Source organism: Pseudomonas sp. BSw22131, assembly GCF_026810445.1.
In the GTDB taxonomy this organism is placed as follows: Bacteria; Pseudomonadota; Gammaproteobacteria; order Pseudomonadales; family Pseudomonadaceae; genus Aquipseudomonas; species Aquipseudomonas huanghezhanensis.
The window spans coordinates 2,984,357-3,215,042 of the sequence record NZ_CP113949.1 but is presented as its reverse complement, the minus strand read 5'-3'; the positions used below and the strand labels follow the sequence as shown (position 1 = coordinate 3,215,042).

The following is a 230,686-nucleotide window of genomic DNA, read 5'->3' as shown; positions in this document are numbered from 1 at the left end:
AGCAGCGACCACAACGACACTCACAGAGTCCCAAATGAGGTTCGCCATGTAACGAGCGCATTGCTGAGCATCAGGAAACCACTGTTCACCATCACCACGGTCAATGGCCGGCTGAATGATGTCTTCGCGAACCTGATCGGTGAAGCCGAAAGCCTTCGAGCCATAGGCCAGGGTCATGACAGAACGCTTAGTCACCTTGCGGTCAATCCCGTAGCCCATCCAGCCACGAGCCATCGCTTTGGTCCCAAGAATGCGGCGCTCCTTGATTTCCCCGGTCTTCTCGTTGGTCATCATCTCTGAGCTGTCGTCAGTGCCTTCAGTGAGGTCCTTCACGACCTTCTCAATGACTTCCTCAGCTACGAGCCGATAGATGTCCTGCACTTCATCAGACGGGAGCAGGTTCACAGCACGACCACCACGCTCATCACGGAGCATCGCTGAGAAGTGCTGAATACCTGAGCAGGAACCATCAAAGGCAATCGGTAGGGCTGACTCCCAAAGCTCGCCATGTTCAACCACACCGGCCCACTCAAAGCAGAACGCCAGGAAGCAGAAAGGGGAATCCATCTTGGTCCACTCAGGTTGCCCCAAAGGGTCCCGAGCAATCTCAAGGATCAACTCTTCGTTCTCTTTGACCCAGGCCTTACGCTTACTGAAGTCAACCTTGTCCACGCCTGCACAGTTGGCCCCGTGAATCTTCAGCCACTCAATGCCCTCAGCACCTACAGGTTCCGCAATGGAAGCCATCAGGAGACCCTTGGTCATGTCGTTGCCTTGGGGATTGAATGCAGGGATCGCGTAGACACGACCACGCCAGTCAAGGTTGTACGGGAAGTAGAGCGCCTCAAACTCAGCGAACTTCTCAGCCTGCTCAATGATGAACTCGTAGGACAGGCGCCGACTTACACGGGCACGGTCACGGCGATAGACACCGGACGCTTCCTTCTTCCAGGCCTTCAACAGTGCAGGGTCCTCATCGATCCCTTGAGGTTGAACAGGCAGTTCCTCACGGTCGGCTGTAGGAAACTTGTCGATGGGAACGTGCTTCCATTCCATCACGGCCTTGGCTACTTCGAGGACCTTAGCGTTCACCTTCCAGGCCGAAGCCTGAGCGATGTTGACGGCCTTAAAGACCTCAGGCATGGACACGTCGCGGTAGCGCTGCAAGGCCTTCTTTGAGCGCACACGAATCAGTGGGACAGGGCGACGACCCTTAGCCCAATAGCCACCACCAATCATGTTGGTCCACGACTTAGGCGGAACGATCATCGGTTGATAGCGAGGCGTGACACCAGCGAGCGAGTAAGCCCGAGCGCACAGCTTGTCGGACCACTCTTGGGTCAGGTGGACGAACTCACCATCGAGCTTTACGTTGCCAGCGTGTTCCCGCTTCACTTCGACCAACTGAGTGGACTCAATGAGCAGCTCAAGGAGACGAATCCCCATGTGATAGGTCATGTCGTTTTCAAGGGAATCCCAAGCGGTCCACGTTGAGGACAGCTCATTGGCTTCCTGCATGTGTGCTTCGACCTTCTCCAAATAGGCGACCTTGTAGGTGTGCCCATTGCGCTTGTTGAGGGCCTTGCGGATGTGCTTATTAAAGTGTTCGGCCTCTTGGTCACGGATGCGACCGAAACGGGCTTCTTCTTCAAGGGCTCTACCAAGGAACACGGCAACAGACTGAATGCTCTTGGGGCCTTTCTTGGCGATGATATTCAGGACTGACTTGATGGTGATTGCGGCGACACTCTCAGCCTTGACCATCTGGAAGAACTGAAGACCAACATGCTTACGGCGAACCTTCGTTACTTGATGTTCTACCCAGTTATCAAAGGCCACAGCCATTAAGGGAACCAGGGTGGACAGCACAGGTTTTGCTGTAGCGTTATCAGAGAATTCCCCACGCTCTTGTTGACGCTCAAGGGTCTTCTTGAAGTGGGCTTCGCCTAACGTGTAGGCCTCGTGTTCAAGGAACAGTTGTTGGGCTGCAAGTTCTTCACCATGGAGTGCTGAAAGGGTATCGAAGGCCCAAGTTGACGAGAGAATGTCGCTGAAGTCATGTTTTGCAGGCTGAATTACGGACATAGTTATCCCGTGGCGGGTATTTAACCCGTTGATAAGTAAGGAGATTTAGGAAGTGTTAGGGCGCAAAGAGGCCCTCTAAGAGTTCTTTAAGAAGCTCTTGGAGTTAGGGCTTGGCGGCTCCATCGGATTTCCCAGTGCCTCGTGCGGCACAGTGTTCGCGGGGGTCAAATGTAGGCGGTATGTGGATTTATGTAAAGCCAAATAATGTACTTATATAGACGAAAAAACCCGACGATTCTTAGGGAATCATTCAGGGTTCTAAATTGGCGGGGGGTGATAGGAGCCAGCGTGAGCGATGCTTTGGGATGCTCGCCTAAAGGTCAGCGCAGGGGATGCTTCTCTACGACCTCAATGAACGCCTGTCGAGCGTCTGCTTGTGTGACCTTCAACGCAAGGGCCAAACACAACCACGAACCAAATCGAAGCGCTGTCTGTGTCCGCTGTACGCTGTCTACGTAGGTGAACTCTTCGACTACCACGGCACCGGAAGCGGTCCATGTAGTTCCGTGAGGTCCTGATCCTTTGATTATCAGGCCGCTATCACTCAGCTCCCCTACCGCCTTAATAATGGTTCTAAGGAGCTTTGCATGGGCCTGGATAGAGGTCTTGGCGTGTATCTGTAGAGAGTCAGTGTGGAGCTTCGGAACCGCCATTATGCCTTTCCTGAAAGTGATGTGAAGTGATGTGCCGGTCGTGGCTTAAAGGATTTTGATGAGCCTGAAAAGCCGAACCCATAGCCAGCCTAAAGGCCATGCTAAGGCAATCAATAGCAGTGCGAATGGAATTAGGGACCAGTTTGCGTCTTGGCTTAGCTGGGCATGACTAAACGCTTCTAAGCTTGGATAGCCAAATAGTGCAGAACTTATTTTGCCTGCTAACCAGCACGGAGCGAGTAGGGAAATTAATGCTAAAACTTGTAATGCGTCTTTCATTTGAGAGCCCTTCATACCATTCCATTGAGTACGAGCGATTCAACCGCGCAGGGATGACGCTATGCAGCAACAGGAAGCTGAACGACATGGGCAGGAAGAGCAGGAAGGACCTTCATTAAGGCCGACCTCAAGGAGTCCTGACCCATAGTGGTCCCATAGACATCAAACGTGACTGAGCCTGTCTTGTGACCCAGGATGGCCGCTGTTACCTGCAAGCTCACTTCGTTGGACTGCAAGAGCCCTGAGAGACTGTGACGGAACGAGTGGAACACCAAGCCCTTGTCGTCGCCTACAGCAGCCCTGACGATGCCCATCATCTTAGTGGTCTGTAGGACCTTACCTTGACGGGCGCTGTTCTTAGTGGCGAACAGGTAGCCTCCAGCAGGTTGCTTTGAGACAAACGCCATGAACCCTTTTAGGTCCAGCCACTTGCAGTCAACAAGAGGAATGATGCGCTCTGACCCACTGTTCTTAACTGACTTGCCCATGTCACCACGCTCATTGATGTCGATGCTGACCCCTAAGGCTGACTCAATGATGTCCTCTTTGGTGAGCTGCATAATCTCTTGTTGTCTTGCACCAGTCACAGCAGCCAGGGCACACACCCACTGAGCCCAACCCCGAGTCCCTTGAGAGACCTTCAGGACTTCCTCAATCTGTTCCTGTGTGAACGCTCTACGGTCACTCTCAGTACCCTTAGTGATCTTGAGGCGCTGTGAGTAGTTGTTATTGATCAAACCATTATCAGAAGCCCACGTAAGGACAGTCACTAAGGTAGTGAGATACTTGTTCACCGTAGGCACTGCACGGCCCTCAGTGAGTTGCTGCTTGACCTTCACCAAGTCAGCCCTTGAGTGGTCCACAAGATTCAACACACCAGCGGCCTCGAAGGCTTCTGTGAGGACCCTCATAGTGGTCCAGTAGGTCCGCGTAGTGGTTGGCTTGATGTTGTCCTTGTGTTCGTCCATGTAGGTCTCTGAGAGGTCCTTGAAGGTCCTTGCAGGGAGGTGACGTGAAGGGCGACTTGAAGGGTGAGCTTGAGGGTGACTTGCATGTCCCCTTACAGATGAAGACAGGGAGAGTGGTCCTTGTGGCACGTCTGTAGCCCCTTGAGTAGCCACCAAGTCCTCATAGCCCTGGACGATGCTCGCAAGGTCCTCAGGATGCCCTCTGAGCTTACGCTGAGTCGCCTTGAAGAGGTCTTGAGCTGCCTTGATGGTCTTGGCCTGCTTGACGCTCAGAGGCATCGTAGCGACGAACTCACGCAGCACGTTCAAGTGGTCCTCAAAGAGGTTGTAATAGTCACCCAGGTAGTGAGGCTCTACACGTCGAGAGAACAGTAAGTCAGCCTCACTCTTCAGGGCCGCTGTGATGTCCTCCCAGGTAGCTTCAGGGCTGTCAATGAAGAAGGCCTTGAGGATGCCTTGAAGCTCAGTAGAGACGTACATAGCAGCGGCCTTATCGGTTGACCTGAGAGAGATGCTGAATGAAGCCTTAGACCCTTCAGGGCGCACTCTGAGGTAGTAGGTCCCGTGGCGCCTGTAGTGATAGGGCTTGGCAAGGCGTGTAGTCGTGACACCGTTGTGACAAATGGTCTGTGAGTTTGGTGTGTTCATCGCTGAGACCCCTGTGTTTGTTGAACAGGTCGCAACTTACTGAAGTTTACGGCAAACTCACTGGTTTAGACCATTGGCGTGGGCCCCCACAGATGATCCATCCCTCTACTGTTGATGAGCAGCGTTTCCGAAAATTGCTTGGACGCAACGTCGCCTTGCCTTTGGGCGTTGGCGTACTGAGTGCAGCATTCTTCATCATTTTGATTACTTATCTGCTATCTGTCATCCAATGGGTTGAACATACCGACAGGGTGATCAATAACGCCAACCGTGCGTTGAAGCTTTCCGTCGATATGGAAACCGGCATGCGCGGGTTTTTGCTGACCGGGGATGAGCGATTCCTTGACCCCTATGAGGTGGCCAAACCGAGCATCATTGCCGAACTCAAAGGCCTGGAAGTGCTGGTTGAAGACAATCCGCCGCAGGTTGATCGCTTCAAGCGCATTGCTGCGATGCAGGAAGAGTGGAATCAGTTCGCTCAGGAAATGATCAACTTGCGCCGCCAGGGTGGCGATTATGAAGGGCCGATCAAGGCGCGCCGCGGCAAACGCCTCAGCGACGAGATCCGCAGCGAATATGATCAGGCGGTTGGGGTTGAGCAGCAACTGCGTCAGACCCGCAACACCGATGTCACCCACACCACCATCGTCTCGGTGTCGTTCTACCTGATTTTTGTGCTTATCGTCAGCGCGATTCTTGCCTGGATCGGTCGTCGGGACATGCTCGCATTGTCGACCAATTACGCCGACAACCTGCAAAAGCAGGAGGTGAACGCCGAGCGCCTGGAGCACGTTGCTTGGTTGCGCAACGGTCAGAGCGAACTCGCCGAACAAGTGTTGGGTCAACTGACGCTGAATATGCTTGGGCGCAACGTCCTGCAGTTTTTCGCTAATTATCTGGGCGCGGTGGTCGCTGCCGTTTATGTGCGGCAGGAGCATGGCGGTCTGGTCCGTGTGGCGTCCTACGGCTTCTCGCGCCAGCAGGAAATGCAGGAGCAGTCGCTCTACAGCGGTGAGGGCGTGGTTGGCAAAGCCGCAGAGCAGGATCAATTGATCACGCTGCAGGATGTTCCCCACGATTACTTCAAAGTCAGTTCAGGCCTGGGCGATGGTTCGCCTCGTAGCGTCATCGTGGTGCCGACCAGCAATGAAGATCACGTCAATGGTGTCATCGAACTGGGTTTCCTGCGGGCACTGACGCCGCGCGACGTTGAGTTCATGGAGTTGATTGCGGACAACGTCGGCACCTCCATCGAAGCGGCACGCTATCGTCAGCGTTTGCAGGAAGTGCTGGCCGAAACCCAGCAGCTCAATGAAGAGCTGCAAGTGCAGCAGGAAGAACTGCGCACCGCCAACGAGGAACTTGAAGAGCAATCTCGCATTCTCAAGGAATCTCAGGTTCACCTGGAAACCCAGCAGGCCGAGCTTGAACAGACCAACGAGCAACTGGCTGAGCAGAGCCAGGCGATTGCTGATCAACGTGACGCATTGGACCGCAATAACGAAGAGCTGAATATCGCTCAGGTCGAGCTGCAAACCCGCGCCGACGAATTGCAGCGCTCCAGCAAGTACAAATCCGAGTTCCTGGCGAACATGTCCCACGAGCTGCGCACGCCGCTCAACAGTTCGTTGATTCTGGCCAAGCTGCTGGCCGAGAACCCGCAGGACAACCTCACCGCCGAACAGGTCAAGTTCGCTGAGTCGATCTATTCGGCCGGCAACGATCTGTTGAACCTTATCAACGACATCCTGGACATCTCCAAGGTCGAAGCCGGCAAGCTCGACATGCGTCCGGAAAACAGCAGTGTGCTCAGGCTGGTTGACGGCCTGCGGATGCTGTTCGAGCCGCTGGCGGGCGAGAAAAAGCTGCAGTTCGATGTGCAAGTGCAGGCGGGTGCTCCCACCATGCTCTACACCGACCGCCATCGCCTGGAGCAGATCCTCAAGAACCTGCTGTCGAACGCTATCAAGTTCACCGAGGCCGGAGTCGTCAGCCTGACCGTTTCGCGCCAGCCGGGGGAGGGCATTGTGTTCACCGTGCGCGACTCCGGGATCGGCATCGCCGAGGACCAGCAACAGAGTATTTTCGAAGCGTTCCGCCAGGCCGATGGCACCTCCAACCGGCGTTATGGTGGCACCGGGCTGGGGCTGTCGATCTCGCGGGATCTGGCAGGTCTGCTGGGCGGTTCGATTGCCGTTACCAGCGCGCCGGGGCAAGGCAGTATCTTCACGCTGGTGTTGCCTGAGCAGTACGTCGAGCAACCTCAGGGTGACAGCTCGCGCCTGGTGCAGCCGTTCATTGCTGCGCCAGCGCCGGTGGTCATGCCTGTGGCTGTCGCCAAGCCAGTGGTGTCGGTCCCGGTCCCTGTGTTTGCCGATGATCGGGACAAGGCCCCCTTCACCAAGCGCTGCATTCTGGTGATCGAGGATGAAGTGCGCTTCGCACAGATCCTCTATGACCTCGCCCATGAGCTGGGTTATCAGTGCCTGGTGGCGCACGCCGCCGACGATGGTTTCGACCTGGCTTCGCAGTTCATTCCTGACGCCATTCTGCTGGACATGCGCCTGCCGGATCACTCAGGGCTGACCGTGTTGCAGCGCCTGAAAGAGCTGGCTTCGACCCGGCACATTCCGGTGCATGTGATCTCGGTCGAAGACCGTCAGGAAGCGGCCATGCAAATGGGCGCCGTCGGGTATGCGGTCAAGCCGACCACCCGCGAAGAGCTCAAGGACGTGTTCGCCCGCCTGGAAGCCAAGCTTACGCAGAAGGTCAAGCGCATCCTGCTGGTCGAAGATGACGCGTTGCAGCGCGACAGCATCTCGCGTCTGATTGGCGACGATGATATCGAGATCACAGCGGTCGGCTTCGCGCAGGATGCGCTTGAGCTGCTGCGCGACAACGCCTACGACTGCATGATTATCGACCTCAAGCTCCCGGACATGCTGGGCAATGACTTGCTCAAGCGCATGTCCACCGATGAGATCGCCGCGTTTCCGCCAGTCATCGTTTACACAGGCCGCAACCTGACACGCGACGAAGAAACCGAGCTGCTCAAGTATTCGCGCAGCATCATCATCAAGGGCGCACGCTCTCCTGAGCGCTTGCTCGATGAGGTCACGCTGTTCCTGCACAAGGTCGAATCGCAGCTCTCGACCGAACGCCAGAAAATGCTCAAGACCGCTCGCAGCCGCGACCGTGTGTTCGAAGGCCGCAAAATTCTGGTAGTCGACGACGACGTACGAAACATCTTTGCCCTTACCAGCGCCCTGGAACACAAAGGCGCCATCGTGGAAGTGGGGCGCAACGGCCTTGAGGCCATCGCCAAACTCAACGAAGTCGAGGACATCGATCTGGTCCTCATGGACGTGATGATGCCGGAGATGGACGGCTACGAGGCCACGGCCGAGATCCGTAAAGACCCGCGCTGGCGCAAGCTCCCCATCATTGCGGTCACCGCAAAAGCGATGAAGGACGATCAGGATCGCTGCCTGCAGGCGGGCTCGAACGATTATCTGGCCAAGCCGATTGACCTGGACCGGCTGTTCTCGCTGATACGTGTGTGGCTGCCGAAAATGGAACGTATTTGAATGGGCCGGATCAATTGACCACTTCCGCACACAGACCAGGTTTTACAGATGCCGCTTGATCGAGACGCTGATATTGAGTTGCGCCTGTTGATCGAGGCGATCTATCTGAAGTACAGCTACGACTTCCGTGATTACTCGGGCGCTTCGGTCAAGCGCCGGGTTAGTCACGCGCTGCGCCAGTTTGAACTCAAGACCATTTCAGCGTTGCAGGAGCGGGTGTTACATGACCCATCGGCCTTCATGCAACTGCTGCAGTTTATGACGATTCCGGTCAGTGAAATGTTTCGTGATCCAAGCCATTTCCTTGCCATCCGCCAGGAAGTGGTGCCGTTGCTCAAGACCTATCCGTCGCTGAAGATCTGGATCGCGGGCTGCAGCACGGGCGAGGAGGTCTACTCGATGGCGATCCTGCTGCGTGAAGAAGGCTTGCTGGAACGGACGATCATCTACGCCACCGACATCAATCCGCGCTCGCTGGAGAAGGCCAAACAAGGCATTTTCTCCATGGAAAACATGCGTGCCTATAACGATAATTACCTGCGTGCGGGCGGCAAGCGGCTGCTTTCCGAGTACTACACGGCGGCCTACGACTACGCGATTTTCGATAAGACGCTGCGCGAGAACGTCACCTTCGCCGACCACAGTCTGGCGACCGACAGTGTGTTTTCAGAGACGCAACTGGTCTCCTGTCGCAATGTGCTGATCTACTTCAACAAGAAACTTCAAAACCGGGCGTTCGGGTTGTTTCACGAGTCCCTTAGCCATCGTGGCTTTCTGGTGCTGGGCAGCAAGGAAACGCTGGATTTCTCGGACTACAGCGGCCGGTTCGAGCCCTTGGTCAAACCTGAGCGGATTTACCGCAAATCATGAAAACTTCTTTCCAGACCGTTGACCTGGATGTCGACATCGGAGCAGCGCCGTTGCCTGCGGTGGATGCCATTGTGGTCGGCGCCTCTGCCGGGGGCGTGGAAGCGTTATTGAAGATTTTTACGCCGTTGCGGCTGGGTTACACGTTACCGATCATTGCCGTGCTGCATGTGCCGGACGAGCGCCGCAGCCAGTTGGCCGAAGTGTTCATGTCGCGCCTGCGCATTCCGGTCAAGGAAGCTGACGACAAGGAAGCACTGGTGCCGGGCACCTTGTACTTCGCATCGCCGGGCTATCATCTGTCGATTGAGGCAGACCTTACGTTTTCCTTCAGTCAGGAAGAACGGGTTTTTTACTCCCGGCCCAGCATCGATATCTTGTTTGACTCGGCGGCCGAAGCTTTCGGGCCCAGGCTTGCAGGTGTTCTGCTGACAGGCGCCAACAGCGACGGCGCTTACGGTTTGTCGCGAATCAAGCAAGGTGGCGGCTTTACCGTGGTGCAAGACCCTAGCCAGGCACAGGCGCGTGCAATGCCCGACGCAGCCCTTGCGTTACACACACCGGACTATCTTCTGCCTTTGCGTGACATCGGCGCATTGCTTGTCGAGCTGGAACGAACCGCATGCTGAGTGAAATACAAGCCAAACTGCTGATCGTCGACGATCTGCCGGAAAACCTTCTGGCGCTCGAAGCGTTGATCAAGCGTGAAGACCGACAGGTGTACAAAGCGTTGTCAGCGGATGAGGCACTGTCGTTGTTGCTGGAGCACGAGTTCGCCATGGCGATTCTCGACGTGCAGATGCCTGGCATGAACGGCTTTGAACTGGCTGAGTTGATGCGCGGCACCGAAAAGACCAAGAACATCCCGATTGTGTTCGTCAGTGCGGCGGGCCGCGAGCTGAATTACGCGTTCAAGGGTTACGAAAGCGGCGCCGTAGACTTTCTGCACAAGCCGTTGGATATCCATGCGGTCAAGAGCAAGGTCAACGTGTTTGTCGACCTGTATCGCCAGCGCAAGGCGCTCAAGCATCAGCTCGATGCGCTCGAGCGCGCGCGTCAGGAGCAAGAGGCGCTGTTGACGCAATTACAGTCGACCCAGAATGAGCTGGAGCACGCGGTCCGTATGCGCGACGACTTTATGTCTATCGTGTCCCACGAGGTGCGTACCCCGCTCAACGGGTTGATCCTCGAAACGCAGTTGCGCCAGTTGCACCTGGCCAAGGACAACGCTTCGGCGTTCACCATGGACAAGCTCAAGGCCATGGTTGACCGCGATGAGCGGCAGATCCAGAGCCTGATCCGGCTGATCGAGGACATGCTGGATGTATCGCGTATCCGCACCGGCAAGCTGTCGATTCGCACCAGCGCTTTCGACCTGGCTGAACTGGTGGTCAATCTGGTTGAAAGCTACTCGGCGCAGATTGCCGCTGCCGATTGCTCGGTGACATTGAGCGCCAAGACGCCAGTGATTGGCGTCTGGGACGAATTCCGGATCGAACAGGTGGTGGCGAATCTGCTGACCAATGCCCTGCGTTACGGCGCGCGCAAGCCAATCCACGTGAAGGTTTACATCGAAGCCAACGAGGCGCGGATCGATGTGGTGGACAAAGGCATCGGCATCAGCGAAGAGAACCAGAAGCGCATTTTCCAGCAGTTCGAACGCGTATCGGCCAAGCACGCGGTGGCAGGTTTAGGGTTGGGGTTGTTTATTTCAGACCAGATTGTCGCGGCGCACGGCGGGACTATTTCGGTCGAAAGTGAGGAAGGCAACGGCTCGCTGTTCCGCGTAAAGCTGCCGCTCTGAACGATGGACTGAGCGATGGACTGAGGTCTGCGCATTCGGCTTGGCGCCGACTGAAACGAACGTCTGTCGGGTCGTCGAAAACTGTTCGAGAATTTAACTGAAATCTTGCGCAACCTCCGCCAACAGGCATGGTCGTACGTGCAGCTATTTAAAGATCATAGGCGTTCAAATGAGCTCTGATGCAGAAAATGTCGTACTCATCGTCGAAGACGAACCGCTGATTCTGATGCTGCTTGCAGACTATCTGTCGGGCGAGGGCTACCGGGTGCTGCAGGCGGAAAACGGTGAGCAGGCATTCGAAATTCTTGCGACCAAACCCCACCTGGATTTGATGATTACCGATTATCGGCTGCCGGGTGGCATTTCCGGGGTGATGATCGCCGAGCCTGCAGTGAAGCTGCGGCCGGAACTCAAAGTGATCTTCATCAGCGGTTATCCTGCCGAGATCGTCGACTCGGGCAGCCCTATCGCTTCCAAAGCCCCCATCCTGGCCAAGCCCTTCACCATGGACACCCTGCATACGCAGATCCAGCGGTTGCTGAACTAACTCGCCTGGAACCCTGCATACCTCTATAGCCGCGAATTCATTCGCGCGGGGTGGGAGCTGATTCAGCCCGTGCCCGCGTTTCACCATCAAGCGGTGTCGTAACATCGGTACCGCATCAGCTTTCAATCATCTCTCGCACTTTGGCAGTCAGGTTGTCGAAGGCGAATGGCTTGGTGATCATCTGCATGCCGGTGTCGAGGAAACCCGCTCTCACTGCGGCATGTTCGGCGTAACCCGTGATGAAAAGCACTTTGAGCTCCGGGCGCAATTGGCGGCCGATTTCCGCCACCTGACGTCCATTCATGCCCGGCAGCCCGACATCGCTGATCATCAGGTCGATGCGTTGGTCTGACTCCAGTACCGGCACCGCACTCGTCCCGTCGCTCACTTCCAGATACGCATACCCCAGCTCGCTCAGCACCTGACACACCAGCGCGCGCACGGCGGGATCGTCCTCCACGATCAGTACCGTCTCGCCGGCTCTGGCCTCGACGGCATCAGACGGGCGGAGCGTATCGACTTCCACCTTGTCGCCCTGAAAGCGCGGCAGGAACAGGCGCACGGTGGTGCCTTCCCCAACGGTGCTTTCAATGGCCACGTGGCCGTGCGACTGCTTCGCGAAGCCGTAGATCATCGACAAGCCGAGCCCAGTGCCCTGGCCGATGGGTTTGGTGGTGAAAAACGGGTCAAAGGCCCGGTTGATCACGCTTTCCGGCATCCCGCTGCCGTTGTCCGACACGCTGAGCACCACGTAGTCGCCCGGCAACAGGTTTTCATAGTTGTTGGTGAAGCTGCGATCAAGATGCCGGTTAAATGTCTCGATTCTCAGCTTGCCGCCGTTGGCCATAGAATCGCGAGCATTGAGCACCAGGTTGAGCAGGGCGCTTTCCAGCTGATTAGGGTCAGCCTCGGCCGTCCACAACTGAGGCTCCAGGAGCATGTCCAGTTGGATGCTTTCGTTGATGCTACGGTTGAGCAACTCGCCCATGGAATGCACCAGCTCGTTCATTTCGACGGGCTTGGAGTCCAGCGATTGCCGCCGTGAAAAGGCCAGCAACCGGTGGGTGAGGGCGGCAGCGCGGTTGGCCGAGGTCACGCCCAGGTCGATCAGGCCATCAAGGTCATCCAGGCGCCCGCGCGCGATGCGCCGGCGCAATAGCTCCAGGCTGCCGATGATGCCAGTCAGCATATTGTTGAAGTCGTGGGCGATGCCGCCCGTGAGTTGGCCAACCGCTTCCATTTTCTGCGACTGGCGCAGCACTTCTTCGTTATGCCGAAGCTGTGACGTGCGTTCCTCAACCTCTTGCTCCAATGTTTCGTTGAGCCGGAGCAACTGCTGTTCAGCCAGTTTGCGCTCGGTGATGTCCGAGCTCACCCCTGCCAAGACGCTGACACGCCCGTTGCTGGCACGCATCGCCCGCGCCCGGACGTCGACCCAATTGAGAGAGCCGTCGGGCCAGACATTGCGAAATTCGATGACGAAATCGTCGCCGGTATCGAGGCTCTGTTGCAGCGCTGATTTCATGCGGGGCTGGTCTTCGAAATACACCGCGTCGAGCCAGTTCTGATAACTGAACGGCGCATCACCGGCATAGCCGTAGTGAGACTTGCTGGTGGCCGAGCATTCAAGCTCCAGAAACTCGGCTTCCAGCTGCCACGAGCCAAGACGCCCTGCGGTCAGCGCGTTTTGCAGGCGCTGCTCGCTTTCGAGCATGTCTTGCAGACGGCTGCGCGCCTCGTATTGACGACGACGGCTGCGCACAGCCGCCGTCACCAGACTCACCAGAGTGACCGGATGAAAAGGCCGTTCCAGAAACGTCACGTTACCGAGCAGCTTGCCAAACCCAGCGGAGGGATTCTGCTCAGGACCGCCATGGTGGGTCATCAGCACGATAGGCAAATCAGACCACGCAGGCTGGGCTGACAATTGCTCGAGCAACGGATTGATGTCCGATCCACGCAACGCTTCGTCCGCGATGATTGCCAGACCGGCACCAGAACTCAGCTCCCTGCTCAGTCCTTCGAGGTCGTGGGTGATCATCGCCGGGAAACCTGCTTCCTGCAGAATGCTCAATGCGATCTGACTGTCCCTGCCGCGCGGGGCGAGGATGATTGCTCGTTCCGATAACTGCCCGGTGGTGCTCAAGCGTCCTCATCCTTCAACAGCGGATTGCTCGCGCCCATGTAGTTCGGTACGCCACGAAGAACGCCCTGGAATTCACTCAGCGGCTCACCGATTTTCATCCCCTGCGAGCCGATGCGGTATTCGCGAATGGTCGATTCGTGCGTGCCGGTGCGTTTTTTGATGATTGAAATGGCGCGCCTTACCTGCCCCAGTGCCTCGAAGTAACGCAGCAGAATCACGGTGTCGGCCAAGTAGGTGATGTCCACCGGCGCACGCATGTCGCCGACCAGTCCGTGCTGTGCCACGGTCATGAACGTCGCAGCGCCCTTACGATTGAGGTACAGCAGCAGCTCGTGCATGTGCAGAACAAGTGCGTTTTCTTCCGGCATCGCGGCCTGATAACCGTTCAGGCTGTCGATAACCACGGTACGGATGCCTTTTTGATCGACGCTGCGGCGTACCCGGTGAGAGAACTCGCCCGGTGAAAGCTCCGCCGCGTCAACCTGCTCGATCAACAGATTGCCCGTATCTTGCAGCGCTTGAAGGTCGATGTTCATCTGCTTCATGCGCTGGAACAGCAGGCCCATTTCCTCATCGAAAATAAACAGGCCGACTTTTTCACCACGCGCCACCGCAGCGGCGGCGAACACCAGTGAGATAAGCGATTTACCCGTCCCCGCAGGGCCGAGGATCAAAGTGCTGGAACCACCGTCGATGCCGCCGCCCAGCAGGGCATCGAGCTCGGTAATGTTGCTGCTCAGTTGCTTGCGCTCGAAGCGGTTGCGGTGTTCCGCTGCGACCAGACGCGGAAACACGTGTATGCCGTCGGCCATGATCGTGAAATCGTGGTACCCGCCGCGGTATTTCTGACCCCGGTATTTCACCACACGCACTCGACGGCGTTCGGCGCCGTAGTTGGGTGTCAATTCTTCTAGCCGGATCACGCCGTGCGCGACGCTGTGAACAGTCTTGTCGAGCGCCTCGGTGGTCAGGTCGTCAAGCAAGACCACGGTTGCGTCGTAACGCGTGAAATAGTGCTTGATCGCAAGAATTTGCCGGCGATAGCGCAACGAGCTTTGCGCCAGCAAGCGGATCTCGGACAGGCTGTCGATAACCACCCGTTTGGGTTTGACCCGCTCCACGACCTCGAAAATCTGTCGGGTGGCTTCACCCAGCTCAAGGTCCGAAGAGTAGAGGAGACTTTGCTGATGCTCGGCATTCAACAGGTCTTCCGGGGGTGTCAGTTCGAAGATGCTGATGTTTTCGTCCAGCTCCCAGCCGTGGGAGCGGGCACCGTCGCGTAGCTCGCGTTCGGTTTCCGACAAGGTGATGTAGAGCGAGCGTTCCTTCTCGGCGGCGCCTGCCAGCAAAAATTGCAGCGCGATGGTGGTTTTGCCGGTGCCGGGTTCTCCTTCAAGCAGGAATACGTGGCTGCGTGAAAGCCCTCCTGCAAGGATGTCGTCCAGCCCGTCAATACCGGTTGCTGCTTTTGATGTAGTCAAGAATCGCCCTCTTGCGACCTGAGAAATAAACGAGCGTCGATGACTCTTCAACGCTCAGGCTGCGGTTTTCCTTCATTTTTTGCGAAGGTTCGCTGCCAAAATACTGGACCTCGCGCCATTCCCGCCGTTCAGAATATTTGCGTCGAACGGACGATCCGCCAGGCCTTGGCGTCCTGTAAATGGCGCATCCGAAGCCTGCGGTCTGACGAATGCGCTTGCTATAGTCCGGCGCCCGGGCACGGCAGTTTCACGCCACGCCCTTCCAGTTATCACGCTCAAAGGATTGCCAACGTGTCCGACTACACCGCGTTCAAGGTCGAATTGACCGACCACATTGCCCATGTCCAGATCAACCGTCCTGACAAGGCAAACGCCATGAACGCGCCGTTTTGGCACGAGATCATGGAGATTTTCGAGTGGGCTGACGGCACCGAAGACGTGCGCGTGGTGGTGCTGAGCGGCGTGGGTAAACACTTTTCATCGGGCATCGATCTGATGCTGCTGGCGTCAGTGGCCAGCGAACTGGGCAAAGACGTGGGCCGCAATGCGCGTATGCTGCGGCGCAAGATCTTACAGATGCAGGCATCGTTCAGTGCTGTGGATCAATGCAGTAAACCGGTGCTGGCGGCGGTTCAGGGCTATTGCATCGGTGGGGCGATCGATTTGATCTCGGCGTGCGACATGCGCTACGCCGCCGACGACGCGCTGTTTTCGATTCGTGAAATCGACATGGGCATGGCGGCCGATGTCGGCACGTTGCAGCGTCTACCGCGTTTGATCGGCGACGGTATCGTGCGGGAGCTGGCGTATACGGGGCGCAACGTCACTGCCGAGGAAGCGCAGCGTATTGGCCTGGTCAATCGCACGTTTGCCGATTTCCCGCAGTTGCTTGAAGGCGTGTTCGCCGTCGCTCGCGACATTGCCGCCAAGTCTCCCGTTGCCATCAACGGCACGAAACGCATGATCAGCTATATGCGTGATCACAGTGTCAACGATGGTCTTGAATACGTTGCCACGTGGAACGCTGCCATGTTGCAATCCCCAGACCTGAAACTGGCTGTGGCTGCTCACATGAGTAAGCAGAAGCCGGTCTTCGACAATTGAATGTTCGACCACTGACATAGCCAACACGCCCGCGACGGGTCGGGGCCAGGCGCTCCGAGCGCCGGGTCGCCAGCGGTGTGTTCGCGCAAGAGGAGTTCTGTCATGACGCGCCCGAGGCGTTGGAGCACTGCCGTTCTGGATACCCAAAAGGTGGGCGGTATGGCCGTAGTTCACGGCGATCAAGGTTTTTTGCTGGACGGCAACGGCGTGATGTTTTCGCGTGAATGGCTCAAGCATCTGGACCTTCCCGTGGTTAGCGAGCACGGCATCGGCCATTTCGATGGCGAGCCGGTTTATCTGCTGGTGCTGGAAAAGTCGGTGCCGGTCGAAGGGGCGGGCTGGCAGACGTTGCGCCAATTCATGATGGGCGATGACGCCGATGTCTATCAGGTGCTCGCCTACGCGGCACAGATCAGCACCTGGGCCCGGGAGCATCGGTTTTGCGGCAATTGCGGACGCCGCGCCGAGCAAGTCCCGGGCGAGCGCGCGATGCATTGCGCGCACTGCGAATTACGCTATTACCCGCGTATTTCTCCGAGCATGATCGTGCTGATCACGCGCGGCGACGAGGTGCTGCTGGCGCGCTCTCCGCGTTTTGTCACGGGGGTGTACAGCACGCTGGCAGGGTTCGCCGAGCCGGGGGAGTCCGCAGAGGATTGTGTGCGCCGGGAGGTCATGGAGGAGGTGCAGCTCAAGGTCAGGAACATTCAGTACAAAGGCAGCCAGTGCTGGCCGTTCCCGCACTCGATGATGCTGGGCTTTCACGCGGAGTACGAGAGTGGCGAGATCGTGCCCCAGGCCGACGAGATCGAGGATGCGCAGTGGTTCAGCATCCACGATATGCCGACGTTGCCGGCCAGTCGTTCCATCGCGCGTTACCTGATCGAGCTGTATCTGGCGCAGCGCTCAGGCGCCGCCGAACCAGTGCTGCCAGGCTAGCCTGACGGTCAGCCCAAGAACCACGGTGATGAACACGGGGCGGATAAATTTGGCGCCGCCCTTGATCGCCGTGCGTGCGCCGAGGAACGCGCCCACCATCAGCGCCGATCCCATGCACAGGCCGATGGCCCAGTCGACCTGGCCGTTGAAGGCGAACACCGACAGCGCTGCGGCGTTGCTGACGAAGTTCATGCTGCGCGCCACGCCGCTGGCTTTGACCAGGTCGATGGGATAAATCAGCAGCGTACTGACCGTCCAGAACGCGCCCGTACCTGGGCCAGCCACGCCGTCGTAAAATCCAAGCCCCAGTCCTTGCGGCAATTGCCATCGGGTCTTGATCGGCTGGTTGCTGTCCAGCGGCGCTTTGGGCGTACCACCAAACAGCAAGTACACGCCGCAGCCGAAGACGATCACAGGAAGCATCTGGTTCAGCCATTCCGCTGGCAGGTAATGCGCGACGACAGCGCCGATCAGTGCGCCGACAGCGGTGCCGATCAACGCGTGTTTCCATTGCGCGGGATGAAACAGCTTGCGCCGATAGAACGTGAAGCCAGCTGTCGCGGAGCCGAAGGTTGAACTGAGTTTGTTGGTACCCAGCACCAGATGCGGCGGCAGCCCGGCGGTGAGCAATGCCGGTGTGGTCAGCAGCCCGCCACCGCCGGCAATGGCATCGATGAAACCGGCAAAAAAAGCTACTACGGCGAGCACCGCCAGCGTGGTGAGATCAACACTGAGTTCGAAAGGCATGAAGGCAGGCTTACTTGGCAGACAGGCAGAAAGGCTGCCCGGAAGCGGCACATTCTACCTGTATGGCGGGCTTTTGTGGCCCTGCTCCAAGCCGTGGAAGCGGCTCCTGCGGCCTTCGGCCAGAATCAAACCCCTGGAGCGCAGCAAATCTCCGCAGCGCCCCACAGATCTCTGTGGCAGCCACGAGCTGTCACCCCACAAATCCCTTTAGGAGCGCACGAGCCCCGCGAGGCCGCGATGGGCCGCGCAGCGGCCCCAAAACCAGACGCTCAGGTCGCACTTGAAGCACCGCTTTCGCAGGTTCTACGGCTGCTGAGCGGTCGGCCGCGACCCCGGCAGATCGTCATAATGCGGCCCGGATCAAGCCACGCTCTTACAGGCTGAAATGCGCAGCGGCCGACGCTAAACCTCCTTCAGCGCCACCCATCGCTGTTCCCTGGCCGCCAGCCGGATTGCCGCCGCCAGTCTTTCCACCTGCCACGCTTCTTCGAAATCTGCGCCATCATTGCCATTGCCGCAGACGGCCTGAATCAGCGCGTGGACCTCCAGCGTTTTGAGTTCGTTGTAACCCAGCTGATGCCCTGGCGCGGGGCAAAACGCCGCGTAACCTGGGAGTGAAGGCCCAGCGAGCAAACGCTGGAAACCGTCCCGGTCACCGACCCGGCAAAGGCGCAGCTCGTTCAAGCGTTCCTGATCGAACGCCAGCGTGCCTTGGGTGCCACTGATTTCAAAGCTCAGGTGGTTTTTATAACCGTGCTTGAGCCAACTGCTGCTGAACGTCCCGCGCGCCCCATTGGCAAAACGCAGCAACGCGTGGGTCTGATCGTCGATGGTGATGGGCCGTTGCTGTTGGCTGTCGGTCGAGGCTGGCCGGGATGCATGCACTGTATTCGAATCCGCACAGACTGATTCGACGTCGCCCAATAAGTAGCGCGCCATGGCCAGCAGGTGGCTGCCCAAATCCGCCAATGCGCCACCCGCGTGCGCGGCCTCGCAGCGCCATGACCACGCAGCCATCGGGTCGCCCATGAAATCTTCGCTGAACTCCCCCTGAAAGCTGACAATCTGCCCCAGTTCACCGCTGTCGATCATCTGCCGCGCCAGGACGATCATTGGATTGTGCTGATAGTTGTAGCCGGCCCTGGTGACGACACCGGCTTTTTTGGCGGCGCGCTGCATCTGATCGGCCTGTTGCAGTGTCACGGCCAGCGGCTTCTCGCAATACACCGTCTTGCCCGCTTCAAGTGTCGCCATCGCCATCGGAAAATGCAGGTGGTTGGGCGTAGTGATCGCCACCAGATGCACGGCTGGATCGTTGATCAAGTGTTCCCATTGGCCATGGCTGCGCTCGAACCCCCAACTGTTAGCGCATTGCTCGGCGCGGGCCGCATCCGCATCGGCCAGCGCCACCAGTTTGAGCTGCACAGGGAGATCGAAGGTAGAGCGGGCACTGTGAAACGCCAGGGCGTGGGCTCGGCCCATGAAGCCGGTGCCGATCAGGCCGATACCTAAAACAGGAAGAGATTCGCGCATGACAGCGTCCTTGAAGGATTGTTGTTGTGCGCAAAATGTAGGGGGTGAGGGGGATGGGATGGAATCTTTATTCCATCAGAAAGACCTCAGGTTAGCCTCAAGCCTCAAGCTAGAAACTTGCAGCTTGCAGCTTGCAGCTTGCAGCTTGCAGCTTGTGGCTTGTGGCTTACGGCTTACGGCTTACGGCTTCAAGCGAGATAACCGCCATCCACATTCAACGCCACGCCCGTGGTGTAGCTCGACGCTTCACTGGCGAGGTACAGCACCGCGCCGGCCATCTCGCTCGGGGCGGCAACACGCTTGAGCGGAATTTGCAGCAGCGCGGTGTTGAGGATTTTCTCGTTGCTGACCAGCGCCGATGCGAACTTGGTGTCCGTCAGGCCCGGCAGCAGCGCGTTGCAGCGGATGCCAAATTGCGCGCACTCCTTGGCGAACACTTTGGTCATGTTGATGACCGCTGCCTTGGTCATCGAATAAATGCCCTGGAAGTCGCCGGGGGAGACGCCATTGATCGACGCGACGTTGATGATGCTGCCGCCGCCGTGGTCGCGCATCAGTTTCCCGGCCTCCACCGACATGAAGAAGTAACCGCGGATGTTGACGTCGACGGTCTTCTGGAACGCACCGAGGTCGGTGTCCAGAACATTGCAGAACTGCGGATTGGTTGCGGCGTTATTGACGAGGATATCGAGGCGCCCGAACTGCTCGCGGATCTGGTTGAACGCGGCGCTGATCTGCTCCATTTCACCGATGTGGCAGGCGATTGCAGTGGCTTTGCCGCCGTCCGCGATGATCGCGTCGGCGACATGCTGGCAGCCTTCGATCCGACGGCTCGATACGATCACATGCGCACCTTGTTGGGCGAGCAGTTTGGCAATGGCTTCACCGATCCCCCGGCTGGCGCCTGACACGAAAGCGATCTTGCCGTCGAGGTCGAAAAGGTGAGTCTTGGGCATGTTGTCTTCCTTATGTTGTCGCCATCGGGTGCGTTCACAGTTGGATAGAGCGGCAATGAGCGTATTAATGCTAACGACCTATAGCTGCGATGTGTCGATGACCTTGAGCGCCATGCGCTCGAGTAATTGATTCATGTGGATGAACTGCGCGAAGCGCTTGTCCCGGGTTTGTCCATGGAAAAACCGGAAGTAAATCTGCTGCACGATTCCGGCCAGGCGAAACAGGCCGTAGGTGTAGTAAAAGTCAAAATTATCAATGCGAATCCCGGACCGCTCGGCGTAGTACGCCACGAACTGTTCACGGGTCAGCATGCCCGGCGCATGGCTGGGCTGGCGCCGCATCAACTGCACCGGCGCAGGATCATCGGCCTGAATCCAGTACGCCAGGCTGTTGCCCAAGTCCATCAATGGATCGCCCAGCGTCGTCAGTTCCCAGTCGAGAACGCCAATGATCTGCATCGGGTTCTGCGGGTCGAGGATGACGTTGTCGAAGCGGTAATCGTTGTGCACCAGGCTTGAGACGGGGTGGTCCGGGGGCTGCTTCTCGGCAAGCCAGGCGGCGACCCTCTGCCAGCCTGGCGCATCGGGTGTGCGGGCCTTTTCATAACGCTCCGTCCAGCCGCGAATCTGACGCTCGACGTAACCCTGCGGTTTGCCGAGGTCGCCCAGGCCGCAGGCGGTGTAGTCGACCTGGTGCAGATCAACCAGCTTGTCGACGAAGCTCTTGCACAAGGCTTCGGTCTGCTGAGGGTCCAGATCCAGCTCAGCCGGTAAGTCGGAACGCAGGATGATGCCGTTGACCCGTTCCATCACGTAGAACTCGGCGCCGATGATCGTCTCGTCGGTGCAGTGCACATAGGCTTTCGGGCAATACGGAAACGCGTCCTTGAGCTGATTGAGAATGCGGAACTCACGGCCCATGTCGTGGGCTGATTTGGCTTTGTGCCCAAACGGTGGACGGCGTAGCACCAGTTCCTGCCCGGGGTAGGTGAGAAGATAGGTCAGATTCGACGCACCGCCCGGAAACTGGCTGATGACGGGCAGGCCGTTTAACCCGGGGATGTGAGACTTGAGGTAAGGATCAATCAGGACAGCATCGAGTTCTTCGCCGGAACGAACCTCGGTAGATGTGTCGGTGAGTGCCATGCTTATCCCTGCTGATTATTATGGGTGGCCAGGATCATTGACTAATCTAATGTTTGCACACGTGCGCTCACAAGCTCGAAGCGGTGTTATTGGCGAGCGTGTTACAGCTTGATCAGCCGTTTTGATCAGCCATCAGGAACTTGGCGTAGAAGTTCAGAGCAAAAAAAACCGAAGCCTGGAAGCTTCGGTTTTGGTATTTCACTGAGCGATCACGCGGGGAACAGTTCGCTCAGCTTCATCGCCAGCATCATGTCGCCTTCAGCGCGCAGCTTGCCGGCCATGAAGGCTTGCATGCCGTCGGTTTCGCCGCTGACGATCCCTTCCAGGGTTTCGCCATCCATGACCAGCGTCACTCGTGCGTCAGGGTTTTCGCCTTCCTGCAGTTCGCAGGTGCTGTCCTTCACAATGAGGGAGAAGTTTTTGGTTTCGTCGATACGGAAACCGAAAACCAGGTCCAGGCCCGCAGCGGCACTTGGGTTGAACTTGGCTTTCATGGATTGAACGGAGTCGGCTACGGAGGTCATGGTGGAGTCCTTTTTAGAGTGATTGCTGGCACCTTGCGGGTGCGGTTGGCCGTGCTCAGCGGTAAGTGATGAGCTCCGGCGACTTCATCAGTTGCAGATGCGCGTGACTGTTGAAGGAAGCCAGTGATACCTCGCTGCCCCGGAATTTCAGGTGGCTGAGCGAGGTGTTGACGATTTGCCAGTTGAGTTCAAACGCCTGCGCAGCCGGCATTTGGGTGATTGTCTGGAGAAGGGCGGTGATGGTACCGCCGGAGGTAAACACGGCGATGTGGTCATGGGGGGCGGCGTTGGCGACAATGCGGTCGAGGCCTGCCTTGGCCTGTGCCACGAATACGAGCCAGCTTTGCAGCGCTGGCGTGTCATGTTGACCGCCTACCCACCGGCTGATGATCAATGCAAACAGGCGCTGAAACTCGGCGCGGTTGTGAGCGGCGTTACGCATCACATCAAGTGCACCGGGCTCGTCCTTCAGCAAGTCGGTTAACAGCGCCCTAATCACTGCCTCTGCGTCGAATTCATCGAATGCGCTGTCGGTTTCCAGTGACGGAGCAGGGAGCCCGTTAAGCGTCAATTGCGCCAGAGCGGTCTGCGCTGTGTCGCGTTGACGTCTCAGGCTGCCCGTGACGCAGCGATCAAGCGTGAGTCCGATGTCGGCAAGGTGTGCGCCGAGCACGTGCGCCTGACGATGACCGTTGGGCGACAGCACGTCGTAATCGTCTGCACCAAAGGAGGCCTGGCCATGTCGTATCAGATAGATGCTGCCCACGTCCGCGTCGCCCGGGTACGTTGAAAGTGCTGCGAGGTTATGAGGACCGCGTGGGGTCTGTCAATGAAAAAACATACGCTTGTTTGAATCGTGGTTTGTATTGATCTTTGCCCGCGCCGTCGCTGGCTCAGCGCACAGCGCGCCGGTATGCTGAGGGGGTTCGCGAGCCTAGGCACGCCGCTCGCCATGTCTCTGTTTCGTTATGTCTTAAAGGAGCACCTGTGGAGTTTTTGTACGATTACGCCAGCTTTCTGGCCAAAACGGTCACGCTGGTCATCGCAATCGTGGTGGTGCTCGTGGCCATCGCGTCCATGCGCGGAAAAGGGCGCCGTCGCAGCGGCGGTCAGTTGCAGGTCATCAAGCTCAACGAGTTCTACAAAGGCCTGCGCGAGCGTCTGGAGCAGTCGCTGCTCGACAAGGATCGCTTGAAGGCGCTGCGTAAAGAGCAGGCCAAGACGCTGAAAAAGGACGCCAAAGTCACCAAGTCCACTGCAGACGGCAAGGGTCGGGTGTATGTCCTGGATTTCGACGGCGACATCAAGGCCTCGGCAACAGAGAGCATGCGCCACGAGATCACAGCCCTGCTGACCCTCGCCACTTCCAAGGACGAAGTGGTACTGCGCCTTGAAAGCGGCGGCGGCATGGTCCACAGCTATGGCCTGGCGTCGTCTCAACTGGCGCGTATTCGTCAGGCGGGCATCCCGCTGACCATCTGCATCGATAAAGTCGCGGCCAGCGGCGGCTACATGATGGCGTGCATCGGCACGCGCATCATCAGTGCGCCGTTTGCCATCCTTGGCTCCATCGGCGTTGTGGCGCAGTTGCCGAACGTCAATCGCCTGCTGAAAAAGCACGACATCGATTACGAAGTGCTCACAGCCGGCGAGTACAAACGCACGCTGACCGTATTTGGCGAAAACACCGAAAAGGGCCGCGAGAAATTCCAGCAAGACCTGGACATCACGCATGAGCTGTTCAAGAACTTCGTGGCCAGCTATCGACCGCAATTGCAGATCGATGAAGTGGCGACCGGCGAGATCTGGCTGGGCATGGCTGCGTTGGACAAGCAGTTGGTGGACGAGCTTAAAACCAGCGACGAATACCTGTCGGAACGCGCCAAGACAGCGGATGTGTTCCACCTGCGCTACGCAGAACGCAAGAGCCTGCAAGAGCGCGTGGGGCTGGCGGCCAGCGGTTCGGTTGACCGGCTGGTGACGGGCTGGTGGTCGCGACTGACACAGCAACGTTTTTGGTGATCACACACCGACCCTGTGTGAGCTGACGAGCCCGAGCGAGGCTGCGATTCGGTACACCTGACACACCGCAATCGCAGCCTTCGTACCTCGTCAGCTCCTGCATTGACCCCGTTCGAATCGAAGGATCGAGTGAGGCGGTTCAGCCACAAAAAAGCCCCGGCTCCTCACGAAACCGGGGCTTTTTATTTGCTGCGCATCAGCTCAACGATCAGCGACGCCGAAACAACGGCAGCGGCTCATCTGCCGAAGCTTGATACGTCACCGAAAAGTCCTTTAACCCCTCAAGTGCTTCGTACGGGTCTTTGTCCGCGCGAATTGCAAACGCATCGAAGCCACAGCGGTGCATGTAGAACAGTTGATCGCGCAACACGTCACCGATAGCCCGCAGTTCGCCTTTGAAGCCGTAACGATCACGTAGCAGGCGTGCGTTGGAGAAGTTACGACCGTCGGTGAATGCAGGGAAATTCAAAGCGATGACCTGGAAATGATCGACGTCGTCACCTATTTCCTCGGCTTCTTCGTCGCTGTCCAGCCAGACACCCAGGCCGCCGTCACGGGCTTTCAGCGCGTAGGCATGTTCGCGCCACAGCGACAGAGGCACGATCAGGTCGTCGCAGTTGGACAAGCTGTCCAGCGTTGTGTCCTTGGGCAGCAGGTGCCAGGTTTCGTCGATGACTTCGTTGTTCTTAATGATTCGCTGCATAGACGCGCTCCTTGAAAGGGTCAATGCCGATCCGCTGGAACGTGTCGATGAAGCGCTCGTCCTCAGTGCGTTTTTCAACGTAAACGTCGATCAGCTTCTCGATCACATCCGGCATGACGTCCTGTGCGAATGAAGGCCCCAGGATCTTGCCCAGACTGGCGTCGCGGCTGGCGCTCCCACCCAGCGAGACCTGGTAGAACTCTTCGCCTTTCTTGTCCACGCCCAGAATGCCGATGTGGCCGACGTGGTGGTGACCGCACGCGTTCATGCAGCCGGAGATGTTCAGGTCCAGCTCGCCGATGTCGAACAGGTAATCAAGATCATCGAAACGGCGCTGGATGGACTCGGCAATCGGGATCGATTTAGCGTTGGCCAGCGAGCAGAAATCGCCGCCAGGGCAGCAGATGATATCGGTCAGCAGGCCAATGTTCGGCGTGGCAAACCCTTGCTCGCGCAACTCGCCCCACAGTGCCAACAACTGGCTCTGCTCGACGTCTGCCAGGATGATGTTTTGCTCGTGGGAGGTGCGCAGCTGGCCGAAGCTGTAGCGCTCGGCGAGGTCTGCGATGCCGTCGAGCTGTTTGTCGGTCGCATCGCCTGGCGCAACGCCCGTTGGCTTGAGCGACAGGGTCACGGCCGCATACCCCGGCTTTTTGTGCGCCAGGACATTGCGCGACCGCCACCGTGCAAAACCCGGCTGCTCTTTGTCGAGCTGAGCCAGTTCGGCGCTGTAGTCCTTCAAGACGGTGTATTCGGGGTCGACGAAGTGTTTGGCAACGCGCTGCACTTCGGCTTCGGTCAACGTGGTCTGGCCGCCGCGCAGGTGAACCATCTCTGCTTCGACCTTTTCTGCGAAGACTTCAGCGGTAAGCGCCTTGACCAGAATCTTGATCCGCGCTTTGTACTTGTTGTCGCGACGACCATAGCGATTGTAAACACGCAGGATGGCGTCGAGGTAGCTCAGCAGGTCTTGCCAGGGCAGGAATTCATTGATGAACGCGCCCACCACCGGCGTACGGCCAAGACCGCCGCCGACCAGTACTCGAAAGCCCAGCTCGCCCGCATCGTTGAGCACCGGCTCAAGACCGATGTCGTGGACTTCAATGGCAGCACGGTCTGCGCTTGAACCGTTGATGGCAATCTTGAACTTGCGCGGCAGGTAAGCGAATTCCGGGTGGAAAGTCGTCCATTGCCGGACGATTTCACACCACGGACGTGGATCGACCAACTCATCGGCAGCGACACCGGCGAACTGATCGGTGGTCACGTTGCGCAGGCAGTTGCCGCTGGTCTGGATGGCGTGCATTTGCACGGTGGCCAGTTCGGCGAGGATATCGGGAATGTCTTCCACCGCGGGCCAGTTGAACTGCACGTTCTGGCGGGTGCTGACGTGCGCGTAGCCCTTGTCGTAGTCACGGGCGATCTTCGCCAGCATCCGTGCCTGACGTGAGGTCAATTGGCCGTAGGGAACTGCCACGCGCAGCATCGGCGCGAAGCGTTGGATATAAAGGCCGTTTTGCAGGCGAAGAGGGCGAAATTCTTCTTCGCTCAGCTCCCCGGCCAGGTAGCGGCGGGTCTGATCTCGGAACTGCTTGACGCGGTCCTCGACGATCCGCTGATCGTACTCGTCGTATACGTACATGGTGGTCCTGTTCTCAGGCGGTTCACTGCTTGGGCGAGCTGAAATACGAGGTGTTGGCGCTCGCTCATTCAGGCCCGCTAAACAAATCTGCGCGCACGGCCGCGCACTCCCAACGGAGCCGGTGGAAGATACCCGTTTTTAGTTATGCGCAAAAGTGACGTTTGAATATATGCAAAGAACCAAAAGTGCTAAGCGGGGATGTCACTCGTCTTAACCACACTTGTGATATGGACAAGGCTCGACTTTACTCAGGTCGGGACCAACGTCAAATGCTTTGGTCGCTTTCATCTGCACTCACCCATAAGAACTGACAAGAGGCGATGCAATGAGTAACCATCCTAAAGTTGCCAAATCTGATAGGCGCGTCGATGCCTGGGCCATCTTCTTCATTATTATTCTCGTCGTGGGTGCCGCGGTGTTCTGGATGAACCACCAGTGACGCCGTAATGCATGCGCAAGTTCTGCCATGGCGCGCCGATAAATCGGCAATGAGAGTGTCGGGCAGGCGACGTTCATGCGGTGGGGTAGCAACGTTCGATGCGTGTGAAGCGGCTTTTTGCCCATCTGCTGTTGTACGCAGCCAGCCTGTGGGCGGGGTGCGCTGGCGCCGCGTCCGTTGTGTTTCTCAACCCGGGATCGGCACCCGATCCTTATTGGTCGAGCTATTCGCGTTTCATGCAGGCGGCGGCTGAAAAGCTGAACATCGCCTTGCAGGTGCGCTACACCGACCGCGACACCCGTATCTTGCTGACTTACGCCCGCGAGGCGTTGAAGGGCGAGCATCGTCCTGACTATCTGGTGTTTTCCAACGAACTCAATGTCGCGCCGGAAATCCTGCGGTTATCTGTCGGCAGTGGCGTCAAGTTGATGGCCGTCAACAACACCTTGACCGCCGACCAGCTGAAGATCCTCGGTGATCTTGGTGAGCGTTATCCTGACTTTCTCGGGAGCCTCGTCGCCAATGACGAAGAGGGCGGCTACGTGATGGCCAAGCGGCTGATCGAACTGCACCCGCCAGTGCCCGCAGGGCAAACCATAGAGATGCTGGCGTTTTCCGGCACCAATACCACACCGGTTTCTTCGTTGCGCGAGCGCGGTCTGTACCGTGCACTCGCCGAGCACCCGCAAGTGCGTTTGCGTCAGATCGTGCTGAGCGGTTGGCGTCGAGACAGGGCCGAGGAACAAGCGCTGACGCTGCTCAAGCGTTATCCCGGTGTGAGCCTTGTGTGGGCGGCGAATGACCTGATGGCCTTTGGCGCCATGGATGCAGTCAAGGCGCTCGGCAAGCAGCCCGGCAAAGATGTGCTGTTTGGCGCGATCAACGATTCCACCGCCGCGTTGCAGGCACAATTGGAAGGTCGGCTGAACGTGATGCTTGGCGGGCATTTCACGTTGGGCGGTTGGGCGCTGGTGTTGCTGCATGACTACGACAAAGCAGATCCGCTGACGCGCCAACCTATAGGCGACTTGCTCGTGCGAGCGTTGCAGGTCAAAGAACGTCGCGATGTGCTGCAGTACATGGGTGCCAATATGCGCGATGATTTCGGGATTGATGTACGCGAGTTCACCGAAGGCCGCAGCCCAGAAGGGAGTAATTCGCCCTTCGTGCCTGCTGATGTACTGCGCTGACACTCGCAATCAGCTGGGGAATGGGCTCAGATCCAGGCGACGTTATTGGGTTCAGCCTTCCTGAAGACGCTGCACCAACGAGTTGGCTTCCACAGGACAGCGGCGCACGACCTGTAGCCGCGAATTCATTCGCGGGGTGCCGTGGTTGATTCAACCCGAGAGGCCGCCTTTCCAAAAGTTGGCCGCTATCAAGCAGACGTTATGGAATTGATTTAAGAGGCACAAAAATTGTGCTACTGCGCCTGGGGCTTGGGCGTCCGGTTTGCCAACGATGGGCTGCGCAGCAGTCCTGAAAAATAGCTTCGCGGGCAAGCCTTGCTCCAACGGCCTACGGGCAGAATCAAAAGAACGCGCGCGGCTCCAGTGTGATGCACGACAACGCGACGCCTCTTCTACAGAATGCAGTGCGTGGCTTTGATAACAGTTGCGGGCCCTGCAGAGGTCCCGCAACAGAGGGGCCTCGCTTACTCGTCATACCCCAGATTCGGCGCCAGCCAGCGTTCGGTCACGTTCATGTCCTGACCTTTGCGGGCGTTGTAGCTTTCGACCTGATCCTTGTCGACCTTACCCACCGCAAAGTACTGAGCCTGCGGGTGAGCGAAGTACCAGCCGCTGACCGCTGCGGCCGGGAACATCGCATAGTGCTCGGTCAAAAACACCCCGCTGATGCCCGGTTTGCCGTCCCCGTGAGTAGGGTCGAGCAGGTCGAACAGCTGCGCCTTCTCGGTGTGGTCCGGGCAGGCCGGGTAGCCGGGGGCAGGGCGGATGCCAAGGTATTTCTCTTTGATCAGGTCATCGTTGTCCAGCGACTCATCCTGAGCGTAGCCCCAATGTTCTTTACGCACTTGCTGATGCAGCCACTCGGCGCAAGCCTCGGCCAGACGGTCGGCCAGCGCCTTGACCATGATCGCGTTGTAATCATCGCCCGCGTCCTGATAGGCCTTGGACACCTCTTCAGCTCCAATCCCGGCGGTCGTGATGAAGCCGCCGATGTAATCGTTCACGCCGCTGTGTTTGGGCGCCACAAAGTCGGCGAGGGAAAAGTTCGGCTTGCCGTCGGTCTTGATGATCTGCTGGCGCAGGTGATGCAATTTCGCCACCGGCTGACCGTCATCGCCGTACAGCTCCAGGTCATCGTGATCGACCTGATTGGCCGGCCAGAAGCCAAACACCGCACGGGCGCGAATCAGTTTCTCGTCGATCAGTTTGCGCAGCAGTTGCCGGGCGTCGTGGAACAATGACGTCGCCGCTTCGCCAACCACTTCATCGGTCAGGATGCGCGGGTATTTGCCGGCCAGATCCCAGGAGATAAAGAACGGTGTCCAGTCGATGTACTCGGCCAGAACGTTCAGGTCGATGTCTTCCAGCACCCTGGCGCCGGTAAACGTTGGCTTGACCGGCGCATAGTTCGCCCAGTCAAACTGCGGCTTCTTGGCGATCGCCGCGCCGTAGCTCAAACGCTCGGTGCGGGCGCTGCGGGCGGACGTGCGCTCACGCACTTCGACATATTCAAGGCGGGTCTTCTCGATGAACGCAGGCTTGAGCTCTTTGGACAGGAGCTGTGTCGCGACGCCTACTGCACGGGACGCATCGGTAACGTAAATCACGGCGTCGTTGCTGTACTTGGGTTCGATCTTCACCGCCGTGTGCGCTTTGGAGGTGGTGGCGCCACCGATCATGAGCGGCAGATGGAAATCCTGACGCTGCATTTCACGGGCGACGTGGACCATCTCGTCCAACGACGGGGTGATCAGCCCGGACAGACCGATGATGTCGCACTTCTGCTCTTTGGCGACCTGGAGGATTTTCTCGGCTGGCACCATCACGCCCAGATCGACGATGTCGTAACCGTTACAGCCCAGCACCACGCCGACGATGTTTTTGCCGATGTCGTGGACGTCGCCCTTGACCGTGGCCATGAGGATCTTGCCCTTGGCCTCCGGTTTGTCGCCTTTTTCTTCTTCGATGAACGGGATCAAGTGCGCGACCGCCTGCTTCATCACGCGTGCGGACTTGACTACCTGCGGCAGGAACATTTTGCCCGAGCCGAACAGATCGCCGACGATGTTCATGCCCGACATCAACGGGCCTTCGATGACTTCGATAGGGCGCTTGAAGGACTGGCGCGACTCTTCGGTGTCCTCGACGATGTGCGTGGTAATGCCCTTGACCAGTGCATGCTCAAGGCGTTTGTTCACCTCCCAGCTGCGCCACTCTTCGGTTTCCGCCTCTTTGACGCTGCCGTCACCCTTGAACTTGTCGGCAATCGCCAGCAGCGCGTCTGTGCCTTCGGGCGTACGGTTGAGCACCACGTCTTCCACGGCGTCGCGCAACTCGGCCGGGATCTGGTCATAGATTTCCAGCTGGCCGGCGTTGACGATGCCCATGCTCAGGCCGTTGCGGATCGCGTGCAGCAAGAACACCGAGTGGATCGCTTCACGCACCGGGTTGTTGCCCCGGAACGAGAACGACACGTTGGACACGCCGCCTGAGGTCAGGGCGTGGGGCAGGTGATCGCGGATGTAGGCACAGGCGTTGATGAAGTCGACGGCGTAGTTGTTGTGCTCTTCGATGCCGGTGGCGATGGCGAAGATGTTCGGGTCGAAGATGATGTCTTCAGGCGGGAAGCCCACTTCGTTGACCAGAATGTCGTAGGAGCGCTTGCAGATTTCCTTCTTGCGCGCTTCGGTGTCGGCCTGACCCTGTTCATCGAACGCCATCACCACCACGGCCGCGCCGTAGCGCTTGCACAGCTTGGCGTGATGAATGAACTGCTCGACGCCTTCCTTCATGCTGATCGAGTTGACGATGCCCTTGCCCTGAATGCACTTGAGGCCCGCTTCGATGACTTCCCATTTAGAGGAGTCGATCATGATCGGTACGCGGGAAATGTCCGGCTCGCCAGCAATCAGATTGAGGAAGGTCACCATCGCCTTCTTCGAATCCAGCATGCCCTCGTCCATGTTGATGTCGATGACCTGGGCGCCGGCCTCGACCTGCTGCAGGGCGACTTCCAGGGCTTCGGTGTAGTTGTCCTCACGGATGAGGCGGGCAAAGCGCGCGGAGCCCGTGATGTTGGTGCGCTCGCCAACGTTGATGAACAACGAGCTGCGATCAATGGTGAACGGTTCAAGCCCGCTGAGGCGACAGGCTTTCGGGATGTCCGGAATCACACGCGGTGCGTAGCCTTTTACCGCGTTGGCGATGGCCTTGATGTGCCCGGGCGTCGTGCCGCAGCAACCGCCCACGATATTGAGGAAACCGCTCTGGGCGAATTCTTCGATCACCGCTGCGGTCTGGTTTGGCGCTTCGTCGTACTCGCCAAACTCGTTAGGCAGCCCGGCGTTGGGGTGGGCGGAGATATGGGTGTTGGCCTTGTTCGACAGCTCTTCGAGATAGGGCCGCAGTTCGCTCGCGCCAAGCGCGCAGTTCAGCCCCACGGAAATCGGTTTGGCGTGGCTGACCGAGTTCCAGAACGCTTCAGTGGTCTGGCCAGACAGGGTGCGTCCGGAGGCATCGGTGATGGTGCCGGAAATCATGATCGGCAGCTCGAAACCCAGCTCGTCGAACACGCCCTGTACGGCAAAGATTGCCGCCTTCGCGTTGAGCGTGTCGAAGATGGTTTCGATGAGGATAAGGTCCGCACCACCTTCGATCAGGCCTTTGGTGGCTTCTGTGTAGTTCTCGACCAGTTCGTCGAAGGTGACGTTGCGATAGCCCGGGTTGTTGACGTCGGGGGACAGCGAGCACGTGCGGCTGGTCGGGCCGAGCACGCCCGCCACAAAGCGCGGTTTGTCCGGGGTTTCGAGGGTTTTGGCGTCGGCTACTTTACGGGCGAGGCGGGCGCCCTCGACGTTCAGCTCGTATACCAGCGCTTCCATGCCATAGTCGGCCTGGGATACCTGAGTGGCGTTGAACGTGTTGGTTTCGAGAATATCGGCGCCGGCGTCCAGATATTCCTTCTCGATGGCACCAATGACGTCCGGGCGCGTCAGGATCAACAGGTCGTTGTTGCCTTTGATGTCGCTTGGCCAGTCCGCGAATCGTTTGCCGCGATAGTCTTCTTCCTCCAGGCGATAGCTCTGGATCATGGTGCCCATGCCACCGTCGAGGATCAGGATCCGCTCTTTTAAGGCCTGATTAAGTGCTTGAAGACGCGCGTTGCGATCTGACATTGGGCTACCCGGTGAAGAACACTGAAAATGATGAAGGTGATAACGAAAGGTGCGAAATAATAGCAAACCTGCGCCGTTTTAAACCGTTCGCGGTTTTACATGAATTCTGCTCATGTTGATGGCCGCTCGCCGAAGGTGGAATTCCCCGGTTTTTATTTCAGGACGGTCGTTCCATGTTGCATCGCGTGTCCGCCATGTTGATGGCTTTGTTATCTGCGGTGCAGCGTTAGCGCAGTCGCCCATCGACCACCCGGCTATTTCCTACAGCCGCGACATCCAGCCAATCCTTACCGAGAAGTGTGTGGCATGCCATGCCTGTAATGACGCTGCTTGCCAGCTCAACCTGGGCAGCGGCGAAGGCGCCTTGCGCGGTGCATCCAAAACCCCGGTTTATCAAGCTGGTCGCAGCCAGGCAATCGCGCCGCTCCGCATTTTTTCGACGCCGAAGGGCCAGAAGCCTGACGGCGCAAAGGCTTTTATTCGGTGCTCGACGGCCAGAGTAATCAGGCCGCGTTGATGGCGCGGATGCTGGAGTTGGGCCACAGCACGCCATTGATGCCCAATGCCAAACTGCCCGATGACATCCTGCTGGGGCTCAATCGAGAAAATCTGTGTCCGATGCCGGCGGAGTTTGGCGGCTATAAAAACGCGCATCCCAAAGAAGGCATGCCGTTGGCCGTCACGGGCCTGACAGACGTGCAGTATCAGACCTTGCAGCAGTGGCTGGCCAATGGCGCGCCCGTCGATCAAATGCCGGTGCAGGGCGTGATCGTGCACAAGACGCACATCACCTATCCCATGGGTTCGCAGAAACTGGCGCGAGTCAAGGAGCTGTTTTACAGCGGTAACTGGCATGCCCAAGCACTGCCGGGCTACGGTCCGACGCACCGCGCCAATCCCTTCGAGACATTCAAGGAGATCCCTACGGCTGCGCGCTATCAGTTCATGCTTGATAACGCCGAGTTTTTTGTCCGTACGTTCATTCGCGGACCGCTGTGCCGTGGCCAGATCGCGACGGACGTCATTCGCGATCATTTCTGGACGCTCTTCCAGGCGCCCGACCACGATCGCTATATCACCGATGCGGCCTACCGCGCAAAGGCGACGCCGCTGTTGGCAATGCCCGGCCAGGACGACGATGTGGGCAGCGTGTTGAGCCTGTGGCTCGATTACCGCAATAAGCGCAATGCATACGAATCGCTGCGCAGCGACGCCTATGCCCAGTTGCCGCCACCTGGCTGGGCGGCGCTCTGGCAAGGCAACGACAATGCATTACTGACTATTTTTCGGCATTTCGACAGCGCTTCTGTCAACAAAGGCCTGATCGGTGATTTGCCGGAGTCGATGTGGCTGTTCGATTACCCGCTGCTTGAGCGCACTTATTACCAGTTGGCGGTCAACTTTGACGTCTACGGTAATGTTTCGCACCAGGTGCAGACGCGTTTGTACTTGGACCTGATCCGCAACGGCGCCGAGGTCAACTTTTTGAGGTTGATGCCCGCTGAAAAACGCGACGATATTTTGAGCGGCTCGTATCAGGAGGGCGGCAAAGTGAAGATGTGGCTCGATTACCGGCACATCGACGACGACACCCCGACTGGCATTGCCCTAGATGAAAAAGCCCCCAAGCGTGATTTCGAACGCAAGCTGGTGCAGCGGGAGGGACACTTAACGCGACGACTGACCCGATCAATCGCTGCATCGGCGCCTATTGTTCGCGCCAGGGTATCGGTCCGGTGTTCACCGACATCGAGCAAACCCTGAGCCGCCTGGCATTGAGGCCGGCCGCTGCATTGAAAGTCATCGATTACCTGCCCGAGGCGACCATGCTGCGTATTCAGGATGGCGCTGGCAAACGCATCATGTACAGCATGCTGCGCAATCGCGCCCACAGTAACGTTGCGTTTTTGCTCGGCGAAGCCTATCGCTATCAGCCAAAGCTGGACACGCTGACGATCTACCCTGGCGTGCTCAGCAGCTACCCCAACTTCATGTTCAATGTACCCGCCAATGAGGTGACGGCCTGTGTCGATGCGCTGGAACAGGCCCGGCACAAGGAGGCGTTCGAGAAGGTGGTGGACCGTTGGGGTGTGCGCCGCAGTCATCCTTTGTTCTGGAGCTGCTTTCATGATCTGGAGCGTTATGTCCAGGAGACCGAGCCGCGTGAAGCGGGGGTGCTCGACATGAATCGGTATGAGAATCTGTGAAATTTCGGTGAGAAACATTTTGAAAAAGTCAGCCGTTGCGAGGGTGCCGTGTCGCCCCCGTATGCGCTGCGTTTCGCCGGGAAACCCTTGTAAAACATGGCCTGCCGCCATTAGACACGTCGTCCGGCAGCGCGAACCTTTTTGAACGTATGGCAGTCGGAAGCTGCGAGTCGTCCTGAAATATTGACCTTCATGAAAGGTCTTTGCGAGGGGCTGTGTTGTGGTTTCCAGCGTATGCGACAAGAGGTTAGCGATGTTGATTTCGGTTCAAGCCCTGCGGGCACTCGCCGCGTGGGCCGTTGTGTGTCATCACTTCATGCAGATTTTCTTCGACTTCCACCCAAGCGGCCCGCTGGGGGAGTTTTTCACCTCAAAGGGCGCGGTCGGCGTCGACATTTTCTTCGTCATCAGCGGCCTGGTCATCTACCTCTCGACCCTCGATAAAGACATGCCCGCCGGCCGGTTCATGCTCAACCGCATCATTCGGATTGTTCCCGCGTATTGGCTGTACACCGTGGTGATGGGCTTGCTGGTTATAGTTGCCAGCCCGTTGTTGCCACATCAAGTGGTGGACTGGCAGAGCTTCATGCTTTCGCTGTTGTTCATACCCTCGGAAAACCCGGGCGGTTACGGGCTTTACCCGACCCTCAATGTGGGCTGGACGCTGAACTATGAAATGCTGTTCTACGTGCTGTTTTCCATGGTGTTCCTGTTCCAGCAGCGTCACCGGCCGCTGATCATCGCGGCGGCGCTGTTTGCCGTCAGCGATGTACTGGGTCGCTCGGGGCTGATCAGCCGCTTCTACGCGAACGATATTGTGTATGAGTTCCTGCTGGGGATTGGTATCGGCGTCGTCTACCGCCGGGGCTGGATCAGTCAGCGGTTGTGGTTGCCGCTGCTGGCGATCGGCGCGGCGTTGTTTACCATCAACCAGCTTGCACCCAGCCCCAGGATCATCAACTGGGGGTTGCCGAGTGCGGTCATCGTGATCGCCTGCATCTCGCTGGAACCCTACTTTCGGGGCAATCGCTTCCTCAAGACCATGGGTGATTGCTCGTACTCGGTATATCTGCTTCATGTCTTGGTGCTTTACGGCGGCTGGCTGCTCACCGAGCGTTACGGGCTCAATCCGTATGCGGTGTTCGCGGTGTGTGTGCCGGTCATCGGGCTGGGCGCGTGGGCCAGCTATGAGGTTATAGAAAAGGGGTTGTATCGCCGCATGAAGGGCTGGCTGGATAATCGGCGGCTGGCCAAGGAAGCCGCGGTTTCGTGAGTCGCCGTTCGCCGATGCTTTACCTGACTAGAATACTGGGACTTTGTCAGTTGCTTCTGATTGGCGTAAACTCCCGCCACGTCTGCGAGGAATTTTCATGACCGCTATTACTATTACTGATGCCGCCCACGACTATCTGGCCGATCTGCTTGAAAAGCAGAACACGCCGGGCATCGGCATCCGCGTGTTTATTACCCAGCCTGGCACCCAATACGCTGAAACCTGCATTGCTTACTGCAAGCCAGGCGAAGAGAAGTCCGAAGACAAGGCCATCGGCCTCAAGAGCTTCACCGCCTGGATCGACGCTTTCAGCGAGGCGTTTCTGGACGACGCCGTTGTCGATTACGCGACTGATCGCATGGGCGGGCAACTGACCATCAAGGCGCCAAACGCCAAAGTGCCAATGGTCAGCGCCGACAGCCCGATCAACGAGCGCATCAATTACTACCTGCAAACCGAGATCAACCCGGGTCTGGCGAGCCACGGCGGCCAGGTCAGCCTGATCGATGTGGTCGAAGAAGATGAGGCCAATATTGCTGTGCTGCAATTTGGCGGCGGCTGCCAGGGTTGTGGTCAGGCTGATGTGACGCTAAAGGAAGGCATCGAGCGCACCCTGCTTGAGCGCATTCCCGAGCTCACAGCCGTCCGTGACGTGACTGACCACACGCAAAAAGAGAACGCTTACTACTGAGTAGTCAGCGTATCGACAAAAGGCCCCGACTGGTTCGGGGCTTTTTTATGGGCGCTTTCTTCAGGACTTGGTTCAAAGCCTGACATCGTCTCGCCAACAAGTTAGCTCCTACAGGGGGGCGTGCAGCATTATCGCGAGCAAGCTCCCTCCCGCATTTATCTGCGTTCGGATCGACATCTGTAGGCGCGAATTCATTCGCGTGGCGGTGGATCTGTTTCGAAGCCTGACATCGTCTCGCCAACAAGTTGGCTCCTACACAGACCGTGTGAAAACCAGATAACCAGCAGCTAACCAAAAAAATGCCCCGATCACCTCGGGGCATTTCCCATTTATACAGAGAGAAAAAAGGCCTTCCTCAGGCCAGCAACTCCATCATTCGGCGCACGCCCAGGACGTTGATAGCCCTTTTCAGGTTATAGGCGTTTATCGCAAGCGCCATTTCCGTTCGCGCACCCTTTAGCTGGCGAAGCAAGAACCGGCCATTGCCGTAGATCCATTGTTTGAGGTTGCCAAACGGGTGTTCGACGATGCTTCTTCGGGCATCAACCATCTCAGGATGTGCCTGCATTCGCTGCTTCATCTTTCAAAAGCTTCTTCGTGAACGTGTCGCTTGATCGAGCGATAGCGGCTCTTGGTGCATCGATGTTTAAGGGGGCAGGAGCCGCAGTCATTAGCGTTTGCGCGGTAGATTCGCTGTCCCTTGTTCAGTTGCAGCAGGGGCAAAAAACCCGGCCGGGCATTGGTAGCGGTCGTTTTGCTGGTCGTAGTTAAATCGTCCCGGCCAAAAAAAGTGGGGTCTTCAATGTTGTTGCCCCGATTAATCGGTACGTACGCCGTGATGCCGGCGTCATCACAGGCCTGAAAATGCTCGCCGTTTGAATAGCCGGCATCTGCAGTAACGGTCAGATTCGGTTGTTCAAGGACTTCCTGAGTCGCTTTTGCCATCGGCTCCAGTTGCTTGCGATCATCGCCTTCCTGAGTCACTTCGTGGTGCACGATCAGGCTGTTTTCAGCGTCGACTGCGGTCTGCACGTTGTAGGCAACGGCCATGCCTGCGGGGCTCGCATCATCCGCGCGTCGCTTTCGGTGCTGATGAATTGGGTGATCTGCAGTTCGTCCATCAGCGCCTGGCAGGTCAGGTAGTCGTCCCGTTTGGCGGTCAGTTTTGCCAGCACCGTTTTAACAGCGCTTCGATCAACCACCTCTTCATTTTCGTCGCGATCTGCGCAGTCCAGATCCTCTAGATACTTGGCTATGCGGCGATCCATTTTTTCCTGATCGCGCTTGAGGTGCTTGGTGCTGATGTGACGACGGGCCGAAGCGACAGCCTTGAATTTGCTGCCATCAATGGCGACCAGATCACCTTTGACCAAGCCTGCGGTTCGGCAACTGAACAAACGCGCGGCAGGTTGCAGAGAACGCGGTAGCGTTATCCTTGCGGAAGTCGGCGATGGTTTTGAAGTCCGGCGCGAGGCGGTTGAGCAGCCACATGACTTCGATGTTGCGTTGGCACTCAGCTTCGAGCCGGCGCGAAGACCGTATGCGCTGGAAGTAGCCATAGATGTAGAGCTTGAGCAGATCGGCGGGGTTGTAAGGTGGACGTCCGTTGCCTTTGGGGATGGCTTTATCAAACCCCAGAACCCGGAGATCAAGGCGCGAAACATAGGCATCAATGACCCGGACGAGATGGTCTTCGGGAATGACTTCGTCGATGGAAACCGGAAACAGGCTGGTCTGGTTTCGAGATTCGCCCTGGATGTACGCCATAAGAAAATGCCCCGCATCTTTCGATGCGGGGCATTTTCTTAGATCTGGGGCGGGTTGGCTAGGTTTTCACACAGTCTGTACAGGAAGCGAAACCGGGATGACGAGCTAAGGCCTGAAAACATGTGCGTGACCCGCGTGATACAGGGACGACTCGCTGAACACTTCGTTGCCCAGCACGCGCCCGACCAGAATCAGAGCGGTACGCCGAAACCCCTTGTCCTGCACTTTCGCCTCGATATCTGCCAGTGTCCCGACTACCCAGTCCTGATCCGGCCAGCTGGCTCTATGCACCACTGCAATCGGGCAGTCGGTGCCGTAGTGGGGCATCAACTCGGCGACGATCTTCCCGAGGTTCTTGACCCCGAGGTGAATCGCCATCGTTGCGGTGTGCTGCGCCAGCTCGCCCAGCGCCTCGCCGGCAGGCATGGAGGTTTTGTCGGCGTAGCGGGTCAGAATCACGCTCTGGGAAATGTCCGGCAGCGTCAATTCGGCACCCAGCAGCGCAGCGCACGCGGCTGTTGCGGTGACGCCTGGGATGATTTCAAACGCAATGCCCAGCTCGCGCAGGTGACGAATCTGCTCGCCAATTGCGCCATACAGGCTCGGGTCTCCCGAATGCACACGCGCAACGTCTTGACCCCGTTCATGAGCAGATTTCATCAGGGCGATAATTTGCTCGAGGTGCAATTCGGCGCTGTTGATGACCTGAACGGCTCGATGACCTTCAAGCACGGCTTCCGGAACCAGCGAACCGGCGTAAATGATGACCGGGCAGTTACCGATCAGGCGTTGCCCTTTGACGGTGATCAGCTCTGGATCGCCGGGGCCTGCGCCGATGAAATAGACGGTCATGGGGGTCTCCGAAGTTTACTCAGGTGTACGAACCAGCCAGGGCGAAGGTGGCATCGTCCTTGTTGCGGCGTGCAATCAACAAGTGGACAGGAGCGGCACACAAGCGAGCTGCCAATGCCAGCGCTGTGCTTTCAGCGACGCCATAGCAGCCGGTCGCGTCGAAAGCAGCTTGCGAGCGATGACTCAGTCTTTGCTCGAACTCCGCCACTTGATCCGCGCTGAAAAACACCAACGGCACACCGAGCCTTTCGCTCAGCGCCAGCAATCCCGGCTCTGAAGATTTGAGGTCGATGGAGGCGAGGGCAGTTACGTCGCCGACGGCCATGCCAAAGAGCGCAAGGCTTTCGTCGATCAACCCCGCCAGCACTTCGACCGGACAACCGCGTTTGCAGCCGATGCCGATCACCCGGACTGTAGACAGAACTGGCTGGCTCATGCGGCGTGGGACAACCCGGCTGCGTTCAGTTCCGGATTTTTGCGACGGAACAGCCAGGCGCTGATGAGGCCCATAGCCACCCAGAACACGGCGTTGGTCAGCAATGAGGCGATTTTGAACTGCGATTCAAGCGCTTCCGGTGCCAGGCTGGAGTGAATTAGCGGCTGCGGCGCGCCAATCACGTGCGGCACCAGCAGAATCGCCGCAGCCAGCACCTTGAGCATCCAGTGGTGGGCGAATACCAACAGGGCCAGCGCCACGGCTGTCGACGCGGCGGCGCTGATCCACCAGAACTGGCGCTGGGTCAGATCAGCTGCAGCGGTGCCCGGCAACTCGGGTGGCAGGCCCAGGGTCGGCGCGAGGACGAACACGGCAAAACCCGCCAGCCCCCACAATGCGCCCTCAGCAGTACGGCCCGGCGCACGCAGCGTATACAGCGCCGCAAGCATCAGCGCAAAACCGACCGCGACCACCAGATTGCCACCTGTGGTGGACAGCACGCGTTGCCAGCCGTCTTCCGGCTCCCACGCTTGCGCGTCATGCACATGCGCGGCCATGGCGCCGTCACTGTGCTCATGCGGTTGCACCTCGGAGGCGGGCGCCTTTTCATAGGTTTCGGCCTGAAGAATCAGCGGCGCCACCCAGAAGCTTTGCAGAACGGTCAGCAACAGAGCGGCCAGCAGCCCGGTGAATCCTGCCGTTTGAGCGATACGCTTGAACATGGCGTCGGACCTCAATGGCAAGGGAAGGCTGAGCTGTGACGGGTGTCATGCGCGGCGTTGTGTACTGCATCGATGTGCGAAAAACCGGCGAAATACACCAGGCATGCGCCCAGGATCATCGCGCTGACAGAGGCGGTCAGGCGTTGGGTCTGGGTGGTGCTGCTGGCGGTAGTGATTGGGCCGGTGGTACTGATCGACATGGCGCGTCCCTCTGAAATGTCAGCGAACAGGAAAGCGCAGTGAAGCCCGCTGACAGGCGTCAGCAGGGACTCAACAGCGCCCGCCCACCGCGGGTTTGTGATGTGAACGTTTCGGGCCGGTCTCCGGGCTCGCGAGGGGTGCAGCGCGCAGCGCGTGGCACCTTCAAGAGTCCCTTCCCATGCCGCACGCAGTTGGCGTGAAAGACACAGTGGATCTGACTCTTCTCTCGCTTACCGTTGCGGGGGCAGCGCCGGACTTGCGCAAGCCGAAGGCTTGCACGCACCGGTTTCCCGTTTCACCCTGTGAAGGGCACCCGTAACAAGGCGTGTAGGAGAGCATGGCCGGGCGGCCAGCGTCAATTGCGGGCCGGCCGTGTGCGCAGGTGGTAATGAGCCTTGCGGAGATTGACCTGAACAGGGTCACTGCGTAGCCTTGCGGCAGTCGAGGTTCGCAGGTCCGGTGACGTCCGGGCCAGTGCTAAGAAGGGAATGCGGTCAGACGCCGCAGCTGCCCCCGCAACTGTAAACGGTCATGTTCATTGCACAGCCACTGCGCGAGCGGGAAGGCGCGATGAATGCTTGTCGCGCATCTCCAGCGCCCGGCACGCCACCGTAAGCCAGGAGACCTGCCTCGACCCGGGAGCCATGCGCGAGCACGAGCCCCATTCATTCTCATTACAACCGGGCGGGGTGATCCGGTGGCGAATCCAACGGCCAGCCAGTCTCAGTGCTGCGTCGTTTTCGTCCCTTTTGCCCGCCGCAAAGCCTGAGGGCAACCGATGAAAACACTGGCCAAACTCCCCGTCACCATCGTCACCGGCTTTCTCGGTTCGGGCAAAACGACTCTGCTGCGCCACATGCTCGACAACGCTGAAGGACGCCGCATCGCGGTGATCGTCAACGAGTTCGGCGAGCTGGGCATCGACGGCGAAATTCTCAAACAATGCACCATCGGCTGCACCGAAGAAGAAGCCTACGGCCGGGTTTACGAGCTGGCCAACGGCTGCTTGTGCTGCACCGTTCAGGAAGAGTTCTTCCCGGTCATGCGCGAACTGGTTGCCCGACGTGGCGACCTCGACCACCTCCTCATCGAAACCAGCGGGCTGGCACTGCCCAAGCCGTTGGTGCAGGCGTTTCAGTGGCCGGAAATCCGCAACGCCTGCACCGTTGACGCCGTGATCACCGTGGTCGACAGCCCGGCCGTGCTGGCAGGTACCTTTGCGGCATTCCCGGATCAGGTCGATGCGCAGCGCAAGCTCGACCCCAATCTGGACCACGAGTCGCCCCTGCATGAGCTGTTCGCGGACCAACTGGCGAGCGCCGATCTGGTGATCCTCAACAAGGCCGACATGCTCGACGCCGACTCGCTGGCCGCGGTGCGTGCTGAAGTCGCCGAAGAGTTGCCCCCGGCGGTCAAAGTCATCGAGGCCAGCAAAGGTCAACTGCCGATCAGCGTGCTGCTGGGCCTGGGCGCTGAGTCCGAGCAACACATCGACAGCCGCAAGACCCACCACGATCACCACGAAGGCGACGATCATGAGGACCACGATCATGATGCTTTCGACTCGATTTCCATCACCTTGCCCCAAGCCGACGAAAGCCTGCTGCTGGACGCGCTGACTCAGGCCGTCGTGCAGCACGGCATCTTGCGCGTGAAAGGCTTCGCTGCCATCCCCGGCAAGCCGATGCGCCTGTTGGTGCAAGGCGTTGGCACGCGGTTCGACAAGCATTTTGACCGCGCCTGGAAGCCTGAAGAAGAGCGCGTGACACATCTGGTGCTGATCGGTCAGGAACTCGACGCTACGGTGCTCGAATCACAGCTGCGCGCTGCGGTTTCCTCCGTTGCGGCCAAAGGTTAATCCATGCACCTGCTCAGAACCCAGCCCGGCGGGTTTGTCCCGGACGACAGCATCGCTGACCTCGGTCAAACCCCCGCCGAACTGGTGATTCTGTGCAGCGGCGATTCCAGTCTGGCGTTGCTGGCTGAAACGGCCCGGCAACTCCCGGACGATTACCCAAGCTTTCGTCTGGCCAACCCCATGCAGGTGCAGAACCATGCCTCGGTCGACCTTTACGTGGACGAGGTGCTGCGCCACGCCAAGGTGATTCTGCTTTCTTTGCACGGCGGTATCGGCTACTGGCGCTATGGCGTCGAGCGTCTGGTGGAGCTGGCGGCACGTGGCGTGAAATTGATTCTGATGCCCGGTTGTGATCGGCCAGATCCCGAACTGACCGGTCTGAGCAGTGTGCCGGCAGAAGAGGCCGAGCGGCTATGGCATTTCCTGCGACAGGGCGGCAAGCACAATGCCATGCAGTTGTATAACTGCATGGCCAGTAGCTGGTTCGGCCGCGATTATCCGTGGACCGAGCCGCAGCCCCTGCAGCGGACCGTTATCTACCACCCCAAAAAAGCCAGTGCCACGCTCGGTGACTGGCAGGCCGACTGGTTGCCCGAGCAACCGGTGGCGGCCTTGTTGTTCTACCGCTCGCACCTGCAAGCGGCCAATACCGGGTTTATAGATGTGTTCTGCGAGCGCTTGCTCGCGCAGGGACTCAATCCTCTGCCCATCGCCGTAGCCAGCCTCAAAGAGGCTGGCTGCATGGCGGCGTTGCAGGACTGGATGGACGAAACCGACACCGAGATCATCCTCAACACCACGGGCTTTGCCCAGTCCAGCCCTGAAGCCCCGCACCTGCGCCCGTTTCGCCGAAACATTCCGGTGATTCAGGCCATCTGTGCGCAAGACAACGAGCCCGCATGGCAGGCCAGCGAACAAGGCCTTGGTGCCCGGGATCTGGCGATGCACATTGCGCTGCCTGAGCTGGATGGGCGAATCATCAGCCGGCCGATCAGCTTCAAGGACCTGGCGTGGTACAGCGAGCGCAGCCAGTCGGACGTTGTGTGCTATCGCCCCCAGCCTGAGCGCATGGACTTCGTCGCCGAACTGGCGCGACGCTGGGCTTTACTGGGGCGTTTGCCCAATCACGACAAGCGTGTGGCGCTGATTCTGGCTAATTACCCGACACGCGACGGGCGAATCGGCAATGGCGTAGGCCTCGACACACCGGCCGCCGCGCTGAATATCCTGCGTGCGCTGCTAAACGAGGGCTATCCCCTGGCACCGCTGCCTGAGAGCGGCACGGCGTTGATTCACGCATTGTTGGGCGGCGTGACCAATGATCCCGAGGGCCGGGACCAGCGTCCGTGCCACCAGAGCATGGCGATGGACGAGTACCTCGCCGCTTTCGCTGCCTTGCCCGAGGCCAATCAACATGCAGTCACTGAGCGCTGGGGTGCGCCCGACACCGACCCCATGTGCCGGGGCGGGCGGATGATGGTCGCCGGGCTGCGCTTTGGTCTGACCTTCATTGGCATCCAGCCGGCGCGCGGTTACGGCGTCGATCACAGCGCTGTGTATCACGACCCAGACCTTGTGCCGCCGCACGGCTATCTGGCGTTTTATTTCTGGTTGCGCAAAAGCTACGGCGCCCACGCTGTGATCCACGTCGGCAAGCACGGCAATCTGGAGTGGTTGCCGGGTAAAGGTGTCGGGTTGTCGGAACACTGTTGGCCAGATGCGATTCTCGGGCCGATGCCTAACATTTACCCGTTCATCGTCAACGATCCTGGTGAGGGCGCCCAGGCCAAACGCCGCACCCAGGCAGTGATCATCGATCACCTGATGCCGCCGCTCACGCGCGCTGAAACGTATGGCCCTTTGCGCGATCTGGAAGTGCTGGCGGACGAATACTACGAAGCGCAGCTACTTGATCCGCGCCGTGCCAGAGAGCTGCAAAAGGACATTCTCAGGCTGGTGCGCGAAACCCACATTGACCGTGAACTGGCGCTCGAAGAAGGTTTTGATGCCGAGTCAGACGCCGCGGTCTGGCTGCCGCGTCTGGACACCTATCTGTGCGACCTGAAGGAGTCGCAAATCCGTGACGGCCTCCACGTGTTTGGCGAGTCCCCGAGCGGACGTTTGCGCATTGATACGTTGCTGGCGCTGTTGCGCATCCCGCGTGGCGACGGCAAGGGCGCGCAAGCGAGTGTGCTGAGGGTGTTGAGCAAAGCGTTCGACCTCGGTATCGATCCGCTGGACTGTGTGTTGGGTGACCCGTGGACCGGTCCCAAACCTCATGCGTTACATGAAGTCAGCGACGAACCTTGGCGAACCGTGGGTGACACACGGGAGCGTCTGGAGCTCTACGCGGCGCGTCTGATTGAGCGCGTATTGGCGAATCCGGTCGACGGTAAATTTTTTGAAAACAATGAGTTGGAGCTTATTGTTAATGCGTTGAAAGAAGAGGTGGCCCCGCGTCTGGACGCATGCGGTCCGGCAGAGATGCAGGGTTTGCTGGATGCCCTGAGCGGGCGATTCGTGCCTGCCGGCCCCAGCGGTGCACCCAGCCGTGGGCGCCTTGATGTGCTGCCGACGGGGCGCAATTTTTTCTCGGTGGACGTGCGCAACCTGCCCACCACCACCGCATGGCGCATCGGATTTCAATCGGCAAATCTGTTGCTGGAGCGGCACTTGCAGGACAACGGTGACCATTTGCGTCAACTGGGATTGTCTGTCTGGGGGACGGCGACGATGCGCACCGGCGGCGACGACATTGCCCAGGCGATGGCGCTGATGGGCGTGCGTCCGGTCTGGGCAACGGGCAGTCAGCGTGTCGATGATTTTGAGATTCTGCCGCTGAGCCTCCTCGACCGCCCGCGTGTTGATGTGACGCTGCGGGTGTCGGGGTTTTTCCGCGACGCGTTCGCCAATCTGATTCGCCTGTTCGACGCCGCCGTGCAGGCCGTTGCAGCGCTGGACGAACCCGACGATATGAACCCGCTCTCGGCCCGTGTGCGAGACGAGCGCGCTGAATTCGAGCGCGCCGGGGCTACTCCCGAGCATGCGGCGCGTCAGGCAGGCTGGCGGATTTTCGGCGCTAAACCGGGTGCCTATGGCGCCGGCGTGCAGAACGCTATCGACGGACGCCTGTGGCAAAGCCGCGAAGACCTCGCTGAGGTTTATCTCAATTGGGGCGGATACGCGTACGGCGCCAGCGATGAGGGCACGCCGGCGCGCGAGCGGTTTGCGCAACGCCTGAGCCAGGTGCAGGCGGTGCTGCAGAATCAAGACAATCGCGAACACGATCTACTCGATTCCAATGACTACTACCAGTTCCAGGGCGGCATGCTCGCGGCGGCCGAGACCCTCAGCGGCGCCAAAACTGCGAGCTACCATGGTGACCACAGTCAACCCGATCTGCCGAAGATTCGCACCCTCAAGGAAGAGCTGAACCGCGTTGTGCGTTCGCGTGCGGCGAACCCCAAATGGATCGAGGGGGTCAAGCGTCACGGCTATAAAGGCGCGTTTGAAATGGCTGCCACCGTGGACTTTCTGTTTGCGTTCGATGCCACCACCGAACTGATCGACGATCATCAATACGCGCTGCTCGCCGACGCGTACCTGCTTGACCCGTCTACCCGTGAGTTCATCCAGCAACACAACCCTGACGCGCTGCGCGACATGACCGAACGCATGCTGGAGGCCCAGCAACGCGGCCTGTGGCAAGAGCCCGGCGAGTACCGCGAGGCGCTGGAAAACCTGTTGCTGGACATTGAAGAGTCGTGAGGCTGGCTGTGCAAAAGCTGCTGGCTGAACGTCCGGCTCTACACGTCAAAAACGAGAATTGAGAATGAACGACATCCCGCATTTCCCCTTGGCCGCTGTGGTCGGCGCTGAAGCGCTGAAACTGGCGCTGTGCCTCACGGCCATCGACCCGAAGATCGGCGGGGTGTTGATCGAAGGGCCGCGCGGGATGGCTAAGTCCACTTTGGCGAGGGGGCTGGCCGATTTGCTCGCCAGTGGTCAGTTCGTGACCTTGCCGCTGGGCGCAACCGAAGAGCGGCTGGTCGGTACGCTTGATCTTGATGCGGCCCTGAGCGAAGGCCGTGCGGCGTTCTCTCCGGGTGTGCTGGCCAAGTCCGACGGCGGGGTGCTGTACGTCGATGAGGTCAATCTGCTGCCGGATCATCTTGTGGACCTGTTGCTGGACGTCGCCGCAAGCGGAATCAATCTGGTGGAGCGCGACGGCATATCCCATCGTCATGCGGCCCGGTTCGTGCTGATTGGCACCATGAACCCTGAAGAGGGAGAGTTGCGCCCTCAACTGCTCGATCGTTTCGGCCTGAACGTCGCGTTGAGCGGGCAGACCGCGCCAACCGAGCGCAGCCAGATCATCCGCCGGCGCCTGGATTTTGATGCCTCGCCCGAGACGTTCTGCCAGCAATGGGAGGCGCAGCAAGCCGAGCTTAGGTCGCGTTGCGAACGTGCGCGCGTCTTGCTGTCGGACATCGAACTGGATGACCGCAGCCTGGAAGTGATTACCGAGCGGTGTTTCGCCGCGGGTGTTGACGGCTTGCGCGCTGACCTGGTCTGGCTGCGTGCGGCCCGGGCGCATGCGGCATGGCGCGGCGTGTCGGTGATTGAGGAGGAGGACATTGATGCGGTGGCCGAGTTTGCCCTGCGCCATCGGCGACGTCAGCCCTCGGAATCGCCCTCGTCGCCACCGCCGCCGCCTTCGTCGCGTCCCGAGGCCGATCAGCCACAACCCACACCACCCAATCAAGGGCAGGGCAGTTGGGGCGAGTTGCCTGCGCAACCGATAACCACCGGGGAGCGCCGGGACATCCCCAGCTGGCCAAAAAAGCCTTAGGCATCCGCCCTCGTTCGATCAAGGGGGCGGATGCCAGCCCCCGGCCGGGTCGACTCAGTGGCGGTAAAAGCGGCGCTCCACGTGCCGGGGCAGACGGTGCAATTGCCTGGTTGCCGACTTTGCTGCGGGGGCGCCCGACGCGTCGTGCGGATCTGGTTCGTCAGCCCCGCAGCGCACGCCCGGGTGAAATATGGCTGGTGATTGTCGACGCATCGGCCTCTACCCGAAGGCATAAGGCCTTGAGCCAGGCAAAAGGGTTGCTGGCGCAATTGTTCGATGATGCTTACCGACGCCGCGCCCGGCTCGCGTTGCTCACGGCCAGTGGCGGTGCTGCGCGCTGGCAGCACCACGGATTCAAAGCGACGGCGTCGTTGCAGCCATGGCTGGATGGATTGGGTGCAGGTGGCGGCACGCCGCTGTTCGATGCGCTGAGTCAGGCGGGAGACTGGCTGCGCGAGCGTCAGAAGCGTTACCCGACCCAGGCGCAGCGGGTTCTGGTGCTTACCGATGGGCGCATCAAGCAGATGCCGCCAATCCCGGCATTCGAGTGCCCCAGCGTGCTGATCGATATGGAGCAAGGGCCGATACGGCTAGGAAGGGCGGCAGACATCGCAACGATGATCGGCGCCGAGTATCGGCATCTGAACGATCTGTAGGCATGAAGAGCGGTGGGCGCGAATTCATTCGCGTGACTTCGTCAGAAAGGGTTCACACCGTTAGATCGCCTCGCCAACAAAGTGGGGGCCTACAGGACTGCGGTGCAGCCTCTGTAGGCGCGAATTCATTCGCGAAACGGCACGCGTTTCACGCTGGCATGGTCCAGGGCTCAAGGCTGTAGCCTTCGCCGCTGATTTCTGCACGGGCCTGTTCCAGCATCGCTGCCAGTTGTCGAGGATCCGAATAGGCGCTAAGCGGAATCTGCTTGCGACCGATGCGGTTGCTGGTGCGGTCAACGACGGTCAGGCTCAGCTCGCCGTTACCTTCCTGGGGAGCCCAGGCCACACATTGAAACGGGTGAAAGGCGCGACCGGCGATCAGCAAGGCTTCGTTAAAGCGCAAAGGGGCGTTCATGGCGTTTCCTCAAAAGCCCGTTATCCATTCAATCACCGGCGGCGGGCGTCCCGTCCGGCTGTATAGGTGTACTGATGACGGCAACCCGGCCCCAAGTCACACCTTCCGTCACAATAATTTTGCGACCAGTCTGTAATGCACGTCTTACAAGGCCTGTAGGACGCAGGACAAAACGTCGCAGGCTCATTCCGCGAGCACCTCCGCATCTTCTGATTTCCTGATATGCAGACGTCATCTTTTTTAAGCACTTTTTGATCTTAGGCTTATAGAGATTTGGTTCAAGAGAGTGTCAAAAAACTTGCTAATGTAGCGATCAGCGTCGCCAAGGCACTGTTTCTAAAAAGCTTTTATATGGATCCTTATTTGAATCTTGGCGCCAAGGAAACGATATGCATGAGCTGGCATCAACCCGTCGCCTGTTAATTGTCGAACCTTGCGATGAAAGTCTTCGCTTGATACCTGACTTGCGCGCTGCGGGCTGGGAGGTCGACAGCTGTACGCTGCAATCTGCTGCGTCTCGTCCGTGTGATGTGGGTCTGATCCGACTGATGCCTCAACATTTCGATCATCCGGAGGTGGTCAAAGATTTGATCACCCGCAGCAACACTGAGTGGATCGCAGTGCTGACGCCAGACGATCTGCGCCGCGACAAGATTGGCGATTTTGTGTGTGAATCGTTTTTTGATTTTCATACATTGCCGTTTGATGTTGCGCGGGTTCAGGTGACGCTCGGCCGCGCTTATGGGATGGCGCGGCTGCGTGCCCAGGGCGTCCATTACGGCAGCGCACCGGAGCATCAACTGCTCGGTGAAAGCCGTCCTGTTCGCGAGCTTCGTCGATTAATCACCAAGCTGGCGCCGACCGAGTCCCCGGTCTTGATTCGTGGCGAAAGCGGCACTGGCAAAGAACTGGTCGCCCGCACGCTGCACCAGCAGTCCCAGCGTCGGGACAAACCCTTCGTCTCGATCAACTGCAGCGCCATCCCCGAACATCTGTTGCAGCCTGAACTGTTCGGGTATCACGAGGACGTGTTTTCTGGCGCTCAGCCGCGCAAGGTCGGTCGCATAGAAGCGGCAAATGGCGGCACACTGTTTCTCGATGAAGTCGGCGATTTACCGCTTGATGCACAGGCCAACCTGCTGCGTTTTCTGCATGACCGGCTCCTGGACGTAGACGGTGAGTCGGTGCCGATCGACGTGCGGGTACTGGCCGCTACGCACATCGACCTCGAAGCCGCCATTCGAGAAAAACGTTTTCGCGAAGACCTCTACTACCGTCTCAACGTGCTGCAGGCCGGCACCGCACCGTTGCGCGAGCGGCACGGGGACCTGGCCTTGCTGGCCAATCACTTTGCGCATTTCTACAGCCAGGAAACCGGGCGGCGTCCCCGTAACTTCAGTCAGGATGCGTTGGTCGCGATGGGCAAGCATGACTGGCCGGGTAATGTCCGGGAGCTTGAAAACCGCGTACGGCGAGGATTGGTGCTGGCCGAGGGGCGTCAGATCGAGGCGTTTGATCTGGGGTTGTTGGGCGAAGAGGAAATCAGTTCGAGCATGGGCACGCTGGATGACTATAAATCCCGCGCCGAGCGCCAGGCGTTGTGCGACGTTCTCACTCGTCACAGCGACAACCTCAGCGTGGCTGCCAAGGTACTCGGCGTTTCGCGCCCCACGTTTTACCGGTTGCTGCACAAGCACCAGATTCGCTAAGGCAACTCAATGAACCTCGGCGCCCGGGTCGTGTTGTCGGCCTGATGGCGTTTACGGTTCAGGCTTCAAGAGTTCGGACACGGCCTGGAAGGCGTGCGCACGTCGCTCATCCCAGTCGCCGCCCACCACTTGGTGCGTCTGGTGATGCTGATCGAGCCAGCGCTGGCTTGCGTCAAAGAATGCCTGACGCTCGCCCAAAGCCGGCTGACAACGTTGCCCGTCGGCCACCCATTCCACACCGTCTGCGGCCAGCAGCAGGGTCAGGTCGTAATGGCGGCTGAGCAGAGCGTGCTCCAGCCATTGCGGGCAATCGGCAAACAGGGTTTTACTCCAGAGCATGTTGCTCAGCAGGTGGGTATCCAGAATCAGCAACCCTGGCGTGCGGGCGCGGGCGGCGTCCTCCCAGGCCAACTGACCTCGTGCGATCTCCGGGATATCGGCGTAGCAGGTGTCTCGCTGCCTCTGATCGATGAAGTGGCGGACGTATTCGCCCACCAGTTCGCCGCCGAACCGTTGCTGCAACTGCGCGGCCAGCCAGCTCTTGCCGCTGGATTCCGGGCCTGCGAGTACCAGAGTCTTCATCGATCAGTGCGCCAGGGCCGGGTCAGCGCGCCAGTCACGCCAGCCTTGCACCGCCAGCAGCGTGAACAGCGCATAGAGCGCGGCCGTCACATACAGACCCTTGTAGAGGAACAGGCCGACAAAAATCACGTCCAGCAAGATCCACAACGGCCAGCACTGCACGCGCTTTTGCGCCATCCAGACTTGTGCCACCAGGCTGAAGCCGGTGAGAGCGGCATCAAGCCAGGGCTGAGCGGCGTCGGTGAAGTGCGCCATCGCCGCGCCCAACGCCACGCTCACCCCCGCGCCCACCGCCAGGCTGGCGAGCAAAGGGCCTACGCCCAGTGATGTCACGTTTCGCCCACTGACCGCGTCGCCCCGTCGGGTCCATTGCCACCAGCCGTACAGCTGCAACACCGCGTAAACCACTTGCAGCAGCATGTCCGAGTAAAGCTTTATGTCGAAGAAGATCCAGGTATAGAGCAGCACCATGACCAGCCCGATGGGCCAGCACCACGGGTTCTGTTTGACTGTGAGCCAGACGGCAATCACGCCCAGCGCGGCAGCGAACAGTTCAAGCCCTGACATGGCGACTCCTGATAATGAAGGTGAGGTAGATGCAGTGAAACCCGAAAAATCCGGCCGGCGATTGTAAGCGCTTTATGCGCACGTGTGTGGTGCTGAAATGGCCCTGAACTCCCCCGATCCAGACAGTGATCAGCGACAGGGGAGAGGGTTGAAAACGTCAAAACTTACGCGCCATTTTTCATGCTAGAGCGTTCAGCTGGCAGGTCTGCTAGCATCGCCGCGCTTGTGCGTTTGGGCAGGTAAACGTGAGCCGTTCATGCAGCGTTCATGTTCACTCATCTATTGCCCGCAGCACTTGCACATAAATATCGACGGCCGTGCCATGAGCACGGTCCATTGGGGGAATGATGGATCTTTGGACCGCTGCACAGGCGTTGATTCTTGGGGTTGTAGAAGGTCTGACAGAGTTCTTGCCGATATCGAGCACCGGGCACCAGATCATCGTCGCCGATTTGATCAATTTTGGTGGCGAGCGCGCGATGGCGTTCAACATCATCATTCAGTTGGGCGCGATCCTGGCCGTGGTGTGGGAGTTCCGACGCAAGATTTTTGACGTGGTCGGCGGTTTGACGACCGATCCAAAAGCCCGGCGCTTCACGGCCAACCTGATCATCGGCGTGTTGCCGGCGATGGTGTTGGGAGTGATGTTCGCCGACCTGATCCACGAATATCTGTTTAACCCGATCACCGTGGCCACGGCGCTGGTGATTGGCGGTTTCATCATGTTGTGGGCCGAGCGTCGGCAGCATGTTGTCCATGCCGAAACCGTTGACGAGATGACCTGGCAAGATGCATTGAAAGTGGGTTTCGCACAGTGCCTGGCGATGATTCCGGGCACCTCGCGCTCTGGCGCGACGATCATCGGCGGCCTGCTGTTCGGCCTTTCACGCAAAACCGCCACCGAGTTCTCGTTTTTTCTGGCGATGCCCACCATGGTCGCGGCGTCGGTTTACTCGGGCTACAAGTACCACAGCCTGTTTCAACCGGGCGATTTCCCGGTGTTCGCGGTGGGCTTCATCACCTCGTTCATCTTCGCCATGATCGCCGTGAAAGCGTTGCTCAAGTTCATCGCCAACCACAGCTACGCGGTCTTCGCTTACTACCGGATTGTGTTTGGTCTGCTGATCCTCGCGACCTGGCAGTTTGGCTGGATCGACTGGGCGAGCGTGAAGGGGTAACGCCGGATGGATCCGCGCGTTACAAACGATGGCAAGTGCACATCATCCAATCAGCCCCGATCTCCGGTGTGCTTCTTGCGCACCAAACTATTGGTGCTGTTATTGCTGTGCGCGCTGCCGGGTTACGGGGTGGCGATGTTATGGCTGCGCGACGGATCGTGGTGGCCAGCGGCCGTTTATGCGCTGATGTGCGTGGTGACGGTTCTGCTGTACTGGCACGACAAGCGTCGCGCCAAGGGAGAGGGTCAGCGCACGCCGGAGAAAATCCTCCACGCAGCCGAATTGCTCGGCGGGTGGCCGGGGGCTCTGGTCGCCCAACAAGCGTTCCGGCACAAGACGCGCAAAGTGTCTTATCAGGCAGTGTTCTGGTGCATCGTCGCGCTGCATGAGCTGTTCTGGATTGATCGGCTGGTGCTGGGTGGGAATTTCTTGTCCCGGCACTTTTACTGAAAGATTCAGAAGGCGGCACGTTGAAAGAAGCGCTTTGAGCGACCCACTGCGCTTTCAGGCGCAGTGGGTGTCTTTGAACGCAACCGTGACGTGATCAATCCACGCTCTTACCGCTGGCAACGCACCGCGACGCTGGGTGTAGGCGGCCTGCAAATTACCACTGGGGACTGACCAGTCCGGCAGCAGTTCAATCAGGCTGCCGTCGGCAAGTTCAGCGTGGCAATCCATCATCGGCAGCACGGTCACGCCAAGCCCCGCCAGCGCCGCGCCTTTGCGGATGGGGAAATCATCGATTGCCAGTCGCGGCTCGATGGCCACCTCGCAGCGTTCGCCCTGTTGATGAACCAGATGCAGATGCACCTTGCGGTCGGCTTCAATGGCGCCCAGCACGGGCAGGCTGGCGAGGTCTTGCGGCCTGAGGATGCGTTTGCCGGCGATCAATGCTGGCGCTGCCACCAGTGCAGCGGAGGCGGGCGCCAAGTGACGCACGATCAGGTTGGGATCTTCATCGCCTATATCACGCACGCGCATCGCGACATCAATGCCCTCGTTGACCAGATCCACCCGCCGATTGACCAACAACAATTCCAGCTGCACCTGAGGGAATTGGCACAGAAAGCTGGTCACCACCTCGGTGAGATTCCAGTTCGTCATGCCCAACGGGCACGACACTCGCAACCGCCCGCGTGGCTCGGCGGACAAGCTGGCGACGGCCTCGTCGGCCATCTCCGCTTCCAGCAGCATTGCCTGGCAGTGCTGAAGGTAGCGCTCGCCCACCGCTGTCAGCGCCAGTTTGCGGGTGGTGCGCTGCAGCAAACTCGCATTGAGCCGCGTCTCCAGCTCGGCGATACGCCGGGACAAGCGCGACTTGGGGATGCCCAGCACACGTCCAGCGGCTGCAAAACCGCCGCATTCGACGACTTTGGCGAAATAGTAGAGATCGTTCAGATCTTGCATGGCGTGCTCGATTGTCCTATCAGTGGGACAAGCTATCGCATTTTTGCTGACTAATCAGTTATTGCGTTGCGCTATAGGATGATCGCCACTTGATCGCGAGCCGGCGATTCTCACTTCAGGAACAACCCTCATGAAACTCTTGCACATCGATTCCAGCATCCTTGGTGACCATTCCGCGTCCCGTCAGCTTAGCCACAGCGTTGTTGAAAGCTGGCAGGCCACCCACGTCGACACTCAAGTCGTCTATCGCGACCTGGCGAGCGACGCACTCGGCCATTTCTCTGCCGCGAGCCTTGCAGCCGCCGGCACACCGGTTGAAGAGCGCGATGCGGCGCAGATCCTGGAAGTGCAATCCAACGAAGCCACGCTTGAAGAGTTTCTGTCTTCTGACGTGATGGTGATCGGTGCGCCGATGTACAACTTCACCATCCCAAGTCAGTTGAAAGCCTGGATCGACCGCATCACGGTCGCGGGTCGCACTTTCCGCTACACCGAATCCGGGCCTGTCGGCCTGTGCGGCGGCAAGAAGGTCATCATCGTTTCAACGGCAGGTGGTCTGCACGTCGGTCAGCCGTCCAGTGTTGGTCATGAAGACCTGCTGAAGGTGTTGTTCACGTTCATTGGTGTGACCGATCTGGAGTTTGTTTTCGCGCACGGTCTGGCCTATGGCGACGAGTCCCGCGCCAACGCCATGGCTGCGGCACAGAAGCAGATCAAAGAAGCCTTGTTCGCTTGATAGCCCAAACGCGTGGTTGACCGGCCCCGCGTTCAACAGGTGCTTTTGCAAGCCCTGCCAGCCTGCGTCTCGTGCGAAGGGTGGCGGGGCCTTTTGCTTTTTGAGACGGCGTTCAGCGTGGCGACAGGCTTGACGCTATCTTTGCGCGCATATTTGGCGAGTGCGCAGTAACATGCCTTCATTCGTTCTTTTCTATGCATGGCCGGGCTGTTTTTGCCGGTCGTCGCTTAGTTATGCGCCGTCTGGCCCGTCTTATGCACTTATTGATGTGGCAGACACTCTCACTTTATAAGCGCTCCATTGAACACGCTGGTTTTGCCCCGGATTCATTGGGCGATACAGGGACAACTGGCCGGGCAATCTGCCCCGCCGTATACGGAACTTCGGGTTTAGGGGCATTGCGATGATGCGTCTTTGTGCAGCGGTAGTGTTGAGTCTGTTCAGCAGCCTGATTTCGGTGCAAATCAGTGCACAGGAACTCTGGAGCGTCGGCTTTCACGAATTGGATTTCCTTGATCCGCTGGACTCCCAGCCGATGCACGCCTACGCCTTTTATCCGTCCACTGACGCCGAGCAAGTGACCAGAGTTCAGGGTTACCGCATCGAGGCGACGGAAAACGCCAAAATTGCCATGGGCCGTTTCCCGTTGTTGATGCTGTCGCACGGCAATACGGGCACCCCGTTGGCCCAGCATGATCTGGCTACGTCTCTCGCCCGGCAGGGTTTTGTGGTGGTTGCGGTGTTTCACCCTGGCGACAATTATCTCGACCACAGCCGCCTGGGCAGCCTGAGCAATCTGTACGGGCGTCCGCTGCAAATCTCTGAAGCGATCAGCGCAGCGCTGCTAGACCCGATGTTGTCGCCTTACATCAGCGCGCGCCGGGTCGGGGTCATCGGTTATTCGGCCGGTGGCGAAACCGCGTTGATTCTGGCCGGCGCGCAGCCGGATTTGAAGCGCTTGCGCAAGTACTGCGCCGAGCGGCCGCAAGACCGTGACGCGTGCAAGACGCAGGGCGAGCTGCTGGCAGACCGTGATGATCTTCATGCGCAAGCCGATCCACGTGTGGGCGCATTGATGTTGATGGCGCCGCTGGGCCTGATGTTCGGCCGCAATACGCTGGCTGACGTCCACGTGCCGGTGTTGATGTACAGCGGCGATGGCGATGAGTTACTGGCCGTCGACAAGAATGCCGAGGCTCTGGCGCGCAAGTTGCCCGATGTGTCGGACTTCAAGTTGTTGGCGGGGGCAGGGCACTTTGTGTTCATGGCACCGTGTGATGACGAACAGCGCGCCACCGCCCCTGTGTTGTGCACCGATGCCATTGGCGTAGATCGTGAGGACATCCATCGCAACCTCAGCGCAGAAGCGGTCCGGTTCTTCGGCAGCGCGCTTGGGTCACCTTTGAGCACGGCCGGGATGCAAACGGCGGCGCATCAGGAGTAAACGGCGCCGTTCAATGGCCACAACTTGTGGCTGTTGAGGACTGTAGACCCTGTAGATGCAAGTGATTCTGGTAGTAGGGAGCTTGCTCGCGATCTGCTTCCCAGCGGCAGCAGTACCTCACAACGCGCTGTGTCAGGCCCACCGCAATCGCGGCCTCGCTCTGGCTCGTCAGGCTCCTACAGGTTGATCGTCTCCTACAGTCTGATCGTCGTGATCACGACAAAATCGCTCCTTCAACACGTTAGCCAAATCGTCTCGCCAACAATTTAGCTCCTGCACGATCTCGGCTTCAGGCAAGCGGTGTGCGCACTGCGTCTGTAGGCGAGAATTCATTCGCGTGACGTCGCAACTGACTCACAATCCAAGCCAACCTGGCGCCGACGGCGTGTTTACGCCGTCTTCAACGCAGGCCTTCTTTCTGGGCGACGGACAGGGTATCTCGGCCCCAGACGTCAAGCAGGAAGTCACTGTCCGTCTGGCTGTAAAGCCGATTCAGGCCCAGTCTCTGCTGCAGCGTTTCGTGCACTTGATCGGCAGTCAATGGGCAGCCGTCGATGGGCGTTCGCCAGTGACAGGCCAGCAGTTGACCGTCTTCTGTCAGCGATCCGATGGCGCGCTCAATCCAGTCGTGCAGGTCTTCAAGAATCAGGTAATAGCCCAACTCACTGATCACGATCAGGTCAAAACGGCCCGTCGGCCATTGCGCAGGCAGGCGCGCTTGCATCACCTGCGCCCTGGGGAAGTCAGACAACCGCTCGCGGGCCAGTTCGACCGCTGCCGCCGCCGTGTCGCAGCCTACGAAGCGATCGCAGCGGGTGGCAAGTTCCGCGCTCAGCTCGCCGTTGGCGCAGCCCGGCTCAAAGATCCGTGCGTAGCGCTCGCGGGGCAGGGCGGCAAGTGTTAGCGCTCGTTTACGACGTTCATACCAGCGCTGCTTGAAGGCCCATGGATCGTCGCTGCCTGCGAACAACTGATCGAAGTACGCATCGCCGATACTTGCCTTGCCGACATCACTCACAGAAACACCACCTCGAACGATTGCATCAGACGCTCCAGCACGTGCGGCGGCAGCACGGGTTCAAGGCCGATAAGTGGGTCGCCGTGCAACTGGCTGGCGAAAGCATGGGCGGCATGACGCTTGCGGGCGATGGTTTCCGGTGCCAGCAGCACTTTGCGCGCGCGATCCCACGGCAGTCGCGGGTCTTCCGGACTTGCCCAGTGCCAGGCCCAGATCGGCACCTCATGCAGTTGCGCACCAACTGCCTGGGTGGCGGCGGCGCAGGCGCGGCCTACGGCTTCATGATCGCTGTGCCCGTCATGCTGCCACGTGCAGAACACCACATCGGTTGGCCGAAGATAACGCTGAAAAAACGCCGTCAGCTCGGTTTCCTGAGTGGCCACTGCGCTGTCCGGAAACCCGCCGCGAATCCATTGCAGGCTGTGCAACGGCACGTCCAGACGTCGTACTGCTTCGGCGCTCTCTTGGGGTCGAATCACACTCAAACGCTCGCTGGACCAGAATCTCGAGCCCGGATGACTGGCGCTGCCGTCGGTCACCGAGATCAGTTTCATGGCGCGTCCCAAATGCGCCAGTTGCTGCATCAGCCCGCCAAAACCGAGAATCTCGTCGTCGGGATGCGGCGCAACAATGACCGCGCGCGAGCCAGGTGGGACGAGCAGGTCAGCGCCGATGACGGGCAAGGCTGCCAGCCGGGCTGAGCCTTGCCACGCTTGAAGTGTCGTGCCGTGGCCGACGATGGGATTGTCATTCATAGGCACCGTTCATAACGACCAGCTTCCCTTGGACACGGTTCGGGGCATGCCTTGCGTGTGGGTGGCTGCAGTCGATGGATTCGAGGGAGAGCAAGCAAGCAGTTGCCCGAGCGCTGCAAGGTCACGTTCCGCATGACTCTGGCGCACAAACACCGGGAGATCAGCCATCAGCCGGGCGAACTGCGCATCTTTGCAATACGGGCCGGCGCCCAAGGCCCGACCGACATGTTCTATCACTTGCTGCGTCGTGCGTTCAACCACCGCACGGCAGCGCCTGGCCAACAACTCAGCATCTGCCAATGGCGCCTGATCGATTGCGCGGGCCGCGTTTTGCAGCGCCTGACCTGCGCTGAACAGAGCCGCGTCCACAGCGCCCAGATGGGCCAGCGCGTGGGGCTCTTCTCGTTGCGCGCAGGCATTGAGGAGCCGCTCGGCGATGCTGTTCGCTGCGCCGTACCAGCACGCGGCGATGCCAATACCACCCTGCCAGAACCCCGCACGTGACACATACTGCCCAGGCTCGCCGATGGTCAGCGCCTGGGCGTTGTCGAACTGCACCTCGACGCTGCCGGTCGCGGCCATGCCGACCGCGGCCCATCCTTCGTCGGTCACCGTAACGCCTGGTTGATCAAGCGCGACGGCCACCAACTGCTGCCGGGCCTCGTTATCCCAAGCGGTCATCAATGCGTGGCTGAGCGTGGTGGCGCCTGAACACCAGGCCTTGCGGCCATTCAGGCTAACAGTGCGGCCGGTGCCGGAAACCATGACGCGTGCCTGCGGCGGCTCAGCCGCCCACATACCCCATGTGCTGCCTGGCGTAGCGGCCGAGCTTTTCAGCTCGGCCATGATTGCCAGAGCGTCGGTGTGGCCCTCATACAGTTTGCACAGCGCCAGATCATGCGCCGCAACGATGGCCAGACTGCGCCAGCGTTCGAGCGTACGGCCACCGCCGGGTGGCGGCAGGCTGGCAAGCTGCTCGTGGACCAGTGCCCGAAGGCACTCGCCCAACGCCTGAGTGGTGTCGAGGCGCTGCGTACGCTGGGCAAGAAACTCGCTCAGCGCGCGGCTCATTTCTGTTCTTCTTTCTGCAACTCGAACAGCACCAGCGAGCGCGGCGTGATGGTGTATTCCTGACCGAAATCGAAGTGCTCCTTGCTGTGCGTGTCAGGCTGATTGGTGTCGATCAGGCAGGTCCAGTTGACCCCCTCAGGCACTTCCGGGAAGGTGAAATTGACGCCTTCGTGGTGCGAGTTGACCACCAGCAGCAGGGTAGCCTCCGAGCCCCGACGACGAATGCCGGTCTCTTGCGCACGGCCATCCATCAGCATCCCGAGGCAACGCGCATGCACGTCCTGCCACTGCTCAACGCTCATTTCGTTGCCGTTCGGCGCCAGCCACGTAACGTCTTTCACGCCCAGTTCTTCGTTGTAATCACCGACCAGGAAGCGACCCCGACGCAGGATAGGGTAGGTCAGGCGCAGCTTGATGAGGCGTTTGACGAACTTGAGCAACGATTCGCCGTCTTCATCCAGCTCCCAGTTGACCCAGCCAATCTCGCTGTCCTGGCAATACGCGTTGTTATTTCCGTGCTGGGTACGTGCGAATTCGTCGCCAGCCACCATCATCGGCGTGCCTTGGGCGAGCAGCAGCGTGGAGAAGAAGTTGCGCATCTGGCGCAGACGCAGCGCGTTGATCTCGGGGTCGTCGGTCGGACCTTCGACACCGTGGTTCCAGGAGCGGTTGTCGTTGCTGCCATCCTGATTGTTTTCGTCGTTATCTTCGTTGTGCTTGTCGTTGTAGGACACCAGATCGTGCAAGGTAAAACCGTCGTGCGCGGTGATGAAGTTCACTGAAGCGTACGGACGACGACCTCGCTGATTGAACATGTTGCCCGAAGCCGTCATGCGGTTAGCGAAGTCTGCCAGCTGGCCTTCGTCGCCTTTCCAGAACGCGCGAACGGTGTCGCGGAACTTGTCGTTCCACTCGACCCAGCCCGGCGGGAAGCCGCCCACCTGATAGCCACCCGGCCCGCAGTCCCAAGGCTCGGCGATCATTTTGACCTGACGCAAGACCGGGTCCTGACGGCAGGCGACGAGGAAGCTGTGACGCTCGTCGAAACCGTCGTGGTAGCGCCCGAGGATCGTCGCAAGGTCGAAACGGAAACCGTCGACGTGCATCTCGGTCGCCCAATAGCGCAGTGAGTCTGTGACCATTTGCAGGACGCACGGATGGCTGAGGTCGAGCGTGTTGCCGGTGCCGGAATCGTTGATGTAAAAGCGCTTGTCGTCCGGCATCAGACGGTAGTAGGAGGCGTTGTCGATGCCACGCATGGACAGGGTCGGGCCAAGTTCGTTGCCCTCGGCGGTGTGGTTGTAAACCACGTCGAGAATCACCTCGAGCCCTGCATGGTGCATGTGCGCGACCATTTCCTTGAACTCGGCGATCTTGCCGTGAGCAAGATAGCGCGGGTCCGGGGCGAAGAAGGCGATGGTGTTGTAGCCCCAATAGTTGGTCATGCCTTTTTGCAGCAAGTGCTGGTCATTGACGAACGCATGGATGGGCAGCAACTCGACCGAAGACACACCCAGGCTGCGGATGTGCTGGATCACGTCATCAACCATCAGCCCGGAGAATGTGCCGCGCAGTTCTTCAGGGACCGAAGGGTGGCGCATGGTGAAACCCCGAGTGTGGGTTTCATACAGAACCGTCTTGTCCCACGGCACGCTGACGCGCTGGTCGCGGCCCCATGTGTAGGCCGGGTCGATCACCTTGCTTTTGGGCACGAAAGGCGCGCTGTCGCGTTCATCGAAGCTGAGGTCGCCGTCCGGGTGGCCGATGGTGTAGCCAAAAAGTGCCTCGGACCATTTCAACTGGCCAACCAGTTGCTTGGCGTACGGGTCGATCAACAGTTTGTTGTGGTTGAAGCGATGACCGTTTTTCGGGTCATAAGGCCCGTACACGCGGTAGCCGTAGATCAGGCCAGGATGGGCGTCCGGCAGGTAGCCGTGAAAAATTTCGTCGGTGTATTCAGGCAGCTCGATACGCTCGAGTTCGACTTCACCGGAAGAGTCGAAAAGGCACAGTTCAACCTTGGTCGCATTGGCAGAGAACAGCGCAAAGTTGACACCCAGACCGTCCCAATTGGCGCCCAGCGGGAAGGGCAGGCCTTCACGAATGCGGGTGACGGTGACGTCGGGCGAGCTGGCTTTGGGGGATTCATTCTTTACCGCTTCTTTATCCGCGGATTTAGAGGATTGCTGGGTCATGTGTGTTCCTGACGTCGAATGATTTCCTGAAGGCAAACAAGGCCTTTGTCGCATGCCGCCGGCTGCGCCATTGGTTAAAACAGGTATTGAAATAACCGCAGGGGGCGACCGGTGCTACGGTCGTCCTGCGGCAATGGTTCATCTCTACAGCGTGCTCGGGGGTACCGAGCAATCATGCCGCAGGAGGCTTGGCAGCAGGCTTTTTGGGTGCCGGCTTAGCTGGTTTGGCCGGGGCAGATGCCGAGCCAGCGGCCTTTGGCTTAGGAGCAGGCTTGGCGGCCGGTTTGTCAGCGCTGTCAGTCTTTTCAGCTTTTTTAGGCGCTGAGGCGGCTGGGGTTGCCGGTTTTACGGGCGGTTTGGTCCCAGGCTTGGCGGCAGCTTTAGCCGAAGTCGGCTTGGCCTCGGCCTTGCCGCTCGCTTTGGGCGACTTTGGCTTGGCAGACTTGCCCGGCGCCGTGTCCTCGGCTTCGGCCCGCTTACGGGCCATTTCCCAATGACGTTCGTCATGGCCATGCGGCTCGCCTTCTGATTTCCAGATCTGATAGGCAAAGTCCTGAATCTTCTTCTCGTCGGCACTCATCTCGACACTCCCGGGTATTACAAAGTTTGAATAAGCAGGTTTACAGAAAAATCCTTGAGCGCTGCACTGATCGGCATTTCCTTGTTGGTTGTGACTGTTTCTTGCGAAAAAAGTCCCTTCCAGCTCGAATCTGAATCAGCGAATGGCAAGAGGATTCGCGTATCGCCCCAATTTGCAGCATTGATGAATGGAGTTTGTGCGGTGCCCAATAGTTCATTGAACAGCCGCGGAACCACAACAATAGCCCGCGTATCCTCCTTTATCCGGGCAAAGGCCATGACGTGTTCGGCGTGTTGACCTACCACCTCAAGCCGTTGGTATTGACCCTCACTGAACAGCTCCGGGTGCTGATTACGTGCATCCAGCGCTTGTGCGATCACGCTCTGCTTGATGCGACCATCCTGCCACTTGGCGAGCAACTCCTCAGGCGCCAGGGACTCCTCGAGCGCACGTTCGCGAGCGGGGTAATCCACCGGGCGACGGTTGTCCGGGTCTACCAGGGTGAAATCCCAGAATTCGGTGCCCTGATAGAGGTCGGGAACACCCGGCACTGTCAATCGCAGCAAAGTTTGCGCCAGACTGTTCAACGCACCTGCGGTAGCGATGCGGTTAGCCGTCGCGCCTATGGACTGACGCAGGGCCAGGCCTTCAGGCGCCAGCAGCAGTGCGGTCAAAAACTCCCGGCATGCGGTTTCATACGGCTCGTTTGCCGCGCTCCAGCTGCTCTGCAATTTGGCTTCACGCAGGGCCTTTTCCTGCCACTGGATCAGACGCTTCAGATAATCCTCAAACGCGTTTTCACCCGTCAGGTCCAGAGGCCAGCTGCCCAGCAACGCTTGGTATAGCATCAGTTCGTCGCCCGGACTGATGGCGGCGTCTTCGCCTTTCAGCGGCGCCGACAGTTGCAGCCAACGCTCGACTTGCTCGGCATACCAGGGCGCGCATTCGCTGAGTACGGCCAAGCGAGTGCGAGTGTCTTCGCCACGTTTGTGGTCGTGGGTGGCGGTGGTCAGCAAGTTGTTCGGGAAGGCCTCGTGACGCTTCTGGCAGGCCTCGTCGAAATCGCTCGCTGGCGCACTGAAATGTTGCGGATGAAAGCCCACATCGTTGCGCGAGAGCAGCGCCGCAGAGCGGTAGAACGAGGTGTCCTCCACCGACTTCGCGGCCACCGGAGAGGTGAGTTGCTGGAAGCGGGTGCAGGCCTTGCGGCGCAGGTCGCGCTGCGGCCCGAGCGGGAATGAACGCAAGCGCTCGCCGCCCAGCCACAACTGAAGGTAATCCAGCACCGGCCAGTCGCCTTCGCTGAGCATCGTGCGGGCACCTTCCATCGCTTGCTGGAAGTAACGGTCATCTTCTTCCGAGCGGCCGCAGGCGCTGATGTACGTGCGGTAAATCGGGAAGTTGACCACCAGCGCCAATAGCGCGCGTCGAATGGCGCCGAAGGTCAGGTCGCGGCTCATCACGTCGCTGCGGGCCACCTGCAGCAGGGCTTGCGCAACGTTCTCGAAATCTCCCGCCAGCGTGCCATGGAGCACCAGATCACGCGCCTCGAGCACTTCCTGATTGAAGTCAGCCGTGCGTCCGCTGATGCGGCTCCACAGCTCACCCAGTATCGCTTCGCCTTTTGGATCATGTTGCAGCAGCGACACCTGGTTCATGAATTCGTAGCCGGTAGTGCCGTCCACGCTCCAGTCTTCGTGCAACTGCTCGTCGGGACCGAGGATTTTCTCGACGAAGATCGGCAAGTGCGTCAGCTCAGTGCCCGCCGGGCGCTTGCGCAACAGGCTCTCGACACGTCGATGCAGCCGACGGCAATAGCCACGAGGGTCCGCCAGACCGTCGATGTGGTCGATACGCAGGCCGTCCACCAGCCCTTCGCTGATCAACTCGAAAATCTTGCCGTGGGTCGCCTCGAACACAGCAGGGCGCTCGACGCGCAAACCGCCCAGCTCGTTGATGTCGAAAAAGCGCCGCCAGTTGATGTCATCGCCCGAAGTGCGCCAGCTGGCGAGGCGATAGTCCTGCTGCTCCAGCAACCGGTGAAACTTGTTGAAGCCCTGCATCGTGCGGCCATCGAACTGCTCGAAGCCTTTTTCGATGGCTTTGATCAGCGCCGGCTTTTGCTTGAGCAACTCAACCAGCTCGGCCTTGGCCTGACGCGCGCGTTCGTAGGCTTGCGGATACTGATCCAGCGCGGTGAAGCGCTGGGCCAGATCATGCAGTTCCGGTTCGCCAGCGGCGTCGAGCAATGGCGCATACGTGCCCGGATTGATCGGAAAATGGTGCTGATAGTGCTCGACACGCAAGCTACCGTGCTCGGCATCAAGGCACAGTTTCAGGTCGCCGGCCTGCAACACGCTGCCGTAGTCGGAGCCCAGAAACGGCAGCAGCAATTGGCCCTTCAGCAACGGGTCCGGGGAATTCCACTGGATATCGAAGAACTTCGCGTAAGGGCTTCGCTGACCCCATTCCATCAGGTCCAGCCACCATGGGTTGTCCGAGCCGCCAACCGCCATGTGGTTGGAGACGATGTCCAGGATCAGGCCCATGCCGTGTTCGCGCAGCGCAGCAACAAGCCTGCGCAGTGCGGGCTCGCCACCCAGTTCAGGGTTGATCACGCGGGGGTCGACCACATCGTAGCCGTGCATCGAACCCGCACGCGCCTTTAGGAGCGGCGACGCATACACGTGGCTGATGCCGAGGCTGGCGAAGTACGGCACCAGCTTGACCGCGTCGTCCAGGGTGAAGTCTTTGTGAAATTGCAGACGCTGGGTAGCGCGCAAGTTTTTCACGGCAGGCAGGGAAGCGCTCATTGGTCACGCTCCGTTGCTTGTTGACGTGCGGCAGCGAGGATTTCCAGACGTCTTGCGGCGTCAGCGTTGTGGAGCAGCGCTCCGCTGTCGCCCGGCAGACGGCGTCGCCAGTTCGGGTGGCTGTCGATAGTACCTGGCAGGTTGGATTGTTCTTCGATGCCCAAGGCATCCTCCATGGGCAAAAGGACCAGAGGCGCACGGGTGTGGCCCAGATAACGGATGCTGGCGTCGATGACGTCGTCATCGGACGGCTTGGTCAGCGTGTAATTGTGTGTGAGTGCGGTCACTAACCCCTGACGCTCGCGCTCGCGGCCTTTGCGCCAGTCCTGTTCGGTGTCGCTGTCGATGAGACCAAGGCGGCTGTTCCAATCGATATCAAGCTCGGTGAGCCAGCCTTTGAGCGTCGGCAGGTCGTGGGTGCTGCTGGTAGCCAGCGCATCGTCTGACCATTTGATGATGGGCTTGAAGACCGCGTTGTCCTGTTCGAACAACAGCACACGCATGCCGAGAATCGCCCGCGCCGAAAGCTTTTCATGCAACCCCTCCGGCACGGTGCCCAGGTCTTCACCGAGGACCACGGCCTTATGTTTCCAGGATTCCAGGCACAGCAATCGAAGCATGTCGTCCAGCGGGTAGTTGAGATAAGCGCCTTCGTTTGCCGGTGAACCCAGCGGCACTACCCACAGGCGTTGCAAGCCCATTACGTGATCGATGCGCAGGCCGCCCGCGTGGGCGAAGTTGGCGCGCAGCATCTCGATGAACGCACGAAAGCCGTTGCGCTTGAGGCCATTCGGGGAAAACGCCGAAATGCCCCAGCTTTGCCCTGAACGATTGAGAATGTCCGGTGGCGCACCCACGGTCAACGACGACAGCAACTCGTCCTGACGGCTCCAGGCTTGACTGCCTGCACCGTCCGCGCCCACCGCGAGGTCGCCGATAAGGCCGATGCTCATGCCGCTGCTGCGGGCAGCCGTCTGCGCGCGTTCGAGTCCGCGTGCGATGAGCCATTGGGCAAACGCATGAAACCCCACCAGATCACTGTGCTGCTCGGCGAATGCGTCGATGTCTTTGCTGCGCGGATTTTTAAAGGCGTCTGGCCATTCGTGCCAGTTGTCGCTCATACCCAGCTCGGCGCTTTGATCGCGCAAGGCTTCGAAGCGGCAGTGGTTGATCAAAGCTTCGCCGCCGGCATGGCGAAAGCTGTTGAAGTCTTCGTGCAGCGGGTGGCCGCTGGCGACGAAGGTGCTGTACAGCGAGCGCAGCAGCTTCCACTTAGCCGCGGCTGCCATCGGCCAATCGATCAATGGCAGCGCTTCTAGGCGTTTGAGTTCTTGGTCCAAGCCTGTTTCGTCAATGGCCAGACGCACCGCACGCTCTCCCAGAATGGCACCGGGGGCGGCATACAGAGCGTTCAAGAACAGACGACTGGACGGTGAATAAGGGCTATAGCTGTCGCTGTTGTTGGCGAACATCGCGTGAACCGGGCTGATCGCGATAGCCGCGGCCCCACGTTCACCAGCAGAGCGAGCCAGTGCCTCCAGCGCTTGTGTGTCGCCAAAGCCGCCGTCGCCTTCACGGCGCAGCGAGTAAAGCTGCACAGTCAGGCCCCACGCACGGGGGACCGCAGCGTCAGTGGCCATGGCGACGCTGTAGCTGGTCTTCGGCGCGACGGCGATGGTCAGGTGTTGACCGCCAATCGCCAGTTGCTGATAACCCACGGTTGCCAGCGCAGGCAGTTCGGCGTTGGCGGTGAGTTTGGCGTTCAGGGTCGAACCGTCCTCAAGCTCCAGGCTGAAAGGCGTGCCAGGCGCAAACCAGGCAGCCAAATCAAGATTGCTGCCGTGATCGACGGTCAGCAGTGGCGGGGCGGTTTTGGTCTGGGTCTGCTCTTCGAGACGCTTGAGGCTGGCCGTGATTTGCTCGTCGTTTTCGGCCGCGTAACCCAGGCCGTTCAACACCTTTCTCAAGACTTCAGGGCTGACACGCTGCGGCCGGGCGTTGGCGTCTTTCCAGTCCACCGAAATACCGGCCTCTGCGGCCAGCATTTCAAGTTGCTCATTGCTCATCCTGTTCCTCCGAAGCACGTGTTGCTGTCAGGCTGACAATGGCCGTGTAGGGATTGAGGCTGCCTTGCTGGGAAAGTTCTGCCGATTTGGGGTACGACTCGAAAACGATCCGGTCGGCCTGCCACGCGGGCAGTTGCACAGCGTGTTCGCTCAGGTTCAGGTCGATGCGCAAGGTGCTGCCATCGCCCATGCTCCAGCGCGCCGTCACCGCTTTGTCGCCGATCACGTCTGCGCCCAGGGACATGGCACCAGGAATGCGCGGCACGATGTCGCGGTGGCGGATTTGCAGGAGATCGCGGTAAAGCGTCATCCAGCTTTGATGATCGACGCCCTTGTCTGTCTCAAGGTACACCGCGTCGAAAGCGGGGCGCGAGGCGTCGAAGGTGGAAAGGGCATTCGGATCGGGAATGCGCTCGCGTTGTTCCTCATCGGCAAAGGCGGCGAAGTCGGCAAATTCACCTCGTCGGCCTTCGCGTACGGCGTCCGCCAACTCATCGTGGAAGTCGGTGAAAAACAGAAACGGCTCGTTGGCGCCCCACTCATCACCCATGAACATCAGCGGGATCATCGGCGACAGCAACAAAAGTGCCGTGGCGGCTCTGAGCGCTGGAGCAGGGCAGATCTGCACCAATCGCTCCCCCATGGCACGGTTGCCGATCTGGTCGTGGTTCTGCAGGAAGAGTACAAAAGCGCTGGGCGGCAAATGCGCGCTAGGCTCGCCGCGGGCATGGCCGTGTCGTGTCTCTTCACCCTGATACACAAACCCCTCGCTCAGCAGACGCGCGAGTTTGTGCGTCGGCTGTTCAGCGAAGTCTGTGTAGTACGCGTCCGTTTCTCCGGTGAGCAGCACGTGAAGCGTGTTGTGGCCGTCGTCATCCCATTGGGCGTCAAAACCCTTTTCCAGACGATGGGCTTCGTTGAATTCGTTTTCCAGCATCAACCAGACATGGCGGGGTTTCTCCACTCGCGCACGAATGCGCTCGGAAAACTCATGGAGGAAGGTTGGGTCTTCAATGGCGTGCACGGCGTCCAGACGCAGGCCGTCGAAGCGATAATCCTCTAGCCACATCAGTGCGTTGTTGATGAAGAAGTCCCGCACTTCGCGGCGACGGAAATCGATGGCGTCGCCCCAGGGCGTCTTCTTGTCGCTGCGGAAGAACTCCTTGGCGTAAGCATTCAGGTAGTTGCCGTCCGGGCCAAAGTGGTTGTAGACGACGTCGAGGATGACCGCCAGTCCCAAGCCGTGGGCGGTGTCGATCAGGTGCTTGAGTTGGTCGGGTGTACCGTATGAGGATTGCGGCGCGTAGGGCAGTACGCCGTCATAGCCCCAGTTTCGGTTACCGGGAAACTGCGCGATGGGCATCAGTTCGATGGCGGTGATGCCGGTTTCAGCCAGGCGGGGCAGTAGCTGTTCCACTTCTGCATAACCGCCGAGCGTGCCGACGTGCAGCTCGTAGATGACCGCTTCGTTCCACGGCCTTCCGTTCCAGCCAGGTTGTTGCCACTGATAGGCATCGGGATCGACTACCACGCTGTAGCCGTGAACCTCGTCGGCCTGAGCCCGGGAGGCCGGGTCAGGTACTTCGAGGTTTTCGTCGATTTTGTAACGATACCGCGTGCCTGCCGGGCATCGAGCTTCGAGAACGAACCAGCCGTCACTCTGTGGCAGCATTGCCAGTGACTGGCCGTCCTCTGTCTCGACGCTGACGTAATAAGCATCCGGCGCCCAGAGGGCAAACCGGGTGTTGTCGGAATCCAGCAAAACGGCGCCGTGGCGCCAGTTCTCATCCGTGCGCGAAGGCATCCGTTACCCCTTTCTCTGGTTCAAAATCAGTATTGCAGTGCCACGCCCACGTTCTTCTTAAGCAGCTCCTGATACAGGTCAGCGTAGGGTTCGACCGCTTTGTGCCAGTCGAACGGGGCAGCCATCGCGCGGCAGCGCATGGCATTGAGCAACTGCGGGTTGGCGAAGACCTTGAACGCTCGGGTCAAGGCCTCGGTATAGCTTTCGACAGTGGATTCGTCGAACAGGAAGCCGGTGCAGCCGTCTTCGATGGTGTCAGCCAGACCGCCGGTCTTGCGCGCAACCGGCAACGAGCCGAAGCGCTGGGCGTACATCTGGCTGAGGCCGCAAGGTTCATAACGCGACGGCATCAGCAGGAAATCGCTGCCCGCGAACATGCGGCGGGCGTCGGTTTCGTTGAAGCCTACGCGTGCGCTGATCTGGCCGGGGAAGCGCGCCGCCAGTTCACGCATGGCGTCTTCTTCCTCAGGCTCGCCACGACCAATGATCGCGATCTGCCCGCCGTTATTGACGATGTGCTCGGCAACACCGATGGTCAGGTCCAGACCCTTTTGGTAAACCAGTCGCGAGACCACGGCAAACAACGGGCCGGTGGAAGGCTCCAGTTCGAAAAGTTCGCGGACGAAATCGGCGTTGATTTCCTTGCGGGTCCATTCGTTGGGAGCGAACCGGCAGATCAAATGGTCATCCGTAGCAGCGTCCCAGCTTTCGTCGATGCCGTTGGGGATTCCGCTGAGCTTGCCGACATCGGCTTTGCTCTGCAGAAAGCCTTCAAGGCCGCAGCCGAAATCAGGCGTGGTGATTTCTTTGGCGTAAGTCGCGCTCACGGTGGTGATGTGGCTGGCATAGGCCATGCCTGCCTTGATAAAGGACAACTTGCCGTAGAACTCCATGCCTTCCGGGCGCAACGCCGAATCCGGAATACCCAGCTCTCGGCTTGATGCGACGCTGACGAAGCCTTGATAGGCAAGGTTGTGAATCGTGAAAATGCTCGGCGTTGTCTGGCCGCGCCACTTCATATAAGCGGGTGCCAGACCGGCTGGCCAGTCGTGCGCATGGACCAATTCCGGACACCATTGGGTCTTGACAGCGCCAGCAGCGAAGTCTGCCGCAGCCAGACCCAGGCGTGCGAAGCGGATGTGGTTGTCTGACCAGTCTCGACCGTGGTTGTCGCCATACGGCGTGCCTTCACGTTCGTACAGTTCGGGACAGATCAGCACGTAAATCACCAGCCCGTCCTTCATGTCCATGCGGCCGATCTTGCACGGAGGCAGAGCGGCATGGCCATTGAGTTCGCTGATGATGTAAATCGGATTACCGCTATTGATGACCTGCGGGTAGCCGGGAATCAGCACGCGTACATCATGTAGGTGGCGCATGGCGCGCGGCAGTGCAGCAGACACATCGCCCAAACCACCGGTTTTCACCAGATCGGCCATTTCCGATGTCACGAAGAGGACTTTCTTCCGGTTCGCCATCGACATGCCTGGTTGTACAGGGGGTAGTGGCAGCAGAGGAACGCTCGTCGTCGCGAAGACCGGCAGATGGGTCAGCTCGCTGGCCGGCTGGTTAAAACTCTCTCCCTTCTGGGTTTTGACAGCGGCACTAATCATCGTTTTCTCCCATTCGATACAGTGTTGGTAACGCACTTGAGCAGTAATTGGCCACGTCCTATGGCCAGACACACAAGACCTACGCAAGATCGATACCCACTTTTCGAATGCATAGTGACAGGACAAGGTAAGAGCAGCCTCTACTTGGGCTTTGGTCATTAGCATAGGCGCTCTAACTACCTGACCCAGGGCAATTGTAGAAGTTTCGACTATTTTTCTCGGAAATGTCTGGCCTGCGGCATAGCGGTCAGATGTAGGACCGAATCGCCCTCCGAAGTGTCCTTACGGGCCAATATTTCACGTCGGCTCAAAGCCACTCGTTCAAGAAAATGCCCCGACTACCGCTGGTCGGATTGTTTGACAATCCCCGGTGCGTCGCTTGGGAGGGTGGGTTTTGCAGGAAGGCTTGATGCTTAGAAAAAGGGATCAACTCTAATGTGCCTTTTCCTAGTGCGTGCCGGCTCAATTCTTGTGCGTGCACAGATTCTTCCTACACATCAGGCAGACCCTTTTGCGCCGAGGCACGTTAGAATCTGCGACCTGCGGCACGTCGACCCATAGGGCTTTGACGCTGCCTGAACAGCACTGAGTTGTAGAGGATTGAAATGGAAACCCCAGAGGTTCTGGTACTACAAGCCAGCTACACCAATCCGGTTCACGCACAGGCCATCGGCTTTATGCTCAATCAGTACGCCGAAGACGTGATGGGAGGAGGTCAATCCCTGTCCCTCGACACCCGTCAGCAACTGGCGGTGGAGCTCGCTAAACGGCCGCACGCGTTCAGTGTTCTGGCGTTTGTTGCCGGTGAGCCGGTGGGCCTGGTGAACTGTTTCGAGGGCTTCTCGACGTTTGCCTGTCGTCCCTTGATCAACATTCACGACGTGGCCGTACTGACCGCTTTCAGGGGCCAGGGCATCAGCCAGAAAATGCTGATGAAGGTCGAGGATATAGCGCGTCAGCGTGGCTGCTGCAAGATCACTCTCGAGGTGCTTGAGGGCAACGAAATCGCTCAGGGCGCCTACCGCAAACTGGGTTTTGCCGATTACACGCTCGACCCGAAGATGGGCCGGGCCTTGTTCTGGCAGAAGTCCCTTTAGGGCTCAGGCATCGTTGCAGGGGCAAATTTGTTGGCGAGGCGGCGCCATGGGCTGAATCAGTCCCACCGTCTCGCGAATGATTTCGCTCCTGCTAAATTGCGCTGCTGGCGTCTCTTTAGAATTTGTAACATTTCTCCGGTGTAAGTTATTTCTGCTATGAAGGTAGGATCACGTCCCGTATTGACTATTGGCCGCTCATGTCCCTCTCGTTGGAACCTCCCAGTTACGTATTCCGATCCTGTAATAACAGCCTCTCGCTTCTATCCCGCCGTCGCACCGTAGGCGCGCACAATTTCATTTTTCATGCACTCAATCACAGCACGCTGTCTGGCGCCGCTGCTTTTGCCGTGCCTGATTTACTTGCCACGCTGATCAAGGAAGCCTGAACCCATGGAATGGATTGCTGACCCCACCGCTTGGCTGGGTTTGTTGACCTTGATTGTGCTCGAGCTGGTATTGGGCATCGATAACCTTGTGTTCATTGCGATTCTGGCGGACAAGCTGCCGCCTGAGCAACGTGACCGCGCGCGGGTGCTGGGCCTGTCGCTGGCATTGATCATGCGCCTTGGTTTGCTGGCGAGTATTTCGTGGATGGTGACGCTTACGGAGCCGCTGGTTGACGTCTTCGGCAAAACGTTCTCCGGCCGTGACCTGATCATGTTGTTCGGCGGGGTGTTCCTGCTGTTCAAAGCCACCATGGAGCTGCATGAGCGACTTGAGGGGCACGTTGCGCAAAAATCCGGAAGCACGACGTACGCGATGTTCTGGCCCATCGTTGCGCAGATTGTGGTCCTGGATGCGGTGTTCTCGCTGGACGCAGTGATCACGGCTGTGGGCATGGTCGAGCACTTGTCGGTGATGATGATCGCGGTGGTGTTGTCGATTGGTGTGATGATCGTTGCGAGCAAGCCGCTCACAGCGTTCGTCAACGCGCATCCGACGGTGATTATGCTGTGCCTGGGCTTCTTGATGATGATCGGGTTCAGCCTCACTGCAGACGGCCTCGGCTTCCACATTCCAAAAGGCTACCTGTACGCAGCGATTGGTTTCTCGATTCTGATCGAGCTGTTCAACCAGGTTGCCAGGTCCCGCCGCAAGCGCCATCACAACGGCAGCCTGCCATTGCGTGAGCGTACCGCCCATGCGGTGTTGCGCCTGCTGGGTGGCCGTAAACCGGGTGCCGATGAAGTGGGTGACGAGATCGCCGACATGCTGGAAGGCGATGAGGAGCAGGTGGTGTTCGACCGACGCGAGCGCGTCATGATCAGTGGCGTGCTGCAACTGGCCGAGCGCCCGATTCGCTCGGTGATGACCGTGCGAAACGACATTGCCTGCATTGATGTCACGGACGCCCCGGAAGTGATTCGTCAGCAATTGATGAGCTCCTCGTATTCTCGCTTGCCGCTGATCCGCGCCGGCCGCATCGAGGAACCGTTGGGCTTCTTGCACAAAAAGGAACTGCTCAACGAACTGCTGGCCGGCAATCAGCCTGACGTGGAGCATTTGTCGCGCAAGGCAATCAATCTGCTGGACAGCTTTTCAATTCTCAACGCACTGGAGCAGATGCGCGCCGAGTCGACTCACGTGGCGTTTGTGGTGAACGAATTCGGTGATTTCACCGGGATGTTGACCATGACTGACATTCTGGAGTCGATCGCCGGCGAGTTGCCGGATGCCAGCGAGATCGAAGGTCCTGATGTGGTGGAAGAGGGTGACGACGTAGTGGTGAATGCGGCCATGAACCTCAGCCATCTGCGTCAGCGCACCGGCTTCCAGGCCAGCGCGACCGAGGATTACCAGACCCTGGCCGGCCTGGTGGTCAGCCTGCTTGACCGTCTGCCAGTCATCGGTGACGAGGTGCGGGCGCAAGGCTGGACAATGAGGGTGGTGGAAGTAAGGGAGCGCCGCGTCACGCGGGTATTGCTGCGTAAGCCGGCGATCTGACGCTGTCTTCATCACTCTTGACCAATAAAAAAGGCCTGCATCGCGCAGGCCTTTTTTGCATCAGGTGAACGAGCTTACTGGCTCACCACTTTAGGGGCGGGCGGCACCTGGCCGTCGATCTTTTCCATCTGTGCGAAGTCACTCAGGCCTTTCTGCGCGTACGGATCGCCGATGAGGCGAGGGCGTTCCTTGAAGTCGAAGCTGACAAGGCTGCGGGTGGTGTCCAGTTCATCGAAGCTCAAGCCTGCGAGCTGCGCCCACGTGTGGATGAGGTTCGAACTGGTGAAGGGGCGGTTCTTGATGCTGTCGAAATTCCAGTCGTGGGTCTGCTTCCACTTCGGTGATGCGTAGGCGATGAACGGCACGGTGTACATGGGAATGGTTGGCTTGGCCTCGTTACGCCCCAGAATGTTTCGACCGGGAGAGTCGTAAACATCCTCACCGTGGTCCGACAGGTACAGCAAAAAGCCATTGGGATCGGCCTTGGCATATGCCTTGATCAGGCTCGATACCACAAAATCGTTGTACAGCACCGCGTTGTCGTAGCTGTTGTAGAGCTCAAGTTTGCTGTCTTCGATGGCTGCTGGCACGCCTTCACGCCCGGTGAACTTGTCGAACGTCGGCGGATAGCGATATTGGTAGCTCATGTGCGTGCCCAGCAGGTGCACGACGATCAGCTTGCGCGGCGCGGCATCGCTCAAGGCCTTGGTGAAAGGCTCGACCACGTCACCGTCATACTGGCGCGCGTTCTGGTTGCGGTTGTTGTTCAGGTAGATCTGCTCGTCAGCCTGTTCCGAGAAGGTGGTGAGCATGGTGTTGCGCTTGGTCATGGTCTGCTGGTTGGTGATCCAGAACGTCTTGTAACCGGCCTGCTTCATGACGCTGACAATGGACGGCGTTTTCAGATAGAGGTCCGGGTTCTCTTCGTCGGCAAACGTCAGCACCTGCTGCAGCGCTTCGATGGTGTAAGGGCGAGGCGTGATCACGTTATTGAACACTTCCAGCTGGTCTTTGAGCTGGTCAAGGTTCGGCGTGGTCTGGCGCGGATAGCCATAAAGATGCATGCGGCCGCGGTTGGTGGACTCGCCAATCACCAGCACCAGGGTGGTAGGCAGTGCAGCTTGTTGGTCTTTGAGATTTTTCAGCGGAGCGATGTTGCTGCTGCTGGTCAGCATGGCTTGCATCCCGTCCAGTTGCTGGGTGTAACGGTGGTAAGCCACCAGCATTTGCCATGGCACGGCGGGCTCGATGCGCGACTCGAATGCCTCAAGACCAGAGGCAACGTCATCGTGACGTGCCATTTGTTTGGCCAGCGGGTAACCGATGATCGCTACCAGCAGAGCCGTGGCCGTGATCCACGCGCGGCCACGCGGCATGTAGACCGGACGCAAGCGTGTCCACAGAAAGATTGCAAACGCAGTGTGCGCAAGGAAAGCGAGAACAATCCACCATGCGAAATACTGAGTCATGTATTCCCCGGCTTCAGACACGTTCGACTCGAACATGATGAAGATGACGCTCTGGGAAAACTCCTGCTGATAGATGAAGAAATAACCCAGGCTGGCCATTGAGCAGGCCCAGAGTATGACGCCGATGACGGCCGCCATGACGCGTGTCTTTTTCGGGAACAGAAGCATCGGTGCCAGCCAGATGCCGCTCATGATGAACGCCTGACGGAAGCCGGCGAAGCCCGACGTGTCAGTCAGTTGGATAAGTAGCTGGGTAATGCCCGAGAAGTACCAGAAAAATACAAATAGCCAGGCAAGGCCGGCCCAGTCAAACCCGCTCGGAGTTTTAGCACTCCGTTTTAAAATTGCCATCAGGCGCTCCACGACAAGATTCTTGCTAACGACCGATCCAACTGGCGCCGAACGAGCGGAGCCCACATCGCATATGTGTCAGATCGAAGTCAGTAGTTTTACAAAGGCGCGGAGTATGGGCGTAACAACGTGAAAAAACTGTCATCCATCCTGCGCAGAGCGTTTACGACAGCGCTCCAACAGGTGCCATGGGAGTTGGCTGGCAAGTCTGGATGCTTCCAGGCAGCTTCACGCGCTAAGCTTCAAGCCGCAAGCTGAAGCAACACCAAAGCGCCCCGGCAGAGTTCGGGGCGTTGTTGTTGCTGTGAGCAGCAAGGGGCGACCAAGGCCTACGGGACAAGGGTCTTTAGCGTGGCTTGAACGTTACAGAGTGTTTCTGGTCGCAATAAAGGGCACGGAAAAGCCTGCACGGATCTGTAAAAGCGTGGATTAAAGTCGGGAAGGAGTGCGAAGCGGGCAAGCCAGCGGACCGGGCTTGCCACGGGATACGAGACAGCGATGAATTGCTGTTGGGGTCAGGCTTGGAGTGCGTTGGGGCCTTTCATTTGGGCCTGCTGCAGTTGTAAGGTCAGATTCTCGACCTTCTTTTGCAGCATTGCGCGATCTTCCTTCAGCTGGCGTAGCTCATCACGGCGAACGGTAACGTACAGCGTTTGTGGTGTCAGTACTGGTAGTACAGTGCCCATTGCTCACCTCGCAAACGGCGGGTTCAACTTCGGAAGGTTCAAGCAATCACGATCCCTATCCGAATTGATTATGCTCAGACCTCTATCGGCGCGGATTCTGATTTCTTTTGCCTGAAAAAGGAACTTTTTTATTTTTGATTGTCGCGAACGTTTCTTGATCGCGCAAACGTGCGTCATAGGGCAGTGTTCGCGTTGAAGACCGCAGGCGCCACGAAGAAGCAGGCAGGCCTGGGGTTTCAGGGCAACGCTCTGGATGCACAAGCGACCGTATATCGATAGACATGAAAATATTTTTACCCGGAAACCTTCATCTGCCTCTCCGGACTAACCCTACATGCGGCACTGGGCTATAAAATGAGGCACCTTTTTCTGAATCAAGGAGCACCTCTACATGCAACTCGGGATTGTTGGACTAGGCCGCATGGGCGGCAACATCGCACGTCGACTGATGCTCAATGGCCACACGACTGTGGTCTATGATCGCGATGAGCAATCTCGCACCGTCCTTGCGAAAGAAGGCTCTACGCCAGTCAATGACCTCGCTGCGCTGGTCGCAGCGCTGGAAAAGCCGCGCGCGGTATGGGTCATGCTGCCAGCCGGCGCGCCGACCGAAGACACCATCAATGTGTTGAGTGAGATGCTCGAACCCGATGACGTGATCATTGATGGCGGTAACACTTTTTATAAAGATGACATCCGTCGCTCCGTGGCACTCAAGGACAAGCAACTGCACTACGTCGATGTAGGCACCTCCGGCGGCGTATGGGGCCTTGAGCGTGGTTACTGCATGATGATCGGCGGCGAAACCGAAGTGGTTGAGCGCCTGGACCCGCTGTTCAAGACGCTTGCGCCTGGCATCGGCAGCATTCCGCGCACCGTCGACCGTGCCAAGGACGCCGACCCTCGTGCCGAGCAGGGCTACATCCACGCAGGCCCACCGGGTGCCGGACATTTCGTGAAGATGATCCATAACGGCATCGAGTACGGGATGATGCAGGCCTTCGCCGAAGGCTTCGACATCCTCAAAACCAAGAACTCTGAAAACCTCCCGCCAGAACAGCGCTTCGACCTGAACATGGGCGACATCGCCGAAGTCTGGCGTCGTGGCAGCGTGGTGTCTTCGTGGTTGCTCGACCTGACTGCTGATGCATTGGCGACCGATCCCCAGCTCAGCGCTTATTCAGGCTCCGTTGCCGATAGCGGCGAAGGTCGCTGGACCATCGAAGCGGCCATGGAGCAGGCGGTTCCTGTGCCGGTGCTGTCGAGTTCATTGTTTGCCCGCTTCCGCTCACGTCAACAAAGCACGTACGGCGACAAGATGCTGTCAGCCATGCGATTCGGTTTTGGTGGTCATAAGGAACCAAAATAATGGGTCTGTCCCCAAGCAAGCAGAAAGCCAGGGTCGCGCCGTCAACCACATTGTTTCTGTTCGGTGCCCACGGGGATCTCGTCAAGCGCCTGCTGATGCCTGCGTTGTACAACCTGACCCGTGACGGCCTGGTTGGCAGTGATTTGCACATTGTCGGTGTGGATCACAACGCGATCAGTGATGCGGATTTCGCAAAAAAGCTCGAAGACTTTATTCGCCAGGAGGCGGCCAGCAAAGTTGCCGAAGGCGGGAAGGAGCCCCTGGACCCTGCGCTTTGGGGTAGCCTCGCTAAGCGAATCACCTACATTCAGGGCGATTTTCTCGACGACTCCACCTACACCGATATTGCCGCGAAGATAGAGAGCACAGGCACGAAAAATGCCGTGTTCTATCTGGCTACGGCTCCGCGCTTTTTCAGTGAAGTCGCCAAGCGCCTTGGCTCTTCGGGCCTGATGGTCGAGGGCGAGGAGGAGGGCGACGAGTACTTCCGCCGCGTGGTTATTGAAAAACCATTCGGCCACGACTTGCCCAGCGCGGTGGCCCTCAACGGCTGCCTGCTCAAGGTCATGAGCGAAAAGCAGATCTACCGGATTGACCATTACCTGGGCAAGGAGACCGTGCAGAACATCCTTGTGAGCCGGTTCTCCAACGGCCTTTTCGAGTCGTTCTGGAACAATCACTACATCGATCATGTGCAGATCACTGCCGCTGAAACAGTGGGCGTCGAGACGCGCGGCAGCTTTTACGAAACCACCGGTGCTCTGCGTGACATGGTGCCCAATCACTTGTTTCAGCTATTGGCGATGGTGGCGATGGAGCCACCCGCCGCGTTCGGCGCAGATGCCGTGCGCGGGGAGAAAGCCAAGGTCATCGGCGCGGTTCGGCCATGGTCTGAAATGGAAGCACTGGCCAACTCGGTGCGCGGCCAGTACACCAAAAGCATCATTAACTATAAGCCTGTGCCCGGCTACCGTGAGGAAGATCGCGTCGATCCAGAAAGCACCACCGAAACCTATGTGGCGCTGAAAGTGATGATCGACAACTGGCGCTGGGTCGGTGTGCCGTTTTACCTGCGTACCGGCAAGCGCATGAGCGTGCGCGATACTGAAATCGCGATCTGCTTCAAGCCGGCACCGTATGCGCAATTTCGCGACACAGGCATCGAACGCGTCGCGCCCAACTTTCTGAAAATCCAGATCCAGCCCGATGAGGGCATGTGGTTCGATTTGCAGGCGAAGACGCCGGGCCCAACGCTTGACACGCAAACCATTGAAATGGGATTCGCCTACAAGGATTTCTTTGAAATGCAGCCATCGACGGGGTACGAAACCCTGATCTACGACTGCATGATCGGCGATCAGACCCTGTTTCAGCGCGCCGACAACATCGAGAATGGCTGGCGTGCCGTGCAGCCCTTTATCGATGCATGGGCCAAGGATCCAGCGGTCGAGACTTATCAGGCCGGGGAAGACGGCCCCTTTGCCGCCGACGAGCTCCTCGCCCGCGACGGCCATACTTGGCAGCAACTGGGATGAGTGCTCCGACGCAGCCCCTCATCCAGTTCATGCTGTCGGACATCGACGGCACGTTATTGCGGCCTGACCACAGCCTGAGTGAGGCGAACATTGAAGCGATTGGTCGCTTGCGCGAGGCGGGGATTCGATTCTCCGTCGCCAGCAGTCGGCCGCCCAAAGCCATGCGCCAGCAGATCGAGGCCTTGGGTATCGATTTGCCCACCGTGGCATTCAATGGCGCCAACATCATCAACCCCGATGGCAGCTTGCTTAGAGCGCATCGCATCTATCCGCGTGCGGCGCGCACGACGCTTGAGCTGTTCGCGCAGCATCCGGTGGCTGCATGGGTGTTTGCCGATGATCAATGGCTCTTGCTTGACCCGGCAGGCGATTACGTCGCGCATGAGCGCGACACGCTGGGCTATGACTTCGTGCAGGTCGAAAGCTTTGAACCCTATCTTGACCGGGTCGACAAGATCGTTGCCGCCAGTAAGGACTTCGCGCTGCTCAGGACGCTTGAAGCGCAGCTCAATCCGTTGATCGGTGACACGGCTCACGCAGCACGCTCGCAGTTGTATTACCTGGACGTGACGGCGATGGATGCGAACAAGGGCACTGCCTTGATTGCGCTGGCTGAAGCATTGGGTGTACCGCTGGCGCAGACCGCCGCGATTGGTGACGCCGGGAACGACGTCGCCATGTTTCTCAAGGCGGGCATGTCTATTGCCATGGGCCAGGCTGAAGCCGACGTGAAGCAGCACGCCACCCACTTAACTGACAGCAATGAAGAAGACGGAGTCGCTACCGCCATCGAGCGTTACGTGTTGCCAAGGTAATTTGCATTGCATTCAGGAGAGGCTTGTCCATCCCATGGCTGTATTGATCGAAGATTACGCATTACTCGGTAATTGCCATACCGCTGCGCTGGTATCGCGTGACGGTTCGCTGGATTGGCTGTGCTTCCCCCGGTTCGATGCGGCCGCATGTTTCGCGGCTCTGCTGGGCGACGCCGACAATGGGCGCTGGAAGATCGCTCCTCAGGACGCCAATACAATCGTCGAGCGTGCGTACCGGGATGGAACGCTGATTCTTGAAACCCGCTTCACCACGGACACTGGCAGCGCGTTGCTCATCGACTTCATGCCGATGGACGTTGAGCACAGCGTCGTGCGAATGATCGTCGGGCTTGAAGGCTGGGTCGATTTCGATATGGACCTGGCTATCCGGTTCGATTACGGCAGCACAGTGCCGTGGGTTGAAAGCCGCGATGCACACACCCTGACGGCGGTAGCAGGGCCGGACATGCTGGTCTTGCGCACGCCCGCCGAATTAAGTCCCACCGATCACCACACGAAGAGTCGTTTCAGGGTTGAAGCCGATCAGCGCGGCGCTTTCACGTTGTCCTGGCAGCCCTCACACGAAAAAGTCCGTGAAGCATTCGATGCGCAGCGGGCCCTCGACCAGACAGAAGAGTTCTGGCTGGAATTCTCCGACCGTTGCCCGGAAGTCGGTCCTTGGGCGGGACAAGTCAAGCGTTCGCTGATCACTCTCAAAGCCATGACGTTTGCACCCACGGGCGGCATTGTTGCGGCGGTAACGACGTCCCTGCCCGAGCAGTTGGGCGGCGAGCGCAACTGGGATTATCGGTTCTGCTGGTTGCGAGACGCGACCATGACATTGCTTGCGTTCATGAACCTGGGGTATTTGGAGGAGGCCACGGCCTGGAGAAACTGGTTGCTTCGCTCGGTTGCCGGCAACCCAGAGCAAATCCAGATTATGTATGGTCTCGCGGGCGAACGACGCTTACAGGAGTACGAAGTCCCCGGGCTTGCCGGTTATGAAAATTCGCGCCCGGTGCGTGTGGGCAATGGCGCCGCCACGCAGGTACAGCTGGATGTCTACGGCGAAGTGGCTGATGCCATGACGCAGGCGCTCAAGAACGGTCTGCCGCATTTGCCGCGCAGTGCTGAAATCCAGAAAGTGATCATGCCGTTCCTTGAAAAAGTCTGGCATATGCCCGATGCCGGTATCTGGGAAATTCGCTCCGAGCCGCGGCATTTCACTCATTCCAAAGTCATGGCATGGGTGGCGTTTGACCGTGTGGCCGGCATGCTGACGCAGAGCGATGACCCTGAGGATTACGTCCGGGGAGTGCACTACCGCGCAGTGGCCGACGAGATTCATGCTGACGTCTGCGCCAATGGGTTCGACCAAGAGCTGGGCAGCTTTGTGCAGACTTACGGCTCCAGGGAAGTAGACGCCAGCCTTCTGCAAATTGCCTTGACCGGTTTCCTCCCGGGCGATGATCCTCGTGTGCTGGGCACAGTGGCTCAGATAGAGCGCACGTTGCTGCAGGATGGTCTTTTACTGCGCTATGACAATGACCGCAGCACCGATGGTCTGAGCGGCAGCGAAGGGACGTTCCTTGTGTGTTCGTTCTGGCTGGCGGATGTCTACGTCTTGCTGGGGCGTGGGGGGGAGGCTCGCGATTTGTTCGAGCGGTTGTGCGCCCTGACCAATGACGTGGGTCTGCTGGCTGAGCAATACGACCCCAAGTCACAGCGCATGCTGGGTAACTTCCCGCAAGCGTTCAGCCACATCGGGATCATCAATACGGCGCTGAATCTGCACCGTGTGGTGTGCCCAGTCAAATCCAGGGCTGAGCCGCAGATTGACGCCGTCAGTCTGTGAGCACGGGGCGCGACAGGTTCAGCGCGCTTTGCGAAAGGTAAAGTTGATACGCTGCTCACCCAGCAGGGAGTGACTTCCCTGCTTGATCGGCAATACGCCGTGAAAGCGCAACCGATCCTCTCCACCCCAGACCACCACGTCGCCATGAAACAGCGGGACTTTTTGAGTCTTGTCGCTCCGTTCGAGCCCGCCAAACAGAAACATCGCCGGCAGGCCTAGCGAAACGGACACGACGGGCCACTGGTAGCCATGTTCGTTCTTGTCCTGATGCAGTGACATTTTTGCACCGGGAACGTACCGATTGATCAGGCATGCGTCCGGCTCGAAGTCGGCAAAGCCTGCGTCGCTGGCGGCCGCCTGAGCCAAATCGCGGAATACCTGTGGCATTGCCGGCCACGGCTGGTCAGTTTGTGGGTCGAGGGCGGAGTATTGATAGCCGCTGCGGTCGGTAGTCCAGCCCAGCGCTCCGCAACTGCTCAGGCCAACTGACATGGTAAAGCCGCCTGGCGTAACCATATTGCGAAAGGGTGCTGTCTGCAGAACCGCTTCAAGCGCAGGCAGCAACCGATCAACCACCGGCAGCGCGTAACCGCGAAACACATAAGAAGCCGGGCCGATCTGCTCGGTTGACGGCGGCTGGGGCGCGTCGTCGGCGAACAGGTCCAAGGTGGCCGGCGTGTCGCCTTTGCGATGCATCATGGCATCCACCTGGTGCGTTTAAACACAGCCAAGTCAGAGTGCCTTGCTGACCTTGACGTCAGTGATCACGTCGTCGCTCTGGCCGTGCATCTTCTCGAGCGCAGCCAAGGCTTCTTCAGCGGAAGCCGACTGCAATTGCGCGAATTCAAAACGGCGTTCGCCATTGAGTTTGTAGCTGATGGCGTACTTTACGGTGGGAGCGGGGGTGGTCACGTGAAACTCCTGTGAGGCTGTGCGCAAGACAAAATATTCACACAGCCCGGTGTTAAATGACAAAACGAATCAAAAGGCCTTAGCTCAAGCGAGTTGAGGAGCGACGAACGATTTTGATCGAGTGGGTGAAGGTGGTCTTGCGACCCCCGTTGCTGTCCATTTTGCGGCCAGCGGTGTCGAGGGTGATGTTCCAGAAGCCGCTGCTCGGAACGGTGATCTTTGCAGGGAAGGTATCGAACGCGCCGCCGTGGTAGGTGTGTCGACCACCATTTTTGAAGCTGCGGAAATTTGCGTCGCTCATCAGGCGTATATTGCAGAGCTGCGAGCATTCGATGACGACCAGGTCGTCTTCGTTGAGGTGCTCGCGCTGGTGTACGAATTTCATGGATCTCTCCGCGGATTTGACGATTCTCGAAAACCCGAAACGATAACATGCACCAGGCAGGCAGTTGTGGTTGCGCTCTCTTTTAATGCGTTGTTTCTGACCAAAATGACGATCCGAAGGGATTTTATTGTCCGCAAGCCTGTCGTAGCACTTTTACTGGAGGGATTGTATGAAACTGGCTGTTGTTATTCTGGCTCTGGCGATGACCGGGTGTGCCACCGTTGCCGACATCGAGCACACCCCGGCAACCATGAGCGTCATGTCAGGCAAGAACCCTCAGGAATACGCCGATTGCTTCCTCCACAAGATCGCGGATAGCCGTAAGCCTCCGCAGATTGAGCCTCGTCACGAGGGATTGCGCATCATCGTTCCGCAGAAGTTTATTCAGGGTGATCCGGCGGCCATTCTGGACATCGAGCCTCGTTCGAGTGGCAGCTCGATCAAGGTCTATGAACGCATCAGCAACGTGCCGATGCGTCCCAAGGATGTGCAGCGCGCAGCTACGGCCTGCATTTCCGGCGAAGCTTGACCCTGGCGCGTTACGGTCCCCTGATCCCGCTGGTTATTTACAGCTGACGATCAGGCTGCGAGTTTTGTAATTGCCGACATCGACGCCCAGGGTCTTGTCGCTTTCTTTGGGCTGGGGCGTACCGTCGGTGCTGATGATGTTGTAGCCGGTACCGGCGCAGGAGGCATCGGCCTTCTCATAGCACGCCGCCCAGGACATGGCCTCGCCGGAGCAGTCGATGCTCAGGCCTTGCTGGCCGTTCTTCATGTAGGTGTGTTCAGCGGTGGCGCAGCCGGTCAGGCCCAGTACTGCAATGAGAGGTAAAATCTTGATCATGTTGGAATGCTTCGTGGTGAGAGCCGGGGGAAGGTTGTTGACAGCTTTCGTTCGACTGGTAGGAGGTGCCATCGTTCCGGCATCACCGAAATCAATTACTGCAGCGACCTCCCCGGCGTTCAGCGTCAGCTTTTAGGGTCTGAGCGACGACGTGGCGCCGGTGTGTCTTCGAACACCGCAGCTACTTCGATTGCCAGGTTCTCAGTCGGGAACGGGCCGGCAATCGCCTCATCGCCAAGGCCGCAGACCCACCACTGGTTGTCGGCAAGTTTTTTGATCGCGTAGCCGTTCACGGTTTTTACGTCGGACATGTATCCATCTCGTTCAGGAAGCAGGGGTCTCGCATGATAAGGCGCCGACCGCAAACTGTCGCCTGCAACCGGGCATGTGATCAGCGCGCAATCCATGCAAAGGGTCAAGGTCCGGGCGTCAAACTTCTGCCGTTGGAGTAGACCGAATGCATCATGGCGCAGGATTAGCGCAATATCATTGAGGTGATGGAACTATCTGCGTCTGGACTCCTCTACCATGGCATTGAACGGCCAGTGGCGGGCATTGTAAGGTGACCGCCGCCTGATTAGACTGCGCCGAAACACCCCCAGCTCTTCAAGGACTCCTATGATCAAGAAATGCTTGTTCCCTGCAGCCGGTTACGGCACTCGCTTTTTGCCAGCGACCAAAGCCATGCCAAAAGAAATGCTGGCAGTTGTTAACAAGCCATTGATCCAATATGGCGTGGAAGAAGCTCTGGCCGCCGGCCTGACTGAAATCTCCATTGTGACCGGTCGTGGCAAGCGCGCGCTGGAAGACCACTTCGATATCAGTTATGAGCTGGAACACCAAATCAAGGGCACCGACAAAGAGAAGTACCTGGTCGGTATCCGCAAGCTGATCGACGAGTGCAGCTTCTCTTACACCCGTCAGACCGAAATGAAAGGCCTGGGTCACGCGATTCTCAGCGGTCGTCCTCTGATCGGCAATGAAGCCTTTGCCGTGGTCCTGGCTGATGACTTGTGCGTCAACACCGAAGGTGACGGGGTTCTGCAGCAGATGGTCGAGCTGCACAATTACTATAAGTGCTCGATCGTTGCCATTCAGGAAGTGCCCAAGGATCAAACCCACAAATACGGCATCATCGCTGGTGAAGAGATCGAGCCGGGTCTGTTCCGCGTGTCCAATATGGTTGAAAAGCCAAAGCCTGAAGATGCGCCAACCTACATGGCGATCATCGGCCGCTACATCCTGACGCCTGATATTTTCGAGAAGATCGAGCAGACCGGGCCAGGCAAGGGTGGTGAAATCCAGATCACTGACGCCCTGATGAAGCAAGCTACAGAAGGCAACGTGCTGGCCTACAAATTCAAAGGCCAGCGCTTCGACTGCGGTGGTGCTGCGGGTTACGTTGAGGCCACCAACTTCTGCTTCGAGCACTTCTACAAAGAGCTGTAAGCCTCGGACCAAAGCCGTTGTATGGGCTTTGGTCGTGCATCTGTATTTAGGACAAAGCCACCTTCGGGTGGCTTTGTCGTTTCTGTCTTACAGCGCTGGACGGCACCGTTTTAGCGGTTATGCTAGCCCCCAGCTTAGGAGAAAATGATGGCTTACGATTTCGACCTTTTTGTAATTGGCGCGGGCTCAGGCGGCGTACGTGCCGGACGTTTCGCTGCTGGTTTTGGTGCGCGTGTGGCGGTTGCCGAAAGCCGTTATCTGGGCGGCACCTGTGTGAATGTCGGCTGCGTTCCCAAGAAGTTTCTGGTGTATGGAGCCAACTTCTCCGAAGAGTTCGAGCACGCCAAGGGCTTTGGCTGGACCTTGGGCAAGACCTCGTTTGACTGGGCGACCCTGATCACCAACAAAGATCGTGAAATTCATCGGCTCAATGACATTTACCGCAAGCTGCTGGTGGACAGTGGCGTGACGTTGATGGAAGGCCACGCCAAATTGCGCGGGCCTCATGAAGTCGAAATCAACGGCCAGGTGCACACTGCCGAACATATCCTGATTGCGACGGGTGGCTGGCCTCAGGTGCCTGAGTTCCCTGGCAATCAGCACGCGATCACCTCCAACGAGGCGTTCTTCCTCGACAAACTGCCGCGCCGCATCGTGGTGGTGGGTGGTGGTTATATTGCTGTTGAATTCGCCTCTATCTTCAACGGCCTTGGCGCCGAAACCACGCTCATGTACCGCCGAGAACTGTTTCTGCGCGGCTTCGACGGCAGTGTGCGCAAGCACCTGCACGAAGAATTGATCAAGCACGGCATGGACATCCAGTTCAATACCGACGTCGCGAGCATTGAAAGACTCTCCGATGGCACCTTGCAGGTGAGCTTGAAAGACGGTCGTTCGGTTAACACCGACTGTGTTTTTTACGCCACAGGCCGACGTCCGATGCTCGACAATCTCGGGCTGGAAACCGTCAATGTCCAGCTCGACGACAAGGGCTTCGTCAAGGTCAATGAGGACTACCAGACCACTGAGCCGTCAATTCTCGCTCTTGGCGATGTAATAGGTCGAGTTCAGCTGACTCCGGTGGCGCTCGCCGAAGGCATGGCAGTGGCTCGTCGCCTGTTCAAGCCCGACGAATTCCGCCCTGTGGACTACCATCACATTCCGACGGCGGTGTTCAGCCTCCCCAATATCGGCACAGTGGGTCTTACCGAAGAAGAGGCTAAAAAAGCCGGGCACGAGGTCAAGGTATTCGAGAGCCGCTTCCGCCCCATGAAGCTCAGCCTGACCGATGATCAGGAGCGTACGTTGATGAAGCTGGTAGTCGATGCCGACACCGACAAGGTGCTGGGTTGCCATATGGTCGGCCCGGATGCGGGGGAAATCGTGCAAAGCCTGGCGATCGCAATCAAAGCTGGCGCCACCAAGCGCATTTTCGATGACACGATTGGCGTTCATCCGACGGCTGCTGAAGAGTTCGTCACCATGCGCACGGCTACTCGCTGACCGGCCGCTGAGCGCAATTGCAGGAACCCGGTCTGAATGGACAAGGCCGGGGTCGAAAGACCCGAATAAGGATGGACCCCTTTTGAACAGCAAGAGCTTGCCGGCATCTATGCCTCTGAACCGAGTCGGACCCGACGATAATTCGCCTGCGACGACCCAGTCTCTGCGAGAGAGCGAGCGGCAGTTTCGCACCCTGGCGGATAACATGAGCCAGCTGGCGTGGATTGCCGATCCCAGCGGCGAAATCTATTGGTACAACGCGCGCTGGTACAGCTACACCGGTACCTCGCTTGAAGCCATGCTCGCCCTGGGTTGGCGCTCGCTTCATCACCCAGATCATCTCGAACGCGTCGACGCCCGAATAATGCGCTGCTTTGCAACGGGCTCGGTCTGGGAAGACACGTTCCCGCTGCGGGGCAAAGACGGGTCATATCGCTGGTTCTTGTCGCGGGCATTGCCGATTCGGGATGATCAGGGGGGCATTACTTATTGGCTGGGCACCAACACCGACATCACCGCCCAAGTGAGCGCCGAAGAAGCGTTACGCGAACTCAATGAAAGCCTGGAACAGCGGGTAGCTGAGCGCACGCGCGAACTGGCAACAGCCAACGAGCTGCTGCAGGTTGAAATAAGCGAACGGGCAATTGCGGAAGATGCCCTGCGACACGCGCAGAAAATGGACGCCATTGGGCAGCTCACTGGCGGTATCGCACATGACTTCAACAACATGCTGACGGGCGTGCTCGGGGCGCTGGACCTGGTGCAGCGCCGTGTCGCTGCCGGGCGTATCGAGGAGGTTGGCCGGTACATCGACGCAGCGGTGAGCTCGGCTAACCGGGCAGCTGCGCTTACCCATCGACTGCTGGCGTTTGCCCGTCGCCAGTCCTTGAACCCGCAGCCCGTCGAGATCAACGGCATGGTGGTCTCGATGGAGGATCTGCTGCGGCGCACGCTGGGCGAGCACATTGAGCTGGAGATCGACCTGTGCAGTCAGATGCGCAGGGCAACGACCGATGAGCATCAGCTGGAAAACGCCCTGTTGAATCTGGTGATCAACGCCCGGGATGCGATGCCCGAAGGCGGCCGGCTGCTTATTGGTACCGACATGGTGCCGGCTGCTACGGCCCCGGAAGGCCTGACGGCTGATGACTATGTCCGACTGAGCGTTCAGGACACCGGGTGTGGCATGCCGCCCGATGTGATTGCCCGCGCTTTTGATCCCTTCTTTACCACCAAGCCCATCGGGCAGGGCACGGGGTTGGGATTGTCCATGGTGTACGGCTTTGTCAGTCAGACCGGAGGCCATGTGCAGCTCGATAGCGTTGTCGGAAAAGGCACGCGCATCGAGCTGTATCTGCCGTGTCGTGCTGGACTGCCGCAACCTCTCTTCGACAACGCTGAAAGCCCGGTACAGCTCAAGGGTGGTCAGGGCGAAACGGTGCTGGTGGTGGAGGATGAGCCGGAAGTGCGCATGCTGGTGATTGATGCGCTGACTGATCTGGGCTATCGCGTGGTCGATGCACCGGACGGTCCGGCCGCGCTGCTGATTGTGCAGGGCGCCGAGCCGATTGATCTGCTGGTGACCGACGTCGGATTGCCTGGTATGAATGGTCGACAGCTAGCGGAGATTGCCCGCCAGCACCGTCCGCAGTTGAGGGTGTTGTTTGTCACCGGCTACGCGCGTAATGCCCAGGTGCGTGGTGACTTTCTGGGCGAAGGTATGGACATGCTAGCAAAGCCTTTCAGTATCGATGATCTGTCGTTGCGCGTGCGCGGCCTGCTCGACGCGGATTAAGCTGGCAGGTCTGGCTCCTCGGCGGGCTGAGCTTTTTCGGTCCGCAGTTGCTCAAGCGCAACTTCGGTCTTGATCAGGATCAGTTCCAGTACCCGACTCTGTTGTTCGCGTTCGATGACCCGCTGCTTGAGTGCTTCGGTTTCGTTCGCAGCCTGTTGCAGACGGTCCTGGAGCAGGGCGCAGTGTGTTTCTGCGTGTTTGCATTGATCGCCCAAAGCGGTCGCTCTTTCTTCTGAAACGCCAAGGTCAGCCTGGCGCGCTTTCAAATCTCTGGCCACAAGCCGGGCTTCGGCTAACAAGCGCTCATTGTCTCTGTTCAGTTGAGTCAGCTCGTCCTGGCGAACCGAGGCCTGTTGCTGCGCCTGGCGCAACTCCATCTGCACTTGCTGGACTTGATGCTCGTGGCGCCGCAGTTCTTGGTCGCGTTGATCTTTAGTGGCGTTGCGGAAGTGTTCGAGTGCATCCCTGGCATGCAGGTGCTTCTCTTCGAGCGAGCGCACCTGTTGGTCCTTGTCTGCAAGCCTTGAGGTCATGTCGTTGAGTGCCTGGTCCAGGCGTGCGTTTTCAGTCTGTTCCGATTGCAGCGCGGCGCGGGTCGAAGCCAGTGCGGTGGTGTGTGCATCAAGGGTTTCTGTCTGTGCCTGATAGCGCCCATTCAATTCAGTCAGCTGCTTTTCTGCGCTGTTCAGCGCCTCGCGCATCAGTGCTTCTTTGGCATCGAGCCTTGCCACTGCTTCGTCCAGGCGCTCCTGCGCCTGAGCCTTCAAGCGTTGCGAAAGATGCGCCACCAATTCGGTCAGTTCGTCTTCTATCTCTGGAAGAGGCCGTTCGCTTGCCCCTTCATCGAGCTCGCGCAAGTAGCGGTGGATCGTGGTTTTAGAGCCGGTATTGCCCATCTCGATACGTACTGCGTCGATGCTGGGGTTTTCGCCGCGGGCAAGCAATGCCAGACGCGCCGCTTGCACCACTGCCTTGTTTACGCCGCCGCGAGCCATACTGTCTCCTACGATTTCGTACTGTGGTACGTATCAAATAATACGTACTACGAAAGCCAGAGATTCTGCGCTATATTTTTGATTTTTTGAAGCGGGATATACTGGTATTATCCCGCGTCACGGGTTTTGCGCGCCTTTTTCAACCCTGATTCGGTACACCTGCGGAGATGTCGCGTGATGAACGAGCTTGAGCGATACCTGGAAGCCGCCACTCGCGATAACACTCGCCGCAGCTATCGCGCTGCGATAGAGCATTTCGAAGTGGAGTGGGGTGGTTTTTTGCCAGCGACGGCTGAAAGCGTTGCGCGCTATCTGGCCGCTTACGCGGGGGCGCTCTCGATCAACACGCTCAAATTACGTCTGTCCGCGCTCGCGCAGTGGCACAACAGTCAGGGCTTTGCCGACCCGACCAAGGCGCCGGTGGTACGCAAGGTGTTCAAGGGCATCCGTGCGTTGCACCCGGCTCAGGAAAAACAAGCCGAGCCCTTGCAGTTGCAGCATCTGGAGCAGGTCATCGGCTGGCTTGATCAACAGGCGGATCAGGCAGCGGATCAAGGTGATAGATCCACAGTGATGCGTTGCCGGCGCGATAGTGCGCTGATCCTGCTGGGGTTCTGGCGAGGGTTTCGAAGTGATGAGCTGTGCCGACTGCAGATCGAGCACGTCAGGGCGGTGACCGGTTCCGGTATCACGCTGTACTTGCCGCGCAGCAAAAGCGATCGCGACAACCTTGGCACCACGCTGCAGACCCCGGCGTTGCAGCGTCTCTGCCCGGTACAGGCCTACATAGACTGGATTGACTGTTGCGGGCTGTCGAGCGGCCCGGTGTTCAGGGCAGTGGACCGTTGGGGCAACCTGGGTGACGCGGGGCTGCACGCCAACAGCGTCATCCCTATGCTGTGCCTAGCATTGGAGCGCGCCGGTATTCCTGCCGGCCAATACACCAGTCATTCCCTGCGCCGCGGCTTTGCCAACTGGGCACACCGCAGTGGTTGGGACCTTAAATCATTGATGAGTTACGTCGGCTGGAAAGACATCAAATCGGCCATGCGCTACATCGAAGCGTCGCCCTTTGTGGCGTTCGACGGATCCGCTCAGGGATCGATACAGATTTCTTCTATTAATAAAGATCTTTTATAGTGAAAACCAATCGTGCACATCAGCTTTGCCAATGAGCCGATGCCAGCGATTGTGCGTAAGATTCCCCTCATTGAATTCACAACCCTTAGGAGATTCACCGGATGCCTATCATTAACAGCCAAGTAAAACCGTTCAAAGCGACTGCATATCGCAACGGCGACTTCGTAGAAGTGTCGGACGCAGACCTGAAAGGCAAATGGTCTGTTGTGTTCTTCTACCCGGCTGACTTCACCTTCGTTTGCCCTACTGAGCTGGAAGACCTGGCTGATAGCTACGAAGCTTTCCAGAAGCTGGGCGTTGAGATCTACAGCGTGTCGACCGACACCCACTTCGCTCACGCTGCCTGGCACAACACTTCGCCAGCTATCGGCAAAATCCGTTACACCATGATCGGCGACCCGACTCTGACCATCTCTCGCAACTTCGACGTATTGATCGAAGAAGCTGGCCTGGCTGACCGCGGCACGTTCGTGATCAACCCGGAAGGTCAGATCAAAATCGTTGAGCTGAACGATGGCGGTGTTGGTCGCGACGCTTCCGAGCTGCTGCGCAAAATCAAGGCTGCTCAGTACGTCGCTGCTCACCCAGGTGAAGTGTGCCCAGCCAAGTGGAAAGAAGGCGAGGCCACTCTCGCCCCGTCGCTGGATCTGGTCGGCAAGATCTGATTACCGATACTCAGGTCTCGATCATGGAGACCGGGAGCGATGAGCTCTTGAGCACGTAAACCGCATCGCCCCCAAAAAAACGCCCGGGCGGTCAACGCTTGGGCGTTTTTTTTTAAGTTTGAAAAGTATTTACATCTTTTGAAAAGGAAGCCGCCTCATGTTGGACGCCAATCTCAAAGCACAAATGAAATCGTACCTGGAGCGCATCACTCGCCCAATCGATATCGTCGCGTCCCTCGATGACGGCGCGAAGTCGCAGGAAATGCTGTCGTTGCTCAACGATATCGTCAGCAGCTCCAATCGCATCACCCTCAATACCGACGGCAACGATGCCCGCACACCGTCGTTCGCACTGAACAGCCCGGGCGAAAATATAAGCCTGCGCTTTGCCGGCCTGCCCATGGGGCACGAATTTACATCGTTGGTCCTGGCGCTGCTGCAAGTGGGCGGTTACCCGTCCAAGGCCACCGAAGACACCATTGAACAAGCGCGTTCGCTGACCGGCGAGTTCAAGTTCGAAACCTATTTCTCGCTGAGCTGCCAGAACTGCCCTGACGTGGTTCAGGCGCTGAACCTGCTCGCAGTCCTGAACCCGAATGTGCAACACGTTGCCGTAGAAGGCAGCCTGTTCCAGGCGGAAGTGACCGAACGTCAGATCATGTCGGTGCCAAGCGTTTACCTCAACGGCGAGCTGTTTGCTCAAGGCCGGATGAACCTTGAGGAAATCCTGGCCAAGATCGACACCAGCGCAGGTGATCGTCAGGCAGAAAAACTCAACGCCAAGCAGGCATTCGATGTGCTGGTCGTGGGTGGCGGTCCTGCAGGTTCAGCAGCAGCGGTCTACGCCGCCCGTAAAGGCATACGCACCGGTGTCGCCGCCGAGCGTTTCGGTGGTCAGGTGCTGGACACCATGGCGATTGAGAACTTCGTCTCGATCCAGCATACCGAAGGGCCGAAGCTGGTCGTCGCGCTGGAAGAACACGTCAAAGAGTACGAAGTGGACATCATGAACCTGCAGCGCGGCGATCAGGTGATTCCGGGCAAGGCGGGCGAGTTGCACCAGGTGCGGTTCTCCAGCGGCGCCGTGCTGAAGTCCAAAACGGTCATTCTCGCCACCGGCGCACGCTGGAGAGAAATGAACGTTCCGGGCGAGCAGCAGTACCGCAACAGGGGCGTGGCGTACTGCCCGCATTGCGACGGCCCACTGTTCAAGGGCAAGCGGGTCGCGGTGATTGGTGGTGGTAACTCCGGCGTTGAAGCCGCGATTGACCTGGCTGGCATCGTGTCCCACGTGACGCTGATCGAGTTCGATAGCACCCTGCGGGCCGACGCAGTTTTGCAACGCAAGCTGCACAGTCTGCCGAACGTGACGGTACTGACCAGCGCACTGACCACCGAAGTGACTGGCGACGAACAGAAGGTCAACGGCCTGCGTTACAAAAATCGTACGACTGACGAGGAAATCACTGTCGAGCTGGAAGGCATCTTCGTGCAAATCGGTTTGCTGCCGAACACCGAATGGCTCAAAGGCACGGTCGAGTTGTCGCCTCGTGGCGAGATCGTGATCGATCAGCGCGGTGAAACGTCGATTCCGGGCATCTTTGCGGCTGGCGACGTGACCACCGTGCCGTACAAGCAGATCGTGATCGCGATAGGTGAGGGCGCCAAGGCATCGCTCAGCGCTTTCGATCACCTGATCCGTAGCAGTGCGCCGGCTTGATGCGCTGACCCGCACCTGAAAACAAAAAAACCTCATGAGCGATCATGAGGTTTTTTTTTGACTCGGTCGGCGTCATGCCTGTGGGAAGGGCTTGCTCGCGATGAACAGAATCGATACAGGCTCTTTGGTGCTAACACCGCATCGCGAGCAAGCTCCCTCCGACCTTTTGCAGCGGTTTACTCGCTGACAGGCGTCGGCTGGATGATCTCGACCCAGTAACCGTCCGGGTCTTTGATGAACGCCAGGCTTTTCATGCGTCCGTCGGTCAGGCGTTTCTGGAAGTCGACGCCAAGTTTCTCGAAGCGCTCACAAGCAACATGCACGTCCGGCACGGAGATGCAGATGTGGCCAAAACCGCGCGGATCAGTGTTGCCGTTGTGGTAGGCGAATGACGGATCGTTTTCGGTGCCGTGGTTGTGGGTCAGTTCCAGAATTCCGGGGATACCCTTCATCCAGGCGTTGCGCGCTGCGTCGTCCTGCGGGATCGTCGATTTATCAACCAGTGCCAGGAAGTAGAGGCTGAATTCGGCTTCCGGAAAATCACGTTTCTCAACCAGGCTAAAGCCCAGCACGCGGGTATAGAAGTCCAGCGACGCGGTCGCGTCTTTTATCCGCAGCATCGTGTGGTTGAACACGAATTGCTGGGTGGCCGCTTCCGGCTGTGCAGTGACGCCGGGTACAGTGTTCAGGTCGTGCATGCTCATCAGTTGCTCCAGATGAATAGATGAAAACGTTGCTGAATGATACGGATGCCGCAGCGTCGAGCCAAACGCTAATCCGCAGAAACCTTCGGCTCGCCCTTGTTCCTCGCAGGTTGCTGGCTCACACTTTGCGACTCGCCGCTCAGGTACCGACCATGGCTTATCTGCAATACAAGACCGCACTCGCCACCGTTTGTTTACTGCTTTTCATGAGTGGCACGCGTGCTGCCGACTTGATGGTCATCTGGCCTGCGGGTTGGGAGGTCGATCCAACTGCTCAACCTGACGCAGCGGAGCAGGGTTCAGCCCCAAGCCAGGTTCGCCAGCGCGCTGTGAAAAACGACGAAAACGGCGATCCGGCAATGGTGGTTGAGCTTACCCAGTCGCCTTTGCAGGCAGGGCACGCCGTGAACGTTCAAGGCGTACTGCTGGAGATGCGCAAGGCCGTCCAGGTCAATTTCGCCCGCAGCGGTTTCCAGAGCGTATGCACGCAGATGAAGGCCAGCACGCTGAGCGACGTACCGGCGATGGAAACCACCTGCACGATCACCCAGAACGGCGTACACGTGATGACCCAGACGCTGGTTGCGGCGGCGAACAAAGAAATGGCGTGGGCGTTGTCTTACGCGGGGTCCGCCAGCGGTTATGCCAGCAACAAGGACGAGGTCATGCGTATAAGGGAAAGTTTGCGGATGAGCTCAGTGCAGTAGCAAAATGATGTCACGATTGCGGTTAATGACTTGAATTTCAGGCATAAAGAAGCCCGCCGAAGCGGGCATGGGGTGCTAATCCTTTAGCTGCACTTATCTTGAAAGACCGGGTGTGAAAAAAGTGTGAAGGGCGGATGTTATTCATGTCTGAATTTTCCTTGGAACAGGCTGATTGTCCCTGCGCTTAGTGCAGTCATTTGCAATGAACTCTGTCTGATTGCTTAACGATGGGTTGCATTAACGGATAATCCATCCGGCTGAGTGCAAAAAATTAAGTTAATTTAAACAGCTCGGACCAGGGTATGCGGGGCGTGAAGTGCTGTGCGTGTTATTCGCAGTCAGGTGTTGAACCTGGCATTGTTGCGTTCTGGGTAGCTATCAGCGATTAGTTCGGAGCTGCCAATGAAACGCTGTAATAACGGCGTCAATAAAAAGCCCCGACAGACGGGGCCTTTTCAGTCACCATGATTGCCTGACTGCGGACTCAGCCTCGCAGCCATGCGTCAACGGTGTCGACGCCGTACTGTTCTTTCCATGATTTCAGGCCGCGATGATTGCCGCCTTTGGTTTCGATCAGTTCGCCGGTGTGCGGGTTCTGATAGACCTTGACCACGCGTGCGCGACGGCGTTTGGGGCCTGCTGGTGCGGCGCTTGGCGCGGATGGATTGGGGTCGAGAATGGCGATGATGTCACGCAGGCTTTTTTCGTGGGTGCTCATCAATTCCTGCAGTTTCTGCTCGAATTCGATTTCCTTTTGTAGTCCGGCGTCGTTCTTCAGGTTTTCCAGCTGTGCGAGCTGTTCCTGAAGGGCTTTTTCTGCTGCTCGAAACTCGGCAAGTCTGGACAAATACTGTACTCCAACGATGGATGGCTGTTGTCAGCCCAACGGGAGCGACATAGACGCAGTTGCGGGTCTTGTGCTCATTATGTGGTTACCCCTGAAACGCTGACGTGTTGATAACTAACGATGAGCTGTCAGTCGGGCATCAGTGTGAAGGGTAGTTGTTGTCGGCAACGGGCAAATCATGCACGTTTTTTTCGCGTTAGAAAACACTCTTCAAGCAATCGGTATATGAAGACTGCAATCGCGTTGATCAGCGTGACGCAACAAGTGCGAACGACAGAGAAAAGTGGTGTAAGTCATTTCCGAAACTTGGACATATTTGGAAACTCGCCGGCACAGCGTTGCTTAGTACTATTGATCTTTAAAGACCCTGTTGCAGGGCGGGGTCATCGGGGTTTTGCTGCTCCAGTTCGGCGAGCAACACTTGCACGTTCTGCAACTGGCCGTTTTCTTTCCAGTAGTGGATCAGCAGGATGCGCGCGCGACGGTTCGCAGGCTGGCGTTGCAGGATGTCCTCCAGTTGCCGTTGTGCCGCTTCAAGCTGATCCAGGTCGTGCAGCCCCACCGCAAGATCATAGCGGTAACCGGTATTGTCGGGTTCAAGTTCGACCGCTTTGGCGAGGGCCAGCAGGGCGTACTCATTCTGCCCATGGCCGAGCAGCCATTGGCCCAGCGCGTGTTGCAGCAACGAAGACTGCGGCTTCCGGTCGAGCAATTGCGCCAACTGCTGACGGGAGCGATCGGCCTGTCCTTGATGGTCAAGCAGATCAACCTGAGCCAGACCCGCCTGCAGATTATCGGGCTCCAGGTTCAAGGCCAGCTTCAATGCGTCGGCTGCTTTCTGCGGCGCTGCGGTGGTCATGTAAAGCCTGGCCAGTTGCACCTGGCTGTTTCCATCGGGGGGCTGAGCGGCGAGCGCGCTTTCATACTGTTCGGCGACCGATTGCAACGGGCCGAAGTACAACCCAACGTCGTCTGGCGTCAATCCGAGCAATGCCTTGGCTGCGCTAAAACGCACAGTCGGGTTCGAATCCTCCAGCAGCGGCCCGATCAGCACACTGCGCTGCGCGGCGGGCACCATGAGGGTGACAGCGTCGATGGCCGCTTGCTGAATGAGGGAGGATGTCTGGCGCAGGTCAGCCTTCAGCAGCTTGAGCGCCTGTGGGCTGGGGTAGTTGGCGAGTTCGGTCAATAACGCTGCCCGGCGACTGTCCGACAGATCGGTTCGGCCCAGCTGTTGATAGAGGGCGCGCGCGGCACCTGGCTTGCCGCCATGGGCAATCTCCACCGCTTCGGCGTAGCTGTGGCTGAGCGGTGCAGCGGTCGGGGCCGCATTCCACGCCCGATGGAGCAGCCAACCGCCGATAAGCGCGCCGACCAGCAACACAACGGCCATTGAAACCTGCCAGCGACGGCGGTTATTGCTCGCGGATGGTTGGGCTTGGGATGGCTTTTTTGGCATGTCGATTTCCATTTCTATGGGGCAGCAGCTTCGGGGACCGACCGAGGCGTGTCAAACGGCAATCGCGTTGTAGTCGTCCGGGAAGCAACGCTGATCTTTGCTCCGATCAACGCAGCTGGGGTTAAGGGCACTGCTTTTAGTGTGCCGCATAAAAAAGCCCTGCACCTTGTGAGGGCAGGGCTTGAGAGGCGGACGGTGAGACCCGCCCCGCATCATCGCAAGGGGCTGTCAGGCGCTTGGCTGCCAGCCGCCGCCTAACGCTTTATAGATCGCGACGATGCCGCGATAGACCTCGATTTCCGCCTGGGCTTGAGTGTCTTCGGCAGCCAGACGTTCACGTTCCGCGTCCAGCAACACGAGGAAATCTGCGGTGCCTTCGCGGTACTGGATCGATGCGAGCTTCGCCGCAGAACGACTCGACTCGCTCTGACGCACCAGCGACACCAGACGCTGCTGGCGCTTGTCGTAATCGCTGAATGCGTTCTCGGTTTCTTCGAGGGCCAGCAACACTTGCTGCTCGTAGTTGGCCAGCGCGCCTTCAGCATCGGCGTTGGCGCCGCGAATTCTCGCCCTCACGCTGCCCAGGTCAAACGCCGCCCAGGTAATGCTTGGGCCAAGGCCCCAGGCTTGCGCCGCGCCGGAGCCCAACTGCGATCCGCGGCTGGCGGTGAACCCCAGAAAACCGCTGAGGCTGACCCGTGGGAACAGGTCTGCGGTTTGCACGCCGATGCGCGCTGTCTGAGCCGCCAGCTGACGCTCCGCACTCAGCACATCCGGCCGGTTGTGCAGCAGTCTGGTCGGGTCACCAATGGGCAGCGCCTTGGAAATCACCGGCAGCTTCATCGGGCTCAGATCCACATTCATGGCGTCGACGCGCTGGCCTAGCAACGTCGCGATACGATTTTTTTCTCGGATCTGCTCGGCCTGCAGCTGCGGAATAGTCGCCTCTACAGCCGCCACCCGTGCATCGGCGCGCATAACGTCCAGCTCGTTGCCCACGCCCTCGTCGCGCAACTGGGTCGTCACACCCCGTGATTCCTGCTGGTTTTTAAGGTTGTCGCGGGCAATCCCTTCACGCAGTTGAGCACCGCGCAACTGGCCGTACGCATCCACCAACTCGGCGATCATGGTGACTTGCAGTTGATACAGGTTGGCCTCGGCCACTTGGCGGTCGGCGTCGCTGGCTTCCAGTTCGCGCTGGATACGGCCGAACAGGTCGATCTCCCACGCCATGTCCAGCCCCAGGTCGTAGCGCTCCTGATTGATCCTGTTTTCGGTCTGGCCCGGCACTTGAGCGCGGCCAATCTGGCTGCTGGCGCGGCTGGTGACGACGGGCATTGCATCGTTGCTGACGTCGTCACGAATTGCCCGCGCCGCCTTGAGCCGTGCGAATGCGATACGCAGCTCGCGGTTGCCTTGCAGCGATTCGGCCACCAGCTTGTTGAGCGTCGGATCGTCGAACTGCTGCCACCAGATGGTTTCCGTGTGTTCACGGTCATATTTGCTCAGCCCGGCGGCCTGGATATTGGCCGCGGCGGTGTCTGGCGTCTTGTAGTCAGGGCCGACAGCGCAGGCCGCCAGCGCCAGGACCAACAGGCTCGGCAGGAAAAGTTTTGCAGCCTTCATCAGTGAGTCTCCGACGACAGGGTCTGAACGCGTTGTGCCTTGGCCGCTTTGCGTGCCTGTTTGCGCTCCACGTAATTACGGATAAGGACATAGAACACCGGCGTTAACAGCAGGCCGAAGAAGGTCACGCCGAGCATCCCGGAGAACACTGCCACACCCATGGCGTGACGCATTTCAGCACCTGCGCCGCTGGACAGAACCAGTGGCACGACACCCATGATGAACGCGAACGAAGTCATCAGGATTGGCCGCAGACGCAGACGGCACGCTTCCAGAACAGCCTCCAGCGGGGTCTTGCCTTTGTCCTGTTCATCCTTGGCGAACTCGACGATGAGGATCGCGTTTTTACACGCAAGGCCCACCAGTACGATCAGTCCGATCTGGGTGAAGATGTTGTTGTCGCTGCCGGCGATGATCACCCCGGCAATGGCCGAGAGCAGGGTCATCGGTACGATCAGGATCACCGCCAGCGGCAGGCTCCAGCTTTCATACAGCGCGGCGAGCACCAGGAACGCCAGCAAGACGCAGAGCGGGAACACCAGCAACGCCGTGTTACCCGAGAGGATTTGCTGATAGGTGAGGTCGGTCCACTCGTAGGTCATGCCGTTGGGCAATTCCTCTTTGAGCAGTTTTTCGACCGCAACCTGCGCCTGACCAGAGCTGTAGCCCGGGCCTGCGGCGCCGTTGATCTCGGCGGTGATGAATCCGTTGTAGTGCATCACGCGGTCAGGGCCTGAGGTGTCGGTGACCTTGAGCAGCGTCGCCAGCGGGATCATCTCGCCCAGGTTGTTGCGCACTTTGAGCTGACCGATCTGCTCGGCGTCCTGACGGAACTGTTGCTCTGCCTGAACGTTGACCTGATAGGTGCGGCCGAAGCGGTTGAAGTCGTTGGCGTACAGCGAGCCCAGGTAAACCTGCAACGTGTCGAAAATGTCGCTGATCGGCACGCCGTGGGTCTTGGCTTTTTCACGGTCGATGGCAGCATCGACCTGCGGCACGTTCACCGTGTAGCTGGTGAACAGGCCCGCCAGTTCTGGCACGCTGCGGCTTTTGGCGATGATGTTCATCGTCTCTTTGTAGAGCTCGTCGTAGCCCAGGTTGCCACGGTCTTCGATCTGCAGACGGAAACCGCCAATGGTGCCCAGACCCTGTACCGGTGGTGGCGGGAAGATCGCCATGTAGGCTTCCTGGATTGAGCCGAACTGGCCGTTCAGAGCACCGGCAATGGCGCCGGCCGATTCGCTGTCCAGCTTGCGATCTTCGAACGGCTTGAGCGTGACGAAGACAATGCCGGAGTTGGGGCTGTTGGTGAAACCGTTGATCGACAGGCCGGGGAAGGCCACCGCACTTTCAACGCCCGGTTGCTTGAGGGCGATGTCGGACATGCGCTTGATCACGTCTTCGGTGCGGTCAAGGCTTGCGGCGTCAGGCAGCTGGGCAAACGCCACCAGATACTGTTTGTCCTGGGTCGGCACGAAGCCGGTTGGCGTGGTCGAGAAACCCAGCCAGGTCATGACGATCAGGCCGGCATACACCACAAGGGCCAGCCCGCTGACACGAATCACGCGACCAACCGTACTCACATAGCCGTTACTGGCTTTGACGAAGAAGCGGTTGAACGGACGGAACAGCCAGCCACCCAGCAGCTTGTCGAGGAACCGCGAGAAGCCGTCCTTTGGTGCATCGTGACTGCGCAGCAATACCGCAGCCAGTGCCGGCGACAGGGTCAGGGAGTTGAACGCCGAGATCACGGTCGAGATGGCAATCGTCAGGGCGAACTGTTTATAGAACTGCCCGGTAAGGCCTGAGATAAACGCAGCCGGCACGAACACCGCACACAGCACCAGCGCCGTGGCAATGATCGGACCCGTCACTTCCCGCATGGCAATTTGCGTCGCTTCCATCGGCTCATGCCCGAGCTCGATGTTTCGCTCGACGTTTTCCACCACCACGATCGCATCGTCGACCACGATGCCAATCGCCAGTACCAGTCCGAACAGCGACAAGGCGTTGAGCGAGAAGCCAAACAGGTGCATGACCGCAAACGTACCAATCAGCGAAACGGGCACTGCCACCAACGGAATGATCGAAGCGCGCCAGGTCTGCAGGAACAGAATGACCACGAGTACCACGAGGATCAGCGCTTCGAACAGGGTGTGAACCACCGCTTCGATAGAGCCGCGAACGAAGATCGTCGGGTCATAAACGATGCTGTAGTCCATGCCTTCGGGGAAGCTCTTCTTGAGCAGCTCCATTTCGGCGCGCACTTCGTTGGAAATCTCGATGGCGTTAGAGCCAGGGCGCTGGAAGATCGGGATCGCGACTGCGGGCTGATTGTTCAGCAGCGAACGCAGGGCGTATTGGTTGGAACCAAGCTCGACCCGGGCGATGTCTTTGACGCGAGTGATCTCGCCGTCGGGGCCTGCACGGACGACGATGTTCTCGAACTCTTCCTCATTGACCAGACGGCCCTGAGTGTTGATCGACATCTGGAAGCTGGTGGCCGAAGGCGAGGGCGGTGCACCCAATTGCCCGGCAGCGACCTGACGGTTTTGCTCACGAATGGCATTGACTACATCGGTGGCGGTCAGGTTGCGCGAAGCGGTCTTGTTCGGGTCCAGCCAGACGCGCAGCGAGTAGTCGCCCATGCCGAACAGCTGTACATCGCCCACACCGCCCAGACGTGCCAGCTCATCCTTGATGTTGAGCACTGCGTAGTTGGACAGGTACAGCATGTCGTAGCGTTTGTCCGGCGAGGTCAAGTGGACAACCATCGTCAGGTCCGGCGACGCCTTGTCGACGGTGATACCGATGCGCGTCACTTCTTCAGGAAGCTTGGGCTCGGTGCGCGTCACGCGGTTTTGCACCTGTACCTGAGCGTTATCCAGATCAGTGCCCAGGGCGAAGGTGATCGTCAGCGTCAGCTTGCCATCCGATGTCGCTTGCGAAGACATGTACAGCATCTTCTCGACGCCGGTAATGGCCTGTTCGAGCGGCGCAGCAACGGTTTCGCCGATGACCTTCGGGTTGGCACCCGGGAAGTTGGCGCGTACCACTACGGTGGGCGGAACGACTTCGGGGTATTCACTGATCGGCAGCGAAAACAGCGAGATTGCACCCGCGATCAGAATCAACAGCGAGAGCACCGCAGCGAAGATCGGCCGCGTGATAAAGAATTTTGAGAAATTCATCTAGGTTGTCCCTTAACCGCGTGGCGTGGCAACAGCGACCTTGGCGTCCGCTTTGGACGACGCCTTGGGCTGATTGCTGGCTTCGAATGCCTGGCGTTGTTGTTGCAGCGCGGCGAGGGTTTGTTCGCTGGCCATCGGGGTGTCTTGCGGGTCAATCGGCGAGCCAGGACGTACGCGCTGCAAGCCGTTGACGACGATGCGGTCATCTTTGGTCAGGCCGGTGCGCACGATCCGCAGGCCTTCGAGTTTCGGCCCCAGTTCAACGGTGCGGTAAATCGCCTTGTTGTCCTTGTCGACCACCAGCACGAATTTTTTGCCCAGGTCAGTGCCGACGGCTTCGTCTTTGATCAGCATCGCCGAATAGGAGCCGCTACCCACCAGCTTCAGGCGTGCATACAGCCCAGGGGTGTACTCGCCCTTGCTGTTGTCGAACACTGCGCGACCGCGAATGGTGCCGGTCCTGGGATTTACCTGGTTGTCGACGAAGTTCATCTTGCCCAGGTGCGGGTTGTCGCTTTCGTTGGACAGGCCCATGTACACCGGGGTCGCGGCGCCGCGTTTGCCGTCGCGAGCCAGTTGGTTGTACTTGAGGAACACGCGCTCATCCGCATCGAAGTAGGCGTATACCTTGTCGGTGGATACCAGAGTGGTGAGTGCGCTGCTGTCGGCGGTGACGATGTTGCCTGCGGTGATTTCCGCCCGACCTACGCGGCCGGTGATGGGCGCGGTCACACGGGTAAAGCCGAGGTTGAGCCTGGCGAGGTCAAGCTGCGCCTGGATGGCAGCGACACCGGCTTTGGCTTCTTGAGCGTTGGTGTTTCGGGAGTCGGCCAGCTCGGCGGAAATCGCGTTGTTGGTGCGCAACCGCTCGCCGCGCTGGGCTTCGTTGGCACTGTTGGCTGCAGTGGCTCTGGATTGTTGCAACTGGGCTTGCAGTCGGTCGACTTCAGCCTGGAAAGGACGTGGGTCGATCTGGAACAACAGATCGCCTTTTTTCACCAGTTCGCCATCGACGAATGCGACTGAGTCGATCTGCCCCGAGACACGTGGCCGCACTTGAACGGTTTCTGGCGCCTCAAGGCGAGCGGTGACTTCGTCCCACTCATTGATCGGTTGTTCGATGACCTTGGCAACGCTGACTTTTGCAGCCGCTGGGGCCACTGTCGCCTCGGGCGTCTTGCCACACGCGCTTATCACGACCAGGGCCAGAGCGGCGAGGGGATAGCGCAAAGGGGTAAGTGACTGAAGCATAGAAAAATCCGCCGACATTTGTTGAGATGGGCGGATTCTGTTCTGACCCCTTGTATTGCACGAATCGAATAACCCGAAGGTAACTATCAGTCGTAATGATATGTCTGGTTACAACCTCAGCCTGATCAGACCCTGCGCAGGCACATGCTATGGCGGTTTCTGGACCGAAAAAAACGCTTGAAGCGATCCTGTGAGACGTCCGTCAGGCCCTCAGTGCTGTCTCCAGAAACTCCATCAACACCTGCACGCGCGCGGTGCGATGCTTGCGCACGGGCACCAATAAATTGACCGGCGCGCTGGCAAGTTCCCAGTCCGCGAGCACGCGTATCAGGCTGCCGCTGGCAATGCCCTCGCTGACGTCCCATTGCGAGCGCAGCACAATGCCCAAACCTTGCTCAGCCCAGCGTCGCGCGACAGAGCCGTCATTGCTCAGCAAAGCCGGTTCGATGCGCAGGGTTTTTTTGACCGATCCTTTGCTCATCTGCCAGAGCGTCACGTCTTCGTCATTTTCGCGAATGCAAATGCAGCGATGGGCCGACAGTTGATCGGGGGACGCCGGCACGCCGTGCTGTTCCAGATAAGCAGGGCTGGCACACAGCCAACGATCGTTTTTCGCCAGAGGCCGGGCGATCCACTGGCTGTCATTGAGCGTACCGATGTGCACCACCGCATCACTGTCGTGGCGATCCGGCCAAGGCGTTTCGCGCAGGTCCAGGTGCAGGCTGAGCTGTGGGTGCAGTTTTGCAAACCGCGCCAGCAGGGGCGCAATACGTTGTCGGCCGTAACCAAAAGGCGCCGCCAGCCGAAGGATGCCAGCCAGTTGGTCATCGCGCTGTTTGAAGGATTCAGGCAGCGCCTCCAGTTGCTCAAGCAACAAGGCGCTTTCCCGGGCGAAGCGCTCACCGTCGGCGGTCAGGCTCAGGCGTCGGGCATCACGACTGGCGAGCAGGATGCCCAGCCGGGTCTCCAGTTTGCGCAGGCGCATCGACAGCGCGGACGGCGTGACATTCAGTGCCCGGGCCGCTGCGCTGAGGGATTCAGAGCGCGCCAGGGTGGCCGCCATGCGCAAGTCTTCGAGAGCAATCATTCAGTTCAGCTTAAGGATTGATGATGATCGATTGAACCACAGCTTGAGTATCGTTGAGTAGAGTGGCAGGCGTACCCAGTCATCAGAGCCTTTTTCATGTCAGCGTCCACGTCCTGCCTTGATACGCCTGTCGCCCTTGTCGATGTGCCGCGCATGCAGCGCAATATCCAGCGCATGCAACAGCGCATGGACGATTTGGGTGTGCGCCTTCGCCCCCACGTCAAGACCAGCAAATGCCTGCCGGTGATTCAGGCCCAACGCGACGCCGGGGCAATCGGCGTGACGGTCTCGACCCTGAAAGAGGCCCAGCACTGCTTTGATCACGGGATCAAGGACGTCTTCTACGCCGTCGCCATCGCCCCCGGCAAATTGCAGCCGGCGCTCACACTTCGCCGTCAGGGTTGCGAACTGAGCGTATTGACCGACAGCGTCGCGGGCGCTCGGGCCATCGTCGAGTTTGGTCAGTTGCACAAGGAGCGATTCGAGGTCTGGATCGAGATTGATTGCGACGGCCACCGGTCCGGTCTGGTGGTGGAAGATGACGCGCTGATCGAGGTCGCAAGCGTGCTGATCAATGGCGGCATGCAACTGCGCGGCGTCATGACCCATGCCGGTTCCAGTTACGAACTGGACGCGCCGGAAGCGCTGCAGGCGTTGGCCGAGCAAGAGCGTGTTCTGTGCGTGAGCGCCGCTGAAAAGATCCGCGCCGCAGGATTCGTCTGTCCGCAGGTCAGCATCGGCTCCACGCCCACGGCGCTGTCGGCGCTGAACCTGGAGGGTGTGACAGAGGTTCGCGCAGGCGTTTATGTGTTCTTCGATCTGGTGATGCACAACATTGGGGTTTGCCGGCCGGATGAGCTGGCATTGTGCGTGCTGACCACCGTCATCGGGCATCAGCAGGAAAAAGGCTGGATCATCGTCGACGCCGGCTGGATGGCCATGAGTCGTGATCGCGGCACACAGCGTCAGCGCCGGGATTTCGGCTACGGACAAGTGTGTACCGAGGCCGGCGAATGGATCGACGGTGCACGGGTCACTGGCGCCAACCAGGAGCACGGCATCATTACCCTGAAGACACAGACGGATTCAAACCTGGACGAGCGTTTCCCGATCGGCAGCCGCCTGCGCATTTTGCCCAATCACGCCTGCGCCACGGGTGCGCAGTTTCCGGACTATCACGCCGTCGACGCTGACGGCGAAGTCCATCTCTGGAGTCGCCTTCATGGCTGGTGATATCGAACGGATCCACACCCCGAACGCGGCCGCGCCGGGAGGCCATTACGCGCAAGCGGTGCTGCATGACGGCACGCTGCACGTGTCGGGGCAACTGCCGGTGCGCGCCGATGGCAGCCATAGTTCTGACCAGCCGTTCGACGTTCAGGCGGCGTTGGCGCTGGATAACCTGCTGGCGATTCTTGCGGCGGCGGGCTGCAGCGCAAATGATTTGCTGAGCGTGACGGTGTATGTCGCCGGGATCGAACACTGGCCGGTGTTTGATCGCGTTTACCGGCGCTACCTGGGCGAGCACCGGCCTGCGCGTGCGGTGGTGCCGGTGCCCGAATTGCATCACGGTTATCTGATTGAAATACAGGCGCTGGCTCGCGGCCCCGGTCAGGAGCACAGGTCATGAGCGGGCGCGTTGTCAGGCTGGGCGAGCATGATCGGCCCGTCGTCACGCTGCGAGTGGATGGCTCGCCGGTCACTGCCCTTGAAGGCGACACGCTGATGGTCGCGATCCTCACTCAGCGCTCATCCCTGCGCCAGTCTGAGTTCGACCCCGGCAGCCGGGCCGGCTTTTGTCTGATGGGCGCTTGCCAGGATTGTTGGGTCTGGACGCGCACGGGTGCGCGGCTGCGAGCCTGCTCAACCGAGGTCCGCGAGCACCTGGACATCGTCACCGTACAGCCGGAGGCAAAATGGCCACTTCTGGGTTAATACCACTGCGCGACACTGCGCCCCGCGTGGTGATTGTGGGCGGCGGTCCGGCAGGGGTGCGTTGCGCGCAGACACTGCTCAGCGCCGGTATCAAGGCCACGCTGATCGATGAAAACCGTCGTGATGGCGGCCAGATCTATCGTCGGCAGCCGGAAGGTTTCAAGCGCGATTACGCCGAGCTGTACGGCACCGAAGCTCAGAAGGCCCGCGACCTGCACAGCAGTTTTGATCAGTTGCGTGCGCTGATCGATTATCGGCCGCGCACGCTGGTCTGGAACCTGACGCCCCGGCAGTTGCATTGCGTCAGTGACGGGGTGCACAGCGTCGTGGAGTACGACGCCTTGATTCTGTGCACCGGCGCGACTGATCGTTTGATGCCGGTCAAAGGCTGGCAATTGGCAGGTACGTGGAGCCTGGGCGGTGCGCAAATTGCGCTCAAATCGCAGGCGGTGTCGATTGGCCGCAGCGTGGTGTTCATGGGCAGCGGCCCTTTGCTGTATCTGGTCGCCAGCCAATACGTGAAAGCCGGGGCCAACGTCGCGGCGGTGCTGGACACCTCCCCGCTGAGCAAACGGTTGCGCGCTTTGCCCAAGTTGCTGGCGCGGCCGGGTCTGCTGTTCATCGGCATGAAGCTGCTGGCGCAGTTGTACCGGGCGAAAGTCCCCCTGCGTTTTGGCGTCACTCCGATGCAGATCGAGGGTGATGAAAAGGCCGGCGTCAGCGGCGTGTGCTTCAAGAGTCAGGCCGGGGAAACCCGAACCGTGAACTGTGATGCCGTAGCGATGGGGTATCACTTGCGCCCCGAGGTCCAGCTCGCTGACCTGGCCGGGTGCCGGATGCAGTTTGATGCCGCGTCCAGCCAGTGGGTGTTGGCCGTTGACGAGCTTGGCCGGACATCGGTTGAGGGTGTGTACGCGGCTGGCGACGGCGCGAAGATTCGGGGCGCCGATGCCGCGGAACACGCAGGTCGGGCAGCCGCGCTGGCGCTGCTGGATGATCTTGATCTGGGCGCGAACCGCGTACCCGCAGACACGTTGCAGCAGACACTTGCAGTGATGGAGCGCTTTCGTCTGGGGTTGGCCGAGGCCTTTCCCTGGCCTGCGGAGCAGGCGGCGGCATTGCCCGATGACGCCATCGTGTGCCGCTGTGAAATGATCAGCGCTGGCGAGCTGCGCCGTGCGGTCAACGAAAAAGGCGCACGCGAGGTCAACCGTGCCAAGGCATTCAGTCGGGTCGGCATGGGGCGTTGTCAGGGACGTTATTGCTCCCACGCTGGCGCCGAAGTGATCGCTGCAGCCGCTGGCGTCCCGGTGGAAACGGTCGGTCGGCAACGCAGTCAGGCGCCCATCAAACCGATAGCGCTGAACATTATCGAGAGCCCGTCATGAGCGTGCAAAAAAGCGACGTATTGATTATCGGTGGCGGCGTCATGGTTGCGTCGTCTGCCTTTTTCCTACGCCAGCAGGGCAAGTCGGTGACGCTGCTTGAGCGCGATCAGATCGGCCAGTACGCCAGCGGCGTGAATTTTGGCAACGTTCGGCGCCAGGGGCGTTTTCTCGGTCAACTGGAACTGGCCAATCGCTCGTATGCGCTATGGAAACGCCTGCCTGAACTGATCGGTGACGATCTGGAATTCATCCCCAGCGGCCATATGCGCGTCTGTTATCGCGAAGACGAAATCGCCGAATTGCAGGCTTACGCCGATGCGCCCCAGGCCCGCGAGCTGGATTTGCAGATTGTCTCGGGTAAGGCCTTGCATGAGCGGTTTCCGTTCCTCGGGCCGCAGGTCAAAGCTGGCTCATACGCCCCGCATGACGGTCACGCCAACCCCCGGCTCGCGGCGCCAGCTTTTGCCAGGGCGGCTCAGCGCGCCGGGGCGAGAATCGAGGAGCGTACCGAGGTGGCGCATGTGCAGAAAGACGGTGGTGAGTTCCACGTCACCACCACTGACGGCCAGGTGTTTGTGTCCCGGCAGCTATTGATCACCGCTGGCGCGTGGGGCGCCAGGCTGTCGGAGCAGTTTGGCGAGGCGGTCCCGTTGTCGCCCAATGGTCCACAGATGTCTGTGACGGAACCGGTGCCTTACGCGCTGCCGACGGTGATTGGGGTGTTCACCAAGATCAAGGAGGAGGTGATCTATTTCCGGCAGATCCCGCGCGGCAACATCATCATCGGCGGCGGCAATCGCAACCCGCCGGACATGGTCAACCGTCGCGCGTATTTCAAACCGGAGAGCTTGCTTAACCAGATGCGTCAGATGAGCCGCCTGCTTCCGGGCGCCGAGCACTTGAACATCATCCGGGTGTGGAGCGGCATCGAAAGCTATACGCCCGATTCGCTACCGATCATGGGGCGCAGCGGCAAGGTGGATGGTCTGTTCTACGCGTTCGGCTTTTGCGGTCATGGGTTCCAGCTGGGGCCGGGCGTCGGTGACGTCATGGCTGAGCTGATCAGCACCGGCAGCACGCGCACCGCGATCAGTGACTTCGATATACGCCGGTTCACTGACCCCACCGCGCTTTCACTGCCGCTTTCACTGCAGCTTTCAGGTGCACTGATGAGCACCGGCAGGCTTATATGAGCCGGCCGGCATCAGCCACTGACCTTTTCATCGAAGCAACCGCCCCAAGGAGCCCTCATGACAGCCACGACCAATGACGATTACGTCTACCGCCCACTGATTGCCGCAGACATCCCGGCCGCTCATGCGCTGTCGGTGCATTTGAAATGGCCCCATCGCGAAGAGGACTGGGCGATGGTGCAGCGCACGTCCGAAGGCTTCGTCACGCAACTCGGCGGCACGCTGGTCGGCGTGGCGTTCACGTGTCACCAAGGCGCGTGGTCGTCCATCGGCCTTGTGATCGTCAGTGATGAGCATCAGGGCAAGGGCATTGGTCGACGGTTGATGAACCTCTGCCTTGAGGCCACCGCGCCGCGCACCCCTATCCTCAATGCAACCACCGCAGGCGCACCGCTTTACAACAACCTTGGCTTCGTCGAGTACGCGTTCATTCAGCAGCACCAAGGCGTGCCTCACATGCCGCAGCCCGAGCCGCTGGCAGAGGGTGCGCGGCTGAGGACGTTGACCGTCGAGGATTACCCGGCGCTCATTGGTCTGGCGAATACGGGCAGTGGCCTGGACCGCACGACCGTTCTCAATGATCTGTTACCGGACGCCCAGCAGGTGGTCGGTATTGAAGTTCTCGGCCAACTCCAAGCCATCGCGTTGCTGCGCCGCTTCGGCCGTGGTCATCTGATCGGGCCGGTGGTGGCCCACGATGTCGCGCAGGCCCGGCACATGATCAGCGAATTGCTGCGAAGCATCCCCGATCAGTTTGTGCGCTTCGACATCCTCGCCGACTGCGGTCTGGTGGACTGGCTGGAGGGCATCGGACTGCCCTGCGTTGATCGCGCACCCCGGATGGTGCTTGGCGCGCCCCCAGCGTTGGATAAAGTGGTTGAGCAGTTCTGTCTGGTGACTCAGGCGATTGGTTGAGGGAGGAGCGGCGGCCAAGGTCTGCGCCATCAGCTTTGCTGGATGCTCGCTGTATCTAATTCCAATAAAAAGGGTATTAAGCTAATTTAATGAGTTCAAGACACAATATAGGGGATTTATTGTCAGTCGATTAAGCTATGGTTTGCCTTAACTCAGGCATCAAGCGCTCGAAGCGATGGAAGACCCGTTATGTTGGATTTAGGTTTCAGTAAGCCCGATGAGATCGTCAAGCGCCTGTGTGAACGTCTGCGCACAGAGCGCCTGGCGTTGCAGATGACCCAGGCCGATGTCGCAGGCCGGGCGGGTATCGGAACCAATACCGTCTCCAATCTTGAAGCAGGGCGCAATGTCGGGTTTGAAAATGTGGTCCGTGTGGCCATGGTCCTGGGGCGCACCAAGGATCTTGAAAACCTGTTCTTGCCCCGAGTGGACAGCCTCGAAGACATTCGCCGGTATGAGCAAACCGTCAATCGCAGTCGTACCGGAACGAAGAGGAAGTCCTACGATGCTTGAGCAAGTTGACGTTTACTACGAGGGCTGGGGGCAACGTTGGCTCTGGGGCACGCTGGTCTCCACAACAGCCATCACCGGTCGCCCGCAGATCGTCTTCGAGTACAGCGACGAAGCCAGACGCAGAGGGTTTGAGCTGTCTTCCTACAAGCTGCCGTTGGACGGCCCCCGATTGCGCCGAGGGTTTGCGCCGCATCAGTCAGGCCTGCCGGGGCCGGTCTATGACGCGTTGCCTGATGGTTGGGGCATGTTGTTGATGGATCGCCTGTTCAGGCGCCGCCACCTGAACACTGCACGCATCGGACCATTGGAACGGCTGGCTTATATAGGCAGTAATGCGATGGGCGCAATGTCATTTGAGCCGAGCGCGCCGGAAGGGCAGGAGCCGCAAACCCATATTCCCCTTGAACTGCTTGCGGCTGAAATTCAACAAGTGCTCAGTGGCGACGGCGGGGAGTTTCTGCAGACGCTGATGCTGGTAGGGGGCTCGCCTCAGGGGGCGCGACCCAAGGCTTTGGTCTACTGCGACCCTCACACAGGCGCCTTTACCACGGTCGCAAAGCCTGGCTTCGATGCATGGCTGATCAAGTTCCCGGCGAAACAAGAGCACCCTGAAGTGTGTGCCATCGAGATGGTATACGCCGACTGCCTCCGCCAATGTGGCATCCAGACCCCGGATACTCAGCATTTCAGCCTGCCTGACGGTCTGGCTGCCTTCGCGAGCAAACGCTTTGATCGCGTGGACGGCTTGCGCGTGCCCATGCAAAGCCTTGCCGCGTTTACCGGAGCCGACTACAGCGCACCAGGGGCTGTGGATTACGTCAACTTTCTGCGTGCGACGCGTCTTTGCACCAATGACGTTCGACAGAAAAACCTCGCCTTTGAGCGTGCACTCTTCAACGTCGCGTTCAACAACCGGGACGATCACCCGAAAAACTTCGCCTACCTCATGTCTTCATCCGGTGCATGGCAACTGGCGCCAGCCTATGACGTGACTTTCTGCGAGGGGCCACGCGGATATCACCAAATGGATGTAATGGGCGAGGCGTTGGCGATTGACCGAGAGATGATGCTCAGGCTCGCAGTCGAAGCAGAGGTCTGCGAAGAGACTGCTGGCGCGATGATCGACAGCATGTGCGGTGTCGCCAGCCAGTTCGCCACCCTCGCCGAAGACAATTACCCCGGTATGATCACCGCAGCCACCCTGGCTATGATTCAGGGCCGGATTGACGAGAACGTGCGTCTGCTTCGCTAATGGAAACCTGCCTGATGGATCAAGGAGTCGACGTGCAAACCGACGCCAGAAATGTACTGGAAGGTTCCTGCCACTGTGGAAACGTGCGAGTGGTCATCCCGCATCAGCCCGCGCATGCCATCAAATGCAATTGCTCGATATGCCTGAGGCTCGGGGCGCTTTGGGCTCAATTCGAAGCTGGGTCGGTAACATTTGAAGGGCATCCCCAACATACGTCAGCGTACGTTTGGGGCAAGAAAACGCTGAAGACGTTCCGCTGCACTCACTGCGGGTGTGTCACTCATTGGGAGGCGATCACACCGGGGACGGGGGCCGGAGTTGGTGTGAATTTGAATAATTTTGGTCAGGAAATGATCAGTGCCACGCCAGTCAGGCATTTCGACGGTGCTGATAGCTGGGCATACCTGGACCAGGCTACCCAGCCCTGAAACGTTATTTGCTTTGCGCCTTGGCTTTTGCTTCTGCGGCCAGGCACTCAAGGGCGAACTGTTCGGTGTAAGTCATCTGAATGGGTGTGGTCTCACCCTTGACGGTTCTTTCACCTTCAAGGATGTAACGAATACGTTTGTCCGTGACCCCGATACGCTTGGCGATCCATGAGGGCGTCTGGCCGATGCGCGAAATCAGCTTGTCGGCGTACTCGGTGGCGGGGTTGTAGTGTTCGGCGTTGGGTGTCATGTGGCGTCCAGATAAAGGTTCGGGGCAATGCGTTTGGAGGTATGCGACACGGTGCGCTAATAAATGCAGTGTGTCGCGACCTGAATGGCCGAACGGGTGAAGATATCAAGCGTCGGGCTTTTGAGATGATTCCAGAATAAGTGTCCGAATACGATCAGCGTCGGATGTCGTCAAAGGGTTATAAACGATCATTCCCAAGTCAGTACGACCTTCTACGGCGAAACCGGAGTATTCAAGTTCGATCAAGCCGAGGGTTTCGTGCCGCAGGCGTTTGACCCCGTCGCCATGGATACCCACGTCATTGTCATGCCAGAATGCCGCAAACTCAGGGCTTTGCGAGCAGAGCTCTTCAGCCAGTTTGCTGACTTCGGATCGCGCCCCTGCGCGGGTAGCATCGGCCCTGAATGCAGCGACTACGAATCGAGCCATGGACTCCCAGTCAAGTTGTCCTGCTCTTATCCTGGGGTTGCAAAAAATGAGACGCAGGATATTGCGCTGTTCAAACGGTAATTTCGAATAGTCGGTGAGCACCACCGCAGCTGCGCGGTTCCAGGCAAGCACATCCCAGGTTGCGGTCTTGATGATGGCAGGGCTGGTCTCAAGACTGTCCAGCAGACGCTGCAATCGAGGTGTAACCCCCTGAGGTGGTCTGTAGATCACTTCTGGCGGGTGACCGAATGCCAGCATGAAAACGTACTCACGTTCAGAATCGGTCAACAAAAGGCTCGCGGCAATCCGGTCCAACACTTCGGCAGATGGGCTGCCGCCGCGCCCTTGTTCTAGCCAGGTGTACCAGGTGGGGCTGATGTTTGCGCGCACCGCCACTTCCTCACGGCGCAAGCCCGGGGTGCGACGGCGGCCTGAAGGGAATCCAAGCACTGAAGGGTCGAGTCGGCCCCTGCAATCTTTCAAGTAACGTCCAAGCGTGTTGTTTAACTGGGCAGGCATGCTCATCCCGTTAGTTTTTATACCCTGATAATGTCCCTTCTTTTACAGGATCCAGCATAAGCGCATGGTGTCTGCTCAGCACAGTGAGATTTTCCATCATGCGTATTTTTTTAACCGGTTCAACAGGGTTCGTTGGTTCACACGTCGCATTAGAGCTCATCGCATCGGGGCATCAGGTGCTGGGAATGACCCGTTCTGAATCGGGTGCTCAGGCGCTGGCGGCAATGGGCGCGCAGGCATACCCGGGGGACATTGAAGACCTGCAAAGCCTCAAACGTGGCGCCAGTGAATGTGATGGCGTGATTCACACCGCGTTTGATCACGACTTCGCCAATTTCATCGAAAACTGCCAGAAAGATCGCCGTGCAATCGTTAGCTTGGGCTCAGCGCTTGAAGGGAGCGACCGCCCGCTAGTCATTACTTCAAGCACTGCTATGGGGTCGGCCTTACCGGGCCAGAAAGCGATTGAAAATTTTTTCAATCCTGATCATCCCAATCCCAGGGTCGCCTCGGAATTGGCAGGGCTTGAGCTCTCTCAGCGAGGCGTTAACGTCTCAGTCATGCGCCTGTCTCAGATCCACGATACGAGAAAGCAAGGTCTCGTAACGAATGTGGTTGAGTTGGCGCGCAAGACTGGAGTCTCTGCGTACATCGAGGGCGCGCTCAATAGTTGGTCGGCAACCCATATCGATGACACCGCTCGGCTATTTCGCCTGGCACTCGAGAGACGCGAGCCAGGCTCGCGCTATCACGCTACCGCTGAAGAGGCCATTTCGTTCAGGCGTATCGCGCAGACGATTGCCGAACAACTGGGTTTGCCTGTCGTTGCTCTCAGGACCGAGGAGGCAGCGGCTCACTTTGGTTGGCTGACGCCTTTCGTGAGTAAAGATATGTCAGCCTCAAGCGCCATGACACGAGCGCGGTCAGGTTGGAATCCACAGGGGCCAACACTGATCACTGATCTGGAAAACATGACGCACATCTGAGAGGCGCTTTGGCCGTGGTGCCTGATTGCAGCGGCACGGGCAAAGCAATGAACGCAGTGTTGCAGCGCCGGGTTTTGCTGCGTGCGTAGCGACTTGCTTTCGTGCATCAAGTCAACGCTCAATTCCTGAAGCGAAAAGTGCTGCAAGGCATGCTTGAACAGCACACCCGGGGCCTTACGTTTTGATGACGGCCTGACCAAGCCGGAGTAGAGCGCGCTCGGCCTCGGTGAACGCTGCGCCATTATCCAGGCAGACTTCTGCGATCTTGTCGGGGTCGAATCAAGGCCCTGGGATTTGGCGGCAAGCATCAGCGTCATAGCGGCCAGCGAGCCTGAGAGAATGGCTTCATCGCGCTGCGGTTGTGGGTTTTCAGCGTACATACCTTGAACTGCGCCCACCCACGTGTCGTAAACGGACGTGTCGAGCACGCCGGCATTCAGTGAAGGTTTCAGGGACGCTGCAATCGTTTCATGCGGTTTCAGGGTGCCACAGACAGTGAACGTCACTGCGGACTCCACCACCTTCTGTCGGCCATACGCCATACGCCATACGCCATACGCATCAGGCGCGCTTTTGCCCGTTCGCTGCGTGAATCTGCTCCTATCAATCCGGTTAGCGGCTGAAGCCTTCGAACGGGGTCATGTAGACCGCGCCGAACGGATCCAGGCGTTTACGGATCTCGGCATCAGGTTTGCCGTACACGACCAGGCGGATGATGGTGCACAGTTCGAGGAAGCGTTTACCGAACGGCGCAAAGGTCGTGTCTACGTGGCTGACAACGGATTCGACGTTGTAGCGCTCAAGAATGTGCGCAACGCTTTGATCTTCGTTAACGCCGTATCCGTAGACCAGCATGCCCGGCTCTTGCCGGGTAGCGACAACGATCGGTGCGATCAACGCGTTGAATTGCAGAAAGTCGCCGGGTTTGATGGCAGGCGTATGTGAAAACGCTATTGATCGCTTGAAAGCGATAACAAAAACACGTTTATCTGCGAGCGCGTTAATGACGCTGGCGGGCTTTGTGAAAAGACGTCTAGGCAACGCTCGGCTGGTCGCGCCGATCAAAGACTGTCCGGATCCCCGAAAAACATCTGAATCCGCGAGCGCAGCCATCGCTCACCGGGGTCGTTGTCCTGCGAGCCACGCCAGGCCATGTGCAGCTCAAAGGTGCGCGACTCGATGGGCAGCTCCTCGGAGCGTACGCCCCCGGCAGCGGTGAGCACGGCTGCTGCGTAGTCGGGCACCGTGGCGATGATGTCGGTGCCAGCCAGCAGGGTGGACAAGCCGTTGAACTGGGGCACCGCGAGCACCACGTGGCGTTTGCGACCGAGCTTTTCCAGGTACTCATCGATGAAACCTCCCAGGTCACCGGAGTAGGAAACCAACGCGTGCGGGCGGGCGCAGAAATCGTCCAGGCTCAGGGCCCCTGGCATGGTGTCGGCGCGCAGCAGCTTGGGGGTGCTTCGGCGCAGTACCTTGCGTTTGGCGTTGGCGGGCAGGTCATCGGTGTAGCTGACGCCGATGGAAATCTCCCCTGACGACAACAAGGCCGGCATGAGGATGTAATTGACCCGCCGCACTACCAACACGATGCCGGGCGCCTCTGAGCGCAGGCGCTTGAGCAGTGTGGGCAACAACGCAAATTCTGCGTCGTCGGACAGGCCGATACGAAACACCGCCGTGCTGGTCGCCGGGTCAAAGTCAGCGGCGCGACTGACGGCAGTGGAGATGGAGTCGAGGGCAGGGGACAGCAGGCCGAAAATCTCGATGGCGCGGGCGGTCGGCTCCATGCTGCGCCCGGTGCGCACAAACAATGGATCATCGAACAAACCACGCAAACGCGAGAGCGCCGCGCTGATTGCAGGCTGCCCGAGGAACAGCTTTTCTGCGGCACGGGTCACGCTGCGCTCGTGCATGAGGGTTTCGAAGACGATCAGCAGATTGAGGTCAACGCGACGCAGGTCGTTACGATTCATGACGATAGGTCTCGGGCCGTTGGGCGATGCAGTGATTCACAGGTGCCCGCTGTCGGGGGCACCACGCAAGCTCAGCTCGCAATAGTACGAGCAAACGACGAGTGGCTGCATCGATAAAATACATCTCGGGCGCCCAAAGTCCGTTGTGCCGAACGCTGGTCAGGAAAACAGGTGGCGACTTGCAATGTCGTGTCCGGATGCCAACAATGGCCGCCTTGAATACCCAGGCGTTCGATGGTTATCTAATAGCCTGACAATTTGTAGCAGAATCGATGACAGGCATGTCGACTATTAATAGCCACTGATAGTGTTACCGGCAGAGCCCGGATAGAGTTCGTGGCATCAAGGTCCATAAGGCGAGGTTCGAAATGTCCCGCACGATCCGTTTTCATCAATTTGGCCCGGCCGAGGTGCTCAAGATAGAAGAGCATCCGGCTGCGATGCCGGCACCCGGCGAGGTGCAGGTGCGCGTTCAGGCCATCGGTGTCTCGTGGTATGACGTTCTGTGGCGTCAGAATCTGGCTTCTTCTCAGGCGCGTTTACCCGCCGGCCTTGGTTCTGAAATGGCAGGCGTGGTCACCGCTATCGGTGATGGCGTCAGCGACCTGAAAATCGGCGATAAAGTTGCCAGTTTCCCTTCCGCCGATCCCAATGCACACCCGGTTTATGGCGAGTCAATCGTGTTGCCGCGCACTTCACTGACCCGTTATCCGGACATCTTGTCGCCGGTCGAGGCCAGCGTGCATTACACGCCGTTCCTGGTTGCCTACTTTGCGTTCGTTGATCTTGCCCGCGTCAAACCCGGCCAGACCGCGTTGGTTACCGATGCGAGTCATTGCGTCGGCCCCGCGTTCGTCCAGCTCGGCAAAGCCCTTGGCGTGAAAGTCATTGCGGCGACCAAAACCGAAGCGTCGCGTGAGTATCTGATGTCGTTGGGTGCTGACAAGGTGGTGGTCACTGAGGAGCAGGACCTGTTGATGGCCATCAACAAATACACCGACAACCGCGGTGTGGATGTGGTCTTCGATGGTCTGGGCGGCCCACAGATGTCGATTCTGGGCGATGTGCTGGCGCCGCGTGGCAGTCTGGTGCTTTACGGTTTGCAGGGTGGCAATCAGACGCCGTTCCCGGCCTGTGCAGCGTTCCAGAAGAACATTCAGTTTTTCGTTCACTGCGTGGGTAACTTCGCCGGTAAACCCGAGCTGGGCATCTGCCAGGATGAAGAAGCGTTGAAACGTGCATTGCGCGACATCAACCAGATGACGGCAGACCGAGTGCTTGTGCCGCAAATCACGCGGGTTTTTCCATTCGCCGACATCGTTGAAGCTCACCGCTACATGGACGGTTGCCCAGTTGGCGGCCGCGCAGTGCTCGAAGTCGAGCCTGCCTGAGCGCCTTTAATCGCGCTCGTTGACGTTTAACAGCTCCGCCCCTTCAAAGCCTTCCCGCGACTACAGGAAGGCTTTTTGTTGTGTGTTTAAAAAATGTTTAAATCATTTTAAACACTCATTTGCTATCGCTATCAATAAACTATAAACAGCGTCATAAAGGCATGCGCATTAAACGCCGATGTTTAAGTTTTGGGCATTCAGGGCGAAAGTTGAGTGGTGTTTTGTCGGCGATCTGTACCTTGTATTTGTCAGGCGAGCGCCGATAATAGTTCGACAATCACTACTCAGGGAATGAGTCATGTCGCGATTTTATTTATCTCTCTGTTCGCTTGCGCTTTATATAAATAAAGCTCGTCACGCCGCCTGCAGCCAACAGCTTCAGGCATCTCACCCTCATGCATCGCGGACTAAACCCGCCTGCTTCGCGCTTATTCCCCAACGGCTACCGAACTTCAGTGTCGGATGTTGCCCGTCCTGATAATCGGTTTAATTAATGAGTTAGAACGTCACGCGTGGCCGCTGGATAGGCGGTCTCTCAATAAGTATCTGGTCGTAGAAGATTGGTGGCTGCAATCAATTACGTCGATACCCGTGCTGTTGCAACACAGGTGCGAAACCATGAGTTCCATCCACGAACAGGCAATGAATTACGTCTATCAGCAAGTGTTGCAGCGCTTGACCGGCTACTTTGATCGTGCGGAACGAACGACACTCCAGCTGCTGATTCAGCGTTTGATCGTCAAGGCCGGTGGCATCGAGCAGATCGGCAGCTTCACTGTGCTGGTGCCGTTCAGCGGCGGCAAGGACAGCGCCTACACCCTCGCATTCCTGCGTGCCGCTCAGTTGAGCATTGCCAGCCGATCAATGAACTCATTCAATTTGAGAGTCGCCAATATGCGGCACGCCGGTATGACCTCGGCGGTGATGGACAATATTGACCGGTGTTACTGCGCGCTGTTTCTGCATGACGACCCACGCGTCGAGTTGCTGGTGGTCGATCATCAGTACGTGCAGGCTTTCGAGCGAGAGCTGCCGCTTTCCATCGCAGGTCTTGAACAGAACCGGTCCGACATGTTGCTCAGCGGCCATCTGACCGCAGACGACGGGCAGAACACCTTCTTCAACAGTTGCTACCTGGGCATGGCGGAATTTCTCGGGCTCGCCGCGACGTGGGGCGAGGGCGTCGACGCGGTCATCAGCGGGGACTCGCTCAAAGAACAAAAGCATTATGCGACATGGATCATGCAGCTGGCGCAGCGCACCGGCCAACCGGGGGTGGACTGGGAAAACCCGACCTTCAGTGCCACCCTCAAATCCCTCGACCGCATCAGCCGGGCTTACTACAGCGAGTTGTACGCAGAAGAGTTCCAGCCCTCAAATATCATCACGCGGGCTGCTGCGCGGGGTGACAAACCCCGTGTGCCGTACTTTCTTTCCGTCTCAGACCTGATTGGTGCCCGGGTTGAACAGCACTGGGCATTGCTGACCGAGTTCCTCGGCTTCCGGTTCGACGACCTGGCGTTCAGCCTCAATGAGTCCGATTGCGCCAATCCGTTGCTCATGGCGCACATGCAAGGCCTCAAGAGCGAGTTCATATTGGGCCTGGATTACGCGCTGGGGATCACTCAATACCTTGAACTGGCGAAAGCGCTTATGCGCCGCAAGCACATGCCCAAGCGTCTCCTGGAGCAGGCGTTGGCGGCTTACGACGACCCTGAAAAGCTCGCAGCCAGACGCTCGCTGGCTAATGGTTACGCGCAAGAAGCGTTTGGGTTGAGCGAGACGCAACTGATCTGTTTGCTGTTCGCGCCTTTCGTTGAGGAGGGCGCGGCGCTGGAAGCGTTTTTGCGCCGCTGCCACCCGGGCATGCTGGTCGCGCTGAGCGACTTGCACCGAGCGTTATCCGGGCGTGCCGCGCCCGACCAGGTCATCCAGTGGCTGGTCGATGTCAGCGGCCTGACCCTCAAAGACCTGCGAAACCTCTACGGCAAACAACGCGCTAATCCCATTGACGAACACTCGGTGATCGCGCGGGTCCCGGCGACGGACCTTGCGCAGGCACATGGAGAGGTGAACCCGCATGAATAACAACAAACACGATTTTGCCTACCAACTGGTCTATCGCTACCTGCTGCGGCTGATCAATGAGCTGCAGAGCGGTCCGGCCGTGCGCCTGCCGTCATTGAGGTTGTTGGCGCGACGACTGCGTGTATCGATCTCCACGGTTCAGGCGGCGTACTCGCTGCTGGAGAAAGAAGGGCGCATCTGCTCGGTGCCCAAATCCGGTTACTACGCGTTGCCCAGTCCGTGCCATGACATCCCTTGCGAAGGCAACGATCTGCTGGGCCGCTATCAGGCCAGCGCCAGGCGCCCGGACATGTTCGTATTCGGCGCCGATGAGCCGACCTTGCTGCAATCGCTGGACGGGCCGCTGCTGAACCTTGAGCGTGAGCTCATGCGTCAATACCCCTGCCAACCCGACCCGCGTTTTCAGCCGTTCGGCGATATCGAGCTGCGCAGCGCGCTCGCCGCCCGCTACACGTCATCGACCGAGCATTGCTGGCATCCCGACAACGTGTTTGTCGGACCAGACAAGACCGGCATGCTCAAAACCGTCCTTGAGGCCCTGCAACTGGCGGGCGGCACGGTGCTGGTGGAATCGCCTTGTGGCTGGAGCATTTTGCGCACGCTCCAGGCGTTCAACATCCGGGTGGTGGAGTGCGTGGTCAACGCGGACGGGCAGCTCGATCTCGATCAGCTGGAGGCCGTGTTGCAGCAGCAAAACATCAAGCTGGCGATTTTTGCCTCTCATCTCGACCCCGTTCGCGGCCAGGTTCAGGCAGCGGACCAGCGCCAGGCGCTGGCCGATGTGCTCAACCGGCAAGGGCTTTGGGTGCTGGAGAACGACAGTCACAGTGAACTGGGTTTCGAACCGGCGTCCGGCCGCCTGCGTGATCTGATCGATCCACAGCGATTGCTGATCATCGGTACTTTTGATCGGCTGATCGGGCTCGAAGCGCCGTTCGGTTATCTGCTCAGCCGCCATTCACGGGATCTGTGGCATCAGCAATTTCTGCTGCGCTCTTTCCGTCTGCCGTTGATTCGCCAGAAAGCTATCGCGCGTCTGTGCAGCAGCGGGCAGTTCGACAGTCACTTGCAGTTGCTGCGTGGCGCGCTCAGGTCTCGGCTCGCCACGCTGGGAACGATGGTTGAGCACTTTCTGGGCGACGATGTGCGTTTCGACGCACCCCAGGGCGGCGCTACGCTCTGGCTTGAAAGCGTGCACCGGGTCGACATGGCCCGGGTGTTCGAGCGACTGCTGGAGCAGCGCATCGTGGTGGCGCCGGGTGAGCTGTTCAGCGTGCGCGGTTTGCACCAGCAACGATTGCGCATCAGCGGCACGGCGGATTGGTCCCAGGACATTGAGTCGGTGCTGGTCATCATCCGAAACGCCTTGGTGCGTGAGCGGTTGCCGTGAGCCGAGCGGCCGGTTCGAGCTCTCGATGCTGATCCGATCTGTCGGGCGGCGTCAGCCATTGGCAAGGATCGTCTCTCGGCTCCAGATATTCAGTCCTGGATAAAGGGATCGAGCGGTGTGCCGTTGCGCAGGTTTTCAGACTTGCGCGCCACAGACGGCGGACTGACCATCTGAATCGTCACGCTCTGGTCTGCACCGCCGTAGACCACCGCGCTGATGCCGCCGCTTTGATAACTGGCCACAGTGGCGAGATTGATCAGCAATAGCGCAGCACTCACGCCTGTGTAGCCAGCGTGCAGACTTAGATCGTAGCCCTCGGCGCTGCTCGACACGTCCAGCCCGTGGCCTTCGCGATTGAGTTCAGACATCGCTTCTCTGAAGTGGGCGAGGCTTGGGAGATCATTCAGGCCGTCGTAGAAAACCCGAACCGGGCGCTCGTCCAGTGCCAGCGTGTTGATCGCCTGGATCCAGCCATGCTTCAGACTTTCGATGGGCGACAGGCCTTCCGTTGCCGCAGCGGTTTGAAGCCAGGCGGGAATCTTGACAGGACGATGCAGGTAACCGAGCACAGGTGTGGCCTTGAATCCTGCGATCTGGTGGTCGGCCCATGGCACGGGTATCCATGGGCTGGATTCGAAACCGCCCAAATTATGATCGTTCAGCGTGGCGCGAAGGCGTGAAAGTGTTGCCTGCCAGTAGCTGGAGGACAGGGTGCAAGGGCTGGCAGTGTCGGGTGCTCGCTGAGCGTTGGCGTGTTCAAACGCAAACTCCCGGTCCGCTTGCCAATAGAACGCCCAGAGCTTGCCAAGCCAGGTATTCGGGTCGTTGTTGTCGGGGGAGTCTTGGGTCGAGAAGGGCTCAAGATGGTCCACCCGGTCCTGTCGGGCCAGCAGCAGGGCGCCAGTGTTTTGCGCGGTGCGTTGTTCCTCGGTGACGAGCAACACCTGTGGCACACGCTGATGTTCTTCCATGAAACCAAACACGCGCTCGATCATGGTCTGCGCGTGTGTGCTGCGCTCATCGGCCTGGGCCACAAACAGCGTCAGCCCTAACAGCGCGGCGTTGCGCCCCTGATTGATGACGTCCGTTGTACGGCAGTCTTCCCCACCGGGCTGCGGGGATCTGACGGCAAACGTCGGCACGGGCCAGTACCGTACTGCGTTTGCGGCCGCGCCGTGAAATGCTGATTTTCGGTGTCGAGCAGCCTGTTCCACCACAGATAACGGCGCGACCGATGTCGGCTCTGCACTGGATGTTGCACGGGCGCCACTTTGGCCTTGGCCACTCAACTCGGCCCATAGCTGACCCAGCCGCGTACCTTGCATTCCGAATCCCAGGCCTTGTATGTCCAGGGAGAAGCTGCGCTCGCTCTCGGCGCGCAGCCATGCCAGATGCGCCTGCAGCTCTGCGTCGACCTGTCTTTTGTGGCCCCGGATTTTGATCGTTGAGTGCAGGGCGAAAATCATGACCAGCGTGAAAATGCCATAAGCGGTGACGCTGTATAACGGCCCGCTGATGTCGCGCATGGAGGTGCCGTTCAGGTGCAGAACCAGCCGGATGACGAGGAGAACGCTCGCAACGACACTCGCGATGATTGCCGCTGCCCTGAAATAGCCTTTGGGGAAGGTCAGTTCAGGCTGGGTAAGCGTCCTTTGTGTTTTGACGCGGGCAGCCGGGATTTGAAGGTTGTTGTTCTGCGTCACCACTTGAACTCCTTGGGCGTGCGATACAGCAGCACGGCGCGCAGGGTGTCGCCGGTCCTCAGCTCCAGCCGGGCGTCGTCGCTGCCCAGCCGGTAAACAGTGGCCTCGCGCAGCGCCTGCATGAAGCGGTCGCCGATGCGATCAAAACGCGGGTTGTGGCAGCGCGTGCCGGTCGCGACCAGCTCGCTGATAGTCAGGCGTTCCCCTGTCACGCTGTACCTGCCGTCGATCTGCTGGCAACCGGCGAATCCGATCAGGCTTTGGTCCTGGGCGTTGAAAATCACAAACCCGACGTGACTGTCCTGAGGGATATCCGTCAGCGCGGCTGGCGCGCCTTCGACATCAAGCTGGGTGAGTTTCCAGACCGTTGTTTGCAGCGGTCTTGGCGCTTCTCCGGTGGTCTTGACGGGCGCGTCTGGCTTGCAGCCGGTCAGCGCGATGATGCTGATCAAAAGGGTCAAGCACAGTCCCTTGTTGCCCATGACAATCTCCTTGGTGTGTTTGGATGGGTGTGCGGCGTGGTTAGCCAGGTACGGCGGGCGAGTAGCGCACTCGCTGGCCCGCAAACAGGTGACGCAAGCGCAAATAGCTCCAGTTTTCCCGGCGGCCCGACATGCGATACAGCAGATCGCGGGCGTCGAGCGTGCCATCGATGTGCGTGGCCGGGCGGGCATCGGTGAATACCGGAGTGCCGCCGCTGCGGTAGAGGTCGAGCACCTGTCGGCTGTCTTTGCTCATCGGGTCGAGCGGGCGCAAGGGCAGGGCGATGTACTGTCCCTGCCGGGCGCTGTCGAGATACGCCTGATGCCGGGTCTCCCAAGCCTTCAGCTGTTTTTGGTACGTCGCGTCCTGCTCTTCGAGCTGTGCGCGGAGCTGAGCGGTGTCGTCCTTGGCCTGCGGGTCGGTCAATACGAAGTGCGCCCGCGAGTCATGCACGTATTGTTCAAGAAACAAACCGGCATGGGGCGGCACGGCGGGTGCCTGTTGCCACTCCAGGTGGAAACCTTTTTCCAGCGGCGTGGCCAGGCTGTATTGACCTTGCTCAAGCAACTTGCGGCGGCCCGCATCCTGAGCAAAGGTTTCGACGCGCTGACGCAACTGGCGATTGGCGTCGATGAGGTCTGTACGGTCCTGTTCGGCGCTGCACCGCACGAACGACAGCTGTGCAAAATGCTCGTCGGCCAACAGCTGTTTACGCCAACCCAGGTACAACTTGCGGTGCGCGAGCATGTGCTCGGTGACCGGCGCACCGCCTTTGAGCGTGGTGAGTTCTGCCATGTAGGCGTCGAAGCTGTCTTGCAGCTCAGGGCTGATGGCGAAGTCATCTTGTAGCCGGGCGTCGTCCATGTCTTTGAGTTCAAGCAGCGGCACGCCGGCTTTGAGTGCTCGCTGATACATGTCGTTGAGGGCGATCTGTGACAGTTTGTCGGCCTGAGAATGGCGCACGCGGCCGTCTGCCAACTGCGTGCCCTTGCCCTGATCGCTGTCGCTGTAACCACCGCCAACATCGGCGTGCATGCCGGGGTAAACAATCTCCATGCAATTGGGCCCGTAGCTGTTACCCGCAAGCACCAGGTCCACCGGGAACGAGGCACGGTTTTCATGGGCAGCAACCATGTGCACGCACTGCTCGACGCAGGACGGGATCTTCAACAGCGGTGCATCCCCCCATTGCTGATGACCGTCTACCGGCAGCGGATACGCATCGGCCAGGCCCACCGACGCCACGGTGTCGAAAAGTCCCATGAACCGCACTCGCAGTGGGATGCCGCAGAAGGTGTTGTCATTGTTGCCGAAATGCTTGAGCAACTGGTTGAGGAATGAGCGAGCGGCTGTGGCACCTCGGGAGAAACCGAAGAGGTCGAGGGTGATTTCTTCGATGTGCGGACTGCCAGTGCGGGGGATTAGCATTTTGGTCAAGGCTGCACGCCAGGCGGGGATCCGGTTGTCGTTTTTTACGGCGTGGGTGATGGATGACTGGTCTTCTTCTACAAGCTTTTGTTTATTTGCTACGTAGGCAACCCAGTTGGCAACGAACAGAATCGCGTAACGGATGCGTCGATCGCCCATAGCGCCTTTCGACGCTCCATCCGGGTGAGCCGTTGGTTCACCGATCTTAGGAAAGGCGGTTCCGACCCCTTGGATGTAAAGTCGGTATACACACTCTAGGCTTTCGTCCTTCGCAAGGTCATATAGCTTGGCGATGTTGCTTTGAGTGCCGCTCGCTTTATCTACATAGATGCTGTTCCGGGTGCCATCGAAATAAATCGCAAACTGCAGTTTCAGGCGGCATGACGATTCGCTAGCAACACTAAGAGGTGGATTGAAAATCCTTGTGGTCGGAGGCGCCTCCAAGGGCAGCCAACTAATGTCGTTCATTTAAAGTCTTCTTTTTTAAAAAAGTTTTTTTTGGGGAATCCTGGACCTGGATAATCTGCATGATCAGGGAAATACATGGTTGGAATAATTAGCGCCTCATCGTTTTCAAGAACATGCAACCAAGTACCACCTACCCTGGAGAACGGATGCACCAGCACCGTTTTTTGTGTCCATTTGCATGCTTCGGAGTCCGGCACAGGATTACGTCTGTCGTATCGATCACAACGCTCCCATTTGACCTGCGCAGTCAGACCGGGGCGCCATGGCGATGGCAGCGCGAGGGCGCCGATTACCGTAGCTCCGCCTGTGCCGGCGCGACCCAGCCACTCGCCGTTGATATATATGTTCCTGACAATCGTATCGCTCATGTCGTGATCCATAGGGGAAACACTGGTGCCAAACATCCTTTCCCCTACGGGCTTCGGTAACGCAGGCCTCCACACGTAGTGGGTGAAAGTCAGCCATATAATTGCCGCACCGAGCATAAAGGTTGCCGCCAAAATGACTCTTCTCATGCATTGTTCTCCGCGTGGCTAAAAGGCTTTGCGATGTTGCTGTGAGTGCGGCTTGCGGTATCCACATCTTTACTATTCCGGGTGCCGTCGAAATAGATCGAAAACTGCAGTTTCAAACGGCATGACGATTCGGTAGCAACATTAAGAGCGGGATGGAAAATCCTTGTGGTTGGAGGCGCCTTCAAGGGCAGCCAACTAATGTCGTTCATTCAAAGTCTTCTTTTTGAAAAAATCTTTTTCAGGAAATCCTGGGCCTGGATAGTCTTCATGGCCCGGTTCGTACTTGCTCGGGATAATCAGCACCTCATCGTTTTCTAGGATATGTAGCCAAGTCCCACCAACCCCGGAGAATGGATGCACCAACACCGTTTTTTCCGTCCATTTGCACGCTTTCGAATCCGGTACAGGATTGTGTTTATCGAAACGATTGCAGCGCTCCCATTTGACCTGCACGGTCAAACCGGGACGCCAGGGTGATGGCAGTCCAAGAGCGCCGAGTATCGTTCGCCCCCCAGTGCCTGCACGGCCTAGCCATTCGCCGTTGACATATATTTTTCTGACAATCGTATCGCTCATGTCGTGATCCATCGGGGAAACACTGGTGCCAAACATCCTTTCCCCAACAGGCTTCGGTAACGCTGGCCTCCACACGTAGTGAGTAAAAGTCAGCCATACGATTGCCGCAGCGAGCATGAACGTCGTCGCCAATATCACCCGTCTCACGCTGTCCCCTCCGGTGGCTGGTCTGCATCCCGTTCAAGGGCCGCCCACAACGCATCTCCGTGCAGATTTTGTTCTGGCCCGATCAAACCGGGCATCAGCTCAGGGGCTTTCACGCCTCTGCGCAACGCCCAGTGCAGCCAACGGCTGAGCTCTGCTTGAGTCTGATAGCCCGCCGCCATGGCCTGATCGATCACGTTCTGCGCTAACCCATGGCGCCGTTCCAGATCACCCTTCAGGGAAGCGTGCAGGATCGTGGTGCGCTTGAGCTCGTGCAGCAAAGCGTCGGCCAGGGTTGCCAGGGCAAGGGCTTGATCCTGTGCCGCGTCCAGTGTGGTTGATACGTTGTCCGGGATATCGCGCTTGACCGGCAGCTCAAGCAGCTTCGGTCTGCCATCCCGGTCTGCGTAGCACCACGCGCGCCATGGCTGGCAAAACGCTTGACGCTGCGTGTCTGTCCAGACATTCATCAGTGCCGACAATGCTCGACCGTCAGCCAGGCGCAGCCACTGCCGCGACTCCGGGTCGCTACCGCGCATCCAGGTCAAAAGATGGTCGCGCACGTCTGGCAGTGGCATGTCACACGCCAGCCAATTGATACCGCGCGCGCTGCCGTTCACACCCAGTGAGACCGCATGCGCCTGTGTCATCAGCCAAGGGCCGAGCGCCTGGGCTGCCCTGGAGTGCAGGGCAAACAGCGACAACGCGGTCTCTGGCGAGTTGGCCAGTGTTTCGCCAAGGCGTTGCTGCATCGCACCGTCGAGCAGTACCAGCGGCGCGGCAGTGCACTGGCCGTTGAGGGCGTGCCAGCTTTGCGGCAGCGCATTCATAGCGTCACCCTGGCAGCGCCTTTCATGGCCGCGTTGAGCAGGCATTCCAGGCAGACCGGCTCTGCGGGCGGCCTCATTGCCACGTGGTACGGCTCGCTGTTGGGTCCCAGCCAGTCATGCTCTCGGCCATGGACGATGACCTTGTCCCGGGTACCGATTTCAATGCCGGCACCGATCTTGATATAGCTGCCGTCTTCGGCGATGAAACGCAGGCGCGGCGCGCTGATCACGACTTCGCCCTGCGTCGCGGACACCTGAACGTTTTGCTGAGCGTTGAGCGCAACGTCATCGTTCTGCGCCTGAATCAGCACCTTGCCGCGATTGGCAATGGCACTGACACCCAGGTCTTCGGCGAACAACGCAATGCCTTTTCCGGCGTTTATCCTGCTGGCGCCTGCGCTGGTCAGCTGGATATGTTGATGGGCGAGGAGGTCGTGGTTTTCCCCGGCCACATGTAGCTGCGAACGGGGGGTGGCGCTGACGATGCCGGCTGAAGCCGCGACCGCAATGACCGGGTCACCCCCATGGGGGCTGTCGGGGGCCGGCCATTGTTCGAGAGACAGGCTCAACCCATCGACGCCTTGCTGATCGACGCGGTGGCTGCCCTGAGCCGCAGCGGTCTGGCCCAGCGATGTAAACAGCTCGCCACATTGAGCCAGTAGTTCGAGCAGTTCCTCGCGGTCAAGTTGCGCGCCCTTGGCGTCGGTGCGGGCAAATGTGGTGAGGAGCATGCCTTGCGCCGCTCGCAATGCGATGGCTGCGTCGGTACGCAGTTCTGCGCCATCGCCACGCGGTTGTGCCCGGCCTTTATTGCGAGGCGTTGTCAGCGCGCCCAGGTTCAGCGCCGTTGCCCGGTGCGTGCTGGCCACTCGGGCACGCAACGCGCCTGGAGTGTCGTCGAACAGTAATTCGTTATAACCGGCGCCTTTGTGTTCTCGACTCTTGATTCCCGACAGGGTCTTGTTGCCCGGCAGCCCAGGTTCGCCACTGAAGTACGGCGGCGCCTGAACGGCGTTGTACACAACGCCCGTCACCAGTGGCCTGTCCACGTCGCCCGCCATGTGCTGGACCAACACCTCCTGGCCGATACGCGGCAAGAACTGATGGCCGAATCGTTCTCCGGCGCTCGGCATTGCCACCCTGAGCCAGGCGGTGTCATGGGTGTCGATGGCGCCGGGGTCGGTCGAGGTCTCGGTGCGCCGTTGCCAGTGAAACCGCACGCGAATCCGGCCCAGTTCATCAGTGAATACTTCTTCGTTTTCAGGGCCGATCACCACTGCCGTCAGCGGCCCCGACATCGTGGGTCGAGGCGTCTTGAGCGTGGGCTTGTAGGGGATTTTGCGGCGGATGCAGGTGAAGGTGTTTTCGTAGGTCGCAGGCTCTGCCGACAGGTAATTGTTGCGGCCCCGGTGCTCGACCGTCAGCAGCAGAAATTGCCGGTCAGCCAGCGAGTCCAGATCATGCTCGAAATGCTGGGTCAGTTCGAAAGTGAAGCCTGGGCACATTGCCCGGCAGTGGCTGGCTCCGCTGAAACCCTTCCCCTCGCGTTCGTGGGCTTCAATGCGGGCGCGGAGCAGTTTTTCGCCGTCGTCGTGGGTGCGATGGGAGCAGGGCGGGGTGCGCAGATAGATCGGGTGAGCCTCGACGTTACCTTGATCGTTGAGGCTCTTCATGCGGACGGCCAGCGTGTTACCGGGCTGCTTGTAGTCGTTGGTCTGCACCTCCATCTGCCCCGATTGCAGCTGGCGATGAGCGCTCCACCGGGTAATGGCGTCGTCTGTCTCGGTGACTGAAGCGCTGTGAAAACGAATGACCGGTTGCTCGGGCAGCGGCGTCAGTTCGCTTGAGCGGTCCATGATGACCAACGTGTGCCGTTGTGCGCTGTGCTCGAAAAAGAACAACAAACCTTCGTCTTCCAGCAGACGCATCACAAAGTCCAGATCGCTCTCGAAGTACTGGGTCACGTAGCTGCGAGGCTTCAGCGGCTGGAACAGCCGAAACTCAACATCAACTTGCGTGCCGTAGGCGGCAAACACCGCTCGAACGATATCTTCAACAGTACGCTCCTGAAAGATCCGGGCGTCCTGTCGCTGGCTGAGCATCCACAGCCAGGGGCTGAGCGTAGCTGTATAGCGGGCGTGGCCGCCGTCGCTGCTTTCGAGGCTGAAGCGGCTGATAAAACCGTTGATGAAGCGAGCCCCCGGTGCCAGGTCCAGCCGCAACTGCGCCGCCGTGCCGATCATGGATTTGAGCTCGATGTGCGCGTCGTCCGAGAGCAGCACCAGCTCATAGGCGAACAGGCTGCTGATCGCTTCCGTGCCTGAAAATGATTCAAGCAACAGCGCCGAGCCGTTCTGCGTCACGGTCGTCAGTTTGATCAGGCGTCGTTGTTGCTCGACAGACAGGTTTAGCGGGCTCTTGAACATGCGTTTTCCTTGTCTGGCTGCATGCGTGCAGCGGGTGAAGGGATGTGTGCAGTTGAAATCAGCGCATCCATGCGGTTGTTTTTGAGGACGCAGAAGTAAACCCGATCGGGCAGAACGGCAGGGCTAGGTCGAGACGGCGCAGCGTGTAGGGCGGATCAGGTTATGCGAGCGATTTGCCCTACAGACGTTTCTGAGACCTGAATTTCCGTGTGAGGCGGCCAACGCCTGCCCGCTGATCCCTTTTCATTTGCAGGCAGGGCCTTGCAGCTGTTATCTGTACGTCTGTCCAGTACCTGCCGCGTGTGGCCCATTCGTTTCGTGATTCCGATTACCTCCCTCCCTACCGATGCCCCCAACCTCGAGCCAGCCGCTGCCCAACACGGGCAGGAGCCCGTGAAGCCAGTCGATGCGCCGGGTGTTTACGTGGTTGCGGTGCGGGCATTGTGTGAGTTCACGGCCAAGGTCGGTGATCTCGACTTGCGTTTCACGCCATCGCCCACCGCGCAGGAGGGCATTGCCGGGCATCGCACAGTGGCGAGCCGTCGCAGCGCCGATTACCGCGCCGAGGTGCCGCTGTCGGCGACGTTTGGGGAATTGACGGTGCGCGGCCGGGCGGATGGCTACGACGCCGCGATCAATCAGCTGGAGGAGGTCAAAACCTACCGCGGCGACCTGAGTGCGATGCCCGCCAACCATCGTCAGTTGCATTGGGCGCAGGCAAAAATCTACGGCTGGTTGCTGTGTCAGCAGCTTGAGTTGCCTGAAGTGAACATCGCGCTGGTGTACTTCAACATCATCAGCGAGCAGGAAACCCAGCTGAACGAACGCTTCAGCGCGGACGACTTGCAGGTCTTCTTCGAACAACAGTGCGGCATTTTTCTGCACTGGGCGCGCCAGGAAATGGCCCACCGTGCAGACCGTGATCAGGTGCTGGGCGGGTTGAAATTCCCCCATGCAGGTTTTCGTGCCGGGCAGCGCGTATTGGCCGAAACCGTTTACAAAGCGGTCAGCACCGGTCGCTGTCTGATGGCGCAGGCGCCCACCGGCATCGGCAAGACCATCGGCACGGTGTTCCCGATGCTCAAAGCGGCGCCGACGCAAAAACTCGACAAAGTGTTTTTTCTGACCGCCAAGACACCGGGCCGCAAGTTGGCGCTGGACGCCTTGAGCGTGATCGGCAAAAGCGCGCCCGAACTGACGCTGCGTGTGCTTGAGCTGGTGGCCCGGGACAAGGCTTGCGAGCATCTGGACAAAGCCTGCAACGGCGATTCCTGTCCGCTGGCCAGAGGTTTCTACGACCGTCTGCCTGCCGCGCGCAGTGCCGCGCTGGTCAACCCGTGGCTGGATCAGGCGGGCCTGCGCCGGATCGCGCTGAGCCATCAAGTCTGCCCGTACTACCTCAGTCAGGAACTGGCGCGCTGGGTGGACGTGGTCATTGGCGACTACAACTATTACTTCGACCTCAGCGCGCTGCTGTTTGGCCTGAGCCAGTTCAATCAGTGGCGTGTGGCGGTGCTGGTGGACGAGGCGCACAACATGGTCGAACGCACACGCTCGATGTACAGCGCCACCCTCGATCAATACAACTTGAATACCGTCCGGCAGCACGCGCCGGAGCCGTTGAAAAAGCCGCTGCAACGGCTCAATCGCGAGTGGAATGCGCTGCACAAAGAACAAATTGCCCCGTATCAGGCTTATCCCGGCTTGCCGGCCCGCTTTCTCTTGGCGCTCAGTCAATGCGTGACGCTGTTCGGCGACTACTTCAACGAGCAGCCACAGGCGGCAAACGGCGAGTTGCAGAGCTTCTATTTCGAGGCGATCCAGTTTGGCAAAATCGCCGAAGTGTTCGACGAGCACTTCATTTTCGACATCAGCAAGCGCGAACGCGGCAACAAGCCGGCGCTGTCCACGCTATGTCTGCGCAACGTGGTGCCAGCCGGTTTCGTGCGTCCACGCCTGACCGCAGCGCGCAGCACGGTGTTGTTTTCCGCGACGCTCAACCCGCGGCGTTATTACACCGACCTGCTCGGGCTACCGGACAACACCGCCTGGGTCGATGTGGAATCGCCGTTCACCCGGGCCCAGCTGGATGTGCACATCATCAGCCGGATTTCCACGCGCTACGTTCATCGTCAGGCGTCGCTGGCACCGATTGTCGAACTCATGGCCGAACAGTTCGAGGCGCGGCCGGGCAATTACCTGGCGTTTTTCAGCAGCTTCGATTATTTGCAGCAGGTTGCTGAGCTGATGCAGCGCAACCATCCGCAGTTGCCGATCTGGCAGCAATCACGCGGCATGGCCGAAGCCGACAGGCAAGGGTTTCTGGATCGTTTCACCCACAGCAGCCTTGGTATTGGCTTTGCGGTGCTCGGCGGTGCGTTTGGCGAGGGCATCGACCTGCCGGGTGCGCGTCTGATAGGCGCCTTCATCGCCACCTTGGGTCTGGCACAGATCAACCCTGTCAATGAGCAACTTAAACAGCGCATGAACCTGTTGTTCGGCGACGGTTACGACTACACCTATCTGTATCCCGGCTTGCAGAAAGTGGTTCAGGCCGCCGGCCGGGTGATTCGCGGGCAGGACGATCAGGGCGTAGTCATGCTGATTGACGATCGATTCGCCGAGCACAAGGTGCAACAGCTTTTACCGGCGTGGTGGGCGCTCTGACGCGTGACCATAATCCGTTCAAGTATTTACGGATCGATAGACGAGCGAGGCGGTCAAACTGCCAGTAAACTGCCGCCCTGTAGGCCATTTCTGTTCTGTGCTGTAGGTGCTTTCCTTAATTATGGGCGCACCGAGCCTTTTTCCTGTTTCATCCATGGAGGTTTCGCATGAGTATCAGTCCATTCGCGGGCAAATTGGCGCCTGCAGAATTGCTGGTCGATATTCCTCGTCTGGTGACGGCCTACTACACAGGCCAACCGGATGTGTCCGTTTCCACCCAGCGCGTAGCGTTCGGCACGTCCGGCCACCGTGGCAGCTCGTTTGAGCTGAGCTTCAACGAGTGGCACGTGCTGGCCATCAGTCAGGCGATCTGCCTGTATCGCCAATTCAAAGGCATCGACGGCCCGCTGTTTCTCGGTGCCGACACCCACGCACTGTCGACCCCGGCGGCTGCCACCGCGCTGGAAGTCCTGGCCGCCAATGGCGTGCAGGTGATGATTTCCCAGGACGACGAGTACACGCCGACCCCTGCGGTGTCCCACGCGATCATTTGTTACAACAAAGGCCGTATCGCCGGCCTGGCCGACGGCATCGTCATCACGCCGTCGCACAACCCGCCGGAGAGTGGCGGCTTCAAGTACAACCCGCCCAATGGTGGTCCGGCTGATTCGGACGTCACCAAGTGGATCGAATCCAAAGCCAACGAATTGCTGGCCGAAAAGGTTCGCGGCGTAACGCGCATCAGCCACGAGCAGGCTCTGCGCGCCGACACCACCCATCGCCATGACTACGTGAACACCTACGTTGCCGATATCAAGAACGTGATCGACATGGACGCCATCCGTGGCGCCAATCTGCGTCTGGGCGTCGATCCGCTGGGCGGTGCCGGCGTGCGTTACTGGTCGGCCATCGGCGAGCATTACGGCCTGAACCTTGAGGTCGTGAACAAGCACGTCGATCCGACATTCCGCTTCATGAGCGTGGATTGGGACGGCAAGATCCGTATGGACCCGTCCTCCAATTTCGCCATGCAAGGGCTGATCGGTCTCAAGGACCGTTTCCAGGTGGCGTTCGCCTGCGACCCGGACCACGACCGCCACGGCATCGTGACCCCGACTGGCGGTTTGCTTGCGCCTAACAACTATCTGGCGGTGTCCATCGACTACCTGTTCCAGAACCGTCCTGACTGGCGCGCCGATGCGGCCGTGGGCAAGACCGTGGTCAGCAGCGGCATGATCGATCGGGTCACCCAGCGTCTGGGCCGTCAGTTGTTTGAAGTGCCGGTGGGGTTCAAGTTCTTCGCCCAAGGGCTGTTCGAGGGTTCGCTCGGATTTGGCGGCGAAGAGAGCGCCGGGGCCTCGTTCCTGCGTCGCGATGGCACGGTCTGGACCACCGACAAGGATGGTTTGATTCCGGCGTTGCTGGCAGCGGAAATTCGCGCACGCAAAGGCCGTGACCCGAGCGAGATCTACGAATCGCTGACCGAGCAATTGGGCAAGCCTTACGCCACCCGCGTGGAGGCCAAGGCCAATCCGGAGCAGAAATCGCTGCTGAGCAAGCTGTCACCGGGTCAGGTGAAGTCCACCGAGCTGGCGGGCGAGGCGATTCAGAGCATTCTGAGCAAGGCGCCGGGCAACGATCAGGCGATTGGCGGCTTGAAGGTCTCGACCGAAAACGGTTGGTTTGCGGCGCGTCCGTCAGGCACAGAGGACATCTACAAGATCTACGCCGAAAGCTTCGTGGGTGAAGATCACCTCAAGCGTCTGGTGGAAGAGGCTCAAGTGCTGGTGGATACCGCCATCGCACCGCGCTGAACATGACGTAAATCCCGTAGCCCAAAAAGCCCCGTCTGCTCACACAGGCGGGGCTTTTTGGTTTTTGGATGCCGCTGCCCGATGCAGAATGTTGACGAGTTGGCGGCTTCATCGCGAGCAAGCTCCCTCCCACATTGATCTGCATGCAGATCGACTCTGTACCTGCGTACAGCTCGACTCTGTAGGCGCGAATTCATTCGCGAGGCGTAAATCGGGATTCAACCCGGAAGACGCCTCGCCAACAAGTTGGCTCCTACAGAATCGGCGGAGGCCTGTAGGCGCGAATTCATTCGCGTGGGGGATTACCGGCTTCGCGCTCATGACGCCTCGCCAACAAGTTGGCTCCTACACAGACCGTGTGAAAACCAGATAACCAGCAGCTAACCAAAAAAATGCCCCGATCACCTCGGGGCATTTCCCATTTATACAGAGAGAAAAAAGGCCTTCCTCAGGCCAGCAACTCAATCATTCGGCGCACGCCCAGGACGTTGATAGCCCTTTTCAGGTTATAGGCGTTTATCGCAAGCGCCATTTCCGTTCGCGCACCCTTTAGCTGGCGAAGCAAGAACCGGCCATTGCCGTAGATCCATTGTTTGAGGTTGCCAAACGGGTGTTCGACGATGCTTCTTCGGGCATCAACCATCTCAGGATGTGCCTGCATTCGCTGCTTCATTCTTTCAAAAGCTTCTTCGTGAACGTGTCGCTTGATCGAGCGATAGCGGCTCTTGGTGCATCGATGTTTAAGGGGGCAGGAGCCGCAGTCATTAGCGTTTGCGCGGTAGATTCGCTGTCCCTTGTTCAGTTGCAGCAGGGGCAAAAAACGCCCGGCCGGGCATTGGTAGCGGTCGTTTTGCTGGTCGTAGTTGAAATCGTCCCGGCCAAAAAAAGTGGGGTCTTCAATGTTGTTGCCCCGATTAATCGGTACGTACGCCGTGATGCCGGCGTCATCACAGGCCTGAAAATGCTCGCCGTTTGAATAGCCGGCATCTGCAGTAACGGTCAGATTCGGTTGTTCAAGGACTTCCTGAGTCGCTTTTGCCATCGGCTCCAGTTGCTTGCGATCATCGCCTTCCTGAGTCACTTCGTGGTGCACGATCAGGCTGTTTTCAGCGTCGACTGCGGTCTGCACGTTGTAGGCAACGGCCATGCCCTGCGGGGCTCGCATCATCCGCGCGTCGCTTTCGGTGCTGATGAATTGGGTGATCTGCAGTTCGTCCATCAGCGCCTGGCAGGTCAGGTAGTCGTCCCGTTTGGCGGTCAGTTTCGCCAGCACCGTCTTAACAGCGCTTCGATCAACCACCTCTTCATTTTCGTCGCGATCTGCGCAGTCCAAATCCTCTAGATACTTGGCTATGCGGCGGTCCAATTTTTCCTGATCGCGCTTGAGGTGCTTGGTGCTGATGTGACGACGGGCCGAAGCGACAGCCTTGAATTTGCTGCCATCAATGGCGACCAGATCACCTTTGACCAAGCCTGCGGTTCGGCAGAACTGAACAAACGCGCGGCAGGTTGCAGAGAACGCGGTGGCGTTATCCTTGCGGAAGTCGGCGATGGTTTTGAAGTCCGGCGCGAGGCGGTTGAGCAGCCACATGACTTCGATGTTGCGTTGGCACTCAGCTTCGAGCCGGCGCGAAGACCGTATGCGCTGGAAATAACCGTAGATGTAGAGCTTGAGCAGATCGGCGGGGTTGTAAGGTGGACGTCCGTTGCCTTTGGGGATGGCTTTATCAAAACCCAGAACCCGGAGATCAAGGCGCGAAACATAGGCATCAATGACCCGGACGAGATGGTCTTCGGGAATGACTTCGTCGATGGAAACCGGAAACAGGCTGGTCTGGTTTCGAGATTCGCCCTGGATGTACGCCATAAGAAAATGCCCCGCATCTTTCGATGCGGGGCATTTTCTTAGATCTGAGGCAGGTTGGCTAGGTTTTCACACAGTCTGTACAGAAAGCGCAGTGCGTTAAGCCACGTCCATCAAGACGATTTCGCTGTCTTCGATGGCCGTTACCCGCAGCGTACGCTCGTCCTCTACCGCTATGCCGTCGCGGGCTTCGGCGCGCAGGCCGTTGACTTCAATGATGCCGGTGGCAGGGACCAGGTAAGCGCGGCGTCCTGCGTCCAGCACGTACTCGGCTGTTTCGCCCGCTTTCAGGTTGGCGGCCACCAGACGGGCGTTTGCGCGAATCCGCAGTTCAATGTCGTCATCGGCCTTGCCGCTGGCCAGTGTCACGAACCCTTCGCGATCGCCCTTTGGAAACGGTTTGGCGCCCCAGGACGGTGGTGCACCGGTTTCGTCCGGCATCACCCAGATCTGAAAGATGCGGGTTTCCTCTGATTCCAGGTTGTACTCGCTGTGCGCCACCCCTGTACCCGCGCTCATCACCTGCACGTCGCCTGCTTCAGTCCGGCCCCGGTTGCCCAGGCTGTCTTCGTGGGTGATCGCACCTTTACGCACGTAGGTGATGATCTCCATGTCCCGGTGCGGATGGCGGGGGAAGCCAGTGCCCGCCTGGATCACGTCATCGTTCCAGACCCGCAGCTGACCCCAGTTCATGCGTTTCGGGTCGTAGTATTCGGCGAACGAGAAATGGTGATGGGCATTCAGCCAGCCGTGGTTGGCGCCGCCCAAGGTGTTGAAGGGTCTTAGTTGCAGCATGATCGTTACCTCCAGAGCAGGGCCGTGCTGTAAACCAGCGCCGCTGAATGTTGAGCCGTGGTCGATGGGAGGATGATCCATCAGTTATGTATCGATAAAAAGCGTAAGTTTTGTGTAGTAACAATCGTAAAATTAGATATTAAAGAGTGTCATCAGCTGCAGTACTACCTGCAGTTGATCGGCTAAACCCATGAGCAACAAGCATTTCGCTGGAGCTTGAATGCGAATGAGGGGACCATACGTGCCTGTCATGTTCACCCGCCGATATCTGGAGCCTGCGTGCCGCACCGTCCTTCTGCCGAGCCCGTCCACGAGCTGCCCCCCGAACTCTCCATCCCCGAGCGCCTGCCGTTTTTAAAACGCCTGCTGGCGCGTTTCATGGGCCGTCACCTGACCCGATTGCAGGCCCAGCACGTGCCTTCCTGGCACCAAGGCCATGCCGACGGCTACCTCAACGGCCACATGGAAGGCATGAACGAAGGATATGCCGAAGGGCATCTGGACGGGGTTGAAGAGGGGCGTCAGGTACTGGTGATCCGCGACATCCGACCGCAAGAGCATCGTGGCCCCAGGACAGACGATAACCTGTTCGATGACTGGCGCCTGCCGCTCACCAACGAGCTCAAGAAGCGCATCAAGGCCGATGTCGCGCAGCACCTGCCGGCCCACGCGCAACCCACCGCCGCGCAATGGAAGATGATCTTCAGCGATACACCCTCGACCTACGTCATCGCCGGTGCCGGGGCGGGTAAGTCGACCTCGCTGGTGCTGCGGGTACTGTTGCTGCACCACTACCTGGGTTTCGAGCTGAGTTCGATGACGGTGGTGACCTTCACCCGCGAGTCGCGCAAGGACTTCATCAACAAGCTGATCGACGTCATGGCACTGTGGGGTCACAGCCTGAGCCTGCGCGAGGCCCGCGATGTGGTGAGGACGTTCCATTCACGCATCCTGCCGCTGGTGCGCAGCCTGCCGGGGTTCGAGCAGTTGCAAGCGTTCGAAAACCTCAGCAATCAGTCCGGCAATCTGCTGGAGGATGGCGCCGACAGCAACCCGTTCGACCTGCGCATCAACGACGCCCAGCGCCAACAGATGAACCTGTGTTACCGCGACCTTTATGCCGCCAATCCGCGCTTTCGCGAGGTCATGGCACCGCTTTACAGGCACGCGCTGCAACTCAAGGAACTGGATCGCGATCACCCCGACGTGCAAAAACGCATCACCGTCATGGGGCTGTCCTCGAAACGGGATGAAGAGCTGTGCGACGTGGTCGAGGACCTGTGGATCAGGGCGGGCGCCTGGCCGATAAAGGGCGTTGAGCCCATGCGCCAAGTGATTGAAATCAGTGGGCTTTCCTTTCATGTCCACGGTTACTCCGCTGAACTGGACGCCTGGATCGTCTTGGGCTTTGACCCCAGCGAGGACCAGCATTTGCGCCGTCCGGATGCCAAGCTTCCCGTCTGGGCGGAGTGGGTCATCAAACGCACCCTGTTTCAAGCTTTCTGCCGCAAGCCTTTGATATGGATAGAAAACTATCAATCTTCAAAGAGTTTTTTGCAGTCACTCCCGGGTGCTGCTGTTGCGGGGCCAGGGTTTGAGTACAAGGTCAAGGGCGAAATGGGCGCGGCCCCTTTGCTCGACTGTTTTGTTGCTGCAGCGAGCTTCATTGAAAACCTTGGTCTGGACGTGCCGCTTGCGGTTTCGCAGATGAGTTTTTCGGAAGATGACCCGGATCGCTTCTTCTTTGAAGCGCTGAGCCTGTTCTGGAAAGCGTTTGAAGATCACCTGCTGGACCAGTCGCCACCGGTGATGACCTACAACCGGATGTTTTCGCTGTTCGGCGAGCAGTCACCTGAAAATCTCAAGCTGGTCAGCAACGAAGGTCTGCGCCCGCTCGCCCATTTGATGATCGACGAATTTCAGGACGTCTCGCCGCAAATCGTTTCGTGGATTCGTGCCAGCCTGCGGGAAATCCGCAGCCGTGGTCTTTCGATGCACATCGGCCGAGGCGCGCAGCGTTCATCGCTGCTCTGCGTGGGGGATGACTGGCAGTCCATTTATGGCTGGCGGGGCAGTTCGCCCAAATACTTCATGGAGTTCACCAAGGAGTTCTCCTCGCCGTCGACGACCAAGGTGATGCTCAGCGAGAACTTCCGCAGTCACCAACACATCATCGATGCCGCCGAACACATCGTGCGTGCGGCCCCGGCCATCAGCGGCAAGAAGGCCAAGGCCAGCGGTGCGGAGCAGGAGTTGCTGCCGGTGACGGTGCTGGACCGTGACGATGATCAATTGGTCGCGCGGCTGATCGAGCACTACAACGATGGCGATTCGGTGTTGCTGCTGTACCGCAAGGGTAGCGACAAGGCTCGACTACCCGAAGCGCTGCAGGCGCTGGTGAACGCCGATTACGGCTTACCTGCGCAATCCCGGCGTTTCAAGCAACTGACTTATCACAGCTCCAAGGGTTTGCAGGCCGATGCCGTGTTTTTGCTGGGCGATTGCCAGCACCTGACGCAATCGCCGTACAAGAATCAGGTTTACCTGATGGCGGGATTGGGCAAGGAGGGGGATCTGGACGCATTCGACAATGCTCAGAAGGACGAGGTGCTGCGCCTGGCCTACGTCGCGATTACCCGTGCGGTGCGTCATTGCTATTGGTACATCGACGCCAGCGGCAAGCAGGACAGCAATGTCCCGAGCGCGTCATCGCGGATCGCCGGGGATAAAGCTTTTTTCGAAGACCAGCGCGCAGCGATGGCGGTGCAGGAGTAGCCATTGACGCCCCGCAGGCGCGAATTCATGCGCGTGCCGGGTGTTGATCAGGATCAGGCGCGGTTGAGGTAGAACGTCTTTGGCGCTGCGAAGGTTTCCAGTTCCAGCTCGATGGCCTCGATGATCCGCTCCACGTCCATGGCATTCATCACGGTCGAGCAGGGAATCCCGGCAATGGCGATCAGGGTTTCTCCGCTGGCACGGTCAAACAGCCGAGCGACCATGCTGCTTGCGGCGTCCATGTGGGCTTCGAATCCTACCGGGTGGAAATGCCAGCGCATCAGCTGGCAGGCGTTGGGGAAGGTGACTTTATTCATGGGGCCTACCTCGTTCTAACGAGCAAACACACAGCTCCGCAGGGCAGGAAAACCAGGTCAGTCACCGCTCACCGAGACGCTTCGCACAACCTGCGCTGTATGCGCGGCCATGCTTTATGGAAGCAACGTTAATCGACACATCGGCACACCGACTTTACTGACAGTAAAAGTAGCACCGACTTCTGACAGTCATTGGAAAAATTTCTTACAAATAGGCATTTTGAGACGGAGGGCGCGTTTCCGGCAGAACGCCGCCTCGCCAACCAGTTGGCTCCAGGAGGTGCGCGCGGTTCCGTCCTGTAGGCGCGAATTCATTCGCGCAGCGTCGGGCCTGATTCACCCAATCGCGAACGAAGCGCCTACAAAGCGCTGGCGGCGCCGGTCAGAGCCTTATCGGTACGCGCCTTATCCTTCCACCCGATTCGTCGGCGTTTCTCCCGCCAGCGCGCTGATGAGGTTATCGACGGCGCAGCGGGCCATGGCTTCACGGGTTTCGTGGGTGGCCGAGCCCATGTGCGGCGTGGCAACGACGTTGTCCATCTTGAGCAGCGGGGAGTCGGGGGCGATGGGTTCGCGTTCGAATACGTCCAGGCCCGCCGCACGGATCTGGCCTTTTTGCAGCGCCTCGATCAACGCCTGCTCATCGACCACTTTGCCCCGTGCAATGTTGATGAAGATGCTTTCCCGGCGCATCAAGGCGAACTCCCTGGCGCCGATCAAGCCTTCGGTTTGCGCTGTCAGCGGCAAGGTCAGACAGACGAAATCCGCTTCCTGCAACAGCGCCTCCAGGCTGCGGTAACCGGCACCGAAGCGCGACTCCACGGCGGGTTTCGCCGAGTGGCTGTGGTAAATGATCGGCATGCCGAAGCCAAAGTGACCGCGCTGCGCCAAGGCTTCACCGATGCGTCCCATGCCGATGATGCCCAGCGTTTTGCCGTGCACGTCGGTGCCGAAATGTGCAGCCCCGAGATTTTGCGTCCACTGGCCGTTACGCACCAGATTCGCCAGCTCAACCACCCGCCGTGCGGTGGCCATGATCAGGGCGAAACCGGTGTCGGCGGTGGTCTGGGTCAGCACGTCCGGCGTATTGGTCAGCACGATGCCGCGCCGATGCAGGTAATCGATGTCGTAGTTGTCGACACCGACCGACACGCTCGCAATCGCCTCCAGCTTCGGTGCCAGGTCGAGCAACGTGGCGTCGAGCTTAAGGCTCGCGCCCAGCAAACCATGGGCCTGGGGCAGGGCGGCCTTGAACTGCGCCAGCCCCGTACCTTTTACATCTTCGATCAGCGTGACCTCGGCATGCGCCTTCAAACGCGCCATCAGCGGCGCGGAAAGTGTCTTGTACAAAACGACGTGCTTTTTCATGGTGTCGGGTTTCCGCTTCAACGATCAGGAATGCGCAGGCGTGCGCGGGGCAGTGGATTCGTCCTGCGCCGCGCCGGCCTTTGGATCGGGCTTGAGCATCAGGGTCAGTACCACCGACACCAGCAACGCGCCGCTCATGAACAGATACGAGGCGCTCAATGTCCCGGTGACGCCGTTCAGGTAGCCCACCAGATACGAACCGGCAAACGAGCCCAGCGCGCCCAGGCTGTTGATCAGCGCCATGGCGCCGCCCGCGACGTTTGACGGCAGAATTTCCGGGACGATGGCGAAGAACGGTCCATAGGGCGCATACATGCAGGCGCCCGCCAGGACCAGCAACGAGTACGACCACCAGAAGTGTTCAGTGCCCAGCGCGTAGGAGCCGTAGAACGCAACGGCCGCCAGCAGCAACGGCGGCCAGACGAACAATTTGCGCTTTTGCAGTTTGTCCGAAGCCCAGGACACGATAACCATGCCGATCACCGCTGCCAGATACGGCAGCGCGGAGAGCCAGCCGGCCTCGACCATGTTCATCTGCATGCCTTTTTTCAGAATCGTCGGCAGCCACAGCACAAAGCCGTACACGCCGATGCTCCAGCAAAAATACTGCGCGGCCAGCAACAGCACTTTGGGCGAGCGGAAGGCTTCGGCGTAGTTCTTCACTGGCTTGATGCCGACTTGCTCGGCGTCGAGACGGCGTTGCAGTTCTGCCTTTTCAGCGTCGCTCAACCACTTGGCCTGGGCCGGACGTTCGTCCACCAGACGCCACCAGATAAAGGCCCAGATCACCGCCGGCAAGCCTTCGACGATGAACATCCAGCGCCAGCTGAAATGCGCCACCAGATAGCCCGACACCACTGACATCCAGAGCATCGTGACCGGATTGCCGAGGATCAGCACGGTGTTGGCGCGTGAGCGTTCGGCTTTGGTGAACCAGTAGCAGAGGTACACCAGCATGGCGGGCATCACCGCCGCTTCGACCACGCCCAGCATGAACCGGATGCCGATCAGCATGTAGGCGTTGGAGACGATGCCGGTCAGGGTTGCCAGGCCGCCCCACAGAATCAGGCTGACGAAGATCAGCTTCTTAACGCTCTTTTTCTGCGCGTAGATCGCGCCCGGCACCTGGAAAAAGAAGTAACCGAGGAAGAACAGCGCGCCCAGCAGCGACGACATGCCAGGGGTGATGTTGAGGTCTTCGGCCATGCCCGATGCCGCAGCAAAGCCATAGTTGGCACGGTCCAGATACGCCAGGCTGTAGGTGATGAACACAATCGGCATGATCAGCAGCCAGCGGCGTTTCAGGCCTCCGGTTTTCATGGTGTTGAGTAGCTTTTCCATATCGAGCTCCCTGAGCTTGTTGTTTTTTTCGCAGCAGGTGATTGGGTTATCGGTTCACGGTTTGAGGGTCAGGCAGTTGCGTTGTGCGACGAATCAATCGGCTGCGCGGCTTGCAGCTGCGCACGGGTGGGCAAGCCCTCCATGTCGCCACGGCTTTGTACGGCCTGGCTGCCGATCCAGTTGCCGCGTGCGGTGGCTTGATCGAACCCCAGGTTTTCCAGCAGCGCACTGATCACGCCGACGGCGAAGCCATCGCCCGCTCCGACGGTATCGATCACGCTGGGCACCACTACACCGGGCACAAAGGCCTGGTTGAGTTGGGTGCGGTAATAAGCGCCCTTGGCGCCCAGCTTGATGACCACCGCTTCGGCGCCTTGATCCAGGTAGAACGCGGCGATGTCGGCAGGAGTATCGAAACCGGTCAGCAGCTCGCCTTCCGCCAGGCCAGGCATGACCCAGTCCGCCAGGCTGGCCAGATGGTTGATTTCGCGAATCATGGTGGCCTGATTCGGCCACAGCGAAGGGCGAAGGTTGGGGTCGAACGACACGCTGCGCCCGGCTTCACGCATTTGCGTCATCAGCCCACGCGACAGCTCGCGGCAACTGTCGGACAGCGCGGCGGGAATGCCGGTGGCGTGCAGATGCCGGGCCTTGAGCAGGTCGGGTTTGAGGTCGGTCAGGGACAAATGGCTGGCTGCCGAGCCGCGACGAAAGTACTCGACGGTGGGGTCGGCACCTTGCAGTTCCAGCGACTTGAACTGAAAGCCGGTCGGATGACCTGCATCGACGCTGACGTGTCGGCAATCGACGCCTTCGGCCTGCAAGCTGTCGATCACGAAGCGGCCCATGGAATCGTTACCGACCCGGCTCAGCCACCCCACGTTGAAACCCAGCCGTGACAGGCCAATGGCGACATTGCTGTCCGCGCCGGCGATGCGTTTTTCAAAATGCCGCACTTGCGCCAGGTCGCCGGTTTGCTCGGCCACCAGCATGGTCATGGTTTCGCCGAACGAAAGGATATCCAGATCAGACATGGCTCAACGCCTCCTGCGGTGCCGGTTGAGGCTGGCCAAGGGTGGCGAGAATATTCACTTGATCGCGGGTGACCTGGGACAGGTCTTCGCCCTGCAACGGGTATTCGACTGCACGCGGCAGGCCGGTCGGCATGTGTTTGATCAGTTCATTCCAGTGCTGCACATCGGCCGGTGAGGGCGGGATGGCGATCAATTTGCCGCTGGCGTTGCGCGTGATTGCCTTGCAATGCAGATACTCGACATAGCGCCCCAACGCGCGGGCTGCATCGTCGGCCGATTGCGCTTGCCACTGCCAGTTGCCGATGTCGAAGGTCATCCCAATGGGCATTTGCAGCGCTTGGACCCGGGCAAAAAACTGGCTGAAGGGCGCAATGCAACCGCCGTGTTCCGTCTGGTCGTTCTCGACCAGCAACTGAATGGCGTAAGGCGCCAGCCGCTCAGCCAGCGCCGCGACTTCACTGATTTCAGAAAAATGCCCCAGCGACACCTTCAGCCAGCCAGCGCCGCATTGCTCGGCGCGTTGCAGCGTAGGCTCCAGCGCGGGATTGGGCTGCGCCTGGCCCTCCAGCCAAAGCTCCAGCGGCGCCGAGTACAGGCATTCAAGACCCTGGGTCTTGATCGCGACGGCCAGCGCCGGGAAGTCTTCGTGGGTGAACAGCTCCTCTCGCAACTCGATGCGCTTGACGCCAGCCTCGACCAGCAGCGGGATGAAGCTGGCCTGACCACGCTGGCGCACAAGGTCAGCGCCGAAGCTGGAAAGGCTGATGGAAACGGGGTATTTGTGCATTTTTGTTGTCCTCTGAAACCGGTTTCATTTTTGAGCGGTAAAGCAGCTTGAATGCAGTGATCAGGCTCGTCGTCGCGTAGAGCCACGGACGATCAACTGCGCCGGAAAGTCGTAGGACCGCGCCGCATCCTGGTCACCACGCAGGCGCGCGAGCAGGCACTCGAACGCGGTCACGCCGATGTCGTGAGTGGGTTGCGCGAGTGAGGTGATGCCGCTGCCCACCAAGGGGTACCACTCCAGTTCGTCCAGCGCGATCAGGCCGATGTCGTCGAACAAGTGGCAGCCAAGCGCGTGCAACTGGCGGGTGCAGGTCAGCGTGGCGATGCCGTTGGCGGTAAACAACGCCTTGGGGCCCGGGCCGGGTGCGCTCATGAAATGTTGCAGGTGGGTGCCGAACGCCACTGTGGTTTCCAACACCTGGCCGCGTAACGCCGGACGTTGTCGGGTGAGTGTGTTGAAGGCTTCCACGCGCTCAATGCGTGAGCTGGTGCCATCCTGAGGTTCGGTGACCATCAGGATGTCGCGGTAGCCGCAGTCTTCCAGGTGATCCAGAGCCAGGCGCACGGCGGCCAGGTTGTCCAGCCCGACCAGATCGCTACTCAGCGCATCGACCTTGCGGTCCACGAGCACCATCGGCAGCTCGGTATGCAATTCGCGCAGTTCGTCGAGGTGGTGGCCGAGGGTGTTCACGATCAGGCCTTCGATGTTGTAGGACCGAAGCGCCGCCAGATGCATGCGTTCCTGCTCGTCATCGCGATCGGTATTGCACACCACGAGGCTGTAACCGTGCCGGCGGCAGGCGGTTTCGACGCCATGCATCACGGCGACGGAGTAGGGGTTGCGGATGTCGGCAACCAGCATGCCGATCAGACGGGTACGGCCGCGCTTGAGACCGCGGGCCATTTGATTGGGGCGGTAACCGAGGGTCTGAATGGCTGTTTCGATGCGCCGGGCTATAGCTTCCGACAGCAATTGCCGGTCTTCGCCGATGAAACGCGAGACGCTGGCTTTGGACACGCCCGCCAGTTCGGCCACATCGTTCATGGTGACGCGCGTACGCGTCGTAACAGGAATACCGTTCACGGCCTGACCCTTATTGGATTTATCAGCAGGCAATTTTTTCAGAAACCGCTGCGGAACAGGCAGCTCTGAAACCGGTTTCAGGAAACACCATGCAAAGGTATTCGTCAACACGGCTTCAGATGAAAGGTGAGTCAGGCAGGGCGTTCAGTTTCGTGCAGTTTGCTGGAGTGGGTCGTTTGGCGCGTAAGGCTTTTGCTGCTGCCCTTGAAGGCATCACGCCAGGAAAGAAAGCGTTTTTCCAGTGCGGCCAGCACGCCATCGCTCAACTTGCCCAACACCGCCAGGACAATGATCGCGGCCAGTACGATGTCCGGGCGTGACGTCTCCCGCCCGTCGCTGAGCAGATAACCCAGCCCTTTGGTGGCGGCGATCAACTCGGCGGCCACCAGAAACATCCACGACAGACTCAACCCGCTGCGCAACCCGGTGAACAACCCCGGCATTGCGGCTGGCAGGAAGACATGCAGCGTCATTTGCCGCTGGCTGAAGCCAAACACCCGACCCACCTCCACCAGCTTGCGATCAATCCCGCGAATGGCTGAGACGCCGTTCAGGTACACCGGGGAAAACGCGCCGATGGCGATCAACACCACTTTGGAGGTCTCGCCGATGCCCAGCCACAGCAACAACAGCGGCACCCACGCCAGGCTCGGAATCGAGCGTAGTCCGGCGAACGTCGGCTCCAGATAGGCCTCGGCTTCACGGCTCAGCCCCACCCATGCCGCGAACAGCAGGGCCAGGCTGGCGCCGATGGCGAAACCGCTGAGCACCCGCACCAGGCTGGCGCCGATGTGTTTCCACAGTGCGCCGTTGGCCAGGTCGATCAGCGTCACGGCGATCTCGCTCGGCGCGGGCATCTGGTAGGACGGCACCCAGCCGATGCGTACGACGATTTCCAACAGGACGATGATCGCCACCGGCACAGCGAGCCCTTTGAGGCGCGTGCGCCAGTGTGTGTTTGACGTTTTCATGGCGTGACGATCACCGCTTTCGAGAAGCTGGGATCAATCAGTTGTTCAATCACCTGATCGACGTTGACGCCTTTGCGGACCAGCGCCTCAGACACCAGAATCGGCGCGGCGGCTTTGGACGCGGTCACGTCTTTTTCGGTCAGTTGCGGGTTGCTGATGTCGGTGCGGGTCAGTTGCCGTTTGGCGACGTCCAGCGGCAGGCCCGATTCAGTGGCAAGCAGTTTCGCCAGTTCTTCAGGGTTTTTCAGCGACCACTCACGGGCTTTTTCGTACGCGCTCAATACGGTTTTAACGGCGTCTGGATGCTCTTTGGCATAGGACTCGGTCACGCTGATCACGCCGTCGCTGTTGAAATCCTTGTTGCGATACAGCAAGCGCGAACCGGCCTGGATTTCGCTGGCGGCCATTTGCGGGTCAAGGCCCGCCCAGGCATCGACGTCGCCGTTTTCCAGTGCAATGCGGCCGTCCGGGTGTTGCAGGTGCAGCAGTTCGACGTCGTCCTTGGTCAAGTGCGCCTGCTGCAAGGCGCGCAGGGTGAAGAGGTACGGGTCAGTGCCCTTGGTCGCTGCGATCTTCTTGCCTTTGAGGTCGGCAACGGTCTTGAGCGTGGAGTCCTTGCGCACCACCAATGCAGTCCATTCGGCGCGGCTGTAGACGTACACCGATTTGATCGGGCTGCCATTGGCGCGTGCCAGCACGGCCGACAGGCTGGCGGAGGAGGCGAAGTCCACGCCGCCGCTGTTCAGGTATTCAAGCGAGCGGTTGCTGCCCTGACTGAACACCCACGTTACTTTCGACTCAGGCAAGGCTTTTTCGAGCCAGCCGAAGTGCTTGAGCACCAGGCTGACGGGCGAGTAGTAGGCGTAATCGAGATGGACTTCAGCAGGCGGCGCTTCAGCGGCATTGACCGCTGACTGCAGGCCGACCGCCAACACGAACGTCGCAACCAGTGAGGTTAAAGGCAGGGGCAGCAGGTTGAAGCCGGGAAGGTGAGTCATGGTTATTTTCCATTCAGTGTTCGAGAGAGGCGCACGGGCTGTTTATTTCGAAATACTCAGTCGTGGTACCTAGTCGCTATCTAAATGGAATATTGCAGGCTCTGTGCCACATCATGCTGCTCGTGCCTTATGGTCGTCTTAGCGGGCAAGCAGCTGCTGAAAGAGTGGCGCCAGCGACAATCTGTTGATGCGCTGTTGCTGCACAAACACCGGCCAGTGATGCCGCAACACATTTGTCATGGCTCGCAGGCGTGGCGTGCTGCTGCCGGTGGCTTCGGCGTCGTGGCTGTATTCCATCGCTGGCCTGGCGGTGGTGGTCAGCGCGGTTGTGTGCAGCCTGCGCACGTGATCCGGGGTATGATCCCGCGGCATAAAAACGGGCACTTGAGTGACCATTGGGCGAATAAGTTGTTCAATCAAACGGTTACGTGCAACCTTTCATGGGTTTTGGTCTCATAACTGCATTCTTAATTCAGCAACAAAGCCCTGCCAAACTTCAGCCGGGATCGAAACGCAGCCAACAAGGACGTCGCACAGGGTGAAAACCCATCACGTATCTATAGAACCAAGGCCATCATGACCTTCTTCAAGTCCTTATTCTCATCGCCCCCGTCTCGGCGTATCGCCTATTTCCTGCTGCCGGTGCTGTTGCTGTGTTCGGCAGTGGTGTTCTTCTCGGTTGGCCGAGGCGTCCATGCAGAGGCTAAAAACGGCACGCAAACCCTGGTGTTCCTGCGCCACGCGGAAAAACCTGAAATGGGCCTTGGTCAATTGAATTGCCAGGGTCTGAACCGCGCCATTGATCTCTCGACCCTGTTGCCCAAAGAATTCGGCAACGCCAATTTCATCTTCGCGGCCAATCCGAGCCGTCATGTAGAAGAAGGCGAGGGCGACCATTCCTACAGCTACCTGCGCCCGTTGATGACCGTGGGCCCCAGCGCCATCAAGCTTGGTCTGCCGGTGAACATCGACTTCGCTGCCAACGACACCAGCGATCTGGCGGATGAGTTCATGCGTGACAAGTACCACGACGCCACGATTTACACGGCCTGGTCCCACGGTTATTTGCCTGAGCTGATCAACAAGGTTGCCGAGGAGGCCTCCGGTCAAAAGCTCAAATTGCTCGACGACTGGGTCGGTGATGACTTTGACTCGGTGCTGGTGCTGACCCTCAAATGGGTCAACGGCAAAGCGTCATTGCAATACGAGAACTACAAGCAGAACCTGAATGACGGCGCGGTGGCTTGCCCGACCTGATCAAATAGCCCCGAGCCAATCTGCCCAGCTCGGCTCATTGCTCAGGATCGCCACATGCTTTGCACCTACCGCTTCATGGATTCGCCCGTTGGCCAGTTGAAACTGGTGGCCAGAGGCTCGTGCCTCGCGGCGGTGCTGTGGGAAAACGATTCGCCGAACCGTGTTCGACTCGGTGCCCTGAACGAAGACCCCAACAGCCACATCCTCTGCCAGGCCGCGCTTCAACTGGGCGAGTATTTCGTAGGTACGCGGCGCGAATTTCAGCTGGATCTCGATTTTACCGGCACTGACTTTCAGAAAGCGGTCTGGCAGGCGTTGTTGACGATCCCTTTTGGCGAAACCCGCACCTACAGCCAGATAGCCCAACAGATTGGCACCCCGGCTGCGGTCAGAGCAGTGGGCGCTGCCAATGGCAAAAATCCCTTGTCCATCATTGCGCCTTGCCACCGGGTGATCGGCATGTCGGGTGAGCTGACGGGCTTCGCCGGAGGGCTTGCGGCCAAAGCGCTGTTGTTGAGGCTGGAAGGCTGTGACCTGAGCCGATTAAAGCAGCGCGGGGACAACAGGCAACCCATGCAGCCCTCGTTGTTTTAAGGGCGACGCGGATGTCCTGACGGGAGGTCGTTGCCGGAAATGACCGAGAGGAGTACAAATGTACTCCATGACGACCTTATCTCCCCGCCGTACCCAAATCCTCGCGTTTATCCGTGAGCGCATCGCGCAGAACGGGCAGCCGCCGAGCCTTGCCGAAATTTCTGAAGCGTTCGGTTTTGCCTCTCGCAGCGTGGCGCGCAAACACATCGTGGCCCTGACCGAAGCCGGTTTGATTGAGGTCACGGCCAATCAGGCCCGAGGGATTCGACTGGTCGACAGCAGCCCCAGGCCTGAACTGCTTGAGCTACCGGTGCTGGGGCGAGTGGCGGCGGGGTTGCCCATCGGTCCTGATATCGACACCCACGACACGTTGTTGCTTGATCGCGCGACCTTCTCCCGGGTGCCGGACTATTTGCTGCGGGTCAAAGGCGACTCGATGATCGAAGACGGCATTCTCGACGGCGATCTGGTGGGCGTGCAGCAAAGTCTGGAGGCCCATGACGGGCAGATCGTGGTGGCACGTCTGGACGGCGAAGTGACGATCAAGCGCCTGCAAACCGGCGACAACGAATTCCGGCTGCTGCCGCGCAACCCTGCTTATCAGCCGATCATTGTGCATCCCGATCAGGACTTCGCCATCGAAGGCGTGTTCTGCGGCCTGGTGCGCCGAGAATGATGGGCGCTGTGGTCAGTCTCGATGCGCTGCTGGACGAGCGCCGGGTCTGGAAAGGCCGGCCTGCGGTCCAGCCGATTGCCGCGCAACCCACCGGCCATGCATTGCTGGATGCTGCGTTGCCCATGGGTGGCTGGCCGCCCGCAGCACTGAGCGAAATCCTGATTCCGGCCAATGGCAGCGGCGAGTTGCGTCTGTTGTGGCCGACCCTGGCGCGGCTGGCAGAGAAGGGTGAACGCATCGTGCTGATTGCGCCGCCCTTTGTGCCGTATCCGCCAGCCTGGCAAGGGGCCGGCATCGACCTGCGGCAACTGGCAGTCATCGATGCCAACGAGCGCGATGCCTTGTGGGCGGTGGAGCAATGCCTGCGCTCCGGCAGTTGCGGCGCTGTATTGTGCTGGCCCAAAAAGGTCGATGACCGCGCTCTGCGGCGTCTGCAAGTGGCCGCCGAAACCGGCGAAACCCTGGCCTTTGCCTGCCGCCCCCAGCAGTCGTCTGCCAACCCTTCGCCTGCTGCACTGCGCATCGCCATCGACGTCCGTCCGACCCAACTGCGGGTACTCAAGTGCCGGGGCGGGTTGGCGCCACCGACGCCCATTCCGTTTCCGACCGGCGCTTGAGGTTTTTATGCTCTGGGCCTGTGTCTTGCTGCCGCAACTGGCGCTGGATGGCGTCATGCGTCGTCGCGACGATCCTCAACAACCGCTAGCACTGATCAGCGGCACGGCTCAGCGCCGTGTGCTGCAAACCGTCAATGCCGCCGCCCGTGAGCTTGGTTTGCGCCCCGGCCAGTCGCTGACCGCCGCGCATGCCATGACCCATGGGTTTGCCACCGCTGAGTACGAACCCGCAGATACCGAGCGCTGGCATCGGTTGCTCGCGGCCTGGGCGTACCGTTTCAGTTCACAGGTCAGCCTTAAATACCCGCGCGTGTTGTTGATGGAGATCGAGTCCAGCCTTGGGCTGTTCGGGCCTTGGCCTGTGTTTGAAGCACGTTTGCGCCAGGAGCTGACAGCGCTGGGCTTCAGCCATCGCATTGTGGTGGCACCCAATCCCATCGCGGCGCGGATGCTCGCCAACGCCCACGATGGGTTGTCGGTGACGTGCAACGACAGCCTCATTCAAGTGCTGGAACAGATGCCGGTCAATCGTATCGGCCTGAGCCGTGATGCGTCGATGGCCTTCTCGCGGATGGGCTTGACCCGTCTGCGACAGGTGCTGGCATTGCCGCGAGATACCCTGGCGCGGCGCTTCCCGGCGCAGGTGTTGCAGCACCTGGACACCCTGGTCGGGCGCAGGCCTGTGGCGCTTGAGTGCTACATCCCGCCCGATTTCTTCGATCTGCGCCTGGAGCTGAATTTCGACGTGGAGTCCCACCAGGCGTTGCTGTTCCCGCTCAAACGGTTGATCTCTGATCTGGCGGCGTTTCTGGCCGGGCGCGACAGTGGTGTGCAGCGCTTTGTCATCCATCTGGAGCATGTGCCCAGTGTTGGCGGTGCAGTGCCGGACACGCTGGTGCCCGTGGGGCTGCTCAGCGCCGAGCGCGAAACCAACATGTTGTTTGAACTGGCGCGCGGGCGGCTGGAGCAGATTCAGGTGCCGTCGCCAGTGCGGGCGATGCGCTTGCAGGCCCGGGATTTACCGGCGTTCGTGCCCACCCACCGCGAGCTGTTCGATGAGCGGCCCCAGCAATCACTGCCGTGGGAGCAACTGCGTGAACGTCTGCGCGCGCGGCTGGGGGACGAGGCGGTCAATGGGCTCTGCGCCCACGCCGATCATCGTCCTGAATGCACCTGGCGACCGGGGCTTGATACCAACGCGCAAGTCCCTGCGTCTTTCGTGCTGCGGCCCGGCTGGCTGCTGCGTGAACCTGAGCCGCTGCATGAATCCAGTGTGCATGTGCTGGCCGGGCCCGAGCGAATCGAGTCGGGCTGGTGGGACGGCGGGGATGTGCGGCGCGATTATTTTCTGATTCAGACTCGCTCTGGTCAGCGCGCCTGGGCCTATCGCGCGGTCGGCGAAGACAGCGGCCTTTTGCTGCACGGCTGGTTTGCATGAGCTGCGAATACGCCGAGCTGCATTGCCTGTCCAATTTCAGCTTTCAGCGCGGGGCCTCCAGCGCAAAAGAGCTGTTCGAGCGCGCAAAACAGCACGGCTATCAGGCCCTGGCGATCACTGACGAGTGCACCCTGGCCGGCATCGTTCGCGCATGGCAGGCCTCAAAGGACGCCGACCTGCCATTGATCATCGGCAGCGAGATGCGCATCGATCAAGGGCCGCACGTGGTGCTGCTGGTGGAAAACCTGGCGGGTTATCAAACCTTGTGCGGGCTGATCACACAGGCTCGTCGTCGTGTGAAGAAGGGTGAATACCGGCTGCTACGCGAGGATTTCAATCGGTCGATGCAAGGCTTGCTGGCCTTATGGGTGCCAGATCTGCAATCAGACCCGCTGATCCTGCATGATCAAGGCCAATGGCTGCGCAAGGTTTTTCCGGAGCAGGCCTGGCTGAGCGTTCAGTTGCACCGCGGGCCTGATGATGAAAAGCGTCTGGCGCAACTGCTGGCACTGGCCCGTGATGCCGACATGCCTGCGGTGGCCAGCGGCGATGTGCACATGCACGCACGCGGCCGCCGTGCGTTGCAGGACACCATGACCGCCATCCGGCATCACACGACCGTGGCCGAGGCCGGGCATCGGCTGTTTGCCAATGGCGAGCGACACCTGCGCCCCACGTCCGTGCTGGCTGATATCTACCCCGCGTCGCTGCTTGCCGAGTCTTTGCTTATAGCTCGGCGCTGCACGTTCGACCTCGGCCAATTGCGCTACGAATACCCCCATGAACTGGTGCCAAAAGCGCATACCGCCACCTCATGGCTGCGCCACCTGACTGAAGAGGGAGCACGCAAACGCTGGACCGAAGGGGTGCCTGCCAAGGCACGCGCGAACATCGAAAAAGAGCTGAGCGTGATTGCCGAGATGAAGTACGAGAGTTACTTCCTGACCGTGCAAGACATCGTCGCCTTCGCCCGTGGGCGCGACATCCTGTGCCAGGGGCGCGGCTCGGCGGCCAACTCGTCGGTGTGTTTTGCCTTGGGCATCACCGAGCTGGACCCGGAAAAAAGCAACCTGCTGTTCGAGCGCTTTATCTCCACCGAGCGCAACGAGCCTCCGGACATCGACGTGGATTTCGAGCACGAGCGCCGCGAGGAAGTCCTGCAATACGTGTTTCGCCGCTATGGCCGGGGCCGGGCGGCGCTCACGGCGGTTGCCAGTACTTACCATGGCGCAGGCGCGGTCAGGGACGTGGCCAAAGTGCTGGGCTTGCCGCCTGACCAGATCAACGCGCTGGCCGACTGCTTCAGCCGCTGGAGTGATTCGATGCCCCCGGCCGAGCGCCTGCGTGAATGCGGCTTCGAGCCGGACAGCCCGATCCTGCGCCGGGTGATGGCGCTGACCGGCGAGTTGATCGGCTTTCCCCGTCACCTTTCGCAGCACCCTGGCGGTTTCGTGATTTCCGAGCACCCGCTGGACACGCTGGTGCCGGTGGAGAACGCCGCCATGGCCGACCGCACGATCATTCAGTGGGACAAGGACGATCTCGACCTGGTGGGCTTGCTCAAGGTGGATATTCTGGCGTTGGGCATGCTCACCGCCTTGCGCCGCAGTTTCGATCTGGTTGAACTGCATCGGCACAAGCGCTGGACGCTGGCCGGGATTCCGCAAGAAGACAAACCGACCTATGACATGATCAGCCGCGCCGACACCATCGGCGTGTTCCAGATCGAGTCCCGCGCGCAGATGTCGATGCTGCCGCGCCTGCAACCCAAAACGTTTTACGACCTGGTCATCGAAGTGGCCATCGTCAGGCCGGGGCCGATTCAGGGCGGGATGGTGCATCCGTACCTGCGACGACGTACGGGGGAGGAAGAGGTGACCTATCCCTCTGAAGAACTCAAGGAGGTCTTCGAGCGTACTTTGGGTGTGCCACTGTTTCAGGAGCAGGTCATGCAACTGGCCATTGTGGCCGCCGACTACACGGCCGGGGAAGCCGATCAGTTGCGCCGCTCAATGGCAGCCTGGAAACGTCATGGCGGACTGGAGCCGCATCGCATCAGACTCAGCAAAAGGATGGCCGAGAAGGGCTATACCGACGCCTTCATCACGCGCATTTTCGAACAGATCAAAGGCTTCGGCAGCTATGGGTTTCCTGAATCCCACGCCGCCAGCTTCGCGCTGCTGACCTACGCCAGTTGCTGGCTTAAATGCCATGAGCCGGCTGCCTTCACCTGTGCGCTGATCAACAGCTGGCCCATGGGTTTCTACAGCCCCGATCAGTTGTTGCAGGATGCGCGTCGCCATCGCATCGAAGTACGCCCGGTGGATGTGCGTTACAGCGACTGGGATTGTTCGCTGGAACCGGTCGACAGCCCTGAGTACAACCAGAACCTGGCGATCAGGATGGGGATGCGGATGATTCGCGGTTTTCGCGAAGAGGACGCCAGGCGCATCGAAACTGCGCGGGGCAACAACGTGTTCATCGACGCCACGGACTTATGCGTGCGTGCCGGGCTGGACAACCGCGCCCGTGAATCCCTGGCGGATTGCGGGGCGCTGCGCGGTTTGATCGGTCATCGACACCGGGCGCGTTGGGAGATCGCCGGAGTCGAAGCGCAGCGTCCGTTGTTTACCGATCAATCCACGGCGGATGAACCCCAGGTGGCGCTGCCACTGCCCAGCGTGGCGCAGGATCTGGTTGCCGATTACCAGACCCTTGGCACTACGCTCGGCCCACACCCGCTGGCGTTATTGCGCGCCAGGCTGTCAGCCAAACGTTTTCGCAGCGCCAAAGACCTGATGACCCTGGAGCACGGTTGTACCGTCAATGTGGCTGGGCTAGTGGTTGGGCGGCAAAGGCCCGGCACGGCAAGCGGTGTCACCTTCGTCACGCTGGAAGACGAGCACGGCATGATCAACGTGGTGGTCTGGCTCGAGCTCGCCGAGCGTCAGCGCAAGGTGTTGGTGGGTTCGCAACTGATGCAGGTGTTCGGCAAGTTCGAATACCAGAAAGGCGTGCGCCACGTCATCGCGCAACGCTTGTTTGACCTCACGCCGTTGCTGACAGGGCTGGATGTACGCAGTCGTGATTTCAAATGATTGAGTTAAAACCCCAGATACACCACCGGGCGGGCGCCAACACGATCTGGAGCCAACTTGTTGGCGAAGCGGTGTCATGGGTGGAATCAGGATCAACGCGCCAGCCATCCACCGTCGATGTTCCATGCCGCCCCGCGAACCTGTGCACCGGCGTCGCTGCACAAGAACAACGTCAATTCCCCCAGCTGTGAAGGCGTGACGAACTCCAGTGACGGCTGCTTCTCGGTCAGCAGGTCGATCTTCGCCTGCTCGACGTCGCCGGTCTGGGCGCCGCGATCATCGATCTGCTTTTGCACCAGAGGGGTCAGCACCCAGCCGGGGCAGATGGCGTTGCAGGTGACCTGGCTGCTGGCGGTCTCCAGACCGACCACTTTGGTCAGCCCGATCACGCCGTGCTTGGCCGCCACGTAAGCGGCCTTGCCCGTCGAACCCACCAGCCCATGCACCGACGCAATGTTGATGATCCGGCCCCAGCCCTTGGCGCGCATGCCTGGCAACGCGAGTCGGGTGCTGTGAAACACCGAAGACAAGTTGATCGCGATGATCTTGTCCCAACTCTCGACCGGAAAATCCTCCACCGCATCCACGTGCTGAATCCCGGCGTTGTTGACCAGAATGTCGACGCCGCCAAACTCGCGCTCGGCGTAATCGATCATGTCGGCGATCTGCGCCACGTCGCTGACGTCTGCCGGGTGATGCCCAACCTTGCCGCCACCGTGTTGCTTGACCTGCTCGATAACCGCCGAAGCGTCACCGAAACCGTTGAGCACCAGATTGGCCCCGGCCTTGGCCAGGCTCAGGGCAATGCCCAGGCCGATGCCGCTGGTGGATCCGGTGACCAGTGCGGTTTTGCCGTGCAGACTCATGTTCGATTCCTCATACGATGCCGGTTGCATAGAAGGTCGCGATCACCACGAAGACCGCCAGGGTCTTGATAATCGTGATCCCGAAAATGTCCTTGTACGCCTCGCGGTGGGTGAGGCCAGTGACTGCCAGCAAGGTGATCACCGCGCCGTTGTGCGGGAGCGTGTCCATGCCGCCACTGGCCATGGCGGCGACGCGGTGCAGGACTTCCATCGGGATATTGGCCGCGTTGGCGGCCGCGATGAAGCTGTCCGACATCGCCGCCAGCGCAATGCTCATGCCGCCGGACGCCGAGCCGGTGATGCCGGCCAGCAGGGTTACGGTGACGGCTTCGTTGACCAGCGGATTGGGAATGCTTTTCAAGCCGTTCGCCAGCACCAGAAAGCCGGGAAGGGAGGCGATCACTGCGCCGAAACCGTATTCCGACGCCGTGTTCATCGCGGCCAGCAACGCACCGCTCACTGCACTTTTGCTGCCTTCGGCGAGTTTCGTTCGCACCGCATTGAAGGCAAACACCAATACAAACAGGATACCAACCAGCAAGGCGGCTTCCACCGCCCAGATTGCGGTGATCTTGGCGATCTCGGTCTGCACCGGGGCGGCCATGCCGGGCAACGACAGCGTGTGAGTCTTGCCGTACCACTGGGGAATCCACTGCGTGAACAGCAAGTTCATGACCCCCACCAGCAACAGCGGCGCCAGGGCGATCCAGGGGTTGGGCAGCGCGATGTCTTGCGGGGTGTCCGGCTCATTGCGCAACTCTGTGCCGTAACCTTCGCCTGCACGATGGGCTTTATTGCGTTGGCGTTGCAGGAACAGCATGCCGGCGCAGAACACGAACGCGGTGCCAATCAGACCCAGCCACGGTGCAGCCCACGCGGTGGTGTTAAAGAAGGTCGAAGGGATGATGTTCTGGATTTGCGGGGTGCCGGGCAGGGCGTCCATGGTGAAGGAGAACGCGCCCAGCGCGATGGTCGCCGGGATCAGTCGTTTGGGGATATTGCTTTGGCGAAACATCTCGGCGGCGAACGGGTACACCGCAAACACCACCACAAACAGCGATACGCCGCCGTAGGTCAACAGCGCGCACACCAGCACGATAACCAGCATCGCCTGTTTGGTGCCGAGCAACCGAATGGCCGCAGCGACGATCGAGCGCGAGAAACCTGACAATTCGATGAGCTTGCCGAATACCGCACCGAGCAAGAACACCGGAAAGTAGAGTTTGACGAAGCCGACCATCTTGTCCATGAACACCCCGGTAAAAGCGGGCGCTACGGCAGAGGGATCGGTGAGCAACACAGCACCGAGTGCCGCGATGGGGGCGAACAGAATGACGCTGTAACCCCGATAAGCAGCCACCATCAGCAGCGTTAAAGCTGCCAGGGCAATGATCACACTCATTGAGTGTCTCCTGTTGTTATTGTTTTTTGGGTGCGGTCTGGCCGCTGACGGGACAAGAGCGAGGTTCGTGCCAAATATACAACCCTTTGTTTTTTATAGTTATTTAAGAAATAAAAGAGGGGTGGAGCGCATGAAGTCTCACAATGGAGACGGAAAGCCCGTTGGAGCGAGGCTTGCCCGCGAGGAGGCCGTGACTGCTGGAACATCTTTAGCTGACAGATAAAGCATTCGCGGGCAAGCAGCGCTCTAGCAGGGCCCGGTCTCGATAAATAGACTCAAGTCTCTTTACTGAGACTCTGCAATCCCCAACGCCGCCATCTTCTTGTAAAGCGTAGATCGGCCCAGACCCAATTGCCGGGCCGCCAGCACCACATTTCCGCCACATTGAGCCAGCTTCGACTGGATCAGCGTGCGGTCGAACTGCTGGCGTGCCTCGCTGTAGGTTTGCCCCGCGTCCTGTTCCAGAGCGACGGGGATCGGGGGCTCCAGCGGCAACAGTGTGCCAATCGCTGCGCGGATTTCCTGGGCATCCAGTTGCAGGTCATCACTGAGCAGTGCAGCCCGTTCGAGCACGTTGCGCAGTTCCCGGATGTTGCCCGGCCAGGCGTGTTGCGTCAGCACGTTCATGGCGTCCTGTTCAAGCTCATGCTGGCTGTGAAGGTCTTCAAGAATGGCTTCACTGAGCGCGGGCAAATCATCCAGGCGCTCGCGCAGCGGCGGCACTTTGATCGGCAACACGCTGAGGCGATAGAACAGGTCGGCCCGGAAGTCGCCGCGCTTGATCGCCGCCTCAAGGTCGGTGGACGTCGCCGCAATCAGGCGCACATCGCTTTTGATCATCTGGTTGGAACCGACCGGCTCGTATTCTCTTTCCTGCAACACACGCAGCAGCTTGCTTTGCAGCGCTAGCGGCATGTCACCGATTTCATCGAGAAACAGCGTTCCGCCCTCGGCCAAGTGCAGCTTGCCGTTACGCCCTTTGCGGTCGGCGCCGGTAAATGCACCGGGAGCGGTGCCAAAAAACTCTGCTTCGAGCAGCGTTTCCGGAATGGCCGCGCTGTTGATGCTGACAAACGGCTTGCTGGCGCGTGGCGAGGCGTTGTGGATGGCATGGGCGAGCAGCTCTTTGCCGGTGCCGGTTTCGCCCAGCAGCAACACCGGCGAATCAGCACTGGCGCTGCGCCGTGCCCGGCGCTTGACTTCAAGGCTAGGCGCACTGGTCCCGATAAAGTGCGCAAAACTGTATTTGGCCTGTCGGGCCCGCAGCAACGAGCGCGTCGAGGCCAGCTCCTGTTGCATGCCCTGGTAGCGCTTGAGCAGGGGCGAAAGTGCACGCAGTTCATCGAACAGCGCAAAACCGATGGCGCCGATAACACCGCCTCCGTCGTCATGAATCGGCAGGCGCATGACCACCAGCGGGTCTTTGGCGGTGTCCATCATGTCCAGCAGAATGGGCTGACCGTCGCTGGCTACCTGACGCAGCAAGCTGCCGGGAATGACTTTTTCACACGGCTGGCCAATCGCGCGGCTGGGGTCTTCAAGGCCGAAGCGCCGTGCGTAGCGCTCGTTGATCCAGACGATTCGGGCTTCCTTGTCGACGATCACAGTACCTTCACTGGACTGTTCAATAATTTCGAACAACGACCGGATCGCAAGTCGCCGTACGCGCCGGTAATCCTTCAGGCTTTCACTGTCTTTCATGCACTGTTCCGTCGCTTCGCTCTTCGGCAACTGGCCGCGCAGACTGCTGTTTGGTTTCAGTTGAAGCCCGGATGTGCTGCCGCCAGCAGCTCCTTGGTATACGGATGCTGAGGCGCATCGAATACATCGTGGCTGGCGCCGCGTTCGATGACTTTGCCGTCCTTGACCACGATGACGTCGTGGGCCAGCGCTTTTACCACCGCCAGGTCATGGCTGATGAACAGATACGTCAGGCCGTGTTTCTCCTGCAACTGACGCAACAGCGCGACCACCTGCTTCTGCACGGTACGGTCCAGAGCAGACGTGGGCTCGTCCAGCAAAATCAGGGCAGGTTTGAGCACAAGGGCGCGGGCGATCGCGATACGTTGCCGCTGACCGCCGGAAAACTCATGGGGATAACGGTGCCGACTCGACGGGTCGATACCGACTTCTTCCAGCACCCGAATGACCTCATTCTCACAGCTGGCCTTGTCCAGTTCGCTGTGCACTTCCAGCCCTTCGCTGATGATCTGCGCCACCGACATGCGCGGGCTGAGGCTGCCATAAGGGTCTTGAAACACCACTTGCATCTGTTTGCGCCAGGGGCGCATCTGTTTCTGACTCAGGGTGTCCAGCGATTGCCCCTTGAAGCGGATACTGCCACGCGACTCCAGCAAGCGAAGGATTGCCTGCCCAAGTGTCGATTTCCCCGAGCCAGACTCGCCGACAATGCCCAGTGTCTTGCCGCGCTCGATGCTCAGACTGATGTCGTCGACGGCTTTCAGGTATTCCTGATGACGCCGGAAAATACCGCCGCCGAGGGAAAACCAGACGCGCAGATTGTCGACTTCCAGCACTTTTTCGCGGGTGTCGCGTGGCAGCGGCTCCCCAGCGGGTTCTGCATCCAGCAGCAATCGGCTGTACGGGTGCTGCGGGTTTTTGAACAGCAGTTGGCAATTGGACTGCTCGACGATCTCACCCGCGCGCATCACACAGACCTTCTGAGCGATGCTGTGCACCAGATTCAGATCGTGGCTGATCAGCAGCAACGACATGTTCAGCCGTTGCTGCAGCGACTTGAGCAGCAGCAGGATTTTGCGCTGCACCGTGACGTCCAGTGCTGTGGTGGGTTCGTCGGCTATCAACAGCTCCGGCTCGCACGCCAGCGCCATGGCGATCATCACCCTTTGCCGCTGGCCACCGGACAATTCATGAGGATAGGCCTTCAGACGTTTCTTGGCGTTCTGGATCCCCACCAGCTCAAGCAGCTCAAGGATGCGCTTTTGCGCCGAGCGGCCAGTCATGCCCTTGTGCAGCAACAAGGTTTCGCCGATTTGTTTGGAGACCGTGTGCAGCGGGTTGAGCGAGGTCATGGGCTCTTGAAAGATCATCGCGATCTGGTTGCCGCGAATTTCGCGCAGGACCTTGCCGTCGGCGCCCAGTAACTCCCGGCCGCGATAGCGAATGCTGCCGGTACTGACCGTGCCCGCCTGGGGCAGCAGTTGCAGGATGGAATGTGCCGTCACCGATTTGCCGGAGCCGGACTCGCCTACCAGTGCCAGGCACTCACCGGCCGGAATGTTCAGGCTCAGATTCTTGACCACTGTGTTGCCGCTGAACGACACCGACAGGTCGCGTATTTCGATCAGGTTTTCGGACATCTCAAGACCTCGGGTCGAAGGCATCACGCAACGCCTCGCCAATGAAAACCAGCAGCGACAGGATCAGCGCCAGGGTGAAAAATGCCGTCAGACCGAGCCACGGCGCTTGCAGGTTCTGCTTGCCCTGACCAATCAGCTCGCCCAGCGACGCACTGCCCGCAGGCATGCCGAAGCCGAGGAAATCCAAGGCTGTCAGGGTCGAGATCGCCCCCGTCAGAATGAACGGCAAGTAACTCAACGTGGCGTTCATCGCATTGGGCAGGATGTGCCGCATGATCACTTTGCGGTCGCCCAGGCCGAGCGCGCGCGCCGCCTTGACGTATTCCAGGTTGCGCCCGCGCAGGAATTCGGCGCGCACCACGTCGACCAGCGCCAGCCATGAAAACAGCGCCATGATCCCCAGCAGCCACCAGAAATTGGGCTCCACGAACCCCGACAGGATGATCAGCAGGTACAGCACCGGCAGTCCGGACCACACCTCCAGCAATCGTTGTCCAAGCAGATCGACCCAGCCGCCGTAATAGCCTTGCAACGCGCCGGCAGTGATGCCGATCAGCGCACTGATGAAGGTCAGCGCCAAGGCAAACAGGATGGACACCCGAGCGCCGAAGATCACCCGCGCCAATACGTCCCGAGCCTGATCGTCGGTGCCCAGCCAGTTGACCGAGGAGGGCGGGCTGGGCGCTGGTTTATTCAGTTCGTAATTGGGCGTGTCGTCACTGAACGGGATCGGCGGAAACAGCATCCAGCCGTCACCTTTTTTGATCAGTTGTTGCACGTATTCACTGCGGTAGTCGGGCTGGAACGGCAACTGGCCGCCAAATTCCTGTTCGGTGTAACGCTTGAACGCCGGAAAATACAAACCGTGCTGATAACTCAGCACCAAAGGTTTGTCGTTGGCGATCAACTCGCCGCCGAGGCTGATCAGGAACAGCCCACAGAACAGCCACAGCGACCACCAGCCACGGCGGTTTTTGCGAAAGCGCTCGAAACGACGGCGAGCCACCGGAGACAAACTGCGCATCACACATTCCTCGCGCTGAAGTCGATTCGGGGGTCAACCACGGTGTAGCAGATGTCGCCCACCAGTTTTATCAGCAGGCCGAACAGCGTGAAGATAAACAACGAACCAAACACCACGGGGTAGTCGCGCGCGACGGCGGCTTCGTAGCTCATCCGGCCCAGACCGTCGAGAGAGAAAATCACCTCGATCAACAGCGAGCCCGCAAAGAACACGCTGATGAACGCCTGAGGAATCCCCGCGACCACCAGCAGCATGGCGTTGCGAAACACATGGCCGTACAACACGCGGCGTTCACTCAGGCCTTTGGCGCGTGCCGTGACCACGTACTGGCGCGTGACCTCATTAAGGAAGGAGTTCTTGGTGAGGATCGTCAGCGTCGCGAATCCGCCGATCACCAACGACGAAACGGGTAGGACCAAATGCCAGAAGTAGTCGGCGATCTTGCCCACGGTGCTCAGTTGATCAAAGTTTTCCGACACCAGACCGCGTACCGGAAACCAGTTCAACGAGGTGCCGCCGGCGAACACGACCACCAGCAACATGGCAAACAGAAACGCTGGCATCGCGTAGCCGATGATGATCGCGGTGCTGGTCCAGATGTCGAAGTGGCTGCCGTGCTTGACCGCTTTACGAATCCCCAGCGGGATCGACACCAGATACGTGATCAGCGTTGCCCAGAGTCCGAGCGAGATCGACACCGGCATTTTTTGCAGAATCAGGTCCGTGACCTTTGCCCCCCTGAAAAAGCTGTTGCCGAAGTCAAGCCGTGCATAGCTGGTGAGCATCAGCCACAGGCGTTCGTGCAGTGGTTTGTCGAAGCCGTACTGGTGCTTGATGTCTTCAATCAGTTTGGGGTCCAGGCCCCGGCTCGCGCGGGACTGGCCGGCGTTCATGGTTTCGGTATGGCCTGCGCCGATCGTGCCGCCTGCTACCCCTTGCAGCTTGGCGATGGCTTGCTCCACCGGACCGCCCGGCGCCGCCTGAACAATGAAGAAATTCACCAGCAAAATCGCAAACAGCGTCGGGATGATCAGCAACAGGCGCCGCAACAGATAACCGAGCATCACTTCACCTCCGAGGGGATAGCCGAGGCGCCACGCTGTTTGGCGAATTGCTCGTTGGTCAGGGCTTGCGGGCTGATCTCCCACCAGGTGTCGATGGCCTCACTGTTGCTGGCCTGCACCTTTGGAATGCCGAAGCGGTTCCACCAGACCGTCGAAGAGCCGGGCGGGTAGTAGTTGGGAATCCAGTAGAAACCCCACTGCATGACCCGGTCCAGCGCATGGGCGTAGTCGATCATCGCCGGTTTGTTGCCTGCCGTGGCCAGGCCGTTGATCAACGTGTCGACCGCCGGGTCCTGAAGCACCATGTAGTTACTGGAGCCCGGATCCTTTGCCACTTTCGAGCCAAAGCTGTTGTACAACTCCACGCCCGGCGAGGTCGAGACGTTGTAGCCGGTGACGATCATGTCGTAGTCCCGGGCCATGACCCGGTTCAGGTACTGCGCCGAATCGATGCGACGGATTTCGAAGTCGATGCCGATCTGCGCCAGATTGCGCTTGTAGGGCAAAAGGATTTTCTCGAAACCGTTTTGCCCGTTCAGAAAGGTGAAACTCAGTGGCTCGCCGTCGGCGTTGACCAGTTGATCGCCTTTGGGCATCCAGCCGGCTTCTTCGAGCAGTTGCAGCGCTTGCAGTTGTTTGTCGCGGATAAAACCTGTGCCGTCGGTTTTGGGCGTTTCGAAGACCGTGGTGAAGACTTCAGGCGGGATCTGCCCGCGCAACGGTTCTAGAATTTTCAGCTCGGAGGCAGTCGGCAACTGTGTGGCGGCCAGGTCGCTGTTGGAGAAGTAGCTGCTCTGGCGAATGTAGACGTTGCGCATCATCTGTTTGTTGGTCCACTCGAAATCCCACAGCAGTGCAAGCGCCTGCCTTACGCGCCGGTCCTGAAACTTCTTGCGATCCAGATTGAAGATGAAGCCCTGGGAGCTTTGTACCGCACCCTTGGCCAGCTGCGCCCGTTGCAGGCGGCCCTCGGTCAGCGCATCGCCTGTGTAGCCAATTGAATAGCCGGTGGCTGAAAACTCTCGGTTGTAGTCGTAGCCGCCACCGCGCAGCACCTGCCGTGCCACGTCGATATCGCCAAAGTACTCGACGGTGAAATGATCAAAGTTGTAGGTGCCGCGCACCTCGGGCAGGTCTTTGGCCCACCAGTCTGCGTTACGCTCGAAGGTGATGCTGCGTCCGGGGTCTATTTTGCCGATCCGGTAGGGACCGCTGCCCATCGGCGCCTCAAAGCTGCCGGCATCGGCGAAGTCCCGGGTTTTCCACCAGTGCTCCGGGAACACCGGCAATGAGGCCAGATCCAGGGGCAGGGTGCGGCTCTGATTGCTCTTGAAATCGAAGCGCACTTGGGTGGGTGACTCAACCTCGACGCCTTTGACGTCCTCGAACTCGGTACGGTATGAAAGGCTGCCTTGGGTCATCAACACGTTGTAGGTGTAGCGCACGTCATCGGCGGTGATCGGCGTGCCATCGGCAAACCGCGCCTTGGGATTGAGGAAGAACCGCAGCGACATACCATCGGCGCCGCGCTCCATCTTCTCTGCCACCAGCCCGTAAACCGTGTAGGGCTCGTCCAGCGAGCGCACCGCGAGGGGCGAGTAGAGCAGTCCACTGACTTGCGAGATGCCAGTGCCTTTATCGAGGAACGGCATGATGTGATCGAACTGACCGATGTCCAGCGCAGAGCGGCGCATGCTGCCGCCTTTCGGGGCGTCGGGGTTTACGTAATCAAAGTGCTGAAATTCAGCCGGGTAGCGGGGTGCTTCTCCGTAGACGGTCAATGCGTGTTGGGGGGCGGCGGACAGGGAGTGAAACCCCGAGGCAAGGGCCAGCGTTGCAACCATCAGCGATGAAAAAACAAAACGCATTAAACGAATCCTGACTGATGCCCCGGGCACAGCATCGCGGTTGAGGGTCATGGACAGATAACGATGTTCTGCCCTTACGTTTGTCTGACTTATTGTGGGTTGCCTCGGGTGCCAAGGTACCGGATTTCAGGTGGTGTTTGTAACTGCCCACGGAAGGTAGGTCCGTAAAAACGCGAACGGCCCGCTTTTAAGGGCGGGCCGTTCGAAACCAGCAGTGCGTAAGGATCAGTCCTGACGGCTGGTCACTTCAAGCAGGTGATAACCGAACTGGGTTTTCACCGGACCCTGGACCACGTTGACCGGGGCGCTGAATACGACGGTGTCGAATTCCTTGACCATCTGGCCTGGACCGAACGATCCCAGATCCCCGCCCTGACGGCTGGAAGGGCAGCTGGAGTTGGACTTGGCAACTTCGGCAAAATCAGCGCCGCCTTCGATCTGCGCTTTGAGTTCGTTACATTTCTCTTCGCTGGAAACGAGGATGTGGCGGGCAGTGGCTTTGGCCATTTGAAAGTACTCCTGTGAAAAAAAAGAAATCAGCCTACCGGATTAAGGAGGGCTTTTCCCGAGAAAGTTCCAGACGTGTTCTCTGTCGCTGACAGGCTGTTTTCTACAAACCTTTGCTACTGAGCCTGAACGCCTGATCAATATAGAGCTTGATCGGGTCGATGCCCTTGCGCACGACTCCTGCGGTCTGGTTGAGGGTGTCAACGTGATCCATGGGGTAGTCGGAGCGGATGACGTTGCCCAAGTGCGAACTGAAACGCCCGACGAGTCCGTCATTGAAGTCTTTTTCCCGGTCAAACAATAGCGCATAGCTGCGGCACGCCAGATGTAACGGGTCGAAGGCATTCCTGCCGTCGCTGGTCAATCTGCCGCTGATGCAACCGCTCCACGAATAGTAGCCAACGCCATCGACCCATTCCGGGCCGTTTTCACCCCAGCGGGCGGGAAGGCCCTGGGGGTACTTAGCGTTGAAGGCCCCGACGCCTTTGCTGGTCAGCGCATCAAGCGCTGCTATCGGGTCCTGTGGCAGTGTCGAGTCACCGCTGAGCAGCGCCAGAAACTTTGAGAACCCGGTTGTCAGCGTTGCAGCGACTTGTTCGGGCAGGGCGCCTGGCTCGAACGCCTGGCGCACCCGGTCAGCGACTTCCGAGCCGTGATTGGGGCCGCTGATGGAGGTCACAGACGCAATCAGGTCGGGCCGTTTGGCCGCCGCGTAGCGAGAGGTCAGGGCACCCTGGCTGTGACCAAACAGGTTGACCTTGGTAAAGCCTGTTCTTTTAAGGAAGCGTTCGATCTGCTCAAGCAGTTGTTCGCCCCGTGCTTCGTTGTTGTGGGTGCCCGAAAGCGCTGGGACGTGGACTCGGCAACCTGCTTTCTCCAGCGCCGAACTGATGCCGTAGAACATCTCGAATGTGCCAATGCGGTCGAAGCCGAACAGGCCATGAACCAGCAGGATGGGGTACTTGGTTGTCACTTCCGTGTGCATGAAAAAGCCTCCGTTTGCGGGGCCTTGACGATAACGGCTGCGGCGACAGCCAGATGACAGCGGTTGTCGCTCACGTCCCGTATGGCAGCTGATGCCTGTTTTCGCCAGGTGCGCTGCACGCCGCGCTGATTCAGCGCTGTCGCAGCAGGCGACGTACTGGCGGGTGGCGTCGTGGATGCATTACGACGGTTTCGTACAATGGCTGTCTGCAGATGCAGATAATCGCTCGGCAGGGAATGACTGCCCAAGGGGGCAGTTGGCTACGGATTACCGGCCAACTTCCCGTTTCCGGTTGTTACCTGTAACGCAGTTTATCGACCGCCTCGCGCAGCATTTGCGCTGTGCCGTCCCAGCCCAGGCATCCATCGGTGACTGACACGCCGTAACGCATCGATTTGCTCAGCGGCTGACAGCCTTCGAACAAATGACTTTCGAGCATCATGCCGATCACGCTGTTATCGCCCTTCAAACGCTGGTTAAGCACGTCCTCGAAGACTGCTGGCTGACGCAACGGGTCTTTCCCGCTGTTTGCGTGACTGCAATCCACCATGATCCGCGCCGCCGTGCGGTTTTTGGCGAGGCTGGCGTTAACCTGCGCGATGCTCTGTGGGTCGTAGTTCGGCCCGCTGTGGCCGCCGCGCAGAACAATGTGCGTGTCCGGATTGCCCTTGGTTTCGATGATCGCGGGGTGACCCTGGCGATCAACCCCGAAATGCCGATGCGGGTGAGCGGCTGAGCGGATGGCGTCACAGGCAACGGCTACGCTGCCGTCAGTGCCATTCTTGAAACCGACCGGCATCGCGAGGCCGCTGGCCATCTCCCGGTGGATTTGCGATTCGGTGGTGCGTGCGCCAATCGCTACCCAGCTCAACAGGTCGTCGAAGTAGCCCGCCGCCATGGGCTGGAGTAATTCGGTTGCGACCGGCAGCCCCAATCGCAGCATCTCGCGCATCAGATGACGAGAAAGCGTCAGACCTTCGGCCATGTCGTCGCTGCCATCAAGGTGCGGATCGTACGCGAGGCCTTTCCAGCCGACTGTGGTCCGGGGCTTCTCGACATAGGCGCGCATCACCAGCAGCAGTTGGTCGCTGACTTTGGCGGACAATTCGGCCAGGCGCTTTGCGTATTCAAGCGCTGATTGAGGGTCGTGGATCGAGCAGGGGCCGACGACGACCAGCAGGCGGGAGTCCTCGCCGTCAAGAATGGCGCGAACGGACTGGCGGTGGGCGGCGACCTGTTGGGTCAGCACGGCATCCAGCGGCAGTTGGTTTTTGAGGTGCAAGGCGCTGGGCAGGCGCTGTGGGGCAGGGACGTTGTCAATCAGGGCCACGGGAGCGGACGCAAGACTTGTCAGGGTTTTAGTGGCGACGGACGAATTCATGTTCTGGCTTCCTGGCCGGCGGGGAGGATCCCGCGCGGGCCTACTGGGGTGTTCGACAATTAGCCGGATTGGCTGTCTGGGTATGGCTGCCACCTGTCAGTGACCGATCGGAGGCGGCTGGCTGTCCCGAACGGAGGTTGCTAAATCGCCATGCGAAGTCGATGTCGTTGCGGTAATAGCGGCGGTCGTTCATTGCGTAATCCTCTGCTGAGTCATCAGGTTCGAAACGTAGATTTATCAAAGGCCAGAAAAACAAAACCCCCGATCGGGTAGCCGACCGGGGGTAGAGAATTCTCTGGTTGGCGTCCCCTTGATAATGGGCGCCGGATGGGTATCAGGCGCGCCAGTGGCTAAACCAATACCCATAAAAATAAGCAGTGCGGGAGCTGACCGTGGTGCTCACTTCCCACGCAACGGCCTGAGCAACCAGACGCGTGGCGTCGGCAGTGCGGCAGAGCTGAGAGTGGGCTGATTGCAACATGGTGTGTCTCCGTTGAATGGGAACGAGCTTACTTCACAGCGGCGGCACTGTTCAATTACAAATCTCAATTAACGCGATTGAGGCGTGGGGCCAGCCATGTCTCAGCACATCTACTGCATCAGTCAGACAGGCACGCTAATTTCAGAGGTCGCTGATATACCGCTAAAGTAGCGCGCAACGTATAGCGCTATTCAATCAACGGGGCGATGAGATGAATTTCGAAAGGTTCGCGGTCGCACAGATCGTGGTTGAACCGGGGGATCTCCAGGCGAATGTGCTGAAGCATCTGTGTTTCATGCGGCAGGCTGCTCGGCGTGGCGTCAGTTTTCTGCTGTTTCCGGAACTGTCGTTGACCGGCTATGAACCTGAACTGGCTCGCGAACTGGCGATTGATGCCAACGACGTCCGTCTGCAGCCGCTAAGCGACCTGGCAGCTCAACATGCGATGCTGACTGTTGTGGGTGTTCCGCTTCGCGATGTCACTCGTGTCGATATCGACGGCCAGATCCAACCCGATATCTTGATTGCTGCGCTGACCTTGGGCCCACAAGGACACGCTGAGGTCTACACCAAGCAGTACTTGCACCCTGGCGAAGAACGTGTGTTCTCTGTGGGAAATGGTGGCACTCCGTTGATCGCTAGTGAGCGGCGGATTTCATTGGCCGTGTGTGCGGATTTCACCCACGAGGCACACGTGCGCCGTGCATCTCTGGCCGCGGCCGACGTCTACGCAGTCAGTGCATTAATTTCAAAGAATGGGTATGCGACTGACACTGCGATGTTGGCCGGTTACGCGCTCAAGTACAGGATGCTGGTGATGATGGCCAATTACGGAGGCCAGACAGGGGGGTGGCAGTCGGCAGGTCGCAGCGCTGTCTGGGCACAAGACGGTAGACAACTGGCGGCAGTCGAAGGTGAAGGCGACTGTTTGTTGATTGCCTCCTGCGAGGCGGGTCAATGGTCAGCGTTTGTCGAGCCTTTGTCAGTCTGAAGGCAATGCGGGTAATCCGTCCTCGGTCGACAGGATTACGCCAATTTTCATGCCCAGGAGTACGGCGACCTTGTGGGCTTCACCGCGGCGGCCTTTCTTTCGGCCTGACAGCACTTGGTAAGTCGTTGCCGGATCTACATTATTTTCCCGCGCAAAAGCTTGAACCGATTTGCCTTGCTCTTCGAGCCAGGCCTTGGCTTGTGCTGCGGTGCGGATTCCGGGCATAGTTCAAAACCGTTCAAGTCTGTTTAATTTTATCTGGATTCTACCATCCGTAAGGGTGTAGTCAACAAGGTTGCGCATTCAAATGAGTGGAATAGGTGTTCGACTTAAGGAAGAACGAGAACGATTGGGCCTTTCTCAAAAGGCATTTGGTGAAATAGGCGGAGTCGAAGCCAACGCCCAGGGAAAATACGAAAACGGCCATCGCGCTCCCAAGGCCGATTATCTGGCAGCGGTGGCGGGCGCTGGCGTAGATGTCTTGTACGTCCTGACCGGCAACCGTACACCCGTGCCGCTTGAGCGTTTGAGTAACGTGGAGGAGGGAGTGCTGGGCAGTTATCGGTCGCTGGTCAAAGAGGATCAGGACGCCATACGCCGCCTGACCACTACGCTGGCGGAGCTTTCCGCGCCTTATGCCAGTTTGAAAAAACCGGATTCAAACCAGTGACAAACTCGCTGCGCCTGATGCGCACAATTGAAGATTTTTACAAAAAATGTCGTCGATGATGATAGCGTGTCGGGAACATATTCAGTTTTATCGCTTCAGTGCGAGCCCGACTTCAGGTTAGGGCTCGCGCATCCTTTTTTGCTAAAGTGACGAGCATTCGTCATGAATTGTTCCGCGAGGTGTCTGCTTGATTAGGGTGCTGGTTGTCGATGACCACGATCTGGTTCGAACAGGTATCACGCGCATGTTGGCCGACATAGAAGGTCTGCAAGTCGTCGGTCAGGCCGATTCAGGTGAAGAGTCCCTGAAGAAGGCCCGAGAACTAAAACCCGATGTAGTGCTCATGGACGTCAAGATGCCTGGCATCGGTGGTCTTGAAGCAACACGCAAAATGCTCAGAAGCCATCCGGATATCAAAGTGGTCGCGGTGACGGTGTGCGAGGAAGATCCTTTCCCGACCCGCCTGCTGCAAGCGGGCGCTGCCGGTTACATGACCAAGGGCGCCGGGCTGACAGAAATGGTCCAGGCCATCCGGCTCGTGTTTGCAGGGCAGCGTTACATCAGTCCGCAAATCGCTCAACAACTGGCGCTCAAATCATTTCAGCCGCAGACCAGTAATTCCCCGTTCGACCTGCTGTCGGAGCGCGAAATCCAGATTGCGCTGATGATCGTCGGCTGCCAGAAAGTGCAGACCATATCCGACAAGCTTTGTCTCTCCCCTAAAACCGTCAATACCTACCGTTACCGCATCTTCGAGAAGCTCTCTATCGGCAGCGATGTCGAATTGGCTTTGTTGGCTGTTCGTCACGGCATGGTCGATGCCAGCGCCTGAAATGACTCAATTGTTCGATCCCAGTGCTTTTTTATCTACCTGCAGTGGCCGTCCTGGTGTTTACCGGATGTTCGATGCCGATGCGCGTCTTCTTTACGTCGGCAAAGCCAAAAACCTGAAGAAACGCCTCGCCAGTTACTTTCGCAAGACCGGCCATGCGCCAAAAACCGGCGCGCTTGTCGCCCGCATCGCTCAGATCGAAACCACTATCACCGCCAACGAAACCGAGGCGTTGTTGCTGGAACAGACGCTGATCAAAGAATCCCGCCCGCCGTACAACATCCTGTTGCGAGACGACAAGTCCTACCCCTACGTGCATCTGTCGGACGGGCCGTTCCCTAGGTTGAGCATTCATCGTGGGGCCAAAAAAGCCAAAGGCCGTTATTTCGGGCCATACCCAAGTGCCGGCGCGATTCGCGAAAGCTTGAGCCTGATGCAGAAGACTTTTCTGGTGCGCCAATGCGAAGACAGTTTTTACAAAAACCGCACTCGCCCGTGTTTGCAATACCAGATCAAGCGCTGCAAGGCACCGTGCGTGGGGCTTGTCGAGCCTGAGGTGTACGCAGAGGATGTGCGTCACTCGGTCATGTTTCTCGAAGGCCGCAGCAATGCGCTGACTGATGAGCTGAACGCGTTGATGGAAAAATCCGCCATGTCGCTCAATTTTGAGCACGCCGCGGAACTGCGCGATCAGATTGGTCTGTTGCGGCGTGTTCAGGATCAGCAAAGCATGGACGGCGGCACCGGTGATGTCGATGTCGTCGCTGCGTTTACTAACCCGGGCGGCGCGTGCGTGCATTTGATCAGCGTGCGCGGCGGTCGTGTGCTGGGCAGCAAGAATTTCTTCCCTCAGGTCGGGATCGAAGAAGAAGTGGGCGAGGTCATGTCGGCGTTTCTGGCTCAATATTTTCTGGGCGGGACAGATCGCGAGCTGCCGAGCGAGATAATCGTCAACGTGGTCAACGAGGACTTTCCCGCGTTGATCGAGGCCATCGAGAGCTCGCGGGGCCGGGAACTGACCATCAGCCACCGCGTACGGGGCACTCGCGCGCGCTGGCAGCAATTGGCGGTCACCAATGCCGAACAGGCTCTGGGCGCCAGGCTTGCCAACCGCCAGCACATGGCGGCGCGCTTTGACGCGTTGGCCGAGGTACTGAAGCTTGACGAAGCACCGTTGCGGCTCGAGTGCTATGACATCAGTCACTCCAGCGGTGAGGCCACCGTGGCGTCCTGCGTGGTATTCGGCCCGGAAGGCCCGATCAAGTCCGACTATCGTCGCTACAACATTGAAGGCATTACCGGTGGCGACGACTACGCTGCCATGCATCAGGCGCTCACGCGCCGTTTCAGCAAAATAAAGGATGGCGAGGGCAGGTTGCCTGACATCCTCATCGTCGACGGCGGCAAGGGTCAGCTGTCCATGGCGCGCGATGTGATGAACGAGCTCGCCGTGCCGGACCTGATTCTGTTGGGGATTGCCAAGGGCGCGACGCGCAAAGCGGGTTTTGAGACGCTTTATCTGAACGATGCAGCCCATGAATTCACCTTGAAAGGTGATTCGCCTGCGCTGCATCTGATTCAGCAAATCCGCGATGAAGCTCACCGTTTCGCGATCACTGGCCACCGGGCGCGGCGAGGTAAAACACGCCGTACTTCAACGCTGGAAGGCGTCGCCGGGGTAGGCCCGACACGGCGTCGTGACCTGCTCAAGCATTTTGGCGGGCTGCAAGAGTTGTCCCGCGCGAGCATCGAAGAAATCGCCAAAGCACCGGGTATCAGTAAAAAGCTCGCAGAGTCGATTTATGCAAACCTGCACAGCGAGTAGAATGCTCGCTCACCTCGTAGCCAGTTGTGCCGATGAATATCCCTAATCTGATCACCGTTTTACGTGTCCTGCTGATTCCGATCTTCATTTTGTTGTTTTATCTGCCTTATGGCTGGAGCTACATGGCCGCCAGCTCGGTGTTTGCTCTTGCGGCCGCAACTGACTGGCTGGACGGATATCTGGCGCGTCGCCTCGAGCAAAGCACGCCGTTTGGCGCTTTTCTTGACCCTGTGGCGGATAAGCTCATGGTGGCGGTGGCCTTGGTGCTACTGGTTCAGGCGCACGCCAACTTCTGGCTGACCTTGCCTGCAGCGGTCATCATTGGGCGCGAGATTGTAATCTCCGCACTGCGTGAGTGGATGGCCGAGTTGGGTGCGCGCGCGCAGGTCGCCGTGTCCAACCTGGGCAAGTGGAAAACCGCCGCGCAGATGATCGCGCTGGTTATCCTGCTCGCCAACGCCCCGGCGTTCACCTTCTGGGTAGTGCTGGGTTACGTGCTGCTCATGATTGCCGCGGGGCTGACCTTGTGGTCCATGGTTCAGTATTTGCGTGCGGCATGGCCGCACCTGCGGACTACGACCGAAGAGAAATAAGTTTTTGAATCAAAGGGTTGACGTCGTCATTTGAATCTATAGAATGGCGGCCACCAAGAAGCGGGAATAGCTCAGTTGGTAGAGCACGACCTTGCCAAGGTCGGGGTCGCGAGTTCGAGTCTCGTTTCCCGCTCCAGTTTGTATGCATTTGGTGTTAGCAGTTGGAACGCTAAATGTTTGAGGCCGAGTAGCAAAATGGTTATGCCGCGGATTGCAAATCCGTTCACGCCGGTTCGATTCCGACCTCGGCCTCCACTTTAAAAGCCCCTAAGATCAACGTCTTAGGGGTTTTTTTTGTGCTTTGGATTTGCCTATTCGATGCATGTGAGGGACTTTTTCGAGACAGCCGATCTGTTCGCCCGTTCTGATCTGGCTCATTAAGTCGCATGCCTATATGTCCACACTGGGTCGCCGCAGCAAAAAATAATGTCAATCCGAGCGCGTATCAACGATGCAAAACAAGGTTTTTCTCGTATATGCATCGTATAGGATTCAATTGCGCATGGATAACTTGGGGTTGTTGATCAAAGCGCTGCGCAAGTCTGCTGGTTTGTCCCAAGCGCAGCTTGCGGCGCGACACGGCATGAGTCGCGCCACCATCTCAGGGATCGAAAATAACACGGTCCCGGAGGTCGGCATCCGCAAGGTTGCAGCGATCCTTGAGGGCTTAGGTTACGAATTGACTGCTGCGCCCAAACGTCGGCGCAAAAACCTTGATGAACTGAAATCAGGAAACGTCCATGACGAGTCTCAGTGATCGGCTATATATCGGCTCAGTGGTTCGTCGGTCGGAACGTTGGGGCGGAGCGAGGACAGGCAGCATGGTTCGGTTTTCTCGTATAACGAAGCTGTCGCCGAGGAGGACGCCGTATCTCTGACCATGCCGGTTCGGCCAGAGAGCTACAACTGGGAGTATGGCTTCCACCCCCGGTTCGAAATGCACCTGCCCGAAGGGCACCTCAAAGAAGAACTCGTGCGGCGTTTCAGTAATTAAGTGCATGGCTTTAACTGCCTTCGCGTCTTCAGGCGAAGGGTGAGGAGGGGCGGCCTCAACCTCGCACCTTTTGTTCTGTAATCCTGAAAAACGGGCCGTTTCGGCGCGTGAATCTTCGGCTCTCAGGCATCCATGGCTCTTGGCGCTGTGCCTTTATGACGAGCAATGATCGTAGGCCGCTGATCTGTCGAGGTTTTTCCAGTTTGTTTGCCCGTTCAATATTCGGTCTCATTCACAGGCGCGTTGCGCTTGCGTGCCCGGGAAGGGATGTATATATTCCCCCCTCTTGTCGCACTGGCAGCCCAGACATCGGGTTGTTGAGTCGCACACAGTGCTACCGCCCTGATGGTGAAATTGGTAGACACACCGGACTTAAAATCCGTCGTCCGAAAGGATGTGCCGGTTCGACTCCGGCTCGGGGCACCATACAAATCAGGCGCTTACGGAGATTTCCGAAGCGCCTGAGTCGTTTCAAGATTGCCGCAATTATGAAATGTTGCCGCACTTCACTCTGTTTATGTGACCTTTTTGCCTCTCCTTCTGCGAATGTAATGCTGGGTCATGGCGACAGTTGTGTGTCCCAGCTGCTTCTTCGCCTGCAAGATATCCCCGCTACTTTGTGCCTTGTCGGTGCCTGCCTTGGCGCGCAAATCCCTCATCTGAAACTCGGCCTTTGGAACCTTTGCCGTCTTCGTTGCATGACCAAACCGCTTCCGGAGTATCGCAGTCGTCATCGCAGCACTCTCTACGCTGGCTCAAGTGTTGGCATCTGCGAAATCTGAACTAGCCTCCCGAAACGACGCAACCGCTGCGCAAGTCGCGCGCACTCAAGACCGCATAGACACGTTGGGTTAAGGCATAGACGCGGGCGACGCTGAGGAAGCGGATGAGGCCGAGCTTGCCGCCCTGACGTTGAACATCAAGATGTGGAAGGCCTATAAGTTCTCTCTGGGAACGGTGGCGACGCAGGTTGCGTGGCCGTCGAAGCCTGGTTAGCCAGTAGCACCGCCCATCCCGGAAATGGCTGCAGATCCATCAGCGCTTTCTTCCGACCCCGCGTAACCCGTCGAAACAATCCAGCCCGCCATCGAGCGTTTTTTTGCCGCAGATAGGCAAAGCGCTACTGAACAAGGAGCCAACATGGCCAAGACTCAGCAAGAAATGAAAGCCAGCGTTAATCAGATCATTCTGCTGGTGCAGGGCAATGACGGCAGTGTCGTCTTCGAGAAGAAGTTCGGCGGGTCATGGATGGCGGTGGACAAGTTCACTGCTGATGGAGCGTATCCGCTGTACATCGGATCAAGCGCAACCCAGGTGAGCCCAACTAATGGCGCGGCGTACGAGGTGCAGTGGTGAGCCTCGTCGTAAGCACCGGGCTGATGCTCGACACTGGTTCAACTGATGGAACGACCAAACAGCTGGCCGACCTGCAGTCATATCTTGCCGCGGATCACCCTTGGCAGGTCGTCAAGGTGACCGATCGGGCAGAAGCGCCGAACAGTTTCAGCTGGTCGTACAGCGTCAATAACACCTGGCTGAGCGTGTACACCCAGGCCGTCATCAGCACCGACCCTGATCCGTACATTGCGCAATCCAAGGCATTGTTCGCTCGGATGACGTCACAGCCATCGCTGGAGGTGAAGACGCTGATCGATTCGTGCATCAGAAGCCTGATCGACAGAGGTTACTGGAGCCGCATCGATGTGCTGGTCATGCCTGGTGCCGACATTCAGCAAAGTACACGTAACTGGAAGGCTGATCAGTACAACGCCACTACCGTGGGCACCGTCGACTTCCTGCCGTACAAGGGGTTTCTCGGCAACGGCACGGACTTCTACCTGGATTCAGGTTTCGACCCAGTCGCGGCGATGGCGGCAGGCTCCCAGTTCCAGCGCGATTCTCTGTCGTTCGGCGGCGGCATTCAGGACACCAACGGCACGACCTCGAAGTCTCGCACCGTGCTGGGTCTTTACGCCGGCACCACAGGGGCTGCCATCGACATCCTGCCCGATGCTTCCGGCACGAACCTGACAGCCTTCAAGATTGGCTCTGCGGCGAACCTGGTCGCCACCGTGCCGATGGTTCCACATCACTGGTTCGGATCGCGGACGTCTTCGACTGCCATCGCGATGTACCTGGATGGGAAGCCAATCTATACCAGTGCTGCGAACACCTCGCTGCCGTGGTTCGACGATGGTCTGCACACCACGATTAAATACATGGGCCGGGCGTCCTACGCCAGTTCGGCTTGGACAACCACTCGCCTGAGTAAGGCCAGGCACTCGTATTTCATCCTCGGCGGCGCCTTTACCCAAGCTGAAGCGCTGGACCTGAACTTCATCCTGAACGCCTATCTGGCCGGGACCGGTTCCGAAGATCCGTTGACCCGCACTCTCACGGCAACCATGGTGACCAGCTGATGACCACATTCACCACCACGATAGCATCCACTGGCTCAAGCCAATCTGGCTCGGTGCGGGTTCGGCAAAGCGGAACGCTGAAAGACGCGGACTTCACGACCACGCTGGTGCAGGCCTTGCAGGCTGTCGTCACGACCGGGCTTACATTCGACGGCGTGGACAAGCTGACATTCACCACCGCGTTTGCCGGCCCGATCGTTATCACCAGAACAACCGTGAGCGCCCCTGCGACCGGCGCGACTCACGCACTCCAGTTCTTTGAAGCGACGACCGGCATCGATATTCCGCAGGCGACCATTGCGAAGGTGGTGGGCACACCAACGCTGCCGACGCTCCCGTCGATGCTCAAGGGCGTGAATCTGTCGGGCATGGAGTTCTCGAGGACTGCGTTCGTCCCAACCAATGCCACTATCGATTACCTGTTCGGACAGGGCTTCAACTGCATCCGGATGCCGGTGCTCTGGCAGCGCATGCAGCCGACCTTGTTCGGCACCCTGGACACCAACGGATCGACCGGGCTGGCCGACAAATACAAAGCGTCGATGAATTATGTCCTGTCCAAAGGCATGGTCTGCATCGTGGACGGCGCGCACAACTATGGCAGCCGGCCGGAAGGGAAGGTCGGCAGCGCTGCTGTGCCTGTCACGGCACTGGATGACTACTGGACCAAGATGTTCGCCTTCCTGGGCAGTGATCCGAAGATTGTCTTCGATCTGATGAACGAGCCACCGAACGCGGGTTGGGGCGCGATGGCCAGCTCCAGTACGGCTGCGTTGCGTGCGGCGGGCTGCCTGAATCGCATCCACGCATACGGCACCGCCAGCGCCATATCCTCCATCATCGATCCACTGAACAACGTCGTGCTGGACGTCCATAAATACCTGGACCCAACCATGGCCGGTGTTTCTGGCGTGTGCACGGTCGGTGGCGGCTCGTCCCGGCTCACGGATGTCACCGCAGCAGCTACAGCCGCTGGCCGGCGGCTGTTTCTCGGGGAGTTCGCCGCCGGTTATCCAACGGTCGCCGGGCAAGAGCAGTGCGCAACGGAATTACCAGCCCTGATAGACGCAGTTCAAGGCAGCCCATCGGTGTGGGCAGGCTGGACGGCATGGGGCGGCGGTCGCAACTGGACGACTGATTACGTCTTCCGGCTCGAATACGGTGAAGGCAACACAGCAGACACGCCGTACATGGCGCTGCTGAAGACCAGGCTTCCGTAAATCGATCCACCCAATACCCGCTTCGGCGGGTTTTTTATACCTGGAGAAAAGTGATGACCGTGACAGACAAAAAAACCGACGCGCTGGCGCGAACCCTGTGGGGCGAAGCGCGAGGCGAGGGGCTGGCCGGGATGGTTGTCATCAGTCGTAAGCGTCGGGGCAAGGCATCTACCCAGCCCCGCAAAACCAAGACACGGTGCGTACTTAAACGCTTCCGCCGATGGGTACTAGTCAAGAAAATCAAACACTCACCTTCTATCCACGCTCTTGCTCAATGAAATCGACGAATGCCCGCAACGGAGCGGACATGAATCTGCTGGAAAAATAGAGCCACGGCCCCTCAAACGTATCCCACCATTCATTTAGAACCGGCTGGAGATCACCACTTTGTAAATGCGGACGCAGCCAATTCTCGAAGGTTGCAATTATGCCTCTGCCACTTCGCGCCAGATCAATAGCCGCTGCAACCCCATCGACCCCAATGACCAATCGACCTGGGGGATCAATGCTTACGGTTTCCCCATTCTTCACAAAATCCCAGCTGACCATTGCTCCACTGGAATACCGTAGACAGATGCAATCGTGATTCATCAATTCGCCTGGATGTGCGGGGGTGCCGCGCGACGCTAGATAGGACGGGGCGGCAGCCAAAGCCAGTTGCTGCGACCTTGGGCCGATAGGGACGGCAATGGTGTCTTGTGCAAGGTGCTCTCCATAGCGTATCCCGGCATCGCAGCCAGCGGCGGTAACGTCCACGAGGCGGTCTTCGACCATTATTTCTATCCGCACTTGTGGATAGCGTGCGAGAAAGCGATCAATCAGTGTCGGCAGAATGTCCACCATGACCGCGCCTGTCACGTTCAACTTCAACACGCCTCTCAGGTCTTGAAGGGAACTGGCGACATCCTCGAACACAGCTCTCATTTCCCCGAGAAGCGGAGACATTCGCTCTGCCAGCTCACGCCCAGCCGCAGTTGCTACAACGCTTCGGGTGGTGCGGATGAGCAGGGGTACGCCCAAGCCTGACTCCAGCGCCGAAATCCGTTCGCTCACGGTGGAGGGCGACAAGCCAAGTCGCTTGGCAGCCGCGCGAAATCCATTTTCGCGGAAGACCGCAAGAAAGATCGATAGGTCATCCAGAGAGCATTGATCAATATTGTTCGCCATAGCGATCAGGCTATTCGGATTCGAGCGGGTTATCAATCACCCAGGCGGACGGTACAAAGGGTGTGTAAGGCCTATGCGCTCCCAATCGAGCGTGTTGCTGATCTGCCTCGATGGATAACCGTTGGAGTTCTGGAATGAGTAGAAAAAATGTTCTTATCACCGGTGCGAACAAGAGCATAGGGTTCGAAACGGCCCGTGAAATGGGCCTGCTGGGTTATCGAGTGTGGCTTGGGAGCCGCGACGAAAGCCTGGGCACGCTTTCGGTATCCCGCTTGGTGACCGATGGCATAGATGCCCGCCTGGTCATTCTGGATGTACGCGACACAGAGAGCGTCAGGGCGGCGGCTGAGCTGGTTTTCAAGGAAGACGGAAAACTGGATGTTCTTATCAATAATGCGGGTATATCTGGCGCTCAACCCATCGCGCCCAGTGAACAAGAGATCGGCGACATCCAGAGCGTTTACGAGACCAACGTGTTCGGCCCTATACGGGTGACTCAAGCTTTTCTTCCTCTTTTGAAAGCAGCGCAAAAAGCCTGTGTGGTTATGGTCAGTAGCGGGTTGGGTTCGCTGACTTGGACTTCTGATCCAGCACATCCTTACTCACGGGTCGAGGCTATGGGTTACAACAGTTCAAAATCCGCCCTTAATGCGGTGACGATTGCATTCTCTAAAGAGTTCGCTGCTTTTGGTATCAGCGTCAACGCGGTTGATCCCGGCTATACCGCCACCGATTTCAATGGGCATTCGGGTTACCGAACAGTTACTCAGGCAGCTTCGGGTATCGTGTGGCTAGCCTGCCTTGCTTCATCAGCCGTCACTGGCAAATTCTTTTTTGATCAAGAAAGTGCGCCGTGGTGATAGTTACCCGAGAGTTGAGTGGGTCCCAGTGAGGCTGAAGGGGACACCTGTCGATAGGCTAATGAAATAAGAAGCTCACGTGTACGCTAATCACCAGGGCGCGTCTCACTGCTACGCCGCCACCATGCTTTAGCCTCTGAAGTGGGTGGTGGGCGCAACGCAGAGGCTAAAGCTGGATCATCCGAGTCGTTTTCGAACACCCATTTGCTGATCGCAAAGCAATTAATGCAGCTTGCCGTTCGTCAGTATTAGAACGTTGGTATGAATTAACCTCGGTTTTGAAGGGTCTTCTTAACGTCCAGCCATATCGAGACAACCTTTATGCAGCCCTTTGAAATCCACCCTGAAGACAGCCAGCGACTGCTGTGCGAACTGAACAGGGCCACTGCGCAAATGATGCTGATCCGTCTGGATGAGGTGGGTACCCGCCAATGGCACGAAGCTCAGCTTTGTCAGCAACAGGCTTTTGACAACTGGCTGCGCTACCTGCGCCGCGGCCCGGCAGCCGTCACCGACGTACGAACCGCCGCAGCGGCCTGATTCGGCAATTGTCCCGGCCGGATGAAGCTAAGGTAAATTGCGAGTTTTCAGGGGTGTCGAGCATGCCGTTGTACACCGTCAATTACATCTTCGAGCACACGCCGCGCACTCACACCTTCGACCTCGCCTCCGGGCAACTGCTGGCTCACGAGGCCGCTCTTCATCTGATCGAACTGCATTTTGGAGATTCTGAAAGCGGTTTGAGCCTGCCCGAAGCAGACGCCTCACCTGAACTCATTCTCCAGCAAGCCGAGGTGCTCGGCTTTACCGGGATCCAGGTGGAGACAGGCGCCTAAAGCCTGATCATTGACCGCTTAAAGCCCTCTTCAGGAAGGGCGCGGTGCGGCTTTCCCCGACACTGATCACTTGCTCCGGCGTCCCGCTGGCAACGATGCTGCCGCCTTTATCGCCGGCGCCCGGTCCAATATCGATGACCCAGTCACTTTGTGCGACCACGCGCATTTCATGCTCTACCACAATCACCGTATGGCCGTTCTCCACCAGCCTGTTGAGTTGATCCAACAGTCGGTCGACATCGCGTGGGTGCAATCCGGTGGTGGGTTCGTCCAGGACATAAAGCGTCGCGCCGCGCTGGGTTCGCTGCAGCTCGGTTGCCAGCTTGATGCGCTGGGCTTCGCCGCCGGAGAGTTCGGTCGCGGGTTGCCCCAGTCGCAAGTAGCCGAGGCCGATGTCGCGCAGCACCGACAGCGAGCGCAGCACGGCCGGTTGATCGGCGAACACCTCGACGGCTTGCTCGACAGTCAGTTGCAACACATCGGCGATGGTCAGGCCCTGCCAGGTGATTGCCAGTGTTTGAGGGTTGTAGCGTGCGCCATGGCACGTGGGGCAGGGTGCGTACACGCTCGGCATGAACAGCAATTCGACGCTGACGAAGCCTTCGCCTTCGCACACCGGGCAGCGGCCCTTGATGACGTTAAACGAAAACTGGCCCGCGTCGTAACGATGGGCCTTGGCTTGCGCGGTGGCGGCGAACAGCTTGCGCACGTTGTCGAACAGCCCGGTGTAGGTCGCCAGATTGGAGCGCGGCGTGCGGCCAATGGGTTTTTGATCGACTTGCACCAGGCGCGTGATCGTCTCAAGCCCGCTGGCGATACGTCCGTCGGTTGGCTGCGGTGCGTCGTCCTCAAGGCTGGGCTCATCTTGCTCGGCAGCACTGGCGGGGTTACCCAATGCTGCGCCGACCAGCTCAAGCAGGGCCTGACTCACCAGGCTGGATTTGCCAGAGCCGGAAACCCCTGTCACTGAGGTGAAACAGCCCAGCGGAAACTCGGCGTCAAGGTCGCTCAGGTTATTGCGTGTAACCCCGGCAAGCTTCAACCAGCCAGAAGCGACACGGCGTGCCTCGGCGCGGGCCGGCGGTTCTGCGAACAGATAGGCGCGGGTTTGTGAAGCTTCGATATCCGCAAGGCCGGCGGGCGGGCCGCTGTAAAGAACATGACCGCCATGCTCGCCCGCCGCAGGGCCGACGTCGATCAACCAGTCTGCGCGGCGCATCATCTCCAGATCATGTTCGACCACAAACAGCGAGTTCCCCGCAGCCTTGAGTTGCTGCAAGGCCTCAAACAGCGCCTCACTGTCTGCCGGGTGCAGGCCAGCGGACGGCTCGTCGAGCACGTAAATCACCCCGAACAACTGCGAACCCAGCTGCGTCGCCAGCCGCAGGCGCTGCAATTCCCCTGACGACAACGTCGGGGTGCTGCGGTCCAGCGCGAGGTAGCCAAGGCCCAGATCAGTCAGCGTGCTCACACGGGCGAGCAAATCCTGGGCAATGCGTTGCGCCGCCAAACGTTTTTCGACTGAAAGATTGGGCGTCGCACGCACGTCCGGCGCGGCATCATGGGCTGAGCCACCGCCCTTGACGCGCTGCTTGCGAGCGGTGTCCCGCTGCGTGCGGTCAAGTGGTGCGCTGTCCTCGTCCGTCTGCGCGAAGGCGCCCGCAGCCACAGGGCGCAGCACCTCGGCCAGGCTAAGAAGCGGCATCTGTTGCAGCTCACCGATGTCCAGCCCGGCAAACGTCACCGACAGCGCTTCACGCTTCAGGCGTTTGCCGTCACATACCGGGCAAGGGCTGCCGCGCATGAACTGCGACACGCGCTTTTTCATCAGTGCGCTTTGTGAATGAGTAAAGGTGTGCAGCACGTAGCGACGGGCGCCAGTGAACGTGCCCTGATAGCTGGGTTCGAGTTTGCGCTTGAGCGCACTTTTGGTGTCTTCTGGGGACAGGCCCGAATACACCGGCGCGGTGGGCTGTTCTTCGGTGAACAGAATCCAGTCGCGCTGTGTTTTCGGCAGGTCACGCCAAGGGATGTCCACGTCATAGCCGAGGGTGACCAGAATGTCCCGCTGATTCTGGCCTTGCCAGGCGGGTGGCCACGAAGCAATGGCCCGCTGGCGAATCGTCAACGAGTCATCCGGCACCATCAATTGCTCAGTGACTTCGTACACGCGGCCCAGGCCGTGGCAGTTGGGGCAGGCGCCCTGGGGCAGATTGGGCGAAAAATCTTCCGCATACAGCATCGGTTGCCCCGGCGGATAACTGCCGGCGCGCGAATACAGCATGCGAATCAGGCTCGACAACGTGGTCACGCTGCCCACGGACGATCGCGTGCTGGGCGTGCCACGTTGTTGCTGCAAGGCCACGGCGGGCGGCAGGCCGTCGATGGAATCGACATCGGGCACACCGACCTGATCGATCAACCGTCTGGCATAGGGCGCAACCGATTCGAAGTAACGCCGCTGGGCCTCGGCATACAGCGTCGAAAACGCCAGCGAGGATTTACCCGAACCCGACACGCCGGTGAACACCACCAGCGAGTCACGCGGGATGTCGACATCAACGTCCTTGAGGTTGTGTTCCCGGGCGCCACGCACCCTTACGAATCCACTGTGGTGCGGGGTCGCCGGAGCGGGCGATGCAGAGGTTGCGGTCTGTGGAAGCTTCGAAGTCATTGTCCAGCCTTGTCGGGCGTTGGCGGCTACAGCGCGTGGGTATGCACGCTGCTCGTTTGGGCACGTTCAGTGCGAGGGTGCGACGGTGCGTTACTGCTGCGCTTGGGCTTGCAGCGCTTTGAGAAAGTTCGCCAGCGCGACCTCTTCGACGCGCAGCCCCTTGCGCTGCCGCGAAGGGGGCAGCTTATGCAATTGGCCAAGCAGGAAACCCTCCAGCACCGCCGGATGGATGTAGCACTTGCGACACACGGCGGGCGTATTGCCCAGTTGCCGGGACACCGCCTTGATCATCTCGACGATGTGTTTTTTGGCGTCCGCTTCCGGCTCGTACTCCAGCTTGCTCAGAGTGGCCAGTGCCAACGCGCTGCCCGCCCAGGTACGGTAATCCTTGGCGGTAAAGTCGGCGCCCGTCAGGTCGTGCAAGTAATTATTGATGTCCGAAGACGACACCGAGTGGCGCTCGCCGTCATCGTCCAGGTACTGGAACAGGTTTTGGCCGGGCAATTCCATGCAGCGCTTGATGATCCTCGCCAGGCGCCGATCCTTGACGCTGATCTGGTGCTCCACGCCGCTTTTGCCGCGAAACTCGAACAGGATCTCGCTGCCTTTGACGTCCACGTGCTTGTTGCGCAGCGTGGTCAGGCCGTAAGAGCGATTGTCGCGGGCGTACTGGCTGTTGCCGATACGGATCAACGTGGCGTCCAGCAACGACACGACCGCCGCCATCACCTTGTCGCGGCCCATACCGGGCGTCGACAGCTGCGCCTCCAGTTGCTTGCGCACCTTGGGCAGCGCAACGCCGAACTCGATCATCCGCGAGTACTTGTTTTCATCCCGTATTTCGCGCCAGCGGGGGTGGTAACGGTACTGCTTGCGGCCCTTGGCATCGCGACCGGTGGCCTGCAAGTGCCCGCGCGGGTCGGCGCAAATCCACACATCGGTGTAGGCTGGCGGAATAACCAGCAGATTGATGCGTTTGATCTCGTCCTCGTCGCGAATGCGCTCGCCGTTCTTGTCGAAATAAGCGAATTTGCCACGCAGTACCTTTCGACTGAAGCCAGGCTGGGCATCATCGACGTAATGCAGATCCTTGGGAAGTTGAGCGATGACGGCAGAGTCGGGCATGACCGCATTGTCCTGAAGGCTGGTCTTTGGATTGACCACGTCGGTTCTCAGTCGTGCCGACTTTTTGCAGGTCAGGCGTGGCAGACCGGTCCGATTGAGCGCAGTTGATACTGCGTCAATCCTGCTGACTGAAGATCACGGCGGTAGCGTTTGACTAACCGTTAACAGCTCAGGAAATTGAGAAAACCCAATCAACTAGCGGCCTTGATCCGCCGATGGAGCTTATTGCGATGTCTGCCTGTATGACCCGTCCAAAGCCTGCACCGTTACTGGCCCCTGGCGAAACCGTGGTGCTTTTCGATGGGGTGTGCAAGTTATGCAAAGGCTGGGTGAAATTCCTGATCCGTCATGATCCGGATGCGCGTATTCGGCTGGCGACGGTTCAGTCGCCCGAAGGCCAGGCATTACTTGTCTGGGCCGGGTTGCCGCTAGATACGTTCGATACCATGGCGGTTATTCGGGACACGCAATACTGGATACGTTCTAACGCGTTCTTCGAAGTCGTTGCGCTGTTGCCCACCCCTTGGCCAATGCTGCGACTGCTGCGCGTTTTCCCCCGTCCCCTCAGAGACTGGGTTTACGACCGGATTGCACTGAACCGCTATCGCCTGTTCGGTAAACACGATGCCTGCTGGCTGCCGACCCCCGACCAGCAGCGACGTTTCCTGCCATAGGCGTCTTCAGCGCAGTTTCATTGACCATCGCGGGGATCGGCGTTCAACAACTCAGGGTGATCGTTTTTTATGACTGTCCGGATCAAGCCAGCAATGCCACCGATTTGATTTGCGCCCAGAGCATCTGGCCGGGGTGAAGGTGCAGTTGATCCCTGGAAAAGCGTGTGATGCGTGCCAGCAACGGCGTGCCGCTGGCATCGAGCCTCACCAGTACATGCGCGGCGTTATCGGCCGGCACCTCGCCGACGACGGTGACCGGAAGACGATTGAGAATGCTGGTCTGGTGATCGGGTTGCAGGTTGAGACTCACATCGCGGGCCTGCACCTTGAAGCGCAACGGCGTGCCCGCTTGCAGTGACGAATGCGCCACACGGATCGACAGCTCGCTGTGCGGCAGGCGAACGGTCAGCAAGTGGTACTCGGCGTCGTACGCGATTACGGTGCCCTCAATCACCACGCCTGCGTCGTCGCCCATGGCCAGCGGCAAATCCAGCCGCGCGAGGGTTTCGCCGATGGGGCCACTGGCAAGCACTTTGCCCTCGCTGAGCAATACCAGATGGTCAGCCAGCCGCGCCACTTCGTCCTGGGAATGGCTGACGTACAACATCGGGATATCCAGTTCGCTGTGCAGCCGTTCGAGGTAGGGCAGGATTTCGCTTTTGCGCTTGGCGTCCAATGCCGCCAGCGGCTCGTCCAGCAGCAGTAACCGCGGGCTGGTCAACAGCGCGCGCGCAATCCCGACACGCTGGCGCTCGCCGCCTGACAGTGTGTCCGGCTGCCGCGCCAGCAGGTGGTCGATCCCCAGCAATTGGCTGGCGTGATCCAGATCGACCCGGCGTTCGCGAGGCGCAACGCGTCGCAGACCGAATTCAAGATTGCCTTTGACAGTGAGGTGGGCAAACAGGCTGGCTTCCTGGAACACATAACCCAGCGAACGTTTATGCGCGGGCAGAAAAACGCCTTTGGCGCTGTCCTGCCAAGTCTCGCCATGAATGCGGATCAGCCCGACAGCGGCCTTTTCCAGCCCGGCGATACAACGCAGACACGTGGTCTTGCCCGAGCCGGAGTGGCCGTAAAGGGCGCTGATGCCACGGCCGGGCAGGGCCAGGTCGACGTCCAGTGCAAATTCGTTGAAGCCCACTTGCAGGCGGATTTCCAGGGGGTGCGTCATGACTTCAACTCCAGCCGGCTTTGGTCTTGCCGCTGGTGTAGAGCGCCAACAGAACCAGGAAAGAAAACACCAGCATGAAGCCCGACAGCCAGTGTGCCTGCAGGTACTCCATGGACTCGACGTGGTTGAAAATCTGCGTGGAAACCACCCGTGTCTTGTCGGGGATGTTGCCGCCGATCATCAGCACCACGCCAAACTCACCGACCGTGTGGGCAAAGCCGAGGATCGCGCCGGTGATGAATCCCGGTCTGGCCAACGGCAAAACCACCGAGAAGAAGGTGTCCCAAGGGTTGGCGCGCAACGTAGCGGCGACCTCGAGGGGGCGTGTGCCAATGGCCACGAATGCGTTTTGCAGCGGCTGCACCACAAAGGGCATCGAGTACAGCACGGAGCCGATGACCAGCCCCGTGAAGCTGAAGGTGAGGGTGCCCAGCCCAAGGCTTTGCGTCAGTTGACCCAAGGCGCCATTGGGGCCGAGCAGCAGCAAGAGGTAGAAACCGATCACCGTCGGCGGCAGTACCAACGGCAACGCTACCACCGCGCCGACCGGGCCTTTAAGCCAGGACCGGGTGTGCGCCAGCCACAGCGCAATGGGCGTGCCGATGATCAACAGAATCACTGTGGTGAGTGACGCCAGTTTCAGCGTCAGCCAGATGGCCGCCAGGTCGGCACTGCCCAGCGGCATTTACAGCTGATACCCGAACGACTTGATCACCGCAGCGGCTTTCGGGCCTTTGAGGTATTCCATCAGCGCTTTGGCGGCAGCGTTGTCTTTGCCCCTGTTGAGGATGACGGCGTCCTGTTTGATCGGGTCATGCAGGCTGGCCGGGACGATCCACGCCGAACCGCTGTTCAGTTTGCCGTCCTTGTAAACCTGCGACAGGGCAACGAACCCGAGCTCGGCATTCCCGGTGGAAACGAACTGATAGGCCTGAGCGATGCTTTGACCCTCAACGATTTTCGGCTGGGTGGCGGCCGTCAAGCCAAGCTTTTCCAGCACTTGTGTCGCTGCCAGGCCGTATGGCGCGGCCTTGGGGTTTGCAATGGACAGGTGCTGATACTGGTTTTTCTTCAGGACCTCGCCCTTGTCGTCGACATAGCCTTCTTTGGCGGACCAGAGTGCCAGCGTGCCCACTGCATAAGTGAAGCGCGAGCCTTTTACGGTTTCGTTTTCCTGATCGAGCTTGGCGGGGGTGGTGTCGTCTGCCGCGAGGAACACTTCAAACGGCGCGCCGTTTTTGATCTGCGTGTAGAACTGCCCGGTGGCGCCGAACGAGGCGATCAGCTTGTGGCCGGTGTCCTTTTCGAAATCCTTGGCGATGGCCTGAATCGGCGCGGTGAAGTTGGCGGCGACGGCCACTTGCACTTCGTCGGCGAAGGCGCTGCCCGCTGATGACAGTGCAACGGCCATGGCGACGGATTTGAGTGCACAGCGGAGGCGGAGAACAGGGTGGCGCATCAAGCAGCTCCAGTTTTCAGGTGGGGTGAACAAGGGGGGTGGCCGGTAACGGCCAATCGCTATGAAGCGAAATATATAGCGACTCACTAGCCCAAGGAAGCACCGTTTACAAACACGTGGGATTCGCGGTTTTCATGGCCTCTGGGGTGGAGGCCCATTCCCACGATGAGCGTGTGAAGAATCAGCCGTATCGGGTGTGCTCAAGCCGGCGGCTGATGCTCAGGCAATCTTCACTGGCCCGCGAGTTTTTCCAGCGCCTGAATCGCCAGTTGCCGAGTCAGATCACCGGCAGGCAATTCATGCTTGATCCCCACGGCTTGACCGGCCCACAGGTTCATAAAGCCGTCGTCGCCTTGTGCTTCGGCCTTGGCGCGTAACGGCATTAGCGCGCCGCCCGCAGTGGGGAACCCCGGTGCGACGGCGCTCATGGGGCCTATCTCGCGCATGATGCGGTTGACGATGCCTCTGGCCGGGCGTCCGGTAAAAATATTGGTCACGGCGGTCTGGCTGTCGGTCGCAGAGCGCAGCGCCGCTTGGTGCAGCGCGCTCACTTTTGCTTCCGGGCAAAACAGATACGCGGTGCCGATTTGCACCGCCGATGCACCGAGTACGAACGCGGCGGCAATGCCACGGCCGTCCGCAATACCGCCTGCGGCAATCACCGGCACGCTGAGGGCATCGGCCATTTGCGGCACCAGCGCCAGCGTGCCGACCTGCGTATCCAGCTGATCGCTGAGGAACATCCCGCGATGACCGCCCGCTTCGTACCCCATGGCGATAACCGCGTCACAGCCATGCTGCTCAAGCCATACCGCTTCGGCCACGGTGGTCGCCGACGAAATAATTTTTGCGCCTGTCGCCTTCACACGTGCCACCAGTGCCGCGTCAGGCAGACCAAAATGAAAGCTCACGACTTCGGGCTTTAGCGCCTCGATCATTTCACAGGCCTGCGCATCGAACGGGCTGCGGCTGGACACCGGCGTCGGCGCCTCGAAGTCAGCACCCAGTTCGTCGTAATAGGGCCGCAGGAGGGTTTTCCAGGCCTCGTCGGCTTGAGCGTCAGCCTTCGGGCTCAGGTGGCAAAAGAAGTTCAGGTTGAGCGGCGCCCGGGTGTGTTGACGGACGAGGCTCACCTCTTCATGGATTTGCTCGGCGCTCAACATGGCGCAAGGCAGGGAAGGCAAACCCCCCGCGTTGCCGACGGCAATTGCCATGGCCGACCCGCTGGCACCGGCCATTGGCGCTTGCAGAATGGGCAGTTCAATGCCGAACAGCTTGAGGAGGCGAGTATCAGGCCAGGCAATCATGGGCAGGTTCTCCAAGAGGAATTGAGTGAGTAAGTGCGCCGCGTACAAGAGTCTTCAGGCGAATTTGATTTTAAAGACGATCGGTCTAATATCCAGTCCATGACTGAAAACACTCCGTTACCTCGCAAGCCCGGTCGCCCGCCCAAGGTTGACCGCCAACACACTGACACCCGCCAGGCGTTGATTCGCTGCGGCGTTGAGGTGCTCACTGAACAGGCGTTTACGGCCACTGGCATCGACGGCATTCTCAAGCGGGTCGGAGTGCCCAAGGGCTCGTTTTATCACTATTTCGCCAGCAAAGACGCCTTTGGCCGCGCGGTACTCGACAGTTATGCCGACTATTTCGCACGTCGTCTGGATCGCTGGCTGCTCGACGAAGCCTTGTCACCGCTGGAGCGGCTTGCCGGGTTCGTCCAGCATTCGCGGGCGAGTATGGCGCGACATGGCTTCAGGCGTGGGTGCCTGGTGGGCAACATGGGCCAGGAGGTGAGCATGCTCCCCGCGGGGTATCGCGAGCATCTGGAAAGCATTTTCGTGTCATGGCAAAGCCGCTTGGCGCAGTGCCTTGAAGCCGCTAAAGCCGATGGAGAGTTACCCGCCGGTGCCGATTGCGCCGAGCTGGCTGCCTATTTCTGGATCGGTTGGGAAGGCGCTGTATTGCGCGCCCGGCTGGTGCAGAGCGACGCGCCACTCAACACCTTCATCGCAGGTTTCTTGCGCGGGCTTCCCCGGTAATGCATTCAACGCGGGTTCATCTGGTCTGGTTCTAGACGATCGGTCTAAAAAGGAGGCATGCATGTTCAACGGTATTTTGATCAACAAAGACGACAGCGGTTATCACGCGCGCGTGGCATCCCTTGATGAAGCGGATTTGCCGGACGGCGATGTCACGCTCGACGTGGCCTACAGCACGCTCAACTATAAGGACGCCTTGGCCATCACCGGAAAAGGTCCGGTGGTGCGCACGTTTCCGATGGTGCCGGGGGTTGATCTCGCCGGCACCGTTTCAACCAGCAGCCACCCCGACTTCAAGCCGGGCGACGCAGTGCTTCTCAACGGTTGGGGCGTTGGCGAAGGGCATTGGGGCGGACTGGCGCAAAAAGCCCGCCTGCAAGGCAAATGGCTGATACCGCTGCCCACCGCGTTTAGTGCCTCAGAGGCAATGGCCATCGGCACTGCGGGTTACACGGCAATGCTGGCGGTCATGGCGCTTGAAAAAAATGGCCTCACGCCGGACAAAGGCGAGGTGCTGGTGACCGGCGCCAATGGTGGTGTCGGCAGTTTTGCCATCGCCCTGCTGGCCGGGCTGGGGTACCGCGTGGTGGCCTCGACCGGCCGCATGGCTGAGAGCGAGTACCTCAAGCAACTGGGTGCGGCCGAGATCATCGACCGTGCGACCTTGTCTGAACCCGGCCGCCCGCTGGGGAAGGAGCGTTGGGCGGCAGCCATCGATTCAGTCGGCAGCCACACGCTGGCCAACGTCTGCGCCACCACCCGTTATCGCGGCACGGTGGCCGCGTGCGGCCTGGCACAAGGCATGGAATTCCCTGGTTCGGTGGCGCCGTTTATCCTGCGTGGTGTGACGTTGGCGGGCATCGACAGCGTGATGCGACCTTACCAGGATCGGGTTGACGCCTGGGCACGACTGGCGGTGGATCTGGACAAGACTCTGCTCCCGTTGATCAGCCACGAAATCGGCCTCAATGAGGCGGTCGAGGTGGCGCATCAGTTGTTGCAGGGCAGCGTGCGCGGCAGGGTGGTGGTCGATACCCATCGTTGACCGGCAGGCTGCTCCGGCATTGCCGCCAACACCCTTCGAATCTGGCGGGCGCCTATTTCGGTCTCGCACAGCTTGATGGGCGGCTGGTCATTCAATGCGGGGTTGCGTGCCATCATCCACTGGCTGGCGGAACGCTGGTCTCCCAGAATGCGGGAGGCCTGAAGGGCTATGTCGGCGACGCGGTCCATGCGTTCAGATGACACCAGGTCCAGAGGCTGCTGGTGTCGTTGCCGCCGTTCGAGGGTGGATGTCGACGCATTCAGCAACTGCGAGAGGCGCTGCGGGCACAGACTGAACGCCTCGCGTACGGCCTTGATCCAGTTAGGCGGAAATCCTGCGTGAATGTAGCGCCGGCGTTCGTCTTCGGTGCGTGCATTGAGTTGATCGGCGATCAACCAGAACGTCGTGGGGCAAGGTGCCTTGCGCGTGCTCGCTACAGCTTGGCGGTACGGAACTGAGTTGCTCATCGGCAATTGCTCTCTCTGACGGGGTTTTTAGTCAAAAAAAGGCTAGTCGATAGCGGGCAGCAGGCGTCGCGAAGTTGTTCGTGAAGTTGTTACCGACTGGTTCAGGCTCGTGGAGACGAGCCTGTTGTCAGCGCATCACTCGCTGACGCTTCGCGCTCAAGCAAAACCTGTTTGCGCTCCACACCCCAGCGATAGCCCGACAGCGCGCCATCGCTGCGCACCACCCGATGACAAGGGATGGCCACGGCCAGTGTGTTGGCGCCACACGCCTGAGCCACCGCTCGAAACGACTTTGGCGCGCCGATTAGCTGGGCGATTTCAGCGTAACTGGCGGTGCTGCCCGCCGGGATCTGTGCCAGTGCCTGCCAGACCCGCTGCTGAAACGCCGTGCCTCGGATGTCCAGCGGCAGATCAAGGCCTACTCCTGGTGCCTCGACAAACCCCACCACCGTGGCAACCCACTGCTCGAATCGGGCGTCGCAGCCCACCAGCGTTGCGCTGTGGAAGGTGTCTTGAAGGTTGCGTACCAGTTGCTGCGGATCATCGCCCAGCAAAATCGCGCAAATGCCCCGAGCGCTTTGCGCCACCAGAATCGCGCCCAATGAACACTCGCCGACTGCGAAACGAATCTCGTGATCAGTGCCGCCTTTTCGGTAGTCCGTGGGCTTCATGCCCAGCAGCTTGTCGGACGCCTCATAGAAACGGCTGTTGGAGTTGAAACCAGCGTCGTAGAGTGCGTCGGTGATTGAGACCTCATCGCCCAGCTTCTGACGCATCTTTTGGCCGCGATGAGCGGCGGCGTAGTGTTTGGGCGTCAGCCCGGTCAGCTGTTTGAAGATACGGTGAAAATGCCAAGGGCTCAGGCCAGCGTGTTCCGCCAATTGGTGCAGGCTGGGCAGTTGCTCGGCGTTGGCAATCTGGCGACACGCTTGGGCCACCAGCCTGGCGTGTTGCTCAGCCAGTTCTGTCTGCTGGCCCAAGGCGCGTTTGCTGGGTCGATACCCTGCGGCCTGTGCCTGGCTGGCGCTGTCGAAGAATTCGACATTCTCTGGCCGGGGGAGGCGGGCTCTGCTGCCGGGCGGGCAGTAAATCCCCGTGGTGCGCACGGCGTAGACAAACTGGCCCTGCGCCGATGCATCGCGCGCCATGACAGCCGCCCAGCGAGGATCCTGCTCGACGGCACTGGCGCGCGCAGCGGGGTGTGCAACGGCTTTGACGGATGACATGGCGGCGTGCCCTCTGAAGAGTGATGCTGTGCAGATTATTCGCTCAGCCGCCAGCGGGCACTCCGAGTCTTGCGCTCAAATTCCGCCAACTGCGGATCATCCCGCGAGCATCGGTGGCAGGGTGCCCAGCAGTGAAACCGCCGCCAACGCCGCCATGCCCAGCACGCCTTCGAGCAGCACGCTGGCACGCAACAACCGCCAATCCGGCGCTTGAGACTTGGCCAGCGTGCGGTTGACCGCCGCCAGTCCCAGCATCGCCAGCACCAGGCTGGCCTTAATCGCCAGTACCAGACCAAATCCACTCAACGCGGGCTCAGGCCACAGCGCGCCGCTCAATGCGCGGACATTGATCAGGCCGGTCACGATAATCGTCGCCACCAGAGCGTAGCCAATACCGCTGAAGCGCAGTAACACCCTGCGCAGGTCAATCCCTTGTGGCGTCGCCAGTAACATCGCCAGCATCAACAGCCCACCAAGCCAGGTGCCAACGCCGCTTAAATGGAACATCTGGTTGGTGATCAACAGCAGCCCGTAAACCCCGTCGAACATTGCACCGTGGCCGACGGGCGCCAGCGTGAACAACAGCAGCGCGACGACTACGACGTAAAAAGTGGATGACACCGGTATCAGCCGATAAACGGCAAGCAGCACCAGCAGGTTGAGGCTCAGATGGACGATCCACACGTGCCCGAAAAAAGTGTAACCCAGCACCAGTGCGAGGGTGTCCGGCGCCCAGCCGTCGCGCCAGTCGCCAGCCATACTCGCTGCGGTCAGCGCTAGCCACACAAGGGCGCTCAGCAAGGCCAGGGCAGCAAGCCACTTGCGCAGCTGCCCGACATGGCGCGCCAGCGGGCTGCTGTTGAAACCTGCAAGGCAGGCCCGGAACAACATCCCGAATGCGCTGATGCCGAACAGCAGCAACACCGCGCCGAAATGCACAAAGCGGCACAGGATCAATCCTTCGTGCATGGCTTTACGGGGTTACCGTGAAGCGATAGACGCCTTCACTTTTGTGCGTGTCGACTGACACCGCGTGCCACTCGATCTTGTACTTGCCGGGGGTGAGCGGAGCAGCGGGCGTGACAATCAGGGTTTTCTTGTCAGCAGGGTCCGTGGCGATAGTCTGTGCGGCAATGACCTCTGTGCCTTGACCCGGGCCGTCCACGCTGATGCTGACTTTGCTGAATTTTTCCTCGACGCCTTCGGAGAACGTCAGTCGCAGTTCTTTGGGCGACGGCACTTCGCTGTCAGCGGGGGGCGACTGGTTTTCCAGATGGGCATGGGCGAGGGCGGAAGTGGTGGCAGCGAGGGAAGCAAGAACAGCTACAGCGGCAAGGGCTTTCTTGAGGGGATGAGCGGACATCAGCGGTACCTTTTATCGTTGCAGCAATGAACCGTGCGGCACGTTGCGCGGCAGTCAAAACGAGGCGGTCGCTGCAGCGGTTCGCAACGACACGCGCGCTACTAGACCAGAAACCCGGCGCCGATTCCAGACATTAAACGCCCGGCCGCTCTGGGTCGAGGGCACAGTCCGGCGCCGGTGGTGCATCAGGTTTGGGGTGCCTGGGCGATGGCTTCGGCCAGGTCCTGGTATTCCTCACACGTTCTGCTGCACAAGGTTTCGATGGTCGCCAGTTGCTCCTGCGCCAGGTCCAAACGGCCCTTGATCACATAGGCTTCGCCCAGATATTCCCGCACTTGCGCGTAGGCAGGGTCCAGTGCAACAGACTTCAGGTAATAGCTGATGCCTTCGTCGGTGCGCCCTAATTTACGGGTTGCGTAGCCGCGGTAGTTGAGGGCCTTGGCCGTGTTGGGGTTTTGCAAGGTGTCGAGCAGGGACAACGCTTCCTCATAGCGCTCGTCCTTGGCCAGGCGATAGGCGTAGTCCGTGCGGTCGGCGTCCGAAACGGCTTTGCTCACCTGAGTGACGCATTTTTTGCTGGCGCTGTCCCAGACCTGGCCTTTCGGGCAGTTGGGCTTGGGTGGCGCGTCTTCGTCGCCTGCGGCACGTGCCGGGCCGGACAGCAGGGCGGCGGCCAGGCAAACCCCCAGCAACAGTGCGCGGGATCCTGCGATGGGTTCGTGAGGGCTTTTCATCGTGGTGGTGCTCCAGAACGGTCAGAAGGAGAGTCAGCCCGTTGATTATGGTCCGTGGTTGCGGCTCTGCTAGTGACAGTTGATTAAACCTTGGGGCTGTGCTGTAGAGTCTTGATTTTCAGCTTGGCAAAAAGGCCATTCCAGAGCCTTCGGCGTCACAGGAGCGCCTTCTTAACGTGTCTGACATCCCTGACCGGTTTCCCGGCGCTGCACAACACAATCAGGCCGAAGACCCGAGTATCACTGCAGCGCCACGGATGCCCAGCGTTCAGTCGCCCTTGGCGCTGTACCTGGCGCGCCTGGCGCCGTCGAGTCGCTTGACCATCAACTACGTCTTGCAGGACGCCGCCGACCGCTTGGGCTTTGTCGACGTCGACCTGCACGACATTCCGTGGCATCAGTTGCAGCCGGGCCATATCACGGCGCTGGTCTCGACACTGCGCGACGACAACTACGCGCCCAATACGTCATCGCTGTATGTGAACGCGATTCGCGGCGTGATGAACGAGGCGTGGCGACAGGACCTGATCAGTCATGAGCATCTGTTGAAAATCCGCTCGATTCAGGCCATTGGTGGCACCCGCTTGAGCCGCGGTCGAAACATCCGACGCACGCTGATCAAGGAGTTGATGGACGTCTGCGCCGCCGACCCCAGGCCGCAGGGCAAACGCGATGCTGCATTGATTGCGATTCTGTACGGCTCCGGGATGCGCAAATCGGAGTCGGTGAACCTCAACCTGGCGCAGCTGGATTTTGCCGAACGCAGCCTGCGAGTGACCGGCAAAGGCAACCGGCAACTGATCAAATACGCCCCGACCTGGGCGTTCGACGCCTTGAACGACTGGCTCCAATTGCGCCGCTCCTGCCTGCCGGAAGGCGTCAGGGACGATCCTTTTCTGTTCAATCGCATCCGCCGTGGCAGCCATATCACCCGCGAGCGCATCACCAAGCACGCGATCTACTTCATTGCCAAACAGCGTGGCCGGCAGGTCGGCGTAGAGATCATGCCGCACGACTTTCGGCGGTCTTTCATTACCCGTGTGATCGAAGAACACGACCTGTCGATTGCGCAAAAGCTCGCGCACCACACCAATATCTCAACCACCGTGGGCTACGACATGCGCGATGACAACGAACGGCGCAGGGTGGTGGACCGGTTTGATCTCTAAGCACGCGCTCACCCTGAAGTGGCGTGGCGGCTCGCGTTTTCAGGCGCGGACCGGCTAACGCTCAATCCCTTATAGAGAGGCTCTCCCATGCGTTTTTCACCCTTCGTCGAGCGTATTTCCGGGCACGGCGTGGCGGCCTGGGACATACACCACGCAGCTTTTGACGCAAAGCGCGCCGGCGAGGATGTGATCATCCTCAGCATCGGCGATCCGGACTTCGCGACGCCTGACTTCATCACCGAGGCGGCGGTCACTGCATTAAGGGCCGGCGACACCCATTACACTGACATCGCCGGCCGCCCGGACCTGCGCCAGGCCATTGCTCAACGTTACTCCGCACGCCTTGGCCGGCCGTTGCAGGCAGAAAGCGTCATCACCGTGGCAGGTGCACAGAACGCCTTGTTCGTCGCTTCGATGTGCCTGTTGCAGGCGGGTGATGAAGTGATTGCCCTTGATCCGATGTACGTCACCTACGAGGCCACACTCAAGGCGTCCGGCGCCACATTGGTTCGCGTTGAATGCAGCCCGGACAGCGGTTTTCGTCTGGACAGCGAGCGACTGAAAGCGGCAATCACCCCACGCACACGAGCGATTTTCCTGTCCAACCCGAACAACCCCACCGGTGTCGTGCTGGACCTCAACGAGCTGCAGGCGATTGCCGATCTGGCGATTGCTCATGATCTGTGGGTGGTGGTCGACGAGGTCTACGAAAGCCTGTGCTACGAGCGTGAGCACCAAAGTCTGGCCAGTCTGCCCGGCATGCAACAGCGCTGTGTGGTGATTGGCAGCCTGTCCAAATCCCACGCCATGACCGGCTGGCGATGCGGCTGGATAGTGGCTGATCCGCTGTTGATCAGCCATGCAGAAACCTTGTCGCTGAGCATGCTGTACGGGTTGCCCGGATTCGTCATGCAGGGCGCTCTGGCTGCTGTGCTGGCTCACGAGGAGGTGACTGCCGGCATGCGCGATGTCTATCGACGGCGTCGTGATCTGGTGGTGACTGCGCTGAGTGACTGCCCGGGGATTTCGGTACTCACGCCTGATGCCGGCATGTTCGTGCTGGTCGATGTGCGCGGCACGGGTTTGAGTTCGCTGGATTTCGCCTGGCGGTTGTACCGCGAAGCCGGGGTCTCGGTGCTTGACGCAGCGGCCTTCGGAGAGCCGGCGCAAGGGTTTGTACGCCTGTCTTTCACGTTGGGCGAAAACCAGCTCGCCAAGGGCTGCGAGCGAATCAGGAGCTTTGTCCAGACGCTTGTGTCCGCCCTATAGCGAACAGGCTGTCATAGGGAATGAAAGGTGAACGCAATATGAAAGTTCATTCATAAAAAAAGCCACCGCACATAAGTGAGGTGGCTAAAAAAGTCTTACCAAAGGAATGATGAAGGGGAGCAAGTGTCTGCTGCCTGAAGCTGCGGAGGCATCAGGCAGGGATACATGTTCTTTCATCGCCGACAACGGTAACACTGCATTATCGGGTCGGACTATTACGATAATTGATAGTGACTATCACGACTCATTAATCATTCATCATGGCGGAAATGCTAAAAGTTTTTCCGCGAGGTCGAGCAAACCTGCGCGCCAGAGCGATTTCAGCGTTCCGGAAATTATAAAGAAATGGGCCGCAAGCTCGTGATATGACCGTGATTTTCAATGACGGTAGCGAGGTATTCACACCATCTGCCGCAGCGCCTATCCCATTGTTTATCGAGCGCCTGAATCAGGAATCTCCCTGATGTCAGGTCCCTATGAGCGGTGGGCATTAATTTAAACAGGGGATAATGATGACGTTCGTGAAATGGAACCTCGTAACGCTCGCGGTTTCGCTGGGTGTCAGCCAGATGGCCAGCGCCGGGGTTGTCAGTGATCAATCCGAAACCAAGGGTTTTGTTGAAGACAGCAGCCTCACCGTTCACCTGGAAAACTATTATTTCAACCGCGACGGTAAAAATGGTGGCGGGGATCGCAAGGACTGGACCCAGGGCGTGCTGGGGAATTTCAGCTCGGGCTTCACTCAAGGTACCGTTGGTTTTGGCGTGGACGCCTTTGGTTACTGGGGCTTCAAGCTTGACGGCGGGGGTGGCACAGCAGGCACCGGCAACCTGCCAGTCGACCGCCACGGCGATCCGGAAGACGAATACGGCACGGCAGGCGGTGCGATCAAAATGCGCATTTCCAAGACGCAATTGCGTTATGGCAACCTGCAACCCGCTGCGCCGGTATTCGCGGCCGGTGGCTCGCGTCTGTTCCCGCAAACAGCCACTGGCTTCAATCTGCTGAGCAGCGAGATCACCGGGCTGGAACTGGACGCCGGGCACTTTACCAGCGGTAATGGCCCTGTCACGACCAACAGCGATCACGACATTTTCGCCTCCTACGCTAACGTCACGGCGTCGAGTATTGATTACGCCGGAGGCAAGTATGCGTTGACCGATAACCTGTCGCTTAGCCTGTATGGCTCAGACCTCAAAGATGTCTGGAACCAGTATTACGCCAACGCCAATTACACATTGCCTATCACAGGTGATCAATCACTCAACTTTGATTTCAATATCTACCGCACCAATGATGCGGGTTCCGCCAAAGCGGGTGATATCAGCAACACCACGTGGTCACTGGCAGCGGCTTATTCATTCCTGACTGCACACACCGTCACGCTGGCGTATCAGAAAGTTCATGGCGATACGCCGTTTGACTATGTCGCGTTCGGAACCAATGGGCCTGGCGATACCGCTGATTCGATCATGCTGGCCAACTCGGTTCAATTCTCCGACTTCAACGGTCCTGGCGAAAAGTCCTGGCAGGCTCGTTATGATTTGAACATGGCCAGCTATGGCGTGCCGGGGCTCAGCTTCATGGCCCGTTATGTCACCGGTGATGATATTGACGGCAGCCATCTGCCGTCTAATAGCACGTACGGTGCCTACGGTTACGGGGAAGACGGCAAGCACCACGAAACCAACGTTGAGGCCAAGTACGTCGTGCAGTCGGGTTCGCTGAAAGATTTGTCGTTGCGCATGCGCCAGGCGTGGCATCGGGGCAACAGTGATCAAGCTGAAGGAGATAACAACGAGTTACGTTTGATTGCGGACTACCCGATCAATATTTTCTGATCCGGTATTTGAATGAAAGGGCCAGGCGCGCGGTATGAGCGCCTGGCTTTTTTATGGGCAGTGTCTGGTCTGAATAATGATACTCATGCAATCAGCCCCGGCTGTGCCTCCTACCAACTCACCCGCACTCCAATATTGGCAATCACGCCGTTCAGGTCGTTGTCGTCCACATCGGTGTGGTAATCGGCGCCGGCGTATACGCTGACGCCGGCGCCCAACGTCGCGATAAAGCCTACGCCCAGGTCTGCGGTAGTCGACTGATGATCGCTTTCAATGCGCGTGACGTGGTCAAAAGTGACCGTGTCTTTGCCGCCCAACGTACGCCACAGGTTGGTCCGGACATACGGCTCGACCGGCACGCCCCGCACCACGTAACTGCCTTTGAACCTCGCGCCGACTCTGCCGGTGTTGTAGGCATCCGAATCAAAGGACACGTCAGCGATCCCGTCGTTTTGCTCCTCCAGATCAATGCGTTGGTGAATGAACTGCACTTGCGGCTCGATCACCCAATGAGGTGACAGCGTGATCGGGTAACCGGCTTCCAGCGACAGGCTCAGCGCGTGGCCCTTGGTATCGATGCGAAGGCCCCGATTGGAGCGACTGTATCCGTCGAGTCGGGTGCCCATGACCACGGCGTCCAGGTAGCCAGCTGACGGGCCGACAAAGGTCCAGTAAGCGCCCGCCGAGTCGCCCTCAAGTTTGATATTGCCGGTTTTGCTCTGCTCGAAACCGTCGGCGAAGCCCTGAACGTGCCCGTCCATTCGGCTGTGCGCGACAAACAGTCCCAGCCGCTGATTGCTGCCGCCGGATGTTTGCGCAGCGTACAAGTCGTGGCCAATCTGGTAGCCCTTGATCGAGGCGTCCAGTTTTGGGTTAACCGTGCCGGACCAGCCTTGTTTGAAGTCGTTGCTCAGTATTCTTCCCCATCCCGCAGGCACCGCACCGTGCTCGTCAAGCAGGCTCTGGTCGCCTTGACGATCATGAAAGGTGCCCAGCGTTGTGTTGAGCAGCACGGCGACGGCGGGCGGTAAAACTGAGTAATCAGGCACCTCTTGGCGATACAAAGGTATCGGCGCACTGCCTTGGACAGGAGCGGGCAGGGCTGGTGTGCCAATGGCCGCGACCGGTGCGACCGCCGCTGGCGTAACCGGTGAGGGCGCGCTCGGTTGCTGCGGCGTGACAGATGGGGGTGTCGGTGTGACGGGTGGCGCTACCGGGGGCACTGGAACCTCGGGCGGCGTAACCGGTGGCGGAGCAGGCGTAACAGCGGGCGGGGCAACGGGGACGACCGGAACAACCGGCGCTGCGGCGGGAGGCAGCGGCAATGACAGCACCGCCGAGCGCAAATACCAGTTGTTCTCGGTCCCCGCTTGTACGCCGCCTTTGAACAGGTAGTACTGGTAAGCGCCAGCCGACAACGAGCCGTTGAGTGAAAAGGCGCCGTTATCGCTGATGGCACCGTCACTGGCCTGAACCACCTGAATGCCGTTCTGGGCGGTGAAGGCGCCTTGCCCACCAAGGTGGGTGACCTCGATCTGCGTCGTGCCGCTCAGCGCACCGCCTGCCACCACCAGCTTGTCGCTGGGTGAGTCATCACCCGCCAGGACCGATTGCAGCAAAAGCCGTCCGTTGTTGCCCACGTAGTTGCCGCGAACCGTCAGGGTGTCAGTTGCGCTGGTACTGCCTGTGGTCATGTCCAGCGTGCCGGCGTTGTTGAGTGTCGCCAACTGGCTGCCGGTGAACGGGCTGAATGAGCCTGCAGTCGAGCGCACGATGCTGCTGGCATCGACGTTGAACACACCAGTGCCGGTCACGCTGTCGCCGAGCACGAAATGACCGGCCAGGTCCAGTTGCGAGCCGTTGTTGAGATTGACGCTTTCCCAATTGATGTAGCGGCCGGGGACCGAGGTACTCACGGCATCAAAGCTTAAAACGTCAATCCCGGCGCCGCCGTCCAGGAGAGGATTGGACGCCAGATTGGCTTCGGTCAGGTTGAACAGCGATGCGCGATCAGCGCCGTCGGCCATCATTACCCCGCCGCGCATGAATCCACCCTCGCGCCAGATAAACACGTCGTCGCCGAAGCTGGCTCGTACGCCGCCGCGCACTTCGCCGCCGCTGAAGGTGATGCTGTCATTTCCCCCGCTGACGCTGATCGCCCCGCCGATCAAACCGCCGGACATGATGATGGTGTCCTTGCCAAAACCTGTGACCAGGTTATTGACGATGGTGCCCCCGGACATGTCGAACAGGTTGTTATCGAGCTTCATGTCCACCCGGCCGATAGTGCCGCCGGTCATACGCGCTGAATCGCCGTCTTCAAAAGCGTTGGTGATGGTGCCGCCCGTCATCAGGAACGTGTCGAAGCCATCGCCCTGGGTCAGCGAGCGTAATGTACCGCCGCTCATGAAGAAGCTGTCGGGGTCGAAGCTCTGATTGACGTCGCCAGTGATCGTGCCTTGGGTGATGCGGAATTGATCAGTGCCTGCGCCCTGATTGAAGTCGCCGACGATGCTGCCTGAGCTCATCTCGATACGGTCGTTGCCGGGCCCGAACGTCACGCTGCCGACAATGGACCCGGTGCCGCCGGCCGGGAAAATCAGCACGTTGTTGCCACTGGGATTTGTCAGCGGGCCGCTGCTGCCGCTGTCGCAGATTTGGGTGTCGCCGCCAAGGGACGACACCAGGTTGCAGGCACTTTGGGAGGTGGAGGGGGCAGTCATGCACAGGCAAGCCAGTACCCAGCAGGCGCTGCAACTGCCGTTGTTTCGGGTGACGATATCCATGTCCGCTCTCCCTGAGCCTGAGGTCAGAGGGAGCGAAGAACATCCAAAACTTGCCCGATGGCCGTCCTGCGGTACTGAGTCATTTCAGTACGTTAATCATTAAGTGAAGGATGCAACCTGCAGCCCGTCAACGTGGTGAGCGACGGGTGGTCTGTCTCGCACCCGCGCATGACCTACAGGTGCACTTCGACCGCCAGCGGCAGGTGATCAGAGAGGTGCGTCCATGGGCGGTTACCGAGGATACGAGGTGAGTGGCTGGTGGCATTGCGCAGGTAAATGCGGTCCAGCCTTAACATCGGAAAACGCGCGGGGTAGGTCTTTGCAAGATGCCCGTGACTGCGCTCGAACACCTCATGCAGATAGTCGCAGCGGCCCAGACGCTTGTTGCCCTGCAACTGCCAGTCGTTGAAATCACCGGCGATGATCACCGGTGCATCGTCCGGCAGCGATTCGAGCAGCTGACACAGCAAATCCAGCTGCAGTTGGCGATGGCTCTCCAGCAAGCTCAAATGCACGCAGATGGCGTGCACTTCATCGTGCCCCGGCACCTGCAAGACGCAGTGCAGGAGCCCGCGACGCTCGGGACCGGTGATCGACACGTCCAGATTGCGATGGCGAATGATCGGGTATTTGGACAGCAGCGCGTTGCCGTGATGACCGTCGGGATACACCGCGTTGCGGCCGTAGGCGAAGTCGCTCCACATGCTGTCGGCCAGAAACTCGTACTGCGACATGCTCGGCCAGTCTTCATAGCGGGTCGCGTGGCGTTCGTGGCCGCCCAGCACTTCCTGCAGAAACACCAGGTCGGCGCTGGTACTGCGCACGGCCTCGCGCAGTTCCGGCAGGATGAAGCGACGATTCAGTGCGGTGAAGCCTTTATGGGTGTTGACGGTCAGTACGCGCAGGCGGTGCACGTCGGGTGCATGGTCGACAGTGGAAAGGTCGGTGCTGCTGCCAGCCGGGTCGGGGGTCACACGGGCGCTCCTGTCTGGGAAGGGGGTACAACTGGGACCGGCAGCCCTCTCGGCAGTTCAGCACGTTAGCCGGCCGGCCCAAGCGACCTATATCCGCGTATCGATCCCCGTACGGCGCGACAGCAGAATCGTCAGTCCGAACGCGGCCACTGACAACAGCGCCGCGAAGAAAAATATCCATCCGTAGCCCATGCCCAACGCGATGGCACCCATCAATGGCCCTGCAATCGCCAGCGCCAGATCGAAAAACACGGCGTACGCACTCAAGCCCGCGCCACGGCTGCTGTTGGGCACTTGCTTGATCGCCTCGACGCCGATGGCCGGGTACACCAGCGACAAGCCAAAACCGGTGAATGCTGCGCCGAGCAGGGCGAATTCTGTGCTGGGTGACAGCCACAGCAACATCAAGCCAATGGTCTCGACCGCCATGCAGGTAATTGCCGAGCGAAACCCGCCGAAGCGGTTGATCGCGTTGATGAACAATAGCCGGGCAACGATAAAGCAGATGCCGAACACCGTCAGGCACCAGGCGGCGCCTTCCCAGCCACGGCTGGTGTAGAACATCGTGATGAACGTCGTGAGTGTGCCGTAGCCGATGGACGCCAGGGTAAGGCTCAGGCCAAACGGCGCCACTCGACCGAAGACTGACCAGAATGGCATCCGCTCGCCGCGTACCACCGGCACCGAGGGCTTATTGCGAATCAGCGCCAGCGCAGCACACGCCATGATCGTCAGCGCGAAACCCAGGGTAATGAAGCCCAGCTCACCGACCATCACCACGCCCAGCGGCGCGCCGATAGCGATGGCGCCGTATGAAGCGATGCCGTTCCATGAGATCGACCGTGCCGTGTGCTCCGAGCCCACCTGACCGATGCACCAGCTGATAGTGCCGACCCCGATCAGGCCCTGTGAAGCGCCGAGCACCATGCGGGAAATGATCAGCACCGTCAGGCTGACCTGCGGCGTGCCCTCAAACAAGATAGCCGCGACTGTCATGGCGCCGCTCAGGGCAATCCCGCTGAGGCCGTAAACGATGGCGCGCTTGGTGCCGATGGTGTCGCAGATCCTGCCCGCGACGGGACGGCTCAGCAGCGTCGCCAGATACTGCGCACCAATGGTGATGCCGGCCACTACGGCACTGAATCCCAAGTGGTCATGGACGTAACCGGGGATCACTGCAATCGGCAGACCGATGCACAGGAAGGCGACGAAGGTATAGAAAACGATGGAAACGATTTGCAGCGTGATCGCCATGGAGCTGGCGTTTGACGCAGGTGTCTGAGGGGGCAGGGCGGCGGACATTGGGCTCTTCGCTGGCAGGCGGTGGGAGTGGCGCCATCATCGCTTGCGGGATAAATAAATGAAAGCTGACTAACGATAATGCCCTGACTAACGTTGCCAACCCAACCCAACCCAACCCAACCCAACCCAACCCAACAGGACTGGGTCAGGTCGAAAGATCGGCACGAAAGCTTTCGCCCATAAAAAAGCCCTGCTGGTTAGGCAGGGCTCCTGGATCTTGCGATGGATCAGAACACGACGCCCTGGCTGCGCAGGTAATCGTCGTACGTACCGCTGAAGTCGATCACGCCGCTCGGGCTCAACTCGATGATGCGGGTCGCCAGAGACGAGACGAACTCGCGGTCATGGCTGACGAAGATCAGCGTGCCGGGGTAGTTTTCCAGCGCCAGGTTCAGCGATTCGATGGATTCCATGTCCAGGTGGTTGGTGGGTTCGTCCATGATCAGCACGTTCGGCTTTTGCAGGATCAGCTTGCCGAACAACATGCGACCTTGCTCACCACCGGAAATCACTTTGACCGACTTGAGGATGTCATCGTTGGAGAACAGCATGCGGCCCAAGGTGCCGCGAACAACCTGCTCGCCGCCTTGAGTCCAGCGACCCATCCAGTCGAACAGATTGGATTCGTCTTCGAAATCAGACGCGTGATCCTGCGCGTAGTAGCCCAACTCAGCGGCGTCAGTCCATTTAACCGTACCGGCATCCGGCGACAGCTCGTTGACCAAGGTGCGCAACAGGGTGGTCTTGCCAATACCGTTCGGGCCAATGATCGCTACGCGCTCGCCTGCTTCAACCTGGAAGCTGAAGTCTTTGAACAGTTCTTTGCCGTCGAAGCCTTTGGCCATGCGCTCGACGATGACCGCCTGGCGGTGCAGCTTTTTGGTCTGCTCGAAACGGATAAACGGGCTGACACGGCTGGAAGGCTTGACCTCGGCGAGGTGGATCTTGTCGATCTGCTTGGCGCGGGAGCTGGCCTGCTTGGATTTCGAGGCGTTCGCCGAGAAGCGGCTGACGAACGATTGCAGCTCGTTGATCTGGGCTTTCTTCTTGGCGTTATCCGACAGCAGTTGCTCGCGGGACTGGGTCGCCACGGTCATGTATTCGTCGTAGTTGCCCGGGAACAGACGCAGCTCGCCGTAATCCAGGTCAGCCATGTGGGTGCACACGCTGTTCAGGAAGTGACGGTCGTGAGAGATGATGATCATCAAGCTCGAACGCTGGGTCAGGATGTTTTCCAGCCAGCGAATGGTGTTGATGTCCAGGTGGTTGGTCGGTTCGTCGAGCAGCAGCACTTCAGGGTCGGAGAACAGCGCCTGAGCCAGCAATACACGCAGCTTCCAGCCCGGCGACACTTCGCTCATGGGGCCGTTGTGCTGCTCGATGCCGATGCCCAGGCCCAGCAGGAGTTCGCCGGCGCGGGACTCGGCGGTGTAGCCGTCCATTTCAGCGAATTCAGTTTCCAGCTCAGCGACTGCCATGCCATCGGCTTCGGTCATTTCCGGCAGCGAATAGATGCGATCGCGCTCGGCCTTGACCTTCCACAGCTCTTCGTGACCCATGATCACCGTATCGATCACGGTGAAGTCTTCGTAGGCGAACTGGTCCTGGCGCAATTTACCCAGACGCACGTTCGGCTCCAGCATCACCTGCCCACCCGAAGGCTCCAGGTCGCCGCCGAGGATCTTCATAAAGGTGGACTTGCCGCAACCGTTGGCACCGATCAGGCCATAACGGTTGCCGCCGGCGAATTTGACCGAGACGTTCTCGAACAGAGGTTTTGCGCCAAATTGCATGGTGATGTTAGCGGTGGAGATCAATTACCTTACCTTTCAATAGCTTGGGGGTGGATGCCTTGAGTCGCTGCCAACAGAGAATTGACCCGACCGTTAGCTACCACGCGTTTTCGATGGACCCAGCAGGCAAAAAATAAGCTGCAGCGTCGACCCCGAAGGGGAGCTGCAGCTTATTGAAATTAGGGGATGTGCCGGACAGTGGCGGCATTCTCGCATAAACGAGGGTTTTCTGCATGTTGCCGGTCGCAGGTTGGCAACCGATCACAACCAGTCGCTGGCAATCTGCTACTGAAAAGAGCAGCTAGGGGCCATTGGACGAAACCGCACTTCTCACCCATCCTTCAACAGTCGCCTGACTGTCATGCCCTGTCGCGGTTTTCCGATGCACGTTGGAAATGGAATTCGAGCGTTGAACGTTGAGCTTATCGTCTCTTGTCGGAAAGGATCCCGCGATGAAGACGCTTCTGTTTTGTTTATTGCTGCTGGGCGGGTGCGTCGCCAACGCGCCATTCAGAACAGGTGAAGGCGGAGTCTGCGAGCACTGGCGAGGCTGTGGCGGTTTCTACGAGGTCCATGACAACTACGACCTGGGCTTCGTCGAATACTCCGAGCGCGGCAACGACTTCGACCCTGCTCAAACCAACGCGTTGCTGAGCAAGATCACCCAAGCGTCCGAGTCAGGCAGTGTCGCCCTGGTGATCTTTGTGCATGGCTGGAAACATAACGCGTCCACCCTTGATGGCAATGTCGAGAGTTTCAAGGAAGACCTGGCGCATCTGGCGATCTCAAAAGTGGCTGGCGAAAGAAAGCTGATCGGGATCTACATCGGTTGGCGAGGGATGAGCTTTCACGGTTTGGGTCTGGAAAACATCACGTTTTGGGACCGCAAAGCGACGGCCGAAGAAATAGGTCGCGGTGGAGTGACCGAGTTTTTGATCAGGCTGGAAAGCATTGCGGCTGCCAAAAAGGGCAATTTCATGCTGACTGTAGGCCACAGTTTTGGCAGCGCTATTTTGCTGGCTGCGTTGAACGACACGCTCATACAAAAAATGCTCGACCAGCAGCGGGGGTGTCGGTCAAACCCTTCGGCGACGGGGTGGTGCTGTTGAATCCGGCAGTCGAGGCCGAACTGGACCTGCTGCTCAAAGAGAACAGCATGAAAGTTGGCGCCCTGAAAAAACCTGTGCCGTCGCTGGTCTATGTGGTCAGCTCTCGCGCAGATATGCCGACCAACCTGGCATTTCCGGTGGGGCAATTTCTCGGCGTCGATCTGACCTGGGACCAAACCGTGCTGGATCGAAACTACTACGGCCATCGATACCACATCGCCGAGAAGAGTCTGGATCACAACACAATTGGCAACTATGACGCGTTTCGTACCGGCTACATGAGTGACGACATTGCCGAAGATTCGTCAGCCAAATACAGAGCGATCGCCAGCCATGACCCGAACCCGGTAGGGACCTCTTCAGCGCTCAAGCCAGCGGCGCCTGGCAAAATAGGCGACTGGGGATTCGAATCCTATTGTTCCGATGACCTGGCCAAGGCAACGACCGACAGATTGCCGTGCTTTGCGAACGACCCTGTAGGCTTCATCTCTGTGCCCAAGAGCTTTATCAAGGACCACAATGATGTGTTCAACGACCGCGTGAAATCCTTGTTGACCGCAGCAGTGGTCAAGTCGATGGCAGAAAAGGATGGCAACATTGCGCCTGAGTATTGTGCGCAGGCGGGCAAGTTCTCATTGGGCATCTGCTTCGCCTATTACTACGAGGTCAACAAGCGGATTTCGGAACTTGAGGCCGCAGAAGGCAAGGAAAAATAGCAGGGCAGCCAAATCGCAGACAAGAAAAAGCCCGCGATGGGGGGTAGCGGGCTTAAACGTGTTTCTTGTGGGAGCCACTGAACAATATCGGATCCAATGTGAAAGTTGTGTGAATTGATCCGCACTAATCGAATCAGGGAATCGCGTTACTCAAAAACGCTCTCACGATTGATCTGGCCGCCGGGTTGACTTTGATATCGCCCAGTTCTTCGGCAGTGAACCAGCGGCAATCAGCGATCTCGTTGTTCGGAGCCGGAGTCACGATGAACGTCACCGAGACTTCGAAAACATGGTGCAGGACTTCATCGCCCTGAAAACTGGAAATATAAGCCAGGTCGCCAAGGATCAATCCCGTCTCCTCGCGTAACTCGCGCTCGGCGGCCTGCGACGGCGTTTCGTGGTTTTCGACTTTACCGCCAGGCAGCGTCCATTTCGATTTGGGTTTGCGCACGTAAAGAATCTGATCCTCACGGCGACAAATGATGGTCGCTCTGTGTTTCATACTTACTCCTGCTGGACACGGTGCTTCTGTCACAAAATATTCATATAATTGTAGAGAAGCATTTCCAGTGCCAAAGTTCCCTTTTGAACCTGCTTTGTAGCCTGATTTCGGCCCCATCGGCCAATACTGAAGGGGTATCTGATCAACGGGGCATATAACCAAGTTGCCAGCGGCGAGGGATCTTCAAGGTCACCAAACCAATGACGACCGCCAGCGCCGCACTGAAGTACATAGCGCTCAAGCCCATGCGTTGCTCCAGAACAGCCCCGAGCACAGCGCCGATGAACATCCCGGTCCACGGTACCAATTGAACCCGCCAACCGCTGGGGCGTTCACCTACCAGCCAGCGACCCAGACCGCGTCCGAACCGGGACAGCGCGCCCGTGACGTACGTCAGCCCGATGGGCAGCCCATTTACCTGTTCAACCACCGCATTGAGCATGCCCATGGCGATGATGCCGATCAGCAATGCGGCCGTCTGCCAAGCGGTGGGCAACGAAGCAGACAGGCCCAGCATTGCCGCGAGTAGCAACAGCAACGCAAAGGCGCGGCGTCCGCTGAAACGGCTGACGATAACGCCCAGCGCGTTGCCGGCGATAAAGGCCACCACCAATGCACACAATCTGCCGATCAAGGCGCTGTCCCCGTCGCTGATCGCCACCGCCAGCCGCGTCGTATTGCCGCTCATAAAAGAGACGAAATCACCGGTGGCCATAAAGCCGATGGCATCAGTCATGCCCGCCAGGACTGACAAGCTGGCCACCAGTCCCAGTCCGATCCGTCCTCGCCAGACGCGTGCGCGAAGAAAACGTAGGTCGTTGGAGCGCGAAACGGGAGTTGGCAACATCCGGGCAGTCCTGCAAGTGATCGAGTCTCAGGCGACCAGTTAATAGCACGGATCGCGATGGCCGCCGACTCGAACTCCGCAGGTGATCACCGGGTGCCCGAGGCGCCGGGTCTGGTTTGTCTGGTCTTGCCCTGATCAGCGTTGCGCTTTGTACTGCCACTGCCCTCAGTGGTTTTGCCTGTGCGTTTACGTTCAGTTGCCTTGGGGGTTTGTTCGGCGCCTGCCCCAGAGTTGGTCGCTTTTGTGTCCTTGGGGGTACCTGGTGTAGCAGAGCCACTCGGTGTCGAAGGATTGGCGCCTGGTGGTAACGCTGACGCCACCATCAGTGCGCCCGCAAGCGAAGCAGTGTGTGGCGCAGGCGTCGCGGCAATGGGGGCAAGGCCTGGAATGAACAGCAGCGCCGCCAGTGCGACGCAGGGCATTTTCGACTTCATGATCACTGCTCCCTGTTTGAGTCGTTATCGGTTAGGTCCTGCCGTCGGACTAACGTGCTCACGCATCGACCGACGGTCATTGCTGTGTTGGATGCTGGAGTTGCGCAGTCGTAGCGCATTGACGCACAGCGTTAGCGCTCCGTTACCGATTCGCGTAACAGCCGATAGCGCCGGATTGGGCGCCCAAGCGGTGCACGCCGCTGGACACAAAGGTTAGCCCTTTGATCTCTCGGGATTTTCTGAGGCCTGTTCTAAGCGCCGAATTCTGTGGCACACTTTCTGCCCATTCCGCTGCTACACAATAGATTCCGCTATAGCGGAAGATGTAGTCTTCGGCGGAGGTCTTTTCATGCAACGCGGACCTTCTTTTTTGAAAGCTTGTGCGTTTGTTCTCGCGGCGACCGCCACGTGTCTCGGCACAGCTCAGGCGGCTGACAGCAAACTGGACAGCGTGTTGCAGCGCGGTCATCTGGTGGTAGGCACAGGCAGCACCAATGCGCCGTGGCACTTTCGGGGCGCGGACGGCAAGTTGCAGGGCATCGACATCGACATTGCACGCATCGTGTCCAAAGGACTGTTCAACGACGCGAGCAAGGTCGAGTTCGTGGTGCAGTCTTCCGACGCCCGTATCCCCGAACCTGCTGACCGACGAAGTCGATATGAGCTGTCAGTTCATCACCGTCACCGCCAGCCGGGCGTAACAGGTGGCGTTCACGCTGCCGTACTACCGCGAAGGCGTGGCGCTGCTGCTGCCCACCAACAGCAAATACAAAGAGATTGACGATCTGAAAGCCGCTGGCGATGGTGTGACAGTCGCCGTGCTGCAGAACGTCTACGCCGAAGAGTGGGTCCACCGGGCGCTGCCCAAGGCCAAGGTCGATCAATACGACAGCGTTGATCTGATGTACCAGACCGTGTTCATGAACCAGGGCCGCATTGAAGGGCAAGGGCCACCCAAAGCGCTGTGTGAACAGCCAAAGTCGGCGCGCCTGGCGGAATTTCTCAAGAATATTCGTTTTTAACTGCATTTTTTTTGCTCAATCCAAGGAGATTTCTCATGAGCATTACTCGTTACGGCGCTGGTAGCACAGCAGGTGGCGGTCAGCCACGTCCTTTCGCTCGCGCGGTCGAGGCAGACGGTTGGCTGCATGTTTCAGGACAAGTGCCAGCAGTGGATGGCGAGATCATTGTGGGCGGCATTGTCGAACAAACCCGCCAGACCATGGAAAACCTGGTGGCGATCCTGACCGAGGCCGGCTATGAGCTCAAAGACGTGGTGCGCGTCGGCGTGTGGCTGGAAGACCCCCGGGATTTCTGGAGTTTCAACAAGGTGTTCGGCGAATACTTCACCCCCGAACACGCCCCGGCCCGGGCCTGCGTCCAGGCAAACATGATGGTGGATTGCAAGGTCGAGATTGACTGCATTGCTTACAAGAAGAAGGCGTAAGAAGAGCACGACCCTGTAGGAGCGAATTCATTCGCGAATCGGTTTCCCAGTTGGTAATACAGATCACCTGGACGGGCCTCTCGCGAATGAATTCGCTCCTACAGATCCGACGATGACCTGTATGAGCGCGCTTGCCCGCGAAGCCCACAACGCGGTGTTTCAGGCAACCTAAGGTCACAGCTTCGTGGGTAAGTCGCAAAGCCGCCCGCTCGCTCCAACACGTAAACTGCGCGCTTTGTTTAAGGAAATATCGCAGCGATGGACAACCCAATCATGACCGAAGACACGATCAAGCGAAGGGCCCGCGGGCTGGACCGGGCGTTCGATATTCTGGATTTTCTCAAGGAAAAGGGTACGCCGCTGCGCCCGAACGAGATCGCCAGCGGCATCGGCAGTCCCAAGTCCACGGTGTATGAGCTGGTCGCTTCGTTGCTCGAGAGGCGGATTCTGCAAACCGTCGGCAAGGACGGTCATGTGTACCTGGGCCGGCAGCTGTACTTTCTCGGTCAGGCGCACTTGCGGCATTTCGACTTTACCCGCGAAGCCGAGGTCAGCCTCAGCGAGATCGTCGAGCAAACCCGCGAAACCGCACAGATGTGCCTGCTCAACGGGCGCAAATACACCGTTGCGCTGATGAAGGAAGGCGCCCGGCATTTCCGGATTTCCTCGGACATCGGCGAAGATGCGCCGATCCCGTGGACGGCCTCCGGACGTTTGCTTTTGGGGCATTTGAGCGATCAGGCCATTCGGGACCTCATTGATCCCGAGGATTTCATCCTTCCGGATGGCGAGCGTCTGCCGCTGGAGACGTTCCTGGCTGAGATCCGCAAGGCCCACGGCGAAGGGTTTTTCTCCTTCAACAGCATTGCCGACACCTTCACCCATTGCTTTGCCGCCCCGGTCAAAGACCAGCAAGGACTGTGCATCGCCACCTTGTGCATCGTCGCGCCCCGGGCCGACGCCAAGACCCATTACGACGATTACCGCCGCGTGCTGATCGACAGCGCCGATCGCCTCGCGCGACGGGTCAACGACTAACGCCCGCGTGCCTGCGGTGCGAGCCAGCGCGCCAGCAACCTGCGTCATGCCAATAACAGGAGAACACCATGAGCATCGCCCTCGTCGAGAAAGGCAGCGCCAACCCAGGCGACCAACTGGTCCGCGACGTCAGCCTGCCTGCACTGGTCATCCATCGCCAGGCACTTGAGCACAACCTGCACTGGATGCAGAAGTTCGTGAGTAACAGCGGCGCCGAACTCGCTCCGCATGGCAAGACCAGTATGGTGCCTGCGTTATTTCGTCGTCAGCTCGAAGTCGGCGCCTGGGGCATGACGCTTGCGACGGCCGTCCAGACTCGCGCTGCCTACGCCCACGGCGTGCGCCGGATACTGATGGCCAATCAACTGGTCGGCACGCCGAACATGGCATTGATCGCCGAGATGCTCAGCGACTCGATGTTCGACTTCCACTGCATGGTCGATCACCCGGACAACGTTCAGACACTGGGCGAGTTCTTCGCCGCCCGGGGCCTGCACCTCAACGTGATGATCGAGTACGGCGTGGTCGGCGGCCGTTGCGGTTGCCGCAGTGAACAGGACGTCATGGCCCTGGCCGATGCCATTGCCGCGCAACCGGCGCTGAAACTCACGGGTATCGAAGGCTACGAAGGCGTAATCCACGGTGATCATGCGGTCACGGGCATCCGTGAGTTTGCGGCGTCTATGGTGCGCATGGCAGTGACTTTGCAGGACAACGGCGCGTTTGCGCTGGAGCGACCTATCGTCACCGCGTCGGGCTCGGCCTGGTATGACCTGATCGCCGAGGAGTTCGATAAACAGCACGTGCGCGAGCGCTTCCTGAGTGTGCTGCGCCCCGGCAGTTACGTGGTGCATGACCATGGCATCTACAAGGCGGCTCAGTGCTGCGTACTGGACCGCCGCGATGACCTGAGCGAGGGCCTGCAACCGGCGATGGAAGTCTGGGCGCATGTGCAATCGATGCCCGAACCCGGGTTTGCGGTGATCGCCATGGGCAAGCGCGACGTGGCGTTCGACGCCGGCATGCCCAGCCCCTTGCTGCGTTACAAAGCGGGCGTGGTGCCAGCCAAAGGCGATGATGTCAGCGCTTGCACCGTAACCGCCGTGATGGACCAGCACGCGTTCATGACCGTGGCGACGGGTGTGGACCTGAAGATTGGCGACATCATTTCCTTCGGAACCTCGCACCCGTGCCTGACCTTCGACAAGTGGCGCACCGGCTGCCTGGTAGACGACGACCTGAGTGTCATCGAAACCCTGGATACCTGTTTCTAATCGTCGACTACCACGGGAGCGCAATGAATTCATGAGCCAATTGATCCGCCACAATCACCCGAAGGTCGCACTGATTGGCGAGTGCATGATCGAGCTGCAGCAGCACGCCACCGGCAGTCTCAACCAGAGTTTTGGTGGCGATACGCTGAACACAGCGGTTTACCTGTCACGGATATTGGGCTCGGCGGCGCAGATTGATTACGTCACCGCGTTGGGCGACGACAGTTTCAGCGACGCCATGTGCAAGGTCTGGTCGGAGGAGGGCATTGGTTTGAGCAAGGTCCAGCGCCTGCCCGGACGCTTGCCTGGCTTGTACTGCATTCAGACCGACGCCGATGGCGAGCGGCGTTTTTTGTACTGGCGCAACGAAGCTGCTGTGCGCGATTGCTTCACCACGCCCGCAGCCGAACCGATTCTGGCCTCGCTGGCGGAATACGATGTGCTGTATTTCAGTGGCATTACCCTGGCCGTGCTCGGTGAAGTGGGCAGGGCGCGTCTGTTGTCAGCCCTTGGCGATGCGCGTGATCGGGGCGCCTGTGTGGTGTTCGACAACAACTACCGTCCACGTCTGTGGCGCAGTGTAGAGCAGGCACAGCAAGCGTATCGCGCCGTGATGCACGAGGTGGATCTGGCGCTGTTGACTGAAGACGATGAGCAGGCGCTGTTCGGGTTCACCGATACTGAGCAATTGCTCTCGACCTATCGGGCAATGGGCGTCAGAGAAGTGGTGGTCAAGCGCGGAGCGCAGAGTTGCAGGGTGGAGTCGATGGGCACACGGTTCGAAGTCGCTGCCCATGTGGTGCGCAGGGTGGTCGACACCACGGCGGCGGGGGATTCATTCAGCGCGGCGTATCTCGCACGGCGCCTGCGGGGTGGTAGCCCACGAGAGGCGGCTGAAGCGGGCCACCGGCTGGCGAGCCTGGTGATTCAGCATCCGGGGGCGTTGATACCCAGAAGCGTGATGCCGGGTTGAGGGCGGCACACCCTGTAGAAACAACTTGTTGGCGAGGCGGCGTCATGGGCTGAATCCGTCCGACGCTATGCGAATGAATTCGCTTACACAAAGCAGGACTCACACCACTGATTCCCACGAGCGTGAAAAACTCTAGATATTGGTGTGTATTGATTTGGGGAGGTCCCTGTAAATCTTTTGGTTGTATGTTTCTGGATCGAAACGCCAAGCTATACCAATCATGCCTAGTACTACTAAGGTCAGTGCCCACCACGCTAATTCAAAACTTCCTATCTCATCGCGGATAACACCAGCCCCTAGAGGAGATACGCTTGCGATAATGTAACCTACGCCTTGTACAAATGCAGTTAGCGCTCCTGATCTATCAGCGTCCTCGATATGATCCATGGACACGATTAAACTTATTGGAAACAGGGCGCCAATGCCGATCCCTAAAAGGCATGGCCAAAACAAATTCAAGTAATCGAAACTCAGCAAAAGCCCTATGAAACCACATCCAATAAGCAGCAGTAGTATTGTCAGCGCCCATCTCTTGTCCGAATGATTCTTAATTAAAATAGGCACAAGAAGTCCTGCTATGACTTCCATGGCAGTAACCATGCTAACAACGAGACCTGCCTCTTGCGGACTCCAACCCTTTTCAATGTAATAAGGTGCAAGCCACGCCAATACGCAGGTATAGCAGGAAGTCCCAAGCCCAAAAAATAGCCCAAGCGTCCAAGCGCGTGGAACACGTCTAAAGTGCTGCTCGTGAATAATCACTGAAGGTGGCTGGGATATCAAAGCTGAACGGTTAAACATCCATGAGACAGATGCAATTACAGTTAAAAGCGCCCAAAATGCTAATACTAAACGCCAATTACCATCGCTTCCACTCATCAGATAGGGTGATAACGCAGATGCCAAGGCTGCTCCGCTCATAATGGCTGCTATATATATGGCCATAATTGTTGGAGTATGAATCCTGAAAAATTTCTTTATGATTGTGGGAATTAACGCTTGTATCAGTGCGATTCCAATCCCGGCCACGATCGCGCTTATAATCAACGCAGCTGCGTGATTTGCGTATCCTCGAGAAGCAATGGCTAGACCGATGGCAAGTAAGGAGGCAGTAATAGTAGTATGTTCGCCGACCCAGCGACTAACTCGTTGACCAAAAAACATTCCTGCTCCCATTGCAGCGATAGGCAGAAGGGTTAGAAGTGATGCATGAGTAAATGTGAGTGGTATATCCTCGCGAATCGACGACAACATTGGACCTATCGAAGCCATGCTGGGTCGAAGATTGGAAGCTACGCAGATAATGCTTAGTAGAAATAGCAGGGCCTGTGCATTACATACATGAGTATTTTTCATGAGAAATCCATTTTTAATTAACATTAAGAAATGGGTGGCGAATTTTGAATTTCCGAATGATGTTTTGGAGAAGGAGTAGATTTTAAGTTTTTTAGGATTTCTGAATTTTCGTTTTATAGCGCAGGAACCCAGTTTTTAAGATTGCGCTCAAGATATGCCGCTACCCGAAGAATTTGTTTTTCCTGCCAGTGTGCACCGATTATCTGTATTCCAATTGGCATACATCGATCTGCATCGGTGCCACCTCTGATTACAGCAACTGGGGATCCTGACAGACTAAATGGAAACACAAATGCATAGTTATTTATATTATCTAGCGATCTGCTAAAACGTGTTCGGCATCGTCTTGAATCAATGCGAAATAGTGGGGCTGCGGGTTAACTTGCGCTTGGTAATGTCTGTCAAAAAGCTTTTTTACCATCTCTACTGTCTTCATCCAAGAGCTGGATTCAGGATTGATTACACGTATTAGCATCGAAGTACTCCACTGCGTGTTGGTACGTAGATGAGTATCACCCTTTGAAACTGTAGAATCCGTTTAATTGTCGTCGTAATCTGTAGGAAGGGATGTATAGTTTATGTCGAAATCTCCTACGTGGGATTAATGCTGTATACGATTCCTGAGGTTGCGCTAATCAATGGGTTTTGCGGGATCGGTTATTCAGTATTTGCGTGGGAGTTAACATATGCTGTATATGAGTTGAGGTAACGCATTAGCTCTATCGCCTATGCAGTGCACCTATGGCAGCAGATATGCGTCTACGGGGTTAGTTATATTACTCAGCACTAAATCGCAAATGCAACGCGTAGAGCATTAGGCGCCATGAAAATTCCCATGTTGATGCCTCCCGGAGCTCAAATAGGTAGGTTTGGTGGATAGTTTGGCGCGCACGCTGGCGAATGTGGGGAATGCCTAGCAATAATTGCACGGAGAAGAAACTTAAGTAGCTGGCGACGCTGGTTACACCAGCGTCGAAAAGCGTCTCGAGCATTAAAATCTCAGGTGGATCTGGCGCTGTTGACTGAAGATGATGAGCAGGCGCTGTTCGGGTTCACCGATACTGAGCAATTGCTCTCGACCTATCGGGCAATGGGCGTCAGAGAAGTGGTGGTCAAGCGCGGAGCGCAGAGTTGCAGGGTGGAGTCGATGGGCACACGGTTCGAAGTCGCTGCCCATGTGGTGCGCAGGGTGGTCGACACCACGGCGGCGGGGGATTCATTCAGCGCGGCGTATCTCGCACGGCGCCTGCGGGGTGGTAGCCCACGAGAGGCGGCTGAAGCGGGCCACCGGCTGGCGAGCCTGGTGATTCAGCATCCGGGGGCGTTGATACCCAGAAGCGTGATGCCGGGTTGAGGGCGGCACACCCTGTAGAAACAACTTGTTGGCGAGGCGGCGTCATGGGCTGAATCCGTCCGACGCTACGCGAATGAATTCGCTCCTACAGAGGGAGCTGCTGCTCCGGATCAATCCCGGTAAAACACCTGCACCAGGTGATACCCGAACTTGCTCTTGACTGGACCATGCACCACTCGCAGCGGTTTTTTGAAGATGACCTGATCAATCGCCCCGACCATTTGGCCAGGGCGCACTTCGCCCAGATCACCGCCGCGTTTGCCGGACGGGCAGGTGGAATACTTTTTCGCCAGCACGTCAAACGCTTCGCCCTTGGCGATGCGCTGCTTGAGCTGTTCAGCCTCTTCAGCGGTCTTGACCAGAATGTGCCGTGCCTGAGCTTTCATGGAAAACAATCGCCTCGATAAAAAAGCCGCGCATTATGCCTTTCCTGTGCGGTTTCAGGTAATTTCCTATCCTTGACCGGACGGGCGAACGCTCGCCGGGGTTGAAGGTCGCATTGTGTTGCGACCTGCCGTCTTCCTACATCATTTGTGCGGTGCAGCTTATGGATTTTCCGGCGTTGTTGAAGATTCTGGCCAGCCAGGACGGATCGGACCTTTATCTTTCCACCGGCGCGCCACCCTGCGCCAAGTTCAACGGCGTGCTCAAGCCCCTGAGTACCGAGGCCTTGAAGCCCGGCGATGTCGCGAAAATCGCCGAATCCATCATGGACAGCGAACAGCGGCATGACTTCGAGCGTGATCTGGAAATGAACCTGGCCTATTCACTGGGCGGCATCGGGCGTTTCCGGATCAACATTTTCAAGCAGCGTAACGAAGTGTCTGTCGTGGCGCGAAACATCAAACTCGACATTCCCAAATTCGAAGACCTGCACCTGCCGCCTGTGTTGCTTGATGTGGTCATGGAAAAACGCGGTCTGGTGTTGTTCGTCGGCGCAACCGGCTCTGGTAAATCGACTTCGCTCGCCGCGCTGATTGACCATCGCAATCGCCACGCCAGCGGGCACATCATCACCATCGAAGACCCGATCGAGTTCATTCACAAGCACAAGAAGTCGATCATCAACCAGCGCGAAGTCGGCGTTGATACGCGCAGTTTCCACGCCGCCCTGAAAAACACCCTGCGTCAGGCGCCGGACGTGATCCTGATCGGTGAGATCCGCGACCGGGAAACCATGGAGCATGCGCTGGCATTTGCGGACACAGGGCACCTGGCGATTTCGACGCTGCATGCCAACAACGCCAACCAGGCCCTGGACCGTATCATCAACTTCTTCCCGGAAGAACGCCGCCCGCAGTTGCTTCAGGACTTGGGTAACAACCTCAAGGCGTTCGTGTCGCAGCGACTGGTCAAGACCATGGACGGCAAGCGCCGCGCGGCGGTGGAGGTGATGCTCGGCACGCCGACCATTCGTGATCTGATCCATCGCAACGAATTGACCGAACTCAAAGGCATCATGGATAAGTCCACCAACCTGGGCATGCAGACGTTCGACAACGCCCTGTACGACCTGGCCGTGGAAGGCGTGATTACAGAAGAGGAAGCGCTGAAGAACGCTGACTCGATGAACAACGTACGCCTGCGCCTGAAACTGCACAGCGAAAACGCCGTCACTGACATCACCACACCGCCGCCAGCCCCCCAACCGGCCGCACAGGTGAATGTCGCGGACTGGGGCCTGGTAGACGAAAAAGACGAACCGGGCACGCCGCATTTCTGATGTAAGCGGCTGAGTGTGCTTCGTGTCTTTTGAAGTCTGACCCCTGAGCCTGGCTCAGGGTCGAAGAAAAAAATCGCGCTCTCGCCGCCGCCTGTCTGACAGCAAACCGGGCCGTCCGCTGATCTTTTTTTGATTCTGCCTGGAGGGCGTGGGAGCTGGCTCGTCCTGCGATCTGGCCCGAAGCGGCAGTAAAATCTGAGCGCGCGGTGGTTCAGGTTTAGACAGGGTGTCTGGTTTAGGGCCGCTTCGCAGCCCATCGCTGCCGTCGTAACCTCCGAGAGCTCCCACACCCTTCTGGCAGAAGCAGCATCCCGCCAGGCAGGGACATATCTGAAGCTTGATCGGAGCTTGCTCGCGATGAGGCCAGCGGGTTCAGCGCCGGCCTCTGCTTGGATCAAGCTTGCACAGCCACCGCACGGCCGGTCTTGATTGACTCGATCGCGCAATTAGCCAGGTGCAAGGCTTTCAGGCCGTCGCGGGCAGTGCTTGGGAGATTTTCGCCCGCCACCACCGCTGCGATGAAATGCTCCAGTTCGATGCGATACGAATCGGCGTAACGCTCCAGGAAGAAATTCATCAGCGGCTCCCGAATTTCAGTCTGCGTGGCGGTCCAGCTGCGCACCGTGCTCGGGCGATGGTTCTCGTTGAGCAGCATGCCTTTTGAGCCAAACACTTCCAGGCGCTGATCGTAGCCGTACACCGCCTCGCGGCAGCAGTTGATGTGGCATTGCTTGCCGGACGCGGTGCGCAGCAAGACCATCACGCTGTCGTAGTCGTCGATCTGCGCCAGAGCCGGCTCCACCAGACGACTGGCGATGGCCATGACTTCCACCGGTTCCTCGCCCAGCAGGGTGCGTGCGGTGTCGAAGTCGTGAATGGTCATGTCGCGGAAGATCCCGCCCGAGTGCGTCAGGTACTCAACCGGCGCCAGCCCCGGGTCGCGGCTGGTGATCACCACCTGGCGCACATCGCCGATGGTGCCTGCGGCAATGGACTTGCGCATGGCGAGCGTGTCGGGATCAAAACGGCGGTTGAAACCCAACATCACCTTGCCGTTCTGCCGTTCGATTTCCTCCACCGCCCGGACGGCTTTGGCGTAGTCCAGGTCAATCGGTTTTTCACACAGCACCGGCTTGCCCAGCTTGACCGCGCGCAGCATCAAATCGATGTGGGTGTCTGTGGGGGTGCCGATGACAACAGCGTCGACATCGTCGCGCTCAAGGGCCGCCGCGCAATCGTAAGCGGCGGTGCAACCCAGTCTGGCCGCCAGTTTATCGACCCCTTCGCGCCACGGGTCGGCGATGACCGACAGGATCACATCGGGATTGGCAGCCACGTTGGCGGCATGAATGTTAGCGATACGGCCTGCGCCGAGGACTGCGATGCGAAGCATGGGTGGATCTCCTGGGATTGTTGTTGTGGGGTAGATCAAGTTTGTTTCGATTCAATAACGCACTACAAAATTTCTCAATGAGCCAGGTTGAACGGCGTGACGATCTGTACCTGGGACGACGGAATCGGATCGGCTTTCCACAGTCGGTGAAACTGCAAAATGTGCAAAAACGCGTGGCGCGCATCGACCTGCAGATTGTGATCGATGATGGCGGCGATCTTTTCCTCGGCCAGCAATTGACGGTTTTCCTGATCGAGGTCGTGGCCGATGAAGGCTGAGAGCGGGCGCTGCTGGGCGGCAAAGGCGTCGACGATGGCGCGGTTGCCGCCGCCCACGCTGTACACCGCCTGCAGAGAAGGGTTGTTAACCAGCGCTTGAGTGACGCGCTCGAACGTCGGGCGATACACACCGTATCCACCGCTGATATCGACCACCTGCAAGTGCGGCGCGCGGTTGCGCAACCAAACCCGAAAGCCCATCTCGCGTTCTTCTTCGCCACGAAACAGCTCACTGCTGATGACCACCGCCACGTCCTGTGGCGCCTGATCCAGCCACCGGGACATCAGATACGCCGCCGTCTGGCCGGCGGTGCGGTTGTCCATGCCGACATAACCGACGCGCTCGCTTTGCGGCAGGTCAGACACCAGCGTCACCACCGGAATACCCGCTGCGGTGATTTGGTTGACGGCGTCGTTGATCTGCGGCTCATCGGCAGCCTTAAGGATCAATCCCTGGGAGCCTTTTTCAGCGCAACGCAAAATCAGGTCGTGCATGCGCTGCGTGTCGATCTCTTGATACAGATGGAAGCGCGCAAAGATGCGGAACGGAGCAAGGCTGCCCAACTGCGCGTTGATGGCCGTCTGTACGGCATCGCTGAAACGGGTAGGGGTGTGCAGGATGACATCAATGTGGAATGTGCGACCCACTACAGGCCCGGATTTCTCCTGCGCGTCGAGTTCCTGAAGGGCCTGCTGAATGCGTCGGTCGGTCTGGTAATGCACGCTGCCGCGCTGGTGCAGCACCCGGTCTACGGTGGCTTTACTGACGCCCGCTTGCGCGGCGATCTGCTTGATGGAAAAGCGACGGGCTTGATCGAGCATGTTTTCCCCGGCCATTTATTGTTATGGGCGTGTGAGGTCTTGTTGAGGTCGATTCGGGCCTCTCTGAGGTAAGCGACAGGCTAGTCTCTGTTCTGTTTCTTGTACAGATGGAATTTAAATTCTATTGAGTGCAAGCCAACGCTATTCCAAAAACAAGAACAGCAGGAGACAGGCATGTCAGCGACAACCGATCTTTCGTCATCCTTTACAGGCCGCTATTACATCGTCACAGGCAGCACCCAGGGCCTGGGCGCTGCAGTGGCCATGACCCTCGCGCAGCGTGGCGCCGCCGGTTTGATTATCTGTGGTCGCAGCCGCGGCAAAGGCGAGCAGCAGGCACGGCAACTGAGTGAACTGGGTTGCGAGGTGCACTTCGTCGAAGCCGACATGGAAAGCGTCGAGGATTGCCGCCGGGTGGTGGCTGCCGCCAAACAGCATTTCGGGACGGTTCACGGGCTGGTCAATTGCGCCGGTATGTCTGATCGCGGCAGCATCATCGACACCTCGCCCGAACTGTTCGATCGCATCTTCGCGGTCAACGTCCGCGCGCCGTTTTTCCTCATGCAGGACACCATCAAGCTGATGATCGCCACTAAGGTGGAAGGCTCGATCGTCAGCATCCTCAGCGTCAGCGGCCACGGCGGGCAGTCGTTTCTGTCGGCGTACGCCACCTCCAAAGGCGCGCTGGCGGTGCTGACGAAAAACGTGGCTTTCAGCGCATTGCATAACCGCATCCGTGTCAACGGGCTGAACATCGGCTGGATGGACACACCTCACGAAGACGAGATCCAGCGGCACTACCACGGAGCCGATGACACCTGGCTGGAACGGGCCGAAGCTCAATCCCCTTTTGGGCGCTTGCTCAAGCCGCAGGAAGTCGCTAACAGCGTGGCGTTTTTGCTGTCCGACCAGTCCGGGATGATGACGGGATCAGTGATCGACATGGAGCAGGGCGTGATGGGGTGCGGCGATGGCTCGACACCTCGGCCTGACGCAGCGCTCAGCCTGAGCGGAGTGGACGGAGCAGGGCAGTGAACCTGTTCGCAAGCGCGCGGGATATCGATATCGAGGCGTTTGCGGCGCTGTGCGCCAAGCAGGTCAATGCGGCGGACTATCCTCACAGCGCCCGGATCGAAAACCGCGTGGTGATTTATCACGCGCAAACCCTGCGCCAGGCCAGTACTGACAACCGGCTGGCGCTGCTGGCCGAGCTGCACCATTCGCTGAGTCAGGGGCCGGGGGTGTTGGTGGTGCAGGGCGCTTACCCCGACACCACGGTGGTTGACCGCCACAGCGCGGTGTTTGAAGCGATTCTGGCGGACGAGGCAAAACACGGCGCGGCGGCCGACCATTTCGCCAAGGCCGGGGCCAATGGGCGGATCTGGAACTCGCTGCAAAAAGCTGCCGAGCGCTCGCCGCAATCGTTCATCGAGTACTACGCCAATCCATTGCTCGGGCTGATCGCCGAAAGCTGGCTGGGGCCGTCGTTTCAGGCGACGGCGCAGGTGAACGTGGTGCGGCCGGGCGGTCAGGCGCAACAGCCCCATCGTGATTATCACCTGGGGTTTCAGACTGAAGAGGTGGCGGCGCGGTTTCCGTTGCCGCTGCACGTGCTGTCCCAATACCTGACACTGCAAGGGGCGGTGGCGCACACCGACATGCCGCTGGAGAGCGGGCCTACGCTGTTACTGCCGTTTTCACAGCAATATGCCTTGGGTTATCTGGCATGGCGGGATTCACGTTTTATCGAGTACTTCAGTGAGCATGCGGTGCAGTTGCCGTTGAAAAAGGGCGACCTGCTGTTTTTCAACCCGGCACTGTTTCACGCAGCGGGTAGCAATCGGACGACGGATTTTCACCGCATGGCCAACCTGTTGCAGATGTCCTCGGCGTTTGGCAAACCGATGGAGAGCATCGACCGCGACGCGATGATGCTGTCTGTGTATCCGGCGCTGGTGCAGTCTCTGGAGCGAGGTGAAATGGACGAAGTGAGTGTGCAGTCAGTGGTCGCGATGACTGCAGACGGTTACTCGTTCCCCACCAACCTTGACACCGACCCGCCGCTCAACGGCCTGGCACCGCAGACGGGTCAGCAGTTGATGATCGAGGCCTTGCAGGCACGATGGCCCTTGAAACGCTTCAGCGACGCCGTGACCCGGTTGCGCGAAAAGCGCCGGCCTTGATGGGCGGCGAATCGAATCTAACAAACGCCGCAACACCCTGTAGGCGCTGACGGGCCTGGGCGAGGCCGCGATGGGGCGCGCAGCGGCCCCGGTCCCGCTAACACGCTTCAAAAATTCTCCGGCGTGACGATCTGCATCGGCACAAACACCCGGTGCCGCTGCGGATCGATGGCGTCGGCAGTCGGCAGGGCCTGCATCAACTCGATCAGTGCCTGAGCGAGCAGCACAGGCTGCGAGTCGATGACCAGTGTCACCAATCCCTTGCGCATTGCCTGGCGGGTTTCCTGCGTCGACTCTTGCAGAATCACGCTCATGTGCGGGCGATCAGGTGTCGCGGCCAGCGCGCTGACCACCCCTTCAACGCCGCCACCTGCGAGGTACACGCCGCACAGGTCGGCATGCCGTGCCAGCAGCTCAAGCGTGGCTTCCTCGGTGACGGCGCCATTGTCCATGGTGATGACTGTGGGCAGAACGCGAAACCCCGGGGCTTTTTCTTCGAAAAAACTGCGCAGGCCGGCCTCGCGCTTTTCATGCCCCAGAAAGCGGTGCCCGCCCAGCATCAACGCCACTGAACCGCTAGTGGCTCTTGCCCCGTGGGCGATCAGCCAACCGGCGGTGCGGCCGACTTCGTAGTTATCGACGCCCACATAGGCCCCGGGCTCGCGAGTAGGCAAGTCAGTGAGCAATGACACCACGCGCACGCCCTTCAAGCGCACGGCCTCGATGGCGTCGAGGATCAGCGGGTGCTCGAAACTCACCAATGCCAGGCACTGGCACCGTTCTGCCAGCTGATGAATCTGCGTGGCAATGGACTGCGGCGAGCGGTCGTGGATCAGCTCGACGTGGCAGGTGATATGGGCACTGCGCGTGAGCCTGGCCTGATCGACGATGGCCTGACTCAGGCTGCTGTAAAACGTCTGCGACGTGCCCAACAGCAAAAAGCCGAAGTGCCAGACCGGTTTCTTATCGTTGATGCGTTGCGAGATCAGGCGAGCGGCAAAATAACCGACCGCTTCAGCGGCCTCGTACACCTTTTGCGCGGTGTCCGGATTAACCGGGGCGCGTGCGTTCAGCACCCGGTCAACGGTTGCAACGCTGAGTTTCGCCTGCCTTGCCACCGTGGAAATGGTCGGGCGTTTTGTCGAAAGAGCGGGTGGTTTACTCATGGCGTTTCATAAACAAGGCACCACTTGTGGTTGACCGGTTGAACACATGCCAGACGCGCATTCATACACCGCTGGAGAGGACCGCAAAGCCTTTGATAGAAAACTATCAAGGGCTGTCAGCGCTGGATGATAGCTTGATAGAGAATACTTTCCAGCCGTTGTGAGCCCTGCCTGCGCTCTCTATATTTTTGCTGTCGTCAGTGAACCGGGCCGCGCACTTCAAAGGTCTGCGCCTGACACTGTCAGTTGATGCTGGAGATCAGGAGAACAACAACAATGTCCCAAATCCCGTTCGATCCATCCCGTGGTCGAGATTACAGTTTGACCGGTGATCAGGCGCAAGGCGCAGTGGAGGCCGGCCTTGCCAACGCGACCTGGTATCAGTGCGCAGTGCCGCGCAAACGCATGAAGGAACTGATGCAGCGCAACGACGCACGGGCGCTGCGCGACACGGCCATCTGGCTGATCGGGATGATCGCCTGTGGCATTGGCGGGTATGTGTTCTGGGGAAGCGTGGCGTGCGCGCCGTTCTTCTTCGTCTACGGCTTGCTGTACGGCACCGCCGCCAACTCGCGCTGGCATGAAACGGGGCATGGCACGGCGTTCAAGACCCGCTGGATGAACGATGCCGTCTACCAGCTCGCCTGCTTCATGGTCATGTACGAACCGCAGGTCTGGCGCTGGAGCCACGCGCGGCACCACACCGACACCATCATCGTGGGGCGTGATCCGGAAATCGTCGAGCCGCGCCCGCCGCGCCTGGGGATGATGTTGCTCAAGCTGTTCTCGCTGCCCCATGTGTACGGCATCTTCAAGGCGCTGTTCCTGCACGCGGCCGGCAAGATCAATGCTGAAGAAAGAACCTTCATTCCAGAATCGGAGTGGCCGAAGGTCTACCGCACCGCACGTATCTGGCTGGCAATCAATGGGCTGGTCATTGTCAGCGCGGTGTACTTTCACACATGGCTGCCGCTGATGTTCGTGCTGCTGCCGACGCTGTACGGCGGCTGGCTGAGCTATATCTTCGGTCTTACACAGCACGTGGGCCTGGCGGAGGATGAACTGGACCACCGCAAGAACTGCCGCACGATCTACATGAACCCGGTGTTTCGCTTTTTCTATTCGGACATGAACTACCACCTGGAACATCACATGTTCCCGATGGTGCCGTATTACTCACTGGCGCAACTTCATGAAGAAATAAAAGCCGATTGCCCCCCTCCTTATAAAAGTGTGATCGAGGCGTACCGGGAAATCATTCCGGCGCTGTTGAAACAACGTAAAGACCCGACCTACTTCATCAAGCGCCCGGTCAAAGAGCCTGAAACACCCACAACAGCGTCGGCTGAACCCGCGCAGTCCGTGTTCGGTTAAAGATCTCCAGAAACCGCCGCATTCCGTAACAAGCGTTCCATAACAAGAGAGAACAACCATGAGCGATCAATGGGTTGAAGTTTGCCGCGTGGATGACATCGACGAAGAAGACGTTATCCGCTTCGATCATCAGGACAAAACCTATGCCGTGTACCGCTCTGCCGACAGCGATTACTTCGCCACGGACGGGCTGTGCACTCACGAGAAAATCCACCTGGCGGACGGGCTGGTGATGGATTTCATCATCGAGTGCCCCAAGCACAACGGCCGCTTCGACTACCGCACCGGACAGGCCAAAGGTGCGCCGGTCTGCGTGAACCTGCGCACTTACCCGGTAAAAATCGAGGCGGGCAAGGTGCTGCTCGACACTTCAGGAGCAAGCGCGTGAGCGGTGCAGGGCACATGGATGCCAGCGTGATCCAGCCCATGGTCATCATCGGTGCCGGGCATGCGGGTGGACGTGCGGCGCTGACCCTGCGCGAGGCCGGGTTCGCCGGGCGCATCGTGTTGATCGGCGACGAGGTGCACCTGCCTTATGAGCGTCCACCGCTGTCCAAGGCGCTGCTCAAGGGGGAGTCGTCGTTGCAGGGGTGCAGCCTGTTTGACGAAGCCCGGCTGATCACGTTGAACATCGAGCACAGGTCTGGCGTGCGGGTGCTCAGCGTCGTGCCGCTGGAGCATCAGGTGGTGCTGAGCAATGGCCTGTCGCTGGAGTACTCCAAGTTGCTGCTGGCGACCGGTGGCAGTTCGCGCATCCTCGTGATTGAGGCGGGGCAGTCGAGCAACGTCCATTACTTGCGCACGGTCGATGACGCCCTGCGGTTGCAATCGGTACTGCGGCCCGGCACACGGCTGGTGATTGTAGGTGGCGGTTTCATCGGACTGGAAGTGGCGGCAACCGCCCGTGAACAAGGTTGCGAGGTCGAGGTGATCGAGGCGGGTTCGCGTCTGGCCGCCCGTGCGTTGCATGAACGACTGTCAGCCGAGCTGTTGACGCTGCATCGGCGCAAGGGTGTGAGGGTGCATTTGAGCGCCGTCATCGAGAGCGTGCAGGGCGATCACGCCGTACAGTCGCTGACGCTTGCCAGCGGCGAAACACTGACGTGCGACGTCATGCTGGTGGGCATTGGCATGCAGCCCAACGTGCAGCTTGCGTGCGATGCCGGGCTTGCAACCGGCAGCGGCGTGAAGGTTGACCGTTATCTGCAGACCAGCGCGCCAGACATTTATGCGGCCGGTGATGTGTGCGAGTTTCAGAACGCGCTTGGGCAGTTCCAGCGGCAGGAAACCTGGCGCAATGCCGAAACCCAGGGACGTCTGGCGGCGCTCAACATGTTGGGCCAGCAACTGCCGTTCAGCACGACGCCGGGGTTCTGGTCCGATCATTATGAGTACGGCCTGCAAACGGTGGGCGCGATGTCGCCTGACGCATTGATCGTCGAACGAGCGGTCAAAGGCGGCGGCTTTCTGTTGCTGTACCTCGATCCACAAGGCTGTGTGGCCGGCGCTAGCGGTTGGGGGCAGGGCAACAGCGTCGCCAAGGACATCAAAGTCTGCGAACGCTTGATCGAAAGCGGCATCAGCGTATCGCCCGAGGCGCTGGCCGATCCGGAGGTTGGGCTCAAGCAACTTTTGCGAGGCGAACATGCGTGAGTTCGTGGTGTTTCAATCGTTGTGGGCGATGCTTGATGCCCAGGGCCAGTCGCCGTTGTCGCTTGAGCAGCAGCTGGAGCAGATCGCTGAAGCCGGGTTCGACGGCGTCACCGATCATTTTTGGCAGAAGGATGAGGCGCGAAAGCTCTCTCGCGTCGCTCATTCACTGGGGCTGCAAATAGAGGGGCAGTTATTCCCGAAAACCATCGACGACCTGAAACCTGCGCTGGATATCGCCAGTGAATTCGGCTGCCATCACCTGACGCTGCAAGCGGACATCCGCCCGCGCGCGCTCAAGGAGGCGATCACGCTGATCGAGGGATGGCAGCGGCTGGCCGAGCAGGTGGATTTTCCGGTGTTGCTGGAAACCCATCGTTATCGGCTGACCAGCGATCTGTTGTTCACCCTGGACATCCTGGCTGAAATGCCAGACCTGAAATTGCTGGCGGATTTGTCCCATTACGTGGTCGGGCGCGAGATGCCGCTGCCTCCGGGTGAGGATGATCAGGCCCACATCGAAACCATTCTGCGCAACAGCTGGGGCATGCATGGCCGCGTCGCCAGTTGCGAGCAGGTGCAGGTGCCGATCACCTTCGCGCAGCACCGGCCATGGGTCGATGTGTTCATGAGTTGGTGGCGTTTGGGAATTGCCGACTGGCTGCAGCGCGATCAGGTGTCGGGCAGCCTTTCATTTACCTGTGAACTCGGCCCGCCGCCTTACGCAATCACCGACCGTCATGGCCGCGACATCACCGACCGCTGGCAGGAAGCGTTGTTGATGAAAGACAGTATTCGTGAAGTATGGCGGGAGTTGCACCCGTAACACGGCCGAGGTTGCTCACGGGCGGCATTCGGCGTGCCAACAAAAAGCCAAGGGCTGCAATGAAACCTGTGGGAGGGATCTTGCTCGCGATCTGGCGCGCAGCGGCTGCGAACATTGCGCATGGGGTGGTTCAGGTGCAACGCAGGCGTCTGGTTTCAGGGCCGCTGCGCGCCCCATCGCGGCCTCGCGTTGCTCGTGCGCTCCTACAGTTATTTGCGGCGTTGCGGGTGCGGTATTGCATACATTTGTGGCGTTGCTGGTGTGCCTTTGCAGGGATTTGCGGCGTTGCTGGGGTTTGATCGCGGTTATGGGTCAAACGCCTGCCGGTGTAGGAGTTGACGAGCCTGAGCGAGGCCGCGATGCGGTTAGGCATGTTCACGCGCCGACGACGCGGTTGGCATGCCCTGTGCTGCCTTGACGTACCCAAGCCCCGCCCACTGGACCGAATACCGAGAGGATGTGCTCCATGTACAAAGATTACCCAGCCGCTTACCAGGTCAGCAAAGGCGCTGCGTTGCAGGTCGACAAGGCGTTCTATGAGCGAATCCGCGACCACCGGGATGGCCGAACGCTGGTTGAGCAGTTCGAGGTGCCGATACGCACCGGTCGAGCGTGGAAGGTCAAGGCCGGGCAAGTGTTTCGTGTCACCACACCGATCGGGCCGCAAGTGGGGGATTTCAACGTCTGGAGCGCCGATGATCCGCGCGAGCGTATGTGGGCATCGCGGACCCGTCAGCTTCAGGGCGCGCACGTCACTACCCACGATCGCCTGTGGTCGAACCTGCCTTTTTTGCGGCCGATGGTCACCATCACCGACGACAGTCTGGCCAGCTATGGCATCGACGAACACGGCGGCCGGCTGCACGATCTGCTCGGCACACGCTGCGATCCTTACGTCAACAAAATGCTCACCGGCGAAGACTTTCATCATCACTGCCATTCAAATCTGACCCGCGCCGTGCTGCCCTACGGCCTGACCGAGTTTGACGTGCACGATGTGCTGAACATCTTTCAATGCACCGGCTTGAACCACGACGACATGTATTTCATGAAGGCGTGCCCGGCACAGAAGGGGGATTACCTGGAGTTCTTCGCCGAGATCGATCTGCTCTGTGCGCTGTCGACCTGCCCTGGGGGGGACTTGTCGCTGCCGATGTGGGGCCCCGATGCGAAGGACCCTCTAAGGGTATGCCGGCCATTGGGGGTTGAAATATACGATGTGGACATCGCGTTGCTCGAGGGCTGGGAATCGCCCAAACGCGCCGCCTACAACGGCCTCCATGGGCTGCACATCGCCAAGGCGGATTGGGAATAATCGCGACGCGGGTTCATTCGCGTGGCGTCTGGATTGGTTCAGTCCATGAAGACGCCTCGCCAACAGGTTTGCTCCTACAGAGTCGGTGTACGCCCTGTAGGCGCGAATTCGTTCGCGTGGCAGCGAGGCGTGCACAGCAGCGATCAGTCCTTGAACGGCAGCGGTGCCTGCGCGGCGATGAAGCCCTGGTCGCGCATCGCTTGCCAGAAGCCGTCCGGTACTTGCGCATTGAGCGCCTGGACGTCCTCGACGATCCGGGAAGGGCGGCTGGCTCCCGGGATCACTGCGGCAACCAGTGGATTGGCAAGGGCGAACTGCAACGCAGCAGATTTGATATCGACCTGGTACTGACGAGCGATTTCCTGAATGTGCGCCACTTTATCCAGCATCGCCTGGGACGCTTCCTGGTACTCGAAATGCTTGCCACCCACCAACACGCCCGAACTGTAAGGGCCGCCCACCACAAATTCGGCGCTGGCTTCCCTGGCCTTGGCAAACAGATGTTGCAGCGGCTGATCGTGGTCCAGAAGCGTGTACCGCCCGGCCAGCAGAAAACCGTCCGGCTGTGCTTCGGTCAGATCCAGAGTCAATTCGCACGGCTCCACGCGATTCACGCCCAAACCCCAGGCTTTGATCACGCCTTGTTCCTTGAGGCTGGCGAGTGTGCGGAAGGCGCCTTTGCGCGCCACATTGAAATGCTCGATCCATTCATCGCCATGGGCGTCCTGCGCCACATCGTGAACGAAGACGATGTCCAGCCGGTCAGTGCGCAGGCGTTCAAGGCTGCTCTCGATTGAGCGCAGGGTGGCGTCGGCGGAGTAGTCGGTCAGGATCTTGTTGGTCAGGCCGTGGCTGAATGGTCCGCTGCGTGCGCCACTGTCCTTTTCATCCGAGATGAGCCGGCCGACTTTGGTGCTCAAGGTGTATTCATCGCGTGCATGCCCTGCCAGCGCAGCGCCCAGACGCTGCTCGGATAGACCGGCGCCGTACACGGGCGCGGTGTCGAAGTAACGGATGCCTTGTTCCCAGGCGGCGTGGACCGTTGCGAGGGCTTCTTCTTCGCTGATGTCACGGAACATGTTGCCGAGTGGAGCGGCGCCAAAGCCGAGGTGGCCGATGATTTTGTCTTTCAGGCTCATGGGGCTTTTCCTGTGGAGGCAGAGGAGAGGAATCGGGTGAAGCGGTGTGTAAGTGATCCTGTTCAGGCTGAGGAGTTCGGTGGCGGCGGCAAAAGCACTTGCCGGGTCGTGTCATTGGGCCTAGGTTTAAGAACGTTCTCGTCACCAGGTTTTTTGCCATGCCACTCGCCCGTATCGACCTTGCCGCTGACACGCCGGCGGCCCACGTGACGGCAATCAGTGAGGTGGTTTATGACGCCATGCTGAGCACAGCCAACGTACCCATGCACGATAAATTCCAGATTATCAATCGCCACGCCAACGACGAACTGGTGTACCCAGCAGAGGGTTACTTGGGCATCTCCTACACCCCTGGCATCATTTTCATTCAGATCACCTGGAACGCCGGTCGCAGCGTGGAGGTGAAAAAGGCTTTTTTTACAAAGCGGTAGCCTAAGGCGTGCATGCGCGCACTGGCATCAGCCAGCAGAACGTCCGGATCAGCCTGTTGGATGTCAAACGTGAAGACTGGTCATTCGGCAACGGCGAGATGCAATACGCACCGCAGGAGTGAGGCGCAAGATTTGAGTGGAGTTTGCGAGGAGGAGCTGCTTAAACCCCGTCAAACGTTAAGGACATAACCAAGGAGAGCGTCATGACTGCAAAAACCGTATCGGAAGACGATCAATTAAATACTCCGGAAAATGATGATGAGCCGTCTGATATTGATCCGGGTAATGAAGATCCGGGCTCACAGCTCGGTCGGGATGCCACCGTGCCGCTGATTGACCCGGATCACCCCGCGAAGCATTGATCGCCAGGTCACCACTTCGTCAAACAAAACGAGGGGTAATACCCTCGTTCAAAGCCTTTCGTTCACAGCCTCTAACCTTCGCACGACGTACCTGATGTTGCGCGCAATCGCTACCGCTCATCGGACCCGCGTTAACAAACGTGGAACGCACGTGGGCGATTTTTGAACCTACTTGAAGCCAACGGCAACTTTGAAACCTGCCGCTTGCACCAAGAAAGTTCAAAAAAAGAGGCGTTCTACAGTGATAAACACCGGCCATTATCGAAAAACCACCCTATTGCTGGCATCCGCGGTGGGTGTTGCCGTCATGCTCTCCGGTTGCGCCAGAGACCCGGAGAAGAAATCATTGTCGGAGCTTGCCGTCAGCGGTACCAAAAGCATGTTCCGCACTGACTCGGACATGCAGACCGTCCTGAACAAGTTCGCCAGCTTCGATGCCAAGGCCGTCGAGAAAATTACCCCGGCCGAAGCGCGCATGCAGCCAACCATCGCTGACGCCGTAAAAGGCGTGTTGGCCGATGAGAAACGTGACAGCTCGCCGTCAGCCCTTGTGCCTGGCGTGACGTCGCGAGACACCGTAGTACCCGGCGCGGCAGGCAATCTCCCAGCCACGGTATACACGCCAACCGGCACAGGCCCGTTCCCCGTTGTGCTGTACTTCCATGGCGGCGGCTGGGTATTTGCTGATCGCAACGTCTATGACGGCGGCGCACGCGGCCTGTCCAGACAAGCCAATGCCGTGGTGATCTCTGTGGATTA

Annotated in this window: 194 protein-coding genes, 3 tRNA genes, 9 pseudogenes and 2 riboswitches (2 of these 208 cut by a window edge); of the genes and pseudogenes, 99 read left to right on the top strand and 107 right to left on the bottom strand. The window is 59.1% G+C overall.

Features of this window, described 5'->3' with window-relative positions; genetic code table 11:
* Both OYW20_RS14295 and OYW20_RS14290 read right to left on the bottom strand, forming a co-directional pair.
* Window positions 1–2,085, bottom strand: partial view of a DNA-directed RNA polymerase gene (locus tag OYW20_RS14295; RefSeq protein ID WP_268796624.1) — the 5' portion only. The gene continues 594 nt to the left of window position 1, outside the view; the window shows 2,085 of its 2,679 coding nt (coding positions 1–2,085); its start codon is at window positions 2,083–2,085; its stop codon lies beyond the left edge, outside the window.
* A gap of 991 nt (window positions 2,086–3,076) precedes the next feature.
* The gene (locus tag OYW20_RS14290; RefSeq protein WP_268796623.1) at window positions 3,077–4,633 is read right to left on the bottom strand and encodes a tyrosine-type recombinase/integrase; all 1,557 of its coding nucleotides are present in this window, start codon (window positions 4,631–4,633) and stop codon (window positions 3,077–3,079) included.
* Between the two features lie 92 nt (window positions 4,634–4,725).
* Between OYW20_RS14290 and OYW20_RS14285 the strand changes: the two genes are divergently transcribed.
* From OYW20_RS14285 to OYW20_RS14265, 5 genes are all read left to right on the top strand, one after another.
* Complete coding sequence (locus OYW20_RS14285; protein ID WP_268796622.1) at window positions 4,726–8,220, top strand: response regulator; 3,495 nt, start codon at window positions 4,726–4,728, stop codon at window positions 8,218–8,220.
* Window positions 8,221–8,268: 48 nt separating this feature from the next.
* Window positions 8,269–9,090 carry a CheR family methyltransferase gene (locus OYW20_RS14280; protein ID WP_268796621.1) on the top strand — a complete coding sequence of 274 codons (822 nt, stop codon included), beginning with the start codon at window positions 8,269–8,271 and terminating at the stop codon, window positions 9,088–9,090.
* Window positions 9,087–9,716 (top strand): chemotaxis protein CheB, encoded by a 630-nt coding sequence (locus tag OYW20_RS14275; protein ID WP_268796620.1) that lies wholly within the window; start codon window positions 9,087–9,089, stop codon window positions 9,714–9,716. The genes OYW20_RS14280 and OYW20_RS14275 overlap by 4 nt, the downstream gene beginning before the upstream one ends.
* Window positions 9,710–10,891 (top strand): hybrid sensor histidine kinase/response regulator, encoded by a 1,182-nt coding sequence (locus OYW20_RS14270; RefSeq protein WP_268796619.1) that lies wholly within the window; start codon window positions 9,710–9,712, stop codon window positions 10,889–10,891. Before OYW20_RS14275 ends, OYW20_RS14270 begins: the two co-directional genes overlap by 7 nt.
* Window positions 10,892–11,060: 169 nt before the next feature.
* The gene (locus OYW20_RS14265) at window positions 11,061–11,438 is read left to right on the top strand and encodes a response regulator (protein ID WP_268796618.1); all 378 of its coding nucleotides are present in this window, start codon (window positions 11,061–11,063) and stop codon (window positions 11,436–11,438) included.
* A 115-nt stretch (window positions 11,439–11,553) separates the two neighbouring features.
* Here the strand turns inward: OYW20_RS14265 and OYW20_RS14260 are convergent, their stop codons facing one another.
* Window positions 11,554–13,584, bottom strand: coding sequence for a hybrid sensor histidine kinase/response regulator (locus OYW20_RS14260; protein WP_268796617.1), 2,031 nt, complete (start codon window positions 13,582–13,584; stop codon window positions 11,554–11,556).
* Window positions 13,581–15,065, bottom strand: a complete 1,485-nt coding sequence (locus OYW20_RS14255; protein ID WP_268796616.1) for an ATPase domain-containing protein — start codon at window positions 15,063–15,065, stop codon at window positions 13,581–13,583. The genes OYW20_RS14260 and OYW20_RS14255 overlap by 4 nt, the downstream gene beginning before the upstream one ends.
* Window positions 15,066–15,356: 291 nt before the next feature.
* Between OYW20_RS14255 and OYW20_RS14250 the strand changes: the two genes are divergently transcribed.
* Window positions 15,357–16,169 carry a crotonase/enoyl-CoA hydratase family protein gene (locus OYW20_RS14250; protein ID WP_268796615.1) on the top strand — a complete coding sequence of 271 codons (813 nt, stop codon included), beginning with the start codon at window positions 15,357–15,359 and terminating at the stop codon, window positions 16,167–16,169.
* A 102-nt stretch (window positions 16,170–16,271) separates the two neighbouring features.
* Window positions 16,272–17,108: an NAD(+) diphosphatase gene (gene nudC, locus OYW20_RS14245; protein WP_268796614.1), complete on the top strand. Its 837-nt coding sequence runs from the start codon at window positions 16,272–16,274 to the stop codon at window positions 17,106–17,108.
* On the opposite strand, the gene OYW20_RS14240 is transcribed toward nudC, so the two are convergent.
* The 6 genes from OYW20_RS14240 to OYW20_RS14215 all read right to left on the bottom strand — a co-directional run bounded on the left by OYW20_RS14240 (window position 17,076) and on the right by OYW20_RS14215 (window position 22,780).
* Complete coding sequence (locus OYW20_RS14240; protein ID WP_268796613.1) at window positions 17,076–17,855, bottom strand: TSUP family transporter; 780 nt, start codon at window positions 17,853–17,855, stop codon at window positions 17,076–17,078. The genes nudC and OYW20_RS14240 overlap by 33 nt on opposite strands.
* A 402-nt stretch (window positions 17,856–18,257) precedes the next feature.
* On the bottom strand, window positions 18,258–19,388 hold the full coding sequence (locus OYW20_RS14235; RefSeq protein ID WP_268796612.1) for a Gfo/Idh/MocA family protein: 1,131 nt from the start codon (window positions 19,386–19,388) through the stop codon (window positions 18,258–18,260).
* Between the two features lie 188 nt (window positions 19,389–19,576).
* Window positions 19,577–20,344, bottom strand: coding sequence for an SDR family oxidoreductase (locus OYW20_RS14230; RefSeq protein ID WP_268796611.1), 768 nt, complete (start codon window positions 20,342–20,344; stop codon window positions 19,577–19,579).
* A 78-nt stretch (window positions 20,345–20,422) separates the two neighbouring features.
* On the bottom strand, window positions 20,423–21,490 hold the full coding sequence (locus OYW20_RS14225; protein WP_268796610.1) for a phosphotransferase family protein: 1,068 nt from the start codon (window positions 21,488–21,490) through the stop codon (window positions 20,423–20,425).
* A 209-nt stretch (window positions 21,491–21,699) separates the two neighbouring features.
* Entirely contained in the window at window positions 21,700–22,014 is a 315-nt protein-coding gene (locus OYW20_RS14220) for an SCP2 sterol-binding domain-containing protein (RefSeq protein ID WP_268796609.1), read from the bottom strand.
* A gap of 55 nt (window positions 22,015–22,069) precedes the next feature.
* Window positions 22,070–22,780: a histidine phosphatase family protein gene (locus OYW20_RS14215; protein ID WP_268796607.1), complete on the bottom strand. Its 711-nt coding sequence runs from the start codon at window positions 22,778–22,780 to the stop codon at window positions 22,070–22,072.
* A gap of 221 nt (window positions 22,781–23,001) precedes the next feature.
* Here OYW20_RS14215 and sohB point away from each other — a divergent pair, with 221 nt between their 5' ends.
* Entirely contained in the window at window positions 23,002–24,036 is a 1,035-nt protein-coding gene (sohB, locus tag OYW20_RS14210; protein WP_268796606.1) for a protease SohB, read from the top strand.
* Between the two features lie 208 nt (window positions 24,037–24,244).
* Here the strand turns inward: sohB and OYW20_RS14205 are convergent, their stop codons facing one another.
* Together OYW20_RS14205 and OYW20_RS14200 are read right to left on the bottom strand one after the other, a co-directional pair.
* Window positions 24,245–24,739 carry a DUF934 domain-containing protein gene (locus OYW20_RS14205; protein ID WP_268796605.1) on the bottom strand — a complete coding sequence of 165 codons (495 nt, stop codon included), beginning with the start codon at window positions 24,737–24,739 and terminating at the stop codon, window positions 24,245–24,247.
* A complete protein-coding gene (locus OYW20_RS14200) occupies window positions 24,723–26,381 on the bottom strand; it encodes a nitrite/sulfite reductase (protein WP_268796604.1) in 1,659 nt (552 codons plus the stop codon). The genes OYW20_RS14205 and OYW20_RS14200 overlap by 17 nt, the downstream gene beginning before the upstream one ends.
* A gap of 543 nt (window positions 26,382–26,924) precedes the next feature.
* Here OYW20_RS14200 and OYW20_RS14195 point away from each other — a divergent pair.
* Window positions 26,925–28,010, top strand: coding sequence for an ABC transporter substrate-binding protein (locus tag OYW20_RS14195; protein ID WP_268801139.1), 1,086 nt, complete (start codon window positions 26,925–26,927; stop codon window positions 28,008–28,010).
* Between the two features lie 464 nt (window positions 28,011–28,474).
* Here OYW20_RS14195 and metH read toward each other — a convergent pair whose 3' ends face one another.
* Window positions 28,475–32,185, bottom strand: a complete 3,711-nt coding sequence (gene metH / locus OYW20_RS14190) for a methionine synthase (protein ID WP_268796603.1) — start codon at window positions 32,183–32,185, stop codon at window positions 28,475–28,477.
* 112 nt (window positions 32,186–32,297) lie between these two features.
* Here metH and OYW20_RS26295 point away from each other — a divergent pair, with 112 nt between their 5' ends.
* The 4 genes and pseudogenes from OYW20_RS26295 (at window position 32,298) to nfuA (ending at window position 36,356) form a co-directional block, all read left to right on the top strand.
* Entirely contained in the window at window positions 32,298–32,702 is a 405-nt protein-coding gene (locus OYW20_RS26295; protein WP_408005406.1) for a hypothetical protein, read from the top strand.
* A pseudogene (locus OYW20_RS14185) lies at window positions 32,702–34,392 on the top strand (fatty acid cis/trans isomerase). The gene OYW20_RS26295 and the pseudogene OYW20_RS14185 overlap by 1 nt, the downstream one beginning before the upstream one ends.
* A 253-nt stretch (window positions 34,393–34,645) precedes the next feature.
* Complete coding sequence (locus OYW20_RS14180; RefSeq protein ID WP_268796602.1) at window positions 34,646–35,665, top strand: acyltransferase family protein; 1,020 nt, start codon at window positions 34,646–34,648, stop codon at window positions 35,663–35,665.
* Window positions 35,666–35,762: 97 nt separating this feature from the next.
* Window positions 35,763–36,356, top strand: coding sequence for a Fe-S biogenesis protein NfuA (nfuA, locus tag OYW20_RS14175; protein ID WP_268796601.1), 594 nt, complete (start codon window positions 35,763–35,765; stop codon window positions 36,354–36,356).
* A 355-nt stretch (window positions 36,357–36,711) separates the two neighbouring features.
* Here nfuA and OYW20_RS14170 read toward each other — a convergent pair.
* The 5 genes and pseudogenes from OYW20_RS14170 to OYW20_RS14150 all read right to left on the bottom strand — a co-directional run bounded on the left by OYW20_RS14170 (window position 36,712) and on the right by OYW20_RS14150 (window position 40,333).
* A pseudogene (locus tag OYW20_RS14170) lies at window positions 36,712–38,123 on the bottom strand (IS1182 family transposase).
* A 105-nt stretch (window positions 38,124–38,228) separates the two neighbouring features.
* Complete coding sequence (gene cobM, locus OYW20_RS14165; protein WP_268796600.1) at window positions 38,229–38,975, bottom strand: precorrin-4 C(11)-methyltransferase; 747 nt, start codon at window positions 38,973–38,975, stop codon at window positions 38,229–38,231.
* A gap of 19 nt (window positions 38,976–38,994) precedes the next feature.
* The gene (locus OYW20_RS14160; RefSeq protein WP_268796599.1) at window positions 38,995–39,411 is read right to left on the bottom strand and encodes a cobalamin biosynthesis protein; all 417 of its coding nucleotides are present in this window, start codon (window positions 39,409–39,411) and stop codon (window positions 38,995–38,997) included.
* A complete protein-coding gene (locus OYW20_RS14155; protein WP_268796598.1) occupies window positions 39,408–40,133 on the bottom strand; it encodes a CbtA family protein in 726 nt (241 codons plus the stop codon). The genes OYW20_RS14160 and OYW20_RS14155 overlap by 4 nt, the downstream gene beginning before the upstream one ends.
* Before the next feature lie 11 nt (window positions 40,134–40,144).
* On the bottom strand, window positions 40,145–40,333 hold the full coding sequence (locus OYW20_RS14150; protein WP_268796597.1) for a CbtB domain-containing protein: 189 nt from the start codon (window positions 40,331–40,333) through the stop codon (window positions 40,145–40,147).
* 97 nt (window positions 40,334–40,430) lie between these two features.
* Window positions 40,431–40,666, bottom strand: a riboswitch (cobalamin riboswitch).
* Window positions 40,667–40,761: 95 nt separating this feature from the next.
* Window positions 40,762–40,981, top strand: a riboswitch (cobalamin riboswitch).
* A 131-nt stretch (window positions 40,982–41,112) separates the two neighbouring features.
* Here OYW20_RS14150 and cobW point away from each other — a divergent pair.
* The 4 genes from cobW to OYW20_RS14130 all read left to right on the top strand — a co-directional run bounded on the left by cobW (window position 41,113) and on the right by OYW20_RS14130 (window position 47,700).
* The gene (gene cobW, locus OYW20_RS14145; protein WP_268796596.1) at window positions 41,113–42,192 is read left to right on the top strand and encodes a cobalamin biosynthesis protein CobW; all 1,080 of its coding nucleotides are present in this window, start codon (window positions 41,113–41,115) and stop codon (window positions 42,190–42,192) included.
* A 3-nt stretch (window positions 42,193–42,195) separates the two neighbouring features.
* On the top strand, window positions 42,196–45,960 hold the full coding sequence (gene cobN / locus OYW20_RS14140; protein ID WP_268796595.1) for a cobaltochelatase subunit CobN: 3,765 nt from the start codon (window positions 42,196–42,198) through the stop codon (window positions 45,958–45,960).
* Between the two features lie 64 nt (window positions 45,961–46,024).
* Window positions 46,025–47,044 carry an ATP-binding protein gene (locus tag OYW20_RS14135; protein WP_268796594.1) on the top strand — a complete coding sequence of 340 codons (1,020 nt, stop codon included), beginning with the start codon at window positions 46,025–46,027 and terminating at the stop codon, window positions 47,042–47,044.
* A gap of 101 nt (window positions 47,045–47,145) precedes the next feature.
* Window positions 47,146–47,700: a vWA domain-containing protein gene (locus OYW20_RS14130; protein WP_328284827.1), complete on the top strand. Its 555-nt coding sequence runs from the start codon at window positions 47,146–47,148 to the stop codon at window positions 47,698–47,700.
* Between the two features lie 148 nt (window positions 47,701–47,848).
* Here the strand turns inward: OYW20_RS14130 and OYW20_RS14125 are convergent, their stop codons facing one another.
* Complete coding sequence (locus OYW20_RS14125; RefSeq protein WP_268796593.1) at window positions 47,849–48,115, bottom strand: hypothetical protein; 267 nt, start codon at window positions 48,113–48,115, stop codon at window positions 47,849–47,851.
* A gap of 389 nt (window positions 48,116–48,504) precedes the next feature.
* Here OYW20_RS14125 and OYW20_RS14120 point away from each other — a divergent pair, with 389 nt between their 5' ends.
* Window positions 48,505–49,824, top strand: a complete 1,320-nt coding sequence (locus tag OYW20_RS14120) for a sigma-54 dependent transcriptional regulator (protein WP_268796592.1) — start codon at window positions 48,505–48,507, stop codon at window positions 49,822–49,824.
* Between the two features lie 51 nt (window positions 49,825–49,875).
* On the opposite strand, the gene OYW20_RS14115 is transcribed toward OYW20_RS14120, so the two are convergent.
* A complete protein-coding gene (locus OYW20_RS14115; RefSeq protein WP_268796591.1) occupies window positions 49,876–50,406 on the bottom strand; it encodes an AAA family ATPase in 531 nt (176 codons plus the stop codon).
* 3 nt (window positions 50,407–50,409) lie between these two features.
* Window positions 50,410–50,973: a nicotinamide riboside transporter PnuC gene (pnuC, locus tag OYW20_RS14110; RefSeq protein ID WP_268796590.1), complete on the bottom strand. Its 564-nt coding sequence runs from the start codon at window positions 50,971–50,973 to the stop codon at window positions 50,410–50,412.
* A gap of 347 nt (window positions 50,974–51,320) precedes the next feature.
* Here pnuC and OYW20_RS14105 point away from each other — a divergent pair, with 347 nt between their 5' ends.
* Window positions 51,321–52,151: an undecaprenyl-diphosphate phosphatase gene (locus tag OYW20_RS14105; RefSeq protein ID WP_268796589.1), complete on the top strand. Its 831-nt coding sequence runs from the start codon at window positions 51,321–51,323 to the stop codon at window positions 52,149–52,151.
* Window positions 52,152–52,226: 75 nt separating this feature from the next.
* On the top strand, window positions 52,227–52,601 hold the full coding sequence (locus OYW20_RS14100; protein ID WP_268796588.1) for a DUF1294 domain-containing protein: 375 nt from the start codon (window positions 52,227–52,229) through the stop codon (window positions 52,599–52,601).
* 54 nt (window positions 52,602–52,655) lie between these two features.
* On the opposite strand, the gene OYW20_RS14095 is transcribed toward OYW20_RS14100, so the two are convergent.
* Window positions 52,656–53,558 (bottom strand): LysR substrate-binding domain-containing protein, encoded by a 903-nt coding sequence (locus tag OYW20_RS14095; protein ID WP_268796587.1) that lies wholly within the window; start codon window positions 53,556–53,558, stop codon window positions 52,656–52,658.
* Between the two features lie 130 nt (window positions 53,559–53,688).
* Between OYW20_RS14095 and OYW20_RS14090 the strand changes: the two genes are divergently transcribed.
* On the top strand, window positions 53,689–54,294 hold the full coding sequence (locus OYW20_RS14090; RefSeq protein ID WP_268796586.1) for an FMN-dependent NADH-azoreductase: 606 nt from the start codon (window positions 53,689–53,691) through the stop codon (window positions 54,292–54,294).
* A 403-nt stretch (window positions 54,295–54,697) separates the two neighbouring features.
* On the top strand, window positions 54,698–55,738 hold the full coding sequence (locus OYW20_RS14085) for an alpha/beta hydrolase family protein (protein WP_268796585.1): 1,041 nt from the start codon (window positions 54,698–54,700) through the stop codon (window positions 55,736–55,738).
* A 400-nt stretch (window positions 55,739–56,138) separates the two neighbouring features.
* On the opposite strand, the gene OYW20_RS14080 is transcribed toward OYW20_RS14085, so the two are convergent.
* The 9 genes from OYW20_RS14080 to glgA all read right to left on the bottom strand — a co-directional run bounded on the left by OYW20_RS14080 (window position 56,139) and on the right by glgA (window position 69,653).
* Window positions 56,139–56,756, bottom strand: a complete 618-nt coding sequence (locus OYW20_RS14080; protein WP_268796584.1) for an SAM-dependent methyltransferase — start codon at window positions 56,754–56,756, stop codon at window positions 56,139–56,141.
* The gene (locus OYW20_RS14075) at window positions 56,753–57,511 is read right to left on the bottom strand and encodes a PIG-L deacetylase family protein (protein WP_268796583.1); all 759 of its coding nucleotides are present in this window, start codon (window positions 57,509–57,511) and stop codon (window positions 56,753–56,755) included. The genes OYW20_RS14080 and OYW20_RS14075 overlap by 4 nt, the downstream gene beginning before the upstream one ends.
* A gap of 9 nt (window positions 57,512–57,520) precedes the next feature.
* Entirely contained in the window at window positions 57,521–58,582 is a 1,062-nt protein-coding gene (locus OYW20_RS14070; protein ID WP_268796582.1) for an acyl-CoA dehydrogenase family protein, read from the bottom strand.
* Entirely contained in the window at window positions 58,579–60,777 is a 2,199-nt protein-coding gene (glgX, locus tag OYW20_RS14065) for a glycogen debranching protein GlgX (RefSeq protein WP_268796581.1), read from the bottom strand. The genes OYW20_RS14070 and glgX overlap by 4 nt, the downstream gene beginning before the upstream one ends.
* A gap of 172 nt (window positions 60,778–60,949) precedes the next feature.
* Window positions 60,950–61,357: a DUF2934 domain-containing protein gene (locus OYW20_RS14060; protein WP_268796580.1), complete on the bottom strand. Its 408-nt coding sequence runs from the start codon at window positions 61,355–61,357 to the stop codon at window positions 60,950–60,952.
* Between the two features lie 17 nt (window positions 61,358–61,374).
* Window positions 61,375–64,170 (bottom strand): malto-oligosyltrehalose synthase, encoded by a 2,796-nt coding sequence (locus OYW20_RS14055; RefSeq protein ID WP_268796579.1) that lies wholly within the window; start codon window positions 64,168–64,170, stop codon window positions 61,375–61,377.
* Window positions 64,167–66,236, bottom strand: coding sequence for a 4-alpha-glucanotransferase (gene malQ, locus OYW20_RS14050; protein ID WP_268796577.1), 2,070 nt, complete (start codon window positions 66,234–66,236; stop codon window positions 64,167–64,169). The genes OYW20_RS14055 and malQ overlap by 4 nt, the downstream gene beginning before the upstream one ends.
* Entirely contained in the window at window positions 66,226–68,040 is a 1,815-nt protein-coding gene (treZ, locus tag OYW20_RS14045; protein ID WP_268796576.1) for a malto-oligosyltrehalose trehalohydrolase, read from the bottom strand. Before treZ ends, malQ begins: the two co-directional genes overlap by 11 nt.
* A 26-nt stretch (window positions 68,041–68,066) precedes the next feature.
* Entirely contained in the window at window positions 68,067–69,653 is a 1,587-nt protein-coding gene (gene glgA / locus OYW20_RS14040; protein WP_268796575.1) for a glycogen synthase GlgA, read from the bottom strand.
* Between the two features lie 605 nt (window positions 69,654–70,258).
* Here glgA and OYW20_RS14035 point away from each other — a divergent pair.
* Together OYW20_RS14035 and OYW20_RS14030 are read left to right on the top strand one after the other, a co-directional pair.
* Window positions 70,259–70,750 (top strand): GNAT family N-acetyltransferase, encoded by a 492-nt coding sequence (locus OYW20_RS14035; protein WP_268796573.1) that lies wholly within the window; start codon window positions 70,259–70,261, stop codon window positions 70,748–70,750.
* A 390-nt stretch (window positions 70,751–71,140) separates the two neighbouring features.
* On the top strand, window positions 71,141–72,694 hold the full coding sequence (locus tag OYW20_RS14030; RefSeq protein WP_268796572.1) for a TerC family protein: 1,554 nt from the start codon (window positions 71,141–71,143) through the stop codon (window positions 72,692–72,694).
* Between the two features lie 74 nt (window positions 72,695–72,768).
* Here the strand turns inward: OYW20_RS14030 and OYW20_RS14025 are convergent, their stop codons facing one another.
* Both OYW20_RS14025 and OYW20_RS14020 read right to left on the bottom strand, forming a co-directional pair.
* The gene (locus OYW20_RS14025) at window positions 72,769–74,514 is read right to left on the bottom strand and encodes a phosphoethanolamine transferase CptA (RefSeq protein ID WP_268796571.1); all 1,746 of its coding nucleotides are present in this window, start codon (window positions 74,512–74,514) and stop codon (window positions 72,769–72,771) included.
* A 515-nt stretch (window positions 74,515–75,029) separates the two neighbouring features.
* The gene (locus tag OYW20_RS14020) at window positions 75,030–75,200 is read right to left on the bottom strand and encodes a DUF6026 family protein (RefSeq protein WP_268796570.1); all 171 of its coding nucleotides are present in this window, start codon (window positions 75,198–75,200) and stop codon (window positions 75,030–75,032) included.
* Between the two features lie 391 nt (window positions 75,201–75,591).
* Between OYW20_RS14020 and gnd the strand changes: the two genes are divergently transcribed.
* From gnd to OYW20_RS14000, 4 genes are read left to right on the top strand one after another with little or no spacing between them, the layout of a single operon-like run.
* Window positions 75,592–76,569 (top strand): phosphogluconate dehydrogenase (NAD(+)-dependent, decarboxylating), encoded by a 978-nt coding sequence (gnd, locus tag OYW20_RS14015; RefSeq protein WP_268796569.1) that lies wholly within the window; start codon window positions 75,592–75,594, stop codon window positions 76,567–76,569.
* Window positions 76,569–78,104: a glucose-6-phosphate dehydrogenase gene (gene zwf, locus OYW20_RS14010; protein WP_268796568.1), complete on the top strand. Its 1,536-nt coding sequence runs from the start codon at window positions 76,569–76,571 to the stop codon at window positions 78,102–78,104. Before gnd ends, zwf begins: the two co-directional genes overlap by 1 nt.
* Window positions 78,101–78,919, top strand: a complete 819-nt coding sequence (locus OYW20_RS14005) for an HAD family hydrolase (RefSeq protein ID WP_268796567.1) — start codon at window positions 78,101–78,103, stop codon at window positions 78,917–78,919. Before zwf ends, OYW20_RS14005 begins: the two co-directional genes overlap by 4 nt.
* A 34-nt stretch (window positions 78,920–78,953) precedes the next feature.
* Complete coding sequence (locus OYW20_RS14000) at window positions 78,954–80,774, top strand: glycoside hydrolase family 15 protein (protein ID WP_268796565.1); 1,821 nt, start codon at window positions 78,954–78,956, stop codon at window positions 80,772–80,774.
* An 18-nt stretch (window positions 80,775–80,792) separates the two neighbouring features.
* Here the strand turns inward: OYW20_RS14000 and alkB are convergent, their stop codons facing one another.
* From alkB to OYW20_RS13985, 3 genes are all read right to left on the bottom strand, one after another.
* Window positions 80,793–81,470, bottom strand: coding sequence for a DNA oxidative demethylase AlkB (gene alkB, locus OYW20_RS13995; RefSeq protein WP_268801137.1), 678 nt, complete (start codon window positions 81,468–81,470; stop codon window positions 80,793–80,795).
* A 36-nt stretch (window positions 81,471–81,506) separates the two neighbouring features.
* Window positions 81,507–81,686 carry a hypothetical protein gene (locus tag OYW20_RS13990; protein WP_268796564.1) on the bottom strand — a complete coding sequence of 60 codons (180 nt, stop codon included), beginning with the start codon at window positions 81,684–81,686 and terminating at the stop codon, window positions 81,507–81,509.
* A gap of 79 nt (window positions 81,687–81,765) precedes the next feature.
* Window positions 81,766–82,071 carry a DUF1883 domain-containing protein gene (locus OYW20_RS13985; protein ID WP_268796563.1) on the bottom strand — a complete coding sequence of 102 codons (306 nt, stop codon included), beginning with the start codon at window positions 82,069–82,071 and terminating at the stop codon, window positions 81,766–81,768.
* A gap of 169 nt (window positions 82,072–82,240) precedes the next feature.
* On the opposite strand from OYW20_RS13985, the gene OYW20_RS13980 reads away from it, so the two are divergent.
* Entirely contained in the window at window positions 82,241–82,600 is a 360-nt protein-coding gene (locus OYW20_RS13980) for a hypothetical protein (protein WP_268796562.1), read from the top strand.
* A 33-nt stretch (window positions 82,601–82,633) separates the two neighbouring features.
* On the opposite strand, the gene OYW20_RS13975 is transcribed toward OYW20_RS13980, so the two are convergent.
* Window positions 82,634–82,915 carry a hypothetical protein gene (locus tag OYW20_RS13975; protein ID WP_268796561.1) on the bottom strand — a complete coding sequence of 94 codons (282 nt, stop codon included), beginning with the start codon at window positions 82,913–82,915 and terminating at the stop codon, window positions 82,634–82,636.
* Window positions 82,916–83,040: 125 nt separating this feature from the next.
* On the bottom strand, window positions 83,041–83,226 hold the full coding sequence (locus OYW20_RS13970; protein ID WP_268796560.1) for a hypothetical protein: 186 nt from the start codon (window positions 83,224–83,226) through the stop codon (window positions 83,041–83,043).
* Between the two features lie 307 nt (window positions 83,227–83,533).
* Here OYW20_RS13970 and galU point away from each other — a divergent pair, with 307 nt between their 5' ends.
* The 3 genes from galU (at window position 83,534) to OYW20_RS13955 (ending at window position 87,662) form a co-directional block, all read left to right on the top strand.
* Window positions 83,534–84,364, top strand: coding sequence for a UTP--glucose-1-phosphate uridylyltransferase GalU (gene galU / locus OYW20_RS13965; protein ID WP_268796559.1), 831 nt, complete (start codon window positions 83,534–83,536; stop codon window positions 84,362–84,364).
* Window positions 84,365–84,511: 147 nt separating this feature from the next.
* Window positions 84,512–85,867: a glutathione-disulfide reductase gene (gene gorA / locus OYW20_RS13960; RefSeq protein ID WP_268796558.1), complete on the top strand. Its 1,356-nt coding sequence runs from the start codon at window positions 84,512–84,514 to the stop codon at window positions 85,865–85,867.
* 205 nt (window positions 85,868–86,072) lie between these two features.
* On the top strand, window positions 86,073–87,662 hold the full coding sequence (locus tag OYW20_RS13955) for a hybrid sensor histidine kinase/response regulator (RefSeq protein WP_408005405.1): 1,590 nt from the start codon (window positions 86,073–86,075) through the stop codon (window positions 87,660–87,662).
* On the opposite strand, the gene OYW20_RS13950 is transcribed toward OYW20_RS13955, so the two are convergent.
* Window positions 87,659–88,657, bottom strand: coding sequence for a DNA-binding protein (locus OYW20_RS13950; protein WP_268796557.1), 999 nt, complete (start codon window positions 88,655–88,657; stop codon window positions 87,659–87,661). The two genes, OYW20_RS13955 and OYW20_RS13950, sit on opposite strands and share 4 nt — an antisense overlap.
* A 177-nt stretch (window positions 88,658–88,834) precedes the next feature.
* Here OYW20_RS13950 and OYW20_RS13945 point away from each other — a divergent pair, with 177 nt between their 5' ends.
* The 3 genes from OYW20_RS13945 to ahpF all read left to right on the top strand — a co-directional run bounded on the left by OYW20_RS13945 (window position 88,835) and on the right by ahpF (window position 92,182).
* Complete coding sequence (locus OYW20_RS13945; protein WP_268801136.1) at window positions 88,835–89,797, top strand: site-specific integrase; 963 nt, start codon at window positions 88,835–88,837, stop codon at window positions 89,795–89,797.
* A 101-nt stretch (window positions 89,798–89,898) separates the two neighbouring features.
* Window positions 89,899–90,462, top strand: a complete 564-nt coding sequence (ahpC, locus tag OYW20_RS13940; RefSeq protein WP_268796556.1) for an alkyl hydroperoxide reductase subunit C — start codon at window positions 89,899–89,901, stop codon at window positions 90,460–90,462.
* A 157-nt stretch (window positions 90,463–90,619) separates the two neighbouring features.
* Complete coding sequence (gene ahpF / locus OYW20_RS13935) at window positions 90,620–92,182, top strand: alkyl hydroperoxide reductase subunit F (protein WP_268796555.1); 1,563 nt, start codon at window positions 90,620–90,622, stop codon at window positions 92,180–92,182.
* A gap of 176 nt (window positions 92,183–92,358) precedes the next feature.
* On the opposite strand, the gene gloA is transcribed toward ahpF, so the two are convergent.
* Window positions 92,359–92,886 (bottom strand): lactoylglutathione lyase, encoded by a 528-nt coding sequence (gene gloA, locus OYW20_RS13930; RefSeq protein ID WP_268796554.1) that lies wholly within the window; start codon window positions 92,884–92,886, stop codon window positions 92,359–92,361.
* 20 nt (window positions 92,887–92,906) lie between these two features.
* Here gloA and OYW20_RS13925 point away from each other — a divergent pair.
* Window positions 92,907–93,593 (top strand): annotated as a pseudogene (locus OYW20_RS13925) (DUF4946 domain-containing protein).
* A gap of 484 nt (window positions 93,594–94,077) precedes the next feature.
* Here OYW20_RS13925 and OYW20_RS13920 read toward each other — a convergent pair.
* The 6 genes from OYW20_RS13920 to OYW20_RS13895 all read right to left on the bottom strand — a co-directional run bounded on the left by OYW20_RS13920 (window position 94,078) and on the right by OYW20_RS13895 (window position 103,054).
* On the bottom strand, window positions 94,078–94,440 hold the full coding sequence (locus OYW20_RS13920; protein ID WP_268796552.1) for a histone-like nucleoid-structuring protein, MvaT/MvaU family: 363 nt from the start codon (window positions 94,438–94,440) through the stop codon (window positions 94,078–94,080).
* Window positions 94,441–94,798: 358 nt separating this feature from the next.
* Complete coding sequence (locus tag OYW20_RS13915) at window positions 94,799–95,899, bottom strand: tetratricopeptide repeat protein (RefSeq protein WP_268796551.1); 1,101 nt, start codon at window positions 95,897–95,899, stop codon at window positions 94,799–94,801.
* Between the two features lie 228 nt (window positions 95,900–96,127).
* On the bottom strand, window positions 96,128–97,525 hold the full coding sequence (locus OYW20_RS13910) for an efflux transporter outer membrane subunit (protein ID WP_268796550.1): 1,398 nt from the start codon (window positions 97,523–97,525) through the stop codon (window positions 96,128–96,130).
* Window positions 97,525–100,716 (bottom strand): efflux RND transporter permease subunit, encoded by a 3,192-nt coding sequence (locus OYW20_RS13905; RefSeq protein WP_268796549.1) that lies wholly within the window; start codon window positions 100,714–100,716, stop codon window positions 97,525–97,527. The genes OYW20_RS13910 and OYW20_RS13905 overlap by 1 nt, the downstream gene beginning before the upstream one ends.
* Window positions 100,717–100,728: 12 nt before the next feature.
* Window positions 100,729–101,967, bottom strand: coding sequence for a multidrug efflux RND transporter periplasmic adaptor subunit MexE (gene mexE, locus OYW20_RS13900; protein WP_268796548.1), 1,239 nt, complete (start codon window positions 101,965–101,967; stop codon window positions 100,729–100,731).
* A gap of 202 nt (window positions 101,968–102,169) precedes the next feature.
* On the bottom strand, window positions 102,170–103,054 hold the full coding sequence (locus OYW20_RS13895; protein ID WP_268796547.1) for a LysR family transcriptional regulator: 885 nt from the start codon (window positions 103,052–103,054) through the stop codon (window positions 102,170–102,172).
* A 96-nt stretch (window positions 103,055–103,150) separates the two neighbouring features.
* On the opposite strand from OYW20_RS13895, the gene OYW20_RS13890 reads away from it, so the two are divergent.
* The 9 genes and pseudogenes from OYW20_RS13890 to OYW20_RS26445 form a co-directional block, all read left to right on the top strand.
* Entirely contained in the window at window positions 103,151–104,287 is a 1,137-nt protein-coding gene (locus tag OYW20_RS13890) for a DSD1 family PLP-dependent enzyme (protein ID WP_268796546.1), read from the top strand.
* Window positions 104,277–104,684, top strand: coding sequence for a RidA family protein (locus OYW20_RS13885; protein WP_268796545.1), 408 nt, complete (start codon window positions 104,277–104,279; stop codon window positions 104,682–104,684). The genes OYW20_RS13890 and OYW20_RS13885 overlap by 11 nt, the downstream gene beginning before the upstream one ends.
* On the top strand, window positions 104,681–104,989 hold the full coding sequence (locus OYW20_RS13880) for a (2Fe-2S)-binding protein (RefSeq protein ID WP_268796544.1): 309 nt from the start codon (window positions 104,681–104,683) through the stop codon (window positions 104,987–104,989). Before OYW20_RS13885 ends, OYW20_RS13880 begins: the two co-directional genes overlap by 4 nt.
* Window positions 104,971–106,377, top strand: a complete 1,407-nt coding sequence (locus OYW20_RS13875; RefSeq protein ID WP_268796543.1) for an FAD/NAD(P)-dependent oxidoreductase — start codon at window positions 104,971–104,973, stop codon at window positions 106,375–106,377. The genes OYW20_RS13880 and OYW20_RS13875 overlap by 19 nt, the downstream gene beginning before the upstream one ends.
* Window positions 106,374–107,570, top strand: a complete 1,197-nt coding sequence (locus OYW20_RS13870; protein WP_268796542.1) for an NAD(P)/FAD-dependent oxidoreductase — start codon at window positions 106,374–106,376, stop codon at window positions 107,568–107,570. The genes OYW20_RS13875 and OYW20_RS13870 overlap by 4 nt, the downstream gene beginning before the upstream one ends.
* 57 nt (window positions 107,571–107,627) lie before the next feature.
* Window positions 107,628–108,485, top strand: coding sequence for a GNAT family N-acetyltransferase (locus tag OYW20_RS13865; RefSeq protein ID WP_268796541.1), 858 nt, complete (start codon window positions 107,628–107,630; stop codon window positions 108,483–108,485).
* A gap of 189 nt (window positions 108,486–108,674) precedes the next feature.
* A complete protein-coding gene (locus OYW20_RS13860; protein ID WP_268796540.1) occupies window positions 108,675–108,998 on the top strand; it encodes a helix-turn-helix domain-containing protein in 324 nt (107 codons plus the stop codon).
* On the top strand, window positions 108,991–110,250 hold the full coding sequence (locus OYW20_RS13855; protein WP_268796539.1) for a type II toxin-antitoxin system HipA family toxin: 1,260 nt from the start codon (window positions 108,991–108,993) through the stop codon (window positions 110,248–110,250). Before OYW20_RS13860 ends, OYW20_RS13855 begins: the two co-directional genes overlap by 8 nt.
* Window positions 110,250–110,492 (top strand): annotated as a pseudogene (locus OYW20_RS26445) (GFA family protein); the annotation flags it as partial. The gene OYW20_RS13855 and the pseudogene OYW20_RS26445, both read left to right, overlap by 1 nt.
* A 190-nt stretch (window positions 110,493–110,682) precedes the next feature.
* Here OYW20_RS26445 and OYW20_RS13850 read toward each other — a convergent pair.
* Both OYW20_RS13850 and OYW20_RS13845 read right to left on the bottom strand, forming a co-directional pair.
* On the bottom strand, window positions 110,683–110,928 hold the full coding sequence (locus OYW20_RS13850) for a hypothetical protein (protein ID WP_268796538.1): 246 nt from the start codon (window positions 110,926–110,928) through the stop codon (window positions 110,683–110,685).
* Between the two features lie 105 nt (window positions 110,929–111,033).
* Window positions 111,034–111,876, bottom strand: a complete 843-nt coding sequence (locus tag OYW20_RS13845; RefSeq protein WP_268796537.1) for a helix-turn-helix transcriptional regulator — start codon at window positions 111,874–111,876, stop codon at window positions 111,034–111,036.
* A gap of 98 nt (window positions 111,877–111,974) precedes the next feature.
* Between OYW20_RS13845 and OYW20_RS13840 the strand changes: the two genes are divergently transcribed.
* Window positions 111,975–112,862, top strand: coding sequence for an SDR family oxidoreductase (locus OYW20_RS13840; RefSeq protein WP_268801135.1), 888 nt, complete (start codon window positions 111,975–111,977; stop codon window positions 112,860–112,862).
* A gap of 269 nt (window positions 112,863–113,131) precedes the next feature.
* Here OYW20_RS13840 and OYW20_RS13835 read toward each other — a convergent pair.
* From OYW20_RS13835 to OYW20_RS13825, 3 genes and pseudogenes are all read right to left on the bottom strand, one after another.
* Window positions 113,132–113,404: pseudogene (locus tag OYW20_RS13835) on the bottom strand (nitroreductase family protein); the annotation flags it as partial.
* Window positions 113,405–113,474: 70 nt separating this feature from the next.
* Window positions 113,475–113,816: a putative quinol monooxygenase gene (locus OYW20_RS13830; protein WP_268801134.1), complete on the bottom strand. Its 342-nt coding sequence runs from the start codon at window positions 113,814–113,816 to the stop codon at window positions 113,475–113,477.
* A 107-nt stretch (window positions 113,817–113,923) separates the two neighbouring features.
* The gene (locus OYW20_RS13825; protein ID WP_268796536.1) at window positions 113,924–114,838 is read right to left on the bottom strand and encodes a LysR family transcriptional regulator; all 915 of its coding nucleotides are present in this window, start codon (window positions 114,836–114,838) and stop codon (window positions 113,924–113,926) included.
* A gap of 368 nt (window positions 114,839–115,206) precedes the next feature.
* On the opposite strand from OYW20_RS13825, the gene OYW20_RS13820 reads away from it, so the two are divergent.
* The 3 genes from OYW20_RS13820 (at window position 115,207) to OYW20_RS13810 (ending at window position 119,707) form a co-directional block, all read left to right on the top strand.
* Complete coding sequence (locus OYW20_RS13820) at window positions 115,207–116,229, top strand: zinc-dependent alcohol dehydrogenase family protein (RefSeq protein WP_268796535.1); 1,023 nt, start codon at window positions 115,207–115,209, stop codon at window positions 116,227–116,229.
* A 618-nt stretch (window positions 116,230–116,847) separates the two neighbouring features.
* Window positions 116,848–118,317: a hypothetical protein gene (locus tag OYW20_RS13815; protein WP_268796534.1), complete on the top strand. Its 1,470-nt coding sequence runs from the start codon at window positions 116,848–116,850 to the stop codon at window positions 118,315–118,317.
* Window positions 118,310–119,707: an aminotransferase class I/II-fold pyridoxal phosphate-dependent enzyme gene (locus OYW20_RS13810; protein WP_268796533.1), complete on the top strand. Its 1,398-nt coding sequence runs from the start codon at window positions 118,310–118,312 to the stop codon at window positions 119,705–119,707. The genes OYW20_RS13815 and OYW20_RS13810 overlap by 8 nt, the downstream gene beginning before the upstream one ends.
* 89 nt (window positions 119,708–119,796) lie before the next feature.
* Here the strand turns inward: OYW20_RS13810 and OYW20_RS13805 are convergent, their stop codons facing one another.
* The 7 genes from OYW20_RS13805 to OYW20_RS13775 form a co-directional block, all read right to left on the bottom strand.
* Entirely contained in the window at window positions 119,797–121,410 is a 1,614-nt protein-coding gene (locus tag OYW20_RS13805; protein WP_268796532.1) for a type VI lipase adapter Tla3 domain-containing protein, read from the bottom strand.
* Window positions 121,407–121,892, bottom strand: coding sequence for an META domain-containing protein (locus tag OYW20_RS13800; protein ID WP_268796531.1), 486 nt, complete (start codon window positions 121,890–121,892; stop codon window positions 121,407–121,409). The genes OYW20_RS13805 and OYW20_RS13800 overlap by 4 nt, the downstream gene beginning before the upstream one ends.
* Window positions 121,893–121,932: 40 nt before the next feature.
* Window positions 121,933–123,789, bottom strand: a complete 1,857-nt coding sequence (locus tag OYW20_RS13795; protein ID WP_268796530.1) for a T6SS phospholipase effector Tle1-like catalytic domain-containing protein — start codon at window positions 123,787–123,789, stop codon at window positions 121,933–121,935.
* Entirely contained in the window at window positions 123,786–124,157 is a 372-nt protein-coding gene (locus OYW20_RS13790; RefSeq protein ID WP_268796529.1) for a DUF3304 domain-containing protein, read from the bottom strand. Before OYW20_RS13790 ends, OYW20_RS13795 begins: the two co-directional genes overlap by 4 nt.
* A gap of 342 nt (window positions 124,158–124,499) precedes the next feature.
* A complete protein-coding gene (locus OYW20_RS13785; RefSeq protein ID WP_268796528.1) occupies window positions 124,500–124,880 on the bottom strand; it encodes a DUF3304 domain-containing protein in 381 nt (126 codons plus the stop codon).
* Between the two features lie 143 nt (window positions 124,881–125,023).
* Window positions 125,024–125,854 (bottom strand): DUF4123 domain-containing protein, encoded by an 831-nt coding sequence (locus OYW20_RS13780; RefSeq protein ID WP_268796527.1) that lies wholly within the window; start codon window positions 125,852–125,854, stop codon window positions 125,024–125,026.
* A complete protein-coding gene (locus OYW20_RS13775; protein ID WP_268796526.1) occupies window positions 125,851–128,280 on the bottom strand; it encodes a type VI secretion system Vgr family protein in 2,430 nt (809 codons plus the stop codon). Before OYW20_RS13775 ends, OYW20_RS13780 begins: the two co-directional genes overlap by 4 nt.
* A gap of 393 nt (window positions 128,281–128,673) precedes the next feature.
* Between OYW20_RS13775 and OYW20_RS13770 the strand changes: the two genes are divergently transcribed.
* Together OYW20_RS13770 and pgm are read left to right on the top strand one after the other, a co-directional pair.
* On the top strand, window positions 128,674–130,947 hold the full coding sequence (locus OYW20_RS13770) for an ATP-dependent DNA helicase (RefSeq protein ID WP_268801133.1): 2,274 nt from the start codon (window positions 128,674–128,676) through the stop codon (window positions 130,945–130,947).
* 167 nt (window positions 130,948–131,114) lie between these two features.
* A complete protein-coding gene (gene pgm / locus OYW20_RS13765) occupies window positions 131,115–132,761 on the top strand; it encodes a phosphoglucomutase (alpha-D-glucose-1,6-bisphosphate-dependent) (protein ID WP_268796525.1) in 1,647 nt (548 codons plus the stop codon).
* A gap of 448 nt (window positions 132,762–133,209) precedes the next feature.
* Here pgm and OYW20_RS13760 read toward each other — a convergent pair whose 3' ends face one another.
* Both OYW20_RS13760 and OYW20_RS13755 read right to left on the bottom strand, forming a co-directional pair.
* Complete coding sequence (locus tag OYW20_RS13760; protein WP_268796524.1) at window positions 133,210–134,628, bottom strand: IS1182 family transposase; 1,419 nt, start codon at window positions 134,626–134,628, stop codon at window positions 133,210–133,212.
* A gap of 96 nt (window positions 134,629–134,724) precedes the next feature.
* On the bottom strand, window positions 134,725–135,420 hold the full coding sequence (locus OYW20_RS13755; protein WP_268796523.1) for a pirin family protein: 696 nt from the start codon (window positions 135,418–135,420) through the stop codon (window positions 134,725–134,727).
* Between the two features lie 378 nt (window positions 135,421–135,798).
* On the opposite strand from OYW20_RS13755, the gene OYW20_RS13750 reads away from it, so the two are divergent.
* The gene (locus tag OYW20_RS13750; RefSeq protein ID WP_268801132.1) at window positions 135,799–138,195 is read left to right on the top strand and encodes a UvrD-helicase domain-containing protein; all 2,397 of its coding nucleotides are present in this window, start codon (window positions 135,799–135,801) and stop codon (window positions 138,193–138,195) included.
* 53 nt (window positions 138,196–138,248) lie between these two features.
* Here OYW20_RS13750 and OYW20_RS13745 read toward each other — a convergent pair whose 3' ends face one another.
* From OYW20_RS13745 to OYW20_RS13705, 9 genes are all read right to left on the bottom strand, one after another.
* Entirely contained in the window at window positions 138,249–138,512 is a 264-nt protein-coding gene (locus tag OYW20_RS13745; RefSeq protein ID WP_268796522.1) for a DUF1652 domain-containing protein, read from the bottom strand.
* Between the two features lie 405 nt (window positions 138,513–138,917).
* Window positions 138,918–139,880 (bottom strand): 2-hydroxyacid dehydrogenase, encoded by a 963-nt coding sequence (locus OYW20_RS13740; protein ID WP_268796520.1) that lies wholly within the window; start codon window positions 139,878–139,880, stop codon window positions 138,918–138,920.
* 24 nt (window positions 139,881–139,904) lie between these two features.
* Window positions 139,905–141,200 (bottom strand): MFS transporter, encoded by a 1,296-nt coding sequence (locus OYW20_RS13735; protein WP_268801131.1) that lies wholly within the window; start codon window positions 141,198–141,200, stop codon window positions 139,905–139,907.
* Between the two features lie 89 nt (window positions 141,201–141,289).
* Window positions 141,290–142,255, bottom strand: a complete 966-nt coding sequence (locus OYW20_RS13730; protein WP_268796519.1) for a sugar kinase — start codon at window positions 142,253–142,255, stop codon at window positions 141,290–141,292.
* Window positions 142,248–143,042 (bottom strand): sugar phosphate isomerase/epimerase family protein, encoded by a 795-nt coding sequence (locus OYW20_RS13725; RefSeq protein ID WP_268796517.1) that lies wholly within the window; start codon window positions 143,040–143,042, stop codon window positions 142,248–142,250. Before OYW20_RS13725 ends, OYW20_RS13730 begins: the two co-directional genes overlap by 8 nt.
* A gap of 60 nt (window positions 143,043–143,102) precedes the next feature.
* Window positions 143,103–144,086: a LacI family DNA-binding transcriptional regulator gene (locus OYW20_RS13720; RefSeq protein WP_328284826.1), complete on the bottom strand. Its 984-nt coding sequence runs from the start codon at window positions 144,084–144,086 to the stop codon at window positions 143,103–143,105.
* Between the two features lie 170 nt (window positions 144,087–144,256).
* Window positions 144,257–145,096, bottom strand: coding sequence for an ABC transporter permease (locus OYW20_RS13715; protein ID WP_328284781.1), 840 nt, complete (start codon window positions 145,094–145,096; stop codon window positions 144,257–144,259).
* Window positions 145,093–146,094 (bottom strand): aliphatic sulfonate ABC transporter substrate-binding protein, encoded by a 1,002-nt coding sequence (locus tag OYW20_RS13710; protein WP_268796515.1) that lies wholly within the window; start codon window positions 146,092–146,094, stop codon window positions 145,093–145,095. The genes OYW20_RS13715 and OYW20_RS13710 overlap by 4 nt, the downstream gene beginning before the upstream one ends.
* 138 nt (window positions 146,095–146,232) lie before the next feature.
* Entirely contained in the window at window positions 146,233–146,466 is a 234-nt protein-coding gene (locus tag OYW20_RS13705) for a hypothetical protein (protein ID WP_268796514.1), read from the bottom strand.
* A gap of 204 nt (window positions 146,467–146,670) precedes the next feature.
* Between OYW20_RS13705 and OYW20_RS13700 the strand changes: the two genes are divergently transcribed.
* From OYW20_RS13700 to OYW20_RS13675, 6 genes are read left to right on the top strand one after another with little or no spacing between them, the layout of a single operon-like run.
* The gene (locus OYW20_RS13700) at window positions 146,671–147,351 is read left to right on the top strand and encodes a hypothetical protein (RefSeq protein ID WP_268796513.1); all 681 of its coding nucleotides are present in this window, start codon (window positions 146,671–146,673) and stop codon (window positions 147,349–147,351) included.
* A 54-nt stretch (window positions 147,352–147,405) separates the two neighbouring features.
* Window positions 147,406–147,945, top strand: a complete 540-nt coding sequence (locus tag OYW20_RS13695) for a methylated-DNA--[protein]-cysteine S-methyltransferase (RefSeq protein ID WP_268796512.1) — start codon at window positions 147,406–147,408, stop codon at window positions 147,943–147,945.
* 58 nt (window positions 147,946–148,003) lie between these two features.
* The gene (gene lexA, locus OYW20_RS13690) at window positions 148,004–148,621 is read left to right on the top strand and encodes a transcriptional repressor LexA (RefSeq protein WP_268796511.1); all 618 of its coding nucleotides are present in this window, start codon (window positions 148,004–148,006) and stop codon (window positions 148,619–148,621) included.
* On the top strand, window positions 148,621–149,238 hold the full coding sequence (gene imuA, locus OYW20_RS13685) for a translesion DNA synthesis-associated protein ImuA (RefSeq protein WP_268801130.1): 618 nt from the start codon (window positions 148,621–148,623) through the stop codon (window positions 149,236–149,238). The genes lexA and imuA overlap by 1 nt, the downstream gene beginning before the upstream one ends.
* 7 nt (window positions 149,239–149,245) lie before the next feature.
* Complete coding sequence (locus OYW20_RS13680; protein WP_268796510.1) at window positions 149,246–150,676, top strand: Y-family DNA polymerase; 1,431 nt, start codon at window positions 149,246–149,248, stop codon at window positions 150,674–150,676.
* Entirely contained in the window at window positions 150,673–153,774 is a 3,102-nt protein-coding gene (locus OYW20_RS13675; RefSeq protein ID WP_268796509.1) for an error-prone DNA polymerase, read from the top strand. Before OYW20_RS13680 ends, OYW20_RS13675 begins: the two co-directional genes overlap by 4 nt.
* 92 nt (window positions 153,775–153,866) lie before the next feature.
* Here OYW20_RS13675 and OYW20_RS13670 read toward each other — a convergent pair whose 3' ends face one another.
* From OYW20_RS13670 to OYW20_RS13620, 11 genes are all read right to left on the bottom strand, one after another.
* Window positions 153,867–154,640, bottom strand: coding sequence for a 3-hydroxybutyrate dehydrogenase (locus tag OYW20_RS13670; RefSeq protein ID WP_268796508.1), 774 nt, complete (start codon window positions 154,638–154,640; stop codon window positions 153,867–153,869).
* A gap of 10 nt (window positions 154,641–154,650) precedes the next feature.
* Complete coding sequence (locus OYW20_RS13665; protein ID WP_268796507.1) at window positions 154,651–156,042, bottom strand: GntP family permease; 1,392 nt, start codon at window positions 156,040–156,042, stop codon at window positions 154,651–154,653.
* Between the two features lie 285 nt (window positions 156,043–156,327).
* Entirely contained in the window at window positions 156,328–157,743 is a 1,416-nt protein-coding gene (locus OYW20_RS13660; RefSeq protein WP_268796506.1) for a sigma-54 interaction domain-containing protein, read from the bottom strand.
* A 56-nt stretch (window positions 157,744–157,799) separates the two neighbouring features.
* Entirely contained in the window at window positions 157,800–159,383 is a 1,584-nt protein-coding gene (locus OYW20_RS13655; protein WP_268801129.1) for an ABC transporter ATP-binding protein, read from the bottom strand.
* A gap of 1 nt (window position 159,384) precedes the next feature.
* Window positions 159,385–160,407, bottom strand: coding sequence for an ABC transporter permease (locus OYW20_RS13650; protein ID WP_268796505.1), 1,023 nt, complete (start codon window positions 160,405–160,407; stop codon window positions 159,385–159,387).
* Complete coding sequence (locus OYW20_RS13645; RefSeq protein ID WP_268796504.1) at window positions 160,407–161,471, bottom strand: microcin C ABC transporter permease YejB; 1,065 nt, start codon at window positions 161,469–161,471, stop codon at window positions 160,407–160,409. The genes OYW20_RS13650 and OYW20_RS13645 overlap by 1 nt, the downstream gene beginning before the upstream one ends.
* Window positions 161,471–163,339: an extracellular solute-binding protein gene (locus tag OYW20_RS13640; RefSeq protein ID WP_268796503.1), complete on the bottom strand. Its 1,869-nt coding sequence runs from the start codon at window positions 163,337–163,339 to the stop codon at window positions 161,471–161,473. The genes OYW20_RS13645 and OYW20_RS13640 overlap by 1 nt, the downstream gene beginning before the upstream one ends.
* 225 nt (window positions 163,340–163,564) lie before the next feature.
* Window positions 163,565–163,846 carry a peptidylprolyl isomerase gene (locus OYW20_RS13635; protein ID WP_027898593.1) on the bottom strand — a complete coding sequence of 94 codons (282 nt, stop codon included), beginning with the start codon at window positions 163,844–163,846 and terminating at the stop codon, window positions 163,565–163,567.
* Window positions 163,847–163,949: 103 nt separating this feature from the next.
* Window positions 163,950–164,831 (bottom strand): esterase/lipase family protein, encoded by an 882-nt coding sequence (locus OYW20_RS13630; protein ID WP_268796502.1) that lies wholly within the window; start codon window positions 164,829–164,831, stop codon window positions 163,950–163,952.
* 295 nt (window positions 164,832–165,126) lie between these two features.
* Window positions 165,127–166,212, bottom strand: a complete 1,086-nt coding sequence (locus OYW20_RS13625; RefSeq protein WP_268796501.1) for a 3-deoxy-7-phosphoheptulonate synthase — start codon at window positions 166,210–166,212, stop codon at window positions 165,127–165,129.
* A 334-nt stretch (window positions 166,213–166,546) separates the two neighbouring features.
* Window positions 166,547–166,693: a hypothetical protein gene (locus OYW20_RS13620; protein WP_268796500.1), complete on the bottom strand. Its 147-nt coding sequence runs from the start codon at window positions 166,691–166,693 to the stop codon at window positions 166,547–166,549.
* 211 nt (window positions 166,694–166,904) lie between these two features.
* Between OYW20_RS13620 and OYW20_RS13615 the strand changes: the two genes are divergently transcribed.
* A complete protein-coding gene (locus tag OYW20_RS13615) occupies window positions 166,905–167,684 on the top strand; it encodes a carbon-nitrogen hydrolase family protein (protein WP_268796499.1) in 780 nt (259 codons plus the stop codon).
* On the opposite strand, the gene OYW20_RS13610 is transcribed toward OYW20_RS13615, so the two are convergent.
* Window positions 167,676–167,909 (bottom strand): DNA-binding protein, encoded by a 234-nt coding sequence (locus OYW20_RS13610; RefSeq protein ID WP_268796498.1) that lies wholly within the window; start codon window positions 167,907–167,909, stop codon window positions 167,676–167,678. The two genes, OYW20_RS13615 and OYW20_RS13610, sit on opposite strands and share 9 nt — an antisense overlap.
* A gap of 82 nt (window positions 167,910–167,991) precedes the next feature.
* Between OYW20_RS13610 and OYW20_RS13605 the strand changes: the two genes are divergently transcribed.
* From OYW20_RS13605 to OYW20_RS13565, 9 genes are all read left to right on the top strand, one after another.
* Window positions 167,992–168,354 (top strand): helix-turn-helix domain-containing protein, encoded by a 363-nt coding sequence (locus OYW20_RS13605; RefSeq protein WP_268796497.1) that lies wholly within the window; start codon window positions 167,992–167,994, stop codon window positions 168,352–168,354.
* Window positions 168,355–168,541: 187 nt separating this feature from the next.
* The gene (gene gacA, locus OYW20_RS13600; protein ID WP_268796496.1) at window positions 168,542–169,186 is read left to right on the top strand and encodes a response regulator transcription factor GacA; all 645 of its coding nucleotides are present in this window, start codon (window positions 168,542–168,544) and stop codon (window positions 169,184–169,186) included.
* 1 nt (window position 169,187) lies between these two features.
* The gene (gene uvrC / locus OYW20_RS13595; protein ID WP_268801128.1) at window positions 169,188–171,011 is read left to right on the top strand and encodes an excinuclease ABC subunit UvrC; all 1,824 of its coding nucleotides are present in this window, start codon (window positions 169,188–169,190) and stop codon (window positions 171,009–171,011) included.
* A gap of 32 nt (window positions 171,012–171,043) precedes the next feature.
* Entirely contained in the window at window positions 171,044–171,604 is a 561-nt protein-coding gene (gene pgsA / locus OYW20_RS13590) for a CDP-diacylglycerol--glycerol-3-phosphate 3-phosphatidyltransferase (protein WP_268796495.1), read from the top strand.
* Window positions 171,605–171,664: 60 nt separating this feature from the next.
* Window positions 171,665–171,740: transfer RNA gene (locus OYW20_RS13585), tRNA-Gly, on the top strand.
* A gap of 45 nt (window positions 171,741–171,785) precedes the next feature.
* A tRNA-Cys gene (locus OYW20_RS13580) sits at window positions 171,786–171,859 on the top strand.
* A gap of 247 nt (window positions 171,860–172,106) precedes the next feature.
* Window positions 172,107–172,361, top strand: a complete 255-nt coding sequence (locus OYW20_RS13575) for a helix-turn-helix domain-containing protein (RefSeq protein WP_268801127.1) — start codon at window positions 172,107–172,109, stop codon at window positions 172,359–172,361.
* A gap of 39 nt (window positions 172,362–172,400) precedes the next feature.
* Window positions 172,401–172,598, top strand: coding sequence for a HipA N-terminal domain-containing protein (locus OYW20_RS13570; protein WP_268796494.1), 198 nt, complete (start codon window positions 172,401–172,403; stop codon window positions 172,596–172,598).
* Between the two features lie 339 nt (window positions 172,599–172,937).
* Window positions 172,938–173,024 (top strand) — tRNA-Leu (locus OYW20_RS13565).
* An 89-nt stretch (window positions 173,025–173,113) separates the two neighbouring features.
* Here the strand turns inward: OYW20_RS13565 and OYW20_RS13560 are convergent.
* A pseudogene (locus OYW20_RS13560) lies at window positions 173,114–173,332 on the bottom strand (integrase); the annotation flags it as partial.
* A gap of 406 nt (window positions 173,333–173,738) precedes the next feature.
* On the opposite strand from OYW20_RS13560, the gene OYW20_RS13555 reads away from it, so the two are divergent.
* From OYW20_RS13555 to OYW20_RS13545, 3 genes are read left to right on the top strand one after another with little or no spacing between them, the layout of a single operon-like run.
* Entirely contained in the window at window positions 173,739–173,954 is a 216-nt protein-coding gene (locus OYW20_RS13555) for a hypothetical protein (RefSeq protein ID WP_268796493.1), read from the top strand.
* On the top strand, window positions 173,951–175,018 hold the full coding sequence (locus OYW20_RS13550) for a hypothetical protein (protein WP_268796492.1): 1,068 nt from the start codon (window positions 173,951–173,953) through the stop codon (window positions 175,016–175,018). The genes OYW20_RS13555 and OYW20_RS13550 overlap by 4 nt, the downstream gene beginning before the upstream one ends.
* The gene (locus OYW20_RS13545; RefSeq protein WP_268796491.1) at window positions 175,018–176,238 is read left to right on the top strand and encodes a cellulase family glycosylhydrolase; all 1,221 of its coding nucleotides are present in this window, start codon (window positions 175,018–175,020) and stop codon (window positions 176,236–176,238) included. Before OYW20_RS13550 ends, OYW20_RS13545 begins: the two co-directional genes overlap by 1 nt.
* 255 nt (window positions 176,239–176,493) lie before the next feature.
* On the opposite strand, the gene OYW20_RS13535 is transcribed toward OYW20_RS13545, so the two are convergent.
* Window positions 176,494–177,405 (bottom strand): LysR family transcriptional regulator, encoded by a 912-nt coding sequence (locus tag OYW20_RS13535; protein ID WP_268796490.1) that lies wholly within the window; start codon window positions 177,403–177,405, stop codon window positions 176,494–176,496.
* 134 nt (window positions 177,406–177,539) lie between these two features.
* On the opposite strand from OYW20_RS13535, the gene OYW20_RS13530 reads away from it, so the two are divergent.
* The 3 genes from OYW20_RS13530 to OYW20_RS13520 all read left to right on the top strand — a co-directional run bounded on the left by OYW20_RS13530 (window position 177,540) and on the right by OYW20_RS13520 (window position 179,101).
* Entirely contained in the window at window positions 177,540–178,265 is a 726-nt protein-coding gene (locus OYW20_RS13530; RefSeq protein ID WP_268796489.1) for an SDR family oxidoreductase, read from the top strand.
* 321 nt (window positions 178,266–178,586) lie between these two features.
* Window positions 178,587–178,805: a hypothetical protein gene (locus OYW20_RS13525; RefSeq protein WP_268796488.1), complete on the top strand. Its 219-nt coding sequence runs from the start codon at window positions 178,587–178,589 to the stop codon at window positions 178,803–178,805.
* A 62-nt stretch (window positions 178,806–178,867) separates the two neighbouring features.
* On the top strand, window positions 178,868–179,101 hold the full coding sequence (locus OYW20_RS13520) for a hypothetical protein (protein WP_268796487.1): 234 nt from the start codon (window positions 178,868–178,870) through the stop codon (window positions 179,099–179,101).
* Between the two features lie 7 nt (window positions 179,102–179,108).
* On the opposite strand, the gene OYW20_RS13515 is transcribed toward OYW20_RS13520, so the two are convergent.
* Both OYW20_RS13515 and OYW20_RS13510 read right to left on the bottom strand, forming a co-directional pair.
* Window positions 179,109–181,775 carry an excinuclease ABC subunit UvrA gene (locus tag OYW20_RS13515; protein WP_268796486.1) on the bottom strand — a complete coding sequence of 889 codons (2,667 nt, stop codon included), beginning with the start codon at window positions 181,773–181,775 and terminating at the stop codon, window positions 179,109–179,111.
* 90 nt (window positions 181,776–181,865) lie between these two features.
* The gene (locus tag OYW20_RS13510) at window positions 181,866–182,900 is read right to left on the bottom strand and encodes a DNA topoisomerase IB (RefSeq protein ID WP_268796485.1); all 1,035 of its coding nucleotides are present in this window, start codon (window positions 182,898–182,900) and stop codon (window positions 181,866–181,868) included.
* Between the two features lie 230 nt (window positions 182,901–183,130).
* Between OYW20_RS13510 and OYW20_RS13505 the strand changes: the two genes are divergently transcribed.
* Entirely contained in the window at window positions 183,131–183,574 is a 444-nt protein-coding gene (locus OYW20_RS13505) for a thiol-disulfide oxidoreductase DCC family protein (protein ID WP_268796484.1), read from the top strand.
* A gap of 82 nt (window positions 183,575–183,656) precedes the next feature.
* Here the strand turns inward: OYW20_RS13505 and modC are convergent, their stop codons facing one another.
* The 4 genes from modC to OYW20_RS13485 all read right to left on the bottom strand — a co-directional run bounded on the left by modC (window position 183,657) and on the right by OYW20_RS13485 (window position 187,511).
* Window positions 183,657–184,745, bottom strand: a complete 1,089-nt coding sequence (gene modC / locus OYW20_RS13500) for a molybdenum ABC transporter ATP-binding protein (protein WP_268796483.1) — start codon at window positions 184,743–184,745, stop codon at window positions 183,657–183,659.
* A 4-nt stretch (window positions 184,746–184,749) separates the two neighbouring features.
* Window positions 184,750–185,430, bottom strand: a complete 681-nt coding sequence (gene modB, locus OYW20_RS13495) for a molybdate ABC transporter permease subunit (RefSeq protein ID WP_268796482.1) — start codon at window positions 185,428–185,430, stop codon at window positions 184,750–184,752.
* On the bottom strand, window positions 185,431–186,156 hold the full coding sequence (gene modA, locus OYW20_RS13490) for a molybdate ABC transporter substrate-binding protein (protein WP_268801126.1): 726 nt from the start codon (window positions 186,154–186,156) through the stop codon (window positions 185,431–185,433).
* Window positions 186,157–186,434: 278 nt separating this feature from the next.
* Window positions 186,435–187,511 (bottom strand): NAD(P)H-dependent flavin oxidoreductase, encoded by a 1,077-nt coding sequence (locus OYW20_RS13485; RefSeq protein ID WP_268796481.1) that lies wholly within the window; start codon window positions 187,509–187,511, stop codon window positions 186,435–186,437.
* A gap of 99 nt (window positions 187,512–187,610) precedes the next feature.
* Here OYW20_RS13485 and acuR point away from each other — a divergent pair, with 99 nt between their 5' ends.
* Together acuR and acuI are read left to right on the top strand one after the other, a co-directional pair.
* Window positions 187,611–188,246: an acrylate utilization transcriptional regulator AcuR gene (gene acuR / locus OYW20_RS13480; RefSeq protein WP_268796480.1), complete on the top strand. Its 636-nt coding sequence runs from the start codon at window positions 187,611–187,613 to the stop codon at window positions 188,244–188,246.
* Window positions 188,247–188,307: 61 nt separating this feature from the next.
* Window positions 188,308–189,291 carry an acrylyl-CoA reductase (NADPH) gene (gene acuI, locus OYW20_RS13475; protein WP_268796479.1) on the top strand — a complete coding sequence of 328 codons (984 nt, stop codon included), beginning with the start codon at window positions 188,308–188,310 and terminating at the stop codon, window positions 189,289–189,291.
* On the opposite strand, the gene OYW20_RS13470 is transcribed toward acuI, so the two are convergent.
* The 5 genes from OYW20_RS13470 to OYW20_RS13450 all read right to left on the bottom strand — a co-directional run bounded on the left by OYW20_RS13470 (window position 189,237) and on the right by OYW20_RS13450 (window position 193,081).
* Entirely contained in the window at window positions 189,237–189,758 is a 522-nt protein-coding gene (locus tag OYW20_RS13470) for an antitoxin Xre/MbcA/ParS toxin-binding domain-containing protein (RefSeq protein ID WP_268796478.1), read from the bottom strand. The genes acuI and OYW20_RS13470 overlap by 55 nt on opposite strands.
* A 101-nt stretch (window positions 189,759–189,859) precedes the next feature.
* A complete protein-coding gene (ada, locus tag OYW20_RS13465) occupies window positions 189,860–190,984 on the bottom strand; it encodes a bifunctional DNA-binding transcriptional regulator/O6-methylguanine-DNA methyltransferase Ada (RefSeq protein WP_268796477.1) in 1,125 nt (374 codons plus the stop codon).
* Window positions 190,985–191,080: 96 nt separating this feature from the next.
* Window positions 191,081–191,953, bottom strand: coding sequence for a copper homeostasis membrane protein CopD (copD, locus tag OYW20_RS13460; protein WP_268796476.1), 873 nt, complete (start codon window positions 191,951–191,953; stop codon window positions 191,081–191,083).
* A gap of 4 nt (window positions 191,954–191,957) precedes the next feature.
* Complete coding sequence (gene copC, locus OYW20_RS13455) at window positions 191,958–192,347, bottom strand: copper homeostasis periplasmic binding protein CopC (protein WP_268796475.1); 390 nt, start codon at window positions 192,345–192,347, stop codon at window positions 191,958–191,960.
* 185 nt (window positions 192,348–192,532) lie between these two features.
* Window positions 192,533–193,081: a hypothetical protein gene (locus OYW20_RS13450; RefSeq protein ID WP_268796474.1), complete on the bottom strand. Its 549-nt coding sequence runs from the start codon at window positions 193,079–193,081 to the stop codon at window positions 192,533–192,535.
* A 257-nt stretch (window positions 193,082–193,338) separates the two neighbouring features.
* Between OYW20_RS13450 and OYW20_RS13445 the strand changes: the two genes are divergently transcribed.
* The 3 genes and pseudogenes from OYW20_RS13445 to OYW20_RS13435 all read left to right on the top strand — a co-directional run bounded on the left by OYW20_RS13445 (window position 193,339) and on the right by OYW20_RS13435 (window position 197,360).
* Window positions 193,339–194,250, top strand: coding sequence for a site-specific integrase (locus OYW20_RS13445; protein WP_268801125.1), 912 nt, complete (start codon window positions 193,339–193,341; stop codon window positions 194,248–194,250).
* 87 nt (window positions 194,251–194,337) lie between these two features.
* Window positions 194,338–195,504 (top strand): annotated as a pseudogene (locus OYW20_RS13440) (pyridoxal phosphate-dependent aminotransferase); the annotation flags it as partial.
* Between the two features lie 527 nt (window positions 195,505–196,031).
* The gene (locus OYW20_RS13435) at window positions 196,032–197,360 is read left to right on the top strand and encodes an OprD family porin (RefSeq protein WP_268796473.1); all 1,329 of its coding nucleotides are present in this window, start codon (window positions 196,032–196,034) and stop codon (window positions 197,358–197,360) included.
* Window positions 197,361–197,470: 110 nt separating this feature from the next.
* Here OYW20_RS13435 and OYW20_RS13430 read toward each other — a convergent pair whose 3' ends face one another.
* From OYW20_RS13430 to OYW20_RS13415, 4 genes are all read right to left on the bottom strand, one after another.
* Window positions 197,471–200,083, bottom strand: a complete 2,613-nt coding sequence (locus OYW20_RS13430; RefSeq protein ID WP_268801124.1) for an autotransporter family protein — start codon at window positions 200,081–200,083, stop codon at window positions 197,471–197,473.
* 236 nt (window positions 200,084–200,319) lie between these two features.
* Window positions 200,320–201,120 carry an endonuclease/exonuclease/phosphatase family protein gene (locus tag OYW20_RS13425; RefSeq protein ID WP_268796472.1) on the bottom strand — a complete coding sequence of 267 codons (801 nt, stop codon included), beginning with the start codon at window positions 201,118–201,120 and terminating at the stop codon, window positions 200,320–200,322.
* An 87-nt stretch (window positions 201,121–201,207) separates the two neighbouring features.
* Entirely contained in the window at window positions 201,208–202,422 is a 1,215-nt protein-coding gene (locus OYW20_RS13420) for an MFS transporter (protein ID WP_268796471.1), read from the bottom strand.
* A gap of 227 nt (window positions 202,423–202,649) precedes the next feature.
* Window positions 202,650–204,239 carry an ABC-F family ATPase gene (locus tag OYW20_RS13415; protein WP_268796470.1) on the bottom strand — a complete coding sequence of 530 codons (1,590 nt, stop codon included), beginning with the start codon at window positions 204,237–204,239 and terminating at the stop codon, window positions 202,650–202,652.
* A 428-nt stretch (window positions 204,240–204,667) separates the two neighbouring features.
* On the opposite strand from OYW20_RS13415, the gene OYW20_RS13410 reads away from it, so the two are divergent.
* Together OYW20_RS13410 and OYW20_RS13405 are read left to right on the top strand one after the other, a co-directional pair.
* Complete coding sequence (locus OYW20_RS13410; protein ID WP_268796469.1) at window positions 204,668–205,324, top strand: hypothetical protein; 657 nt, start codon at window positions 204,668–204,670, stop codon at window positions 205,322–205,324.
* A complete protein-coding gene (locus OYW20_RS13405) occupies window positions 205,285–206,040 on the top strand; it encodes a hypothetical protein (protein WP_268796468.1) in 756 nt (251 codons plus the stop codon). Before OYW20_RS13410 ends, OYW20_RS13405 begins: the two co-directional genes overlap by 40 nt.
* A gap of 133 nt (window positions 206,041–206,173) precedes the next feature.
* Here OYW20_RS13405 and OYW20_RS13400 read toward each other — a convergent pair whose 3' ends face one another.
* The 3 genes from OYW20_RS13400 to OYW20_RS13390 all read right to left on the bottom strand — a co-directional run bounded on the left by OYW20_RS13400 (window position 206,174) and on the right by OYW20_RS13390 (window position 207,823).
* A complete protein-coding gene (locus OYW20_RS13400) occupies window positions 206,174–206,542 on the bottom strand; it encodes an NUDIX hydrolase (RefSeq protein WP_268796467.1) in 369 nt (122 codons plus the stop codon).
* A gap of 142 nt (window positions 206,543–206,684) precedes the next feature.
* On the bottom strand, window positions 206,685–207,389 hold the full coding sequence (locus tag OYW20_RS13395; RefSeq protein WP_268796466.1) for a YoaK family protein: 705 nt from the start codon (window positions 207,387–207,389) through the stop codon (window positions 206,685–206,687).
* An 86-nt stretch (window positions 207,390–207,475) separates the two neighbouring features.
* Window positions 207,476–207,823, bottom strand: a complete 348-nt coding sequence (locus OYW20_RS13390) for a hypothetical protein (protein WP_268796465.1) — start codon at window positions 207,821–207,823, stop codon at window positions 207,476–207,478.
* Window positions 207,824–208,172: 349 nt separating this feature from the next.
* On the opposite strand from OYW20_RS13390, the pseudogene OYW20_RS13385 reads away from it, so the two are divergent.
* From OYW20_RS13385 to kdgK, 5 genes and pseudogenes are all read left to right on the top strand, one after another.
* Window positions 208,173–208,845 (top strand): annotated as a pseudogene (locus tag OYW20_RS13385) (transporter substrate-binding domain-containing protein).
* A 35-nt stretch (window positions 208,846–208,880) separates the two neighbouring features.
* Complete coding sequence (locus OYW20_RS13380; RefSeq protein WP_268796464.1) at window positions 208,881–209,270, top strand: RidA family protein; 390 nt, start codon at window positions 208,881–208,883, stop codon at window positions 209,268–209,270.
* A gap of 273 nt (window positions 209,271–209,543) precedes the next feature.
* Window positions 209,544–210,308 (top strand): IclR family transcriptional regulator, encoded by a 765-nt coding sequence (locus OYW20_RS13375; protein ID WP_268801123.1) that lies wholly within the window; start codon window positions 209,544–209,546, stop codon window positions 210,306–210,308.
* A 68-nt stretch (window positions 210,309–210,376) separates the two neighbouring features.
* The gene (locus OYW20_RS13370; RefSeq protein WP_268796463.1) at window positions 210,377–211,582 is read left to right on the top strand and encodes an amino acid deaminase; all 1,206 of its coding nucleotides are present in this window, start codon (window positions 210,377–210,379) and stop codon (window positions 211,580–211,582) included.
* Between the two features lie 31 nt (window positions 211,583–211,613).
* Window positions 211,614–212,555, top strand: a complete 942-nt coding sequence (gene kdgK, locus OYW20_RS13365) for a 2-dehydro-3-deoxygluconokinase (protein ID WP_268796462.1) — start codon at window positions 211,614–211,616, stop codon at window positions 212,553–212,555.
* Between the two features lie 132 nt (window positions 212,556–212,687).
* On the opposite strand, the gene OYW20_RS13360 is transcribed toward kdgK, so the two are convergent.
* Complete coding sequence (locus tag OYW20_RS13360; RefSeq protein WP_268796461.1) at window positions 212,688–213,911, bottom strand: MFS transporter; 1,224 nt, start codon at window positions 213,909–213,911, stop codon at window positions 212,688–212,690.
* A gap of 952 nt (window positions 213,912–214,863) precedes the next feature.
* Between OYW20_RS13360 and OYW20_RS13350 the strand changes: the two are divergent.
* Window positions 214,864–215,265, top strand: a pseudogene (locus OYW20_RS13350) (PfkB family carbohydrate kinase); the annotation flags it as partial.
* 110 nt (window positions 215,266–215,375) lie between these two features.
* Here OYW20_RS13350 and OYW20_RS13345 read toward each other — a convergent pair.
* A complete protein-coding gene (locus tag OYW20_RS13345) occupies window positions 215,376–215,651 on the bottom strand; it encodes a peptidylprolyl isomerase (RefSeq protein WP_237254458.1) in 276 nt (91 codons plus the stop codon).
* Between the two features lie 161 nt (window positions 215,652–215,812).
* Here OYW20_RS13345 and OYW20_RS13340 point away from each other — a divergent pair, with 161 nt between their 5' ends.
* On the top strand, window positions 215,813–216,988 hold the full coding sequence (locus tag OYW20_RS13340; protein WP_268796459.1) for a PilT/PilU family type 4a pilus ATPase: 1,176 nt from the start codon (window positions 215,813–215,815) through the stop codon (window positions 216,986–216,988).
* 394 nt (window positions 216,989–217,382) lie between these two features.
* Here the strand turns inward: OYW20_RS13340 and iolG are convergent, their stop codons facing one another.
* Together iolG and OYW20_RS13330 are read right to left on the bottom strand one after the other, a co-directional pair.
* Window positions 217,383–218,381 (bottom strand): inositol 2-dehydrogenase, encoded by a 999-nt coding sequence (gene iolG, locus OYW20_RS13335; RefSeq protein WP_268796458.1) that lies wholly within the window; start codon window positions 218,379–218,381, stop codon window positions 217,383–217,385.
* 74 nt (window positions 218,382–218,455) lie between these two features.
* The gene (locus OYW20_RS13330; protein ID WP_268796457.1) at window positions 218,456–219,481 is read right to left on the bottom strand and encodes a LacI family DNA-binding transcriptional regulator; all 1,026 of its coding nucleotides are present in this window, start codon (window positions 219,479–219,481) and stop codon (window positions 218,456–218,458) included.
* Between the two features lie 174 nt (window positions 219,482–219,655).
* Here OYW20_RS13330 and OYW20_RS13325 point away from each other — a divergent pair, with 174 nt between their 5' ends.
* Both OYW20_RS13325 and OYW20_RS13320 read left to right on the top strand, forming a co-directional pair.
* Complete coding sequence (locus OYW20_RS13325) at window positions 219,656–220,516, top strand: SDR family oxidoreductase (protein ID WP_268796456.1); 861 nt, start codon at window positions 219,656–219,658, stop codon at window positions 220,514–220,516.
* Window positions 220,513–221,664 carry a phytanoyl-CoA dioxygenase family protein gene (locus OYW20_RS13320; protein WP_268796455.1) on the top strand — a complete coding sequence of 384 codons (1,152 nt, stop codon included), beginning with the start codon at window positions 220,513–220,515 and terminating at the stop codon, window positions 221,662–221,664. The genes OYW20_RS13325 and OYW20_RS13320 overlap by 4 nt, the downstream gene beginning before the upstream one ends.
* Window positions 221,665–221,771: 107 nt before the next feature.
* Here OYW20_RS13320 and OYW20_RS13315 read toward each other — a convergent pair whose 3' ends face one another.
* Window positions 221,772–222,830, bottom strand: a complete 1,059-nt coding sequence (locus OYW20_RS13315; RefSeq protein WP_268796454.1) for a LacI family DNA-binding transcriptional regulator — start codon at window positions 222,828–222,830, stop codon at window positions 221,772–221,774.
* A 276-nt stretch (window positions 222,831–223,106) separates the two neighbouring features.
* Between OYW20_RS13315 and OYW20_RS13310 the strand changes: the two genes are divergently transcribed.
* The 5 genes from OYW20_RS13310 to OYW20_RS13290 all read left to right on the top strand — a co-directional run bounded on the left by OYW20_RS13310 (window position 223,107) and on the right by OYW20_RS13290 (window position 227,995).
* On the top strand, window positions 223,107–224,204 hold the full coding sequence (locus OYW20_RS13310) for a fatty acid desaturase family protein (RefSeq protein ID WP_268796453.1): 1,098 nt from the start codon (window positions 223,107–223,109) through the stop codon (window positions 224,202–224,204).
* A gap of 58 nt (window positions 224,205–224,262) precedes the next feature.
* Window positions 224,263–224,592, top strand: coding sequence for a MocE family 2Fe-2S type ferredoxin (locus OYW20_RS13305; RefSeq protein ID WP_268796452.1), 330 nt, complete (start codon window positions 224,263–224,265; stop codon window positions 224,590–224,592).
* Between the two features lie 14 nt (window positions 224,593–224,606).
* Window positions 224,607–225,857, top strand: coding sequence for an NAD(P)/FAD-dependent oxidoreductase (locus OYW20_RS13300; RefSeq protein ID WP_268801122.1), 1,251 nt, complete (start codon window positions 224,607–224,609; stop codon window positions 225,855–225,857).
* Complete coding sequence (locus tag OYW20_RS13295) at window positions 225,850–226,680, top strand: sugar phosphate isomerase/epimerase family protein (RefSeq protein WP_268796451.1); 831 nt, start codon at window positions 225,850–225,852, stop codon at window positions 226,678–226,680. Before OYW20_RS13300 ends, OYW20_RS13295 begins: the two co-directional genes overlap by 8 nt.
* Before the next feature lie 466 nt (window positions 226,681–227,146).
* The gene (locus OYW20_RS13290) at window positions 227,147–227,995 is read left to right on the top strand and encodes an urea carboxylase-associated family protein (protein WP_268796450.1); all 849 of its coding nucleotides are present in this window, start codon (window positions 227,147–227,149) and stop codon (window positions 227,993–227,995) included.
* 143 nt (window positions 227,996–228,138) lie between these two features.
* On the opposite strand, the gene OYW20_RS13285 is transcribed toward OYW20_RS13290, so the two are convergent.
* Window positions 228,139–229,134 carry an aldo/keto reductase gene (locus OYW20_RS13285; protein WP_268796449.1) on the bottom strand — a complete coding sequence of 332 codons (996 nt, stop codon included), beginning with the start codon at window positions 229,132–229,134 and terminating at the stop codon, window positions 228,139–228,141.
* Window positions 229,135–229,292: 158 nt separating this feature from the next.
* Here OYW20_RS13285 and OYW20_RS13280 point away from each other — a divergent pair, with 158 nt between their 5' ends.
* The 3 genes from OYW20_RS13280 to OYW20_RS13270 all read left to right on the top strand — a co-directional run.
* Window positions 229,293–229,565 (top strand): tautomerase family protein, encoded by a 273-nt coding sequence (locus OYW20_RS13280; RefSeq protein WP_268796448.1) that lies wholly within the window; start codon window positions 229,293–229,295, stop codon window positions 229,563–229,565.
* Window positions 229,566–229,768: 203 nt separating this feature from the next.
* Entirely contained in the window at window positions 229,769–229,927 is a 159-nt protein-coding gene (locus OYW20_RS13275; RefSeq protein ID WP_268796447.1) for a hypothetical protein, read from the top strand.
* 307 nt (window positions 229,928–230,234) lie between these two features.
* Window positions 230,235–230,686, top strand: the beginning of a protein-coding gene (locus OYW20_RS13270; RefSeq protein ID WP_268796446.1) for an alpha/beta hydrolase. It continues 679 nt past the right edge of the window; 452 of the gene's 1,131 nt are visible here — the first part of the coding sequence; the start codon lies at window positions 230,235–230,237; its stop codon lies off the right edge, out of view.

Bases quoted from the DNA above. Each gene is read 5' to 3' on its own strand.
- OYW20_RS14290 (WP_268796623.1), bottom strand. From the start codon at position 4,633: ATGAACACACCAAACTCACAGACCATTTGTCACAACGGTGTCACGACT.
- OYW20_RS14285 (WP_268796622.1), top strand. From the start codon at position 4,726: ATGATCCATCCCTCTACTGTTGATGAGCAGCGTTTCCGAAAATTGCTT.
- OYW20_RS14280 (WP_268796621.1), top strand. From the start codon at position 8,269: ATGCCGCTTGATCGAGACGCTGATATTGAGTTGCGCCTGTTGATCGAG.
- OYW20_RS14275 (WP_268796620.1), top strand. From the start codon at position 9,087: ATGAAAACTTCTTTCCAGACCGTTGACCTGGATGTCGACATCGGAGCA.
- OYW20_RS14270 (WP_268796619.1), top strand. From the start codon at position 9,710: ATGCTGAGTGAAATACAAGCCAAACTGCTGATCGTCGACGATCTGCCG.
- OYW20_RS14265 (WP_268796618.1), top strand. From the start codon at position 11,061: ATGAGCTCTGATGCAGAAAATGTCGTACTCATCGTCGAAGACGAACCG.
- nudC (WP_268796614.1), top strand. From the start codon at position 16,272: ATGACGCGCCCGAGGCGTTGGAGCACTGCCGTTCTGGATACCCAAAAG.
- OYW20_RS14240 (WP_268796613.1), bottom strand. From the start codon at position 17,855: ATGCCTTTCGAACTCAGTGTTGATCTCACCACGCTGGCGGTGCTCGCC.
- OYW20_RS14235 (WP_268796612.1), bottom strand. From the start codon at position 19,388: ATGCGCGAATCTCTTCCTGTTTTAGGTATCGGCCTGATCGGCACCGGC.
- OYW20_RS14230 (WP_268796611.1), bottom strand. From the start codon at position 20,344: ATGCCCAAGACTCACCTTTTCGACCTCGACGGCAAGATCGCTTTCGTG.
- OYW20_RS14225 (WP_268796610.1), bottom strand. From the start codon at position 21,490: ATGGCACTCACCGACACATCTACCGAGGTTCGTTCCGGCGAAGAACTC.
- OYW20_RS14220 (WP_268796609.1), bottom strand. From the start codon at position 22,014: ATGACCTCCGTAGCCGACTCCGTTCAATCCATGAAAGCCAAGTTCAAC.
- OYW20_RS14205 (WP_268796605.1), bottom strand. From the start codon at position 24,739: ATGCAGCGAATCATTAAGAACAACGAAGTCATCGACGAAACCTGGCAC.
- OYW20_RS14200 (WP_268796604.1), bottom strand. From the start codon at position 26,381: ATGTACGTATACGACGAGTACGATCAGCGGATCGTCGAGGACCGCGTC.
- metH (WP_268796603.1), bottom strand. From the start codon at position 32,185: ATGTCAGATCGCAACGCGCGTCTTCAAGCACTTAATCAGGCCTTAAAA.
- OYW20_RS26295 (WP_408005406.1), top strand. From the start codon at position 32,298: ATGTTGATGGCCGCTCGCCGAAGGTGGAATTCCCCGGTTTTTATTTCA.
- OYW20_RS14180 (WP_268796602.1), top strand. From the start codon at position 34,646: ATGTTGATTTCGGTTCAAGCCCTGCGGGCACTCGCCGCGTGGGCCGTT.
- nfuA (WP_268796601.1), top strand. From the start codon at position 35,763: ATGACCGCTATTACTATTACTGATGCCGCCCACGACTATCTGGCCGAT.
- cobM (WP_268796600.1), bottom strand. From the start codon at position 38,975: ATGACCGTCTATTTCATCGGCGCAGGCCCCGGCGATCCAGAGCTGATC.
- OYW20_RS14160 (WP_268796599.1), bottom strand. From the start codon at position 39,411: ATGAGCCAGCCAGTTCTGTCTACAGTCCGGGTGATCGGCATCGGCTGC.
- OYW20_RS14155 (WP_268796598.1), bottom strand. From the start codon at position 40,133: ATGTTCAAGCGTATCGCTCAAACGGCAGGATTCACCGGGCTGCTGGCC.
- OYW20_RS14150 (WP_268796597.1), bottom strand. From the start codon at position 40,333: ATGTCGATCAGTACCACCGGCCCAATCACTACCGCCAGCAGCACCACC.
- cobW (WP_268796596.1), top strand. From the start codon at position 41,113: ATGAAAACACTGGCCAAACTCCCCGTCACCATCGTCACCGGCTTTCTC.
- cobN (WP_268796595.1), top strand. From the start codon at position 42,196: ATGCACCTGCTCAGAACCCAGCCCGGCGGGTTTGTCCCGGACGACAGC.
- OYW20_RS14135 (WP_268796594.1), top strand. From the start codon at position 46,025: ATGAACGACATCCCGCATTTCCCCTTGGCCGCTGTGGTCGGCGCTGAA.
- OYW20_RS14125 (WP_268796593.1), bottom strand. From the start codon at position 48,115: ATGAACGCCCCTTTGCGCTTTAACGAAGCCTTGCTGATCGCCGGTCGC.
- OYW20_RS14120 (WP_268796592.1), top strand. From the start codon at position 48,505: ATGCATGAGCTGGCATCAACCCGTCGCCTGTTAATTGTCGAACCTTGC.
- OYW20_RS14115 (WP_268796591.1), bottom strand. From the start codon at position 50,406: ATGAAGACTCTGGTACTCGCAGGCCCGGAATCCAGCGGCAAGAGCTGG.
- pnuC (WP_268796590.1), bottom strand. From the start codon at position 50,973: ATGTCAGGGCTTGAACTGTTCGCTGCCGCGCTGGGCGTGATTGCCGTC.
- OYW20_RS14105 (WP_268796589.1), top strand. From the start codon at position 51,321: ATGGATCTTTGGACCGCTGCACAGGCGTTGATTCTTGGGGTTGTAGAA.
- OYW20_RS14095 (WP_268796587.1), bottom strand. From the start codon at position 53,558: ATGCAAGATCTGAACGATCTCTACTATTTCGCCAAAGTCGTCGAATGC.
- OYW20_RS14090 (WP_268796586.1), top strand. From the start codon at position 53,689: ATGAAACTCTTGCACATCGATTCCAGCATCCTTGGTGACCATTCCGCG.
- OYW20_RS14085 (WP_268796585.1), top strand. From the start codon at position 54,698: ATGATGCGTCTTTGTGCAGCGGTAGTGTTGAGTCTGTTCAGCAGCCTG.
- OYW20_RS14075 (WP_268796583.1), bottom strand. From the start codon at position 57,511: ATGAATGACAATCCCATCGTCGGCCACGGCACGACACTTCAAGCGTGG.
- OYW20_RS14070 (WP_268796582.1), bottom strand. From the start codon at position 58,582: ATGAGCCGCGCGCTGAGCGAGTTTCTTGCCCAGCGTACGCAGCGCCTC.
- glgX (WP_268796581.1), bottom strand. From the start codon at position 60,777: ATGACCCAGCAATCCTCTAAATCCGCGGATAAAGAAGCGGTAAAGAAT.
- OYW20_RS14060 (WP_268796580.1), bottom strand. From the start codon at position 61,357: ATGAGTGCCGACGAGAAGAAGATTCAGGACTTTGCCTATCAGATCTGG.
- OYW20_RS14055 (WP_268796579.1), bottom strand. From the start codon at position 64,170: ATGAGCGCTTCCCTGCCTGCCGTGAAAAACTTGCGCGCTACCCAGCGT.
- malQ (WP_268796577.1), bottom strand. From the start codon at position 66,236: ATGAGCAATGAGCAACTTGAAATGCTGGCCGCAGAGGCCGGTATTTCG.
- treZ (WP_268796576.1), bottom strand. From the start codon at position 68,040: ATGCCTTCGCGCACGGATGAGAACTGGCGCCACGGCGCCGTTTTGCTG.
- glgA (WP_268796575.1), bottom strand. From the start codon at position 69,653: ATGATTAGTGCCGCTGTCAAAACCCAGAAGGGAGAGAGTTTTAACCAG.
- OYW20_RS14035 (WP_268796573.1), top strand. From the start codon at position 70,259: ATGGAAACCCCAGAGGTTCTGGTACTACAAGCCAGCTACACCAATCCG.
- OYW20_RS14030 (WP_268796572.1), top strand. From the start codon at position 71,141: ATGGAATGGATTGCTGACCCCACCGCTTGGCTGGGTTTGTTGACCTTG.
- OYW20_RS14025 (WP_268796571.1), bottom strand. From the start codon at position 74,514: ATGGCAATTTTAAAACGGAGTGCTAAAACTCCGAGCGGGTTTGACTGG.
- OYW20_RS14020 (WP_268796570.1), bottom strand. From the start codon at position 75,200: ATGGGCACTGTACTACCAGTACTGACACCACAAACGCTGTACGTTACC.
- gnd (WP_268796569.1), top strand. From the start codon at position 75,592: ATGCAACTCGGGATTGTTGGACTAGGCCGCATGGGCGGCAACATCGCA.
- zwf (WP_268796568.1), top strand. From the start codon at position 76,569: ATGGGTCTGTCCCCAAGCAAGCAGAAAGCCAGGGTCGCGCCGTCAACC.
- OYW20_RS14005 (WP_268796567.1), top strand. From the start codon at position 78,101: ATGAGTGCTCCGACGCAGCCCCTCATCCAGTTCATGCTGTCGGACATC.
- OYW20_RS14000 (WP_268796565.1), top strand. From the start codon at position 78,954: ATGGCTGTATTGATCGAAGATTACGCATTACTCGGTAATTGCCATACC.
- alkB (WP_268801137.1), bottom strand. From the start codon at position 81,470: ATGCATCGCAAAGGCGACACGCCGGCCACCTTGGACCTGTTCGCCGAC.
- OYW20_RS13985 (WP_268796563.1), bottom strand. From the start codon at position 82,071: ATGAAATTCGTACACCAGCGCGAGCACCTCAACGAAGACGACCTGGTC.
- OYW20_RS13980 (WP_268796562.1), top strand. From the start codon at position 82,241: ATGAAACTGGCTGTTGTTATTCTGGCTCTGGCGATGACCGGGTGTGCC.
- OYW20_RS13975 (WP_268796561.1), bottom strand. From the start codon at position 82,915: ATGATCAAGATTTTACCTCTCATTGCAGTACTGGGCCTGACCGGCTGC.
- OYW20_RS13970 (WP_268796560.1), bottom strand. From the start codon at position 83,226: ATGTCCGACGTAAAAACCGTGAACGGCTACGCGATCAAAAAACTTGCC.
- galU (WP_268796559.1), top strand. From the start codon at position 83,534: ATGATCAAGAAATGCTTGTTCCCTGCAGCCGGTTACGGCACTCGCTTT.
- gorA (WP_268796558.1), top strand. From the start codon at position 84,512: ATGGCTTACGATTTCGACCTTTTTGTAATTGGCGCGGGCTCAGGCGGC.
- OYW20_RS13955 (WP_408005405.1), top strand. From the start codon at position 86,073: ATGAGCCAGCTGGCGTGGATTGCCGATCCCAGCGGCGAAATCTATTGG.
- OYW20_RS13950 (WP_268796557.1), bottom strand. From the start codon at position 88,657: ATGGCTCGCGGCGGCGTAAACAAGGCAGTGGTGCAAGCGGCGCGTCTG.
- OYW20_RS13945 (WP_268801136.1), top strand. From the start codon at position 88,835: ATGAACGAGCTTGAGCGATACCTGGAAGCCGCCACTCGCGATAACACT.
- ahpC (WP_268796556.1), top strand. From the start codon at position 89,899: ATGCCTATCATTAACAGCCAAGTAAAACCGTTCAAAGCGACTGCATAT.
- ahpF (WP_268796555.1), top strand. From the start codon at position 90,620: ATGTTGGACGCCAATCTCAAAGCACAAATGAAATCGTACCTGGAGCGC.
- gloA (WP_268796554.1), bottom strand. From the start codon at position 92,886: ATGAGCATGCACGACCTGAACACTGTACCCGGCGTCACTGCACAGCCG.
- OYW20_RS13915 (WP_268796551.1), bottom strand. From the start codon at position 95,899: ATGCCAAAAAAGCCATCCCAAGCCCAACCATCCGCGAGCAATAACCGC.
- OYW20_RS13910 (WP_268796550.1), bottom strand. From the start codon at position 97,525: ATGAAGGCTGCAAAACTTTTCCTGCCGAGCCTGTTGGTCCTGGCGCTG.
- OYW20_RS13905 (WP_268796549.1), bottom strand. From the start codon at position 100,716: ATGAATTTCTCAAAATTCTTTATCACGCGGCCGATCTTCGCTGCGGTG.
- mexE (WP_268796548.1), bottom strand. From the start codon at position 101,967: ATGCTTCAGTCACTTACCCCTTTGCGCTATCCCCTCGCCGCTCTGGCC.
- OYW20_RS13895 (WP_268796547.1), bottom strand. From the start codon at position 103,054: ATGATTGCTCTCGAAGACTTGCGCATGGCGGCCACCCTGGCGCGCTCT.
- OYW20_RS13890 (WP_268796546.1), top strand. From the start codon at position 103,151: ATGTCAGCGTCCACGTCCTGCCTTGATACGCCTGTCGCCCTTGTCGAT.
- OYW20_RS13885 (WP_268796545.1), top strand. From the start codon at position 104,277: ATGGCTGGTGATATCGAACGGATCCACACCCCGAACGCGGCCGCGCCG.
- OYW20_RS13880 (WP_268796544.1), top strand. From the start codon at position 104,681: ATGAGCGGGCGCGTTGTCAGGCTGGGCGAGCATGATCGGCCCGTCGTC.
- OYW20_RS13875 (WP_268796543.1), top strand. From the start codon at position 104,971: ATGGCCACTTCTGGGTTAATACCACTGCGCGACACTGCGCCCCGCGTG.
- OYW20_RS13870 (WP_268796542.1), top strand. From the start codon at position 106,374: ATGAGCGTGCAAAAAAGCGACGTATTGATTATCGGTGGCGGCGTCATG.
- OYW20_RS13865 (WP_268796541.1), top strand. From the start codon at position 107,628: ATGACAGCCACGACCAATGACGATTACGTCTACCGCCCACTGATTGCC.
- OYW20_RS13860 (WP_268796540.1), top strand. From the start codon at position 108,675: ATGTTGGATTTAGGTTTCAGTAAGCCCGATGAGATCGTCAAGCGCCTG.
- OYW20_RS13855 (WP_268796539.1), top strand. From the start codon at position 108,991: ATGCTTGAGCAAGTTGACGTTTACTACGAGGGCTGGGGGCAACGTTGG.
- OYW20_RS13850 (WP_268796538.1), bottom strand. From the start codon at position 110,928: ATGACACCCAACGCCGAACACTACAACCCCGCCACCGAGTACGCCGAC.
- OYW20_RS13845 (WP_268796537.1), bottom strand. From the start codon at position 111,876: ATGCCTGCCCAGTTAAACAACACGCTTGGACGTTACTTGAAAGATTGC.
- OYW20_RS13840 (WP_268801135.1), top strand. From the start codon at position 111,975: ATGCGTATTTTTTTAACCGGTTCAACAGGGTTCGTTGGTTCACACGTC.
- OYW20_RS13825 (WP_268796536.1), bottom strand. From the start codon at position 114,838: ATGAATCGTAACGACCTGCGTCGCGTTGACCTCAATCTGCTGATCGTC.
- OYW20_RS13820 (WP_268796535.1), top strand. From the start codon at position 115,207: ATGTCCCGCACGATCCGTTTTCATCAATTTGGCCCGGCCGAGGTGCTC.
- OYW20_RS13815 (WP_268796534.1), top strand. From the start codon at position 116,848: ATGAGTTCCATCCACGAACAGGCAATGAATTACGTCTATCAGCAAGTG.
- OYW20_RS13810 (WP_268796533.1), top strand. From the start codon at position 118,310: ATGAATAACAACAAACACGATTTTGCCTACCAACTGGTCTATCGCTAC.
- OYW20_RS13800 (WP_268796531.1), bottom strand. From the start codon at position 121,892: ATGGGCAACAAGGGACTGTGCTTGACCCTTTTGATCAGCATCATCGCG.
- OYW20_RS13795 (WP_268796530.1), bottom strand. From the start codon at position 123,789: ATGAACGACATTAGTTGGCTGCCCTTGGAGGCGCCTCCGACCACAAGG.
- OYW20_RS13790 (WP_268796529.1), bottom strand. From the start codon at position 124,157: ATGAGCGATACGATTGTCAGGAACATATATATCAACGGCGAGTGGCTG.
- OYW20_RS13785 (WP_268796528.1), bottom strand. From the start codon at position 124,880: ATGAGCGATACGATTGTCAGAAAAATATATGTCAACGGCGAATGGCTA.
- OYW20_RS13780 (WP_268796527.1), bottom strand. From the start codon at position 125,854: ATGAATGCGCTGCCGCAAAGCTGGCACGCCCTCAACGGCCAGTGCACT.
- OYW20_RS13775 (WP_268796526.1), bottom strand. From the start codon at position 128,280: ATGTTCAAGAGCCCGCTAAACCTGTCTGTCGAGCAACAACGACGCCTG.
- pgm (WP_268796525.1), top strand. From the start codon at position 131,115: ATGAGTATCAGTCCATTCGCGGGCAAATTGGCGCCTGCAGAATTGCTG.
- OYW20_RS13760 (WP_268796524.1), bottom strand. From the start codon at position 134,628: ATGGCGTACATCCAGGGCGAATCTCGAAACCAGACCAGCCTGTTTCCG.
- OYW20_RS13755 (WP_268796523.1), bottom strand. From the start codon at position 135,420: ATGCTGCAACTAAGACCCTTCAACACCTTGGGCGGCGCCAACCACGGC.
- OYW20_RS13750 (WP_268801132.1), top strand. From the start codon at position 135,799: ATGGGCCGTCACCTGACCCGATTGCAGGCCCAGCACGTGCCTTCCTGG.
- OYW20_RS13745 (WP_268796522.1), bottom strand. From the start codon at position 138,512: ATGAATAAAGTCACCTTCCCCAACGCCTGCCAGCTGATGCGCTGGCAT.
- OYW20_RS13740 (WP_268796520.1), bottom strand. From the start codon at position 139,880: ATGAAAAAGCACGTCGTTTTGTACAAGACACTTTCCGCGCCGCTGATG.
- OYW20_RS13735 (WP_268801131.1), bottom strand. From the start codon at position 141,200: ATGAAAACCGGAGGCCTGAAACGCCGCTGGCTGCTGATCATGCCGATT.
- OYW20_RS13730 (WP_268796519.1), bottom strand. From the start codon at position 142,255: ATGTCTGATCTGGATATCCTTTCGTTCGGCGAAACCATGACCATGCTG.
- OYW20_RS13725 (WP_268796517.1), bottom strand. From the start codon at position 143,042: ATGCACAAATACCCCGTTTCCATCAGCCTTTCCAGCTTCGGCGCTGAC.
- OYW20_RS13720 (WP_328284826.1), bottom strand. From the start codon at position 144,086: ATGAACGATGTGGCCGAACTGGCGGGCGTGTCCAAAGCCAGCGTCTCG.
- OYW20_RS13715 (WP_328284781.1), bottom strand. From the start codon at position 145,096: ATGAAAACGTCAAACACACACTGGCGCACGCGCCTCAAAGGGCTCGCT.
- OYW20_RS13710 (WP_268796515.1), bottom strand. From the start codon at position 146,094: ATGACTCACCTTCCCGGCTTCAACCTGCTGCCCCTGCCTTTAACCTCA.
- OYW20_RS13705 (WP_268796514.1), bottom strand. From the start codon at position 146,466: ATGCCGCGGGATCATACCCCGGATCACGTGCGCAGGCTGCACACAACC.
- OYW20_RS13700 (WP_268796513.1), top strand. From the start codon at position 146,671: ATGACCTTCTTCAAGTCCTTATTCTCATCGCCCCCGTCTCGGCGTATC.
- OYW20_RS13695 (WP_268796512.1), top strand. From the start codon at position 147,406: ATGCTTTGCACCTACCGCTTCATGGATTCGCCCGTTGGCCAGTTGAAA.
- lexA (WP_268796511.1), top strand. From the start codon at position 148,004: ATGTACTCCATGACGACCTTATCTCCCCGCCGTACCCAAATCCTCGCG.
- imuA (WP_268801130.1), top strand. From the start codon at position 148,621: ATGGGCGCTGTGGTCAGTCTCGATGCGCTGCTGGACGAGCGCCGGGTC.
- OYW20_RS13680 (WP_268796510.1), top strand. From the start codon at position 149,246: ATGCTCTGGGCCTGTGTCTTGCTGCCGCAACTGGCGCTGGATGGCGTC.
- OYW20_RS13675 (WP_268796509.1), top strand. From the start codon at position 150,673: ATGAGCTGCGAATACGCCGAGCTGCATTGCCTGTCCAATTTCAGCTTT.
- OYW20_RS13670 (WP_268796508.1), bottom strand. From the start codon at position 154,640: ATGAGTCTGCACGGCAAAACCGCACTGGTCACCGGATCCACCAGCGGC.
- OYW20_RS13665 (WP_268796507.1), bottom strand. From the start codon at position 156,042: ATGAGTGTGATCATTGCCCTGGCAGCTTTAACGCTGCTGATGGTGGCT.
- OYW20_RS13660 (WP_268796506.1), bottom strand. From the start codon at position 157,743: ATGAAAGACAGTGAAAGCCTGAAGGATTACCGGCGCGTACGGCGACTT.
- OYW20_RS13655 (WP_268801129.1), bottom strand. From the start codon at position 159,383: ATGTCCGAAAACCTGATCGAAATACGCGACCTGTCGGTGTCGTTCAGC.
- OYW20_RS13650 (WP_268796505.1), bottom strand. From the start codon at position 160,407: ATGCGCAGTTTGTCTCCGGTGGCTCGCCGTCGTTTCGAGCGCTTTCGC.
- OYW20_RS13645 (WP_268796504.1), bottom strand. From the start codon at position 161,471: ATGCTCGGTTATCTGTTGCGGCGCCTGTTGCTGATCATCCCGACGCTG.
- OYW20_RS13640 (WP_268796503.1), bottom strand. From the start codon at position 163,339: ATGCGTTTTGTTTTTTCATCGCTGATGGTTGCAACGCTGGCCCTTGCC.
- OYW20_RS13635 (WP_027898593.1), bottom strand. From the start codon at position 163,846: ATGGCCAAAGCCACTGCCCGCCACATCCTCGTTTCCAGCGAAGAGAAA.
- OYW20_RS13630 (WP_268796502.1), bottom strand. From the start codon at position 164,831: ATGCACACGGAAGTGACAACCAAGTACCCCATCCTGCTGGTTCATGGC.
- OYW20_RS13625 (WP_268796501.1), bottom strand. From the start codon at position 166,212: ATGAATTCGTCCGTCGCCACTAAAACCCTGACAAGTCTTGCGTCCGCT.
- OYW20_RS13620 (WP_268796500.1), bottom strand. From the start codon at position 166,693: ATGTTGCAATCAGCCCACTCTCAGCTCTGCCGCACTGCCGACGCCACG.
- OYW20_RS13615 (WP_268796499.1), top strand. From the start codon at position 166,905: ATGAATTTCGAAAGGTTCGCGGTCGCACAGATCGTGGTTGAACCGGGG.
- OYW20_RS13610 (WP_268796498.1), bottom strand. From the start codon at position 167,909: ATGCCCGGAATCCGCACCGCAGCACAAGCCAAGGCCTGGCTCGAAGAG.
- OYW20_RS13605 (WP_268796497.1), top strand. From the start codon at position 167,992: ATGAGTGGAATAGGTGTTCGACTTAAGGAAGAACGAGAACGATTGGGC.
- uvrC (WP_268801128.1), top strand. From the start codon at position 169,188: ATGACTCAATTGTTCGATCCCAGTGCTTTTTTATCTACCTGCAGTGGC.
- pgsA (WP_268796495.1), top strand. From the start codon at position 171,044: ATGAATATCCCTAATCTGATCACCGTTTTACGTGTCCTGCTGATTCCG.
- OYW20_RS13575 (WP_268801127.1), top strand. From the start codon at position 172,107: ATGGATAACTTGGGGTTGTTGATCAAAGCGCTGCGCAAGTCTGCTGGT.
- OYW20_RS13555 (WP_268796493.1), top strand. From the start codon at position 173,739: ATGGCCAAGACTCAGCAAGAAATGAAAGCCAGCGTTAATCAGATCATT.
- OYW20_RS13545 (WP_268796491.1), top strand. From the start codon at position 175,018: ATGACCACATTCACCACCACGATAGCATCCACTGGCTCAAGCCAATCT.
- OYW20_RS13535 (WP_268796490.1), bottom strand. From the start codon at position 177,405: ATGGCGAACAATATTGATCAATGCTCTCTGGATGACCTATCGATCTTT.
- OYW20_RS13530 (WP_268796489.1), top strand. From the start codon at position 177,540: ATGAGTAGAAAAAATGTTCTTATCACCGGTGCGAACAAGAGCATAGGG.
- OYW20_RS13525 (WP_268796488.1), top strand. From the start codon at position 178,587: ATGCAGCCCTTTGAAATCCACCCTGAAGACAGCCAGCGACTGCTGTGC.
- OYW20_RS13520 (WP_268796487.1), top strand. From the start codon at position 178,868: ATGCCGTTGTACACCGTCAATTACATCTTCGAGCACACGCCGCGCACT.
- OYW20_RS13515 (WP_268796486.1), bottom strand. From the start codon at position 181,775: ATGACTTCGAAGCTTCCACAGACCGCAACCTCTGCATCGCCCGCTCCG.
- OYW20_RS13510 (WP_268796485.1), bottom strand. From the start codon at position 182,900: ATGCCCGACTCTGCCGTCATCGCTCAACTTCCCAAGGATCTGCATTAC.
- OYW20_RS13505 (WP_268796484.1), top strand. From the start codon at position 183,131: ATGTCTGCCTGTATGACCCGTCCAAAGCCTGCACCGTTACTGGCCCCT.
- modC (WP_268796483.1), bottom strand. From the start codon at position 184,745: ATGACGCACCCCCTGGAAATCCGCCTGCAAGTGGGCTTCAACGAATTT.
- modB (WP_268796482.1), bottom strand. From the start codon at position 185,430: ATGCCGCTGGGCAGTGCCGACCTGGCGGCCATCTGGCTGACGCTGAAA.
- modA (WP_268801126.1), bottom strand. From the start codon at position 186,156: ATGGCCGTTGCACTGTCATCAGCGGGCAGCGCCTTCGCCGACGAAGTG.
- OYW20_RS13485 (WP_268796481.1), bottom strand. From the start codon at position 187,511: ATGATTGCCTGGCCTGATACTCGCCTCCTCAAGCTGTTCGGCATTGAA.
- acuR (WP_268796480.1), top strand. From the start codon at position 187,611: ATGACTGAAAACACTCCGTTACCTCGCAAGCCCGGTCGCCCGCCCAAG.
- acuI (WP_268796479.1), top strand. From the start codon at position 188,308: ATGTTCAACGGTATTTTGATCAACAAAGACGACAGCGGTTATCACGCG.
- OYW20_RS13470 (WP_268796478.1), bottom strand. From the start codon at position 189,758: ATGAGCAACTCAGTTCCGTACCGCCAAGCTGTAGCGAGCACGCGCAAG.
- ada (WP_268796477.1), bottom strand. From the start codon at position 190,984: ATGTCATCCGTCAAAGCCGTTGCACACCCCGCTGCGCGCGCCAGTGCC.
- copD (WP_268796476.1), bottom strand. From the start codon at position 191,953: ATGCACGAAGGATTGATCCTGTGCCGCTTTGTGCATTTCGGCGCGGTG.
- copC (WP_268796475.1), bottom strand. From the start codon at position 192,347: ATGTCCGCTCATCCCCTCAAGAAAGCCCTTGCCGCTGTAGCTGTTCTT.
- OYW20_RS13450 (WP_268796474.1), bottom strand. From the start codon at position 193,081: ATGAAAAGCCCTCACGAACCCATCGCAGGATCCCGCGCACTGTTGCTG.
- OYW20_RS13445 (WP_268801125.1), top strand. From the start codon at position 193,339: ATGCCCAGCGTTCAGTCGCCCTTGGCGCTGTACCTGGCGCGCCTGGCG.
- OYW20_RS13435 (WP_268796473.1), top strand. From the start codon at position 196,032: ATGACGTTCGTGAAATGGAACCTCGTAACGCTCGCGGTTTCGCTGGGT.
- OYW20_RS13430 (WP_268801124.1), bottom strand. From the start codon at position 200,083: ATGACTGCCCCCTCCACCTCCCAAAGTGCCTGCAACCTGGTGTCGTCC.
- OYW20_RS13420 (WP_268796471.1), bottom strand. From the start codon at position 202,422: ATGTCCGCCGCCCTGCCCCCTCAGACACCTGCGTCAAACGCCAGCTCC.
- OYW20_RS13410 (WP_268796469.1), top strand. From the start codon at position 204,668: ATGAAGACGCTTCTGTTTTGTTTATTGCTGCTGGGCGGGTGCGTCGCC.
- OYW20_RS13400 (WP_268796467.1), bottom strand. From the start codon at position 206,542: ATGAAACACAGAGCGACCATCATTTGTCGCCGTGAGGATCAGATTCTT.
- OYW20_RS13395 (WP_268796466.1), bottom strand. From the start codon at position 207,389: ATGTTGCCAACTCCCGTTTCGCGCTCCAACGACCTACGTTTTCTTCGC.
- OYW20_RS13390 (WP_268796465.1), bottom strand. From the start codon at position 207,823: ATGAAGTCGAAAATGCCCTGCGTCGCACTGGCGGCGCTGCTGTTCATT.
- OYW20_RS13380 (WP_268796464.1), top strand. From the start codon at position 208,881: ATGAGCATTACTCGTTACGGCGCTGGTAGCACAGCAGGTGGCGGTCAG.
- OYW20_RS13375 (WP_268801123.1), top strand. From the start codon at position 209,544: ATGACCGAAGACACGATCAAGCGAAGGGCCCGCGGGCTGGACCGGGCG.
- OYW20_RS13370 (WP_268796463.1), top strand. From the start codon at position 210,377: ATGAGCATCGCCCTCGTCGAGAAAGGCAGCGCCAACCCAGGCGACCAA.
- kdgK (WP_268796462.1), top strand. From the start codon at position 211,614: ATGAGCCAATTGATCCGCCACAATCACCCGAAGGTCGCACTGATTGGC.
- OYW20_RS13360 (WP_268796461.1), bottom strand. From the start codon at position 213,911: ATGAAAAATACTCATGTATGTAATGCACAGGCCCTGCTATTTCTACTA.
- OYW20_RS13345 (WP_237254458.1), bottom strand. From the start codon at position 215,651: ATGAAAGCTCAGGCACGGCACATTCTGGTCAAGACCGCTGAAGAGGCT.
- OYW20_RS13340 (WP_268796459.1), top strand. From the start codon at position 215,813: ATGGATTTTCCGGCGTTGTTGAAGATTCTGGCCAGCCAGGACGGATCG.
- iolG (WP_268796458.1), bottom strand. From the start codon at position 218,381: ATGCTTCGCATCGCAGTCCTCGGCGCAGGCCGTATCGCTAACATTCAT.
- OYW20_RS13330 (WP_268796457.1), bottom strand. From the start codon at position 219,481: ATGCTCGATCAAGCCCGTCGCTTTTCCATCAAGCAGATCGCCGCGCAA.
- OYW20_RS13325 (WP_268796456.1), top strand. From the start codon at position 219,656: ATGTCAGCGACAACCGATCTTTCGTCATCCTTTACAGGCCGCTATTAC.
- OYW20_RS13315 (WP_268796454.1), bottom strand. From the start codon at position 222,830: ATGAGTAAACCACCCGCTCTTTCGACAAAACGCCCGACCATTTCCACG.
- OYW20_RS13310 (WP_268796453.1), top strand. From the start codon at position 223,107: ATGTCCCAAATCCCGTTCGATCCATCCCGTGGTCGAGATTACAGTTTG.
- OYW20_RS13305 (WP_268796452.1), top strand. From the start codon at position 224,263: ATGAGCGATCAATGGGTTGAAGTTTGCCGCGTGGATGACATCGACGAA.
- OYW20_RS13300 (WP_268801122.1), top strand. From the start codon at position 224,607: ATGGATGCCAGCGTGATCCAGCCCATGGTCATCATCGGTGCCGGGCAT.
- OYW20_RS13295 (WP_268796451.1), top strand. From the start codon at position 225,850: ATGCGTGAGTTCGTGGTGTTTCAATCGTTGTGGGCGATGCTTGATGCC.
- OYW20_RS13290 (WP_268796450.1), top strand. From the start codon at position 227,147: ATGTACAAAGATTACCCAGCCGCTTACCAGGTCAGCAAAGGCGCTGCG.
- OYW20_RS13285 (WP_268796449.1), bottom strand. From the start codon at position 229,134: ATGAGCCTGAAAGACAAAATCATCGGCCACCTCGGCTTTGGCGCCGCT.
- OYW20_RS13280 (WP_268796448.1), top strand. From the start codon at position 229,293: ATGCCACTCGCCCGTATCGACCTTGCCGCTGACACGCCGGCGGCCCAC.
- OYW20_RS13275 (WP_268796447.1), top strand. From the start codon at position 229,769: ATGACTGCAAAAACCGTATCGGAAGACGATCAATTAAATACTCCGGAA.